Origin of the sequence: Antarctobacter sp., from assembly GCF_965277915.1 — a bacterium.
Taxonomy (GTDB): domain Bacteria; phylum Pseudomonadota; class Alphaproteobacteria; order Rhodobacterales; family Rhodobacteraceae; genus Antarctobacter.
This window is the reverse complement of record NZ_OZ255849.1, coordinates 2,655,432-2,878,827: the sequence shown is the minus strand read 5'-3', so window position 1 is coordinate 2,878,827 and position 223,396 is coordinate 2,655,432. Positions and strand designations below refer to the sequence as shown.

Here is a 223,396-nt window from a genome sequence, read left to right as displayed (position 1 = left end):
CCCTGCGATGGTCGAGCACATGATCCGCACCCATCCGGCGCACCCAGTCCTGTGTCTCGGGGCGCGAGGCGGTGGCGATCACCGTCAGCCCGGTCAGCCGCTTGGCCAGCTGGATCAGGATCGACCCGACGCCGCCCGCACCGCCGATGACCAGCAGGCTTTTCCCTTCGCCCGTCGCCTCGGCCAGGCGGAAACTGTCGAACAGCATTTCCCAGGCGGTGATGGCGGTCAGCGGCATCCCGGCGGCTTCGGTGAAATCCAGCGAGGCCGGCTTGCGGCCGACGATACGTTCGTCCACCGCGTGCAATTCCGCGTTGGTGCCCGGGCGCGTCACGTCCCCGGCATAGAACACCTCGTCGCCGACCTTGTAGCCCGTCACCTCTGGTCCGGTCTCTACCACGACACCCGCCGCGTCGAAGCCGAGGATGCCGAAGCCCTCGGGTGCGCGGTTGCTGCGCAGCTTGACGTCGACAGGGTTGACCGAGACGCCTTTCACCGCGACCAGCAGGTCGCGCGGGCGCAGGGCAGGGCGGGCCACGTCCCGTGCGGTCAGTTCGGTGGCGGGGCCAGTCTGGGTGTATCCGATTGCGTCCATGATCCGGGTCCTTTGCGTTTCGTTTGACGCATAAATACACCTTTGAATTTCGATAAAAACGTCGCATAACGGAGTTCAGTTTTCCGGTTTTCAGGATAATGGGAATGGACACGGAAACCCTGCGCCTGTTCGTTGCGGCGGCGGAACGGCTGAACATCAGCGCAGCGGGGCGTAGCCTCGGGCTTGCGCCCGCCATGGCCAGCGCCCGCCTGGCCAAGCTGGAACATGAGCTGGGGGCGGAGCTGCTGCACCGTACCACGCGCAAGGTGTCGCTGTCGCAGGAAGGGGCGGCCTTTCTGCCCTATGCGCGCGAGATCCTCGCCCAGTCGGAGGCCGCCCGCGCGGCCCTTGGTCTTGATGCCGAGCGCCCGTCCGGCACCCTGCGCTTTGCCGCGCCAAGCAGTTTCGCGCAGCTCCACATCATGCCGCTGCTGCCGGACTTTCATGCGCAATTCCCTGATATCACGCTGGACCTGCGCCTCTCCGACACCCGCGTCGACCTTATCGAGGGCAGCTATGACCTTGCCCTGCGCAGCGCGCCGCTGCAGGACAGCAGCCTGCGCGGGCGCAAGCTGGGGGATGACAGGCGCGTTCTCTGCGCGGCGCCGGAGTACCTCGCGCAGCGCGGCACGCCGTGCACGCCGGACGACCTCACCGGGCATGACTTTCTGTCCTGGAGCAATGCCGCACCGCGCGATTTTGTCTCCGAAACGGGACGGTTTACCCTCGATCCCCGCCAGATGACCTGCCGCACGATCCTCGATGACGGCACGGCGCAACGCATCGCGACGATGGCGGGGGGCGGGATCTCGGTCAACTCACTCTGGAGCGTCGCGCAGGAGATCCGCGCAGGGCAGCTTGTGCATCTGTTGCCGGACTGGTGGCTCGACGATGCCTCTGTCCTGTGGCTGATCTATCCCCGGTCCAACGTGTTGACGCCCAAGGTCCGGGTGTTCATGGACTTTCTCGTGGCAAAGCTGACGCCAGCGCCTTGGCGGCTCTGACGGCCTCCGCCCCATGCAAGGGCCATGACTGGGTGAGCCCTTCGAGGATCAGCAACAAGGCCACCTGCTGGCCCGCCAATGCCGTGGCCACTGACGCCCGTTGCGCAACCTCGTGCTTGTGATCCTCCAGCAACCTGCGCAAAGCCGTGTTCGAAGGGTCAGAGGCAACCGCGGCGTGGAACAGGCAGCCATGCGTGGCCTCGGTTTGCATCCACTCCGCAACCCGATCCATCAAGGCATCGCGCGCGTCCATCGGATCCGGCGGCAAACCCTCCAGCACATGAGACAGGTAGCGCCGATGGCGATGCTCCAGCGCGGCCAGCACCATGTCGGCCCGTGATGGCAGGTACTTGTACAGCGTGCGCAGGCTTACGCCCGCCGCATCGCGCAATGTGTCCACGCTGGGTTCGGCAAAGCCCTGGCTGGCAAAGGCCCGCTCCAGCCCGGCGGCGATCTTGTCCACGGTCTGAGTCATGGTTGACAAGGTAGAGGGACCTCTCTACCCCTGCAAGGTAGAGGGATCGTTTTACCACTTGGAGATGCCATGACCCTGCCTGATACCATGCACGCCGTCCTGCTCACCGGCCACGGTGGGCTCGACCGTCTCGAATATCGCACCGATGTCCCCGTGCCGCGCCCCGATCGGGGCGAGGTGCTGATCCGCGTCGGGGCCTCTGCTGTGAACAACACCGACGTGAACACGCGCACCGGCTGGTATTCCAAGGCCGTGCGCGGCGACACGAATTCCGCTGCTGCCACGGGCTATGACGGTGCATCGGATGCCGACGGCGGCTGGTCCGGCGCGCTGTCCTTTCCGCGTATCCAGGGGGCGGACGCCTGTGGGCGCATCGTGGCGGTGGGCGAAGGCGTCGATCCGGGCCGCGTCGGCGCGCGCGTGCTTGTGCGACCGATGTATCGACCGGGGCACAGCGCCGACCCACATGCGCTGGAGACGTTCGGATCGGAACGGGACGGTGCCTTTGCCCAGTTCGCCACCACCGCTTCGGAGAATGCCATCGACGTGGAGAGCGCGCTGACCGACCTGGAACTGGCCTCTTTTCCCTGCGCCTTTTCAACTGCCGAAGGCATGATCCAGCGCGCCTCTCTGGCGGCAGAGCGCGTGCTGATCACCGGCGCATCGGGCGGGGTGGGATCGGCCGCCATCCAGTTGGCCAAGCGGCGCGGCGCCCATGTGACCGCCCTGACCAGCCGGGCCAAGGCCGAGACCCTGCGCGCGCTTGGCGCCGATGCCTATCTGTCCCGCGACGACGCGTTTCCGACGGACGGTTTCGACGTTGTGCTTGACCTCGTGGGCGGGCCGCGCTGGCCCGAACTGCTCGATGCGTTGGCGATCGGTGGGCGATACGTGACCTCGGGCGCCATCGCCGGCCCGATCGTGGAGCTGGACCTGCGGACGCTCTACCTCAAGGACCAGACTCTGATCGGCAGCACGCGGCAGGACCCGACCGTCTTTGCCGACCTGGTGGGCTACATCGAACGCGGCGAGGTGCGGCCGACGCTGGCCGAGACGTTCGAGTTGAGCGACATCTGCAAGGCTCAGGAGGCCTTCCTTACCAAGTCTCACATCGGCAAAATCGGCCTGCGCATTCCGTAAAGCCGGCGTAGGTCGCGAGATTGACGAGGACAAGGCCGCGAAAGTGACATGCACTCTCGCGGCCCTCACCGGCCGTCCGGATGTGGCCCGGAATGGAGGGGGTTATTGGCCCTTGCTCCGAACCGGGGGAGGCCGGAGCGCGGCGCTTTCTGTTGCGGCGGTGCCTGACGTCCGTTTGTGGCGCTTTAACGTCACAGGCTGGCCATGCCCACCAGCATGGAGCCAAGGGCAACGAGGTGGATCATCATGATTGCCTTGTCGTTCCAGAGCACGCCGACAATGAACCAGCCGAGGACGCCAACCAGGAACAGGTAGAGGTTCCACGGTGTCCAGCCGAACCCGGTCGCGGTGTATCCCAAGATCTGGATGATCGAGGCCAGCCACTTCACGACAAAGGCGGTGTTTGCGCGCTCGATGATATTGGTTGCCTCAGACGCCACGGGTGAGCCCTCCGTCGATCCGCCAGTTCTGCCCGGTGACGTAGCCGCCTCCCTCGGAGGCAAGCCAACCGATCAGCGAGGAGACCTCTTCTTCCTTGCCGTAGCGGCCCATCGGGATGCGCGCACGGCGTTCCTCGGTCTCGGGCAGGCTGTCGATGAAGCCGGGAAGGATGTTGTTCATGCGGATGTTCTGTGCGGCATACTTGTCCGCGTAGAGCTTGGCGAAGCCGGCGAGGCCCGCGCGGAAGATCCCCGAGGTCGGGAAGAGCGGGTCGGGCTCGAAGGTTGCGAAGGTCGAGATGTTGATGATCGCACCGCCGCCCTGCGCCGCCATGATCGGCGTGACGAGGCGAGTGGGACGGATCACGTTCAGGAGGTAGACATCGAGTCCGGCATGCCATTCCTCGTCCGTGATCTCGATGATGTCGCCCTTGGGGCCGTGTCCGGCAGAGTTCACAAGCACGTCGATGCGGCCCCAACGGTCAACCGCGCCATCGACGAGCCGTTTGAGATCCGCGACCGACTGGTTCGATCCGGTGATGCCGAAACCGCCGAGTTCCTCGGCCAGTGCCTCGCCCTTGCCAGAAGACGACAAGACGCCGATCCTGAACCCGTCGGCGGCCAGGCGTTTCGCAGCCCCGGCGCCTATTCCGCTGCCGCCTGCCGTGATCAGTGCCACCTTTTCTATCGTCATGATCCTGGTCTCCTTACTTGCCGGACAATCCCGGCCTCTTCTGTTATGCAGAACTAAGAAGCCGGCAGGGCTTTGGCCAACCAGATCGCCTGTCTCGTGGATGTAGGAAAACTATTGTGTCGAACGAAGTCACCTTGCCCCCGTTGAATGGCCTCCGAGCCTTTGCAGCGGCAGGCAGACATCTGAACTTTCGTGCCGCGGCCGATGAACTGGGCGTGACCCAGGGGGCGGTGGCTCAGCAGGTGCGCGGGCTCGAGGATCATCTTGGTCTTCGCCTGTTCCTGAGGGAGCCGCGCGGCCTGGCGTTTACCGCGGAAGGTCGTACCTATCACGCGGGTGTGTCGCAGGCATTCTCCCAGCTGTCGGAGGCAACCGCGGCGCTTCGGTCGGCGCCGACGCGGGTGACGATCAGCGTGACACCGACATTTGCGTCGAAATGGCTCATTCCGCGGCTCGCGGAGCTCAGCCAAGCCCATCCCGGCATTGATCTGCGCATCACTGCCACGGAGCGGGTCTTGAGCTTTCACGCCGACGGGATCGACCTTGCGGTGCGCCAGGCGCGTCCGCCGTTCGGGGCGAGCCTGCGCGCCGACCTGCTGTTCTCGCAGGAGGTGATCGCGGTGTGCTCACCCAGTCTGGTCGCTCAGCATGACCTGCCGCTCGATGCGGCGACCCTGGCGAGCAAGACGCTGTTGCATGACATCCACGACCTATGGCCGAAATTCATCAAGACGGTGTTCGGGGAAGACGTGAAGCTTTCGCGCGGACCGCGGTTCAACCAAACGACATTGGCTCTGGACGCCGCCCTGGCCGGGCAGGGGATCGCATTGGCGAGCCGTTTCCTTGTGCAGCGGGATCTGAAGGCCGGGCGCCTTGTGCAACCGCTTGAGAATGCGCTCAACGGCGACACGGACTTCTACCTACTGACGCCGCGACAAGGCGCGTCCGATGCCTCGTTGCTTGTCCGGGAGTGGCTGCGGGGCATGACGAACGAAGGCCCTTGAAATGGGGCGCTCGGATTTGCCCGAGACAAGGCAGGTGTGTCTACAGCAGGTGGCTTTGTGGTCGTTCCTGCCATGCGCCCGCAGCGAATACCGGCGCTGACGCGTTGCACTGGGGCGGCAAGCGGCCCGTCAAGGTCAGCGCGGTCGCGCCGACCCACAATCCCGACCCGTAGGCGCAGCTTTCGCCCCGAAGCAGAGCGGAAAAGCGCCGATCCCGGTTCCTCGGCCCGTTGTCACAACCCGGTGAGGCTGCATTTCAGCCCTTTGGTGTTGCGCCTGCGCACCTATGTTTGTCACACTGACCGATAGGAGGCAGGCGGCAGCGCGTGGCCTGCGCGTCTGCTGACTGGCAGAGACAAGGAGACCCCATTGAAACCGCAATCCCTCGCTCTGACGCAGGAAAACACGACACCGTTGAGGCTGTTCTGGCTGGCGACGCTGTCGATGTTCCTGATCGTATCTCAATCCCTCATGGCCTCGGCGCGCGGCGCTCCGGACAGCTTTGCCGACCTTGCCGAACGGATCAGCCCCGCCGTGGTCAACATCACCACCTCGACGACCGTTGCCGGCCGGTCCGGCCCGCGCGGGATCGTGCCCGAAGGCTCTCCCTTCGAAGATTTCTTTCGTGACTTTCAGGACCGTGGCGGTCCCAGCCGTCCGCGCCGGTCCTCGGCGCTGGGCTCCGGCTTCGTGATTTCCGAAGATGGCTACATCGTCACCAACAACCACGTCATCGAAGGCGCCGACGAGATCACCATCGAGTTCTTCGAAGGCTTCGAACTGCCGGCGGAACTGGTCGGCACGGACCCCAACACCGATATCGCCCTGCTCAAGGTCGAGGCGGACCGTCCGCTGACCGCCGTGCCCTTTGGCGACAGCAACACCATGCGTGTCGGCGACTGGGTGATGGCGATGGGCAACCCGCTGGGCCAGGGGTTTTCGGTCTCCGCGGGCATCGTCTCGGCCCGCAATCGCGCGCTGAGCGGCACCTATGACGACTACATCCAGACCGACGCTGCCATCAACCGCGGCAACTCTGGCGGGCCGCTGTTCAACATGGACGGCGAGGTGATCGGCGTGAACACCGCGATCCTGTCGCCCAACGGCGGCTCCATCGGCATCGGTTTCTCGATGGCGTCGAACGTCGTGGTCAACGTGGTCGACCAGCTGCAGAAATACGGCGAGACCCGCCGTGGCTGGCTGGGCGTGCGCATCCAGGACGTGAGCGAAGACGTGGCCGACGCGCTGAACTTGGCGGAAGCCAAGGGCGCGCTGGTGTCCGACGTGCCGGAAGGCCCGGCGAAAGAGGCCGGTGTCGCCGCCGGTGACGTTATCGTTTCGTTCGACGGTGTCGAGGTGGTGGACACCCGCCAGCTGGTGCGCGTCGTGGCCAATACGCCGGTGGGCAAGACCGTGCGCGTGGTCGTCAACCGCGACGGCGAGACCCAGACCCTGAAGGTCACACTGGGCCGCCGCGAAGAGGCGCAGACCGCGGTGCCCGCCGCCGCGCCCTCGACCCCGGACGAGCCGCCGGCCAAGATGGAAACGCTTGGCCTGACCCTCAGCCCGCTGACCGATGCGATCCGCAATGAACTGGGCCTCTCCGCAGGGATGCAGGGCCTCGCGGTCATGGACGTGGAACCGGCCTCGGAAGCCTACGAGAAGGGCCTGCGCGCCGGTGACATCATCACCGAGGCGGGCCAGCAGGCCGTGGCCAGCATCGAGGACCTGGAAACCCGCATCGGTGAGGCGCGCGATGAAGGCCGCAAGTCGATCCTGCTGCTGGTGCGGCGGGGCGGCGGCGACCCGCGCTTCATGGCTCTGGGCCTGGCCGCGAACTGAGCCGGGCGGAAACCTCCGGACATGACAAGGGGCGGCCTTTCGGGCCGCCCCTTTTGCATTCCGCGAGAGCGACGCCACGGCCCTCAGGGGCGCATGTCGCGTGCCTTTTGCGCGGCGGCGCTCAGCGCCCTTGAGATCTCTCCGCGCAGGGGGCTGTCCTCCAGCACCTGAAGCCCGGCGGCGGTGGTGCCGGCGTAGTCGAGCATCTGGCGGACGTGATCCGCGGCGCGGGGCGGATCCTCGGCCAGCATCTCGCCACTGGCGCGAAAGAGCTGCCGGATGGCGCGGTCGGCGACCTCGGGCGGGATGCCCTGCGCCTCGGCATGTTCGGTCATGGTGGCGGCGAACCAGGCGACGAAACCGGGAACCGGCCCTGTGAGGGCAGTGAAGTGATCCAGTTGTGCCTCGTCGTCCAGCGCGTCTTCGGTGCCGCAGGCCGCCAGCAGACGGCGGGCGACCATGCGGTCGTCCTCGCTGGCGCCGGGGGCGGCGACCCAGGGCGAATAGGCCAGCCGCCGCGCGGCGGCGGGGCTGGACATGGCGCGGACCACCCGAGGGCTGCCCGTCAGGCGTTGCAGGTCCGCGATCGTGACGGCGGCCATGACCGAGAGGATCAGCCTGTCCTCGGCAGGCAGGTGCAGGTCCGGCACCCCGGCGGGCGGGATGCTGATCAGGATCGTGTCGCAGGCCCGGGCCAGCGCGGCGGCATCGTCGGTGACGGTGACCTCGGCGGGCAGGTCGCCCCGTGTGCCGCTGCGGTTGGCGATCCAGAGATCGCCGGGCGCGACGGCGCCGCTGTCCAGCCAGGCCTGCGCGATGGCACTGCCCAGCATGCCCGAGCCTCCGACGATGCCGATGCTGCTCATGTCAGGTGTCCTTTCGTGGGGCCGCGCGGTCAGCTTTCGGGCAGTTCGACTGCCACCAGCCCCAGCGCGCGGGCGGTTTCCAGCGAGAGCTGCGCGCTTTCCAGCCCGCGTTCGGACTGGTACCTGCGCACCGCTGCCGAGGTCGGCGCGTCCATCCTACCCGAGACATTGCCCGAGAAATAGCCACGCGCGGCCAGCGCCCGCTGCACGGACGAGATGAACTCGGGCGTCATGTCTTCGGGGCAGGGGGCCTCGAAGGTGATCTCGGCGCGTTCGCGGACCAGCCTGGGCACCGGGGCCTTGCGGTAGATCGGTGGGCGGATCACGGTGCCGTCCTCGGCGATCTCGGCCTGGACCACCTGCACCTCGCCCATCACGTGCTCATAGATGGCCGGACGCAGGTCGCGGGCCTGACAGGTGCCGTCGTCGAGATGTTCGGCAAGCGGGGGAGTGGCCTCGGGGCCGTGTGCCTCGCGGCTGACGGTCTGCGGGGGGGCGCAGGCGGCCAGCAGGACCAGCGCCAGCAGCGGCGCGGCGTGGGGCCGGGGAATAGGGGACATGACTGCTCGGGCCTCGGTGTGCCTTTTTCTTGGCGGCAGGATAGCGGGTTTGGCCCGATCTGCCTAGAGGCAGGCGGATCGGCGCGCGGGTCCTTGCCTCAGGGCGTGTCCAGCAACCGGTCGAGCAGCGGCGAAATGTCCTCGATCTCTTCGGAGATGACGTGGGTGACACCGTTCTCGCGTTGGACGCGCCCGGTGACGCGCAGCATGCGGCCCGCGATCACCGCCCGGCGGAAGCGTTCGTAGAGCTTGCGCCAGACGATGACGTTGACCACGCCGGTCTCGTCTTCGAGCGTGATGAAGATCACCCCCTTGGCGGTGCCGGGGCGCTGGCGCAGGATCACCAGCCCGGCCACGGTGACGCGGGCGCCGTTGGGCGGCTCTGCCAGGCGGCTGGCGATCAGGCAGGAAGGTGGTTGCGGCCAGGTCATGCGAACGAATGTAGAACATTTGCGCGCGACGGCCAAGACGCCCTCCACCACCGTCACCGGAACGTGCAGCAAGAGGAACGCGGCGGCAAAAAATCGTATTCCGTCCTTGAGTTGACGCAAATGGGACTGGCGGGCAAAGGGCGTCCCCACTAGGTAGGGGTCGGATCAAGACGGAGCGGTGAAATGGCTAAGATCACCTATATCGAGCACAACGGCACCGAGCATGTCGTGGAGGTGCCCACGGGGCTGACCGTGATGGAAGGCGCGCGCGACAACAACATTCCCGGCATCGAGGCGGATTGCGGCGGCGCCTGCGCCTGTTCGACCTGCCATGTCTACGTTGCCGAGGACTGGGTCGAGAAGCTGCCCGCGCGCGAGGACATGGAAGAGGACATGCTGGACTTTGCCTATGAGCCGGATGCCAAGCGATCGCGCCTGACCTGCCAGCTGCGGGTCAGCGATGCGCTGGACGGGCTTGTCGTGCAGATGCCCGAGAAGCAGATCTGATGCCTGCCCGGGCGCCGCGTCTGCCGTGGCGCCCCTGGCCCGCGTCCGCCCGCGGCGCAGCCATGACGCTGTGCCTGTGGCTGGCGGGCATGGCCCCGGCCATGGCGCAGGAGGCGGTTGCCGCCCGCTACGAGGGCGCGGTGACGCGCTACCCGCACGGCGTGCTGGGGGATGAGATCGAGTATGACACCCTGGCGGTGACTCTGTCGGACGGGCGCGTGCTGCGCCGCCGCTGGCAGGCGCCGCTGGTTTTCGAGGATATCGCGCCGCGGCTCTGGGACGTGACCGGCGACGGGGTGCCGGAGGTGGTGACGGTCGAGAGTCACGCGGACCGCGGCGCCCGGCTGGCGATCTGGGAGGTCCAGGGCGCGGACTTGCGTCCGCTGGCCGCGACGCCCTTCATCGGTCAGCGCTTTCGCTGGCTGGCGCCCGTGGGTGCGGCGGATCTGGACGGCGACGGCGCCATCGAGATCGCCTATGTCGACCGGCCGCACCTCGCAAAAACCCTGCGCCTCTGGCGACTGGAGGAGGGCGTTCTTCGGCCCGTGGCCTCGGCAGAGGGGTTTTCGAACCATCGGATCGGCTGGAACCACATCGTCGGCGGGCTGCGGAATTGCGGCGAGGGGCCGGAAATCGTGCTGCCCTCGGGCGATTGGCGGCATGTGATGGTGGTGCGCCTGGCGGCGGGCGGCCTCGAGCGTTACGCCAGCGATCCTTACAGCCCCGAGATGCTGACCGCCGTGATGGACTGTCGCTGAAACCGGGGCGCGGCGCCCTTGGCTTCTTCTCTGCAAAAATACTCCCGGGGGAGGCGACCAGAGGGAGACGGGGGCGGCGCCCCCATTCTTCTCTCCGACCCCGAGGAACGATTCGGGCTTAACTTTCCCGGACGCCCGAATTACCCATAACGGCCATGAAGATACTCTTTCTTGGTGACGTGATGGGCCGCGCCGGGCGGCAGGCAATCACGGAGCGTCTGCCCTCCCTGCGCAAGGACTGGCGGCTGGATTTCGTCATCGTGAACGGCGAGAACGCGACCAACGGCCACGGGCTGTCGGCGGAACATGGCAAGGCGATCTTCGAGGCCGGGGCCGATGTCATCACCCTGGGCGACCATGCCTTCGACCAGAAGGAGATGCTGACCCACATCGAGGGCGAGACACGGCTCATCCGTCCGCTGAACATCGCGCGTCAGGCGCCGGGCCGGGGGGCGGCGCTCTACAAGGACGCCCGCGGGCGCAAGGTTCTGGTGGTGCAGGCCCTGGGGCAGGTCTTCATGAGCCGCAACTACGACAGCCCCTTCACGGTGGTGGACGAGACGCTGAAGCGGCATCCGCTGGGTGGGCAGGCACAGGCCATCGTCGTCGATATGCACTGCGAGGCCACGTCCGAGAAGATGGGCATGGGACATTTCTGCGACGGGCGGGCCAGCCTCGTGGTGGGCACGCATACCCATGTGCCGACCTCGGACACGCAGATCCTGCCGGGCGGGACGGCGTTCCAGTCGGACGCGGGCATGTGCGGCGACTACAATTCCGTCATCGGGATGGACCCGGCGGAGCCGCTGCGCCGCTTTGTCAACGGCATGCCCAAGGGCCGGTTCAACCCGGCGCTGGGCGAGGCGACCCTGTCGGGTGTCTACGTCGAGACCGATGACATGACCGGCAAGGCGGTGTCCGTGCAGATGGTCCGCCAGGGCGGGCGGCTGGCGCCTGCCGGTCCGGCGTGAATCGGTTTGTGCCCTTTGCCACGCTGGTGGTGACGGGCGCGGCCTGGGGGGCGACGCAGCCCCTGATGAAAGTGGCGGTTTCAGAGGGCTATCGTCATTTCGGCCTGATCTTCTGGCAGACGGTGCTGGTGGGGGTGCTGCTTGGCGCGCTGACACTGCTGCGGGGCAAGCGCCTGCCGATGCATGTTGCGGCGCTGCGGCTGTACCTGTTCATCGCCGTCGTCGGCACCGTGGTGCCGGGCATCGCCTCTTACCAGGCGGCGGTACATCTGCCGTCCGGAGTGTTGTCGATCCTGCTGAGTTCCGTCCCCATGTTCGCCCTTCCGATTGCCCTGGCGCTGGGCATCGACCGGCCCGCGCCGCGGCGCATCCTGGGCCTGTTGCTGGGTCTGGGCGGGGTGGCGGTGCTGGTGCTGCCAGAGGCGAGCCTGCCGGAGGGCACGCAGGCGGTCTGGATCGCGATCGCGCTGATTGCCTCGGCTTGCTACGCCCTGGAGGGCAACATGGTGTCGAAATGGGGCACCCAGGGGTTGGACGCGGTGCAGGTGCTGGCCGGGGCCTCGATCCTGGGTGTCGGGCTGAGCCTGCCTCTGGCGCTGGCCAGCGGCCAGTTCATCACGCCAGCCCTGCCCTTGACTGGGCCGGACCGGGCGGTGATCGCCAGCGCCGCGCTGCATGCCTTTGCCTATTCGGCCTATGTCTGGCTGGTGGGCCGGGCGGGGGCCGTCTTTGCCGCGCAGGTGAGCTATCTTGTCACGCTGTTCGGCGTCTGCTGGGCGATGCTGTTCCTGGCCGAGGCCTACTCGGGCTGGGTCTGGGCGGCGCTGACGCTGATGATGGCGGGCATGGCTCTTGTGCAGCCGCAGCGTAAACCGCTTGTGCCCGTGTCTGTGAGGGGCCAGAATGCGGCCGGTTGAGGGCGGGCGATAGGCTGAGCAATACATGATCGGAATCGAGCTGAGCCAGACAAGCCAGGCGGTGCTGACGCTTGCCGTGGTGATCGGGATGTTCGTGCTTTTCGTCCGCGAGACCTACCCGACAGAGGTCACGGCCATTGGCGGCGTCGCGGTGCTGTTGGTTCTCGGCGTCCTGCCCTATGACGCGGCGCTGGACGTCCTGTCGAACCCGGCCCCCTGGACCATCGCGGCGATGTTCCTGGTGATGGGGGCCCTGGTGCGGACCGGGGCGCTGGATGCCTTTACCGGCTACGCGCAAGAGCAGGTCGAGCTCAGACCCAAGCGGGCCATCGGCGGCATCCTTCTGGTGGTGATTGTCGCCTCGGCCTTCATGAACAATACGCCGGTGGTGGTGGTGATGCTGCCGATCTTCGTGCAGATCGCCAAGACGATGGGCATTGCACCGTCCAAGCTGTTGATCCCGCTGAGTTACGCGGCGATCCTGGGCGGTACGCTGACGCTGATCGGGACCTCGACCAACCTGCTGGTCGACGGGGTGGCGCGGACCCAGGGGCTGCAGCCCTTCACCATCTTCGAGGTTACCCCGCTGGCAATCATCCTTGTGGCCTGGGGGATGGTCTATCTCTATTTCGTGGGGCGCTTTCTGCTGCCCGAACGGACCTCGATGGCGGGGATGCTGTCGGATCGCTCGCGGATGAAGTTCTTTACCGAGGCGGTAATCCCACCGGATTCCAACCTGATCGGGCGCGAGGTGCTGGGCGTTCAGCTGTTCAAGCGCGACGGTGTGCGGCTGGTCGACGTGATCCGGGGCGATGAATCGCTGCGCCGCAACCTGCAGGGGGTCGAACTGCAACTGGGCGACCGGGTTGTGCTGCGCACACAGATGACCGAACTGCTGTCGCTGCAGCGCAACAAGGAACTGAAGCGCGTCGACCAGGTGTCCTCCAAGGAAACCACGACCGTCGAGGTGCTGATCACGCCCGGCTGCAAGATGGTGGGCCGGTCCCTAGGCGCGCTGCGGCTGCGGCGCCGGTTCGGGGTCTACCCGCTGGCGGTACACCGGCGGAACCAGAACATCGGGCGCCAACTGGACGACCTGGTGGTGCGCGTGGGCGACACGCTGCTGCTGGAAGGCAACGCAGAGGATATCAAGCGGTTGGCGGACGAGATGGACCTGGTCGACGTGGCGCATCCGTCGGCGCGCGCCTTTCGCCGCGGCCATGCGCCGGTGGCGCTGGGGGCATTGGGCGGGATCGTCGCGCTGTCGGCGCTGGGCGTGGCGCCGATCCTGGCGCTTGCGGTGGTTGCGGTGGCGCTGGTGCTGCTGACCCGCTGCATCGACGCGGACGAGGCGTTTTCCTTTGTCGAGGGGCAACTCCTGGCGCTGATCTTTGCCATGCTGGCGATCGGCGCGGCGCTGGAGGCAAGCGGCGCGGTCGAACTGATCGTGGGCGCGGTGGCCCCCCTGATGGCCAAACTGCCGGCGCCGCTGGTGATCTGGGCGGTCTACCTGCTGACCAGCATCCTGACGGAAACCGTGTCCAATAACGCCGTGGCCGTCGTGGTGACCCCCATCGCCATCGGACTGGCCAGCGCCATCGGGGTGGACCCGCGTCCGCTGGTGGTCGCGGTCATGGTGGCGGCCTCGTGCAGTTTCGCCACGCCCATCGGCTACCAGACCAACACGCTGGTCTATGGTCCGGGGGGCTACAAGTTCTCGGATTTCTTCAAGGTGGGCCTGCCGCTGAACCTCAGCATCGGTGTTCTTTCGGCGCTGCTGATCCCTTACTTCTTTCCGCTCTGAACGGGTCGTGTCACCCGTAACGCTCGACGAAACCTTCGAGCAGGCGCGGCGGTTCGGTGACGTCCGCCGCGCGGCACATCTCGATCAATTCATCCGCTGTCTCGGGCGCGAAATAGCCCTTGTGGCGGTAGATGCGGATGCGGGTCTCGAACTCGGTGGCATCGGCTTCGGGGTGGAATTGCGTCGCGTAGACGTTCTGACCGTAGCGGATCATCTGGTAGGGGCAGGGGCCGGATGACACCAGGTGCACGGCGCCCTTGGGCAGGTGCTGCACCGCTTCCTTGTGGCCGACGAAGGCGTCGAACTGCTCGGGCAGGCTGGCGGTCAGCGGGTCCTTTGCGCCCTCGGGCGTGGTGTAGCAGGTCACCGCGCCAACCGGCTCGTTGAACCGGTCCTTGGCCACCTCGGCGCCCAGGTGGTGCGCCAAGATGCCGATGCCGTAACAGCAGCCCATGAAGGGGATGTCCTGCGCCGTGATGTGGGGCATCAGGCGCAGGATCGCCTCTTCGATGCGGCGTTCCACAGGGTCCTTGTCGCCGGGCTTGTCGCTGACGCAGCCGGGGCCGCCGCCGACGATCACACCGGCATAATTGCCCGGGTCCAGATTGCGCGGCAGGTCTTCCTGTTCAAGGCGCATCCGGTGGACGCGGTCGGCGCTCAGGCCGGACTTGTCCAGAACGGCGCGGTACTCGGAGTCGCTGGCCTCGGGTTCGGGGCGCAACTGGAGGAGGAGGAATCGGCTCATGTACTTGCGCTACCCCACGGAGGGGCGGCGCGCAACGCCACATGGCCCGGACGTGGCGCGTGGACTTGGCAAGGGGGGCGGGCGTGACTTATAGAGGCGCGGATACACAAAGCACCCGAAAAGAGGCAACGCGACATGGCCGGCCATTCCAAATGGGCAAACATCCAGCACCGCAAGGGCCGTCAGGACAAGATCCGGGCCAAGATCTTCTCGAAACTGTCGAAAGAGATCACCATCGCCGCCAAGATGGGCGATCCCGACCCGGACAAGAACCCGCGCCTGCGCCTGGCCGTGAAAGAGGCCAAGGGCCAGTCGATGCCCAAGGACAACATCGAACGCGCCATCAAGAAGGCGGTGGGCGGCGATGCCGAGGATTACGAGGAAATCCGCTATGAGGGCTACGGCCCGAACGGCGTGGCGGTGATCGTCGAGGCGATGACCGACAACCGCAACCGCACCGCCTCGACCGTGCGCTCGACCTTTACCAAGAACGGCGGCAACCTTGGCGAGACCGGCTCTGTCGGCTTCATGTTCGAGCGCAAGGGCGAGATCGTCTACCCGGCCGATGCGGGCGACGCGGACGACGTCATGATGGCGGCGATCGAGGCCGGTGCCGAGGATGTCGAATCCTCCGAGGACGGGCATGTGATCTATTGCGCGGACACCGACCTGAACGAGGTTTCGACCGCACTGGAGGCCGACCTGGGCGAGTCCGAGTCGACCAAGCTGGTGTGGAAGCCCACGACCACGACGGAACTGGATCTAGAAGGCATGCAGTCGCTGATGCGGTTGGTCGAGGCGCTGGAAGACGACGACGACGTCCAGCGTGTGACCACCAATTTCGAAGCGTCCGACGAGGTCATGGCGCAGCTGGAAGGCGCCTGAGGCCTGTCCTGTCGGTCAAGACGGCCCCCGCTTTGGCGGGGGCCTCTAGGGCGGCAAGCGGTAGACCATGCGTGGACAGCCCTGAGCGGGAACGCCGGTTCAACGCGTTGCAAGCCCAGTGTTTCCAAGCGCCAAGGATGGCAGGATGCGGTTCTTGGGCGACCGCGGCCCCCGCTGTTGACATCCTTGCATTGGCCCAATCTGCATGCAAAAGTTTCTGTGCGAACAGACTGAACCAATCAAACAAGGTGGGTTGACACCCGTCCTGTGCCAAGCGGCTTCGTTTGGTGCAAGACTGTACTGCCTGTGCAGACCAGGCAACCGGGAGAACAAGAATGCCCACGATCGTCGGCGATATAAGATTGTTTAGCAAAAACGGTTTGGGCGCTTTCAATGTCTTGAACGCGAATTTCGAGAGTCCTGACATCGCCGATGGAACCTGGGATCTTGAGGATCAGACCGCCGCGCCCTTTGCCGGTTTTGCCTATCAGGGGTATTATGACGACGGTGGGCATAGATACCTCGTCTTCAAAGACGGGTCCGAGCAACACCTGATTTTTTCGGAAACAGCCTCCGCCCCCGGCGAATTTCCCGCGACCTACCAGGAAGGTGACATTCCCCTGATCACGGCGCAGATCCCCGCCTGCTTTGCCGAAGGCACAGGCATCGCGGCACCGGAAGGGGTCCGCGCGGTCGAGGCTCTGCGAATTGGGGACAGGATACTGACCGCTGACGGACGAACGGTGGCCGTGAAATGGATCGGCCGTCAAACTGTCGTCAAATGGTCCGGCGTCGGGCATGTGCAGCCGGTTGTCATTCGCGCCGGCGCTCTTGGCGAAAACGTGCCTTTTGCCGATCTGACCGTGACCGCAGATCACGGGATGGTTCTGGACGGGCATGTGATCAACGCCTCGGCGCTGGTCAACGGGGGCAGCATCGACTGGGTGCCCGCCGCCGACCTGCCTGCGACGTTTACCGTCTATCATGTCGAAACAGAGGCGCATGACGTGATCCTCGCCAATGGTGCCCCGGCAGAGACATTCATCGACTATGCCGGTCGCCGCGTCTTTGACAATTTCGACGAATACGAGACGCTCTACGGTGAGGACCGGAGCATCCCGGAGATGACCCATCCGCGTGTCTCCTCGGCGCGCCACTTGCCGGTCTCGATCCAGGCGCTGTCCTGTGTGGGCAGGGCCTCGCCAGGCCTTTAACGGCGCCCAGGGAGCACCCGGGGACCTGCCCCATTCCCTCACATCGGCGGGCCGTCCGCAGGTTTGCCGGTGCGTGATGAATGCGGCGCCGCCGCCCGGGCAACCTATCCCTGCCTTGCGGCCCTGCGGTAAATGCGCCTAAGCCAAGGGTATGCTTTTGCGGGCGCTCATACTGCTGGGGGTTTTCGTGGTGCTGTCCGGTGCCGCGACCTGGTATTTCGGGCACGAGGTGCTGATCGCGCTGGGGCTGATCCTGACCCAGGCCAAGGTTCTGCTGAAGAAACTGGCGGCGCTCGATCTGCCGGTGGTCCTGAGCTGGCTCAAGACCCAGGGCGCGATGTTCTTTCGCGTCGAGCTGATCAAGAAATGGATCACCACCTCTGTCGTGCCGCTGATGCTGGGCAAGGCGATCCTGCGGCGCATCCAGTTGCTGGTGAAGGGCTATCTGCAGATCGTGCAGCAACGATACGCGCGGCTGATGGAATGGTTCAACGGTCTGAGCCGTGTCGAGAGAGGGGTGGCCTGGCTGGTGATCCTCTTTGCCACTCTCGCGTTGTCGGTCACGTCGATGGGGCTGTGGCTGATCCTCTTTTCGGTGCAACTGCCGCTGTGGCTGGTGGCGGCCTTTGGCGCGACGGTGCGCATGACCTGGACCAGCCTGCAAAAGGGCCTGTTCAAGGCGCTGGCCTTCCTGCAACTGGGCTGGCTGTGGAAGGGGATCAAGCGGCTCTTGCCCGCCTCGGTGCTGGAACGCAAACGAAGGATGGAATTCCGCATCGCCCGGGCCATCGTGCGGCGGCGGCGCATGACGCTGAAGCAACTGGTCGAGCGCAAGGGGCGTTTGCCATTCAAGCTGGGGCTTCTGGCGGAATACCTCTTTCACCCGCCGGGGCGGCGCCCGCGCTGAGCGTGGTCAGGCCGGTGTGGCGGGGGGAAAGACCTGTCGGCGGACCAGTGGGCTGATCCCGATCAGCACCAGCATGACCGAGAAGAGGCACCAGATCGCGGGCATCTCGTTGGGGGTGCTGGTCAGGCCGGAGGCGATCAGCGGCCCCACCAGCCCGTTGAGCAGGGCGAACCGCCAGGCGCCGTAGAGGCAGGGCAGCAGCAGGCAGGCCAGCAGGTAGTCCGGGAAATGCCCGATGCCGCCCAGCCAGTGCGAGAGGCTGAGGAAATTGTTGAGCTGCATGCTCCACCCCAGGTGCCAGTCGCCGGATATGGTGCAGAACTCTGGCCCGCAGAGCGGCACCCCGGGCGGACAGACGCCCAGCCAGGGGGCCGGGATCAGGCGGGCCAGCAAGGTCAGGGACGCCAGCGAAGCCAGGCCCAGCACCCAGCGTCTTGTTCGCGGCTCTATCGCGGGGCCGACCAGCGCCATGCAGAAGAGATTGACGACAATCGGTTGCAGAACGATGTGCAAGTAGGCCAGCACCGTGACCGTCGTGTTGCCCGGCGTGCCGCATTGGTCGATCACGCCGTATCCCCAGGCCTGCAACCCCTCCATGGCGGTGAAGAACCCCAGGGTGCCCCAGATCCCGGCGGGTTCGCCCTTGCGCCAGGTGACGAAGGTGGCCGCCGCGCCCAGGGCGGCCATCGAGTAGGTTGCGGTTTCGCTCCAGCACATGCGCGTTCTCCCTTGGACAGAGAGTTTCGGGATTTCTCTGGGGTGGTCAATGCTGCCGTCGAGCGGGATTGATCCGGGCGGCAAATCGCGCCATCAGGCGGATCGGGTCACGAGGAGTACAGGTATGGAAGCGGCGATTGCGGGGTTTGCACTGGGGTTCAGCCTGATCCTGGCAATCGGGGCGCAGAATGCCTTTGTCCTGCGGCAGGGTTTGCGGCGGATGCATGTGCTGCCGGTGGTTCTTGTCTGCGCCATTTCGGACGCGGCGCTGATCGCCGCCGGGGTTGCCGGGTTCGGCGCGCTGGCCGAGGCGGTGCCCGGCCTGGAATGGGGGATGCGGATCTTTGGCGCCGCCTTCCTGGGGTGGTACGGGGCAAAGACCCTGTACGCGGCCTGGAAAGGGGGCGAGGCGCTGGCCGCGGGCGAGGGGGCTCAAAGCCTGCGGGCGGCGGTGCTGACCTGCCTCGCGCTGACCTGGCTCAATCCGCATGTCTACCTGGACACGGTCGTGCTGCTTGGGGCGGTCTCGGCGCAGTACGACGCGCGGCTGGCCTTTGCGCTTGGGGCGATGACGGCCTCTTTCGTGTTCTTCTTTTCGCTGGGGTACGGGGCGCGGGCACTGGCGCCGATCTTTGCGCGGCCGCGGGCCTGGCGTGTGCTGGATCTTGTCGTAGGCCTGACAATGTGGGCCATCGCGGCCAAGCTGCTTTGGATGTGACCCCCTTGTGCCCGCCGCCCAATGGTCTAAGCCAAGGGCATGGTCGACAAGGTACAAGCCCCGGCGCGGGGTGTTTTCTGGATGGTGGTAACGGGGCTGTGTTTTGTCGCGGTCACCGCATTGGTCAAGTCCCTGGGACAGCGCATTCCGGCGCAGGAATCCGCCTTTCTTCGCTATGTGCTGGGGTTGGTCTTTTTGCTGCCGATGGCCCGGCAATTGATGCAGGTGCGCCTGACGCCGCGTCTGTGGCGGCTGTTTTCGCTGCGGGCGCTGTTTCACACCGGCGGGGTGGTTCTGTGGTTCTATGCCATGACGCGCATTCCCATCGCCGAGGTGACCGCGATGAACTATCTCAACCCTGTCTACGTGACCGTTCTGGCGGTGTTTTTCCTTGGCGAACGGCTGGCGCTGCGGCGCGTGTTGGCGATCGTGGCAGCGCTGCTGGGGGCGGTGATGATCCTGCGGCCGGGTTTCCGTGAACTGGATCCGGGGCATTTTGCCATGCTGGCGACGGCCCTGTTCTTTGCCGGGTCGTACCTGCTGGCCAAGATCCTCTCGGGCGAGGTCAGCGCGGCAGTCGTGGTGGGGCTGTTGTCGGTGGGCGTGACCATCGGGCTGGCGCCCTTGGCGATTGCTGTCTGGGTCTGGCCGACCTGGTGGGAACTGCTGATCCTGCTGGGCGTGGCGCTGTTTGCCACCGCCGGACATTATACCATGACGCTGGCCTTTGCCGCCGCGCCGGTGACCGTGACGCAGCCGGTTACCTTTCTGCAACTGGTCTGGGCGGTCGTGTTGGGCGCGGTCCTGTTCGCCGAGCCCGTCGACCCCTGGGTGATCGCGGGCGGATCTCTGATCCTGGCCGCCGTGGTCTTTATCACCTGGCGCGAGGCGGTTCTGAAGCGCCGGATCACACCGCTGGTTTCGGAAACAAAGAACTGATTTCCAGTCCGATTGTCGACGGAACGTCAAATCTCCGCCTTCCGGGCGCAATAGCGCCGCATTCCTTCACGATGCTTCAAGCAATCAGAGGCAGCATTTGAGGAGTGAAAGGAATGTTTGCAGAGGGCAAGATGACCGACAACATGGATGACATTCAGGATTTCCTGCTGAGCGAGCGGGAAAAGGTTCTGTCAGAGGCGGAATGGCGGTTCCGGATGCGCGGATACGGCTACAACCTGCGGCGCACCGACGGCGGGGTCGAAGTGGCACGCTTGCCGCAGAACCGGCTGCTGGGCACGCTGAAACTCTGATCCTGCTGCAAGGCGCTCGACAGTTTGTCGGGTGCTCGTGCCTGATGTGTCCCGTGAAAACGGGAGGGCAGGCATGAACGGTTGGGTTTCGTGCGCCACTGGGCCGGCGCTGGGGCGCTGCCAATTGCGGGGCGGGCACGGCGGATGCCCTGCGAAATGACCTGCAACACTGGCCGATGCCGAATGCGGTTGAAGTCTCAGGCGGCACCACGGTGGAGATCACGGCCCGATTTCCTTACCGAGCGGCGGGGAAGAATGGCCGGCATTCTTGATTGACTCGCCAATCAATAAAAACCATCCTGTCGCCATGCCCAAGATCGGACAGGAACCCATTCGGCGCGCCGCGCTTCTGGCGGCGACGGTGGCCGAGGTAGGCGAGGCCGGCAGCCTCGACGTGACCGTGTCGCGCATCGCGCGCCGTGCGGGCATGTCCAGCGCGCTGGCGCATCATTATTTCGGCGGCAAGGTGCAGATCTTCCTGGCCGCCATGCGCCACATCCTGACAGAATACGGGGCCGAGGTGCGCGCGGCACTGGCGCAGGCCCCAAGGGATCGCCGCCTTGAGGCGCTGATCGCGGCGAATTTCGCCGAGAGCTTTTTCCGCCCCGAAACCGTGTCCGCCTGGCTGAATTTCTACGTCCTGGCCCTGCGCGAACCGGAGGCGGCGCGCCTGTTGCGGGTCTATCAGCGGCGGCTTCACGCGAATCTGGTGCATGCGCTGCGCGGGCGCACCGACGCCCCTGAGCTGGTGGCCGAACGTATCGCGGCGCTGATCGACGGGGTCTACCTGCGGGCTGCCCTGTCCGGGCAGGGCGTCTCGGGGGCCGCGCAGAATGTGACAGAAACCGCCCATGCCCTGTTGAGGACCCAATGACCAAGCCGAATATCCTGATCCTGATGGTCGACCAGCTGAACGGCACGCTGTTTCCGGACGGGCCGGCGGACTGGCTGCATGTGCCCAACCTTCGGGCGCTGGCCAAGAGCTCGGTGCGGTTTTCCAATGCCTATACCGCCAGCCCGCTTTGCGCACCGGGGCGGGCCAGTTTCATGTCGGGGCAGTTGCCCAGCATGACGCGCGTCTATGACAACGCGGCAGAATTCTCGAGCGACATCCCCACCTATGCCCACCATCTGCGCCGCGCCGGGTATCAGACCTGCCTCAGCGGCAAGATGCATTTTGTCGGGCCGGACCAGTTGCACGGGTTCGAGGAACGGCTGACCACGGATATCTATCCGGCAGATTTCGGATGGACGCCGGACTATCGCAAACCGGGCGAGCGCATCGACTGGTGGTACCACAACATGGGATCGGTCACGGGCGCTGGCGTGGCAGAGACCTCGAACCAGATGGAATACGACGACGAGGTTGCCTACAACGCCTCGGCCAAGCTCTACGACCTGGCGCGTGGTCAGGACGAAAGGCCCTGGTGTCTGACCGTCAGTTTTACCCATCCGCATGATCCCTATGTGGCGCGCAAGCGGTTCTGGGATCTCTACGAGGATTGCGAGCACCTGTTGCCGCAGGTCCCGGCGATGGACTACGCCGATCACGATCCGCATTCCAAACGCATCTTCGACGCCAACGACTGGCGCAGCTACGACATCACCGAGGAGAACATCCGCCGGTCGCGTCAGGCCTATTTCGCCAATATCTCGTACCTGGATGAGAAGATCGGGCAGCTGCTGCAGGTGCTGGAGGACACGCGGCAGGAGGCCATCGTCGTCTTCGTCAGCGACCACGGCGACATGCTGGGAGAGCGGGGCCTGTGGTTCAAGATGTCCTTCTACGAAGGTTCGGCCCGGGTGCCGATGATGATCTCTGTCCCGGGGCAGGCCGGCGCACGGGTCGCGGCCCCGGTGTCGAACATCGACATCTGCCCGACGCTTTGTGACCTGGCGGGCGTCGACATGTCCGAGGTCATGCCCTGGACCGAGGGCGAAAGCCTGGTGCCGGTGATGCAGGGCGGCGACCGGGTCTCTCCGGTGGCGATGGAATACGCGGCAGAGGCGTCCTACGCGCCTCTGATCTGCCTGAGGCATGGCAAATGGAAATACACCGATTGCACGCTGGACCCGGAGCAGCTTTTCGATCTCGAGGCAGATCCGCATGAACTGGTGAACCTCGCCGAAGATCCGGAACAGGCCGAGGTCTTGGAGGAATTCCGTGTCGCTGCGGCCCGTCGCTGGGACATGGGGCAGTTCGACGCCGAGGTCCGGCAAAGCCAGGCGCGGCGCTGGGTGGTCTACGAGGCGCTGCGACAGGGCGGCTACTACCCTTGGGATTTCCAGCCGCTGCAAAAGGCCAGCGAGCGGTACATGCGCAACCACATGGACCTGAACGTGCTGGAGGAAAACAAGCGTTTTCCACGGGGCGAGTGAGGCGCCGTACGCGCCGGCAATTTCATCAAGGGTAAGCGATGCAAGCGGATTACGTGATCGTCGGCGCCGGGTCGGGCGGATGCGCCGTGGCAGGGCGCCTGACAGAGGCGGGCAAGTCGGTGATCGTCATCGAGCATGGCGGCAGCGACTGGGGGCCTTTCATCAACATGCCGGGGGCGCTCAGCTACCCGATGAACATGGCGCGTTACGACTGGGGCTACCAGACAGAGCCCGAGCCGCACCTGGGCGGGCGGCGGCTGGTCTGTCCGCGTGGCAAGGTGATCGGCGGGTCGTCCTCGATCAACGGCATGATCTACGTGCGCGGGCACGCGCTGGACTATGACCACTGGCGCGACGAGGGTTGTGACGGCTGGGGCTACGCGGATGTGCTGCCCTATTTCAAGCGGATGGAGGACTGGCACGATGGCGGCCACGGCGGCGATCCGGCCTGGCGTGGGCAGGGCGGGCCGTTGCATGTCACCCGTGGGCGCCGCGACAATCCGCTGGTGCAGGCCTTTGTCGAGGCCGGGCGGCAGGCGGGCTATCCGGTCACCGGCGATTACAATGGTGAGCAGCAAGAGGGCTTTGGCGCCTTCGACATGACGGTCTGGCAGGGCGAACGCTGGTCGGCGGCCAAGGCCTACCTGCGGCCGGCCCTGAAACAGGGGGCGGAGCTGGTGCGGGCCTTGGCCCGGCGCGTCATCTTTGAAGAGGGGCGCGCCACGGGGGTCGAGATCTCGCGCGGTGGCAAGGTCGAGGTGATCCGGGCGCGGGCCGAGGTGATCCTTGCGGCCAGCGCCATCAACTCGCCCAAGCTGCTGATGCTGTCGGGGATCGGACCGGCGGCGCAACTGGCCGAGCAGGGCATCGGGGTGCGGGCGGATCGCCCCGGCGTGGGGCAGAACCTGCAGGATCACCTGGAACTGTATGTCCAGATGTCGGCGACGCAGCCGGTCAGCCTTGCGAAATACTGGAACCTCGCGGGCAAGGCCTGGGTTGGCGCGCAGTGGCTGTTCGCGCGCAGCGGGCCCGGGGCCTCGAACCAGTTCGAAAGCTGTGGCTTCATCCGGTCGCAGGCCGGGGTTCAATATCCGGACATCCAATACCATTTCTTGCCCATCGCAGTGCGCTACGACGGCCAGGTGGCGCCCGAGGGGCACGGGTTCCAGGCGCATGTGGGGCCAATGCGCTCGCCCTCTCGGGGTGAGGTCACGCTGCGGTCGGACGATCCCGAGGAGGCGCCGCGCATCTTCTTCAACTACATGAGCACCGAAGAGGACTGGCGGGATTTCCGGCGCTGCATCCGCCTGACGCGCGAGATCTTCGGACAAGAGGCCTTTGCCCCCTATCGCGGCAAGGAGTTGCAGCCGGGCGCCGAGGCAGAGACGGATGAAGACCTTGACGCCGTGATCCGCGAACACGTCGAAAGCGCCTATCATCCTTGTGGCACCTGCAGGATGGGCCGGGCCGACGATCCGCGCTCGGTGGTCGATCCCGAGGGGCGGGTGATCGGCGTGGACGGGTTGCGGGTGGCGGACAGTTCGATCTTTCCGCGCATCACCAACGGCAATCTCAACGCGCCTTCGATCATGGTGGGCGAAAAGATCGCCGATCATGTGCTGGGCCGTCGCCTGCCGCCGGACAATGCGCAGCCCTGGGTTCACCCGGATTGGGAGAACGCGCAGCGTTAAGACATGTTAACCGCCGATATCGGCGGTTAACCTTTCGTTAACTTTTGGCTTGAAACGGGACAGGAGCGCGCCGATCTTAACGGCATGTTAAGATTTTGTTTCGCTCTTGTTCTTGCTGCCTCCGCAACCGCTGCCTCTGCCGATCTCAGCGGCCCGTTGCGGGTAATCGACGGCGACACGGTCGCCATCGGCCAGACCAACATCCGCCTGCATGGTATCGACGCGCCCGAGAACGGCCAGCGTTGCGGTGGGGGCGGGGCCCCGATGTGGGGCTGTGGCGCTTGGGTCAGCGGCGAGGTCCGTGCCCGCTACGAGGGGCGCACCGCCTCCTGCGTCGAACTGGATCGCGACCGATATGACCGCGTCGTGGCGCGCTGCCGCGTCGATGGCAAGGACCTTGGCGAAACCCTGGTCGAAAGCGGCCTTGCCTTTGCCTACGAACGCTACTCCGAGGCCTATGTCCCGCATGAACGCATCGCCGCGCGGCGCAATGCCGGGCTGCATGCAACCGGCGTGAAATCGCCCTCTGCCTTCCGTTCCGACAGCCGCCGGAGCCATGCCGCGCAGCACTTGGTCTCTGCTCCTGCAGGCTGCCGGATCAAGGGCAACATCTCGACCAACTCAGGCGCACGGATCTATCATGTTCCGGGACAGGCCTGGTACGACGCCACCCGGATCAGCCTCGACAAGGGCGAACGCTGGTTCTGCTCCGAACAGGAGGCGCGGGCGGCAGGCTGGCGCCGAGCACAGCGCTGACAGGGTATTCTCGCCAAAAAGCACATACGGCGATCAGGTTTGATCCGCGTCAAAGTCTGTGCCCGCCTGCTGTGCAAATTGGAGGGCGGACACAAACGAAGGAGACGCCAATGTCCCACACGCCGCATGAACTGTCGGAAGAATTTCCGGAATTCACCGACAAGATGCACACCCTGAAACAGTCGAACGCGCATTTTGCCAAGCTTGCGGACGAGTACCACGAGGTCAACCGCCAGGTGCACCGTGCCGAAACCAATATCGAGCCGATGGAGCAACTGGCGGAAGAGCAGCTGCGCAAGCAGCGTGCCGCCCTCAAGGACGAGATCTACGCGCTGCTGAGCGCCTGACCCCCGGGCTTGGCCCGGTTAGACAGGATGCGCCCCGGTCCGACGTCCGGGGCGCTTTCAGTTCAGCGCCTCTTCGATCGCACGTGTCATCTTGCCCGACAGCGGACGAGTGGTTGAGCCGAAGGTGGCGCGCACCGTCCCGTCGGGACCGATCAGGATCTTGTTGAAATTCCAGGCCGGGCTGAACCCGGTCTGTTCCGCGACCCAGCGGTAAAAGGGATGGGCCTCTGCGCCGCGTACATGGGTGATGTCGGTCATCGGCATGTCGAGGCCGAAGTTCACCTCGCAGAATTCCTTGACCTTCTCCGCCGAGGACAATTCCTGCCGGAAGTCGTCCGAAGGCACGGCGAGGACGATCAGCCCCTGGTCGCGGTAACGGTCATAAAGCACCTGCAGACCGTCGTATTGCGATGTGAATCCGCAGCGCGAGGCGGTGTTGACCACCAGCACAGGGCGGTTCTGCCAATCGTCCATCGACAGGGTGCCGCCGTCGATACTGGCAAAGGTGAAGCCCTGCGCGGCCCAGGCGGGCAGGGCGAGGATGGCGGACAGGAACAGGGCGGCGGGTCGGATCATTCAGGGGGCACTCCTTTTGCACTGGAGATAGCGCAGGGTCAGGGCGGTCAAGGCCGTGATCGCCCCCGCCGCCCCGTCTTGCGCCGGTCGGGGCTTTTGTGCTGGACTGACGTGATCTGGCCTTGGTGGCAAAGAGGTGTGACATGGCAGGCGGATGGAGCCGGGACGGCGCGGTCAGCGAACAGATCGAGGCCAGTATTGCCGAGGAACTGGAACGGATGAAGCTGCGCCGCGGACCGCAGGGCGAAAGCCTGAAGGAATGCGCCGACTGCGGCGAGGAGATCCCGGAAAAGCGCCGGCTTGCGATCCCGGGGGTCAAGCTGTGCATCGACTGTGCCAGCGAACGTGACGGCCGATCGGCTCAGCGCGGGGGCATCAATCGGCGCGGGTCCAAGGACAGCCAGCTGAAATAAGTCAGCCGATGCTCCGCGCGAGGCAGGCCAGCCAGTTCTCGCGGGCCAGTTTGGCGATCAGCGTGTCATCGTAGCCATGTGCCGACATGGCCGCCAGCAGGCCCTGAACACCCGTCACGTCGCCGATGAGATCGGGCAGGACACAGCCGTCGAAATCCGACCCCAGCCCGACGTGATCCTCGCCCAGGGTCTCAACCAGGTGATCGAGGTGGCGCAGCATCGTCTCCCACGAGGTGCCGGGATCGGCGCGGCCATCTTCATTGATGTAGAAGGTGGCATAGTTGAACCCGACCATGCCGCCCGTGTCGCGGATCGCGTGCAACTGGCGATCCGTCAGGTTGCGCGGCGAGGCACAGAGCGCATGCACGTTGGAATGCGTGGCCACAAGCGGCGCGGTCGACAGGCGGGCGACGTCGTCGAACCCGGCCTCGTTCATGTGGGACAGGTCGACCAGGATTTTCAGGTTGTTGCACAGCCGGATGAGGTCGCGGCCGCGGTCGGTCAGGCCGGGGCCCGTGTCCGGCGTGCCGGGAAAGGCCATCGGCACGCCGTGGCCAAAGATGGTCGGCCGGCTCCAGACGGGCCCGAGCGAGCGCAGCCCCATGTCGTGAAACAGGTAGAGCGCGTCGAGGTCGGGACCGATGGCCTCGGCGCCCTCCATGTGCATGACGCCGGCGATGCGGCCGGCGTCCATCGCCCTGCGGATCTCGTGCGCGCTGCGGCAAAGGGCAAAGTCATCGGGGGCGGCACGCGCCATCCAGTGCAGCAGGCCCGCCATCTCCAGCGCCGTGGGCTGGGCGGTCTTGTGGTCCATTGCGGGGGGCAGCGGCAGGGCATAGGGCGGTTCGGCCATGAGGGCCTTGAAGTCTGGCGGCGGGGATCCGTCCGGCACCGGTGGCACGAAGATCGCGAACAGCCCGCCCGCGAACCCGGCCTGTTTCATGCGCCGCAGGTCCATGTGCCCGGCGGAAGTGCCCAGCCACGTCTCCTCGCGCGGGGATGGCGATTTCATCAGCCGAAGCAGGAAATCGTTGTGACCGTCGAAGAAGGGGATGGGCATCTGAGGACTTTCGGGCTGGGACATGGCCGCGATCTGACCCGATCGGCCAAGGGCTTGGCAAGGGCTGATCCTGGTCCATCAGCGATGTCTCTTGGCGGCAGCGCAAGGCGTGGTTAGGCTTTGCCCATCGGTGCCGGTGAAACGGGGGTGTCATGGCGAACGACGACGACAGGATCGAGGGACGGCTGCACGGAGAGCAGCCGGAGGTCGAGACAGAGCCGATGGGGATGCGGCTGCTTTACATGGTGCTGATCTGGCTGATGCTGAGCCTGGCGCAGACGGTGCTGACGGTGACGACCGTGGTGCAGGCGATCATCCTGCTGGTCAACAAGCGCGAACCGAACGAGAGGCTCGCGGAATTCGGCACGGACCTGGGGATCTGGATGGCCAAGGCCGCGCGCTACCAGACCGGGGCGAGCGAGGTGAAACCCTGGCCCTGGACGGAGCTGGATTGAGTTATCATCCGATACAGCAAGGATGGGAGTAAAGGGGCAACGCTTTGGGCGTTCGGACGACCCCCGGGGCCGATCTGGACCGCGATGCAAGAGCGGCCGTTTCAGACGTCTTCTGGATCCGCCGCGTCAATCCATGAACCTAGTCTCGCCAACCCTCGGCGAAGCATGGGAAGTGTTTTCGGCGGTTCACCGAGCTATTGCACGGTCCGTGCTTCAAACGCTCCGCCGGAGCGTTTGAAGCCTTGGATGGGCAAGCCGTCAGCCCTCCATCGCCTCGAGCTGATCAATGAAGCCCTCGATCATGCTGAGTCCCTTGTCCCAGAACTTCGGGTCCGTCGCGTCCAGCCCAAAGGGCGCCAGCAGCTCCTTGTGGTGTTTCGAACCGCCCGCCTTGAGCATGTCGAAATACTTGTCCTGGAAGCCCTCAGGCGCCTCCTGGTAGGCGGCGTAGAGCGCGTTCACCAGCCCGTCGCCAAAGGCATAGGCATAGACGTAGAAGGGCGAGTGGACGAAGTGCGGGATGTAGCACCAGAAGGTCTCGTAGCCTTCCATGAACTCGAAGGCGCCGCCCAAGGATTCCGCCTGTACCGACATCCAGAGCGCGTTGATGTCGTCCGGGGTCAGCTCTCCGCCCCGGCGTGCTTCGTGCAGCTTGCACTCGAAGTCGTAGAAGGCGATCTGGCGGACGACGGTGTTGATCATGTCCTCGACCTTGCCCGCCAAGAGGACCTTGCGCTCGGCGTCGTCCTTGGCGTTCTCCAGCATGCGCTGGAAGGTCAGCATCTCGCCGAAAACGCTGGCGGTTTCGGCCAGGGTCAGCGGTGTCGAGGACAGCATTTCACCCTGGCCCGCGGCCAGCACTTGGTGGACGCCGTGGCCCAGCTCATGCGCGAGGGTCATCACGTCGCGCGGTTTGCCGAGGTAGTTGAGCATGACGTAGGGGTGCACCTCGGTCACGGTGGGATGGGCGAAGGCGCCCGGCGCCTTTCCGGGTTTGACGCCCGCGTCGATCCAGCCCTTCTCGAAGAAGGGGGTCGCGATCTCGCCCATGCGGGGGTCGAAGGCGTTGTAGGCGTTCATCACCGTCTCGCGCGCTTCGTCCCAGGTGACGGTGCGGGTGGCCTCCATCGGCAGGGGGGCGTTGCGATCCCAGACCTGCATGGTGTCGAGTCCCAGCCACTTGCGTTTCAGCTCGTAGTAGCGGTGCGACAGGCGCGGGTAGGCGTCGACGACCGCGTTGCGCAGCGCCTCGACAACCTCGGGTTCGACGTCGTTCGACAGGTGGCGGCCGGTCTGCGCAGTGGGCATGCCGCGCCAGCGGTCCAGCACCTCTTTCTCCTTGGTCTGCGTGTTGTGCACGCGGGCAAAGGTGCGCAGGTTCTCGGCAAAGACTCGGGCCAGTTCGCGGGCAGCTGCCTCGCGCGTGTCGCGGTCCTGTTCGGTCAACAGGTTCAGCGTGCCCTCGATGTTGAGCTCCTCGCCGTTCACCTCGAAGATCAGCCCGGCGATGGTCTCGTCGAAGAGCCGCTCCCAAGCGTCACCCACGACACCGAGGTCATGCAGGAATTTCTCCAGCTCGTCGGACAGCTGGTAGGGCTTCATGGCGCGCATCCGGTCAAAGGCGCGCTTGTAGCGGTTCAGGTCGGCGTTGGCGGCAAAGAGTGCCTCGTAGTGGTCGTCGCCAAGGCGGTTTGCCTCGAGCGAGAAGAAGACCAGCGGCGTGGTGTAGTTGGTGATCTTTTCCTGGCAGTCGGACAGGAACTTGGCGCGCTCGGCGTCGGTGGTCAGCTGATAGTAGCGCAGCCCGGCAAACGACATGATGCGCCCGGCGATAGTCGAAATCCGCTCGTTTCTCTGCACCAGCGTCAGAAAGTCGTCGGCGTCCAGCGTGTCCAGCTTGCCCTCGTAGTCCTCGGCAAAGCTGCGGCAGGCTTCTTCGAGCCAGTCGAGATCGCGTTTCAGCTCGGGCGCGTCGGGGGAGGCGTAGAGATCGGTCAGATCCCATTCGGGCAGATCGCCCAGGTTCTTGCCCCCGGCACTGGCGTTGGCGTCGAAAAGCGGTGTTTTGGCGAACGTGTGCATGGGGAACCCTCTTGTCGTTTCCCTTCACATAGGGGGCAGGCCCGCGCGAAGGCAACCGGCGCCCCATATTTTTGGAGGTCTTGACGCAGAAAAGACTTAGGATCGACGGGGGAGACTGGCTAAGCTTCCCCAGGGAAAACCAACAATCGAATTCAGGGAGGAGATTTCAGCATGTCGAATGCTTCACTGCTTTGGGGGGCGGGCGGTCTTGTGATCGGTGTCCTGGCCGGCGTCGCCTTCAGCGGGTCGGACAGTTCCGCCGACCTGCGCGAGGTCATCGACGATACCGTGGTGCCCGCGCAGGAGGCGGCCGAAAAGGCGGCCAAGGCGCATGGGGAACAGATCGCCGCCTTGCAAAAACGGCTGGACGCGCTGGAGACGGGATTGGCCGAGAACGCACCGGACATGACGGCGCTGACCACGGGCCTGTCCAAGGAAATGACCACCAAGCTGGACGACCTGCGGACCAAGCTGGGGGACGACATTGCCAAGACCTCGGCAGCGCAGGCCGAGACGATAAAGTCGTCGCTTGCGGACCTGTCCAAGGGGATCGAGGAAACCGCCCGCGTGGCCGCCGCCGCGGTTGCCGCGCCGGAGGACGCGGGGCCCGATGCGGCGGAACTGGCGGAACCCGCCAACGGCATGGCCTCTGCCGATGCGTTGGGCGTGGGGGATACGGCGCTCTTTGCAGATGGTGCGGTGCGGGCCTTTGTCTCGCGGATCGACCCGGCGGGCGGTTCCGTGCGGCTTTCGGTGAACGGATCGCTGGTCACACTGGGCGCTGGTGGCTCGACCAATGTGTCGATGGATGGCCGGGATTGTTCGGTCACGGTCGCGTCGATGAGCGCCCAGGGGGTGACGCTTGGGTCCGACTGCGGCGTGCTCCCGCCCGCGATCACTGCCACGGCGCCCGACAATGGCGTCATGCCGGGTCACACGGTCAGCCTTGCCGATGGTGCCCTGCGTGTTTTCGTGTCCAGCGTGGACAGCGACGCTCAGGAAGCGCGGATTGCCGTGAACGGTGTCCAGACACAGCGTGTTTCCGCCGACAGCAGCCTGGGTGTCGAGGTCGGGGACCAGTCGTGCACGCTGCGCGTCACCGGGATCGGCGAGGGCATGATCGGTTTCGACGGGTCCTGCGGCTGAGGCTGGCCAGGCCTGATCCGGCCCGGGCGATGAAGCGGGGTCAGAACCACCGTTCAAGCGTCAGGTGAAAGCCGCTGCCACCGGGACCATCGGTGGCAGCGAAGAGGACGCTGGTATCTGGGCGCAGCTGGTAGTCCAGCGCGAGGCCATAGGCATCATCCTTGCCGCCGTCGGTGAACTCTCCAAAGGCCATCATGTCCAATGTCGAGGTCACGGGAAAGACGAGGTCCAACGCGATCGCGTCCGGCTTGTCGTTAGCCTCGGGGTGCAGCCAGGTCACGCCGAAATCGGCGCGCCCGATGCCAAAGCGCGCGCCCAGCTTGGCATTGATGCCGTGGTGATCCATCGTGCGCGAGGTCACGGTTTCCACGGCACCTGCCAGTTGCCAGCCATCACCGTTGTAGGTCGCCGCGACAGAGGCGGCGCGAAAGCCACCCTTGACCGCGTCGTGCAGTGACACGGCCACATCTGCCCGGCCATAGCTGTGCTGCCACGACAGGCCCCAGGGCACGGCGGTGCGGCGCATGGCCTCGACCGTGGCGTGGGCGCGGGTATACTCGGCGCGCTCATAGGCGAGATAGGGCGCTGTGCGCGCAAAGACCGAGGGCAGCACCTGATCATAGGCCGGACGCACGACGCCCGCGCGCCAGGTGTCGTCCCATGCGAAGGCGACGTAGGTTTCATGCGGCCGCTTGCCATCCAACCCGAAGAGATAGGTGCCGAATTCCAGCGCCAGGGGATAGTCGCGGCTGAGCGGGATCGACGAGGTCGCGTCGATCACACCGATGCCTGACAGGGTGTGGTCGTCATGGGCGCTGATGGCCACGCTGCCCTCGACGTTGAAGGACTGCGCATGGGCAGCGGCGGGCACAAAAAGCCCGAGGCAGAGCAGGAGGGGGCGGAGCATGTCGGCAAGGTCCAGTCGAAAATACCGGGCCATCTATCCCTAGGGCCAGGTGCCTTGCCAGTCGGGAAAACCGGACATGCGGCCCGATGTGGCTTTCGCGTCAACCGTAGGCCGCAAGGAGCGCGCGCAGGTCGTCCAGGGTGTTGGCCTCTTGCGGGGCCTTGTCGTGACGCCAGCGCGACATCCGTGGAAACCGCAGCGCCAGACCTGACTTGTGGCGCGGGCTGGGCTGGATGCCCTCAAAGGCGATCTCGAAGACGTGCTGGGGGCGCACCTGCCGTACGGGGCCGAACCGCTGCTGCGTGTTCTTGCGCACCCAGGCCGTGATCTCGTCGAACTCCTTGTCCGTAAGCCCGGAATAGGCCTTGGTAAAGGGGACCAGTTCATTGCCCTGCCAAACGGCGAAGGTGAAATCGGTGAACAGGTTGGCACGGCGGCCGTGGCCCTGCTGGGCGTAGATCATCACCGCGTCGACGGTCAGAGGGTCGAGCTTCCATTTCCACCAATCGCCCTTCTTGCGGCCCGACAGATAGCGGCTTTCGCGGCGTTTCAGCATCAGCCCTTCGGCGCGGAAACCGCGCGCCTGCGCGCGCGTCTTGGCCAGCTTTTCCCAGTCCGCGAAAGGCACGAGGGGGGAGGCCCGCACCGGCGCCTCTGCGGGCATGTCGGCCAGCAGCGCATCGAGGCGGGCGCGCCGCCTGCACAGTGGGGCATCACGCAGGTCGGTGCCGTTTTCTTCCAGCAGGTCATAGGCCAGCAGGATCACCGGCGCCTCGCGCAGCAGCTTCTTTGGCACGGTCTTGCGCCCGATGCGCGGCTGTAGCGCGCTGAAGGGCATGGGCTGCGTGCCCTCCCAGGCGACGATCTCGCCGTCCAGCACGGTGCCGGGCGGCAGGAAGTCGGCCGCTCGGGCAAATTCCGGGAAGCGGTCGGTCATCAGTTCCTCGCCGCGTGACCAGACATGATGCGCATGGTCGCGCAGGATCAGCTGGCCGCGGATACCGTCCCATTTCCATTCCGCCTGCCAGTCTTCCGGGGGGCCCAGCGTTTCGGGAGGCTCGTCCAACTGGTAGGCAAGGTAGAAAGGATAGGGGCGGCTCTGGTCGGCGGCGGGGTCGTCGGCCTCGATCAGGGCGTGGTAGGTGGTGGTTTCGGGCGTCCATCCCCCCATCAGCTTGTGCGCCAGCACCGCCTCGTCCTGACCGGTCGCCTTGGCCAGCGCGCGGGTCATCAGCTTGCGGCTGACGCCGATACGAAAGCCGCCGGTGATGAGCTTGTTGAACAGGAAGCGCTCGGTGGAGTCGAGTTGGTCCCAGGCGTTCAGGATGAGTGGCTTCCGTTCCTCCAGTGGGATATCATGAAGGCCGCGCAGGACATTGATCCAATGCGATAAACTGTGATCGGAGGCCTGAGACGGAGGGGGCAGGACCAGCGCGATGGTTTCGGCCAGGTCGCCGACGATGGGATAGGATTCCTCGAGCAGCCAAAGCGGGATGCCTGCTCGTTCGGCCGCCCATTCCCGCAGGTTGGTGGTGGTGACGGCACGTTTCGGACGACGCCCCGAGAAAAGGGCGATGCACCAGAGCTTGTCGCTCTCGGGGGCATGGGTGAAGTAATCGGCCAGGGCCTTTGTCTTGACCGTGGTTTTCGTGGTCTGGTCGATCTCGGTGAACAGCCGGGCAAAGCGTTTCATAAAGTGCTCTCGCTCTCGGCTCCGTCCTCGCCGCCGAATTCGGTCGGGACGATGGCCGCATCATGACCCTGCTCCTTCAGCCATCGCGAGAAGATTTCTGTGTAACCATGTGTGACATATATGGTTTCTGCGCCTGTGGATTTGATGGCCTCTTGCAGGCCGGGCCAGTCGGCATGGTCGGATATGACGAAACCCCGGTCCATGCCGCGGCGGCGGCGGATACCGCGCAGGCGCATCCAGCCAGAGGCAAAGCCGGTCGACGCCGGGCCGAATTTGCGCGCCCATGCGCTGCCCAGAGCCGAGGGGGGCGCGATGACAAGGGCGCCCTTCAGGGCCTTCACATCCGTATCGGGCATGACCTGAATGGTCTCTGGCAGAGAGTAACCTTGCGCACGCAGCACGGCATTCGTGGCTTCGACGGCGCCATGTGTCAGGATCGGGCCCTGAGGCTCCAGCATGGACATGAGGCGCTGAGCTTTTCCCAGCGAATAGGCCCCCAGCATGGATGTGCGGCCCGCGGCGGCATTGGCGGCCCACCAGGCGTTGATTTCTGCCGCGACCTCTGTCTGCGAGGGCCAGGTGAAGACCGGCAGGCCGAAGGTGCATTCGCTGATGAAGGCATGGCAGCGAACCGGCTCGAAGGGTTCCGACAGACCGTCATCCACCACCTTGTAGTCGCCCGAGACGACCCAGACCCGGCCGCCCACCTCGACCCGGATCTGGGCCGACCCGGGAAGGTGGCCGGCGGGATGGAAAGAGACGCGCGCGCCGCCGATCTGCCGCGCCTCGCCATAGGCGATTCCCTCGGCCGCGATCTCGCCCAGGCGGTGGCGGATGACGGGCAGCGCGCCGTCCGTCGCAAGATAGGCCCCATGGCCTGGGCGGGCATGGTCGGCATGGCCGTGGGTGATCAGGGCCCGGTCGACCGGGCGCCATGGGTCGATATGAAAATCTCCCGCGGGGCAATAGATGCCGCGCTCGGTGAAGGTGAGGACGGGTTGGCTCATGGCTCTGAGGATAGGCGCATTTTTCGCCACTGCCAGCGGTTGTCGTGTTGTGCTTTGCCAGCGTTCCGCGCAATCTGCCGCGCAAAAGGGAGGGTGCCATGGGATACGCGGATTTCAGGAAACGGGTCAGGGAGGGCGCGCCGCTGGCGGGCACTTTCGTCAAGACGCCTGCGATTCCGGTGATCGAGGTGCTGGCGCAGTCGGGGCTGGATTTCCTGTGCCTCGACGCGGAACACGCCCCCTTTGACCGCGCATCCCTGGACAATTGCCTGGCGGTTGCCCGGGCCCTCGATTTCCCGGTCATGGTGCGCGTGGGCGACAGCAGCCCGCGCGAGATCCTGCAGGCGCTGGATTACGGCGCGGTGGGCGTGGTCGTGCCGCATGTCGAGACGCTGGAACAGGCACAGGCTGTGGCACGGGCCGCGCGCTTTGGCCTGCACGGGCGGGGCTTTGCCGGATCGACCCGCTGGGCCGGCTATGCAACGCGCCCCATGCCGGAGGTGCTGGCGCAAAGCCGCGAGGAAACCGTGGTTCTGGCGCAGATCGAGGAACCCGACGCGGTGGAAATCTGCGAGCAGATCGCGGCGGAGGACGGTATCGACGGGCTTTTCGTCGGGCCCGTGGACCTGTCGGTGGGCTATGGCCATGACACCGCCGACAATTCCGAGGTCAAGGCGGCATTGGCCCGTGTTGGGGCAGCATGCAAGGCGGCGGGCAAGGGATATGCCAGTTTCGTGGGAACCGGCGGCGTCGCGCAGGACTGGGCGGAAACCTATGGCGTCAATGTCTTTTGCATCGCCTCGGAACATGCCTGGATGCGGACCGGTGCCGCAGAGGCGGCGCGCGCAGTTCACGAGATCGGATCGTCGTGAACGGCCTTTTGTGCTGATCGACGGAGAGGTCAGGCGCGCAGAGCGGTCCGGTCTGTCGCACTGTCGAAATGGGTGACGATCTCAGAGAGGACACGCTCGCGGATATGCGGGCTTTCCATCAGGATCTCGTGCTCGCCGCCCTCGACCATGTCGAGGCGCCCGTTTGGCCAGCGCGCCATGCGCGAGCGGATACGGTCGATGTCGACGATGCGTTCGTTGGTGCCGCAATAGCAGATGCAGGGCTGTTTCGGAGAGGGACGTCGGGCGAGGCGGCGGGTTTCGGCAAGCGCCTCGTGCAGCCAGTGTAACGACGGTCCGCCAAGTTGCAGTTCCGGGATCGCCAGCACCTGGCGGCGCATGTAGTCCCACTGCTCGGTGTCGGTGGTCAGCAGGTTGTCGTCAAAGGCGTTGGAGGCGACGTAGCTGTCGGCTCCGGTGCCCGGCGCAAAGAGATGGCCCAGGCCCACCGATTTCGACATGCGCGAGATCGCCCAGGCCGCAGGGCGGACCGGATCGGCGATGCGGATGCCCCACATCGGGCCGGTAAAGACACAAGAGGCCACGTCCAGACCGTCGGACACGGCGCGGAACCCGATGCAGCCGCCCATCGAATGGCCGATCAGGTGGCGCGGGCCGGGCAGACCCAGCTCGTCGGCCAGTTGCACCATGCTGGTGACATCGCGCTGGTAGTCCTCGAAGACACCGACATGCCCGGTCCGGCGTTCGTCCAGCATCCGGTCGGCCAGGCCCTGGCCGCGCCAATCGATCGTCAGGACATGATAGCCTGCGTCCGAAAGATGGCGGCTGACCCGGCCGTATTTCTCGACGTATTCGGTCCGGCCGGGGAACATGAAAACCGTGCCCCGCGCCCCGTTGCTCCCGTAATGCGCAATGCGCACACGCAGCCCGTCCGACGTGGTCATCCACCAGGCTCGGGCATCTGCCGGACCTTCTGCGAGGTCGGCGTGGAAGGGCGCGGGAACGGCGGTCATCAGGCCAGGACCTGTGCCAGGCGCATGGCGGCGGACATGTCGCCGTCGATGGCAAGCTTGCCGGACATGAAGGCCGAGGTCGGGTCCAGGTCACCTTCGACAATGGCAAGGAAGGTGTCGGCGCTGGCGGTCATGGTCACATCTGCCGCCTCATCCCCGGCATGTGCGCCGTTTTCGTCGATGATCAGGCTGCCTTCGTCCTCAATGGTCACTTTCGCGGTTCCGTCGAACCCGTTTCCGCCCATTTTTTCGTTCAGGGCTTTGACGGCCGCGTTGACTGTGTCGCTCATTTTCGCTCCTAAAGCTTGCTCTCATAATCGTGCGCTGGCCAACTGGCGTTCAGACGCTACACTCAGCCCAAGTTATGAGGACGGCACATATGGAATACAAACGTATCCTCGCGGCATTTTGCGCCCTAGTCATGATTTCCCTACCTTCCCTCGGGGAGGCGGAAGATCGCGCGACGGAACTGCTTGCAGAGCTGCGGGATGCCGAGACCGCGACCGCTGCACAGCGGTTGGAAAACCGGATCATCGCCGAGTGGTCCAAGTCCGGTTCGGCCAGCATGGACCTTCTTCTGAAGCGCGGGCGCGACGCCTTGGAGGTCAAGAACCACACTGCCGCGATCGAGCATTTCCGCGCCCTGACGGATCATGCGCCGGATTTCGCCGAGGGCTGGCACGGGCTGGCGCTGGCTTATTTCGGGGCCGAGAAATTCGGCCCCGCGATGGATGCCCTGGAACGGGTGCTGGCGCTGAACCCAAACCATTTCGCGGCGCTGCGCGGGGTCGGGGCGATCAATGAACAGGTCGGAAAACCGGCCCTTGCCTATCGCGCCTTCGAGAAGGTACTTGAACTCAGGCCGCATGATCCCGACGTCGAGAAGGCGATGGAGCGGCTCGAGCGCAGGGCCATCGGCATCACGCTCTGACGAGGCAAGAGGGGCGCGGCCTTGATGACCGGTCGCCGTCCGAGACATAGGCGGCCCAATGGCCCAGAATTCCCGGATCGCGGCCGTTCTCGGCCCGACCAACACAGGCAAGACCCATTACGCCATCGAGCGGATGCTTGGGTATCGCACCGGCGTGATCGGCCTGCCGCTGCGCCTGCTTGCGCGCGAGGTCTTTGACAAGATCGTGGCGATCCGAGGACCGTCTGTCGTGGCGCTGGTGACGGGTGAGGAGCGGATCGTTCCGCCGCGGGCGAAATACTGGGTCTGCACGGTCGAGGCGATGCCCGAGGGCATGGGGACGGATTTCGTCGCCATCGACGAGATCCAGTTGTGTGCGGATCCTGAACGCGGCCATGTCTTTACCGACCGCCTGCTGCGGATGCGCGGCACGCATGAAACGCTTTTCCTCGGGTCTGACACCATGCGCGGCCCTATCGGGGCGCTGGTTCCGGGGGTGGAATACGTCCGTCGCGAACGGATGAGCCAGCTTGTCTATACCGGCTCGAAAAAGATCAGCCGCCTGCCTGCGCGGACCGCCATCGTCGGTTTCAGCGTCGACAACGTCTATGCCATCGCGGAACTGCTGAAACGGCAAAAGGGGGGCGCGGCCGTGGTGATGGGGGCGCTGTCACCCCGGACACGCAACGCGCAGGTGGACCTCTACCAGAATGGCGAGGTCGATTACCTCGTGGCGACCGATGCCATCGGCATGGGCCTGAACCTCGACATCGACCATGTCGCCTTTTCCTCGCTGACGAAATTCGATGGGCGGCGGATGCGGCCGCTGCAACCGAACGAACTGGCACAGATCGCGGGCCGGGCGGGGCGCGGCATGTCCAATGGCACCTTCGGCGTCACCGGTGACACCGGGCCGATTCCGGACGAATGGGCAGAGGCGATCTGCAATCATTCCTTCACGCCGCTGAAAAAATTGAACTGGCGCAGCGCGGCGCTGCGGTTCGGCTCGATCGACGCGCTGGACGCGAGCCTTGACGCCTCGCCCGACCACGAGATGCTGATCAAGGCGCGCGAGGCCGACGACCTGCGCGCCCTGAGGGCGCTGGCCTCCGAGGCAGAGGTGCGAGCGCGGGCCTCGGACGCGGCATCGGTGCAATTGTTGTGGGATGTTTGCCGAATCCCCGATTTCCGCGGAATTTCGCCGGCGGAACACGCGGGCCTCCTGGGCGTTATCTTTGGGCACTTGCATCAAAACGGACGCGTGCCCGATGATTTCCTGGCTCGACAGGTCAACAGGATCGACCGGACCGATGGCGACATTGACACATTGTCGAAACGGCTGGCGTATATCCGCACATGGACTTATGTGGCTCAGCGAAAGGGCTGGGTCGCTGACGAAGACCATTGGCGCGGGCGAACACGCGCTGTAGAAGACGCCCTGTCGGACGCCTTGCACGAGCGTCTGACGCAGAGATTTGTAGACCGGCGCACCAGTGTTCTACTGCGCCGGTTGAAACAGAAGGAGGCCCTCTTGGCCGAAGTGAACGATCAGGGTGAAGTCACCGTCGAAGGTCATCTCGTCGGCAGGCTAGAGGGGTTCCGGTTCCGGCAGGACAAGGATGCGACGGGCCAGGAGGCCAAGACGCTGCGTCAGGCAAGCCTGCAGGCGCTGACACCGCATTTCCACCTGCGCGCCGACCGATTCTACAATGCGCCGGATACCGAGATCGACTTTACCGAACAGGGTGGGTTGATGTGGGGCGAGCAGGCGGTCGGCAAGCTGGCCAAGGGCGACGATCCGCTCAAGCCGCGCGTGGTGGCCTTTGTCGATGACGAGGCCGGGCATGACGTGGCCGAGAAGGTCACGCGCCGCTTGCAACATTTCATGGACCGCAAGATCGCGGCCCTGTTCGAGCCGCTGCTGAAAATGCGCGACGATGAGGCGCTGACCGGCCTGGCGCGGGGCTTTGCCTTCCAGATGGTCGAGGCGATGGGCGTGATCCCGCGGTCCCAGGTGGCGGATGACGTCAAGGCGCTGGATCAGGATGCGCGCGGGTCCTTGCGCAAGCACGGCGTGCGTTTCGGTCAGTACACGATCTTCATGCCGCTGCTGCTGAAACCGGCACCGACTCGGCTGCGGCTTGTGCTGTGGTCGCTGGCCAACGGGCTGGACGAGTTCCCCGAGGCGCCGCCGCCGGGGCTGGTTACCGTGCCGAACATGGAAGAAGTTCCGGCGCAGCATTACTCGCTGGCGGGCTATCGCAAGGCCGGCGCGCGGGCGATCCGCATCGACATGCTGGAGCGTCTGGCAGACATGCTGCGCGCCGAGGACAGCCGTGGCGGGTTCGAGGCCAAGGCCGACATGCTTTCGATCACCGGGATGACGCTGGAACAGTTTGCCGACCTGATGCAGGGCCTGGGCTATCGCGCCGAAAAGGGTGAACGCGAAAAGGTCAAACCCGCCGATGCGGTGGTCGCGAGTGAGGCAGGTGCCCCGGCCGAGGACAAGCCTGTCATGGACGCCGCGGGCGAAGAGCCGGCAGGCGTGACGCCGGATGCGGCGGAAACCCCGCAGCCCGCCGATGTGGCCGAGCCTGTGGCGCAATTGGAAGACCAGGGCGAGGCGCCTGTATCTGCCGAGCCGGCGGAACCCGTTGCCGAGACACCTGTGCCGGAAACACCGGAAGAGGAACTCACCCCGGGCGAGGCTCCGGATGAGGCGCTGGCCGGTCCCGAGATGGAGGTCTTCTATTCCTTCACCTGGGGCGGCAATCGCGGCAACCAGCGCCGAGGTGGCGGCAAGCCCCGGCGCGAGGCGCGCGGTGGCGATGGGGCCAAGGGTGGCGGACGTCCGCAGCGTGGCGATCGGCAGGACAACAAGGGCGGCGACCGTCCCCGTGGCAAGGGGGGCAAACCGAAAGGCAAACCGCCACGCGATGGTGGTGGTCGCAAGTTCGAGTCGCGTCCGCCCAAGAAGGACAAGCCGATCGATCCGGACAATCCCTTTGCAGCGGCGCTCATGGGGCTCAAGGACAAGAGTTGAATGGGTGAAGGCCCCGCCAAGATCCGCCTGGACAAGTGGCTCTGGCATGCGCGGTTCTTCAAGACCCGCTCGCTGTCGGCCAAGCTTGTTTCGGGCGGGCATTGCCGGGTGAACGGGACGCCGGTGGCGAAGCCGGCTTTCCTGGTGGGGGCAGGGGACATCCTGACCTTTCCAAAAGAGCGCGATGTGCGGGTGATCCGAATTGTCGCGCCAGGAGAGCGGCGTGGGCCTGCGCCAGAGGCGCAGGCACTCTACGAGGACCTCGACCCGCCCAAGCCACGCGAGCGTGAACCGCAGGCGCCGCGCTACGAGGGCGGCGGTCGCCCGACCAAGAAAGACCGCCGTGCATTGGACAAGTCGCGCCCCTCGGCGCTTGAATGATCCGGACCGCTGGATTAGCTAGGCGCAAAAGCGCGCCGCGAGGAAACAGAAGCTCATGACCTACATCGTCAACGACGCTTGCATTGCCTGCAAATACACCGACTGCGTCGAGGTGTGCCCTGTGGATTGCTTCTACGAGGGTGAGAACATGTTGGTGATCCATCCCGATGAATGCATCGACTGCGGCGTCTGCGAGCCGGAGTGCCCCGCCGACGCCATCCGTCCTGACACAGAACCGGACATGGAGAAGTGGGTGGAGTTCAACCGCAAGTACGCGGAACTCTGGCCGGTCATCATCTCCAAGAAGGATCCGCTGCCCGAGGCCGAGGAACGCGATGGCGAGTCCGGCAAGCTGGAGAAGTATTTCTCCGAGACGCCGGGCGAGGGCGGCTGAGAACGATTCGCCGCGTCCGTTCCGGCAGAACATGAAAACTTTTGCATAAATACCTGATGTTCAACGGGTAAACCTCAATCCGTGAGGGCGCTAGGATGTGCCCGGAATCTGTGCTATACATGTCTTCCACATGATGACTGCACGTTCGGGGCGTACTGCCCAACGTCCCCACGGGGCATAACCAGACTGTATGACATGAGATGAGCGGGAATCCAGCGATCCCCGGTCGTCTTTTTTGTCGCCTAGTCAACTGATGAGTTGCGAGGAACGACCTATATGACCAAGACCAAGAAAAACGACTTCCGTCCCAATGACTATGTGGTCTACCCGGCGCATGGCGTCGGCCAGATCATGTCGATCGAGAAACAGGAGATTGCCGGGATCAGCCTCGAACTCTTCGTGATTTCCTTCGAGAAGGACAAGATGACCCTGCGCGTGCCGACGCACAAGGCCACCGAAGTCGGAATGCGGTCGCTGTCGTCCCCGGACGTGGTGAACGAAGCGATGAAGACGCTCAAGGGGAAGGCCAAGGTCAAGCGCGCAATGTGGTCGCGCCGTGCTCAGGAATATGAGCAGAAGATCAACTCGGGTGACCTGATCGCCATCGCCGAAGTGGTGCGCGACCTGCACCGTGCCGACGACCAGCGCGAACAGTCCTACTCCGAGCGTCAGCTCTACGAGGCGGCGCTGGAGCGCCTGACCCGCGAAATCGCCGCCGTGTCCGGCGATGAGGCCGCCGCCGCCAAGCAGGTTGACGAAGTTCTGGGTCTGCGCGCCGCGTAAGCGACCTGCGAAACGGAAATGAACTGACCGCGTCCCCCGGGGCGCGGTTTTTTCATGTCCGGTCCGCGCTTATGCGGCGTCCTGCTTTCCACGCTCTGTCAGTGCGGTGTAAAGTTCTGCCTCCAGTTCGCGCTCCAGTTCCTTGGACCGCGCGACATAAGCTGCGTTCTCTGCCGGGGAAATGGACGGGTCCCAGAGCTGGGCCAAATCGCGGATGGTGCGACGGTCGTGGTGGTAGAACGTCTCTTCGGCGATGGCGGCCTCGAATTCGCTCATGCCGACGTTTTCCAGCACATAGCGGCCGGCACGCAGGCTGCTGTCGAACATCTCTCGGACGATGTCGTTCGCCCCGGCCTGGTAGAGCGCGTACACATGCGTCCGGTCGCGGGCGCGGGCGACGATGTGCAGGTCCGGGCGGACGCGGCGGGCATAGGCCACCAGCTTTGTCGTGGCCTTGGGGTCGTCCAGGGCTGCCACCAGGACACGCGCCGAATCGATCCCGGCGGCGTGCAACAGTTCGGGCCGCGTGGGATCGCCGAAGAAGCCCTTTACCCCGAACCGGCGGATCAACTGGATCGTCTTGATGTCATGGTCAAGCACGACGGTACGGTGGCCGGCAGAGCGGACAAGGCGGTTGACGATCTGTCCAAAGCGCCCGATCCCCGCGATCAGCACCGGGCCAGCCTCGTCGATGACGTCTTCTTCGGCGCTTTCGGTGCGCGCGCTGAAGCCCTTGTTGAGATAGTCGAACAGAAGGAAGAGCAGGGGGGTGATCAGCATGGTCATGGCGATGATCAGCAGAAGCCGGCCGCCGAGATCGGCGGAAAAGACGCTTTGCTGGCGACCGAAGGAGATCAGGACGAAGCCGAACTCGCCGGCCTGTGCCAGTCCCAGCGTGAACAGCCACAGGCCGCGTTTGCGCAGGCCAAAGGCACGACCCAGACCGTAAAGCACCGCGCCCTTGACCAGGATCACCGCCAGCGCCAGCCCGAGGATGGTCAACGGTTCCTCCAAAAGAGCGCCCACATCGATCCCGGCGCCCACGGTGATGAAGAAAAGCCCCAGCAGCAGCCCCTTGAAGGGTTCGATGTCGGATTCCAGCTCGTGCCGGAATTCGGAGTTGGCGAGGACGACACCCGCAAGGAACGTGCCGAGTGCCGGCGACAGGCCGACAAGGATCATGAGGAAGGCGATGCCGATCACGATCAGCAGGGCGACGGCGGTGAACATCTCGGGCAGACGTGCGGCGTGGATGTAGCGGAACAGCGGCCTCGCACCATAGGCTCCGGCCAGGATGATCGCGGCGATCACGCCCAACGTCACCAGCGCCGCGCCCCAGCCCGGCAAGCCCTCGACCAGGGACATGGCCGCATGATGGGCGTCGCCGGCGTGGTCCCCGTGGTCGCCGTTCTGTTCCAGGAATGCCCCGGGGCTGACGAAGGCGGGAATCGACAGAAGCGGCAGGATGACCAGGATCGGTATGACCGCGATGTCCTGTGTCAGCAGGACGGAGAAGGCGGATCGCCCGCCATTGGTTTGCATCAGGTTCTTTTCATTCAGCGTCTGCAGCACGATGGCGGTCGAGGACAACGCCAGCGCGAGGCCCACGGCCAGGGCGGTCGGCCAGGCCAGGCCAAGGGCCATGCCGCCGGCGAAGATCGCGGAGGTGGTCAGCAGGATCTGCAAGCCCCCGAGCCCGATCAGACGGTGCCGCATGTCCCAGAGCGCGCGCGGTTCCAGTTCCAGCCCGATGATGAACAGCATCATGACCACGCCGAACTCGGCAAAGTGCTGGATATCATCGGTTGCCACGACCAGCCCGAGGCCGGGACCGATCACGAGACCGGCCAGCAGGTAGCCAAGCACCGAGCCAAGTCCCAGGCGCGCCGCGAGGGGGACCGCGATCACGGCGGCGAGAAGAAAGACAGAAGCCTGAAAAAGAAAGGAGTCCACGCGCTTCTCCGCTGATTGGCCAACACCCCATATTGTGCCGGGGAAGGCCGGAGAGGCAACCGGAGACATGTGAAATCTGCCTGCGATACAGGCAGGTTGCCCTGTGCAGGGCAGGGACGATCTACTCGGCGGGCACCATTGGCGGCTGCGGGCGCGGCAATCGTGGGCGCAGGCGCGACCACCGTGGGGCGCAGGCCGTGGGCAGAACCGCGCGCAGGCGGTCAAGCGGTAGCTCGCCGCTCAGTATGGCGCGGTAGAGCGAAAAGACCCCGTCGCGCAGGTAAGGCGACCAATGGCAGATCAGGCGTTCCGGCGGCGCGATCGGAAAGCCCAGGCGCCGCAAGGCCGCGAGGCTCTCTTCATCGTCAAGTTGCAGCGTCACCATGTGCGGCAGGTCCACCCCCCCATGTCCCAACATGCGGTCGCCCGGATGCCTCGGCGGCACCAGCCGTTCCAGTACGAAATCGAACAGGTCGTTTTCACGGCTGGTGACATTGAGCACCTGTGTCCGGCATCCTCTTGCGCTGTCGAGCGTGTGGCGTGCGACTTCGCCGTATTCCGCCGCGGCCAGCAAAACGGCGCGTGTGATGGCGCCGGGCGCGCCTGCGCGCACCGCGGCGAGGGCGACCCGAGCGCCAAGCGAGTGGGCGATCACGTTGACCGGGCGTCGCGGGGCCAGGCGGCGCACCTCGCGCACCAGTCCGGCCAGCGCCTCTCCTGCCGAGGCCGCTCGTCGATGTGCCGCCCAGATCGAACCGCGCGCCTGCCAGCCAAAGGAAATGGCGACGCGGTTGTCCAGACCCAGGCGCGCTGGCCAGCTGACCACCCTTCGGTCGGCGGCGTGCGGGGTGGGGGACATCAGCGAAGCGTGTGGACAGTGCTGGGGGTGGCCGGGTTGGTACTTGTAGCCATGCACCATGATGGTGACCGGGCCCGTATCCGTCGCCAATGCGTCCGCGAGCGCTGGCAACAAGGGGGCAGGGTCGCCGTGCAGGCGGGCCTCGTTTTCGGCAACTGTGATCCGTAGCATTGGCATGGCAGCGTCCCACTACATCTTGTGCGTGGCCCTACCTGAATGCTGCGACGGTATCGTGAAGAGCGGGTTACATCATCGTGACGCCCTTGCAATGTGATCTTAACGTCTCTATGCCAACGCCCGTGGCGATTTGTTACCGGATTGCGGGCCACAAAGGGCATCGCCCCTTTAAATTCCGCTAAAGAGGTCAGACGGAAGCTCCTTTCGCTTGGCCGCGATCGGAGCTTTTTTGTTGGGAGTGGATCCATGAGCATCGAAGAGAAACAGGCGCGCGGCAAGGCGACGAACCTCGTACACGGCGGCACCAAGCGCAGTCAGTGGGGCGAAGTCAGCGAAGCGATCTTTCTCACGCAGGGGTTCGTCTATGACACCGCCGAGGCGGCAGAGGCGCGCTTTCTCAAGGCGGGCGAGGACGAGTTCATCTATGCCCGCTACGGCAACCCCACCGTGGCCATGTTCGAAGAGCGCATGGCGCTGCTGGAAGGCGCCGAGGACGGGTTTGCCTGTGCCAGCGGCATGGCGGCGGTCAGCGGTGCGCTGACCTCGATGCTGCAGGCGGGCGATCATGTCGTCTCGGCCAGGGCGCTGTTCGGTTCCTGTCTCTATGTCTTGGAAGAGGTGTTGACGCGCTACGGTGTCGAGGTGACCTTCGTCGATGGCGAGGAGCTCGCTCAATGGGAGACCGCCATTCGCCCCGACACCAAGGCGGTCTTTTTCGAAAGCATGTCGAACCCGACGCTGCAACTGGTGGATATCGCCGGGGTCGCGGAACTGGCGCACAAGGTCGGTGCCACGGTCATCGTGGACAACGTGTTCTCGACGCCGGTCTATTCCAAGGCCATTGCGCAGGGGGCTGACCTGGTTGTCTATTCCACGACCAAGCATGTCGACGGCCAGGGCCGCTGCCTGGGCGGCGTGATCCTTGGCACGCGAGAGCATATCCGCGGCGTCGTCGAACCCTACATGAAGCATACCGGCGGCTCGATGAGTCCATTCAACGCCTGGGTGATGCTGAAGGGGCTGGAGACGCTGAAATTACGCGTGCGCGCCCAGACCGAGGGCGCCGTGGCCTTGGCAGAAGCCTTGGCGGATCACCCCAAGATCTCTCGGATGATCTACCCGGGACATGCCAGCCATCCGCAGAACGCGCTGGTGCAGCAGCAGCTTGGCGCGGGAGGCACGCTGGTGTCCTTCGAGGTCGCGGGTGGCAAGGAGGCAGCCTTTCGCCTGTTGAACGCGCTGCAGGTGGTCATCATCTCGAACAACCTGGGCGACGCGAAATCCATCGCCACCCACCCGGCCACCACCACGCACCAGCGTTTGAAGCCCGAACAACGGGCTGCATTGGGCATTGGCGACGGGATGATCCGGCTGTCAGTGGGCATCGAGGACCCAGAGGACCTCGTTCGGGACGTTTTGCAGGCGCTGGACGCGGTCTGACGGACAAGTGCCGCCTGCGAGTGATCCAGGGTCCGGTTAGCGACGTATACTATTTCGAGATTGGAATTGATGAGAACAATTCCTAGGTTAAGCGTCGAAGACAGGCTCGAAAGGGGTGGCCATGAACGTCCACACACCGGAAATCGATCGAAAGCCCAGCCAGGAAGAGGCGGCAGAGGCATTGGAACTGCTGCGCCGCTGGGCGTCGAAGGCGCAGGACGCCGAGATCGAGGCGTTGGATCCCCTGGTGGCCCGTCTTGCCCCCGATTCGGCGCCGGATTCCTATCCGGCGCTGTCGCGGGCATATCCTGAAGGGTTCAACGTCGATGCGGCCTACAAGGAGGGGCTGCCGGACCTGCAGAACGGGCCTTCCTCGCTGATCCGCGGCGCGAATCGTGCCATTCAGCATGTGGGCATTTCGAATTTTCGCCTGCCGATCCAGTATCACACCCGGGACAATGGCGACCTGCACCTGGAAACCAGCGTGACGGGGACCGTCAGTCTTGAGGCGGATAAAAAAGGCATCAACATGAGCCGCATCATGCGCTCGTTCTATGCCCATGCGGACAAGACCTTCAGCTTCGAGGTGATCGAGGCGGCGCTGGACGATTACAAGTCCGACCTCGAAAGCTTTGACGCCCGCATCAACATGCGCTTCTCCTTCCCGATGAAGGTGGACAGCCTGCGGTCCGGTCTGTCGGGCTATCAATATTACGACATCGCGCTGGAGCTGGTGGAACAGGATGGGGTGCGCCGCAAGGTCATGCACCTCGACTACGTCTATTCCTCCACCTGCCCATGCTCTCTGGAGCTTTCGGAGCATGCCCGGCGGACGCGCGGGCAGTTGGCCACGCCGCATTCGCAACGTTCGGTCGCGCGCATTTCCGTCGAGGTCAAGGAAGGTGAGTGTCTCTGGTTCGAGGACGTGGTGGATATGTGCCGTCGGGCCGTTCCGACCGAGACGCAGGTGATGGTCAAGCGTGAGGACGAACAGGCCTTTGCCGAACTGAACGCCGCCAACCCGATCTTCGTCGAGGATGCAGCCCGCCTGTTTGCGGAACAGCTGCAGGCAGATACGCGGGTCGGCGACTACCGCGTGGTGGCGAGCCACCAGGAGAGCCTGCACAGCCACGACGCGGTCTCTGTCCTGACCGAGGGCGACCTCTTCGCTGCCGAAAGCCTGGACCCCAAGCTGTTCTCGACCCTTTTCCACGTCGGCTGATGCAATTGGCGGCACGGGCCTTGGCCCCTGCCGCCGCTTTGTGCAGTGCGGGGCGCTTCGCGGCAACCTGTGTCGCCTTCATGGCTTGGTTACCCCTTTTGTGAGAGGGTGAACCACAGGGAGGAAACCGACCATACAGGACAAGGTTTCCAGTCATGACGCGCGACAATGTTCAGATCGGGATGGGGCACAGGTCACTCAACAGCCGGATCGATGTCTTCCTGACAGAAGTGGGGTTCGGCATGAATCCGGGCACGCTGCGCAGAGCGAGGTTGCGGCAGATCATCGCCCTGGAATGCGCATCGGACGCAGAACTTGCCACTCTGGGTATTGGACGTGACGATATCCTGCCCTTTGTCTTTCGCGACTTGCTGGTCGCCTGACGGGCGGCGTTTCGGCAAGCGTGCGCAGGGCGCTTGACAGTCCTGCACCGGCGGGCCAACGCTCCGTCTCATGTTCGATGTTCGCCCCGTCGCCTATGTGATCGGCCTGCTGGTCGCCTGCCTTGGTGCCTGCATGTTGCTGCCGCTCGTGGTCGACCTGGCAGAGGGCCGGGGCGAATGGCCCGTCTTCCTTGAAAGCGCAATCATCACGATTCTGGCTGGCGGCCTGATCGCGGTGTCCTGCGCCAACGGGGTCAAGAAAGGGCTGACCCTGCAGCAGACCTTTTTGCTGACGACGGGCGTCTGGGCGGTGCTGCCGATCTTTGGGGCGATGCCCTTCATGCTGGGTGCAACGGACGCCAACCTCACGGATGCCTATTTCGAGGCCATGTCGGGCCTGACCACCACCGGATCGACGGTCTTTATCGGTCTGGACGATCTGCCCAAGGGGTTGTTGCTGTGGCGGGGCTTGCTGCAATGGCTCGGCGGCATCGGGATCATCGTCGTTGCCATGGTCTTTCTGCCGGAATTGCGGGTGGGCGGGATGCAGATCTTCCGCTCCGAGGCCTTTGACACGATGGGCAAGATCCTGCCCCGAGCGACACAGATTTCGGCCTCGATCTCGTCGATCTACATCACGCTCACGCTGGTCTGTACCATCTGCTATCTTTTGACCGGCATGAATGCCTTTGACGCGACGGTTCATGCCATGACGACGGTTTCGACAGGGGGCTTTGCCAATTACGATGCCTCTTTCGGCACGTTCGCGGGGCCGGCGGAATATGTCGCCTCTGTTTTCATGGTTTTGGCCGCGCTGCCCTTCGTGCGCTACGTGCAGATGGTCGCCGGGGCGCGTTACGTGCTGTTTTCCGACAGTCAGGTGATCGCCTTCGTCGGGATCATCGGCATCCTGGTGGTGGTGACCTCCTTCACCCTGCTGTCGATCTTTCCGCACCACCCGGAACAAGCGGTGCGTGAGGCGCTGTTCAATATCACCTCGATCATGACGGGTACGGGATATTCCAGCGTCGACTACATGACCTGGGGGCCGTTCCTGATCGCCATGTTCTTTTTCATCGGGCTGATCGGCGGTTGCGCGGGATCCACCGCCTGTTCGGTCAAGATATTCCGTTATCAGCTCCTGATCGCTTCGATCCGGGTTCAGTTGCGGCGCATTCGCTCGCCGCATGGCGTGTTCGTGCCGCGTTATCAGGGGCGCCCGATCGGACCGGATGTCATGAGTTCGGTCATGAGCTTCTTTGTCTTCTTCGTGGTTTCGCTGGGGGTGCTTTCGGTCGGGCTCAGCCTTACGGGGCTGGATTTCATCACCTCGGTGTCCGGCGCGGCCACGGCGATTGCCAACATCGGCCCGGGGCTTGGGGACACCATCGGCCCGGCGGGCAACTTTGCCACGCTCAGCGATACCGCCAAATGGATGCTGAGTTTCGCCATGCTTGCCGGGCGGCTCGAGCTGTTGGTGGTCTTTGCACTGTTTACTGTCGGCTTCTGGAGGGCATGATGACGAAACCCCTTGGCGCACAGGTCAGCCATGCACTCAAGGCCCGCGGGGTCGAGGTGATCTTTGGCATTCCAGGTGTCCACAACATCGAGATGTATCGCGGCATCGAGGAGGCCGGGATTACACATGTCCTTGCCCGCCACGAGCAGGGCGCCGGGTTCATGGCCGATGGTTATGCGCGGGCGACCGGACGGCCCGGTGTCTGCTACCTGATCACCGGGCCGGGGTTCCTGAACGCGCTGACCGCGCTGGGACAGGCCTATTCCGACAGTGTCTCGGTACTGGCTCTGGCCTCCTGCCTGGATGAAACCGCGGCCCGACGCGGGCAATTGCACCAGATGCGCGACCAGCGTGCGGCAGGGGCCACGGTCTGCGACTGGTCCGAAGAGGCGGGGACGCCCGCGGCTGTCTATGCTCTGATCGACCGCGCCTTTGGCGAGTTCGCCAGCGCGCGTCCCCGGCCAAAGGCCCTGCACATGCCGATCGCGTCCTTGGGGGCATCGGCCGATCCCGCGCCGGAGCCGCCTCTGCGGCCAGAGCGTCCGCATCTGACCCATGACCAGATCTACGCGGTGATCGACGCGCTGAGCGAGGCCGAGAAACCTCTCTTTGTCTTTGGTGGAGGCGCTGTTGCCGGGGCAGCCCATGTGCCGGACCTGTTGCAGCAGACCGGGGCTGCCAGTTTTGTCACCTATGCGGGCCGAGGCATCGTGCCCTCGGATCATCCTCTGTTCTTTGGCAGTTCGCTCGCGCGGCCCGAAAGCGCAGAAGTCGCCGCCCAGGCGGATCTGGTGGTTGCTCTGGGGACGGAACTGTCCGAGGTCGACCTCTGGCGCGACGAACTGGGCCACAAGGGACGGATGATCCGAGTGGACCTGGATCCGACGGTCCTGTCGGGGCTGCGGGCGGGTGACCTGGGCCTGATCGGCGACGCGGCGGCGCTGATCCGGGCAATGACCATTGCCATCCCGGCGCGCAACGACGACCGTCCGCCCTGCTGGGATGCGGCGCAGGTGGCAGCGGCGCGGGCGCGCTGGCAGGCACAGGTCCGCGCGGAACGGCCCGGCGTGGTAAAGATCGCCGAGGCGTTGCAGGAGATCATGCCAGCGGACGCGATGATCTATTCCGACATGACCCAATTCGCCTATGGCGCTTTGGAGGTCTGGGACATGCCCCGGTCTGGCCACTGGCATCACCCCAGCGGTTTCGGAACGCTTGGCTATGCGCTTCCCGCCGCAATCGGTGGCGCCGTCGGTCGTCCGGGCCTGCCGACCTGTGCGATCCTCGGGGACTACGGGTTGCAATACACGCTGCCCGAACTGGGGACAGCGGTGGAACTGGGGCTGTCGCTGCCCATTCTGGTCTGGGACAATGGCGCGCTGGGTGAAATCCGGGAAAACATGGTCAGTGCCCAGATCGAGCCCAACGCGGTTGTGGCACGGAACCCGGATTTCCTTGCCCTTGCGCGGGCCTACGGGGCGCAGGCTGTGGAACCGGCGAGCCTTGCCGGGCTGCAAAGGGCGGTGACCGCAGCCTTCGAGGCGGAGGGGCCGACGCTGATCCGGATGACGCAAGCGCTGCTCTAGGGCCGGCCGTCCGTGCGGAGATCTGGCAAGAGAGGGGCTATGCCCCCGTCTTCTTGTGACCGTCTCCCCCGAAATGTCTGGAAACCAAGGGAGAACCGGACGCCGGCGGCGCCCGGTCAACGGTCAACTCGGCTCAGCCGATTTCGGCCAGCCGCGCGAGTGCCTCTTTCAGCTTGGCCTCTTCGCCTTCTCGGGCTGCGAGATTGTCATGGGCTTCCTCGACCACTTCCGCCGGGGCGCTTTCCGCGAACTTCGGGTTGTTCAGCCGCCCCTTGAGACCACCGATCTCCTTGGCCAGCTTGCCCAGCGACTTCTCCAGCCGCGCCTTTTCCTGCTCCACGTCGATGATATCGGCCAGTGGCAGGCCAAAGGTGGCCTGGCCAACAGGAACGGTCACGCAGCCCTTGGGGAAGTCCTGAACCGAGGTCAGCCCCTCGATCCGGGCCAGTTTCAGGATCAGCGTCTGGTTGCGGTCCCAGGCGGCCTGCTCTTCTGCACCGATGCCCTTGACCAGCATCGGAACATACAGTCCCGCCGGAACATGCATCTGCGACCGGGCCGAGCGCACGCCCTCGATCAGAGAGATCACCCAGGACATTTCCGCATCGGCCTTGGCGTCGCTGACCTCGGCGGCGCTGTAGGTCGGCCAGTCGGTGTGAACCAGCATCCCGTCGCGCGTGCCCAGCGTGTCCCAGAGTTCTTCGGTGATGAAGGGCATGACCGGGTGCAGCATGATCAGGCACTGATCCAGCACCCAGGCCATCGTGGCGCGGGTCTCGGACACCACCTGCGCATCCTCCGAACCAAAGAGCGGCTTGGAGAACTCGACGTACCAGTCGCACACCTTGCCCCAGACAAAGCTGTAGAGCGCATTTGCCGCGTCATTGAACCGGTAGTCTGTCAGGGCCGCGTCGACGGTCTCGCGCACGCGGGCGGTTTCCCCGACGATCCAGCGGTTCACCGTCTGCTGGGCGGTCGGGGCGAATGCCGGGTCGCTGCTGGACTTGTGGGTGTCGAAGACATGGTTCATCTCCGCGAAGCGGCAGGCGTTCCAGAGCTTCGTGCCGAAGTTGCGGTAGCCCGCGATCCGGTCGACGCTGAGTTTCAGAACGCCACCGATGGAGGCCATGGAGGCATTGGTGAAGCGCAGGGCGTCGGCACCGTATTCGTCAACGATTTCAAGCGGGTCGATGACGTTTCCGGTGGTCTTGGACATCTTCTTGCCCTTCTCGTCGCGGACGAGTTGGTGCAGGTAGACGGTGTGAAAGGGTTTTTCATCCACGACGGCCAATTGCATCATGATCATCCGGGCGACCCAGAAGAACAGGATGTCAAAACCGGTGATCAGAACCGAGGTCGGGAAATAGCGGCGCATTTCCTCGGTGTCCTCGGGCCAGCCCAGCGTGCCGATGGGCCAGAGACCGGAGGAGAACCAGGTGTCCAGCACATCGGATTCGCGCCAGACCGGGTAGATCAGCTGCGTCGGGTCCTGCGTCGCCTCGTACTGGGCCAGCGCCTCGGCGAATTGGTGCACGGCGGCGTTGCGGTCCTCGACCTCGATCACGCGCGCATGGTTGAGCGGTGTGGGCAGGCCCGCCAGTACATCCTCGAATTTCGCGCGGACGGCGTCGAAGTCATGCGCGGCGTGGTGGCGTTCCTCGCCGATCAGCAGGCGCTGGTCGTCCAGAAGCTCGCGCATCTCGACGAGGTCGAGTGCGCCGTCCTTTTCCTGGTCGTATTGCTTGCCGCTCTTGGCGGAGAGGTCGAGCCCGTACCAGACCGGGATCTGATGCCCCCACCAGAGCTGGCGCGAGATGCACCAGGGTTCGATGTTTTCCAGCCAGTGGAAATAGGTCTTTTCGCCGGACTCCGGCATGATCTTGATGTCGCCGTTGCGCACGGCGTCCAGCGCCGGTCCGACGACCTTTTGCGCATCGACGAACCACTGGTCGGTCAGCATCGGTTCGATGACCACTTTGGAACGGTCGCCAAAGGGCTGCATGATCGGCTTGGCCTCGACCAGAGGAACCTCGGTGACGGGCGGCTCTTCCTCTCCCTTCTTCAACTTGGGTTTCGGCCCAAGGCGCGGGTCGTCAGAGGTGGTCATCACCGCCAGCCCTTCGGCGGTGATCTCGGCGATGACCTTTTCGCGGGCTTCGAAACGGTCGAGCCCGCGCAGATGGTCGGGCACAAGGTTGAGCGCGTCGGCCTCGGCCTCGGTTAGAGTGCGATCGCCTTCGGCCACCTGCATGGCGATCTCGGCAGCCTTGGCATAGGTTTCGCCGTCGGCGCGCATCTGGCCGCGCGTGTCCATCAGGCGGTACATCGGAATGCCGCCGCGCTTGGCCACAAGATAGTCGTTGAAATCATGCGCGCCGGTGATCTTGACCGCACCGGATCCGAAGTCCGGATCGGGGTATTCATCGGTGATGATCGGGATCAGGCGGCGGTGTTCCTTCGGCCCGACAGGGATCTCGCACAGCTTGCCCACGATAGATGCATAACGCTCGTCGTCGGGATGTACGGCCACGGCGCCGTCGCCCAGCATGGTTTCCGGGCGGGTGGTGGCGATCGAGATATAGTCGCGAGTTTCGCGCAGGGTGACGTTTCCGTCCTCGTCCTTTTCGACATATTCATAGGTCTCGCCGCCGGCGAGGGGGTACTTGAAGTGCCACATGTGGCCGGCAACTTCGATGTTCTCGACCTCGAGATCGGAAATCGCCGTTTCGAAATGCGGATCCCAGTTGACCAGCCGCTTGCCCCGGTAGATCAGCCCCTTGTCGTACATGTCGACAAAGACCTTGATGACCGCATCGTGGAAGTTGGGGCTGTTCTCATGCCCGGTCTTCGGGTCACCTGGCGCGCCGGCCATCGTAAAGGCGTTGCGGTCCCAATCGCAGGAACAGCCGAGGCGCTGCAGCTGGTTGACGATCGTCCCGCCGTACTGGCCCTTCCATTCCCAGACCTTGTCGAGGAATTCCTGCCGCGTCAGGTCGGTGCGGCGCAGGTTGCTTTCGGCCTTTAGTTTCTTCTCGACCTGCAACTGGGTTGCGATGCCGGCGTGATCCTGCCCGGGCTGCCAGAGCGTGTCAAAGCCGCGCATCCGGTGCCAGCGGATCAGAATGTCCTGCAGGGTGTTGTTGAAGGCATGGCCCACATGCAGCGCGCCGGTCACGTTCGGCGGCGGGATCATGATGGTAAAGCTTTCGTCGCGGCTCTTGTTGGCGCCGGCGCGGAAGGCGCCAGTGTCGAGCCATTTCTGGGTGAGGCGCGGTTCGGCCTCGGCGGCGTTGAAGCTCTTTTCCAGGGGCATGGGTCTTGTCCTCGTCCAGTGTTGGCGGAGGGTCTACGACAAGGGCGCGCCAAGGGGAAGGGGGCCGGTGAAGGCGCGCGCGTGGGGCCGCGGACGATGTGGACACGCACCTATCCCGTCGACCTTGCGCGGCACAGAAAAAAGCCCGCGATGCGATGCATCGCGGGCTGAGGCTACGGAACCCCAGGGAGGAGGAGAGGGGCCCCGAAACTTATTTGGGCAGCGGCGCCAGGGAGGAGGAGAGGCGCCGCTGCCGTTGAAAGACCCCAGGGAGGAGGAGAGGGGCCTGACAACTTGGTCGGGTCGCGTGACCCGGAATTCCTGTGCGGCGGTGCCAGGGAGGAGGAGAGGCACCGCCGCTTATGCAAGATCCCAGGGAGGAGGAGAGGGACCCGACATATCGTTCGGGCCAAGCGGCCCGGAAATCTGGTGCGGCGACACCAGGGAGGAGGAGAGGTGCCGCCGCTTATGCAAGATCCCAGGGAGGAGGAGAGGGACCCGACATATCGTTCAGGCCAAGCGGCCCGGAAATCTGGTGCGGCGACACCAGGGAGGAGGAGAGGTGCCGCCGCTTATGAAAGGTCCCAGGGAGGAGGAGAGGGACCAGACATATCTGTGGGCCGTGTGACCCGAATTCCTGTGCGGCGGTGCCAGGGAGGAGGAGAGGCACCGCCGCTTATGCGAGATCCCAGGGAGGAGGAGAGGGATCCAACATTGCGTTTGGGTCACGAGACCCGGTGTTTCGTGCGGCGGCACCTAGGGAGGAGGAGAGGTGCCGCCGCTCTGTCTGCGGGCCGAATGGGAGGAGGGCCCGCATATGATGTTGGGGTCATGCCCCGAAACTTTTGGGTGCCGGCTCCGAAGGGAGGAGAGTGGAGCCGGCACCGGAACAGGAGGGACTGGGAGGAGGAACGTCCCGCCTGAAAGACTTAGTTCTCGTTGGCTGCTTGCCACGCGATGCGCGAGATTTCGCTGCGTGCTAGGCCCAGATCGGCCAGGTCGCGGTTGCTCAGCGAAGCCAGCTCTGCATAGGTCTGCTTGTAGACCCGGCGGCGGGCGCGACGCGCCTGGAAGGTTGCGACCAGCCCGGAGATGCGGGCGCCCAAACCGCTTTGGGCATTGGTGATGTTCGCCGTTGCATGTGCCATTGTTTCCGTGCCTCAGTGTCTGTGCGTTGCCTTGGTTGCGCTAAAGATGGGGCAAATGCTGCAAGTGCACAATGGTCACGGCGTCATTTCTGCTATGCAGAAAGTGCATATGAAAACTGTTCAATTCTTGGCAGTTAAGGTTGATTGCTAGGCAGCTGCGTGATCTGAGGTTGCGCTAACGCAAGGGAAGCGCCACTGAAAATGGCAAAACCACGGGGTAAGACATGTCGGAGATGAAGGAAGCGGTCGAGGCGGCGCTGGAGCGGGTTGATCTGCCGGACGGGGGAAACCTGATTTCCAGGGACATGATTCGAGCGCTGCGGGTCGAGGACGGAGTTGTGCGCTTTGTCATCGAGGCTCCGAGCGCGGAACTGGCGCGCCGGATGGAGCCGCTGCGCGCCATCGCGCAGAAGGCGACCGAAGCGGTGCCCGGTGTGACCTCGGCCAGCGTGGTGCTGAGCGCGCCGACCGAAGCCAAGGCGCCGCCCCAGCTGAAGATGGGCGGCCATCCGAAACAGCAGGACAGCGTGATGAAACCGGCAGGGGTCAAGACGATCCTGGCCGTCGGCTCCGGCAAGGGCGGCGTCGGCAAGTCCACCGTCTCTGCCAACCTGGCCGTGGCGCTGGCGCGGGCGGGCAAGCGCGTGGGCCTGTTGGATGCGGATATTCACGGGCCCAGTCAGCCCCGCATGTTTGGCCTGACCGACAAGCCCGCCAGCCCGGACGGCAAGACGATCATTCCGCTCAAGGCGCATGGGGTCACCGTCATGTCCATCGGCTCGATGCTGGCCGAGGACAAGGCGGTGGTCTGGCGTGGTCCCATGTTGATGGGCGCGCTCCAGCAGATGTTGATGCAGGTGGACTGGGGCACGCAGGATGTGCTGATCGTCGATCTGCCGCCGGGCACCGGGGACGTGCAGCTGTCCTTGTGCCAGAAATCCGAGGTGGCGGGGGCCATCGTCGTGTCGACGCCCCAGGACGTGGCGCTGCTGGATGCACGCAAGGCGCTGGATGCCTTTGCCACGCTCAAGACGCCTGTGCTGGGCCTGATCGAGAACATGGCCGTCTTTACCTGTCCGCATTGCGGCAAGGACAGCCATATCTTCGGTCATGGCGGCGTGGCGGCAGAGGCCGAGAAGATCGGCGTGCCCTTGCTGGCGCAGCTTCCGATCGACCTCGACACGCGGCTGGGCGGCGACGGTGGAACGCCGGTGGCGATGGGCGACGGGCCGATCTCGCAGGCCTATGCACAGCTTGCCGACCGGCTGATCCAGGGCGGGATCGTCTGATCCCTGCCCAGGGCGCGCGCCTGCGGCGCGCCGTTGGAGTATTTTTGGAGAGAAGAAGCCGGGGCGGGGCGCCCGGTGGGCCAAGGTTTTGTCAAGACGGCTCCGGGCGCAACGCCGGCGAGCTCTGGGACCGGGCCGGTCGGGGCGGGACGCGGCTTGTACAAAACGTACAAAACGTACGCGGAAATCAGCATTTTGTACAAAACGGCCCGGCGGGGGTCTTTCCAGGCAGGATGGCCCGGTCGCCGGGGCGCTAGCCTGTCCGGACGCGGGCCGTGCAGGGGCGAGGCGGCAGGACTTGGCCTGTGGTCGGTGGCGCGGGTCGATTCATGCTGCTTTGCAGCATGATCGGGTCCGGCGTCAGACCTTGGTGAGGGAACTGCCAAGGGCGTGTGCCGCGCTGCAGCGAAAATGGCCTGCATGTCAGGATGGCTGACGCAAACCGGCCAAAGCGGTTTCGAATTCTCCCGATCTCCGGCCCCGGTCAGGCGGCTTTCTGGAGTTGCAGGAAAAGGTCCGTGACCAGCGCTGCCGGGTCGATGTTGACGGCGCGGGCGTGGCGGGCGCGGTCGCCGGCCTCTTGCGCGATATCGGCCCAGCGGCGGCCGGCGGCCGGGTCGCTTGCCAGGCGGCTGAGCACCTCGCCTTCGCCGGGCAGGACCTGTGGTGGCGGATGTCCGGTGACACCGGTGCGGGCGAGGCGGGCGGCCAGTTGTCCTGCCAGTGTCAGCAGCAGGTCGAGCCGTTCATCCTTGCCCTTGCCGGCGCAGGATTCCGATAGCGACAGCAGGCGGGCGCGGTCGAGCGCGGGCAGGCTGCCCAGCAGGCCCAGGATCTCGCGGTAGAGCGCCAGCCCGTCGTTGTTCAGGAGCCGCATGGCGGCGCCGACCGAGCCTTCGGCCAGCATGGTCAGTGGCTCGACCTGCTCCGGCGGGACCTCGGCCCCGGCCTGCGCCAGCGCCGCGGCCATGTCCTCGGGGTTGAGCGGCGAAAGGCGCAGGGTGCGGCAGCGTGAGCGGATCGTCGGCAATAGTCGCGCGGGTTGGTGGCTGAGCAGGAGCAGCGTGGTGCGCGCGGGCGGCTCCTCGAGCATCTTCAGGAGCGCGTTGGCGGCCTGGGTGTTGAGTTCATCCGCGCTGTCGACGATGACGACGCGGCGCCCGCCATCGGCGGCGGAGAGGCCGAAGAAGGCGTGCAGCTTGCGGATTTCATCGACGCGGATGTAATCGGAAAACCGGCCTTCGCGCAGGGCCTTTTCGCGCTCGCTGTCCGCCGATCCCGCGCCGCCCCGGCGCAGCAGGAAAAGCCCCGGTTCCGAGAGCGCGCGCATCCGGTGGGCGACCGGGTGCTCGGGGTCGATGTCCAGCGACAAGGGCGGCGGCGGCGCCCCGAACAACCCGTCCTCTTCTCCGGCGGGCGGGGTGGCCAGAAGGAAGCGCGCGATTTCCCAGGCCAGCGTCGCCTTGCCCAGCCCGCGCGGGCCGGTCAACAGCCAGCCATGATGCAGGCGCCCGGAGTTATGTGCGGTCAGGAAGGCCTGTTCTGCCTCGGCCTGGCCGATCACGCGCGGGGTTTCACGCGGGTGCGGCGCGCCTTCGAGACGGTCGGGTTCGGGCAGGTCTTCGGTGTCGCTCATGGTGTGGCGGCCAGTTCCCGTAGGACAGTGTCGCGGACGTCGCGGGCGACCTCATCCATGTCGCGGTTGCCGTCGATCACGCGGAAGCGCGCGGGCGCCTCGTCGGCCAGCGCCAGGAAACCGTCGCGCATCCTTTGTTGCAGGTCGAGGCCGAAATCCTCGAAACGTTCTTCCTCGGTGGCGCGGGATTTCGCCCGGGCCAGCCCGGCCTCGGCCGGCATGTCGATCAGGAGCGTCAGGTCCGGCTCGATGCCGATCATCAGTGCGTGCAGGGCATCGACCTTGGGACGCAATCCGCCGCGGCCCTGGTACATGCGGCTGCTGTCGGCGAAGCGGTCGCAGATCACGGTGCGCCCGGCCTGCAGCGCGGGCAGGATAACCCGTTCCATGTGGTCGCGCCGGGCGGCGGTGAAGAGCAGAAGCTCCGTTTCCGCCGACCAGCGGTCGGGGTCGCCCTGCAGGACCAGGGCACGGATCTCCTCGGCCCCCGGGCTGCCGCCGGGTTCGCGGGTCAGGAGCGGGTCGTGTCCCGCGGCGCGCAGGCTCTCATGCAGCTGGCGCGCCTGCGTGGACTTGCCAGAGCCGTCGATGCCCTCGAAGCTGATGAAGAGACCGGGCCAGGGCCGGGGCGGGGTGGTCACATCGCCTCCTCGGCGTCTTCGGCAAAGCGTTTGATGAGCAGCCCGCTGACGGTCATCATGCGGTCGAGAAAGCCGCCCGCATCCACCTTGTCGGCGGCAAAGAGCGGGACGCGTGTTTCCGGCAGGCCCTCGGGCTGGATGATCAGCTCGGCCAGTTGCTGGCCCTTGGTGACGGGGGCCTGGATCGGACCGGTATAGACGACCTCGGCCTTTATGCCGCCGGGGGTCATGGTGGGCACCAGCAGACGCACGTCCTTGTCGGAGACCAGCGCGACCTGTTCGGCGGAGCCCATCCAGACCTCGGCCTGGGCGATGGCGGCGCCCTTGGTCACGACGGTCTGTTCGGCGAACTGGCGGAAGGCCCAGTTGACGATGGCCTCGGATTCCTCGGCGCGCGCGCGGGTGCTGTCCAGCCCGGTGATGGCAAAGACGACGCGGCGTTCGCCGTTCTTGGCGCTGCCGACGAGACCGTAGCCGGCCTCCTGCGTGTGGCCGGTCTTGAGCCCGTCGGCACCCGCCACGAGGCCCAGGAGCGGGTTGCGGTTGTTGACGTTCGAGGGGGCGCGGCCGTCGAACTCGAACTTGCGTTCGGCGAACATCGGGTAAAATTCGGGGAAATCGCGGATGATGTGCGAGGCGAGCAACGTCAGGTCGCGCATCGACATGGCGTGGCCCTCTGCGGGCCAGCCGGAGGCGTTCTTGAAGGTCGAGGAGGTCATGCCAAGCTGCTGCGCGCGCTGGGTCATGAGGCGGGCAAAGCCGGCCTCGGTGCCGTCGGGGCTGAGCGCCTCGGCCAGGACGACGCAGGCATCGTTGCCCGAGAGGACGATGATGCCGCGCAGCAGGTCCTCGACCCGGACCCGGTCGGTGGTATCCAGGAACATGGTCGAGCCACCGAAGGACATGGCATGGGCCGAGACGGGCAGCCGTTCGTCAAGCTGCAGGCGGCCTTCGCGGATCGCCTCGAAGGCGATGTAGAGCGTCATGAGCTTGGACATGGAGGCCGGGGGCAGGGCTTCGTCGGCGTTCTTGGCCAGGAGAACGGTGCCGGTGGTCTGGTCGATGACGAAGGCCGCCTTGGCGCGGGTGTCGAAGGCGAGGGCCTGGGTGGCAAGCGCCGCCACGACGGCGGTGGCGGCCAGCAGGCTGCGGGCAAAGATGGTCACGTTCGGGGCTCCTGTCCTGTGCTCGATTCAGGCTCTTGCCCCGTTATCGCGTATCGCGGCGGGCGTGTCACGTCGCAGCGTGCCGAAGCGGGCGGGTCATCGCCGGGCGCGGTGCTTCAGGGCGAAAGGAACCTGGACGACATCCAGCCTTGGGTGCCGGAGGCCGTGCGGACCTGCCACCAGAGATCGCTGGACGACAGGCAGGCCTGGATCCCGTGCATGGCCTCTGCCGTCAGAACGCCGTGGTCCGACGGACGGCAGGCGACCCGGCACGCGTCGGACAGGATCGCCGCCCCATTCAGACTTCGGTCGATGGGGATAACTTCGCGGTCCTTGCCCACTTCCATGATCACGGCCGCGCCGAATCCCGGTTCGGCGCGCATGTTGGAGAAGTTCTGGACGCGGACCACGCGATAGCTTTGCGCGATGGGCGCGCAGGTGGCTTGTGTCACGCGGGCATCGGTCACACCGGGCCGGCGCGATTGCAGGTCGGCCAGCCGCGTGCCGATCGGCGCCGAAAGCGCGGCCGTGACCCGGGTGTAGCCGGTCCGTGGAAGCTCGCCCAGTTGGCGCGCCAGGTGGAGCGGCGTGGGGGGCTGCGGGCTGTCCCATGTGCCGCGGTTGGTCCGTATGTCGCGGAAGTGTTCGAGGACAATGGGCCGGCCGAGATCCCGGGTCACGCGGCAGGCTTCCATCATCAGAGTGCCTTCTGCTGTGGTGGCCGACAGATATGCAGTGACCAGGCCGCCGCGTTGGCTCGCAGGCTGGGTCATGACCCAGTTGCCGGCGAAACTGGTTGGCGCGATCGGGTCCGCGTAGCGTGCCGGGTCCATGCTTGGATAGGCCGTTGTGCAGAGATCCCGGATGCGGGCTTCGTCGATACGGTCCGGCAGGGGGCCGAGGCCGGTGATGGTGACGCCAAGCTCTCGGACACGGTCCGGCGTATCGATTTGGTAGAACTCCTGCCCGGAGACATCAAAGAAGGACAGGGCGAAGTCGCGGCTGATGCGCAGCTCTTCGAGCCCGCCGAAGATTTCGGCCGAGGCGCGGATGGCCACGTCGAAGGCCTGCGCGACGACGGTCTCCGAGAACTGTCCGGAGGGCACGTTCAGTTGCGGCGCGTGAAAGCCCAGCGTGGCGGCCGCGTGCATGGACCTGCTGCGGCTCCGGGTCAGCCCGTCCTCGATCCAGAACTGGGTGCCGCCAAGGAAGGCGAGCGCGCAGGCGGAGAGGCAACTGTCATCGGCGGCCACATGCGTGCTGATGCCCGTTTCACGGATATATGCGGCGAGGTCGAGGCCTTCGGGAAAACTCCCGCCGGGGCTGTCAAGGCAGAGCCACGTGGCGATATGGGCACGATCGAAGGCAGATTTGGCCGGCGGGATGACTCGGCGCAACCTATCGGTGTCACCCTCGGTGATCTGCCCCGAAAGCATCGCATTGCAGGCTTCGGGGTGGTCGTCCAGGATCGTTATCTCGGCGGCCCGGGCCGTGTCGGTCCATCCGAAACAGGGCAGGGCGGCGGTCAGAACCGCGCAAGCGAAAGGTCTGAATGCAGGCATCGGACTGGGCAGGTCACAGTCTGTCTGATGGTTCGGGCTATCTGATCGTTCGGGACTGGCAGGGCAGACCGTTGCCCTGCCCGCGAGGTCAGTCCGTCACCGCATAGGCGTCGGTAAAGCCGGTCTTCTTGATCTTGGCCAGCAGCGTGCCGCGTTCATCGGCCGAAAGCGCAGGGCCGACGACGACACGCCAGAAGGTTTTGCCATTCGAGGTGAAGGTCTTGATCGTCGGCACCATGCCGGCCTGACGCATCGCGGTTGCCGTGTCCTTGGCGTTTTGTTGAACGCTGAAAATGCCGATCTGGATAAAGGGCTTGTCCAGTTTCGACGATTTCGGCGCCGGGGCGGGAGGCTTGGCCGAGGCGACGACGGCGGGTTTGGCGGCGGGGCTGGCCGCGGGATCGGGATTGGCCGGGGCCAGGGTGGCGCCGTCGATCGCTGCTGCGGCCCCACCGATCACCGGGTCGAGCGCACCCTCGCTCACGTCGGGGGCGGCGGGCACGGCGCCGGGCGCCGCGGCCAGCGGATCGCCGGTGGCGGGATCGGGGTCCTGTGCCTCCTCGCGGCGCAGGGCGACCACGTCGAGGTTGGTGGGCTGCCCGGCCAGGACACCCAGTGCCGCGGCGGCATCCGAGGAGACCTGTAGCCGGGGGCCGGGGGTTTCGCGTTCCTTGCGGAACAGGGCGCCTATCACGAACTTGCCGTTCTGCTGGTTGCGGATGATGACGCGTTCGGGATCCTTGGCATCGGGGTGTGCAACCCAGACACCGCCCAGCGAGGGACGTCCGTCCCAGAGGCCGGCTTCCTTGGCCTGGAAGACCTCCGGGGCTTCGACATCGCGGGCGGCGCGGGGCGTGTCGGCGGTGCTGGCACGGGCGACGACATCGCCGTCAGCGTCTTTCGATTGCAGGAAACCCGGCATCTGTCCATCGGCACAACCGGATGCCACCAAGAGCGCAGCCCCCGCGGCAGAGAAACGCAGAGTCCTGGAAAGATTGGAAGATTTGCCGCTCATGTCTTGCCTCTTGCCCTATTTGCGTCTCGGGTGTTTTCCCGGACACACGCCGGGTTTTCCCGGTCGCGCACTGCCTCTCAGGGGCTCTGACGGCCCCATTCAACTGTAACAATACCTTGTCACAGCCTGCATGGAAAGCCTGCAAAGGGATTGTGCGCGGATTTTCGGAGAGGTGCTTTCAGAATCGGAACGGGCGCACTATCGATGCGCGACACGGAGGTTTGGCAGAGTGGTCGAATGCGGCGGTCTTGAAAACCGTTGGGCGTGAGAGCGTCCCGTGGGTTCGAATCCCACAGCCTCCGCCACTAACGCAATATTATTTTAAGTAGTTGATATTTAATGAAATTGCGTGGCGGAAAAAATTTTTACCACACTCGTTTACCACACATGTCGGGCGTCAAGCTTGCGTCAGAGACCATAGAGATCCCTGACGCCTATATTGGCCCTGTGTAGTTATGTGATTCGGTGAACCGAACGCTCTGAGATGCCCAGAGTTGCTGCGATGTCACGTTTGCTCATACCGCCTCTGAGAAGCTCTTGTGCCTCTGCCTTGCGGCGCTGGGCGGTAGGAGCCCGACCGCGATACTTTCCAGCCTTCTTTGCCTTCTGTATGCCCTCACGCTGCCGTTCCAGCATCATTTCCCGTTCGAACTGAGCTACAGAGCCCAGGACGTTTAACATGAGCTTTCCTGTGGCTGTGGTTGTGTGAGCTACCCCCCGAAATTCGGACACTGACATAAGCTACGATTTGCAGTCTGCTGATCTTCGACGAGAAGGAGATCATAGATGTCGAAACGGAAGCAGCACGCGCCTGAGTTCAAGGCTAAGGTCGCGCTGGAAGCCCTGAAAGGCGAGGGTTGGAGGGACCGTCGCGCCAGTGGCGCGACGTAAGCCCGAACAACGCGGCCGAGCTGGCCAGCCGGTTCGGGGTGCATCTAGGACCGGCAGGTGTTTGCATGCAAACACAGAGAGGCGACGATGATCCATCAATGGAAGCGGGCCCTGCTCGAAGGCGCGTCCGGCGTGTTCGAGCGCGGAGGCCGCAAGAGGCCCGAGATTGACGAGGAGCAGGTGAAGGAGCTGCACGCCAAGATCGGGTGAATTGGCGGGTGAACGCCACTGATGGTGTGGATGGCTCCACCAGCGGCTTCGCGTTGTGCCAAGGTGGGTCTGTGAAAGCCCGCACCTGAGAGGAGCCATCCATGGACCAACCTAACACCATCGGCCTCGATCTGGCCAAGAACGTTTTCCAAGTTCACGGAGTGGACACGGAAGGCACGGTCATCTGCCGCCGTCAGTTGCGGCGGTCGCAGGTCCTGGTGTTCTTTGCCCGGCTGGGCCCTTGCCTCGTTGGCATGGAAGCCTGCGCGGGGGCCCATCATTGGGCGCGAGAACTGGCAACCCTTGGCCATGAAGTCCGTCTCATGCCGCCCGCCTATGTGAAGCCCTACGTGAAGAGGGGCAAAACTGATGCCGCTGATGCCGAGGCCATTTGCGAGGCGGTGACCCGCCCGACGATGCGCTTCGTGCCGGTGAAGTCGGCGCAGCGGCAGGCGGCCCTGCTCGATCACAAGGCACGGGACTTCCTCGTCCGGCAGAGAACGCAAATCGTAAACGCGATCCGTGCGCACCTCGGCGAGTTCGGGATCGTCGTGCCGAAGGGAATCCATCACGTCGATCGCCTGCTCGACGCAGCCCGCGACGTGCATTCTACGGCGCGTCCGGCGCTGGACATGCTGGCCGGTCAACTGCGCGACACACAGGCCCGGATCGAAGAGGTCACTGCGCGGATCGGGGAGATGCAGGGCGAAGACGCGCTGGCGCGTCGACTTGCGACGGTACCCGGGGTGGGTACGATTTCGTCCAGCGCGTTTGCGGCCACCACCCCCGATGTGGCCGCCTTCCGCAGCGCGCGCGACTACGCGGCGTGGCTCGGCCTGACGCCGCGAGCTCATTCCAGTGGCGGGAAAGAGAGGCTCGGGCGGATTTCCAAGGCTGGCAATCGGTACCTGCGCAGGCTGCTTTACCTCGGCGCCATGGCCCAGATCAGTGCGCGGCGCGGACGTAGAGAGGGTGCATCAGGCCGGGTGCCGGACTGGATCGACCGGATGCTCGCCCGCAAGCCCGTAAAGGTGGTCGCTATCGCACTGGCTAACCGCATGGCCCGGACGATCTGGGCGCTGATAAGGCGGGGCGACAGCTACCGGAACACCATGGCTTGAGACGATAAAGAACGGCCAGGCAAAGAACGGCCAAGCCGGTCGCGAACCGGCAGGCCCAGAGATGGTGAGGCGCAGCGTGAGGTGATGGCACAGGGACGGTAAGAAGCGGAACGGGATACCCAGTTCGGACCGGAGCACCTCGAAGTGCGTGCCATTGATCGGGACCCGCCCGCCGGCTGACTTCATCAGGGCGCGCAGCCGTAAAACCGCTGCACACAGACGCCGAATACATGGCCGCGACCGACCAGATTGCCGGACCCGAACAAAGCTCTTGCCAAGGGGCCATTCATACATGGTCCGAGAGAACCCGACAATGCGGTGGCCAACTCTTTTTTGGAACGAAAGCTGAAGCCTTGGGGCGGGAAGTGAGGCGCGGCATGATCGAGCCGGACCACCCGGATCTGTCGATCGGTCAGCAGTGCAAGCTACTGTCGATCGCCGGCTCATCCCATTACTACGAGCCGAAGGGTGAGACCGAGCAGAACCTCGGCCTGATGCGGCAGATCGACGAGCGTCCTTCGGACCTGGAGCCCCCGTTCTTCGGCGTTCGGCAGCCTCTCGGGACATTCCTGCGGAATGCCCTGCCGGCCAGTGGATGACCTGGCATCTGCGTAACGACGGACACCTTGTGAACGAGAAGCGAATACGGCGGCTGATGCGCCTTATGGGTTTGATGCCGATTTACCAGAAGCCCAACACGAGCAGGCCAACGAAGGGGCACAAGACCTATCCCTACCTGCTGAGAAGCCTGCGAGTAGAACGCCCAAACCAGGTCTGGTGCTCGGACATCACCTATCTGCCCATGCGGCGAGGGTTCCTCTACCTCGTGGCGATCATGGACTGGCACACCCGCAAGGTTCTGTCCTGGCGGATATCGAACACCCTGGAGGCCGACTTCTGCGTCGAAGCGCTGAACGAGGCCATCCACAAGTTCGGCCCGCCTGAGATAATGAATACGGATCAGGGATCCCAGTTCACTTCTTTCGCTTGGACGGACCGGGTCCGCCGCTCGGGCGTGCGGATCTCGATGGATGGGAAAGGCCGTTTCCTCGACAATATCTTCATTGAGAGGTTGTGGCGCACCCTGAAATACGAGTGCGTCTACCTTCATGCCTGGGAGACGGGATCGGAGACGAAGGCGGCGATCCGGAAATGGATGACCTTCTACAATCACCAGCGCCCTCACTCAGCCCTCGGCGGCAAGCCACCGGCGCTGGTCTATTGCCAGAGAAATGATATCAACCAACCCGATCAGCAGGTGCAACGAGTAGCTTAAATTACGCCAGTTCCTGTCCAAAAGATGGGGAGTAGCTCAGTCAAATGGTTGCTCGGCGACCGGGGCTACGATGCTGACTGGTTCCGAGAAGCCCTGCAAGACAAAGGGATACGCGCTTGCATCCCCGGACGCAAACAACGCAAGGCCCCCGTCAAATACGACAAGCGCCGCTACAAACGCCGTAACCGCCCCTCTCGTGACATTGCTATGCAATGCACTGCCGGGCAGCGATGCGATATCATGTTCGGCAGGCTCAAGGACTGGAGGCGTGTGGCAACCAGATACGACAGATGCCCCAAGGCATTCTTCTCGGCCATCGCTCTCGCCGCACTCGTCATCTAATGGCTGTGAAACTCAATGAGTCCAGAGCCTAGGGTCAGGACCCATTGATTTCAGAGGGGTGTCGTGATTCACGGTTCGAAAAAGAGCGGTGAACATGTCTGATCTATTCTGGCTGACCGATGCTCAGGTGGCGCGTCTCGAGCCTTTCTTTCCGAAGTCCCACGGCAAACCCCGCGTCGATGATCGGCGTGTGCTGAGTGGGATTATCTTTATCAACCGCAATGGGTTACGATGGCGCGATGCGCCTGCAGCCTATGGTCCACACAAGACGCTCTACAACCGCTGGAAGCGATGGAGTGATAAAGGCGTTTTTGCCCGAATGATGGCTGGTTTGGCTGCTGAACACGGTGAGACGAAGACAGTCATGATCGACGCGACATACCTCAAGGCCCACCGGACAGCGACCAGCATGGGCGTCAAAAAGGGGGGCGTGGGCGCCTGATTGGTCGCACCAAGGGCGGCATGAACACCAAGCTGCATGCCATCTGCGACAGCCAAGGACGCCCGCTTGATCTGTTCGTGACCGCCGGACAGGTGAGCGACTACATCGGGGCGCGCGCCTTGCTCAGCAGCCTGCCGAACGTCGATTGGTTGCTTGGTGACCGCGGCTATGATGCCGACTGGTTCCGAGAAGCGTTGCAAGACAAAGGGATACGCGCATGTATCCCCGGTCGAAAGCAGCGCAAGAAACCTGTAAAGTACGACAAGCGTCGCTACAAACGGCGCAACCGGATCGAGATCATGTTCGGCAGGCTGAAGGACTGGCGGCGTGTTGCGACCCGGTACGACAGATGCCCGAAGGTCTTCCTATCAGCCATCGCTCTCGCCGCAGCCGTCATCTACTGGCTTTGAAACTCAATGAGTCCAGACCCTAGGGGGTTTGCCGTCATTTGAATTGAGTAGCCGTTCATGTCCGCCACGACGAACGTCCGTTCTCAGCACTTCCTCCCGACGTCCCGCGCAGTCGCGGGGAGAACCGAGCACTCGCAGCGAACTTCAGGAAGGTCCGGCGATTCTGTCGCACGCGAGCCCGGCACGCCTTTTGCTTTTTCTAGTGGATAATAGGGTTTGGGAATGTGGGCCGCTGCCTGACGATTGAGGCCTCTCAATCGACAGACAGGAGGTTCCCATGACGGACGAGAGAACGACCCCGCTGCGCGAGCGAATGATCGAGGGCATGGGTATTCGCGGCATGGGCGAGAAATCCCAGAAGGCGCATATTCGGGCGATCAAGGATTTTGCGTCCTTTCTCGGTCGCTCGCCGGACACGGCCACGCCAGACGATCTGCGCGCCTACCAGCTTCACATGACCGACACCGGGGTCACGGCCAGCACGTTCAACGTGCGGATTGTGGCGCTCCGGTTCTTCTTTGGCATGACTTGCGGGCGCGAGGACATGAAGCGCTACATGCAATTCCGCTCGCAGCCGCGGAATCTGCCCGTGGTGTTCAGCGTCGAGGAGGTGTCCGACATACTGATGGCGGCACCCGGGCCCGGCCTGAAATATCGCGCGGCTCTCAGCATCTCCTACGGTGCCGGGCTCAGGGCTGCCGAGGTCTGCAATTTCAAGATCGGGGACATCGTGCCAGAGGCGCGTCTCCGACACGACAGCGACCGCATGCTGATCCATGTCGAGCAGGGCAAGGGGCGGAAGGACCGCAAGGTCATGCTGTCCCCCGGCCTACTCGCTCTCCTGCGCGACTACTGGCGCGAAGCGCGACCCGAGGGCTGGTTGTTCCCGGGCAAGCCGAAGATCAATCCGGTCTCGTCACGGCAATTGAACCGGGCCTTCACGTCGGCCAAGACGATGCCCGGGGTCAAGAAGGCTGCCACCCTGCATACGCTGAGGCACAGCTTTGCGACCCATCTTCTGGAGGCCAACACGGATGTCCGGGTGATCCAGGTCTTGCTTGGTCACGCCAAGCTGACGACGACGGCGCAATACACGCATGTCGCCACCAAGACGATCCGCGACACGGTCTGCCCCTACTATATATACTGGCCAAGCTGCAGGATCACGCCGTGAAGCGAAGTCTGGAGTGACCGGGCGCCGGGGTGCCCCGGCCGACGCTGGAGATCGCTGACATCTTTCGTTCCCATGGTCCTGCGTGGCGGCAGGCCAATGTCGGGCACGTCAGCCTGTCCCAGCTCAAAGTGATGTCCACTGCCCGATAGTGCATTGCGCAGCAATGTCACGAGAGGGGGCGATCGAAGCCTGCCGGACCGAGGCGCTCGGCGGGCATGTAGCGGGCTGCGCCAAATGCGGCCACCATCACATCGCCTACAATTCCTGCAAGAACCGGCATTGCCCAAAGTGTCAGGGGCCGGCGGCGCGCGACTGGATGGCGGCGCGTGCCGAGGACCTTCTGCCCGTGGAGTTTTTCCATGTGGTCTTCACCCTGCCAGCCGGGATCGCTCAGATCGCCTTCTGGAGTGAGCCATCGTGTCGCCACGGGTTCGAGACCGATGGCGAACAAGGCCATCTGTGGCATGCTGTTCCGGGCGTTCGCCGAAACGGTCACGACCATCGCAGCCGCCCCCAAATGGCTCGGCGCCCGGATCGGCATGACCTGCGTGCTGCACACTTGGGGATCGGCGTCGTGCTGAAAGCACGCCTCCGGCGTGACCCCACCACCCACACATCCACATGATTGTGCCGGGCGGAGGGCTCTCGCCGGACGGCACCCGCTGGGTCGCCTGCAGGCCGGGTTTTTCCTGCACGTGCGGGTGCTGTCGCGCCTGTTCAGGCGCTTGTTCTTCGACGGGCTGCTGGCGCTTTATGCCGCTGGGGAATTGGCCTTCTACGGCGATCTCGAAGGACTGACAAAGACGAATGCCTTTGCCGCCTGGCTCGCGCCGTTCCGCAAATCCGAATGGGTCGTCTACGCCAAACCGCCCTTCGGCGGGCCTGAGGCAGTACTCGCCTACCTGAGCCGCTACACCCAACGCGTCGCGATCTCGAACCATCGCCTGATCAGCGCCGACACCCAGACTGTCGCGTTTCGATGGAAGGACTACCGCGTCGAATCCGGCGACCGGCAGAAGGTCATGCGCCGGTCCACGCCGGAGTTCATCCGCCGCTTCCTGATGCATGTCCTCCCCGACGGCTTCCACCGCATCCGGCACTACGGCCTGCTGGCCAGCGCGACACGCAAGGCCACCATCTTCCGCATCCGTGGCCTGCTCGGGCAGCCGGCGCCCGAAATGGAAGCGCAGGACCCGAGGGCGCCCGCACCTCTCACCCTGCGCGAGCCGTGCCCATGCTGCGGTGGCCCGATGCGCATCATCGAAATCCTCCGTCGCGGCCAGAAACCGATGTCGCGCAACCCACCACGGACGCAGGCCGCATGACAAACCTCCAGTCTCTGCCACGATCAAAACTCCGGATCTCACGCCCGTTCCGAACCGGCTCAGCCATGCCTCACGCAGTGTCACGCCCGCAAACCGCCGACGAAAGGCGCCGCCCGCAACCGCACATCATCAACTCGGCCGATCAGGGCGCTTTTTGCGACGTTCGATGTCATTCGAGCCGTCAGCCACGCCGCATCGGCGCTGGAAACCTCAGCGCACTTTCCACATAGACAGCACCTGGCCACCGCGGCTTCCACCTTGGGAGGATTTTCAACGCGGGCCGACCACTCGCCAAGCGGCACCGTTGCACCACGGCCCACATCAATAATCCTTCACCAGTCCGGACACTCGCCAAGATAGTCATCGCTGTGGCGCAAATTCCCCCGAACCGGCCTTTCGCATCCAGGCGCTCTTGCGCAAGAGCAGACCGTCATCCTGAGGCCGCGCGCTGAGCACGTTTGCGGATTTCTTGACCGTTCGTCAGGAGCTTCACACGGCACATCAACGCTCAAGACCACTTCTCGGAGCGCCGGAGCTCGGCCTTGCAGTCATCAACGCACTGCCGCCACAACAGGCGGCAGCGCGGTTACCTTCAGCCGGTGTAGTCCGCGTCGGAGACCTTCTCCAGCCAAGTCACCGGCGTGCCGTCAATGCTCTCCTGAATGGCTATATGCGACATGGCAGTATCGGGAGAGGCGCCGTGCCAGTGTTTCTCGTCGGCGGGGAAGAAGACCACGTCGCCCGTTCTGACCTCTTCGATCGGGCCACCTTCTCGCTGCACCCGGCCGCGGCCAAAGGTGATGATGATGGTCTGTCCCGCCGGGTGGGTGTGCCATGCGGTGCGGGCGCCGGGCTCAAAGGTGACATGGGCACCGCTGGTGCGGCCCGGGGCTTCGGCCTGGAACATGGGGTCAATCCGCACGGTTCCGGTAAAGTAGTCCTCGGGACCGGGGGCGGAGGGCGTGCTGCCAGCTCGGACGATCTTCATTGAATGTCTCCGTCGGTGAGGCGGCGGTGCCGTGGCCGCGCCGCAGGATTTCAGTCTGCGCGGCCCTCGAACACCTGCCGCGCCACGGGCATCGCCGAGAACACCTTGGGCCAGCCCGCATAGAAGGCAAGATGCGAGAGCATCGCGCCTGCCTCTTCCTGCGTCAGCCCGTTGTCCATCGCGCGGTTCAGGTGAAAGGTCATCTGCTCGGGTTGGCCGGCGGTGATCAGCGCGGCGACGGTGACCATGCTGCGGTCGCGGGGCGCAAGGGCCGGGCGCAGCCAGAGGTCGTTGAACAGCAGCTCGCGCGTGGTGTCGACGACGCCGGGGCTTACGTTGGCGAAATTGGACTGAACCGTCTCTTCTCGCGCGGCTTCGGCCTCTTCGTCCAGCGGCAGGAGATCAGGGGCGAGAGCGGGCAGGTCTTCAGCGGTCACGCCACGCGCGTCATAGACCGGGGCCATGGCCTCGGCGGCTGCCGTGGCGTTGCCCCAACCGGTGTAAAAGGCGAGATGCGTGATGGTTTCCGACAGCTCTGCGGGGGTCACGCCCGCGTCGAGTGCCAGTTCGGTGTGACGCCCAAGCATGTCCGCCTCATGGCGTGTGACCAGCGCCGCGAAGGTCACGAGCGCGCGGTCGCGCACCGAGAGCGCCTCATCGGTCCAGACGGAGCCGAAGAGATCTTCGGTGGCATAGGCGGCGAGAGCCGGCGCCACCGTGTCGACGGCGGTCGGGAGGGTTTGGGAAACGTCCTGTGCCGAGGCGGAGGTGCTCGCGAGTGCGAAGACGGAGGCAATGATCTGGGTTTTCATGGTAGCATCCTTAGTATCGGTGAGTTGGCGAAGTGGCGGGGACCGATCACGCCGGCTCCCGTAGCAGGCGTTCAGTCTCAGCTGCCGTAGTCCTCGTCGGAGACCAGTTCCCCCCAGGTAACGGCGGAGCCGTCCTGAGCGGCCTGGATCGCGTAGTGGGTGACCGAGGTTCCGTCCGTCGCGCCGTGCCAATGGTTCACGCCCGCCGGGGCGAAAACCACGTCGCCGGTGCGCATCACCTGCTTTTCCCGGCCTTCTTCCTGGTACCAGCCGGTCCCCGCCGTCACGACGAGGTATTGGCCCACCGGATGCGTGTGCCAGGCCGAGCGTGCGCCGGGCATGAAAGTCACCTCACCTGCGCTGACTTCGTTCATGTCGGGGCCGAAGACCGGCGCGACGAAGACCGTGCCGGTGAAGGTCTCGGGGCTGCCGATCTGGCCACCCCGCTCAAGAGGCGTGGTCTGCGTCATCTGCTGGGCGAGGGCCGCGGGGGCGGCGAGGCTCAGAGCAAGTGCGGCGAGGGTCATATTCATCGGGTCGTCTCCATGATGGGTAAAGGGGCGATGAGAGCTGCCCCCGCGTGCGGGGACAGGCCCGGGGATTTACGCGAGGTGGCCTTCGAAGAATGCCTGTAGACGGTCGAAGGGGATGATGTTCTTCTGGTCGTAGAGATCGCAGTGATCCGCGCCGTCGATGATCACCAGTTCCTTGGGGTCGGCTGCGGCGGCATAGGCGTCTTCGCTGAAGTAGCGGGAATGCGCCTCGGACCCGGCGATGATCAGCGCCGGACGCGGCGAGATCTCGTGGATGTAGGTGAGTTGCGGCATGTTCATGAAGGACATGGCCGAGGTGACGTTCCAGCCGCCGTTCGAGTTCAGCGAGCGCGGGTGATAGCCGCGGTCCGTCTTGTAGTAGGCGTGATACATGGCGATCACCGGGTTATCGATGCCGTCCAGCGTGTCGGGCAGACCGCCCGCCAGCTTCGGAGCCTCGTCCGAGGCAGCGTCTTCCCAGCGTTGCAGGCTCATTGCCGTCAGCGCTTCGGTGCGTTGCTCGTCGGTCATCGAGTCGAAATACCCGCGCGCAATCACTCGGCTCATGTCGTACATCGACGTCACTGCAACCGCCTTGACCCGCTTGTCCGGGGCCGCCGCGTTCAGCGCCATGCCGCCAAAGCCGCAGATGCCGATCATCCCGATACGGTCGCGGTCGACCGCGTCATGCAGGCCAAGGAAGTCGACCGCGGCCATGAAATCTTCGGTGTTGATGTCGGGCGAGGCGACGTAACGCGGGGTTCCCTCGCTCTCGCCGATATAGGAGGGGTCGAAAGCCACGGCGGCAAAGCCACGCTCGGCCATTTCCTGCGCATAGAGGCCCGCGGCCTGCTCCTTGACGGCGCCGAAGGGGCCGGCGACCGCAAGCGCGGGAAGCGGCGCGTCGCCGCGGTTCTTTGGCAGGTAGAGGTCGCCCACCAGCGCGATGCCGTAGCGGTTGGTGAAGCTGACCTTGCGGTGGTCGACTCGGTCACTCTGCGGGAAGGTCTTGTCCCACTCGGTTGTCACCTGCGCCAGCGCCGCCTCGGCACTCAGCGAGGCCAAGCCAAGCGCAGCGGCGCCCATTCCAGCGGCCAGCAGATCGCGGCGGGCGGGGTCCTGGGGATCGGTCGTTGGGGTCGGGGTGGTCATCTCGGGAACTCCGTTTCGGATGTGTCGTCTGCCCTCCAATCTGGAGCTGCCCCCGGGGCGGGATAAGGCCGCCTTGCCTTATCGTTGCCATGAGCTGGATTCATGCTTGGGCGGCGCTTTTCCTTTGCACCAGGCTGTTCATTGCCCCAGAACACCGCGAGCTACAGAAGGAGCGCGCCATGGACCGTGAATTGCTCGGCGATCTTTCGACCCTGCTCGCCGTCACCGAAGAGGGCAATTTCACCCGCGCCGGGCACCGTCTCGGCGTGTCGCAATCCGCCGTGAGCCACACGATCCGGCGGCTCGAAGACAAGATCGGCGTGCGGCTGCTCAACCGCAGTGCGCGGAAGGTGACCCCCACCGATGCGGGCGAACAGCTTCTCGCGGCACTGCGCCCCAGCTTCCAGCAGCTCGGCAACCGGATCGAAGAAATCCGCACGCTGGGTGAGCGCCCCTCGGGGCTGGTGCGGGTGACCTCCAGCGTGCCCGCCACCCGCGACATCCTCTGGCCGGTGGCCTCGCAACTGGTGCGCGACTATCCCGATGTGCGCATCGAGATCAGCAGCGAAGGCCGGCTTTCTGACCTTGCCGAAGACCGCTTTGACTGCGCGATCCGGCTCGGCGAACACCTGAGCCCAGACATGATCGCAGTCCCCGTCGGGCCACAGTTGGAAATGGCGGCGGTCGCCAGCGCGGACTACCTCGCGCGGCGCGGCACGCCGACGCACCCCGACGATCTTGATGCCCACGACTGTATCCTGATGCGGCATCGCTCCGACGGGCCGGTCTATGACTGGGAGTTCGAGATCGAAGGCACTGAGGTGGTGAAGAAGCTGAGCGGTCCCTTCATCCTGAACGACCCCGGCCTTGTGATGGAAGCGGTGCGGGCTGGTCACGGGTTCGGCTACCTGCCGCTGCCGGAAGTCCGCGCTGACCTCGATACCGGACGTTTGCGCAGGGTCTTGGCGGACTTCTGCCCGCCTTTCGACGGCTACCACCTGTGCTACATGGGGCGGCGGAATCTTAGCTCGGCGCTGCGGCTCTTGGTCGATCGGTTGCGTTCGGCGCGATCATGACATGTGTTCATGAAAGCGTTCTTCGGATCACAAAAAATGACGCCGGCGTTTGACTGAATGCGAGGGTGCGACGCCGAAGCGCTGCTCGCTGGCAGCGCTGGCCCTCAGGGGCCATGGCAACAGATCAAGCCGTCTGATCTGTCGACCGATTGCCGCAAAAAGGCTCGGCTCCGTCATGCGGCGATGCAGCACAACCCTCGATCTTGGCCCGCTCTGAGTGTCGCATTCCATCTTGGCTGGATGATCGGATGGCCACCGCAGCGAAAGGCCGGAATCCGCCGTTCTGTGGAAAAACACTCGTTTGCCAGCGCAGAATATCGATGCCTGAACGGGGCGCGAGTGCCTTTCCTGTCAGGCTTTCCGCGATTGCTGCGGTGCAGGAAGGAGCCTGGCCAGTTTCCGGAGGTTCTGGGCGGTGGCGGCGAGGAGGAATTCGTCGTTGGCACCGCATGGGCCGCGTAGTCGGAGCCTTCCCAGGCCGAGAATGCGCTTGAGGTGGGCGAAGAGCATCTCGACCTTTTTCCGGAGCGTCATCGAGACCTCGTATTGCCCGGTCTTCGCGATATCCCGTGCAGCCTGGCGTGCGTCTTCGTGCTCTTCACGGGTGTTGGACCGGAAGTCCATGTTCGGACAGCAGCGCGGCTTCGAGGGGCAGGCTTGGCAGGTGAGCTTCAGGCCGCGGTATTTGGCGACGCCCTTGCCGGACGGCCCTCTGTTCGGATCGGAGTAGTTTCGGCGGAACTGCTTCTGGCAGGTCCGCTGTCTTCCGGTCATTCGTTGACCTATTGACGGTCCGTCGGGGGTTGACGTCAAAGGCCCGGGTGCGTCGGCACGCCGGATGCGATTTTTGCCTTCGATTTCAATGATCCGTTGCGCTCATCGGACGGCTCGACGCTCTGGTTCATGGACGCCGTTGGCCCGGCACCCAAGGATGCCGATGCTCATTTTCGCAACTGTCCCAACGCAGTGAGCCGGCTTTTCCCCTGTTGAATCATCCAATTAGAAAGAATGTCGCAATTGGGGGTTGAATGGTCGCAAATTGTCCGTGAGGTTGTCGGTGCATATTGGGCAGCACTCTGACGCCTCTGGGCGGAGCCGAGCTGACGACCCGCTTGGCACCGACCCGCGCAGAACCTGGACCCGATCACATTGCCACCCGCGGCGGGGTCACGCCGGCCGGGGACGAACATCGAAGTGGGCAAAGACATCAGTGCAGCCTTTCGAGGCTTGCGCAGAAAAGCTGCGCGCCCGGCGGGCATCTGCATCGCCGGCAACGGGACGTTTGGAACGGAGACAGAGATGAGCGACACGATGGCCGAGAACGCTGAACTGACCATGACCGATCAGGTCTACAGCGACGACCCGCTGGCCGATCGCGAGACCGACCATTACCGTAAGGAATACGTCAAGACCTTTGTCGACAAGTGGGACGAACTGATTGACTGGGCGGGCCGCGCCGAGAGCGAGGGCCAGTTCTTCATCGACATCCTGCGGGCTCGCGGCAAGGAAAGCGTGCTCGACGTGGCCTGCGGCACCGGCTTTCACTCGGTTCGCCTGACCGAAGCCGGCTTCGACGTGACCGCCTCGGACGGGGCGGCCTCGATGGTGGCCAAGGCCTTCGAGAACGGTCGCAGCCGGGGGTTGATCCTGAAGACGGCGCAGGCTGACTGGCGCTGGCTCAACCGCGACATCAACGGCAAGTACGACGCGATCGTCTGCCTTGGGAATTCCTTTACGCATCTGCACAAGGAATCCGAGCGTCGTCGTGCGCTGGCCGAATTTTACGCCGCGCTCAAGCACGACGGCCTGCTGATCCTCGACCAGCGCAACTACGATGCCATGCTGGACCGGGGCTATTCGACCAAGCACAAGTACTATTACTGCGGCGACCAGGTGACAGCCGAGCCCGACCACGTCGACGAGGGGCTGTGCCGGATGCGCTATTCCTTCCCGGACGGGTCGGAATACACGCTCAACATGTGCCCGATCCGCAAGAACTACATGCGGCGCCTGCTGTCCGAGGCCGGGTTCGAAAGGGTCCGCACCTATGGCGATTTCCAGGAAACCTATGCCGAGGACGATCCGGATTTCTTCATCCACGTGGCCGAGAAATCGGCGATGCACCTGGTGCGCTGGGGCGCCGTATCGGATGACGGCAAGCAGGACATCCGCGACATCACGGAAGACTACTACGACAGCGACGACGCGGACACCTTCTATTCCACGATCTGGGGTGGCGAGGACCTGCACATCGGCCGCTATGCCGAAACGCCCGACATCCGCACGGCATCGGACCGTACCATCGAGTCGATGATCGACCGGCTGCCGCCGCTGGATGCCTCGGCGCGGGTCATCGACATGGGGGCGGGCTATGGCGGCGCGATGCGCACACTGGTGCGCAAGACCGGCTGCGAGGCGGTCTGCCTGAACCTGTCGGAAACGCAGAATGAATATAACCTGGGCAAGATCCGTGCCGCGAAGCTGTCCAACAAGATCTCGGTCCGTCACGGCGTGTTCGAGGATGTGCCCGAGGCCGACGCCAGCTGCGATGTGGCTTGGAGCCAGGACGCCTTCCTGCATTCGGACCAGCGGGCCAAGGTGCTGGCCGAGGCCTGGCGCGTTCTCAAGCCCGGCGGGCACCTGATCTTCACCGATCCGATGCAGGCCGACGATGCCGATCCCGCCGTGTTGCAGCCAGTCTATGACCGTCTGCAACTCAACGATCTGGGGTCGCCCCGGTTCTATCGCGAGGCGGCAGAGGCGCTCGGCTTCGAGACGGTGGAGCAGGAAGAGGCGGTCAGCGACTTGCGCACGCATTACTTCCGTGTCCGCGAGGAACTGTTGGCCAATTACGAGAAACTGCGCGAGGCCGGGGCCTCGGCGGAGTATCTCGACAAGATGGCCGTGGGGCTGGAGAACTGGGTGAAGGCCGCCGATGATGGCCATCTTGCCTGGGGTATCCAGCACTTCCGCAAGCCGGCGTGATGTGACGTGCCGGAGCGCCGTCGCGCGTCCCGGCCCTTGCTTCGCCATTCGCCCACATCATTGGAGAGTACTGCATGACCGGGCCCTTTCCCGATCCACCCGCCTCTGTGTCCTTCGAGCTTTTCCCGCCAAAGACCGATGCTGGCGAAACGACGCTGGCGCGTGCCGTCGATCAGATGGCCGGTGCCGATCCGGCCTATTTTTCGGTGACCTACGGCGCTGGCGGCAGCACCCGCGACCGGACCGCCCGCATCGTGGACATGGTCGGGAACCGCACCGGACGACCCGTGGCCCATCACCTGACCTGCGTGGGGGCAAGCCGGGACGAGATCGACCGACTGGCCCGGGGGCTGCACGAAAAGGGCATCACGCGCATCGTGGCCCTGCGCGGCGACCTTCCGGAAGGGCAACGCCTTGCCTCCGATGGCTATGGCGACGCTGCGGAACTGGTTGCGGGGCTGCGCCGGGTGGCGGATTTCGATATCTCCGTGGCCGCCTACCCAGAGGTTCACCCCGAGGCGGCAAGCGCCGCGGCGGACCTGGACCATCTCAAGCGCAAGCTGGATGCGGGGGCGGCCCGGGCAATCACGCAGTACACCTTTGACACGGATGTGATCCTGCGGTTCGTCGACCGGGCCCGTGCCGCGGGCATCACCGCGCCGATCGTGCCGGGGATCATGCCGGTGGCGAATTTCGCCGGGCTCAAACGGTTTTCCGCCATGTGCGGCGCGTCGGTGCCGGACTGGCTGGCGCGGATGTTCGAAGGGCTGGACGACGCACCAGAAACCCGCGCCATGATCGCGACCAGTGTCGCAACCGAGCAATGCCGTCTCCTGATGGAGGCGGGACTGTCCGAGTTCCATTTCTACACGCTCAACCGACCCGAGGTCAGCCTGGCGGTCTGCCGCGCGCTTGGACTCATGTCCGGGACCACGGCCGAGAGCGCCGCCTGAGGAGAGACGAGATGACCGAGACCGACATCACGGCCCACGCCGCCCGACGCATCCTGGTGCTGGACGGGGCCATGGGCACCATGATCCAGCAGCACAAGCCCGGAGAGGACGTCTATCGCGGGACGCGCTTCGCGGACTGGAACAGCGACGTGGGCGGCAACAGCGAATTGCTGAGCCTGACCCAGCCCGACATGATCCGCGACATTCACACCGCCTTTCTCGAGGCGGGCGCGGACATCCTGTGCACCAACACCTTCGGCGCCAATGCGATCAGCCAGGCCGATTACGGCATGGAAGGCCTTGTCACCGAGATGAACACCGAGAGCGTGCGCCTTGCCCGCGAAGCAGCCGAGGCCATGTCGACGCCGGACCGTCCGCGCTGGGTTGCCGGGGGCATCGGCCCGACCAACCAGACCGCCAGCCTCAGCCCGGATGTGAACGACCCCGGGTTTCGCGCCGTCACATTCGACGATCTTGCGCGTGCCTATGGCGAGGCCGCGCGCGCGCTGGTCAAGGCCGGGGTCGATGTGCTGCTGGTCGAGACGATTTTCGACACGCTCAATGCCAAGGCCGCGCTCTTTGCCATCGACAGCCTCAAGGACGAAGGGCTGGACGTGCCCCCGCTGATGATCTCGGGCACCATCACCGACCGGTCCGGGCGGACGTTGACAGGCCAGACGCCAGAGGCCTTCTGGGTCTCCATGAGCCATGCGCGCCCCTTTTCGGTGGGGCTCAACTGCGCCCTGGGCGCGGGCGAGATGCGCCCGCATGTTCGCACCTTGTCCGAGGTCGCCGACACCCGCATCAGCGCCTATCCCAACGCGGGCCTGCCGAACGAGATGGGCGGTTACGACGAGACGCCCGAGGAAACCGCCGCGCACCTGGGCGAATGGGCCGAGGCCGGGCTGGTGAACATTGTCGGCGGCTGCTGCGGCACGACGCCCGACCATATCCGCGCCATCGCCGATGCCGTTGCGGGCAAGACCCCGCGCGCCATCCCCGAAACGGTACGGCGGATGCGCCTGTCGGGACTGGAGATGTTCGAGGCCCCGGGCACACATACGGAGGACGCAGCATGAGCAGTGTTGCCAATTTCATCAATATCGGTGAGCGCACGAACGTCACCGGGTCGGCCAAGTTCAAGAAGCTGATCATGGAAGGCGACTATGCCGCCGCGCTCGACGTGGCTCGCAGCCAGGTCGAGAACGGCGCCCAGATCATCGACGTGAACATGGACGAGGGCCTGCTCGACTCGGAGCAGGCGATGGTCACCTTCCTCAACCTGATCGCTTCAGAGCCGGACATCAGCCGGGTGCCGGTGATGCTCGACAGCTCCAAGTTCGAGGTGATCGAGGCCGGGTTGAAATGCGTCCAGGGCCGAGCCGTGGTCAATTCGATCTCTCTCAAGGAGGGCGAGGCACCTTTCCTTGAACAGGCCCGCACCATCCGCCGCTATGGCGCCGCCGTGGTGGTCATGGCCTTTGACGAGAACGGCCAGGCCGAGACCGCACAGCACAAGTACGAGATCTGCCGCCGGTCCTACGATCTGCTGGTCGAGAAGGCCGGTTTCCAGCCTTGGGACATCATCTTTGACCCCAACATCTTTGCCGTTGCGACGGGCATCGAAGAGCACAACGATTACGCCAACGCGTTTTTCGAGGCGATCAAGCTGATCAAGGCCGACATGCCCGATACCCATGTCTCGGGCGGGCTGTCCAACGTCTCGTTCAGCTTTCGCGGCAACAACGCGGTGCGCGAGGCCATGCACTCGGCCTTTCTGTATCACGCGATCCCGCTGGGCATGGACATGGCCATCGTCAACGCGGGCCAGATCACCGTCTACGACGACATCCCCGAAGAACTGTGTGAGCGCGTCGAGGACGTGCTTTTCAACCGTCGCAACGATGCGACCGAACGCCTGTTGGACATCGCGGACAAGTACAAGGGCACCGGCGAGGCATCGAAAAAGGAAGACCCCAAGTGGCGCGAGGCCCCGGTCGAGAAACGACTGGAACACGCGCTGGTTCACGGGATCACCGATTTCGTCGTCGAGGACACAGAAGAGTGCCGCCTGCGCGCGGAAAAGCCTCTGCACGTGATCGAAGGGCCGTTGATGGACGGCATGAATGTCGTGGGCGACTTGTTCGGCGCCGGCAAGATGTTCCTGCCGCAGGTGGTGAAATCGGCCCGCGTGATGAAGACCGCCGTCGCCCATCTGCTGCCCTTCATGGAAGAGGAAAAGCGCCAGCAGGGCGATACCTCGGCCAAGGGCAAGGTGCTGATGGCCACGGTCAAGGGCGATGTGCACGATATCGGCAAGAACATCGTGGGCGTCGTCCTGCAATGCAACAACTATGACGTGGTGGACATGGGGGTGATGGTCCCGACCGAGGACATCATCGCCAAGGCCAAGGAGGAAAAGGCCGACATCATCGGGTTGTCGGGCCTTATCACGCCTTCGCTCGACCGCATGGTCGAAGTGGCGGCAGAGATGAAACGACAGGGGCTGGACCTGCCGCTGCTGATCGGCGGCGCGACCACGTCGAAAAAGCACACCGCGCTCAAGATCGCGCCGGAATATGAAAACGGTGTGGTCCACGTGGACGATGCCTCCAAGGCCGTCGGCGTGGTGTCCAAGCTGTTGTCGAAATCCGCCCGTCCGGCCTACCTGGCCGAGATCGCGGAAGACCAGGACAAGATGCGCGCAGGCGACGACCGCGGCGGCGACCGGCCGACCGCTCCGTTGCCGCAGGCGCGGGCAAATGCCTTTGACGGCGGCTGGGACAGCTATACGCCCCCGGCGCCACAGACGCCCGGCCTGACCGTGATCGACGACATGGATGTCGCCGCACTGCGCGAGTTCATCGACTGGACGCCGTTCTTTGCCACCTGGGAAATGCGCGGCAACTTCCCCGCCATTCTCGAGGATCCCGACAGGGGAGAGACCGCGCGCGAGCTATACGATAACGCGCAGAAGATGCTGGACCGGATCGAAAGTGAGGGTTGGTTTTCCCCGCGCGGCGTGGTCGGGCTCTGGCCTGCCAACAGGCGGGGCGACGACATCCTTGTCTGGACGGACGAGACGCGCGGCAAGCTGCGCGCGCGGATGCCGCAGTTGCGCCAGCAGCGCAACAAGACCCGCGACACCGCGCAGATGTGCCTCGCAGATTTCGTCGCCCCCGAGGGCACGCCGGACTGGGTCGGCGGTTTCGCCGTCACCACCGGGGCGGAGGTGCACGAGATCGCCGATCGGCTGAAGTCCGAGGGCAATGACTACGACTCGATCATGGTGCAGGCCCTGGGTGACCGCCTGGCAGAGGCCTTTGCCGAGGCGCTGCATGCCCGCGTGCGTCGCAGCCTCTGGGGGTATGCCCCGGGCGAGGAACTCGACAACGCGGCGCTGATCCGCGAGCAGTACCGCGGCATCCGCCCGGCACCGGGCTATCCGGCCTGTCCGGATCACACCGAGAAGCGCACGCTTTTCGACCTGCTGGATGCGCCCGCGCATACCGGCCTCAAGCTGACGGACTCCTGTGCGATGTGGCCCGCTTCCGCGGTTTCGGGCCTTTATTTCTCGCACCCCGAGGCGCGCTATTTCGGGATCGGCCGGATCGGACCGGACCAGGTTTCGGATTATGCCGCGCGCAAGGGAATGGAGATCGCCGAGGTCGAGGCCTGGCTGGCCCCCAGCCTGTCCTATCGGCCCGACAAGTCATCGGCGGATCGCAAGATCGCCTGACCCCCGCAAGACCACTTGCCAACCCCGACCCAATCCCACCGTAGTGGAGAAAGGAACGAGATGAGCGACAAGACCTGGCTGTTTACCAGTGAATCCGTGTCCGAAGGACACCCTGACAAGGTATGCGACCGGATTTCGGATGCCATCCTGGACGCCTACCTGGCCGCTGACCCGCAATCCCGCGTGGCCTGCGAAACGCTGGCAACCACCGATCACGTGACCATCGCCGGCGAGGTGCGCGGTCCGGAATCCGTGCTCAAGAATGTCGATCAGATCGCCCGGGATGCGATCCGCGACATCGGTTACGACCAGGCCGGCTTTTCCTGGCGCGACGTCGAGATCGTCTGCCGCCTGCACGCCCAGTCCGCCGACATCGCGCAGGGTGTCGATGAGGGCGAGAAGGGCGAGGAAGGTGCCGGCGACCAGGGCATCATGTTCGGGTATGCCTGCAACGAAACCGCCGAGCTGATGCCCGCGCCGATCCAGTTTTCCCACCGCATCCTGCGCCACATGGCGGAGGACCGGAAATCGGGCAAGCAGCCGAATTTCGGTCCCGACGCCAAAAGCCAGGTGACGCTGAAATATGCCGGCGGCAAGCCCGTGGGCCTGGATACCGTGGTGGTCTCGACCCAGCACCTGGAGGGCCTGAGCCAGGCCGAGGTGCGCGAGTTGGTCAAGCCCTACATCACGGATGTCTTCAAGGACGAAGGTTGGGATCTGCCGGCCGATGACAAGCTGATCGTCAATCCCACCGGCAATTTCGTCATTGGCGGCCCAGACGGTGACGCCGGGCTGACAGGGCGCAAGATCATCGTCGATACCTATGGCGGCGCCGCACCCCACGGTGGCGGGGCCTTTTCGGGCAAGGATCCGACCAAGGTGGACCGGTCGGCGGCCTATGTCGCGCGCTACCTGGCCAAGAACGTCGTGGCCGCGGGCCTGGCCGACAAGTGCCAGATCCAGCTGGCCTATGCCATCGGCGTGCCCGAGCCCGTGGCGCTCTATGTCGATACGCTCGGCACCGGCGAGGTCTCTGAAGCCGAACTGTCGCGCCGTCTGCGCGAGATGGTCCGCCTGACCCCGCGCGGCATCCGCGATCACCTGCAACTGCTGCAGCCCATCTATACCCGCACCTCGGCCTACGGCCATTTCGGGCGGCAACCCGCGGACGACGGGGGCTTTTCCTGGGAGCGGACAGATCTCGCAGACGAGCTGGCCCGCAGCTTTGGCGCCACCGTGGCGGCGCAGTGAAGCGAACGGAATTCAAGGATACCTACCAATGAACAAACCTGAAAACGTCAAAGCGGCGGATTACGCCGTGCGCGACATTGCACTGGCCGGGTTCGGCCGCAAGGAACTGGACATTGCCGAAACCGAGATGCCGGGGCTGATGGCGCTGCGCGAGGAATACGGCGCGAGCAAGCCGCTGTCGGGCGCGCGCATCGTCGGGTCGCTGCACATGACGATCCAGACCGCCGTCCTGATCGAGACGCTGGTGGCGCTGGGCGCGGACGTGCGCTGGGCGTCGTGCAACATCTTCTCGACCCAGGACCACGCCGCCGCGGCGATCGCCGATGCCGGCATCCCGGTCTTCGCGATCAAGGGCCAGACGCTGGAAGAGCACTGGGACTATCTCGACAAGTCCTTCCTGTTCGACGACGGCCCCAACATGATCCTCGACGATGGCGGCGACGCCACCCTGTACGTCCTGCTGGGCGCGCGCGCCGAGGCGGGTGAGGACATCATTGCCGTGCCGACCTCGGAAGAAGAGGAAGTCATCAAGGCGCAGATCAAGAAGCGCATGGCGGCCTCCCCGGGCTGGTTCACCAGGACCCGCGACCAGATCATGGGCGTCTCCGAGGAGACCACCACCGGCGTCAACCGCTTGTACCAGCTGGTGCGCGACGGCCAGCTGCCCTTCCCGGCAATCAACGTCAACGACAGCGTGACCAAGTCGAAGTTCGACAACAAGTACGGCTGCAAGGAATCGCTGGTGGACGGCATCCGCCGCGCCACCGACACGATGATGGCCGGCAAGGTCGCCGTGGTCTGCGGCTACGGTGACGTGGGCAAGGGCTCGGCGGCGAGCCTGCGCGGCGCCGGCGCCCGGGTGAAGGTGACCGAGATCGACCCGATCTGCGCCCTGCAGGCGGCGATGGACGGCTTCGAGGTGGTGACGCTGGAAGACGTGGTCTCGAGCGCCGACATCTTCATCACCACCACCGGCAACAAGGACGTGATCCGCATCGAGCACATGCGCGAGATGAAGGACATGGCGATCGTCGGCAACATCGGCCACTTCGACAACGAGATCCAGGTTGCCGCGCTGAAGAACCACAAGTGGACCAACATCAAGGAACAGGTGGACATGATCGAGATGCCGGGCGGGCACCGGATCATCCTGCTGTCCGAGGGGCGTTTGCTGAACCTGGGCAACGCCACCGGTCACCCGTCCTTCGTGATGTCGGCCTCCTTCACCAACCAGGTGCTGGCGCAGATCGAGCTCTACAAGAACGGCGACCAGTACGAGAACAAGGTCTACATCCTGCCCAAGCACCTGGACGAAAAGGTCGCCCGCCTGCACCTGGAGCGCATCGGCGTCAAGCTCAGCGAACTGTCCAAGGACCAGGCCGACTACATCGGCGTGGCGCCCGAAGGCCCGTTCAAGCCGGAACACTACCGGTATTGAGGGAGGGCGAAATGAGCAATCGCACACCGCATATCGTCGGCCTGGGCAATGCCCTGGTCGATGTCGTCGCCGCCGTGTCGCCCGAGGTGCTCAGCCGTCACGGGCTGACACCGGGCGGGATGCACCTGGTCGAGGCTGAGGCCGCCCATGCCCTGTTTAAGGAGGTCGGACCGGGCGTGCGCCAGTCCGGCGGCTCTGTCGCCAATACTATCGCGCATCTGGCCGATACGCCGGTGCGGGGCACCTACATCGGAAAGGTCGCCGATGACGATCTCGGCGCGACCTTTCTCGACGAGATGGTGGGTCTTGAACTGGCCGCGCCTGTCGCGGTCGCCCAAAACGACGATCACGGGACCGGGCGCTGCGTGGTTCTTGTGACCCCGGATGGCGAACGCACCATGAGCACCTACCTCGGTGCGGCGACGACCCTGATGCCTTTCGAGGCACGCGCGGCGTTGCCGGAGGAGTTCGATATCCTCTTCATCGAGGGCTATATCTGGGACGCTCCGCATGGCGCCGCCGTGATCGAAACGCTGGCCCAGATGGCAAAGGCCGCGGGCGCGACCGTGGCGCTGACGCCGTCCGATGCAGGCTGTGTGGAGCGCAACATCGGGGTGATGCGCAACACCGTGTCGCGCTATGTCGACGTGCTGATCGGCAATCATGCCGAAATCGGTGCGCTGGCGGGGAACGACAACGCCGAGGCGGCGCTGGACTGGGCCATGTCCAAGGTCGCGGTCGCCGCCGTCACCGAGCACGAAAAGGGCTCTTGGGTGGCTGATGCGAATGGCCGGCATCATGTGCCTGCGGCCCCTGTCGCCCAGGTGGTCGACACCACCGGTGCGGGTGACGCCTATGCCAGCGGCTTCCTTGCAGGGCTGGCCCAGGGCTTGCCGGTGGACCGGGCCGGAGGCATGGGCGCACGGCTGGCGGCCAGCGTGCTCGGCCATTACGGCGCGCGCGACGGTGCGGCAGCCCGGGCCATCGCCCTTCCGGCGGCCTGAGCCGGCCCCCGGACTGGCAAACAAAGAGACCGGCCGGAGCGTGATCATCGCTCCGGCCCACCGCCCCGGAACGCCGGACCCAGCGAGAGGAAACCGTCATGACCGTGCAAACCCCTGTTGCCCCTTTCTTTACCGAAAAACTGTCGTCCAGAGATCCGGAAATCCGGCAGGCGATCACCGGCGAGCTTGGCCGGCAGCGCGACGAGATCGAGCTGATCGCCTCCGAGAATATCGTCTCTCGCGCGGTGATGGAGGCGCAGGGCTCTGTCATGACGAACAAATACGCCGAAGGCTATCCCGGCCGGCGCTACTATGGCGGCTGCCAGTGGGTTGACGTGGCCGAAAACCTGGCCATCGACCGGGCGAAACAGCTGTTCGACTGCGGCTTTGCCAACGTGCAGCCGAACTCGGGCAGCCAGGCCAACCAGGGTGTCTTCCAGGCGCTTTTGAAGCCCGGCGACACCATCCTGGGCATGAGCCTGGACGCCGGCGGCCATCTGACCCACGGTGCGAAACCGAACCAGTCCGGCAAGTGGTTCAACGCCGTGCAATACGGCGTCCGCCAGCAGGACAATACGCTGGACTACGACCAGGTCGCGGCGCTGGCGCAGGAGCACCAGCCCAAGATGATCATCGCCGGCGGGTCGGCCATCCCGCGGCAGATCGATTTCGCCCGCATGCGCGAGATCGCCGACAGCGTCGGCGCCTGGCTGCACGTCGACATGGCGCATTTCGCCGGTCTGGTGGCCGCGGGCGAACATCCCTCGCCTTTCCCGCATGCCCATGTGGCCACCACCACCACGCACAAGACCCTGCGCGGGCCGCGTGGGGGCATGATCCTGACCAATGATGAAGATATCGCAAAGAAAGTGAATTCGGCGATCTTCCCCGGCATCCAGGGCGGCCCCCTGATGCATGTGATCGCGGCCAAGGCGGTGGCCTTCGGCGAGGCGCTGCGGCCGGACTTCAAGACCTACCAGCAGAACGTGATCCGGAACGCGCAGGCGCTGTCGGACCAGCTGATCAAGGGCGGGCTGGACACGGTCACGCATGGCACCGACACGCATGTGGTGCTGGTCGACCTGCGGCCCAAGGGCGTCAAGGGCAATGCCACCGAAAAGGCGCTGGGGCGCGCGCATATCACCTGCAACAAGAACGGCGTGCCCTTCGATCCGGAAAAGCCCACCGTGACCAGCGGCATCCGCCTGGGATCGCCGGCGGGCACCACCCGCGGCTTCGGCGAGGCCGAGTTCCGCCAGATCGCCGACTGGATCATCGAGGTGGTCGATGGCCTGGCCGCCAACGGCGAGGACGGCAACGCCGAGGTCGAGGCCAAGGTCCGCGCCGAGGTCGCCGCCCTCTGCAAACGCTTCCCGATCTATCCCGAGCTCTGAACCCGGATTGGCGTTTGGTGCGGTCCCCTTTCAGCCGTTTCCTTTCATACCCTGCTGGCGCATCTCCACTTGATGCGCCAGCGCGTCAACAGCACGGTGCAGCAGGATGGTTAGGAGCGCGACCACCAGAACCGCGGCGAACATCAGGTCGATCTTGGCCCGTCCGTTGGCCAGCAACATCAGGTAGCCCAGCCCGCGCGAGGCGCCGACCCATTCGCCGATGATCGCCCCGATCGGCGCGTAGACCGCCGCCAGCCGCAGCCCCGACATCAGGCCGGGCAGCGCCGCGGGCATCCGAACACACCACAGGATGCGGGCCCGACCCGCCCCCATGATCCGTGCCTGCGAGACCCAGGCGGGCGGCGTCTTGATCAGCGCATCGTAGAAGGCCGAGGTCACCGGAAAGTAGATGATGAGCAGCGCCATGGCGATCTTGGACCCCAGCCCGTAGCCGAACCAGAGAGTAAATATCGGCGCAAGGGCGAAGACGGGAATGGCCTGGCTGAAGACGAGCAAGGGCCTCAGTGCCCGCGCGGCACCGGGAGACAGGGCAAGCAGCGTTGCGGATATCCAGCCCAGAAAGGCACCCAGCAAAAGCCCGAGCAGAACCTCGGCTATCGTGATGCCCGCATGTTCGACCAGCAATGCCCGATTGGTCCATAGCGCCTCTGCCACGCGCAGCGGCCCCGGCAGGATGAAAGAGGGCATGTCGAGCGCAAGAATGATCCCTTGCCAGAGCGCGAGGCCGATCAGCAGCGGCAGGCCGATGCGCAACAGGTTCATGCGACCTCCAGCAACAGGCGGGTAAGGCATCCGGTTGTTGAAAGGGTGTCCGGATCGTCGGGCACGCGGGGGATCGGCGCGGCGCTTTCCGGGTCGATCGTCTCGATGCCCCCTCCGGTCAGGATCAGGATGCGTTCACCCAGCCTTGCGGCCTCTGCCGGGTCGTGGGTGACATGAAGGACCGTCCGACCGCCCAGTTCGGCTGCGGCCAGGTCCTGCATCCGCGCCCGTGTCGCCACGTCGAGCGCAGAGAACGGTTCATCCAGCAGCACCACCGGTCGGTCCTCGTATAGAGTCCGGGCCAGGGCCGCGCGTTGCCGTTGCCCGCCGGACAGAGCGTGCGGCTTGCGTCCGGCCAGATCGGTCAGGCCGACGCGGGCCAGCAGAGCGCGGACGCGGTCCCGGTCAGGCGCTTCGCGGCGCATTCGCGCGCCAAGCGTCACATTTTGGGCCACGGTGAGCCAGGGCAGCAGGCCGTCGGACTGCGCCATCAAGGCCACGCGCCCGGCCAGGGGACGCCCGTCACCGGTCTCGATCCGCCCGTCGAGGGTCAAGCCGTCGGTCAGGCCGGCCAGGCAGTGCAGCAGGGTGGACTTGCCCATCCCCGAAGGTCCCAGCAGGCAGGTCCAACGTCCCGGCTCTGCCCGCACCGCAACGGGGCCGAGCAGGACAGTGTCGCCCACAGTGACGCGACCGGAGAAGGCAAGGCCCGGTGGCTTCACGGGGCCAACCCCATGTCCCAGAACCCGATTTCCAGCCGCGTCGCCGTGGCAAAGCGGCGGCAGAGGTCGGGCCAGCGCGGGCTGTCCTCGGGCGCGGGACCCAGCCTGCGCGCCACCGCGCCGTCGATCAGCGCGCCGACATCGGCGCACAGCGCCTGGTAGTCGGCACTGCCATAGGTGCCGATCCAGTCGCGATAGGTGTCCGATGGGGTCTCGTTGGCCAGCCGCGCCCCGATTTCGCCGTAGCCCAGCACGCAGGGCGCCAGGGCTGACAACAGATCGGCGAAGTCACCGGCGTGACCCGCGTCCAGAACGTAGCGCGTATAGGCGAGGTTTTCCGGCCGTTCCTCGGCGGCCTGCAGGGTCGCCTCGTCGATCCCCGCCGCAGCGCAGGTCTGCACGTGCAGCAGCATTTCCTCGTCGATCAGCGCCTGTGTCGTCGCGGCGCAGGCGCGCATCTCTTCTATTGTTCCGGCCTTGGTGACGGCCAGCGCCCAGGCCCGTGCGAAATGGACGAGAAAGACGTAGTCCTGAACAAGATAATGCAGGAAGGCATCGCGCGGCAGGCTCCCGTCAGAGAGCCCTTCGACAAAGGAGTGGCGGGTATAGTTCTGCCAGTTCTCACCCGCTGCGGCGCGCCACAGGGGGAAGGTACGACCGTAACTCATTGATCCGCATCCGTCATGATGGCGAGGTCCGAAACAGGCCTGATCTCTTCGATCAGATCCACCGACTTCAGGAACCGCTCGAACCGGGCATAGCGGCCGGTGTCCAGCGCGGCAGGGCGCAGGGCAAAGCGCGGAAGCGTGTCCTGCCAAGCCCTCGCGTTCAATTCGTCGTCGAGTTCGGCAGAGGAGGCGGCGAAGATTTCCCAGCTTTCCTGCGGATGGTTGACGATGTACTGCACGGCCTCTTCGGTGGCCGCCAGGAACCGGTCGATCTTCTCGAGGTCCATCCGGTTGGGGTTGGCGACGTAGATCAACTCGTCGTAGGCGGGGACGCCTTCTTCCTCGGGGTAGAAACAGCGGCCGTCGACGCCCTCGATCTCCATCTGGTTCAGTTCGAAATTCCGGAAAGCGCCGATGACCGCGTCCACTTGCCCCGACATGATAGAGGGCGAGAGCGCCCAGTTGACGTTGACCAGCTCGATATCCTGCATCCCGAGACCGGCAGGGGCCAGCATGGCCGACAACAGCGCCTCTTCGACACCGGCGACCGAGAAGCCGACCTTGCGGCCCTTGAGGTCCGCGATTTCCGCGATTGGACCGTTGTCGAGGACCAGCAGGCAGTTCAGCGGCGTGGCGACCAGCGTGCCGACGCGTTTCAGCGGCAGACCTTCCGCCACTTGCAGGTGCAATTGCGGCTGGTAGGAGATGGCGAGGTCGGCCTTGCCGGCCGCCGCCATTTTGGGCGGGTCTGCGGGGTCGGCCGGGGCCACGATTTCCACCTCCAGACCGGCATCGGCGAAATAGCCCTTTTCCTTGGCAATGATGATCGGCCCGTGATCGGGGTTCACGAACCAGTCGAGAACAAGGGTCATCTTGTCGGCAGCCGTGGCAGGTGCGGCGCAAAGGCAGAACAGCAGGGTCAGGACTCTCATGAGGTCGCTCCGGTTTGGTCGCCAAGGGCGACGAGGGTTATTTCTCCGTCCCAGACGCGCGAAAGCCGTTCGGCCGCGGTCCAGGAACGTTGGCCCGAGCGGCAGCACAGCACCGCGCGCTGGCCGGGGGCGGGCACCGGGCCGTCCGGGCCGAGGTCATCGGTCGCAAGGCGCAAGGCACCGTCGCGGACAAGCGGCCCTTCGTCGGGCGCGCGCAAATCCACGACGAAATCGCCGGGTGCGATGGCGGTGGGACTGATGAAGCGGAAACAGCTGTCCGGTTCGGGCGCACCGACGAACGAGAATCCGCCGAACCGATGCGCCAGCCCGTCATAGCTTGTGACCCGGCCCAGCGGTGAGGGGCCGATCCCTGCAAGCACGGTCAGCGCCATCTGGGCCTGCAGACTGCCGATGACCCCGACGACCGGGCCCAGCACACCGTCTTCGGCGCAGGAGCCCAGCCGCTCGGGAAGGTCGGGGAAGACCGCGCGCAGAGAGGGCGCCCCGCCGCAGAAACCGCCGCAATAGCCTTCTGTCCCGGTGACCGAAGCACTGATGAGCGGCAACCCGAGTTCCTGGCAGAGTTCCGACAGGATGTAGCTGGCGGCGAAACTGTCGGCGCAGTCCAGCACCAGCGTCACGCCCGCTGCCAGCGCCGCGGCGTTGCCCGGATCAAGCGCGACAGTCACCGGTTCAATCCGGCAATCAGGGTTCAGCCCGTCCAGCGCCTTTGCCGCGGCTGTGGCCTTTGGCTGGCCGAGGTCCCCCGCGCGAAAGACCGTCTGCCGGTGCAGGTTGCTTTCGTCCACGTGATCGGGATCGACCAGCCGGAGATGCCCGACCCCGGCACCGGCAAGGTATTGCAGAACCGGTGCCGCCAGCCCGCCGGCTCCCACCACCAGAACAGAGGCCGCGCGTAGCCGATCCTGTCCCGCCGCGCCCAGTTCCGGTACCGCGATCTGCCGGATGTAGCGGGTCATCGCGTCACCTCGATCCATTCGCGGATGCGTGTCTCGGGGTCGGCGTTCAGGGTGATATCCGTCACGACCGAGACTATGTCGGCCCCGGCTGCAAAGGCCTGCGGCGCGCGGGCGGTCGAGAGCCCGCCAATGGCCACCAGCGGCAGGTCGCCAACCCGGCGCTTCCAGTCGGTCACGCGGTCAAGACCCTGTTCGTGCCACTTCATCTTTTTCAGGATGGTCGGCCAGACCGGCCCCAGCGCCACGTAATCCGGCCCACAATCCAGCGCACGGGCCAGTTCGGCCTCGTCATGGGTGGAAATGCCCAGCTTTAGCCCGGCGGCGCGGATCGCTTGCAGGTCGGCGGTGTCTAGGTCCTCTTGCCCCAGGTGCACCCAGTCGCAGCCCAACTCCGCCGCCAATTGCCAGTGATCGTTGACCACAAGCACCGCACCCGCCGCCCGGCAGAGATCGCGCGATCGTTCGATGAGCGCGCGGAGGTCGGCCTCGGGGCGGTCCTTCACCCGCAGTTGCACCAGCTTGACGCCGAGGGGCAGCGCCCGTTCCAGCCAGTCGGGGTGATCGAAAATCGGATAAAAGCGATCCAGCGTCATTCCAGCACCGCCAGTCCCAGCACGGGGGTAGAGGGGGCGGCCATGTCGCGCGGTTCCATCGGATCGGCAGAGCGCGCCAGCCGTCCGGCCTCCAGCGCGCGGGCGAACCCCTCGGCCATGGCCGCAGGATCGCCGGCCTTGGCCACCGCCGTGTTCAGCAGCACGGCGTCAAAGCCCAACTCCATCGCCTGTGCCGCCTGGCTGGGCAGGCCTAGCCCCGCATCGATCACCATCGGTATCTCGGGAAACTGCGCGCGCAGGGTGCGCAGGCCGTAGACGTTGTTCAGACCCAGCCCGGTACCGATGGGGGCGCCCCAGGGCATCAGGACCTCGCAGCCCGCCTCCAACAGGCGACCGCCAAGGATCCCGTCCTCGGTCGTGTAGGGAAAGACCTTGAAGCCGTCCGCGCAGAGGATCCGCGCCGCTTCGACCAGCTCGAAGGGATCGGGCTGCAGCGTGTCCGCGTGGCCGATCACCTCGAGCTTGATCCAGTCCGTGCCAAAGATCTCGCGCGCCATATGGGCGGTTGTCACGGCCTCACGTGCAGAATGACAGCCGGCGGTGTTGGGGAGGACGGGGATACCCAGGCCACGGATCAAGTCCCAGAACCCCTGGCCGTTACCGCCCGCTGCCTCGCGCCGGAGCGACACCGTCACGACGCCCGCGCCGGAGCGGTGAAACGCCTCGGCCAGCACCGCGGGAGAGGGGTACTGAGCCGTGCCCAGCATCAGGGGGGATGCGATTTCGGTTCCGTAGAAAACAGGCATGTCAGCCTCCCTGCCGGGGCGCGAGGATTTCCAGCCGGTCGCCTTCGGCCAAGGGCTGCTGCGCGCGTGCCGCTGCTGGCACGAAGGTTTCGTTCACCGCGGTCGCCACGCGGGCCTGCCCGTAACCAAGTTCGTCCAGGGCCGTGGCAAGGTCGGTCGCCGCGATATGGGTGGCCGCGCCGTTCAAGATGATCTTCATTGCAGGAACTCCGGGGGCTCGCCGTCCAGCACCAGCCCTGCCACCATCCGCGCCATCGCAGGGGCCAGCAGGAAGCCGTGCCGGAACAGGCCGTTGACATGGATGCGGTCGCCCTGCGGGACGATCCGCGGCAGGTTGTCGGGAAAGGCGGGGCGCGCATCGGCGCCGATCTCCAGCACCTCGGCCTCGGCAAAGGCCGGGTGCAGGGCATAGGCGGCGTTCAGCAGTTCCGCCATCGAACGCAGGGTAGGGGGGCCTCGCCCGTCGCCCTCGACCTGAGTGGCGCCCAGCATGTAGACACCGTCCCCCCGCGGCACGAGATAGAGTGGGTGGCGCGGATGCAGCATCCGCACCGTCCGGCGCAGCGTGACCTCCGGCGCGCGCAGCACCGCCATCTCGCCACGAACGCCACGCAACTCTGGCAGACGGTCGCGCGCGGCAAGGCCCCGGCAATCGATCACGGTGCCGTTCAGGTCGCCGTTCGCCGCGACACAAACACCGCGTGCAGCAAGGCCCTGTCGCAAGGTGCCCAGCGCGGTCCGCGGATCAATATGCGCCTCCTGGACAAAGTGAAGACCGCCAGAGACCCGCCCAGAAAGTTCCGGCTCAAGCGCGGCGAGTTGCTGGCCATCAAGGCGCCGATGCCCCTCCGTCCGTCGGGCGAAACGGTCCAACTCTCCCCGGTCACGGCCAAGGGCGACCACCAGCGTTCCATCCCGCGCCACCGGCACGCCAGCCGCCTGCCACCAGTCCGCGGCTTGCGCGCCCAGACGTGTCACGGGCTCTTCCGCTGCTTCGCCTTCGCAGAACGGGGCCAGCATTCCGCCAGCCCACCAGGAACAGCATTCAGGACCGGGCCCGCCCGCAGTGTCGAGGATGCGGACCGCCGCGCCCCTGTCCGCAAATTCATGCGCGACGCAGAGCCCCGAGACCCCGGCGCCCAGGATCGTGACTTCCGCGCTCATGCCCAGACCTCGTGGAAATGGTGCACTGGCCCGTGACCGCGTCCGACCTCCAGCCGGTCCGCCGCCGCGATGGCCCCGTGCAGCCAGCCATGCGCGCGGCGGACGGCGGCCTCTGGTGCAGCGCCCTTGGCCATTTCGGCCGCGATGGCCGAGGACAGGGAGCAGCCTGTGCCATGGGTGTTGCGTGTGGCAAGGCGCGGCGCCTCGAAAGCGGTGAAACCAGCCTCTGTCACCAGCAGGTCGCGGCAGGTTTCACCTTCGGCGTGGCCGCCTTTCATGAGCACCGCGTCCGGCCCGAGCGCTCGCAGCGCCGCGCCTTGCGCTTCCATCCTTTCAGACGTGGTTGCGGGATCGTGTTCCAGAAGCCGGGCGGCCTCGGGCAAGTTCGGGGTCAGCATCGTTGCGCGGGGCAGCAGGTGATCGCGCAACGCCGTGACCGCCGACGCGTCCAGCAGAGCATCCCCCGACTTCGCAACCATCACCGGGTCCAGCACCACAGGACCGGCGAAGCCCTGCAAGGCTTGCGCCACCGCTTCGATGATGTCGACCGTGCCCAGCATCCCGATCTTCACCGCGTCGATGTCAATGTCGTCGAGCACCGAGCGGATCTGCGCCGCCACCATCTCTGGGGCCAGCGTCGCGACGGATTGAACGCCCACCGTGTTCTGTGCGGTGACGGCCGTGATCGCCGTGGCACCGTAGACGCCAAGCGCCGAGGCGGCCTTGAGATCAGCCTGAATGCCGGCGCCTCCACCGCTGTCAGAGCCTGCAACGATCAGGAGTTTCGCGACCTTTTCCATTTTCTCCTCCGCACAAGGGCACGCGGGAAGAGACTGGAAAACGGGCAGGCGGTTTGCCTGCGTGCGCGATCTCCGTTCCCTACGCCGGCATTGCCCGGATCAGGTTCGATGGGTCGGCGCGATGCCTCTCAGCCCTGTTGCAGGGCACCCCAACGGATTTGGCGGCACCGTAGCGCCTCGCCGCGGCAGTGGCAACCGGGGGATAATCCCGGAACCAATTGACCTGTTCCCCAAACCGATGACGGCGCTTTGCCTCTGGAGCCGGCGGGCAGGCGAGATGGCGAGGTCGAATGTGAAAAAGGTGTGAATTCCGCGCCGCGGCAAACGAAAATGTTCGGGCTCCGTGGCAAATGCGCTACACTAAGGGTGATTGAAGCGTTTCCAGGCGTCGAAAGCATGGCACCGACATATGAACTGAAGCTCTTCGGACCGATCCAGGTTCTCGACAGAGAGGGCAGGGATATTTTGACGGGCACGTGCGGAGAGAAGGCCAAGGGACTGCTGGCAATCCTCGCAATTTATGGTGACCGACCCTGTTCCAGGGCCATGCTTCAAGACAAGCTCTGGAGTGACAGGGGGGAACAACAAGCCCGCAACAGCCTTAGACAAGCCCTGTCTCAATTGCGGCGCATGTTCGGGCAAGACGCAAAGCGGATCTTGCTCACAGATGGCGGGCCGGTCCTCTTGGCCCGGGAACATCTGAAAATCGACTACTTCGATCCAGACGTAAATGCCGCCTCTCGACGGGAATTCCTAGAAGGGATCGATATCAAGGATCCCCAATTCAATATCTGGCTCTCCGAAATGCGCGTCAATTCGGAAGGTTCCGACGCAAGGACGACGGTATCCCATGCCAGCGGCACCGACTGCGAAAACGGACCACGGCTGAGCCTGGGTATCCTGCCGGTATTAACGTCCGTGAACGATGATACGGCGAAACTGGTTGCCAACCTGGTGATCGACAAGATTGCGACGAACCTCAGGTACTACGAAGTTTTCGACATCCATGATTTCCGTGATGTCGCTGCCGCCGGGGCCCGTCCTGCGGATCTGTTCCTGAAGGTCCAGGCCCTGTCTCTTGGTGCGGCGACAAGCCTGTCGTTCAAGATTTTCAAGGTGGAGAACCAGTTTGTAATCTGGAGCAAACAGCGCCAGCTCGAAACGGCAGCTCTGGCAACCGAACTCCTGTCAGAGATGACGGCGCAACTGGTCGACGAGATCTGCAACAAGCTTCTTCATTCCGGGATCGGCGGGATGACCGCCGAGCGCGAGGCTGCACGCAACCTCATCGAAGGCGTCGATCGCCTGATGCGGCGGTCGGAGCGGTCCCTTGCCGAAGCGACCCATGCGCTTGAAAAGGCGTGCGATCTGCAACCAAAGGCGTCTTACTTCGCTTGGAGCGCCTATTCTTCGGCTCATCTTCTCGAGGCCAAAGTGCTCGACCTCAACGAGATCCGGGCGCGGGCCGATTACTGGGCCGCCCGTGCGATCGAGGCTGATCCGCACAATCCGCTGGCACGCTCGCTGCTTTCGCACGTCTACAGCTTTGTCTTCCGGGACTTCGGACGCGCCGCTGCCCTCATTGCGCCTCTTCAATCGGACCCTCCGGACCTTGCCTTGTATCACTACGCCAAAGGAACGCTTGCCTGCTACACCGGTGACTACGACACTGCGAAAGTCGCCGCGGCGCGCGCAGTTCGTTTTGGGCGCGACAGCCCTTACCAGTACCTGTTCGGCTCTCTCAGGCAAATGGCGCATTCCCTGTCCGGTAGCTTCGAAAAGGCGATCCAATATGGGACGATGTCCTTGTCCCAGCAGATCCCGGGGACACAGCCTTTCTTGCCGACACTGCGCTACCTGGCCGCAAATTATGCCCAATCCGGGGATTTGGTCTCGGCGGCAGCGACCTATCGAAGGATCGAGAAGCGGGACCCGGGTTTCACATGGCGCAGGCTTGAGGATCCGGCAGCGCCAGTTCCCGCGGACCATGTACGCCGCTTCCTGATTTCAGGCCTGCGCACTGCCGAGAAGGCCGCCAGTTGACCCCCCCAAAACCGGAGGAACCACCCATGTCGGAAGAACATCGCCTAGACGGGCCCAGCCTTCGGCTTGGGCGGAGAGGGAAGCTCTTCCGCCATGACGGAAAAGAACAAAGGGATGTTGCACCGCTTGCGCGGGCCACGACGCCGGGGCCAAGCGCCCATGCCCACGCCCATGCCCATGCGCATTTCAACGCGCATGCCCACGCGCACGCCCATTTCAGCGCCAGCACGCAGGGCGCGGGCACGGCGCCGACTGGCTCTCCGGCGTTGAACGGCGATCCGGTTCCGGCATTCGGTGATCAGGTCATCTCGACCTGGCGCGAATTGCGGGACCTCGTGCAATTGAGAGACATCGCCATTGAAACGACGGCGGCAGTGGAGTTTGAAGACACGCTAAAGACCGTGAAGAACGAGGATGCCGGTCTTGCAAAGGCCCACAACGCCTATGTGTCGAACATAGCGAAACAGAAGCTCAGCAAGAATGTCTATGCGTATGAGCGTCTTCCGCTGCAGCCGCCTCCGGGCATGCAGGAAACCCGCGAAGAAGTGCGCGAACTGCACCGCAAACAGAACCGTCTGCGTGGGGATGAATTCCGTCAGAAAGAGATCATCCGCCAGGTCGCGGCAAACAATCCGACGGACATGCTACGGCGCCTCGGGATCGAGGAATTGGCGGGCTATCGGGCGACGCGCGCTTTGATCTCCACCGTGCTGCAACTGTCCGAACGGGTCGGCTATGTCTACAAGACCCGCTATACACGGCCCCGGCCTTCGCATGTCGACAATGCGCTGCGGCCGTTCATCGGAATCCCGCCGCACCCGTCCTATCCTTCGAACCACGCGTTCCAGGATACCTGCGTGGCGCTGGTGCTGTCGCGGGCCATTCCCGAATACACCGCGACGCAGGAACTGTTCCACGTCGCGCAGCGCATCGGCGAGAACCGCGAATACGCCGGCTTGCACTACAAGTCCGACACCGAGGCCGGGGTCGAGCTTGCGGGAAAGTTCGCACCCTACCTGTTCTATGCCTGCCGCTACCAGATGCGGGCCGTTCAGCGCGAGTGGTACGAGGGGAGGAGTTGACATGGCCGATGGTGATTGCACGACCTGCGAGGACCGCGAAGGTCTATTCTACCTCTGGCATCTTCAGGCGCTTGGATTGCTTGTAGAACCTTGGGAAGCTGTGGATTCAGAGGATTGCGCGGAGCCTTACGAAGGCAAGCCAAAGGAAGAGTGGAAAAAGATTTTCGACCCAGATGGCCAGTTCACGGCCGTGACGGTGGCGATCATCGACAACGGCTGTGCCGGAAGCTGCCCGGCCGACGCTTCCAAGGGGGCCAACCACTTCGAGCATCCGAATCTCGCCTCGGAGCGATTGATCCATCCGGTGGATTTCACCGGGTTCCTCGAGGGTGCGGTCTATGCCGGGAGAGGCTACGACTGGCCTCGTATACAGGAGTGGATCGCCGGCGACCGGGACGTGCTAGACGCGTTCGATGCGGTCGGCGACCCGTTGAGGTCGGTTCTTCACGACATCTTGGGACATAGCCTGAAGACGCACAAATACCTTGAACTGCCTGATCCCTCTGACAGGTTCGCGGCCCACGGTACCGCTTGCGCCGGCCTGGTTGCGGCCAGCCCTGCGGGATACGGAAAAAAGGAGTGCGTCGACGATGGCGCCGCGACACAAAACGATGCGTCACAGCCCTCCGCCGCACCCGAGCCCGCCCAGGGTGAAGGTCGTGATCGCCAGAACGGATCCTCACGGCCACTCGAAAGTGGCGCGGACAGGTCCGCCAACCGCAATCCGAATGCCATCGGCTACGCGGGCATTCATCCGACGGCGAATATCATTCCGATCAGCACCGTCTACAATACCGAATACTGGCCCCTGATCATGGCGCTTCTCTGGGCTGTGGGGTACGACGCGGACGTGATCCTGATCCCGCGCGGCGTTTCCGATCTGCCCGCGACGGAAGAGGACGGCGGAAAGTCTCGCCCGCCGTCCGAGAAGGAACTGCGCGAGGACCTGTCCTTGAGAGGCACGAGGCTGCTAGCCGGTGGCGCGCGTTCCGCGGAAAAGCATCTGTTCGAGACACTTCTGTCCGTCATTTCGGAAAAGATACCGGTTGTGATGGCGGCAGGGAACAGCGGGTCGGACACGCTGGACTACCCGGCCAACCTCGTCCTGACGGGCAAGGATGGTGGCGGCCCGGTCGCCGAAAACCTGATCGTGGTGGGGGCCGTCAATGCCCGGGGCGCCCACGCATCCTATAGCGCAGGCTATGACGCGAGAGGCACCTTGTTCTATGCGCCGTCGGACGATGCACAGGAAGTTTCCGACCGGTACCACCGATACGACGACATCACATGGCGCGGGCGCAACCTGGACATGGACGTGAGCGTGCCGGAGGGAGCAGGCGACCGTGGTCCTTACTCGCCCTACGGGCTGATGGCGATCGATATTCCCGGTCAGTATGGTTATGCGGCCGAAGCGGGCGAAGAGGACGACTTTGCCGAAGAGGGGGCGGACAAACGCCCCGTCCTCAGGACTTCGGGTGATCGCAACCCGGACGAGCCGATCCCGTACCACACCGAGGTCATGCCACGGTCGCTGTACACCGTGTTCGGCGGAACCTCTGCCGCATCGTGCCAGATCGCCGGTTTGCTCGCCTTGCTGCAGCAAAAGCAGCGTAATGCCGGTGAGCGTTTGTTGAGCGGAAAAGAAGCCAGGGAAGAACTTGAAAAAGCCCGGGTGCCTGCGCCGGATATGGAAAAAGGCGCGCAGGACGCCGGATACGGCATGCAAATCGTCTCGGGTAAGGCGCTGCTCTCTCTGTAGACCCTTTGACGGCGCGATTGCCGGGCGGTGTCCCTTGGCCATCGCCCGGCAAAGGCCGTTCATCCCACAGAGACAATTGACGTTTGAGAACGGGTATTTCGATCAAAAGGCCTGTGAGACGCGCCTATTGCCATTGAGAACGCACCAATTCGGCATTTTCATCTCTCTCACGGCACGTTTCGCATTGTTTTCACACCTGTTTGACACCCCTTTGACAGTCCGTTCCTGCCTCCATGGTTGAATGGAGATACGCGCAGAAGCCTGTGTGTCACCCAACTCATAAGCCTGGAGGAAGTACAATGTTCACGAAAGCTGCTTTGATCGCCACCATGTTCGCCATTTCCGGACCGGCATTCGCAAATGAAACCGTCGACTTGATGGCGAAACAACTGGGCCTGCCGCCCGGCGTCTACACGCTGGCCGAAATCGTCCAGATCCAGAATGAAAAGCCCAGCAACCGGAAGACCCGGATCGAGTTGATCGACCGGAAGAAAGCAACCTTCCAGCGGGCCGTTCACGACGCGATGACGTCCAGTCCGCCAGTCGTTTCCACAAGGTGATCTGGATGTTCGGACAAAAGGGGGCCACGAGGCCCCCTTTTTCTTTTGCCTGAAGCAACGACCAGAGGATGTGCCCGATGGAGGGCACCTGGCCCGCCACGGGTCTTGCATCCTGCCGCGACCGGCCTCCGGCTGGTGTTTATGCCCATGGGCGCGTGTTGCGCAGTCACTCGATGCGCAGAACTCTTGTCTTGTGTAGCTGGGCGGGCGGTTGCAGCGGTCAAGTGCCGCGCAAAGTCAGCGGGGGCTGCTAGCGTAAGGCCGCGATCGCGTTTCTCGCGGTACTGCAGGAGTGGTGGACGTAGATCCGCACGGGCGGCAGGTCTCAGGCGATGCCGGGGTAGGCCAGCTGTTGGCATGGGCCAGCATTAAGCTTCCCAACGGGTCGACCCGTTCGGTTGGTGGCGAGGCGGGCCACGTTCCAGCAACCTGCAGCGCCGCCCCGCGCAACCTTGTGCCGGGCGTGGGGTCGGTCCCGATCTGGGGCACCTGACACCCCCGGAACGGCCCGGAACCCGGCTCAATCGTCGGCAAAAGCATCACGGCGTCGCTCAGGATGGCGGCCGCCGGCCCTGCAAGAGGCCGGCGGCCGTTTTGCGTTACTTGGGATCGAAGAGTGCGATCAGATCGGTCCCGACTGTCCGCAGTTCGCCACGCATGGTGTCAAGCTTGTCCGCGGCAGCGACGATTTCAGTCTCGGTGCTGTCCAGAGCCTCGATGTAGCGGTTGCGCAGGGTCTCGACCTCGACCGCGTCGAGGTTCGCGCGCAGGCGGCCCTGTTCGCTCGACAATTCGCGCTGGCGGTCTTCCAGAGAGGAAATCTCCTGCTGGATGGCACGGGCGCGGCGCAGCAGGTCATGCGCGGTGTCAAAGCTTTCGCCCAGGGGCGCGTCGACCGCGATCCGCCCGGCGCGCACATCCAGCACCAACCGCTCGAAGTCACCCGAGTCCAGCGAATACTGGCGGCGGCTGACGGACCGTTCCACGACGTCCAACGAGACCTCGCCCGCCTCGACGGGCACGGTCACCCGGATGAAACCGTCGCCCCGTTCCACCTTGCCCGGCGCACGGTCGAGTTCTCCGAAACCGCCGGGATGCTCGACCGAGAAGAGCGTCGCTTCTTCCGGCACGGTGGCGTCATAGCGGGTCGTGCGCAGGGTGATCAGGTTGACGGTCACCTGCTCTCCGCCGGAAATCATCGCGGAAATGCGCTGGGTCTGGCGGCGGTCGGTGTTGACCACGGCGCCCGTGGCCTCGGCAAAGGGCAAGAGGCGGCTTTGCCCGGCCAACATGCCGGTAAAGGGCGCGTCGCCCACGAAACCATTGGCATCCTGAACAGAGACCAGGCCCGGCGCCAGCGCCTGATCGGCCTGCAGCGAAGCGGCCATCAGCACCTGTTTGCCGGTCTTTTGCGGGCGGTACAGCGCCCGGATCTCGGGTTCGATTGCCATGTCGAAATACATCAGGTTGGCGGTGCGCCCATCTTCGAGGTCGACGGGCTGCGGCATGGCATAGCGCAGGATGCCCGCGCCGCTCAGGGCCTCGCCTGCGCGGGCCGTGCCAGAGGGTTTGGCAAGATCGAGCGCCAGCATTTCCTTGACCGCGGGGGCATAAGCGGCTTCTGCGGCGGGGGCGGCCAATGCCCGGACGCCCAAGTCGGGCGCCGCCTTGATCGGACGCGGACCCGAGGGGGGATCGTTCCGCGCAATATACAGCGGGTCGATCAGTTCGCGCCGGTAGGCGACGGGAGAGCCGGTGGTCAGCGTCAGCGCCACGTCGTCCCAATCCTGCCCCGAGACATTCTCGACCGTGGCCCAGCCCTGGAACCGGCCTTCGTCCAGCAGCAGCCGCCAGGAATTCTTCCAGGCCGCGACCTCAGTCACATAGGACAGGTGCACGTCGCGAGCGTCCGCGGCCTCCAGCGTCAGGTCGAAACGCCGGGTCTTGCTATCGCGCCGGTCGGCATCCATCGCGCGGGCCAGTTGTGCCGCGACCTCCTCGGAAAAGGTGACCTGGGCACCGGGGGTCAGCACGATGTCCTGCACGCCGTCCTCGGTCAGCATCAGGACGGTGGTGCGGGTCACGTCCTTGCCTTCTTCGACGATCTGGGTTTCGCCCACGCCCATGACTCGCCCGGTGAAGGCGCCGCGTGCGGTGGTGACCTCCAGCGTCTCACCGATCATGGCCCGCACCATCCCCTCTGTCGTGCGCGGTACACCGCCGGCAAAGATGGTGTCCGCCAGCGCCGCAAGGCTGCTGCCGGGCGTGTCGGTCTGCAGGTCGATGACGCCGCCCGAAGGATCTCGCACGACGAGCGAGGCAAGCACGTCGTCGGAATCGCGCATCGGCACGTCAAAAGACAGCGTGTTGCCCTCTGTCGGCGCGATAAAGGTGTAACGGGCGATCCCGGCTTGTCCCAGTTCGATCCGGGTGATCTGCGGAGAGGCAAGGGCGGTGGAAACAAGGCAGGTTGTTGCCAGCAGTGCGGGCAGGAAAATGGATTTGGTCATGGTCGTCGACTCCTCGTCATTCGCGGACGGCTGAAAGGCCGTGGTCCGAGTCTACGACGCATCACCTGCCCGCGTCCTTGGTGGATATCCCGAAAAAAATGAGATTTTTTCGCCGCGGCTGTCGGGGCGCGTCTTTGTCCCGGTTTCCGGGAATCCTGCTATGATGATCCGGCAGCAGGAGGGGCCATGTCGGATTACTATGATCTCGGAACCTATGGCCGTCCGGTCGTGACCGTTCCAGAGGCGCAGCGTTGGTTGGACCGGGGACTGGTCTGGCTGTTTGCCTACAACCACGAAGAGGCGATTCTTTGCTTTGAAAGGGCGCTGGCGGCCGACCCGGCGTGTGCGCTGGCCCATTGGGGCATCGCCTATGCCATAGGGCCGAATTACAACAAGCCGTGGGAGGTTTTTACCCCGGAGGAAAAGACGCCGGCCCTGGCCCGCGCCCATGCGGCACTGGCCGCCGGGCTGGCGGTGGAAGGGGCGGCGCCGGTCGAACGGGCCCTGCTGGAGGCGTTGGCCGCGCGCTATCCGCAGGACCCGGGCATCGAGGATTACCAGCCGTTCAACGACGGGTTTTCCGCCGCGATGCAGCCGGTCTATGCGCGGTTTCCTGACGATCTGGATGTCATCTTTGTGCATGCCGAAGCGATGATGAACCGTACCCCCTGGCAGCTTTGGGACCATCATCGCGGTGAGCCAAACCCGGAGGCATCGACCACCGAAGCGATGGCGGTGCTGGACAGGGCCTTTGACCAGGTGCCGGGTGCCTGGGACCATCCCGGGCTGCTGCACATGTATATCCACCTGATGGAAATGTCGCCGCATCCGGAACGGGCGCTGCCACACGGTGACCGCCTGACGGGGTTGGTGCCGGACGCGGGGCACCTGGTGCATATGGCAACGCACATCGACGTGCTGTGCGGCGATTACCAGAACGTGCTGTCGCGCAACCTCGCCGCGGCAAGGGTAGACGAGACCTTCAAGAGGCGGTCGGGGGCCGCGAATTTCTACGCGCTTTACCGCATCCACAATCTGCATTTTGCACTCTACGGGGCGATGTTCCTCGGGCAGAAGGCGGCGGCCCTGGACGCGGCCATACGTTTGCGCGCCGAGGTGCCGGACGAGGTGGTGCGGGTCTATCCCGACCTGTTCGAGACATTCGTGGCGGCCCTGCCGCATGTCTACATCCGCTTCGGCATGTGGTCCCATGTGCTGGACCTGGAATTGCCCGAGGACACCGAACTTTACACGACGACCAATGCTCTGATCCTCTACGCCAGGGCTGTCGCGCTGGCCAACCTGGGGCGGCACGACGCGGCGGCGGCCGCAACAGAGGCCTTTGCCGATGCCTATGCCTTGGTCCCGGAGGAGCGGATGTTGTTCAACAACACCGCGCGCGACGTTCTGGCAGTGGCCGAGCAGATGATGCTGGGCGAGGTCGCCTACAAGGCTGGACGGTACGAGGAGGGTCTGGCCCGCTTGCGCGAGGCGGTCGCACTGGATGACGGGCTGCAATACGAAGAGCCCTGGTCCTGGCCGCAGCCCACGCGGCACGCGTTGGGCGCCTTGCTGATGGATGCCGGACACTACGCCGAGGCCGAGGCGGTTTATCGGGCCGATCTTGGTCTTGACGGTGCCTTGCCGCGTCCAAGCCAGCATCCGCGCAACGTCTGGGCGCTGCATGGCTTGGACGAATGCCTGACCCGGCGCGGCGAGACGGTGGAGCGTGCTCATGTCAGGGCGGCGCTCGACGTCGCCCTCGCACGGGCAGATGTGCCGATCCGGGCAAGCTGTCTTTGCCGGTCTCGGGTGGCCTGACAGGCCAGGATTAACCCGTTGGCATTTTGAGGATTTTTTTCGCCGAGCGTTGTGGGGCAGCCCTTGCCGGGGTGCAGCTATACCTATGATATTCAGAATGTGTCGAAGATTTCTTTGCGGTTTCGGAAAGAAAATATTACCAATTTCATGGGGCGGACTTAGAGTTGCCCCTAGGGAGCCCGGTTCCGTCATGATCGGGCGCCTGGATAAATGGGAGGACGAAGATGACACGAAATATCTCAACGCGGCGCGCAGCGCTGCGCACCTTGGCTGGTGCCGGCGCGGCAACTCTTGCGGCCCCGCATCTCGCAACGGCGCAGGGTCAGACCACCACCTGGAAGATCCAGACCAGCTGGCCCGGCGGCGCCGGCCTGCAGATTTTCAAGGACTGGTGCGCAACCATCGAGGAAAAGACCGGCGGCGAACTGGCGTTCCAGCCCTTTGGCGCAAATGACGTCGTGGGGGACTTTCAGCTGTACGACGCGGTCAAGAACGGCGTTCTGGACGCGGTGAACCCCTTTACGATCTACGCGCAGGGCATCATTCCGGCGGCCACGTTCCTGACCTCGATCCCTCTGGGCCTGCGCAACCCGCATGAATTCGATGTCTTTTACTACGGGCTCGGCGGTATCGACATCGCGCGCGAGCTTTACGCCGCGCAGGGCATGCATTTCGTGGGGCCCGTTCACCACGGCCCGAACATCATCCACTCCAAGGTGCCGATCCGCTCGATCGACGACTTCGCGGGCCGCAAGATGCGTCTGCCCGGCGGCATGGTGGCCGAGATCTTTACCCAGATCGGCGCCGAAACCACTGTTCTGCCCGGCTCGGAAATCTTCCCGGCGCTGGAAAAGGGCACGATCGATGTGGCCGACTACGTTGGGCCGGCGGTCAACTACGCGCTCGGTTTCAGCCAGGTGACGGATTACATCGTCATGGGCCCTCCGGGTTTCATGTCGCTGTACCAGCCGGTCGACATCATGGACATCACCGTGGGCCAGGCCGCCTGGGACGCGCTGAGCCCGCAGATGAAGCAGTTCGTCGAAATGGAAACGCATGTCTATTCCGACATGCACCATGCCGCGATCCAGAAGGCCGACCAGGACGCATGGGCCAAGTTCGAGGCCGACGGCACCGAGGTCACGCGCCTGACGCAGGACGACGTGGAATTGATGACCGAGGTCGCCGTTCCGGTCTGGTTCGACTACGCGAACCGCGATCCGCAGGCTGCGCGCGTCTTCAAGATCCAGCTGGACTACATGATGTCCGGCTCGTTGGGTTATGTGGATCCGGCGCTGACCCAGGGGCTTGAACTCAAGCTCTGATCGGTTCGACCGCAAAGATCGTTTCCGCCCGGCGCCAGACGTGTGCCGGGCGCTTTCCTTGTCATGCCAAACCATGAGGACCGTCAATGCCCGGTCTCAGCTTCACGCTTCCACATTGGCTCTACTGGGTGGGGCTGATCGTCTTTCCCATCATCGCGATGGTCCTGTCGCGACGCCCCCAGAGGGCCGAAAAACGCTATACCTTGCCGCTGGCCTACATGATCGGCGTCACCGGCGGGATCATCGGCCTGCATCGCTTCTACCTCAAGAACCTGCTGGGACTGGTCTATATCCCGATCTTCCTGTTCATCCTCTTTGCCAACGGGCAGACGCAGGATGCACGCTCGGTCCTGTCGGACTACGAGAACCAGTTGCGCGTGGCGCAGCGGGTGCTTGACCGCGAAGAGAGCCGCGTCGAAGAGGCGCGGGCCGGAATGGCGGACCTTCAGGCTGCCTTTGACGAGGCGGAGGAAGGCAGCTTTGCCAAGCGCAGTGCCGAGCGCCGCCTGCAAAGGGCACAGGACACGGTGTCCAAGGGCGAGGAACGCCTGACCGATGCCCGTGCGACGCAAGAGGATATCACTCCCTTGCGCGATGAGGCCGCCGAAACGCGCGCCTTCTGGGATAGCGCGGCGGGGTACGGACTGTATCTCATCCTGGCCCTGCTGGCGCTGGATTTCGTGTTGATGCCCATGCTGGTGCGGCGCGCGAACGAGGCCCTGCCACCGCACGAGGAAATGTCGGAAGCCGAAAAGGCGCTAATGGCCGCCGAGGCCGAGGAAGGGCCCAAGCACGACAGCGATTATGCGCAGAACTGGATCGACCGGCTGTCGCTGTTCTGCGGCGAGTTCGTCGCCTACTGGGCGGTGATCGCGGTCTTCGTCTACTATTACGAGGTGATCGCGCGCTATGTCTTCGGGTCGCCGACCAACTGGGCGCACGAGGCGATGTACCTGATGTTCGGGATGCAATACCTGATCGCGGGTGCCTACGCGATGCTGACCGAAAGCCATGTGCGGGTCGACATCTTTTATGCCCCGCTGACCAAGCCGAAAAAGGCCTGGGTCGATCTTCTGACCTCGATCTTCTTCTTCATCTTCGCCGGCACGCTGCTGGTGACGTCCTGGATCTTTGCGATGGACGCGATCGCGGTGCCCTCCGGCAATGCGGTGGTCTCGGACTGGGCGCGCGGACAGATCTCCTTTGGCGAGATGGTCGGCGGCTTTGGTCTGGATCAATGGACCGATCCGAACATCCGCTGGGGCGAGATCAGCTTCAACGAGTGGGAAGTGCCGCTATGGCCGATGAAATGGGTCATGGTGATGGGTGGGCTTTTGCTGGTGCTGCAGGGCATCTCGAAAGTCTCGAAAGACATCCGTGAAATCGCGCGGGGGAATTGAGGCATGGGTATCGAAATCGGAATCGAGTGGCTGACGCTCATCATGTTCGGCAGCCTTCTGGCGCTGCTCATGGCAGGTCTGCCACTGGCCTTCGTCACCGGGGGGCTGGCCTGTGTCTTCCTCTTTGTCCTGGGGGACGCACGGGCGCTGAACATCGTGCCCAGCCGGATCTTCCCGCTGATGACCAACTATCAACTCTCGGCGATCCCGCTATTCATCTTCATGGCCGCGATGCTGGAGAGGGCAGGGATCATCAACGACATGTTCGACGTGATCTACAAGGTCCTCGGCGGGGTGAAGGGGGGACTGGCCTCGGCCACGATCATCGCCTCGACGATCCTTGCGGCGATGGTCGGCGTGATCGGCGCGGCGGTTGTGACGATGGGCATCATCGCCCTGCCGGCCATGCTGAAGCGCCAGTACGACCCCAAGATCGCGATGGGCTCGATCATGGCCGGCGGCACGCTGGGCATCCTGATCCCGCCATCGATCCTGGCCATCATCTATGCGGTGGTCGCCGAACAATCGGTGGGTGAGCTGTTCATCGGCGCGGTCATCCCGGGCCTGCTGCTGTCGGGGATGTACATCCTCTACGTCACACTGCGGTGCTACATCAATCCGGCGCTGGGTCCGGCAATCCCGGTCGAAGAACGGGTATCCAACGCCGAGAAACTGCGCCTCGTCGGCAAGATGGCAGCGCCGATCACGCTGGTCGTGGTGGTGCTGGGCATCATCTTTTCCGGCGTGGCGACCCCGGTCGAGGCGGCGGGCATCGGCACCTTTGGCGCCTTCATCGTCGCCGCCATCCACCGCAAGCTGGACTGGCCGACGGTGCGCGAGGCCTGCACCACGACGCTCAAGGCCAGCGCGATGGTCATCTGGATCATGTTCGGCGCGACGATCTTTGTCGGGCTCTACGTGCTGGAAGGCGGGCAGCAGTTCGTGCAGGACGCGCTGGCGGCCACGGGGCTGGGCCCCTGGGGCATCCTGATCCTGATGCAGGTGTTGCTGGTGATCCTGGGGATGTTCCTGGACTGGGTCGGCATCCTGCTGCTCTGCGTGCCGATCTTCGTCCCGATCATCAAGGCGCTCGGCGCGGCCGCCTTTGGCCTCGACAGCCCCGAGGACCTGGTGCTGTGGTTCGGCGTGCTCTACCTGGTGAACATGCAGATGTCGTTCCTGTCGCCGCCTTTCGGTTACGCGCTGTTCTACCTGCGTGGGGTGGCCCCGGATCACATCCCGATGACCGACATCTTCAAGTCGGCGCTGCCGTTCCTGTTCCTGCAGATCGTCGGGCTGGTGCTGTGCATGACGGTGCCAGAGATCATCACCTGGCTGCCAAGGCTGGTCTACGGCTGATGCCCTGAAGACAACGGCCCCGCCCGAAAGGCGGGGCCGTTTCGCGTTTGACGGTCAGCGCGACGCTTCGGCCTCGATGGCCGGGCGCATGCCCTGATCCAGCATGACAGCCAGCCGCGCGATCACCGCATCGCGCCATCCGGGCGCCTCCGTCAGGCGCGCGGGGATCAGGTCGGGGATCGCAGTCAAGCGGTCGTGGAGGCCCTCGGGCGTGACCGGAACATCGGGCGGCGGGGTCAGCAGGGCGGACCTGGGGTCGCGCAGGTCATAGGTCTTGCCCGCTTCGTCGCGGCCCAGCGTGTAACGCATCCAGGCAGCGGTGGCGAAGGCGAAGGGGGCCAGTCCCTGCTTGCGGTCCCTCGCGTCGCAGGCGGCGGCAAAGATGCGCTGCGGCATCTTCTCGGTCCCGTCCATGGCGATCTGGTAGGTTTCATGCCCGAGGTGCGGGTTGGCGAACCGCGCGGCCAGGTCCTTGGCGTAAACAGTCAGGTCCACGCCGGGCAGGGGCGGCAGGGTGGCAGATGCGGCGGCCAGGTGCCGTCGAATCAGAGCCGCCAGCGCGGGATCGCCCATCACGTCGCGGACGTACCTGTGACCGGCCAAGAAACCGGCATAAGCCAGCATGGAATGGGCGCCGTTCAGCATCCTCAGCTTCATGTTCTCGAAGGGACGGACATCCTCGACAAAAACCGCGCCGCCGGCCTCCCACGCCGGGCGGCCATAGGGAAAGCGATCCTCGATCACCCATTGGCGAAAGCTCTCGCATTCGATGGCGCCGCGATCCTCCACCCCTGTCATCTCGCGGGCCAAAGCCAGCGTCGCCTCGGTGCGGGCCGGGGTGATGCGGTCAACCATCGTCGAGGGGAAGGCGACATCGTTGGCTATGTGATCGGCCAGATCCGGCGCAGTTTCTCGGGCGAAATCAACCAGCAGCGACCGGACGAGCGTGCCGTTTTCCGGAAGGTTGTCACAGCAGAGCACTGTAAAGGGCGGCGCGCCGGCCTGCCGCCGTTGCGCCAATGCCCAGACCAGAAGGCCGGCGACACCCTGCGGATCATCCGGATCTGCGAGGTCCGCGGCAATTGCCGGGTGGCTGCGGTCAATTCCGCCCGTGGCCCGGTCGATGCCGTAGCCCTTTTCGGTGACGGTCAGCGAAACGATGCGCGTGGCCGGATCGCACAGCGCGTCCAGCACCGCGCGCCGGTCGGTGGACAGGCTCAGCGCGCGGTCGATGGCGCCGATGATCCGCGCCGTACTGCCTTCGACGCCACGTTCGATGAGGGTGTACAGCCCGTTCTGCGGTTTCAGTTCCGCGGCCGGTTCCAGGCTGCGCAGGCTGACGCCGGTGATGCGCCAGTCGCCACCCGCCGACGCGAGGGCGTCATCGGTATAGAGCGCCTGATGCGCCTTGTGAAAGGCGCCCAGTCCGATGTGGACGATGCCGGGCCCGTGGGCGGCCGGGTCATAGTCGGGCCGACGGACCCCCTGTGCCAGTTGGTCAAGCGTGCCGAGACGGGTCATGCCACCACCCGGGGCGACAGCGCGGCAATGATGCCGCGCAGTTCCGCCAGCCCCTTGAGGCGCCCGATCGACGGATAGCCCGGCTGTGCCTTGCGACCTAGGTCATCGAGGATGTCCTGCCCGTGGTCGGGGCGGAAGGGGATGGACCAGTCGGCGCGTCCCTCGGCCTTGCGGCGGGCCTCTTCCTTCAGGGCGGCCTCGACAAGGGCCACCATGTCGGTGTCACCGCCCAGGTGCTCTGCCTCGTGGAAGGACCCGCGCAGATCCGGCGTCTCGCGTTTGACGTTGCGCAGGTGCAGGAAGTGCACCCGGTCGCCCAGCCGCTCCATCATGCCCGGCAGGTCGTTGTCGGGGCGCGCCCCGAGCGAGCCGGAGCACAGCGTGATGCCGTTGGCGGGCAGGTCGACCGCCTCCATCACCGCGCGGTACTGCGGTTCTGTCGACATGATGCGCGGCAGGCCCAACAGCGGGAAAGGCGGATCGTCCGGGTGGCAGCACAGCCGCAGCCCCAGGTCTTGTGCGACTGGTGCGACCTCAGACAGGAAGTCGACCAGGTGGCTGCGCAGGGTGGCTTCGCTCATGGCGGCGTATTCGGCCAGGTGCGCGCGCACGTCCTCGAGCGAGAATCGCTCTGCCGCCCCGGGCAGACCGTAGACGACGTTTCCGGCCAGCGCCTCCTTTGCCTCGTCGGACATCCCGGCAAAGCGGCGCGCGGCGGCCTCTTGCAGCTCGGCGTCATAGTCTTCCTTGGCGTTGTCACGCGCCAGGATATGCAGGTCGAAGGCCGCGAAATCGGTCAGGTCGAACCGCATGCAGGTGGCGCCGCTGGGCAGGCGCCAGGCCAGGTCGGTGCGGGTCCAGTCCAGCACCGGCATGAAGTTGTAGCAGATCACCTCGATCCCCGAGGCCGCCAGATTGTGCAGGCTTTCCTTGTAGTTGGCGATGTGCTGCCGCCAGTCGCCCTGCTGTTTCTTGATGTCCTCGGACACCGGCAGGCTTTCCACCACGGCCCAGTCCAGCCCCGAGGGGTTGCCATCGGAGAGGCGCGCGATCTCTGCCTGTCGTCTTGCGATCTCGTCGCGGCTCCAGACGGTGCCGGTGGGGACGTGGTGCAGGGCCGATACGATGCCTTCGGCCCCGGCCTGCGCCACGTCATCGGTTGTCACAAGGTCCTTGGGACCAAACCAGCGCCAGGTCTGCTTCATGATGTCCTCCCGCGTTGAAGTATTGCGGCTCTCTATCATCCTTCATGATTGCTGGCTAGTATGGAAGTATGGTAGTCAGCGGCCGGGAGGACAGCGAATCATGAATGCCGAGGGCAGCGGAACCTGGGAACTTGATCCGACATTGCCGATTTCGCGGCAGGTCTTGCGGATTCTGCGCGAGCGGATCATCCACAACGACCTGAAGCCCGGCGACAGGCTGTCCGAGTCCGAGGTCGCCCGCACCTATGACGTCAGCCGCCAGCCCGTGCGCGAGGCCTTTATCCGCCTCGCCGACCTGGGGTTGCTGGCCGTCCTGCCGCAGCGCGGCACCATCGTCAGCCGTATCGGCTATTCTGCAGTGCTGGACGCGCGGTTCCTGCGTGAGGCGATCGAAGCCGATATCGCCAAGATCCTTGCGCGCTCGCCCGACCCTGCGGTTATTGCCGAGCTGCGCGCGCAACTGGCCCGGCAGGAAGAGGCCGAAGGCGGCGACCCCAATGATTTCATCGATCTCGACGAGCTGTTTCACCGCACCCTGGCCGAAGCGGCCGGAAAGCGCGGCGCCTGGAAACAGATCGAGGGGCTGAAGGCGCAGATGGACCGGGTCCGCTTCCTGTCGCTGGGTCATTTCCCGCTGCGCAAGCTGATCGCGCAACATCACGACATCGTGGACCAGATCGAGCAGGGCGACGTCACCGGCGCCAACTCGGCGGTCCGGTATCACCTGCGCGAGGTTCTCAGCGACCTGCCGCAGATAGTGGCGGCCAATGCCGCCTATTTCGAACTGCCGGACGGCGACTTGCCGCAACCGGTGAACGCACCCATCCAAGGAGGAGAACAGGGATGACTTTTGGTTTCAGGATGACCGCAATCGCCGCAGCCGTGGCGGCCATGGTCGCAGCCCCGGTCGCGGCGCAGGAAATGACGCTCAAGCTGGGCCACCTCGCGAACGAGGACAACTCTTGGCACAAGGCCAGCGTCAAGTTCGGCGAGGAACTGTCGGCGCTGACCGACGGTCGCATCAGCGTCGAGGTGTTCCCGAACGAGTCGCTGGGCAAGGAAATCGACCTGATCAACGGCATGCAGCTGGGCACGGTCGACATGACGATCACCGGCGAAAGCCTGCAGAACTGGGCGCCGATGGCCGCACTGCTGGCGGTTCCCTATGCCTTCCAGACCATCGAGGACATGGATGCCTTTGCTGCCGGCCCTGTGGGCGACGACATCAAGGCGCAGATCGTCGACAAGGTGCAGATCCGCCCGATCGCCTATTTTGCCCGCGGCGCGCGCGACCTGACCTCGAACCGGCCGATCACCACCCCCGCTGACCTGGACGGCCTCAAGATGCGCGTTCCGAACGTGCCGCTCTTCGTGGACGTCTGGAAGGCGCTGGGCGCCAACCCCGGCCCGATGGCCTTCTCCGAGGTCTTCACCTCGCTGCAGAACGGCACCATCGAGGCGCAGGAAAACCCGCTGGCCCTGATCCGTTCGGCGTCGTTCTACGAGGTCCAAAGCCACGTCAACCTGACCGACCACGTCCGGTCCTGGATCTACCTGACCATCGCGGAATCCACCTGGGCCAAGCTGTCGGATGCCGACAAGGAAGCCGTCATGGAAGCGGCGAAGCGTGCGCAGGCCTACGAGCGTGAGCTGTTCGAGAAGAGCCTGGCAGATGACCGCGCCTTCCTCGAGTCGCAAGGCATGACCTTTGTCGACGTCGATGCGGCAGCCTTCCAGGCCGCAGCCAAGGATGCCGTCCTGGCCAACGTCAACGACGAGATCAAGCCGATCGTCGAAGAGCTGTTCGCGCAGTAAGACCCGCGCGTTCGCATGAAAACCTGGCCGGTGCCGCGGGTGCGTGGCGCCGGCCTGATTGACAAGGGGTATACGGTGAAACACGTCGATCGCTTTATCCGGGCCGTTGTCCTGCTTGCCCGCATAGGGGCGGGGCTGGGCTTTGCGGTGCTGATGGGGGCCGTGCTGGTCCAGGTCATCGGGCGGCTGGCGGGAACCTCGCCGGTCTGGACCGAGGAACTGACCCGCTACGCGCTGCTCTACATGGTGGCCTTTGGCGCCGGGGCCGCGATGCGGTCGGGCGACCTGGTGAACGTGGATGTCATCAGCGAGGCGCTGCCCACGCCGCTGCCTTGGATGCTGCGCCTGTTGGCAGCAGTGGCCACCGCCGGGCTGGCCATCTTCCTGCTGTCGCACGCCTGGCGCTATGTCTCCATCGGCAAGATGCAGACCTCTCCCGCGCTGGGTATCCGCATGGATTTTGTTCATTTCACCGTCTGGCTGATGCTGGTCGGGCTGGCCGTCTTTGCCGTGCTTCGTGTCATCGGGATGCTGTCCGGCACCGAAGACGGCAAACCTCACCGTCCCGAGGAGGAGTGATCCGTGGACGTTGCAATCCTCTTCTCTGTCTTCGTGGCCGGTCTTGCACTGGGCATTCCCGTCGCGATCACCCTTGGCCTGTCGTCGCTGGCCTACCTTCTGTTTGCCGGGATGCCCCCGGTGGTCATGCCGCAAAAGATGTACGCGGGGATGGATGTCTTTGTCCTGCTGTCGATTCCTGGATTCATCCTTGCAGGCAACCTGATGAATCAGGGGGGGATCACCCAGCGGATCATCCGTTTTGCCAACGCCATCGTCGGCTGGATCAAGGGCGGGCTGGGCCTGACGAATATCTCGGCCTCCATGCTGTTCGGGGGCATCACGGGGACCGCCGTGGCCGATGCCGCTAGCCTTGGCGGCGTTCTGATCCCGGGCATGAAGAAGGCGGGCTATCCGGCCGATTTCTCGGCCGCCGTGACCGCGGCCTCCTCGACCGTGGGGCCGATCATCCCGCCCTCTGTTCCGATGATCATTGTCGGCGCGCTGTCGGGGATTTCGGTCGGCAAGATGTTCCTCGCGGGCGCCATTCCCGGCATCCTGATGGGCGTTGCGATGATGGTGACCTGCTACGTCATCTCCGTCCGGCGGGGCTATCCCCACCAGCCCTGGCAGGGCTGGGGAGAGGTCGCGCGCAGTTTCGGCGGGGCGATCTGGGCCATCGCCATGACCTTCCTGATCATCTACGGGCTGCTGTCCGGCTACGCCACGCCCACCGAAACCGCCGTTGTGGCCTCTGTCTATGCCTTCATCGTCGGTGCCTTCATCTATCGTGAACTGCCGCTGCGAAAGGTGCCGGGCATCATCGCCGACAGCGCGGTTTCCGCGGCGGGCATCCTTGCGCTGGTGGGGTTTGCCAATGTCTTTGGCTGGATCCTGGTGTCCGAGCGCATCCCGCAGGCCATCGCCGATTCCGTCCTGTCGGTGACCGAGAACAGGATCCTGGTGATCCTGCTGATCAACATCCTGCTGCTGTTCGTCGGCATGTTCATGGAAACCATCGCCGCGTTGATCATCCTTTTTGTGCCGCTTTTGTCGCTGTCGAACGCGGTGGGCATCGACCCGCTGCATTTCGCGACCTTCGCGGTGCTGAACCTGATGATCGGCCTGACCACGCCTCCGGTGGGGGTCTGCCTGTTCGTCTGCGCCAATATTGCCCGGCTGCCTCTGGCACCGGTCGTGCGCGCGATCCTGCCGTTTCTTCTGACCAACATCCTCGTGCTGCTGGCGGTTTCGTTCTTTCCGCCGCTGGCCACCTGGCTGCCATCCGTCCTGACCAACTGAGGAGGACCGACATGCAAACCCGAGTCTGCCGTCTTTACGGTGCCAATGACCTGCGCATCGAAACCGAGGAGGTCGCCGCGCCGGGGGCGGGAGAGGTGCTTGTCGCCGTCGCCGCGGGCGGGATCTGCGGTTCGGACATGCACTACCTGTCCGATGGTGGAATCGGCACCATCCGCGTCCGCGAACCGATCATCCTAGGCCACGAGGCCTCGGGCCGGGTGATGGCAGTGGGCGAGGGGGTGTCGCATCTGTCGCCGGGAGATCCGGTGGCGCTGAACCCCAGCCGCCCCTGCGGAGAGTGCGCGTACTGTGCCGAGGGCCTGCCCATGCATTGCCTGAACATGCGGTTCAACGGATCGGCCATCCGTCTGCCGCATGAACAGGGCCTGTTCCGCGACCGGATCGTGGTGGATGCCACCCAATGCATCCCCTTGCCGGAGGGGGCTGACCTGGGCGCCGTGGCCTGTGCCGAACCTCTGGCGGTCTGCCTGCATGCCGCGCAAATGGCCGGAGACATCGCAGGCAAGCGGGTGCTGGTCACCGGCGCTGGTCCCATTGGCGCGCTTTGCGTGGCCATCGCGGCGCGCGAGGGCGCAGCGGAGATCGTTGTCACCGATCTTCAGGACGCCACGCTGGAGGTCGCCCGCGCAATGGGCGCGACCCGTACGATCAACGTCGCCAGGGACCCCGATGCGATGGAGGCCTATGCCGCCGACAAGGGGCATTTTCACATCGTTTTCGAATGCTCCGCGGCCGCGCCTGCGATCCGCTCGGCCATCGCGACCCTGCGCCCGCGCGGTGCGCTCGTGCAGGTCGGCGTGGTCGGGGACACGCCTATGCCGATCAATGCATTGGTCGCCAAGGAAATCCGTGTTCAAGGCACCCACCGCTTCCACGAGGAGTTCGCTCAGGCTGTCGAGGCCATCACCTCTGGCAGCATCGACGTGGGCCCGATCATCACCGCGCGCTTTCCGCTGGAAGAGGCCGCACAGGCCTTTGCGGTCGCCGGCGACCGGACGAAATCAGTCAAGGTGCACCTGACATTCGAGCCTGCGTGATGCAGTGATTTCGCCGTGATGACCGGTTCGATCTGGCCCGTGCCCTGCTGACAGGGGGCGGGCTTGACCGCGCGACAGTGCCTCGGCACCGGGGCGCGATCCGGAGCAAAGTCCAGGGGGCGGGCCGCGGGCGGGATGGTGGCGGGTCTTGCGTTCCCCCTGCGCGACTGGCCTGAGATGGCAATAGACACCGAAACCTGATGAAAAAATAGGCATCTGCACGTCACAAGACACCTGTCAGAGCGGGGGTTATCAAGACCTGTTTCCGCGTCGAATCGCGGCTATGCTACCCATGTTTGATAAAGTCATTGCATGGAGCCAGCCCCGTGACGTCACAGAATGCCGCCAGCCCGTCGTCCCGCTCTGGCCCGGGTCTGCCTCGCCGTGCGATCATCGGTGCGGTCCTGGTTGCCGCGGCATTGGGCGGCGCCGCGGCGCTGGGAATCGCCGGCGCGGCGCTGAAACCCGCCAGCGAGGATTTCGTGTTTAGCCGGGGAACGGGCTTTGCCGCCGGCGAAGAGGCGCGCCTCAAAGCTAGGTTTTCGCAGCTGGCCGCCGATGACCGCATTGTCATACGGATCACCGGTCACAGTGGCACCCAGGGCGACGAGGCCGCCAACCTGAAACTCTCCGAGGAGCGGGCCGAGACCGCGCGGCAGGTGGCGCTGGACGCCGGTTTCCCGCCACGTCGTATCGATTGGGCCGGCGGCGTCGGCGGGGGTGATCCGTTGCCACGAGAGGACGGGACGGGCGATCGCGCCTACCAGTCCAGCCTCGCGCGGGTGACTCTGTCCTGGCAGGTGCGACCATGACCATGCACGACCGTGTTCTCCGTGCGGGCAGCCTGTCGGCGCGTACGCCGGTCCTGCCGATGATGCTGGTTCTGGTGACGGTGCTTGTGGCCGGACTGGTCTATCTGGCTTTCGTGCGCCTGCCACTGTGGTTTCCTGGCGCCCATGTCGTCATGGCCCTGGTTCTGGGGCTGGCGCTGTCGCTGGGGGCGCTGATGCTGTTGCCCGCTCGGATGCTGCATTCCGAGGCGGCGTTGCTGTCCCATGCCTTCAGCCAATTGCACGGTGCCCGGTCCGGACGCCATGCCACGGCGCTGGCCACCGTGATCGAAACCCATGACCGTGCCCGCCGCATCCGTCGCATCGTGCCCGGAACACAAGCGGACATCGCCGCGCTGCTGACCCGGACAGCAGACAGGTTCGATGCCCTGGCGCGCAGCCTGTTCTATGCACCCGGCGAACTGCCGCGGGTACAGGCGGTGCTGGCAAGGTCCGATCTGGTGGTCGAGGCGATCGAGACCCACGGCGCCCTGCGCGCCCGCACCGGTGGTGATGGCAAGGATGTCGAGACCAGCCGTGCGCACCTGCGCACCAGCATCCAGAGCCTGCACGACGCGCTGGACGGGTTGGAGGCGCGGGCGATCACATCTTTGCTTGAGAAGGTCGAAGTCGCCTCTTCGACCGCAGAGACCCTGCTGCGCCGCTGAGCGGCGCTGATTTTTCGGGGCCAGGTTCCCGACAACGACGAAGGACTTGTTATGAAGAAACTCTTTCGATCCTTTTGCACGGTGCTGGTTTTGTCCGTTCCAGGCCTGCCGGCGATGGCCGAGACCGGAGATCCGCTGGCCCAGGTCGTCACCAGCCCGGTGCGTGACTGTTCCGGCGGAACCACGCAGAAGATGCCGTTGATCGCCTGGGGGGCGGATGGTGTCGTCGTACATGCCAACGGAAATTCCCTCACCCCGCGCGGCGGGCTGCTGCAGGACGCGGGGTGGGAACTGACGCTGTCGGTCAAGGACAAGTTCGCAGGACAGGTCGAGGACTACCTTGCCTGCGAAACCCCGTTCCTGCGCGGCACGCTGGGCATGCTGATGGCCGCCGCCCCGGTGACGGAGGCCGATCCCAGGACCGAGCAGATCGTATTCTTCAAGCACAGCTGGTCGGCCGGTGACGGCATCGTCGCGGGCGAGGGCATCCGCCGCCCCGCCGATCTGGCGGGCAAGCGGATCGCGATCCAGGCCTATGGCCCGCACGTCGATTTCGTGGGGCGGGTGCTCTCGGACGCGGGGCTCAGCTTTGACGACGTGACCGTGGTCTGGGCCGAGGCGCTGACCGGCGATGGCGACACGCCGGCCAATCTCTTTGCCAATGGCAAGGCCGATGCGGCGGCGGTGATCCTGCCGGATGCGCGCTTTCTGACCTCCGGCGGGGCCGTGGGCACCGGGGCCGAAGGGTCGGTCAAGGGATCGACGATCCTGATTTCGACACTGGAGGCCACTTCGGTGGTGGCCGACTACATCGCGGTGCGGGCGGACTATTTCGATGCCCACCGCGACGAGGTCGCCCGGCTGGTCAACGCGCTGTTCCGGGGCGAGGAAGAAATGCGCGCCTTCATGGCCGAAGAGGGCCACCCTGACCGTACGCAGATGGCCCAGCTGATGGCTGACGAGTTCCTGGGCGGGCTGCCGCAGGAAGAGGGCGTGTTCCTCTGGATGGACGCGATCACCGACGGCTGGTCGGGCAACGCCCGGCATTTCGCCGACCCGGCGGACCTGCGCCGCTTCGACGTGCTCAGCCAGGAGGTGGCCACGGCGCTGCGCGGCGCGGGCATGATCGACTTTCCGCATGAACTGGCCACGGCGGAATGGGACTACACCGCGCTGACCGATGGGCTGAAGAACCTCGACGACCGCCAGGTCGCTGCCTTCAACCCGGAAAAGGCGGCCCAAGCCGTCAACCGCCTGCGCCGCACCGGCCAGCTGGACGCCAACACCAAGATCGACTTCCAGGTCTATTTCGAACCGGACACGCCGGATTTCCCCGCCGACCTCTACGCCGAGGATTTCGCCGAGATCCTGCGCCTGGCCTCGACCTATTCCGGTGCGATCATCACGGTCGAGGGTCATGCCGACCCGCTGCATTTCCTACGCCGGCAAAAGGACGGCGCGGCCAAATCGGAACTGCGCGGCATCCGCACCTCGACGCAGAACCTGTCGCTGCAACGGGCCATCGCCGTGGTCGATGCTCTGGAAACCTACGCCGAGGACAATGGCATCCGGCTGATCCGCGACCAGTTCATCGTTGACGGCGTCGGCATTTCGAACCCGGCGTTCAACCCGCCCACCACCGAGGCCGAGTGGCGGCAGAACATGCGCGTCGTATTCCGGGTGCTGACGGCCCAGGCCGAAGCCACCACCTTCGATCCGCTATGACACGGGGGATGGTGACATGAGCAAGGCAAAAACCCTTCTGGTGGCCGTGGCCGGTGTCGTGGCTGCAAGCGGCTTTTTCATCTACAACACGGTGTCGGAGCCCACCACCTACGCAGCCTCGAAGGACATGGGGACCGTGGACTGGGAGGCGCTGGCCGCCTGGCCGCCGCTGATCGAGGTGCCGGACGTGGAAACCGTGCCGGACCCGGACCGCATCTTTACCATGATCGTGCTGGACGATTCCGGTTCGATGGGGTCCGACTTGGAACAGGCCAAGGCCGCGGTGCTGCAGGCCGTGCGCATGATGGACACCAACGACAGGGTGGGGGTCCTGGCGCTGAACGCCGGGTTGGTCCTGCCCTTCGAAACGGTCGAGGATGCCGCAGACATCCTTCCGGGCAGGTTGTCTCCACTGCGCTCCACCGGCTCGACCCCGCTCGGGCCGGCCCTGTCAGCCGCCCGTGACCTGCTGTCCGAAGAGGCGGCGCGCTCGCGCTCTTTCGGCACTTATCGGATCATCGTCACAACGGATGGCGCGGCGGACGATCCCGACCTGCTGGTGCGCGAGGTGATCGAAACGGTGAACAAGACTCCGGTGCAGGTCGCCACCATCGGCATCGGCATCGGGCGGCGCCACGTCCTGAACGCCGAGGGCCACACCAGTTATGTCGCGGTGGACGATGTCGGCAAACTGGCCCAGGCGCTGCAGGCAGCGGTTGCCGAGAACGCCAGTTTCGATCCGATCACCGCCTTTGAGGGGGGCAACTAGGGCATGGGCCGCGCACTGCTGCAATGGGACGAATGGAGCCCGGGACTGGACACCGACGACATGACCCTGGCCGAGGTGCTGGCGACCATGCCCGCCGCCGAGGCCGAGGATGTGCCGGAGATCATTCGGAAGTACGAAAATCCCGAGAGCCCTGACGCGCTGCCCGGCGCCATCAGCCTTGCCCGGCATGACTGCATCCACGTCCTTTTGGGCCGGGGCCTGCATGTCCAGGACGAGGCCTTCATCATCGGGGCGACGATGGGCGCGGCCTCGGACATCACGGATGAGGCGGTCGACACCTTCATCCATGTGTCCACGACGCTTTACCCCAAGGTCTGGCAATTCAGCCCCGAGCACATCCCCAGCTATCGACTGGGGGTGGGCTATTCCATCGACAACCTGCCGAACCGGGATCTGCACCTTGTCCCGCTGGAGGAAGATCCCTGGCAGTCGATGACCGTGCGCGAGGTGCGCAGGCATTTCGGCATCGTCAAGGAAGAGCTGCGCGCCTATTTCCGCAAGGCCGAACTGCTGGTGCCGGGCACGCGTGCCTCGCGGCGGCTGGATACTTCGGCCCAAAGGCGCGACCAGTCCTTGAGCTACCGCGACAGCGATGACTGACGGTCAGGCCGGTTCCGCCTGCATCAACCGGCAATCCAGCCGGGGGAGAACATGCGGCCCGGCGGCCCGCGCCATCGCCCAGGCAAGGGCGAGGTTGCTGCCGAAGACCGGCAGGCCCAACTCCCGTTCCAGCGGTCCGATCACCTCCAGCGTGCGCAGGTTGGTGCAGGACAGGAATATTCCGTCAACGTCCCCGTGCCGGGCGACCTCACGCGCGGCGGCGACGACGCTGTTTCCCGAGATGCGTGCGACGTTGGCCTCGATCGCCTCGCCGAAATGCACGGCGCGGGTGACATTTGTCCCCCTGCCGGCCAGGGCATCGCAGACCGGCTGCGCCACGTCCGGGCGATAGGGCGATACCAGTCCCAGACGTTGGATACCCAGGTGACGGCAGGCGTCGCGCGCGGCGCTCAAGGGGTTGCATACGGCACCTGTCCGGCAGGCGCCGTTCACCAGTTCCGTCACGCGGTCGGTGCCGATCATCGTGGTGCCCGAGGTGCAGCCATATCCGACGGCGGCAAACTGCGCCGCGGGCGGCAAGAGCGCGGTCACGCGCGGCAGGTCCGCCTCCATCCGGCCCAGTGTTTCCGGCGTTGCCTCGGCCCCCGAGGGAATGCGCGTTACATGGAGGGCGACGTCCGCACCGGGAAAGATGCGGCGGAAATCACTTTCGATGGTCTCGTCCACATGCAGGACGATCAGACCCAGGCGGATTGTCTCGGGGGCGTCGAGGTCGAAGGGAAAGCCGGTCATATCCCGATCTCTGGCAGGTCGAAAGGCGCGCGTTCCGTCAACAGTTCCGGCCCGTCGGCGCGCAGCACGATATCCTCTTCGTGGACAAGGATCCGACCCGGCGCGATCTCGACAGTGGGTTCCAGCGTCAGAACCATGTTCTCGCGCAGGGGGGTGCGGTCCCGATCGGTGAAAGAGGGCCATTCGGTCAGCGTGATGCCCAGTCCGTGCCCCAGCCTGCCGCCGCCGGGCGTCGCGCCGCGTTCAGACAGGGCGCAGGTCAGCAGCCGGTGCGCATCCCGCGCGGTCATGCCGGGGCGCAGGCGGTTCAGGGCAACTTCTGTCGCCTCGTACAGCGCGTTTTGCGCGCGGCGGGTGTCGTCATCGGGGGGGCCGATGCTGAAATTCCGGTCGAAGTCGCAGAAATACCCGTTCTTCACCGCGCCCGTGTCCAGCATCAGAACGTCGCCGCGTTGGACCGGGACGGACAGGGGTGGCGAGATCACGTCGCCATAACCGCCCGGACCGGCACCGCCCGCGGTGTAGCTGACCCAATCGGCCCCGGCCTCCAACAGGGCGCCCTGGAAGCCGCGAAAGATCGCGTCAAGATTGCGCTCGGCGGCGACGATGGCGGGCACGGCGTCAAAGGCGCGCGCGGCGAGGGTGCAGGTCTCGCGGATGGCGGCGATTTCCAGCTCGGACTTGATCTCTCGGACGCGCTGCACCGTGTCCGTTGCGTCGGCAAAGGCGCGGGGGGCGAGCGCTGCGGTCAGGCGGCGGTAGTCGGCCAGCGGCATCCGCAGGCTGGTCTCCAATCCCATCGGCAGTCCGATCCGTCCCCTTTCCGGCACCAGCGCGGCCAGCGTGTCGGTCAAGAGGCCGATGCCGTCGTCCACCGGGTCAGGCGCGGGCCAGGTGCGGATCTCGCCCAGATGGCACTGGCCCATCAGGTGGGCGCCGATCTCCGGGATCACCGCGACGGGGTCTCCCTTGGCGGGCAGCACGATGAACCAGGGACGGGCCGGGCTTTCCCAGAAGCGGGTCAGGAAGCCCGTCAGGTAGAAGACATCCGCGGCGCCGGTCAGCAAGAGCGCATCCTCGCCCGCCTCGGCCATGCGGGCCTGCAGCGCGGTCCAGCGGCGGCGGTATTCACCCGCGCCGAAACCGGGGCGCCCGTCAGCCATCCTCGGGGCCTTCGCTGAGCACTGCAAGCACCCGTGACTCTGTCCCGATCCCCGGCAGCCCGGCAACCAGCGCGGCCAAGCCCGCCCCGCCCGACGTGGTGGTGGCCAGCCCGCGCCGGGCCAGCGTGGCGACACCATCCTGCGCCTCGGCTTCGGTGATGGTCGCAAATCCGTCCGCATCCCGCGACAGTCCGGCCAAGGCGATCATCGAAGGCGTCTTGCAGTCGAGGCGCCCCATGCAGGATACCGGCCCCTGTGCGGTCACGGCGCGGCCTGCGCGGATGCTGTCCCGCAGGGCAGGGGCGGCTTCCGGCTCCACGACGACGATCTGTGGGGCATCCCCCCAGGCGGCGCGAAAATGCGCAGCGAGGGCAGCGGCCATACCGCCGACGCCGGCCTGCAACAGGATATGCGAGGGCGGTTCGGGTACCTGATCCACGGCTTCGGCGGCCAGTTGCAGGTAGCCCTCCATGACCGCCAGCGGCGGATCGGTGTAGCCCTCCCAGGAACTGTCGGACAGCAGGGTCCATCCCTTGTCGGCGGCGGCCTGTTCGGCGGCGGCCATGCTGTCCTCGTAGGTGGCGCCCGCGCGCACCACCTCGGCGCCCTTGGCACGCAGCCGGTCGGCAAAGGCCCCTGGCACGGAGTCGGCCAGGTAGATCACCGCGCTGGCGCCAAAGACGGCGGCCCCGGTGGCCACCGACAGACCGTGGTTGCCGGCGCTGGCCGCGACATAGGTGCGGCCAGCGGCCGAGGGCGGATCGCCGCCCGCATCGCAGGCGTCTCGTGCGATGGCATAGGCGGCGCCAAGCGCCTTGAAACTGCCCAGGCCCATGCGCTCGCTCTCGTCCTTGATGTTCAACACGGCCACACCGCAGGCGGAGGCCAGTTCTGGCGCATCATGCAGCGGCGTGGGCGCATGTTTCGGGCAACGCGCCAGCAGGGCCGAGACGGGTGCCGGATCAGAGGCGGGCAGGGGCCAGTCCTGCAAAATCCCCTTGCCCCGGAACGGGTTTGGCTCGATCTCTGGCACGTCGCTGACCTCCGGCGCGGTTTCGCATTCCCGCCGAGCCTAGGCGCATTCCCCTGACCGCGCAATCGCGGTGGGACAGGCCGTCAGCCGCCGGGGGCCGGCTCCGAGAAATGGTCGGGAAAACGGGCACGCAGCACGTCAAGGCGGCTGATCGTGCCGGAAAGATGACTGCGCATCGCCTCTGTTGCCGCCTCTGCATCGCCGGTCTCGATCCCGGTTAGGATGCGTTTGTGGTGGTCCACGATGTCGGCCATCTTGCCCTCGGACGGAAGATCCAGCCTCTGGCAGCGTAGCAGGTGGCCCATCCGCCGGACCAGCATCTGCTGCAGGTTGGTCATGCCGACCCCGGCGAACAGCGTCCGGTGATAGGCGCGGTCCAGTTCGTAGAACATGCCCATCTGTTCGGTGTCGCCGACAAGGGTCTCCTGCATCCGCACGATGGCGCGGGCGCGGCCCTGGATCGTCGGCTGCGGGGCCAGGGCGAGGCGGCGCACCACCTCGGTTTCGACGGCAATGCGCAGGAATTGTGTTTCGTACAGTTGGTCGACGTCGATCCGGTTCACCACGGTGCCCGACTGAGGCATGATCCGCAGCAATCCGTCCTCTTCCAGCCGCTGCATCGCCTCGCGCACGGGGGTCAGGCTGACGCCGTATTCCTGCGCAAGCGCGTTCCGCGAGAGCGAGGTGCCGGGCGGGTAGTCCAGCGACACGATCTTGCGGCGCAACGCGTCATAGACCGTCCCCGCCGCCGAGGTCGGGGCGCTTTTTGCCGTGTCGCCAAAGCTTTGTTCAATCGAGGCCATCATCGGACCACTCCCTGCGCCCACCCTGCGAATGACGAGGATCTAGCAGGGCGGCGTTGGTATTCAATCAAGATTGACCGGTTGTATCAACTAATATATTAGTTTGGTCAGCTGCCGATATACCCGCGTGAGAAAGCGTGACGCGCAGCGAAGAACGGGAGGAATTTATGAAATTCGATATGCTCAAGACGCTGTCCAGGGCAGGGGTCGTGGCGGTCGCAGCCCTGGCCACGGCCAGCGCGGCCACTGCCGCGGACCGCGTGCTGAAGATCCAGACTTCGTCCAACGCCAGCCACGCCTCGCTGGCCTACCTGAACGAGGAATGGGTGCCCAAGCTGGAGACCATGACCGGTGGGTCGCTGACGGTCGAACTACTGCCGATCAACGCGGTTGTGCCGCGCCGCGAAACCCCCGAAGCCATCGGTGTCGGCATCCTTGACGGCGATCTGACCTCGATCAACTATTTCGCCGGTGTCGATCCCGCCTTTGCCCTGATGGGTGACTTGATCGCCGGGTACGACTCCGCCGACCAGATCCAGGCCTTTTGCGCGCAGGGCGGCGGCAAGGAAATGCTGCAAAAGCTCTATGACGAACATTTCCCGGGCGTCCATGTGGTCGGCTGCGGCGCCTATGCGCGCGAGGCCTTCGTCTCCAAGGTGCCGGTGCGCGGCGTGGCCGATCTTGAGGGTCTGAAGATCCGCTCGCCCGAGGGGCTGGCTGCCGACGTGTTCAAACGCGCAGGCGCCGCGCCGGTCTCGATGGCCGGGTCGGAAACCTACGGCGCGCTCGAAAAGGGCGTGATCGACGCGGCGGACAACTCTGCCTATGCCAACAACGATGCCAACGGCATGCATAAGATCGCCCAGTACCCGATCTACCCCGGCATCCACTCGACCCCGATCCTGCAATTCACCGTCTCCGAGCAGGTCTGGGAAGAGCTGACTGAGGCAGAGCAGGTCGCGCTCGAGACCTGGTATCTTGCGGCCTACAACGGTCTGCGCCAGCATTTCGACCGCCTCGACCGCCAGCTTGTCGCCCGCGACAAGGCCGAGGGTGAGATTACCGTCATCGACTGGCCGCAGGAAGAGCGCGACAAGTTCCGCAAGATCGCCCAGGAAGCCTGGGAAGACTTTGCCGCCGGGTCGGACCTGGCCAGGGAAGTCTACGACGCGCATGTCGCCTTCATGAAGGAGGCCGGCCTGCTCTGAGGCTCGCCGCAATTGACAGGGGCACGCCCGCCAGCCGCGGGCGTGCCATGCCGCGCCCAAGACACCGGACCAAGACACAATTTGACGCGCCACAAGACCGTCCCGCATCCCGGGGACGGCCGGGATAGGAACATCGAGCGATGACGCGCAACCTAGACGACGCCCTGGACCAGACCGAGATCGAGATCGGCGCCCAGGACCCGCTGCACGAAGAGGCGGACCTGCCGCGTTCGCAATACACGGTGGTCGAGCATACCAGCCACATCACCGGCATCGCCATTTCCACCTTCTACATGGTCGCGGCTCTTGCGACCCTCTGGGAGGTGTTTTCCCGTTATGTCCTGCACGCGCCCACCTACTGGGCCTTTGAAACGGTCATGACCATCGTCGCCGCCGCATGGATGTTGTCGGCCGGCTACGTCACCATGAAACAGCGCCATATCGCGATCACGGTGATCCACAACATGGCCAGCAAGGCGCAGCGCTGGTGGCTGGAACTTTTCGCGATGATCGTCGGTATCATCGCGCTCTACATGCTGCTCAGCGATGCCTCGATCCGGGCCTATGACAGCGTCGGACGGATCGAGAAATCGGGCTCTGCCTTCAACTCGCCCATGCCGATGATGATGAAGAGCCTGATGGTCATCGGCGGCTTCATGTACCTTGCCCAATTGATGATGAACCTGCATCGGCACCTGTCGAGCAAGCCCGCCAAGCTGGCGGTCAAGGTGGTTGGCGGGTATTTCATCCTCTATTTCATCTCGGCTTTCCTGGCGCATGTGCTGGACGTGCAGATCGCGGTGATGTTCTCGGACTTCATCACCGAGATCGGCAAGGCGATGGACCCGTCCAAGGCGCTGAAACTGCGCGAGATGGATCTGGGCACGATCTCGATCATCATGGTGGTGCTGCTTGTCGCGCTGATGATGACGGGCATGCCGCTGGGCATCGTGACGCTGTTTGTCTCGGTGGTCATGGCGATTGGCTTCTTCGGTCCGCGCGGCCTGTTCCTTGTGTCGTCCAACGCCGTGGGCCTGCTGGAACACTACAGCCTGGTTGCCGTTCCCTTCTTCGTTCTCATGGCCTCGATCCTGGAACGGGCGGGGATTGCCGAGGATTTGTTCGATGCCATGTCGATCTTTGCCGGCAACCTGCGCGGCGGTGTGGCGGTTCAAACCACGGTCGTTGCCGTGATCCTGGCCGCCATGTCCGGCGTCATGGGCGGCGAGATCGTGATGCTGGGCCTTGTGGCGCTGCCGCAGATGTTCCGCCTTGGCTATGATCGCAAGCTGTCCATCGGGCTGATCTGCGCCTCGGGCGCGCTGGCCACGCTGATCCCGCCGTCGATCATCATGATCGTCTACGGCCTGGCGGCAGAGGTCGGTATCGGTGATCTCTTCATGGCCGGAGCCATCCCGGGGATCATGCTGGCGGTCTTTTACGCGGGCTACGTCCTGCTGCGGGTGAACCTGAACCACAGCCTGGCCCCCACCGCCGCCGAAGTGGCCGAGATCACCGGATCGGAACAGAAGCTGTCCAGGGATCGCATGACGGCCGTGATCCTCTGCATCCTGCTGATCGCCTCCGTCATGGGGTCGATCTATGGCGGCATCGCTTCGGTGACGGAAGCCGCGGCCGTGGGCTGTATCGGGGCGCTGTTCATCGCTGCTGTGCGCCACAAGTTCCAGTGGGACGTGCTGTCGGCCGCGATGCTGGGCACGATGACCACGGTCGGCACCATCATCTGGCTGGTGCTGGGCGCGGTCAGCTTTGTCGGCATCTTCAATCTCGTCGGCGGCGGAGAGTTCATGCGCTCGCTCTTCCTTGACCTCGGGCTGTCGGCGCTGGGCACGGTGCTGGTGATGATGCTGATCCTGATGGTGCTGGGCACGTTCATGGAATGGATCGCCATCGTGCTGATCACTGTTCCCGTCTTTGCGCCGGTGATCATGACGCTGGCGCCCGACCTTGGCCTGACCGAGGATCAGGCCAAGATCTGGTTCGGCATCCTTTTCGTCATGAATATCCAGATCTATTTCCTGTCGCCGCCTTTCGGACCGGCCTGTTTCTGGCTGAAATCCGTGGCGCCCAAGGATGTGACCCTGCAGGAAATCTTTCTGGCGGTGCTGCCCTTCATCGGGTTGCAGGTCGTCGGCCTGCTGCTGGTGATGTTCTTCCCGCAGATCGCGCTTTTCCTGCCTGAATTCCTGAACTGAGGAGAGACCCAATGATCGGACGCGACAGTCACGAAGACATCAACGGTTACGGAATCTGGCCCTGGGTCTTCGGTCTTGCGCTTGCGGCGCTGATCGTCTTCCTGATGTTCCAGTACGCACAACCGATTTCCTGAGAAAGACCGGACAATGACCAAGAAACCCGAAGACCTCCGCTCTGCCCGCTGGTTCGCGCCGGATGACCTGCGTTCGATGGGGCACCGGTCACGCGCAATGCAGATGGGGCTGGACGGCGAAGACTGGGAAGGCAAGCCGGTCATCGCCATCATCAACACATGGTCCGACCTGTCGCCCTGCCACCACCACCTTCGCGACCGCGCCGAGTTCGTGAAGAAGGGCGTCTATCAAGCGGGTGGCATGCCGGTCGAAATGCCGGTACACAGCTTTTCGGAACAGTTCCTGAAGCCGACTTCGATGCTCTACAGGAACATGGGCGCGCTGGAGGTGGAGGAGACTCTGCGCGCCCACCCCATTGATGGCGTGGTCTTGCTTGGTGGCTGTGACAAGTCCACCCCGGCGCTGGTCATGGGGGCGGTCAGCATGGGGCTTCCCTTCATCTTCATGCCCGCAGGTGCCATGTTGCGCGGCAATTACGCCGGGCAGAAGCTGGGCTCTGGCACGGATGTCTGGAAGTACTGGGACGAACGTCGCGCAGGCACCATCGGCAAAGAGCAATGGATGGGCGTGCAGGGCGGTATCGCCCGCAGCTATGGCACATGCATGACCATGGGCACCGCCAGCACCATGATGTCGATTGCCGACGGCTGGGGCCTGACCCTGCCGGGCGCCTCGTCGATTCCGGCACCGGACGCGGGACACAAGCGCATGGCCGCCGCCTGTGGCCGCCGCGCCGTGGAAATGGTCTGGGAAGACCTGACACCGGACAAGATCATGACGCCGGAATCCACGCGCAACGCGGTCACCGTGGCGATGGCCACCGGCTGTTCGACCAATGCCATCATCCACCTGATCGCGATGGCGCGCCGCGCCGGGATCCCGTTGACGCTGGAAGACCTGGACGAGATTGGCCACGGCACGCCGGTGATCGCCAACATCCGTCCCTCGGGCAAGGAATACCTGATGGAGGATTTCTTTTATGCGGGCGGTCTGCCGGCCCTGATGAAGGAACTGGGGGGCAAGCTGGACCTGTCGGTCATGACCGTGAACGGCAAGACGATGGGCGAGAATATCGCCGAGGCGGTCAACTACAACGATGACGTGATCCGTCCGCTGTCCAACCCGGTCTACCACGAGGGATCGCTGGCGGTTCTGCGGGGCAACCTTGCCCCCGATGGCGCGGTCATCAAGCCGGCGGCGATGGACCCGAAGTTCCAGAAACATTCCGGACCCGCCATCGTTGCCGACAGCTATGCCCAGCTCAAGGAGATCATCAACGACGAGGATTACCCGATGACGCCGGACCATGTGATGGTCCTGCGCAACGCGGGGCCGCAGGGTGGACCGGGGATGCCGGAATGGGGCATGATCCCGATGCCCAAGGCGCTGCTGAAACAGGGACATCGCGACATGCTGCGGCTGTCGGATGCGCGCATGTCGGGCACCTCCTACGGGGCTTGTATCCTGCACGTCGCGCCCGAGGCCTTCGTCGGCGGGCCGCTGGCCCTGATCGAGACGGGCGACATCATCGAGATCGACGTGCCCAACCGGGTGCTGAACGTGCGTCTCACGGACGAGGAGCTGACCGCGCGCCGTGCCAACTGGACGGCGCCCGAGCCACGCTTTGAACGCGGCTATGGCTGGATGTTTTCGAAACATATCGAGCAGGCCGACAAGGGATGCGACTTCGACTTCCTGCGCTCCGAGTTCGGTGGACCGGTACCGGAACCGGAGATCAACTGACCTTTTCCCTTGCAATGGCCGCGGACCTGTTCCGGGGCTGTTGCCGACAGACGATCCCGGCGGGGGCCGGGACTCAGGAGCTTTGACATGACCGAATTGAGCCAGGCCCTGACGGGCGTCTCCGGAATTCTCGTCACCCCGTTCGACAGCGCCGGAGAGATCGCGCCGGACCTGCAAAAGCCGGTGGTGGATCGGGCGGTTGCCGCGGGCGTGCACGTCCTGACTGCCAATGGCAACACCGGCGAATTCTATGGTCTCACCGCGGACGAGGCCTGCGCGATGGTCGCGGCCGCCGGGGCTCATATCGCGGGGCGGGTGCCGATGGTTGCGGGTGTCGGCCGTGGCGTGCGCGACGCGGAGCGCCTGGCCGGGGCCTCGCACGCCGCTGGCGCCGCGGCCCTGATGATCCACCAGCCGCCCGATCCCTTCGTCGCGCCCCGCGGTCTTGTCGATTATGTCCTCGCGGTTCGAGAGGCGGGGCAGGGGTTGCCGATCATCCTCTACCTGCGCAACGATGCCATCGGCACCGATGCCATCGCCGCGCTCTGCAACGTCGAGGGCGTCGTCGGCGTCAAATGGGCCACGCCCAACCCGATGAAGCTGAAGGCCGCTATCGCCGCCTGTCCCGATCACATCATCTGGACCGGCGGCCTGGCCGAGGTCTGGGCGCCTGCCTTCTACGCCGTGGGCGCGCGCGGCTTTACCTCGGGCCTGATCAACGTCTGGCCGGAACGCTCCGTGGCGATCAACACCGCGCTGGAAGGCGGCGACTACGCCGAGGCGCGCCGCCTGATCGCGGAAATGCAGGTCTTCGAGGACATCCGTGCCGAGGACCAGGGCGGCGCCAACGTGCCTGGCGTCAAGGCGGCTTTGCAACTGATGGGCGAGGATTGCGGCAGCGCCCGCCCGCCCGCGGCCTGGCCCCTGACCGACAGTCAGATGACCCGCCTGCGCGCTTTCATGACAACCAACGGCCTGATCTGAGGACCAAATCCATGAGTGACACCCCGATGAACCCGGAAACCAAGTCCAAGCTGGAACAGGTTTCCGTCGCAACACTGGCCACCGCGCTTTACAAGCGGGGCCTGCGCCACCAGGTCATCCAGGACGTGCGCCCCCTTGGCCAGAAGGGCCGCAACATGGTCGGGCCCGCGTTTACCCTGCGCTACATGCCCGCCCGCGAGGACCGCAACCAGCTGGTCGAGTTCCGCAACCCCGACCATCCCCAGCGCAAGGCGATCGAGACCTGCCCGCCCGGGCACGTCATGGTCATGGACAGCCGCAAATCGGCCCAGGCCGCGAGCGCGGGCGACATCCTGATCACCCGGCTGATGGTGCGGGGCGGTGCCGGTGTCGTGACCGATGGTGGCTTTCGCGACGCCATGAACATCGCGAAACTGGACATGCCGGCTTATCATTCACGCCCTTCCAGCCCGACCAACCTGACCACAAACGAGGCCATCGACATCAACGTCCCCATCGGCTGCGGCGATGCGCCGGTCTTTCCCGGCGACATCGTGGTGGGCGACGATGACAGCGTCATCATCATCCCCGCGCATCTCGCGGACGAGATCGCGGACGAGGCCATCGAAATGACCGCTTACGAGGATTTCGCGCTCGAACAGGTCCAGAACGGGCAGACGATCATCGGCCTCTACCCGGCCACCCAGGAGGAAAACCTCGAGAAGTTCGCCGAGTGGCGCAAGGCGAACAACCGCTGATGCCCGCCGCGCCGGTCATCCGCCTTGACCCGCGCGACAATGTGGTTGTCGCGCGGATCGCGCTGGCTGCAGGCACCGAGATCCCGGAGGAAGGGGTGACCGCCCTGCAGGATGTGCCGGCGGGCCACAAGCTGGCCACGTCGCACATCGCCAAGGGCGCGCCGGTGCTGAAATATGCCACGGTGATCGGCTACGCCGGAGAGGACATCTCTCCCGGCACCTGGATGCACAGGCACAACGTGCTGGTGGACGAGATCCAGAAAGACTATCGCTTCGGCAAGGACTACATCGCGGCGGAACTGCTGCCCGAGGATCAGCGCGCAACCTTCCAGGGTTTCGAACGGGCGGATGGCCGGGTAGGCACGCGCAATTATATCGGTGTCTTCATCACGGTGAACTGTTCGGCCACGGTTGCGCGCAAGATCGCGGCCTATTTCGACGACGAACGGTTGGCCGAGTTCCCCAATGTCGACGGCGTCGCGCCCTTCATCCACAATCAGGGGTGCGGCATGGAGGCAACGGGTGAGCCGATGGACCTGCTGCACCGGACGCTAGCCGGGTACATCCGGCATCCGAACATGGCGGGCGCGGTGGTCTGTTCGCTGGGGTGCGAGCGCAACTCGCTGGAACGGTTCTTTGCGGATACCGCTCTGGAAACCGGGCTTATGCTGCGCACGGTCCGGATGCAGGACGTCGGCGGTACGGCGGCAGCCATCGAGGCGGGCAAGGCGGCGGTGCGCGAGATGCTGCCCGAGGCGAACAAGGCCATGCGCAGCCCGCAGCCCGCCGCGCATCTCAAGATCGGGCTGCAATGCGGTGGCTCGGACGGGTTTTCCGGCCTCAGCGCAAACCCGGCACTGGGCAGGGCGGTGGATATCCTGGCCCGTCACGGCGGTACCGCGATCCTGTCGGAGACGCCCGAACTCTACGGGATCGAACACACCCTGACGGCGCGGGCGCGGGACGAGGAGACGGGCCGCGCGCTTCTCGACCGGATCAAGTGGTGGCTGGACTATACAGACGGGAGGGATGTCCAGATGCAGGGGGGGGTCGGCCCCGGCAACCAGGCGGGTGGGTTGGCCAACGTGATCGAGAAATCGCTGGGCGGGGCCAAGAAGGGCGGCATGACCGGCATAGAGGCGGTCTATCGCTACGCCGAACCGGTCACGGTGCGCGGGCTGGTCTTCATGGACACGCCGGGGTACGACCCGGTGGCAGCCACCGGCCAGATCGCAGGCGGCGCCAACCTCGTCTGTTTCACCACCGGTCGGGGCAGTTGTTTCGGGTCCTTTCCGGCGCCGACGATCAAGCTGGCGACCAACACGCCGATGTTCTCGCGCATGTCGGGGGACATGGACATCAACTGCGGCGCCGTCATCGACGGCGAGACAACGCTGGACGCGATGGGAGAGGCGATCTTCGACAGGATCCTGGCCATCGCCTCTGGCGAGACATCGAAAAGCGAGGCGCTGGGTGTCGGCGCCGAGGAATTCGCTCCCTGGCCCATCGGGGTCACAGGTTAACGAAAGGACAGATCATGCTGGACAAAAGCAGCTTCACCCCCCACGGCCGTCATCTGATCGCGGGAGAGTGGGTCTCTGGAGAGACGACCTTCACCTCGGAGCCGGCGCATGGCCCGGCGCATGACTATTCCGTCGGCACGCCGGCGTTGGTCGACCGGGCCTGCGAGGCGGCCGAGGCGGCCTTCTGGTCCTACGGCTACACGAGCCGCGAAGAGCGCGCCGCCTTTCTCAATGCCATCGCCGACGAGATCGAGGCGCGCGGTGAGCAGATCACCGAGATCGGCACGCAGGAAACTGGCCTGCCCGAGGCCCGCCTGCAGGGCGAGCGCGGCCGCACCACCGGCCAGCTGCGCCTTTTCGCCAGCCACATCCTCGACGGTGCCTACCTGGATCGCCGCCACGACACGGCCTTGCCCGACCGCCAGCCGCTGCCGCGCCCGGACCTGAAGATGGTCCAGCGCCCGATCGGGCCGGTCGCGGTCTTCGGCGCCTCGAACTTTCCGCTGGCCTTTTCCACCGCCGGCGGCGACACGGCATCGGCGCTGGCCGCCGGCTGCCCGGTGGTGGTCAAGGGGCACTCGGCCCATCCCGGCACCGGCGAGATCGTCGCCGAGGCCATCCATGCGGCCATCAAGAAGACCGGCGTCCATCCCGGCACTTTCAGCCTGATCCAGGGCGGCAAGCGCGACGTGGGCCAGGCGCTGGTGCAGCACCCGCTGATCCGCGCCGTGGGCTTCACCGGCTCGCTCGGCGGCGGCCGGGCGCTGTTCGATCTCTGCGCGCAACGCCCCGAGCCGATCCCCTTTTTCGGCGAGCTGGGCAGCGTCAACCCGATGTTCCTGCTTCCGCAGGCGGTGAAGGCGCGCGGCGCGCAGATCGGCGAAGGCTGGGCCGCCTCGCTGACCATGGGGGCCGGGCAGTTCTGTACCAACCCCGGCATCGCCGTGGTCGAGATGGGGGAGGCCGGCGACGCCTTTGTCAGCGCCGCCGCCGAGGCGCTGAAGGGCGTCGCGACCCAATGCATGCTGACCGACGGTATCGCGGAGGCGTATAAGAACGGTAAACAGCGCTTCGACACGCGCAACCCGGTGCGCCCGGTGCTGACCACCGACAGCGACGGCCGCAATGCCTCGCCCAATCTCTACGAGACGGACGCCGAGCATTACCTGCAGGATCATGCGCTTGGCGAAGAGGTCTTTGGCCCGCTGGGTCTTGTGGTGCGGGTATCCGGCCCGGACGAGATGGAGCAACTGGCGCGCGGTTTCGAGGGCCAGCTGACGGCGACGCTGCACATGGACGAGGGCGACACGGGGCTTGCGCAACGCCTGATGCCTGTGCTGGAGCGCAAGGCCGGGCGGCTGCTGGTGAACGGCTTTCCGACCGGGGTCGAGGTGGCCGACGCGATGGTCCACGGCGGGCCGTACCCGGCCTCGACCAACTTCGGCGCGACCTCGGTGGGCACCCTGGCCATCCGCCGCTTCCTGCGCCCGGTCTGCTACCAGAACCTCCCCGACGCCCTGCTGCCCGGCGACCTGCGATAATTCAAACGCCCCGGGGCCCTGACCGATTGCCGGCAGGGCCCCGGGGGGTGCTCGAAAAGATGATCACGGCTATCCTGCGGCGGAAGAACGCCAAAGGAACCGAACATGACCGAAAGACCGATCGTCTACCACATCCCCGTCTGTCCCTTTTCCCAACGGCTGGAAATCCTGCTGGCCCTGAGGGGCACCCCGGATGCGGTCGAATTCCGGGTGGTCGACATCACGAAGCCCCGCGATCCCGAGCTGCTGCGCAAGACCCGTGGTACAACGGCCCTGCCGGTGCTGGAAACAGCCGAGGGGCGTATCCTCAAGGAAAGCCTCGTCATTCTGCGCTACCTCGACGAGGTATTGCCGGGCGGCCCATTGCGCCGGGCAGACCCGTTCGACCATGCAGTGGAATCCATGCTGATTGCCCTTGAAGGCCCTTTCACGACGGCGGGATATCTGTTCGTCCTGAACCAGGACAGGGATCAGCGGGAAGCGCATCGCGACAAGCTGTTGGGTCTTTACCGTGACATCGACGGTTTCCTGTCCGAGCACAGCCCCGAAGGGCCATTCCTTTTCGGGGAATTCGGCCTGGCCGAGGCGGTGTTCACGCCGATGTTCAAACGCTTCTGGTTTCTCGACTATTACGAGGATTTCTCGCTGCCCGAGGGGCCGGAATACGACCGTGTCCGGCGTTGGCGCAGCGCCTGCATGGCGCATCCCGGCACCGATCAGGTCTGCGAAGAGGAGATCGTCAAACTCTACTACGACTACGCGGTCGGGGCGGGCAACGGGGCGCTGGTCGACGGGCGGAGCGTGTCCAGTTTTGCCTTCGAACCGCATTGGCGCGACCGGCCGATGCCGCCGCGTGACAAATACGCGGGCAGCGCCTCGGACGCGGATTTGGGGCTGGTCTGACCGCTGGTCAGGCCCGCTCCGCTTCGTCCTCCAGCAGGCAGGCCACCTGACGCCCCTGTCGGTTCAGCAAGTCGGGCCGGGTGCGGGCGCAGGCATCGATGCGTTTCGGACAGCGCGACTGAAAGAGGCAGCCCTGCGGCAGGTCCGTCGGGCTGGGCAGGTCTCCGGTCAGGATCTGCGGTTGCTGTTTCACGCGGGGATCGGGTACCGGAACCGCGGAAAGCAGCGCCTGCGTGTAGGGGTGGCGCGGGTTCGCCACCAGATCGGCCGCCGGTGCCATTTCCATCATGCCGCCCATGTACATCACCAGGATATCGTCGGAGATGTGGCGCACCACGCCCAGGTCATGGGCGACAAAGATCAGCGTCAGCCCCATCTCCACCTGCAACTCCTTGAGAAGGTTGATGACCTGCGCCTGGATCGAGACGTCGAGCGCCGAGACAGGTTCGTCGCAAAGCAGGATCTGCGGGCGGGCGATCAGAGCGCGGGCGATGCCGATGCGCTGGCATTGTCCGCCCGAGAATTCATGCGGGAACCGGTTCATGTTACGTTCGGCGATGCCGACGCGGTCCAGCATCTCGATCACTTTCTGCCGCCTCTGTCGGCTGTTCAGCTCGGGGCAGAAGTAGACCAGCGGTTCGGCCACGATCTCGCGGATGGTCATGCGCGGGTTGAGCGAGGCCATGGGGTCCTGAAAGATCATTTGCATTCGCCGGCGCAGTCTTTGCAGATCGGCCCGGCGGGCATAGTCGATGGGTTGGCCGTCCAGCGAGACGGTGCCGCTGTCATGCGGGCCAAGCCCGGCGATGGCGCGGATCAGGGTGGACTTGCCGCAGCCGGATTCGCCGACGATGCCCAGCACCCGGCCCGGCATCAGATCAAAGCCGACGCCATTGACCGCCTGCAGGCGCCGAGGCGGCGACCAGGGAAATCGTTGGCCCTGGCGGACCGGGAAGGTCACGCGCATGTCGCTGACCGAGAGGATGGGATCGCTCATGTCAGTTCCTCCACCGGGCGGATGCAGGCGCGGCCCTCGCGGAATTCGGGCAGTCCGTCGTGGCAGGCGGGAATGGCATCGACGCAGCGTGGCGCAAAGGGGCAGGCCCGGGGGGCTGCGGTCTGGTTCGGCGGACTTCCGGGTATGGCCGAAAGCGTGACATCGCCTTCGGTGATCCGTGGCACGGCGCGCAGCAGACCCCGGGTATAGGGATGCCCGGGCGCGTCGAAGATCGCGGGGGTCGGCGCAGCCTCCATCACGCGGCCACCATAGAGCACCATCGTATCGTCACAGAACCCGGCGACGACACCAAGGTCGTGGGTGATCAGCAGCACGGAAGTGCCCATGTCGCGCTGGATCTCGTCCAGAAGGGCCATGATCTGCGCCTGCACGGTGACGTCCAGCGCCGTGGTCGGTTCATCGGCGAGGATCAGCCGGGGGCGACAGATCAGGGCCATCGCGATCACGATACGCTGGCGCATCCCGCCCGAGAATTCGTGCGGATAGGCGCGCAGTCGGTTCCTGGCGTCGGGGATGCGCACGGCATCCATGACCTCCAGCGCACGTTTGCGGGCCTCGGCCCGGCTGGCGCCCTCGTGCAGTTCCACAACCTCGCCGAGCTGGCGTTCGATGGTCATGTAGGGGTTGAGCGAGCTCATGGGGTCCTGGAAGATCAGCGCGATCTGCGCGGCCCGCAGGGCATTCATCTGTGCAGCGGGCAGGGTCAGCAGGTCACGTTCGTCGAAACGGATCTGCCCGTCGATCTCTGCGTTTTTTGCCAGCAGACCCATGATGGCGAGGGCGATCTGGCTCTTGCCAGAGCCGCTTTCGCCCACAAGCGCAAGTTTCTGACCCTCGGCCATGTCGAAACTGACATCGTTGACCGCGTGCACCAGACCGTCGCCGGTGCGAAAGCGGATCCGGAGGTTTTGTACCGAAAGCAGGGTCATCGGCGGTCCTTGGGGTCGAGGGCGTCGCGCAACCCGTCGCCGATGTAATACAGCGAGACCTGGGCGATCACGAAGAAGGCGGCGGGGAAGGCCAGTTGCCAGAGCGTGCCGAAGGTCATGGTCCGCGCGCCCTCTGAGATCAGCGCGCCCCAGCTTGTGTTCGGCTCCTGAATGCCGACACCCAGGAAGGAAACCAGGCTTTCGGCCATGATGACCTCGGGGATGACGATCGAGGTATAGATCACGATCACCCAGAGGATGTTCGGCGCCAGGTGCTTGAAGATGATGGCGAGGTCGGACATGCCCAGCATCCGCGCCGCATCGACGAATTCGCGGTGTTTCAGCATCATGACCTGCCCGCGCACGATCAAGAGGCCGGCGGTCCAGTTCACGATGATGATGACAATGATCATCTGCGTCAGTGAGCGACCAAAGAAAGCCTGCCAGACGACAAAGAAGATGATGTAGGGGATCGAGATCCAGATCGTGTAGAGCCCGGTGATAATCTGGTCGAGGCGCCCGCCGAAGTAGCCCGCCAGGGCCCCCAGCGTGGCCCCCAGCAGCACCGCCAGCGGACCGGCGACAAAGCCGACCATCAAGGAGGTGCGCGTGCCCTGGACGACGCGGGCATAAAGGTCGCGGCCCAGTTCGTCGACACCGAACCAGTGACCGTTTTCCAAGCTGGGGGCGCCTTCGGTCTTGATCCTGCCCAGGACGTTCCAGTCGATCTCCTCGAAGCTCCAGCGCGCAAGGTGATGCCCGAAGAGCGCGAAGAGTACCAGCGCCAGCAGCATGAATACGGAAAAGACCGCCAGCCGGTGTCCCAGGAAGCGGCGCCGGGCATCCGCCCAGAACGACCGCGAGACGATCATCTCTTCGGCGACGGTGTCGGCGAAGTCCTTGGAGTTGAGGTGTTTACGGGCGTCCGTCACAGGCTGCTCCGCACCTTGGGGTCGATCCAGGCATAAAGCAGGTCGAGCATGAGATTCAGGGCAAAGGTCAGAAGGCTGTAGAGGATCGCCAGCCCCAGAAGCATGGAGTAATCGCGGCTATAGGCGCCGTCGATGAAATCCTGCCCGATGCCGCCGGTGGAAAAGAAGACGTCGATGAAGACCGATCCGGTGATCATGTAGACAAAAACCGGGCCCATGTAGGTCAGCGTCGGCAAGAGCGCCGGTTTCAGCGCATGCCGCCAGATGATGACTCGTTCCGGCAGGCCCTTTGCGCGGGCGGTCTGGATAAAGGGCGCGTTCAGCACCTCCAGCATGGAACCGCGTGTCAGGCGGGCGACGCCCGCCATGTAGGATGTCCCCAGCGCGATGGCGGGCATGACGATGTATTCCCATTGCCCGCCGTTCCAGCCCCCCCCGGGCAACAGTCCCCAGGACAGGGTGAAGAGCAGCACGAGGATCGGGGCGAGAACGAAATTCGGAAAGATCTGGGAGAAGATGGCAAGCCCTGTCATCGTGTAGTCCCAGATGCTGTTGTGGCGCAGCGCGGCGATGATCCCCAGCGGGATGCCCAGCACCAACACGAAGACCGCCGACCAGAACCCGTAGGTCAGCGTGACCGGGAACCCCTGGGCGATCACGTCGTTCACCGTTCGATCCTTCTGGGCGAAACTGGGTCCGAAGTCGAAGTGGAAGACGATGTTCTTGATATAGGTCCAGAGCTGGACATAAAGCGGCTGATCCATGCCGTAGCGTTCCAGCACGTTCTGCATGACCGCAGGCGGCAGCGGCTTTTCAGAGGTGAACGGACCACCGGGCGCCAGCCGCATCAGGTAGAAGGAAAAGACGATCAGCACCATGAGCGTCGGGATCACCGTCAGCAATCGGCGCAGCGTGTAGTTGAACATGGGGGAACCGGATCCGGGGTTCGAGCAATGTGACCCCGTCCCGGGCCTGTCCCGGGGCCCCCGCGCCGGTGGAACCGTGCAGAGGCCCCGGATGCAGTCCGGGGCGGGGGATGCGGGAAAGCGACGCGGCGCTTACTCGGCGACCTTGTAGAGGTCCTTGGCGTACCAGTTCTGCTCGACATTGTTGACCGGCCAGCCCTTGATCTGGTCGCTCAGCATCATGTTGATCGAGGCGTGAAAGATCGGGATCACCGGCATTTCCTGGGACAGGATCTCTTCGACTTCGAAGTAGAGAGGACCGGCATCCTGCGAGGATTTGGCCTCTGCCATCAATTCGTCGACGCGGGCGTTGGAATACTTGCCGTCGTTGTAGCCCGACTGCGATGTCAGCAGATCGAGGAAGGTGGAGGCCTCGTTGTAGTCGCCGCACCATGCGCCGCGGGCAAGTTCGAAGTTCTGGTTGCCGCGGGTTTCCAGGAAGACTTTCCACTCCTGGTTCTCCAGCGTCACCTCGACACCCAGTTTCTGCTTCCACATCTGGCTGGCCACGATGCCGATCTGCTGGTGGCTTTCGGAGGTGTTGTAGAGATAGGTGAAGGACAACGTGTCGCCGTCCGGACCGTACCCCGCTTCTGCCAGCAATTCCTTGGCTTTCGCGTCGCGCTCTGCCTGGGTCATGTTGGCATAGTCGATCTCGGGCACCTCGAAACCGTCGGTGGCGCCGGGGGTGAAGTTATAGGCCGGGAATTGGCCGCCCTGCAGCACGCGGTCGACGATCACGTCACGGTCCAGCGCGTAGGACAGCGCCTGGCGGACGCGCACGTCCTGAAACGGCTCGGGGCCGTCCTTGAGATTGAAGGTCATGTAATAGTTGCACAGCCGCGGCACGGCATAGGCCTGGTCGGGGAACTCTTCCTTCAGGGCCGGATACTGGCCGGAGGGAATGTCCGTCTTGTCGACCTCTCCTGCGCGCCAGCGGGTCAGGCCCTGCGCTTCGTCGCCGATGACCAGCGTCACGACCCGTTCCAGCACGGTCTTGTCATTGTCCCAGTACATCTCGTTGCGCTCGCGCACCGACCGTTCCTTGGGGACATGTTCGGTCAGGACATAGGCGCCGTTCGAAACGATGTTCTCAGGGCGGGTCCATTCCTGGCCGTGTTCCTCGATCGCCCATTTCGGCGCCGGGAAGGTGGTGGCGTGCGTGACCATCTTGGCAAAATAGGGCAGCGGCTGGCTCAGCTGCACCACCAGCGTGTGGTCGTCGGGGGCCGAGACGCCGAGGTCGGTGATCGGCTTTTCGCCCGCGATGATCGCGGCGCCGTTCTGGATCGACATCAGTTCCATGTACCAGGCGTAGGGCGAGGCCAGTTCGGGATCCACCGCGCGCTGCCAGGCATAGACGAAATCGCCGGCGGTGACGGGTTTGCCATCCGACCACTTGGCATCGTCGCGCAGGGTGAAGGTATAGGTCATGTTGTCTTCGCTGACCGTGTGGCTGAGGGCGACGCCCGGCACGATCTCGCCGTCGGCGTTCTGGTTGTAGAGCCCTTCGAAGAGATCACGCACCACTTCGGAGCCGTTCACATCCTCGACCACCTGCGGGTCGAAAGAGGAGAATTCGTCGAGCACGCGGTAGGTGAAGGTCTGGTCGGCTGCCAGTTGGGTGCCCTCGGGGACGTCGGCGGCAAAACCGGCCGTCATCAGAGTGGTCGACAAAAGAAATGGAACAATCGCGGAACGATATTTCATGGTTCTCCCCAGGGTTGGATGTTCTCGCGGCAAAGCGTGCCCGAGTTGCAGGACCTTGCAAAGGCTTTTTCTGGCTGCCCGCAGGCCCGTCGGCCGGACAACCGTGGGGTGAAACGTGGTGGAAGGTCAAGGGGCGATCAGGCAGCGAGGTGGCGGTTTGATGCCACGGCCATGCCCACTCGTTGCTTCAGACGTGTCAGTCAGGGGCGCAGGCGATTGGAACATGCGGGAGACCGGCCCAGAAAGCAGCAACATCCGCCATTGCCTCGGCCTCTATGACAAGGGCGCGAGGGTGGGACCTGTCCCGCGCCAACCCGATGGCCAGATCCGGATCGCTGGCAAGAATGAAGAAGAGTATTTCATTTCCGTTCAGGATGTTGGCGGCTGGGGACGGGGGTTCCAGAAGGGTCTGTAGCTGCCTTTCCAAGGTGCCGGGAATGGGCCGGCTCGGACGGAACTGCCGGGTCGGGTGTCCCGGTTCGATGACAGCGACCAAAACCTCTTCCGCTGCGGCAAGGAGATAGGCCCAACGGTCCGGGATCACTGCGTCCGGCAAAGCCAGCCCAAGCTGCCGGCAAAGCGCATCGCTGGCAATGCCGGAGTGCGCGGGATCCGGGGGGCGCAGGGGCGGGGTGGACCTGCATTGCAACCTTTGGTCGCCGGGCAGCAACCGGGCCAAGGTCCGGGCCACGGCCTCCACCTCCGAGAATTTCAGAGGTTTGCCAGACAGGGCCTGCGCCTCTGCCGGGGCATTGTCCGGTAGCTCGACGATGCGCGACAACTGTCCAGACGCCGCCTCCAGCCGCAACAAGGGGATCCCGCCGTCGAGGATTGTCAGTTCGCGCGGCGCAATGCAGGCCGCGATGGCGTCGAGGACAAAGCCCTGCGCCTCTTCTGCCGAAGCGGCGGCCAGGGAATGGCTGTCGGCGCCTAGGGCCGCCGCCCGCGCCAGGATGGTTGCAATCGAGCGATGGTCGGTCATGTCATGCTTTCCGGATCGCCAAGTTGCCCCGCAGCAGCGCAAATCGCGGGCAGGTCGGCCCGGGGACCGAGCACCGCACAGATCACCTCACTCGGCTCTTGGGGCATTTGCAGGAACAATCGGCTGCCACGGGGGCCGCTCAGAAGGGCCATGCCGCTGACGGGCAGGTCCGCACGGAACAGGGCGCAGGCCGTTGCACAGAGATCGTCGAGGCGTTCCTGTCCCTGGTGGATGGCGCTGTCGAAAGTCAGGACGGTGCGCGCCGCGGTGTCGGCGAGCATCACCAGTTCGCAATGGGCGAAACCGGCACGGAACCGGGCAAGATCGTCACGGGTCATCGGGTAGCCTCTGCTGCCCCAGTCATGACCCGCGGCGGGTTAAGGTCGCCTTACCTCCGGACGTCTTCCGGTGATCAGGCGTGACGGTGTTCGGGCCTTGATCGGGCGCCCTGCGACTTGCTGCGCGTGATACGGCGGGGCACGATCCTCGGCTCGGTGCCGCTGCCGGCGGAAGGTGCCGCGGGCCGGGACCGGCTGGCCGGTGGCGTTGGGGCGGTGGCGCGCGGTGTCTCCACCGGGGCAGGCGGCTCCAATCCTTCGAGAGCATGGCACAGAAAACGGACCAGGGCGGCGGCGCCGGTTGCCTCCAGCACGTCGTCGTTGTCACGACCCGCCAGCGCGCCGGTCAGCGAGATCGGCAGCACGTCGCGGAACAGCGCCCCGGCCTCGGCCCGGACCCGTGCAAAGACCCGCGCCCGGTCCCGTTCTGCCTGCATCTTGTCGATGCGGGTGATCAGAAGCAGGCTCTTTGTCCAGAGTTGTGGCGGAACCTGCTCCCAGAGGGCCGCCTCGGACTGGCGCCAGGCCTGGTTGGCCGGCGTGCACCAGATCGCCAGGTCGACCTTGGGCAGGAAGGCATCCCAGAAATCCGGTGCCATGTTCGGATCCGAGGTCCCGGGCAGGTCGATCAGGTCGCAGGCTTGCAGGATATCCGCGTCCAATTGGGCCTGGATCATCCGGGTATCCTCGGGCGATACCGCGGACCAGTCATCGGCGGGCAGGGGCGTCGCGCTGCCGTCCTGGCCGATGCGTCGGGCACCGGGGGTGCCCAGTTGATACCAGACCGGCGGCAGCTGCGTGGCGGTGACCTGTACCGGAGAGCTGTCCTGACCCAGGAGCAGGTTGGCCAGGGTGCTCTTGCCCGCGCTGAATTCTCCCATCAGGGCGACGCGTGGCTTTCGGGCGCTCGGGTCGGTGGGACGATCGTCTGTCATGATGCGGACCTCTGCTGTTGGTTCTGGGGGGCTGGGGCGTGGGAGGCGCTGTCCTGGGCCAGGCCGGTCAGGATCTCGCGCTGGCCCTGGATGAACCCGCTCAGCGTCTTGCGCAGCTCTTGCGAGAAGGGCGCGGCACATTGGTGGTGCAGGGCTTCGACCACCGGCTTGGTTTCTTCGTGGATCAGGCGCGAAAAGTCGTCGGCAAAGGCGTGATAGCCGCGTTGACGCCGCCAGAACCGCGCCCACCAGCTGCCCCTAAGGTCCAGCGCGATGGTCTGGCCAAGGCTGATCGGTGCGGGGGCCGAGGGCAGTGGCGGCGGCTTGATCGCGGGCCCCTCGGTCTCCAGTGCGAAGGCCGTTCGGTAGAGTGCGCCGATGTCCTCGGCCGCCCCGGACAGGACCTCTGTTCCGGCCTTCCCGGCGCCCTGGACAAAGACCTTGTAGGCGCTGCGCAACAGCATCCGCAGGCCCGAGGGATCGTAGGTCCAGACCTCGCCTTCGCCATAATGTTCGAGGTGCTTGACCAGGGACGCGGTTGCCCGCCCGAGGAAGGCGCGGCGGGCATTGTCGGACCGGTTGGCAAAGGCCTCGTGCATCCGGGCAAGGTGGGCCTCCAGTGCCGCACAGGCGCGATCTTCGATCCGGTCGAGCTGGTGGGCGATGTCCGGCGGGGTCATTGTCAATTGCCGAGGCTCGAACGTATCGCACCCATTGCGGGACCCAATGGCCGTCTTGCCCGTTTGCAGGTTGTCCAGTGCCACATCCAGGGTCTGTTCCAGGCGTGCGCCCATCCCCTGTTCGACCCGCTGGGCAATGGCATCGCCAAGGGTGGGCAGGCCGGAAAGCTGCCAGATAATCTCCTGCGCGGGCAGGTGGGCCAGTTTGCTGTTGACATGTGCTTCGGCCCAGCTGACCAGCGTCGCGGCACTGTCGGTGCCCAGGTCGTCCAGGCGGCCCGCCACGGCGTGATGGCCCCAGTAGCCAGAACCGAAGATGATCTCGGCCTCCTGCGGACCATCGAAGCGGCGCAGGGTGGCAAGGATGCTGGCGCGGATCTCGGGTACGGCGGTCACGGGGTCCGCCAGTTCGTCGATACGGTTCACGAAGATGATGACGTCGCGCGATTTCACGTTCGAGATCAGCCGGATCAGGCCAAGATCCACCGAGGACAGGGCCTGTTGCGCGGACAGAACCATCACGCAAAGCCGGCTGCCGCGCAGCGCGTTGATGGTAATCTGTTCGCGGATCAAGAAGGTGTCGTTGACGCCCGGCGTGTCACGGATGCACAAGCCAAGAGGCAGGTCCGGTCCTGCGAACCAGAGATCCGCCGACTTGGTGATATCGGCGAACCGGCCCTGGTCGGGGCTGCCGTCCGCCTCTTCCCAGAAATCGTCGCCCAGGCAGACGTAGCGCTGGATCAACTCCTGGTCGAAAGTGTCGTAGTCATGGGTCTGCCCAAGCAGCATCTGGAACTTGCGCCCCAGCCTTGCCTTGGATTTCTCGCGCATCTCGTCCAGTTGCGCGCGGACCTTTTCCAGTTCCGTGTCCGCCCCGGCCCGCGCGGCGATTTCGCCGACCCGGCCCCCCTGGCGGATCAGGTGGTCCCATTCCTCGTTGGTAAAAAACCGAAAGGCAGCGCGGCGATCCTGCGGTTTCAGTTGCGGCGACATGTGCAGCGACGTCACGACGGAGGTCCAGGGATTCACGTCCGCGGGCAAGAGGTCCGGCCAGCCGGTGAGCGCGTTGACCAGAGTGGTCTTGCCCGCCTTGACCTGCCCGATGAAGGTCACCGAAGGTTCGAAGGCACGGATCTGGCGGCGGTGCTCGCGAGCCTGGTGGGCGATGCTCTCCTCGCTGCCTTGCGCCATTTCGGCAAAACGCATGTCGAGATCGGCCAGCCGTTCCGCAAGGGCGGAAAAGCCGTCGAAGGCCTTGGGGGGCGTTGCGATCGGATCCGTCGAAACCTGTGTCATACGTCTTGTCTCACCTGGATATCCTCTTGCGGCATCTTCGGAGGCCGTCAGGCGGCCATGTGCTGCTCGACATCCTGCCGAACCTGCAGCAACAACTGCGCCGCATCGGCCAATTGCTCGGTCCCGCCCTCGATCCGCAGCAGCAGAGCCAGGTCCTGAGCCTCGTCGAACCGGGCCACCAGGTCGGGCAGATGTTCCTGCAGGCTTTCGGCCCCGGCGGCTTTTTCGGCCAGGTTGGCGAATGCCTCGTCGAAGGCGCCAAACAGGGTGTCGTCGTCGCAACCGCCCCCAAGGGTCGCGGCGAGGCCGTCTGCAGCGTCGCGCACCGCGTGAAAGACGCGGGCAAGGTCGCGCGCGGCCTCGGGCGGCAGCGTGGCGGGATGCGGGATGACCTCTGCGGTCCGCGCCTGCTCTTCGGAGCGGGCACGCTGCGCGGGCGTGCCATAGCGGTGCAGCAGCATCTGGGCGGCGTGAATGTCTTGCAGGCTGGCGTCCTCGATCACCTGGTCCAGATGGGCGACCAGCGGGGCCAGTCCCCTTGCGGCGACGGGGTTTACGTGGAACTGTCCGTCAAACCCCGCGCCGGGCGACTTGGAAGGACGGTCGCCGGTCTGGACCAGCAGCGCGTGGTTGTGCAGGCGATCCGGCGCCGCCTGCCAGAGGTCGCGTTCGAAATCGTTCCAATCGCGGGAACACCAGAGCGCAAGGTCGACGCGCGAAGCTGCCCAGGACAGGCCGGCGCGCAGGTCCGAGGCGCTGGTATCGGTGACGAGCAACAATAGCTGACGGCCCGACAGGGCAGGTTCGGGCGTTGTGATCTGCAGGAAGACAGGGCCCTGAGCAAGCAGGTCCGGCGTTGGCAGGCCCTCGCCCCCGATCCTGCTGCCGTCAGGCAGCATGGCACTGGTCCGGGCTGCGGAACCTTGCGACAGCTCGAGCGTTGGCAGCGGCTGCTCCACGAGGTCGGGTGGCAGTCCGCCAAGCGCTGCCAGGACGGCCCGTTTCCCGGCGCCGGGCAAGCCCAGCAGGCCGATGCGCACCGGCGCCGCCAGCTTTCGGACCAGCGCGGCGCAACTAGCCTGCGCCTTGGCGGAAAGGCGCGCGTCAGCGCAGAGTGCCTGCAGTCCGGCAACTGTGTCCGCATGATCGGAGGGCAGGGGAGTCACGATCCGGCCCTCCGTTTGACGGGGATCAGGCCGGTCAATCCGGCGATCCCGAGGCGTGGCAGGCGCGCGGCCAATTGTCCGGTGTGGCGCGCTTGTCGGCGGGCGGTTGCGCTGTCAGGAGCGGGGGTCATACGGATCACCACCAAAGAGACATTGTCCTGATGGGCGACCTGTTTGTCCCGGACCGCCGCCAGCAGGGCGCGGGTCAAGGCGGAGCTGCCCGCCTGTGGGCGCCCTCGCAGGACTCGCGCGATCTCGGTCGGATCGAGCACGTTCAACCCGTCACTGGCCAACAGGACGATATCCCCGGGTTCCAGCGCCAAGGCTTCTGCCGGGCAATCGACCAAGGGCACGCTCTGACCAGTGACAGCGGAGGTGAGGCAATGGCGTTGCGGATGCTCGCGGGCGGCCTCGGGCGCAATCGCGCCGCGTGCCGCCATGAGATCCAGTTGTGCCCCCATCGAATGCAATACGTTCAGCCGCCGCAACGCGCCGTCTCTAAACAGGTACAGCGGGCTGTCCCCGACGGACAGCCAGCGCAGCCGGCCGTCGTCCACGCGCAGCGCCACCAGCGTCCCGCCGGTGTCGGCACTGATGCAATCTGCGTCGATATGCTGTTTCAGGCGGGCATTGGCGCTGTCCAGCGCGGCGTGAAAACCGGGGTCGCCGCCGTCGGGTGCACGGGCCGCCGCCAGGTACATCTCGGCGAACATCTCGCTCACCAGGATGCGACTGGCGAGGTCGCCGTCATCATGACCACCCATGCCGTCCGACAATACGGCCAGTCCGGGCAAGCCGCCCTCTGGGAACTGTGCGATCAGCGCATCCTCTTGTCGGCTGCGGCGCCCCAGGTGCTGGCCCGAGGCCACGTCGGTGGCCAGCTCATCCATTGTCCTGCGCCCCGCTGTCGGGAGCGGTCCATGACATGCCGTCACTGCAGAAGGCCACGAAGCGCAGCACGGTTTTGCCGATGCGGATCGTGTCGCCATCATGCAGTTCCTCGGTGCTGAGCAGGGGCTTGTCGTTGAGGCGCACGATATTGGCCTTGCCGCCGTGGCCGATATAGCTGCGGTTGTCGTCCTCGTCGTAGGCGATGGCCACATGGCGGTCGCGAGAAATGGCGGTATCACCAAAATCCAGCGTCACGGTCTGATCCGGGTCGCGTCCCAATGTCGACAGGCCAGCGGTCAGCGTGAAACTGGCACCGCGGCCCGGTCCGTCGACCACGACGATCCAGCCGATCGGGAAGAAGGGTTCGGCGCTGGGCGCGCTTGCGGCGGGTGCGGCCAGCGGATCCGGGCCGGCGGGGTCGGAATGAAACCCCAGCAGTCGTGTCTTGACCCGCTGTGAACCGGGCCTGGGCGCCTCGGAAGGATCCGACCCCATTTCGGAGGCGCTGCGCGCCAGCGCCGAGGGTGCCGGGCTGGCGGGTGACGGCGCAGCGGAGTCTTCGGGGCTGTCCGGGTCCAGGTCCCAGATCCTTGGGCTGGGAAGGGCGTCTGCCTCTGGATCGAGAGATGGCAGATCCACCGGATCCGGCGCCGCCGGCGCGGCCCATTCCTGCCGCGGCGACGGTTGCGGCCGTTCCGGGCGGGGCACATGGTTGCGCGCGGCGCGGGCGCTGTCGATGTCGCAGTTTCGCAGGTCTTGTCCTCCCTCGAAGCGCTCGGCAAGATCGTCCCAGGGATCGCGCGCGGGCGCCTCTTGCAAAGGCGCGTCCAGCGCCGGGTCGGAAACCGGGCGTCTCCGCGCGATCAGGTTCTTGATACCCTGCATGTCCTTCACCCTTTCCTCAAAGGTTTGTTTCCAGCGTCCGCCGCTGGCCACGGCCCGACCACGGCAAAAGCGCGCTCAGCAGGAAACGGCGGCGGCGCGGTGGTGGCGGGGCTTGCTCTGCGTTTGCGGTTTCTTCTGTCGGCTGCTCCGGTGCGGCTTCGCGGACCCAGTCGGCGGGATCCTCGTTCAGGATCGCCCAGTATTCGCGCTCGGCGGCGCGTTTCGCCTCTTCGGGATCGGGACGGGGCGCGCGCTTGACGGGCGCGATGCGCTCGACATCGTCTTCCGCGATGGCGGCGCGGTTGATGGCCACCATCTCGGCGATCTTGGTCTCGATCTCCGGGTCAACGGGGACGGTGTCCGGGGCCGCCCCGACCGTCTGCGTCACGGTGGACGGCGCCAACAGCGACGGGCGCCGCCCCGCCAGCACATCCAGCCATTCGTCGGCGCTTTGCAGCCGGTCCTTGGAAAACAGGTTCAGACAGCGGTCTATGGCAGCCAGAAGGCGCGGGTCGTGCTGCGGGAACCTGCCCGACAGAGGACGGAAGGGATCTGGCCGCTGTTCGGCGACCGCTGCCAGTCGCAGGCTGCTGTTCGGCGGCGGGCTGCCCTCGATCAGGTGCACGAAGGTAGCGGCCAGGGCATAGAGATCGCTTGACCGCGATTGCGCGCTGCCGGTGATGTAGAATTCCTGCGGGGAATAGCCGTCCTTGACGGTGTGGACCCGCGACAGCACGCGGCTGGCCTGTGTCGCGCTTTGCCGTGCGGCGCCGAAATCGATCAGGACCGGCGTGCCCATCGTGTCCAGCAGAATGTTGTCCGGGGAAATGTCGCGATGGAGAATGCCGTTACGGTGCACATAGCTCAGCGCCTGCAACAGCAGGACTGCCAGTTCGCGCACCGCCTCGGGCGTCAGCGCGTCGGGATGCTGGTCCAGCAGGTCGAAGAGATCGGTGCCCTCGACGAAATCCAGCGCCATGTAAGCGGTGCCGTTGGCCTCGAAGATCTGGTGCACGCCGACGATGTTGGGGTGTTGCAGTTGCGCCAGCGCGCGCGCCTCTTTCTGGAACAGCTCGACCGCGCGGGTAAAGTCCATGTCGTAGCTTCTAGACCGCAGGCGAACGTCCTCGCCGCGGCGGCAGCAGATGGCGTTGGGGAAGCATTCCTTGATGACGACCCGGCGTCCAAGGCTGTCGCGGGCAAGGTAGGTGATGCCGAAGCCGCCCGAATTCAGGTAGGTTTCGACCGTGTATTGCCCGTTGCACAGGGTCGTGCCCGGCGGCAGCCCGTCACCAAGGGTCTCGGCGGGTTCGGAAACCGGAATCTGCGACTGGTATGTCATACCTCGATACTCCTGTTCGAACGGGACAGGCTGCGGGCGGGGCCGGGTGCGGTGCAGAGTGCGTTCAGATCCGAAATCACCAGTCGTTGCGGGCCGGGCGGTGTCTGAATTTGGACGAAAATGCGTCGCTTGGATCGAAGGAAATTCAATTTTTATGGGTAATCGCGGCACTTCGCCGGGGCGGCGTTTCGTCCGGAACCGATCCCGTGGGGCCGTGATCCGACGTTACGCGGTCTTGCCAAGATCCGCGATCTGGCGAAAGGTGGCGCGGAAATGAGCACATCCAGCGATCAAGACCCCGATACCGCTTTTGACCCGTCCAGCGATGGCGCCAAGATGGGGTTTGCCGACGCCATGTCCTATGGCGATTACCTGCATATTGACAGCCTGCTGGACCAGCAGCATTGCCTCAGCGGCGCGCATGACGAGTTGCTGTTCATCATCCAGCACCAGACATCTGAACTCTGGATGAAGCTGGCGATCCATGAACTGGGCGCGGCGCGGGATGCCTTGCTGACGGGCGACACGCCCAAGATGTTCAAGATGCTGGCGCGAGTCAGTCGGATCTTCGAGCAGTTGAACAACCAGTGGGACGTGCTGCGCACGATGACGCCGGCCGATTATACCCGGTTCCGCGAGGCGCTGGGCCCGTCTTCGGGGTTCCAGTCCTATCAGTACCGGATGATCGAATACATCCTGGGCAACCGGAACACCCACATGATGAAGCCGCATGAACACCTTCCGCAGGTCCGTGCCGCGCTGGAGACGGAACTGGCCCGGCCAAGCTTTTACGACGAGGTTGTCGCGCTGCTCTTTCGCACTGTCGACGGGGACGAAGGCGCCATGCCGGCACCGCAACTCGACAGTCCCCATGCCGCACGCGACGAGATACAGGCGCGCTGGAAGATCGTGTACGAGGATATCGACCGCTACTGGACGCTTTATGAGCTGGCGGAAAAGCTGGTCGATCTCGAGGATTACTTCCGCCGCTGGCGGTTCAACCATGTCACTACGGTGGAGCGGGTGATCGGGTTCAAGCGCGGCACCGGGGGCACCTCTGGCGTGGCCTACCTGCGCCGGATGCTGAGCGTCGAGCTGTTCCCGGAACTCTGGCACCTGAGAGGAGAGCTATGACAACTTTGCCGCGCAAGGACCTGTTCGACCTGCCCGAGGGCGTGATCTATCTCGACGGCAACTCGCTTGGGCCGCTGCCGAAAGGAGCGACCGAGCGCGTGCAGGAGGTCATGACCCGCGAATGGGGGCAAGAGCTGATCCGCGCCTGGAACACCGCCGAGTGGATGGCGCTGCCGGCGAAGGTCGGCGACAGGATCGGCGGGTTGATCGGCGCGCCGGCCGGATCCGTGGCCACCGGCGACACGTTGTCTATCAAGGTCTACCAGGCCCTGGCCGCGGCGTTGAAGATGAACCCGGACCGACGGGTGATCCTGTCGGACGCGGGCAACTTTCCAAGCGATCTCTACATGGCGCAGGGCCTGATCGGTACGATCGACAAGGGCTATGAACTGCGCACGCCCGCGCCCGAGGACGTGGCCGAGGCGATCACCGACGACGTGGCGGTGGTCCTGCTGACCCAGGTCGACTACCGCTCTGGCCGGATGCACGACATGAAGGCGATCACGGAGCGCGCCCATGCGGTAGGTGCCGTGATGATCTGGGACCTGGCCCATAGCGCCGGGGCGGTGCCGGTGGACGTGACCGCCTGCAATGCCGAATTCGCCGTGGGCTGCAGCTACAAGTACCTCAACGGCGGGCCGGGGGCGCCGGCCTTCATCTATGCCCGCCCCGACATCGTCGAGAGCGTCGAGCCGGCGTTGTCAGGGTGGCTTGGCCACGCGGCGCCATTCGCGATGGAACCGGGCTATCGCCCGGCCATGTCCACCGAACGCTTGCGCGTGGGCACTCCGCCGATCCTGCAATTGGCGGTGCTGGACGCGGCGCTGGATGCCTGGGACGGGGTCGAGATGGGAGAGTTGCGCGCGGCCTCTGTCGCGCTTTGCGAGAGATTCATCGCCGAAGTCGAGGCGCGCTGTCCGATGCTGATGCTCGCCTCGCCGCGCGAGGCCGGGCAGCGCGGCAGCCAGGTGTCCTTTGCCTTCGAACATGGCTACGCGGCAATGCAGGCGCTGATCGACCGGGGCGTCATCGGCGACTTTCGCGCACCCGACATCATGCGCTTCGGCTTTACCCCGCTCTACATCGACGAAGGCGACGTGGTGGCCGCGGTCGACGTGATGGAAGATGTGCTGGGCAACGAAATCTGGCGCGATCCGAAATACCAGGTCAAGTCCCGCGTGACCTGAGACGCTCTGGCTGCGACGGTCCGCGCAAGCGGCATAAGATAGCTACGCCCCAAAGGATCAGACGTCGCGCATCGCCCCGCCGGACAGGTCGGTGATCTCTTGCGCGGCATCGGCCACGCGGCGGCCCAGATCGGCGATGCGTTCCCCGTCGAAGCGCGCGGTGGGACCCGAGACGGAAATCCCCGCGCAGGGCTCTCCTTGGTCGTTCAGGATGGCGGCCCCGATACAGGACATGCCGGCGTGCCGTTCCTCGCGGTCATGCGACCAGCCCCGCGCGGCGATGTTGTGCAGGTCGACGGTCAGCCCCGACAGAGTGACATGGGTGCTGGCGGTAAAGGGCGTCAGGTCCATGTCCTCGATCAACCGCTGCTGTGCCTGTGGGCGCAACGCAGCCAGTATCGCTTTGCCGATGCCAGAGGCATGCATGGCCGTCCGTGTGCCGGGCGGAAAGAAGGCCCGGATCGGGTTGGGGGTCTCGACCTGGCCGACAAAGACCACCTCGCGCCCGTCGGGAACCGCCAGGTTCGCGGTCTCTCCGGTTTCCTGCATCAGGCGGCGCATGACGGGGCGGCCGACCTCGACCACGCTGTTGCGTTTCAGAAAGGCGGTGCCGGTGCGCCAGGCCTCTATCCCCACGGCCCATTCCTGGCGTTCCTCGTCGAAGGTCACGAAACGGTGGTTTTCCAGCGTCGTCAGGATGCGATGGGTGGTGGCGGTGGGAATGTCGATCTCGCGCGAGAGGTCGGACAGCGTCGTGCCTTCATCCCTTGCCAAGGCGGTCAGCACGCCAAGCGCGCGGTCCAGCGCCTGCAGCGTTCCGGCAGAGCTTTCCTTGAAAGCTGACTTGGGACGGCCGCGCGGGCGTTTTGGGCTGTTCATGTGCGTGTGCCTTTCGAAAAAGTTTTTCGATGCATTTGCGAGGGTGAAAAATGAAAAACGTATTGTTGTTCATTTTCATGTGTTTGTTGCCATCAAAACAGAAGTGAAAAAGCTTTTCAAGAAAATTGCACGACTCGAGGGGTTGGCGGATATTGGGTGGCAAGAAGGAGACCTCGCCATGACCGACCAGAACCCGGTTTTCATCCCCGGCCCGACCAACATGCCCGACCGCCTGCGTCGCGCGATCCAGATCCAGACCCGCGACCACCGCGCGCCGGATTTCGTCGACACCTTTGCCCCGGTGCTGGAAGACACGAAGAAGGTCTTTGGGTCGACAGAGGGCAAGATCATCACCTTTCCGGCCAGCGGCACGGGCGGCTGGGAAGCGGCGGTCACCAACACGCTGAGCCCCGGCGACAAGATCCTGGTCGGTCGCTATGGCGTCTTTTCGAACAAGTGGATCGACCTCTGCCAGCGCCACGGACTTGACGTTCAGATCGTCGAGACCCCTTGGGGCGAAGGTGTTCCCGCCGGAAAATTCGCCGAGATCCTGACCGCTGACAAGGCGCATGAGATCAAGGCCGTCCTGACCACGCACAACGAGACCGCGACAGGCGTCCGTTCGGACATTGCCGCCGTTCGCCGCGCGCTGGACGGGGCCGATCATCCGGCCATGCTCTTTGTCGATTGTGTCAGCTCGCTGGCCTCGATGCCCTTCGAGTTTGATGCCTGGGGTGTGGATATCGCTGTCAGCGGCTCGCAAAAGGGCTTCATGCTGCCGACCGGCATGGCGATCCTCTGCGTTTCGCCCAAGGCGCTGGCGGCGATCGAAACCGCCGGTCTGTCGCGCACATTTTTCGACTTCCGCGACATGATGAAGGCCAATGCGACAGGAGGCTTCCCTTACACGCCGCCGCTGCAGTTGATTTATGGCCTGCGCGAAAGCCTGGACATGCTCTTTGAAGAAGGGCTGGAGAACGTCTATGCGCGCCATTTCCGCCTGGCCGAGGGCGTGCGCCGCGCGGTCGATGCCTGGGGCCTGAAGCTGGTCGCCAAGTCGCCGGACCTGTATTCTGACACTGTCAGCGCGGTCTATGTCCCCGAGGGGTTCGACAGCAATGCGCTGACGGATCACGCCTACCGCGCCTACAAGGTGTCCTTTGGCGTGGGCCTGGGGCAGCTGGACGGCAAGGCCTTTCGCATCGGGCACCTGGGCAGCCTGACCGATGTCATGGTCCTGTCAGGTCTTGCCACGATCGAGATGGCGATGGCTGATCTGAACTACCCGATCACCCTGGGCAGCGGTGTCGCTGCGGCACAGGAATATTATCGGACCAGCCGCGTTGCGGCGCTGAAATCCGCAGCCTGAGGAGGCAAAGATGCTTGACGCGATGACCCTGGCCGAGGCGCTGACCATCGAGGACATGCGCGCCGCGCATGAGCGCATCCGGCCGCATATCAACCGCACGCCGGTTCTGCAGTCTCAGTACCTGAACGATCTGACCGGCGCAGAGCTGTTCTTCAAATGCGAGAACTTCCAGGAAGCGGGTGCCTTCAAGGTGCGGGGCGCCTGCAACGCGGTCTTCGGTCTCTCGGACGAGGCAGCGGAGCGCGGCGTCTGCACCCACAGTTCGGGCAACCACGCCTTGTCCCTCAGCTATGCCGCGGGTCGGCGGGGCATCCCCTGTAACGTGGTCATGCCGCGTACTGCGCCGCAGGCCAAGAAGGACGCGGTGCGCCGCTATGGCGGGATCATCACCGAGTGTGAGCCTTCGACGACCTCTCGCGAACAGGTTTTTGCACAGGTGCAGGAACGGACAGGTGGCGAATTTGTCCATCCCTACAACGACCCGCGCGTGATCTGTGGCCAGGCGACCTGTTCGGCCGAGATGCTGGAGCAGGTGGACGGGTTGGACGCGGTCGTGGCACCCATCGGCGGCGGCGGCATGATCTCTGGTACCTGTCTGACCCTGTCGAACCTGGCGCCAGAGGTGAAGATCTACGCCGCCGAGCCGGAACAGGCCGATGACGCATACCGCAGTTTCAAGGCCGGGCACATCATCGCTGATGACGCGCCGGACACCATCGCCGACGGGCTGAAGGTGCCGCTGAAGGAGAACACCTGGCATTTCGTGTCGCATTTCGTGACCGATATCCAGACCGTATCCGAGCAGGAAATCATCGACGCGATGAAGATCATCTGGAAGCATCTGCGCATCGTCATGGAACCCAGCTGCGCCGTGCCGCTGGCGGTGATCCTGAAGAACCCCGAGGTCTACGCCGGCCAGCGTGTGGGCATCGTCATCACCGGTGGCAACGTCGACCTGGACCGGTTGCCGTGGATGAAGACCTGACGCAGGGGCCCGCCGTGGACCGCATCTGGGGCGGGGAATCCCCCGCCACCCCTAAGACAACGGAGAGTTTCATGAAAGACGCGACCAACCTCGACGACTACGAAGTCGGCTTTGATATTCCCGCAGCCATCGGCATGGACGAGGCCGATATTCAGACGCCCTGCCTCGTACTGGATCTGGACGCGCTGGAGCGCAACATCAAGAAGATGGGCGATTACGCCAAGGCCCACGGCATGCGCCACCGGGTGCACGGCAAGATGCACAAGTCCGTCGACGTGGCAAAGCTGCAAGAGCAATTGGGCGGCGCCATAGGCGTTTGCTGTCAGAAGGTCAGCGAGGCCGAGGTCTTTGCCCGTGGCGGGATCAAGGACGTGCTGGTGTCGAACCAGGTGCGCGACCCGCAAAAGATCGACCGCCTGGCCCGCCTGCCCAAGCTGGGCGCCCGCACCATTGTCTGCGTCGATGACATCGCCAACGTGGCGGAACTGTCCGAAGCCGCGCAGAAGCACGGCACCCAGATCGAATGCTTCGTGGAAATCGACTGTGGCGCCGGTCGTTGCGGCGTGACCTCGACCGCGGACGTGGTGAAGATCGCCAAGGCCATCGAAGCCGCTGGTGGGCTGAAATTCACCGGCATCCAGGCTTACCAGGGCGCGATGCAGCACCTCGACAGCTACGAGGCCCGCAAGGAAAAGCTCGATACCGCCATCGCGATGGTCAAGGACGCGGTCGAGGGCCTGAAGGCCGAGGGCATCGAATGCGAACTGGTCTCCGGCGGCGGCACCGGCTCTTACTATTTCGAGTCCAATTCGGGCGTCTACAACGAGCTTCAGTGTGGCTCCTACGCCTTCATGGACGCCGACTATGGCCGCATCCTCGACAAGGATGGCAAGCGCATTGACCAGGGCGAATGGGAGAATGCCTTCTTCATCCTGACCCAGGTCATGAGCCACGCCAAGGCGGACAAGGCGATCTGCGACGCGGGCCTGAAGGCGCAATCGGTCGACAGCGGGTTGCCGGTGATCTTTGGCCGCGACGACGTGGAATACGTCAAATGTTCGGATGAACACGGCGTGATCGCAGATCCGAAGGGCGTGTTGAACGTCGGAGACAAGCTGAAGCTGGTGCCGGGCCACTGCGATCCCACCGCCAATGTGCACGACTGGTACGTCGGCGTGCGGAACGGCAAGGTCGAGGCGCTCTGGCCGGTCTCGGCGCGCGGCCGGGCCTACTGAGGCAGTGGCCGGGCAGGGGCCCGGTCCGATGCAACGACAAGAGCGCGGGGCGAAGGCCCGGCGCCTCACATCCGATCTGGAAGGACAGGAAAGATGAAGGATATGCCCGAGACACAGGGCCTTGTCATCGTGGGCGAGGCGGAATGCGAACGGCTGGTGGGCCGCAAGGACGCCTTTGATGCCGTCGAGGCCGTGTTTGGTGCAATGGCCAAGGGGGATGCCTACAACTTCCCGGTCGTGCGCGAGGCAATCGGGTATGCCGACGCCCTCTACGGTTTCAAGTCGGGGTTCGACAAGGCGGGCAAGGTGCTGGGCGTGAAATCCGGCGGCTACTGGCCCGGCAACATGGACAAGGGGCTGACCAATCACCAGTCCACGGTCTTCCTGTTCGATCCGGACACCGGACAACTGGCGGCGCTGGTGGGCGGCAACTACCTGACGGCGGTGCGCACGGCGGCCTCTTCGGCCGTGTCGATCGCGCATCTGGCGCGCAAGGATGCAAAGGTTCTGGGCATGGTGGGCGCAGGCCACCAGTCGCAGTTCCAGCTCCGCGCTGCTGCCGAACAGCGCGACTTTGAAAAGGTTGTCGCTTGGAACCCGCATCCAGAGATGCTGCCGAAACTGGGGGCCGTGGCCGAGGAACTGGGCCTGCCCTTCGAGGCAGTCACGCCAGAAGAGCTGGGGGCTCAGGCAGATGTCATCATCACGATCACCTCGGCCTTTGAACCGCTGTTGATGAAGGACTGGATCAAGCCGGGTACGCATATCGCCTGCATGGGCACCGACACCAAGGGCAAGCAGGAGGTCGATGCCGCGCTGGTTGCCACGGCCACGGTCTTTACCGATGAAGTGGCGCAGTCGATCACCATCGGCGAGGCGCAGCACGCCATCGTGGAGGGCAGGCTGACCGAGGATCGGATCACGCCCATCGGCGCAGTCATCAACGGTGACCATCCGGGCCGGTCCTCGGATGACGAGATCACCCTGTTCGATGGCACCGGCGTCGGTCTGCAGGATCTTGCCGTGGCATCCGTTGCCGCGCGCCTGGCCGATGAGGGGGGCAGCGCGCAGCGGGTAAGCCTGTAAAGGGGCTCACATTGAACGGTTGGCGGGTCCTGGATGTCTCCAGGGCCCGTTTGTCGTATTTGGGACATGCGGATGAAAGGCTGTCGCTGACAGTCGCATGGCCAGGTCGTTCCTGCCTGTTGGCCTGCGAGATGGACCGGGGCGGGCAGGGCGGCTAACCTGCGATCCGGAGAGAGGAGCGCCCATGTACGCAGTCACCGTCCGTTTCGAGATCAAGCCCGGGGCCGAGACGGCCTTTCTGGATCTGATCAGCCAGAACGCCCATGCCTCGGTGCGGGATGAGCCCGGCTGCCGCCAGTTCGATGTCTGCATCGACCCGGATCGCCCGCAGGAGGTGTTCCTTTACGAGATTTACGACGACCGGGCGTCCTTCGAGGCGCATATGACTACCTCTCATTTCATCAGCTTCGATGCGGCAAGCGATCCGCTGGTCCTGTCCAAGTCGGTACAGACCTTTGCAAAAGTCCTGCGTTGATCGCTGTCGTGACTTGAGGGTGGCAGGCGGCTGAGGTGCCTTGGTTCACCGCGTCTCAGGTTTGATAGAAAATCGCACATCCATGAGGCGGACCGCTTGACCAACAGGGGGGCTGCGGCGGCATATCGGTTCGTCCGCACGGGCACGAAGACTGTGCCGCGGCGGCCCTTCTAGGGAGAGAGACATGACACTTGGATTTGCCATTCTGGGCGCCGGCCGCATCGGCCAGGCCCATGCCCGTGCGATCTCGGCCACGCCGGGGGCCACGTTCGTCGCGCTGGCCGAACCGTTTCATCAGGCCGCCGATGACATGGCGGCGCGCTATGGCTGCGACCTGCGAACCATCGACGAGATCGCCAGCAGCGACGACGTGCAGGCGGTGGCCATTTGTACGCCCACCGACACCCATGCCGACCTGATCGAGAAATTCGCCCGCGCGGGCAAGGCGATCTTCTGCGAAAAGCCGGTGGACCTGTCGGCAGAGCGTGTGAAACAGGCGCTGGCCACGGTCGAGGAAACAGGTGCCAAGCTGATGGTCGGGTTCAACCGCCGGTTTGATCCGGATTTCCTGTCGGTCAAGGCGGCGATCGATAATGGCACCATCGGCGTTGTCGAGATGGTGGTCATCACCTCGCGCGACCCCGGCCCGCCGCCGGCCTCCTACATCAAGGTTTCGGGCGGCATCTTCCGTGACATGACGATCCATGATTTCGACATGGCGCGCTGGCTGCTGGGAGAAGAACCGGTGACGGTCATGGCGCAGGGCTCGGTCCTGGTCGATCCCGAGATCGGCGAACTAGGCGACTACGACAGCGTCAACGTGATCCTGAAGACCGTCAGTGGCAAGCAGTGCGTGATCACCAACTCGCGTCGCGCAACCTACGGTTACGATCAGCGAATCGAGGTTCACGGGTCCGATGGCATGGCCGCCGCGGCGAACCGGCACGAAAGCACTGTCGAGGTGGCGGGAGCTGGCGGTTTCGGTCGGCCGCCGCTGCTCAACTTCTTCATGGATCGCTACGCAGCTGCCTATGCCAACGAGATCGCCGCCTTCGTCGCGGCGGTCAACGAGGGAACGGCCCTGCCCACGACCGGCGAGGACGGGCTGAAAGCCCTGCAACTGGCGGATGCGGCACTGGAATCGGCCCAGTCCGGCAAGGCCGTGACCTTGACGTGATTCTGCTTGCGCGTCCGGAAATCCCGGGCGCGCCACCGCCGTGCACATCTGCGAAACCGGTCATAATTCCTCTCCAAATCCCGGATCTCACGCAGGTGTGAGCGCTCTCAGTGCGGCAGAATTTGTTTCCTAGTGGATTATTCTGGACAATTCACGTCGAAGCTGCTCCCTTGTAGGGGCGGCATTCAAGGCTGTGGACACAAGGCTTTGGACGTCGTAAACCGACCGCACGGGCGGGAAATGTGTTGCGATATAATGCAGCGCGTGCAAAATTGTGCACAGCCTTGGCGAGAGCCGGGTACATTCTGAAGGGGAGGTCAGGATGAAGACGCGCAGAGCGGCCCTTGGGGCGATTTTCGGAGCACTCGTTGCGGCCACGTCGGCGATGCCTTTGGCGGCCCAGGACGTGACCCTGGTCCTGCACCAGTTCCTGCCAGCCCAGGCCAACGTGCCCAAGCTGATCCTGGATGTCTGGGCCGACAAGGTCGAGGCGGACTCGAACGGCCGGATCGAGATCGAACGCTATCCTGCCATGCAGCTGGGCGGCACCCCGCCCGAACTGATCGACCAGGCCATCGACGGCGTGGCCGACATTGTCTGGGCGGTGAACGGGTTTACCCCCGGACGGTTTCCGCACACCGAGGTCTTTGAACTGCCTTTCATGACCTATGACGCCGAAGCGACATCCTACGCCTACTGGAAGATGTTCGAAGAACACATGGCGGACACGGATTTCGCGCAGGTCAAGATCCTGGGCACATGGGTGCACGGCCCGGGCATGCTGCACACAGCGGACCCGGTGGACGAACCCGCCGACCTGGACGGGATGAAGATCCGCGGCGGCTCGCGCATGGTCAACCAGTTGCTGGAACTGCTGGGAGCAGAGCCGATCGGTCTGCCGGTGACGGCCATCCCCGAAGCCCTGTCCAAGGGCGTGATCAACGGCACCACCATTCCTTGGGAGGTGACCGCGGCACTGAAGGTCTCGGAGCTGGTGGACAACCACACTGAATTCGACGGCCCGGCGATCTATAACCTGACCTTCGTGCTGGCCATGAACCAAGAGCGCTATGACAGCCTGCCCGCAAACCTGCAAAAGGTCATAGACGACAATTCGGGGCTGGAATTCTCGGTCTTTGCGGGTGGGACGATGGCCGCCGCCGATGGTCCGGCGCGTCAGATCGCTGTGGACAGGGGCAACAATATCATCACCATCAGTGCAGAGGACGCCGCCCGCTGGGAGGAGCTTGCGCGCCCTGTCTACGATGCGTGGATCGCCGACGTGGCGGACAAGGGCATCGACGGGCAGGCGTTGATCGACCAGGCAAAGGCACTCATGCAGGAATACGCAAAGTAAACCGCTTCCCAAAAGGAAAGCGGAGGTCATCAGGGAGGTAAGACATGACCACACGCAGAACCGTTCTTGGCATTGCCGGGGCCGCATTGGCCGCGATGATGACCACCACTTCGGCAATGGCACAGGAGGTCACGCTGACGCTGCACCAGTTCCTGCCGGCGCAGGCCAATGTGCCGAAGCAGGTGCTGGACGTCTGGGCAGACAAGGTCGAGGCGGATTCGAACGGCCGCATCGAGATCGAGCGTTATCCCTCGATGCAGTTGGGCGGCACGCCGCCGGAACTCATGGACCAGGCCATCGACGGCATCGCCGATATCGTCTGGACCGTGGTCGGCTACACGCCCGGCCGCTATCCCTCGACCGAGGTCTTTGAACTGCCCTTCATGGTATCGGATGCCCGCGCGGCCTCCTACGCCTACTGGAAGATGTTCGAAGAGCACATGGAAGATGGCGAATTTGCCGATCTCAAGATCCTGGGCACCTGGGTGCACGGTCCCGGCATGTTCCACACCAACGAGCCGGTGCGCGTGCCGTCCGATCTTGAAGGCATGAAGATCCGCGGCGGGTCGCGGCTGGTGAACGACCTGCTGACCCGTGTCGGCGCAGAGCCGATCGGCATGCCGGTTCCGGCGGTCTCCGAGGCGCTGTCCAAGGGTGTCCTCGACGGCACCACGATCCCTTGGGAAGTGACGTCGGCCCTCAAGGTGCCGGAACTGGTCACCAACCACACCGAGTTCGACGGTCCCGCTCTCTACAACCTGACCTTTGTCCTGGCCATGAACAAGGACATCTACGAGAGCATGCCCGAAGACCTGCAGAAGGTGATCGACGACAACTCCGGCCTCGCCTTCTCGATCTTCGCAGGTGGTACACAGGCGGATGCCGACGGCCCTGCACGCCAGATTGCCGTGGATCTTGGCAACAACATCTTCACCGTGACCGAGGAAGAAGCCAAGAAGTGGGACGCCCTGGTGAACCCGATCTACGAGACCTGGGTCGCCGACATGCAGGAAAAGGGCATCGACGGCCAGGCGCTGATCGACCAGGCCCGCGCCCTGATGGCGGAATACACGTCCGATATGGACACCTGGGGCAAGTAAGCCTTTGAAACCCTGGGCCGCGGAAAAATCTGCGGCCCTTCGCGACAAAAAGGGGGGACGTCAGCGATGGCCGGTTTGCACCGCATCGTGGTGGGACTTGCGCGCTTCATGGCGCTCTTGGGCGGGGTTGTCCTGACCACGCTGATCCTGATCACCTGCATTTCGATCGTCGGGCGCGCCGTGAATTCCGGGCTGCACTCCGATATTGTCATGGGGATTGCCCCGGGCCTCGCCGAGTGGCTGGTCAATGACGTCGGCGTCGGGGCCATTCGGGGCTCTTACGAGCTGGTCGAGGCAGGCATGGCCTTTTGCATCTTTGCCTTCCTGCCCTTCTGCCAGGTGACGATGGGGCACGCCTCTGTCGATGTCTTCACCAACATGATGTCACGCGGTGTGAACCGCGTCCTGGATTTCCTGATTGCGGTGCTGTTCTCCGTCGCGCTGGTGACGATCGCGCTCCAGCTCTACGAGGGGATGCTGCGCAAGATGCCGAACGGGTTTGGCGCTGCCCAGACCTCGCTGCTGCTCGAGTTCCCGATCTGGTGGGCCTATGCGGCCAGCCTGTTCGGGGCCGTCCTTGCGGCCATCACCTCCGTCTATGTCGCCATCGTGCGGCTGTATGAACTTGTGACCGGGCGCGTGATCGTGCCGAATGCCGTGGGAGCGGATCATTGAGCAACCTCGAGATCGGGATCTATTCCTTTCCGGCCCTGCTGCTGCTGATATTCCTGCGCGTGCCGATCGGGCTGGCCATGTTCGGCACCGGTTTTGCCGGGTTCTGGCTGGTCATGGGCAGCACGCGGCTGCCGCTGGCTCAGCTCAAGGACCTCTCCTATTCGACCTTCTCCAGCTACTCGCTGTCGATCGTGCCGATGTTCCTGCTGATGGGCTATTTCGCGACCCTCGGCGGGATGAGCCAGTCGCTGTTCAAGGCCGCGGAAAGCTGGCTGGGTCACCGCCGCGGCGGCGTGGCGATGGCGGCCATCGGGGCCTGCGCGGGTTTCGGCGCGATCTGCGGGTCTTCGCTGGCCACCGCCGCCACCATGAGCCGTGTGGCCTTGCCGGAACTGAAACGCTACGGCTACCAGGGCGGTTTCTCGACCGCGACACTGGCGGCGGGCGGCACTCTGGGCATCCTGATCCCGCCCTCCGTGGTGCTGGTGATCTATGCCATCCTGACGGAACAGAACATCGCCAAGCTTTTCCTCGCAGCCTTCATTCCTGGTGTGCTGGCGGCCATCGGCTACATGATCGCGGTGTCGATCTATGTTCGGGTGAACCCCGAGGCCGCCGGCGTCCGAGAGCCCGTTCCATACGCTGACCGCATTCGCGCGATCCTGGATGTCTGGCCGGTGTTGCTGGTCTTCATCGCCGTTGTCGGTGGTATCTACGGTGGTATCTTCACCCCGACAGAGGGCGCGGCTGTGGGTGCACTGGGCACGGGTGTCATCGCACTTTTCAACGGCGGGCTGACCTGGCGGACCCTGCTGGACAGCTTTACCGATACGGCCCGGTCCTCGGCCATGATCTTCTTCATCGTCTTCGGCGCGGCCTTCTACAACCTGTTCCTGGCGCGCACGCGGGTGCCGCAGGAACTGTCGAACTGGGTGGTCGAACTGGGCATGTCCCCGATCGCCGTGCTGGCGATCATCCTCGTCATCTACCTGCTGCTGGGCTGTTTCATGGACAGCCTGTCGATGATCCTGCTGACGATCCCGATCTTCTTTCCGGTGATCATGGCCCTCGATTTCGGCATGAGCCCGGAACACGCGGCAATCTGGTTCGGTATCCTGGTGCTGATCGTGGTCGAGGTCGGGCTGATCACGCCACCTGTGGGCATGAACCTCTTTGTCATCAATGCGATGGACCCGGAAACACCGATGGTCGAGACCTACAAGGCGGTGCTCTACTACGTCGTCTCCGACCTGATCCGCGTCGTCATTCTCGTGGCGTTCCCGGCGATCACCCTGTTCCTCATACCGGGCTAGGGCAATGCCCCGGTCGCGGCCCTGCCGGGCCGTGGCCCCCGGTCGGAATTTCCAACCCAACACAACCCGTCATGCGGGAGGAGTAAGCTATGCACATCAAGGATCATGTTGCGGTCGTGTCCGGCGGCGCCAGCGGATTGGGGGCAGCAACGGCGCGGCGTCTGGCCAGCGAGGGCGCACGGGTCGGCATCCTCGATTTCGATGCCGAGCGCGGCGCAGCGGTCGCTGCCGAGATCGGCGGCCACGCGGTCAAGACGGACGTGGGCGACGAGGCCTCGGTCGAGGCGGCGATGGGTGAGATCGTGGACAAGCTGGGCGCCCCCCGCATCGCCGTTAACTGTGCGGGTATCGGACCGGCCGCGCGGATTGTCGGGCGCGAGGGCAAGCTGTCGACCGACCTGTTCGAACGAACGATCCGGGTGAACCTCATGGGCACCTATTTCGTCATGTCCTATGCCGCGCGCGAGATGATGGCGCTGGACCCGCTGGACACGGGCGAACGCGGCGTGATCATCAACACCGCGTCCATCGCCTACCAGGACGGCCAGTTCGGACAGGCAGCCTATTCGGCCTCCAAGGGGGCGATTGCCGCCATGTGCCTCCCCGCCGCGCGCGAGATGGCGAAACAGGGCGTGCGCGTCATGGCGATCGCACCGGGGTTGTTCAACACGCCGATGATGGAGAGCCTGCCCGAGGACGTGACAGCGGGCATCGTCGCCAACATTCCCTTCCCGCACCGTCTGGGCGATCCGGCGGAATACGCTCAGATGGTCACCCAGATCGTCGCCAACCCTTATCTCAACGGTACCACCATCCGTCTCGATGCGGCGGTGCGTATGCCGCAACGCTGAGGAGATCGAGATGAGCAAGTACCGCGCCCATTCCGTCACCCGCGAGGACCGGGCCGACGGCACCATCATCCTGCGCTCCGGCTATCAGATGACCGAACCCGCCAAAAAGACTGGCGACTGGCTCGATCATTGGGCCAGCAAGACGCCCGAGGCGGTTTTTCTCGCGGAACGCGATGGCGAGGGCTGGCGCGAGGTGACCTACGCCGAGGCGCGCGTCGCTGTCCGCCGGATCGCATCCAGCCTTCTGGCGCGGGGCATGAACGCAGAAACGCCCATCCTGATCATCTCTGGCAACGGTGTGGATCACGCGCTCCTGTCGCTGGCCGCGCAATACGTGGGCGTTCCCACGGTGCCGCTGGCAGAGCAATACGCCTTGATCCCCGGCGCCTGGCCACAACTTGAACACTGCGCGCACCTGGTCAAACCGACGATGGTCTTTGCCGACGATGGCGAGAAGTTTGCCAAAGCCCTTGCGCATGAGCTATTCGACGGCATGGAACGTGTCGTGGCGCGCAACCCGCAGGCGGGTGAAACCGAACTGACGGATCTTTTGCGCGACGGTGACGGCCTGGCAGTGGCAGCGGCAGCGGCGGAGGTCGGGCCCGACACGGTGGCCAAGTACCTGATGACCTCCGGCTCTACCTCGCACCCCAAGGCGGTGATCACCACGCAGCGCATGATGTGTGCCAACCAGGCCCAGCTTGCCGATGCTTTGCCCTTTTTGCGTGAACGCCCACCCCGTATCGTCGACTGGCTGCCGTGGAACCATGTCTTTGGCGGGTCGCACAACTTCAATATGATGCTGGCCAACGGCGGCACGTTGTATATCGACGGCGGCAAACCGATCCCGGCCAAGATCGCCGAAACGATCGAGAACAACCGAATGAAGAATGGCACGCTGGCCTTCAATGTGCCGGTGGGCTTTTCGATGATCCGCAACGCGATGAAATCGGATCCGGAACTGCGGGAAAGCTATTTCAAGGATCTCGACATGCTGTTTTACGCCGGGGCCTCGCTGCCGCAGGATGTCTGGGACGATCTCGAGGACATGGCGCGCGAGGTGCGCGGCGAGGTGCCGCTGATGAACTCCTCCTGGGGGTTGACCGAGACTGGGCCCGCCTGTCTGATCCAGCATGAGCCGACGCATATGTCGGGCATCATCGGGGTGCCGATGACGGGGGTCGAGGTCAAGCTGATCCCGGACGAGGACATGCGCTGCGAAATTCGCGTGCGTGGCCCCAACATCATGCCCGGATACCTGCACGATCCGGAAAAGACCGCCGAGGCCTTCGACGAAGAGGGCTTCTTCCGCACCGGGGATGCGGTGAAATTCGTCGACGACACCGACCTGAACAAGGGGATGCGGTTTGATGGCCGAATTTCCGAGGACTTCAAGCTGTTGACCGGGACCTGGGTTCGGGCGGCGACGCTGCGGCTGGAACTCCTGCAGGAATACGGCAGCCTGGCGCAGGACATGGTGATCTGCGGCGCAGACAAATCACAGGTGGGGCTGATGATCTTTCCCTCGGCAGAGGCGATTGCCCTTGCCGGCGAGGGGGGCAACCATGATGGGGCCCTGATGAGCGATGCCCTGCGCAAGGCCTTGGCCGAGAAACTGGCGCTGCGCGCCGACCACGGATCTGCGGCCCGGGTCAACCGTGTGATGGTCCTGGCGGAACCGCCTTCGCTGGGTGATGGAGAGATCACTGCCAAGGGCAACCTGAACTACCGCAAGGTTCTGGCGCGCCGGGCATCCTTGCTGGACCGGCTTTACAGCGACGAGGACCCGGCGGTGGTCTGCCTGTAGGAAAACGCCCGGAAGATGGGAAGAGGGCCGGGATTGCACTGCGCACCCGGCCCTTTTTTGATCTGGGACAAGGTGAACCCGGGCGGAGGCGTTAGGCTCGGGAATCGAATCTTCTGCCGCGAACAGAAAGTGATGCCATGCAAAGCGACCGCCTGATCGGCCATGCCCCGCGCGCCCGTGCCTTCGGAGAGAAATTCTACGAGACCGGGGGCACCTGCATCGGCTGCAAGGAATGCACCGGCCTGTGTCACGCGCTGATCGAGGCGCTTGTCGTTCCCGACAGTGTTCTGGGTCGCGGCGACTGATCACCGTCCTGTCCCGTTCGTGACGTTGCGTCCCACCGCATCAATGCGGTTCTTTCCCGCGCATCCGAATTGAGCTATGCACTATAGTTCACAATACAGATCGCGCAATCGGAAGGACCAGAGGTGTCGGATCGGGTGGCCCTGGAAACGGAACCGGCAGAAAATGGCACGGTCGCGGACCTCTTGACCCGTGTCGGCCAACGCGTGCGCCAGGCACGCGAACAACGGAATATATCGCGCCGGGTTCTGTCGGAGTCTTCCGGCGTATCGCCGCGTTACCTGGCCCAGCTTGAAAGCGGGGCGGGCAACATCTCGATCGGTCTGTTGTGCAAGGTGGCCGATGCGCTGGACCTGCGGATCGAATGGCTTGTGGGCGAAGACGACCCCTGGACCTCGGAGGCGTTGCACATGGCCGAAATGTACCGCCAGGCAGAGGGACCGGTTCAGGCGCAGGTGCGCGAACTACTGATGGAGGCCGCACCCGGCGGGCGCCGGTCGCAGCGGATCTGCCTTGTCGGCCTGCGCGGCGCGGGCAAGTCGACGCTGGGGCGGTTGGCGGGCGCGGCGCTCGACGTGCCCTTTGTAGAACTGAACCGAGAGATCGCCGAGGTCGGCGGGATGCCGGTGGGCGAAATCATGGCGCTTTACGGGCAAGAGGGCTATCGTAAGCTGGAGGCGGATGCGCTGGACCGCGTGATTGCAACCCATGACCAGGTGATCCTGGCCGTGGGGGGCGGCATCGTGGCGGAACCGGGCACCTACAACCGCCTTCTGGCGCATTTCCACACCATATGGCTCAAGGCAGCGCCCGAGGAACACATGGCCCGGGTGCGCGCCCAGGGTGACGAACGTCCGATGGCGGGGCAGCCCGAGGCGATGGCGCAGCTCAAATCCATCCTCCAGGCGCGAGAGGCGCTTTACGAACGCGCCCACGCGCTGCTCGACACCTCGGGCGCGACGCTGGAAGAGACGCTGGATCGCTTGCTGGCCCTTATCGCGCAGGAGCGTTTCCTTGGCTGAAGACACCTTGGCGGAACGGCTGCGGATGCCCTTTCGGGACGCGGCGGAGGCGGTGTTCCTGCATGGTTCGACCCCTTGGGAAGTGGACGAGGCGATGGAGGGTTTCGGCTTTGTGGCCGGTCCCTTCGAGATCGAGGACCGGATCGGGCTGGACCTGGCCTGGGAGCGGCGCAAGGCCGGGAAGGCGCCCGAGGGCCTGCCGATCCTGGTGCGGATGATGGAACTGGGCAAGCTCGGGCGCAAGACCGGGGCAGGGTGGTATCGTTACCCCGGCGGCAACGGCAAGGTGGACGATCCCATCGTCGCGGACCTGGCGTTGGAGGAGGCGCATTTTCATCGGCTGGAGCGGGGGGATTACACTCCGGAAGAGATCCGCGAACGGCTGTTGGTGGCTCTTGTCGCGGCGGCCCGTGAATTGCAGGCCGCGGGGGTTGCGGTCCGTGACATCGACGCGGTCTCGATCGAGGCGCTGGGGTTCCCGTCTGACAAGGGTGGTGTGTTGTCCTGGGCGGCCAGGGACCCCGCGGGTCTGGCCGCGATGACAAGGGCCGTTCTGGACGAGGGCAAGGTGCCCTTGAGGCTGACCATGGGGCAAGGCCGCTAATTCAGGTCTTCCAGCAGGCGGCCGTGACGGCGCGTCTCGGCGATGACCTCTCCGAATGTGTCTAGCCCCCGCGCATTGAGCATGGGCAGCATCCGCACCAGCACTTCTGCCGTGGCGCGTGCATCGCCCAGGGCCGTGTGGCGCTGAGGTTCGGGGATGGTGACGCCCAACCGCTCACACAGCGCGTCCAGCGTATGCGTTTCCGAGGCGCCGAACAGCACCGCCGACAACAGCACTGTGTCCAGGACCGGGTGATCCCAGACTACGCCCATGCGTGACTTGTGACGTTGCAGAAAGGCCATGTCGAATGGTGCGTTATGCGCCACGATCACGGAGTCCCGTGCAAAACTGTGGAACAGCCGACCGGCGCGCGCGATGTTGGGCTGGCCCGCCACCATTGCATCCGTCACCTTGTGCACCTTGGTCGAGACGTGCGGGATCGGGCGTCCCGGATCGACCAACTGGTCGATCTGTTCGCCTTCGACGATCCGGCCGTTGACCACGCGCACCGCGCCGATCTGCACGATCTCGTCCTTGTGCGGCAAAAGCCCGGTGGTTTCCGTGTCAAAGACGGTGAAGGTCAAAGCGGACAGTGGTGTTTCGTCCAGTTTGGCGCCGCCGCGCCCCTGCATCAGGTCGAAATCATAGACCAGCGGGCGCGCGGCCTCGGGAGAAATCTCGATATGGGCGGCGTCGATGATCATCATGTATCCGCCGCCCTCGGTCGGTTTCATCCGGGCCTCGTAGGTTTGCTGGCCGTCGAGCCCTTTCAGCGTGCGGTCGATTTCCTTGCCGCATTTCATCAGCGCGCTGCGGGCGGCGCGCAGAGTGGCGGGGTCGAAATAGTCGGCCAGCGGAGCATTCAGGCGCGGCAGGGCCTGCTGGGCCAGCACTTCGGCCGCCTGTCCGTCATACAGCACGATCTGATCGTCAGCGTTGACCAGCAGGGTGGCCACCGGGATTTCGGTCAAGAGCGCGGTCAGCCGGGCCTTCTCTGCCGACAGGCGCTCGGTCTCGGCGGCGATACGCTCTGCGGTGCTGACCGTGCTGTCCGACAGGGCGGCGGTGATCGCGCTGGCCGCCGGTGCAAGGTCACCCAGGTAGCGCGCGGCATCCGTGTCCACCTGCAGGTCGGCCCCGGCATGGGCACGGGCCCGCAGTTGCCCCGAGAGGCGCTCGATCGGCTTGGCGACATTTTCGTCGAACAGCAGCCAGACGCCGGTGGTCAGCGCCACCAGTCCGAAACTGGCCAGGATTCCGGCAAAGACAAAGCCGTTCGCAGGCGTGCTTGTCACGGCGCGGGAATGGCCCGCGTATAGCGCGCCCAGCGTCAGGACGGTGCCGCCGAGGGCCAACAGGCAGAAGAAGAGGAAGATACGCAGGCGCAGGCTGAGCTTGCTCATGGGATCAGACCTCTGCGCAGACGGTCTTGACGATGGGATCCTCGGGGCCGACGTCGCGCCACAGCGGCTCTGACCCGTCCCCCAGCACCGGGTCGGCGCGCCTGTGCGCCTGGCAATCCACCATGACCTGCACGATTTGGTTGGTCCGCCAACGACCGTAGAAATAAAGGTTCACCAGGTAAAGGCCGTCCTGCTCTGTGTTCTTGAGCGGGTTGGCGGTATCGGCGGCGACGAAACGGTCGGTCAGCGGATAGAGATAGGTCCAGGGCCGCCAGAACGCGCGGCTTTCGACCTTTTGCGCCACGCTCAACTCGTCGCTCAGGTTATTCACCGTGCGCCCGTACCAGCTGTATTCGCTGGCGATGGCAGCGATCAGCATGGCGCTGCCTGCACCCAGCGGCACCAACCAGCGCGGCAGTCGACGCCCCGAGAGCCAGTTCAGCAGCATGATGATGCCGGCGCCGAAGAACCCCGCGACAAAGACGGCGATCAGTTCCAGAAACATAGTCTCTCCTCCTCCCCCGTGCTCTCGTCGGAGCGCGGGCCGCTGTTACGACAGCATCCCCTTGCCGTGGCCCACCGCCGATTGCAGCGATTTGACCACGACAAAGGCGTCGCGCAAATGGCTACGTTCGAAATCCGACAGATCGGCGGGGGCCAGATAGTTGTCCGGCGCGTTGCCGGACTTGATCTGGCGGGCCTGCTGTTCCAGCCGGGTTTCGGCGATCAGGTCATAGGCGTCCAGCAGATCCTGCCCGCCGGACTGGCTGAGCACACCGGCGGGAATGGCCGCTTCGAGCCTCGCGCGCGTGTTCACCGGGGTCAACCTTCCCTGTAGCGCGTAGACGCGGCCCAGATCGACCACCGGCACCACGCCGTTGTGTTTCATGTCCAGCTGGTTCTTGTGCTCGCCCGAGCGGATCGTGGCGAACCCGCGCAACAGGCCCAGGGGCGGTGTATGTTTCAGCGAGTTCGAGATCATGTGCGCCACGAAGATCGAATTCTTGGACGCCCTTGCGAGTGTTGTTTCCTGCAGGTCCTCGAACAGTGCCGCGGTGCCGCCAATGGCGCGCAGGTCGAACATGACACTGGCCAGCATCTGCGCCTCGGGCGAGGGTTTGGCGATCCAGTTGTCGAAATACTGGCGCCAGACGCGGAGGGGCTGCCGCCAGCGCGCGTTGGTGGCCATCATGTCCCCGGGGCAATAGACGTAGCCGCAGGTGTTCAACCCGTCGCAGACGAAATTGGCCAGCGCCTCGAAATAGGGCATCTGGTCATCGGTTACATCGTCGGAAAGGATCAGCACGTTGTCCTGGTCGGACACGCCGGTCTGTTCCTGCCGTCCCTGGCTGCCGCAGGCGGCCCAGAGATAAGGCACGGGAGGATTGCCAAGCTGATCCTCGGCCAGCGCCAGGAGGCGGCGAGTGGCGGTGTCGGCGATGTCGGTGATCAAGCGCGTGACAACCTCATGACGGTTGCCGGCGGCGACAAGCTGGACCAGCAGTTGCGGAATGCGGGCCGTGATACGGGCCATGTCCTGCGCGTCTCTCGCGCGGGCGATCTCCGAGACCAGTTCCGCAGAGGTCATCGCCTGAAAGCGGGTCAGGTCGGTCTGCGTGACGATCCCCACCAGTTCACCGTTCTCGGTCACGGGGACATGGCCGATGCGGCGTTCCATCATCATGTGCAGCACGTCAGAGCCGATGGCCGAAGGCGGCAGGCTGACGGGATCGGCGCTCATGATCTCGGACAGGGGGGTGTCATAGGGCAGGGCGCCACCCACGACCTTGCCCGAGAGGTCGCGGATCGTGGCGATGCCGCGCAGTTGCTTGCCCTCGGTGATGCAGACCGAGGAGATATGACGGGAATGCATCAGCTGCGCCGCGTGCTGCACAGGGGTGTCCGGCGGGCAGGTCAGCGGCGCCGGGGCCATCAATGTCTCGACCCGGCTGGTGGCCAGGTCGGCGCGCCGGGGTTTCGGGGCGCGCTGGCGATCAAAGAACTTGCGCGCGGCGGGCTGGGTCTCCAGCAGTTCCTGGAACCGGTCCGCAGGCAGGACCAGCAGCAGCGTGTCCTCGCGCGTGCTGGCGCTGGTGGCCGCCAGCCCGTCCCGCATCAGCCCGCGTTCCCCAAAGGAGTTGCGGGGTCCCAGCAGAGAGATCTGCACCCCGTTCTGATCGCGAACCTCCACCGCGCCCTTGTGGATCAGGTAGAGGCCATCCAGCTTCTCGCCCAGAGTGTAGATCGTCTCTCCGGCTGCCATCGACTGGGGGCGAAAGGCGGGCAGCAGTTCTTCCAGTACCTGTGCGTCCAGCGCGTCATAGGGGTGAACTGCAGAAAGAAAGCGAAGCAGGTCGGCGTGGTCGATGGGCATCAGGCGTCCTTGCTGGCAGGATGGGAAGAAACGGCGTAGCGGGTCAGGACCAGGCCGGACGGGAACCGGCGCACCCGGATCTGATCGAGTCGGATGTCGGCTTTCAGGTCCATCTCACCAAAGAGCTTGCGGCCCCGGCCGATCAGGACGGGGACCAGGGTGATGTCCATGTCCGCGATCAGCCCTTCGCGCAGGAAGGACCGGATGACGGCGCCGCCGTCGACATAGGCGCGCCGCCAGCCTTCCGCGTCCAGCCTGTGCATCAGGGCTGTGGGGGTCTCACGGCTGAGCGTGACGCGCCTGCGCAGGGCCTCGGGAATGTCGTCCGGGGTCAGGCTGTGGCTGAGGACGATGACCGGCTTGGCATAGGGCCAATCGCCGCCGAACCCCAGCACCGTGCGAAAGGTGCCGCTGCCCATGACCAGCCCGTCAACCGAGTCCATGAAGGCGTCGAACCCGTGGTCCTTGTCCGGGGCATGATAGGGCGTCAGCCAGTCCAGGCTGTCGTCCTCGCGGGCGATATAGCCGTCGAGGCTCATGGCGATGAAGACATGCCCGGTGGTCATTGGTCGAGTCCTCCGATCAAGAGGCGGCGCCGCGTTTCGCAACGCATACCGCCGGACGCGGGGGAAGGACATGGGGCGGGCGGTCTCAGGGGGGATTTCCCGTCTGTCGTGCGGCACCGCGCGGGCTTGTTCCGCGGCGGCGCGCCGGGTCCGGCGTTCAGACCGGTGTGTCGAGCACAATCGGCAAATGAAAGGTCCCGCCCGGCATGACACCGGACGGGACGAATGCGCAGGGGAGGGGCTGCCGTTTCGACAGCCCGCCCCATATCAGTGACCGTCCACGGCAGCCCCGGCACCGCGCGGCACGCGGACCGATTCCACCAGGTCTTCGATCTCTTGCGGGATCGGCTGGGTCATCTTCGACACGGTGAAGGCCACCGCGAAGTTGATCAGCGCACCGACGGCCCCGAAGGAGGTCGACTTGATTGTGCCCAGCAGCGGGTCCGCATCCGTGAAAGAGTTGGTGTCCGGGATGAAGAACCAGCCCTTGTGCAGGAAAATGTAGATCAGCGTGACCACGAGGCCGGAGACCATGCCCGCAACCGCACCCTTGTTGTTCACCTTGGTAAAGATGCCCATCATCAGTGCCGGGAAGATCGAGGCGGCGGCGAGGCCGAAGGCCAGTGCCACGGTTTGCGCCGCGAAACCCGGAGGGTTGAGACCCAGGTAGGTGGCGACCGCGATGGCAACCGCCATGGCGACACGCGCCGACAAAAGCTCACCCTTTTCCGAGATGGAGGGGTTGATCGAGCCCTTGATCAGGTCGTGCGACACCGCCGAGGAGATCGCCAGCAACAGGCCGGCCGCGGTGGAGAGTGCAGCCGCAAGACCGCCGGCGGCGACCAGGCCGATGACCCATGCGGGCAGGTTGGCGATTTCCGGGTTGGCCAGGACAAGGATGTCACGGTTGAACTTGGTCAGCTCGTTTTCCGCGCCCCAGCCGGCTGCTTCCATCTTGGCCACGGTGTCCGCGTCCTGATCGTTGAAGTAGGCGATCTTGCCGTCACCGTTCTTGTCTTCCCAGCCCAGCAGGCCGGTCTTTTCCCAGGTGGCCATCCAGTTGTAGCGCTCGTCGCCTTCGATCATTTCGACCGAGACCGGATCGCCGGACGTGCCGCCGGGCCACATCATCTCGGTGATGTTCAGGCGGGCCATCGCACCCACGGCGGGGGCCGTCAGGTACAGCAGGGCGATGAAGACCAGCGTCCAGCCGGCCGACCAGCGGGCGTCGGACACCTTGGGCACGGTGAAGAAGCGCATGATGACGTGGGGCAGACCCGCGGTGCCGATCATCAGCGACAGGGTGAATAGCACCATGTTGAAGGTGTCGGCGTGATGCGCGGTGTATTCGGCAAAGCCGAGTTCGGCCACGATCGCGTCCAGTTTTGCTAGCAGCGGTTCGCCCGAAGCGGTATGCTCACCAAAGAGACCCAGCGCCGGGATCGGCGTTCCGGTCAGTTGCAGCGAGATGAAGATGGCCGGAATGGTGTAGGCCATGATCAGAACGCAGTACTGGGCGACCTGGGTGTAGGTCACGCCCTTCATGCCGCCGAAAACGGCGTAGGCAAAGACCACACAGGCACCGATCAGCAGGCCGGCGGTGTTGGAGACCTCGAGAAAGCGGCCGAAGGCCACGCCGACGCCCGTCATCTGGCCGATGACGTAGGTGGTCGAGGCCACGATCAGGCAGATCACCGCCACGACGCGCGCGGTCGGGCTGTAGAACCGGTCGCCGATGAATTCGGACACCGTGTATTTGCCGAACTTGCGCAGGTAGGGCGCCAGAAGCAGAGCCAGCAGCACGTAACCACCGGTCCAGCCCATCAGGAAGGACGAGTTGTCATAGCCGGTGAAGGCAATCAGGCCCGCCATCGAGATGAACGAGGCCGCCGACATCCAGTCGGCTGCTGTGGCCATGCCGTTGGTGACCGGGTGGACGCCGCGACCGGCGGCGTAGAATTCAGACGTGGAGCCCGCGCGGGCCCAGATCGCGATGCCGATGTAAAGCGCGAAACTCGCGCCCACGAACAGCAGGTTGATGGTAAACTGGTCCATGACGTTACTCCTCGACGCCAAATTCTTTGTCGAGCTTGTTCATCCGGATCGCGTAGAAAAAGATCAGGGCCAAAAAGACCAGGATCGATCCCTGCTGCGCAAACCAGAAGCCAAGGTCGGTGCCGCCGACGCTGATGCCCGACAGGGCAGGGCGCAGCAGGATGCCAAAGCCGAATGACACCAGCGCCCAGACGATGAGGCTGATGACAATGATGCGCACGTTCGCGGCCCAGTAAGCCGCGTCGGACTTCTGGGTCGCCTCTGCGCCGTGATTTGTTTGATCCGCCATGATGCGGGTCCTCCTCTTTCCTCCATGAACCCGCCGCGCTGGGGCCGCGGCGGGCGGTTCCTTTGGCCGCCGCCTCAGGCGGTGGCCGTCTTCACGATCGCGGCGAGTTTCCCCGCGATGTCCTCGATCTCGCCCATCGCATCGATGCCGATCAGCGCATGTTGCGCGGCGTAGTAGTCGATCAGCGGTGCGGTCTGGGCGTGGTAGGCCTCGAGCCGTGCAGCGACGGTCTCGGCGTTGTCGTCGGCCCGGCGCTTGAACTCGGTGCCTCCGCATTTGTCGCAGGTCCCGGCCTCGGCGGGCTGCTTGAAGCTGTCGTGATAGCCCTCGCCGCAGGTGCCGCAGGTGTAGCGGCCCGAAATGCGCGTCACCATCGCGGCATCGTCCACCTCCAGGCTGACGGCGGCGTTGATCTTCTGCCCGCTCTCGGCCAGCAGGCTATCCAGGGCCTCGGCCTGCACCGTGGTGCGGGGAAAGCCGTCGAGGATCACGCCCTTGGCGCAGTCGGGTTCCGCAAGCCGGTCGCGCAGGATCGCGATGACGATGTCATCGCTGACCAGCTCGCCGGCCTCCATGACCGCCTTGGCGCGCAGCCCGGCCTCGGTGCCCGCAGCCACCGCAGCCCGCAGCAGGTCTCCAGTCGATAGCTGCACGAGGCCGAATTTCTCTTCCAGCATGCGCGCCTGGGTGCCCTTGCCGGCCCCCGGGGGGCCAAGCAGGATCAGCACGGGCGCAGTGGCGGGTGTGTTTGCTCCGTCCATCATCGGATCAGCCCTTGTTCATTCTGTTTTGGATGAGGTCGTCGACGACGGAAGGGTCGGCGAGTGTGGATGTGTCGCCGAGGGCGCCGTAGTCGTTTTCGGCGATCTTGCGCAGGATGCGGCGCATGATCTTGCCGGAGCGGGTCTTGGGCAGGCCCGGGGCCCACTGGATGAGGTCGGGCGAGGCGATCGGGCCGATCTCGCTGCGGACCCAGCTGCGCAGCTCCTTGCGCAGCTCCTCGGTGGGCTCGACGCCGTTCATCAGGGTCACGTAGCAGTAGATGCCCTGGCCCTTGATCTCGTGCGGGTAGCCCACGACGGCGGCCTCGGCGACCTTTTCATGGGCGACCAGCGCCGATTCCACCTCGGCCGTGCCCATCCGGTGGCCCGAGACGTTGATCACGTCGTCGACCCGGCCGGTGATCCAGTAGTCGCCATCCGCGTCCCGGCGGCAGCCGTCACCGGAGAAGTAATAGCCCTTGTAGTCCGAGAAATAGGTCTTTTCGAACCGCTCGTGATCGCCCCAGACGGTGCGCATCTGCCCCGGCCAGCTGTCCTTGATCGCCAGCACGCCCTCGGTGGGCGAGGCGTCGATCACTTCGCCCGACTGCGGGTCCAGCACCACCGGCTGCACGCCGAAGAAGGGCCGCATCGCCGCGCCCGGTTTCGTCGCATGGGCGCCGGGCAGGGGGGTCATCATGTGGCCGCCGGTCTCGGTCTGCCACCAGGTGTCGACGATCGGGCAGTTCCCCTTGCCGACCACGTCGTTGTACCAGTTCCAGGCCTCGGGGTTGATCGGCTCGCCCACCGTGCCGAGGATGCGCAGCGAGGAGAGGTCGCACTTGGTGACGAACTCGTCCCCCTGGCCCATCAGCGCGCGGATCGCGGTGGGGGCGGTGTAGAACTGGGTCACGCGGTGCTTCTCGCAGACCTGCCAGAAGCGGCTGGCATCGGGGTAGGTGGGCACGCCCTCGAACATCAGCGTGGTGGCGCCATTGGCGAGCGGACCGTAGACGATGTAGCTGTGGCCGGTGACCCAGCCCACGTCCGCGGTGCACCAGTAGACGTCGCCGTCATGGTAGTCGAAGGTCACCTCGTGGGTGAGCGCGGCATAGGTCAGGTAGCCACCGGTGGTGTGGACCACGCCCTTGGGCTGGCCGGTGGAGCCGGAGGTGTAGAGGATGAAGAGCGGATCCTCGGCGTTCATCTCGGCGGGCTGGGAATAGTCGGAGGCTTCCAGCGCCATCTCGTTGTAGTCGAAATCGCGGCCCTCGACCCAGGTGGTCTGGCCGCCGGTGCGCTTGACGACCAGGCACTTGACGTCGTCCTTGCAGTGCAAGAGCGCCTTGTCGGCATTGGTCTTGAGCGGGGTCTTGCGGCCGCCGCGGGGCGCCTCGTCGGCGGTGATGATGACCTTGGCGTCACAGCCGTTGATCCGGGCCGAGAGCGCGTCCGGCGAGAAGCCGGCGAAGACGATCGAGTGGATGGCGCCGATGCGGGCGCAGGCCAGCATGGCATAGGCGGCCTCGGGGATCATCGGGAGATAGATCACCACCCGGTCGCCCTTGCGCACGCCCATGCTCTCCAGGACGTTGGCCATGCGGCAGGTGCGGCGGTGCAGGTCGGCGTAGGAGATGCTCTGCGCCGGTTCGTTCGGATCGTCGGGCTCGAAGATGATCGCGGTCTGGTTGCCGCGCTTTTCCAGGTGGCGGTCGATGCAGTTGGCGGCGACGTTGAGCGTGCCGTCGCGGAACCACTCGATCTTGACCTGGCCGAGGGTGAAATCGGTCTTCTTGATCTCGGTCGGCGGCGTCATCCAGTCCAGCCGCTGCGCCTGCTCCGCCCAGAACCCCTCGGGGTCGGACACCGACCGCGCGTACATCTCGTCATACCGCGACGCGTCAACGTGGGCCTTGGCCGCCAGGTCGGCGGAGGGCGGATAGACGGGGGTGGCTGTCTCGGGTGTGGTCTGTTCGGTCATGAAGGAGCTCCCTCTCCGTTTCGATCCGGCGGCCCGCCATTCCCTAGCGTCACCGCGTTCACCTCGGACAATACGCGAACTGGAAAAGAAATAAATAATGTTAGCGTTATGAATGATTTAGCTGTAAATAATTTTCAGAAATGGCTTGAAAATCGTAAACAAATTTGCCCGTGGGCAGCTAACCCCCTTGTTTTAATGGCGCCTCACTCAGCACTCCGTAGGGGCGCTTGCGGGGAATTTGTGCATCTTGTGGTTGTCGGGCCTGGAGCGGCAGGTGTGACAAAAGGATGCGGTATGCGGTTGTATACCGGCTGTTAGCGCTCCCTGGTGCGAATCCCTTTCGGCCCAAGGCCCTTGAACCGTGGGGGCATTCGTCTAACCTCCCCGCGAGGCGGAGGATACCGCTGGAGACATAGGGGAGGATGATATGTCCAACATCACTGCAAAACTGCTGGCGACGACCATTGCCGCGACCCTGGCAACCGAGGCCGCCGCAACGGAATGGAACGTCTCGACCTGGGGCTCGCGCCGCGCCTTTACAGAGCACCTGCACAAGATCGCCGAACTGGTTTCGGAAAAGACCGGCGGCGAATTCACCATGAACATCTCTTACGGCGGCCTGTCGAAGAACCGTGAAAACCTGGACGGGATTTCGATCGGCGCCTTCGAGATGGCGCAGTTCTGCGCCGGCTACCATCCGGACAAGAACCGCGCCATCACCGTTCTGGAGCTGCCCTTCCTCGGCGTTTCGACGTTGGAGGAGGAAGTGGCCGTCAGCCATGCGATCTACAACCACCCGGCCGTGGCCGAGGAAATGGCGCAGTGGAACGCCAAGATGCTGATGACCTCGCCCATGCCTCAATACAACCTCGTCGGCACCGGCGAGCCGCGCGACGAGTTGTCCGAGTTCGACGGTATGCGGGTGCGCGCCACCGGCGGTCTGGGCAAGGCGTTCTCTGCCGTGGGCGGCGTGCCGACCAGCGTGACCTCGTCCGAGGCCTACCAGGCGATGGACTCGGGCGTCGTGGACACGGTGGCCTTTGCCCAGCACGCGCATCTGTCTTTTGGCACCATCAACCAGGCGGACTGGTGGACGGCCAACCTGAACCCGGGCACCGTCAACTGCCCCATCGTCGTCAACATCGACGCCTATGAATCGCTGCCTGACGACCAGCGCCAGGCCTTGGACGAATCCGTCGACGAGGCGATCGCCTACTACCTCGAGAACTACGGCAAGCTGTTGCAGCGCTGGGACGAGGTGCTGGCCAAAAAAGGCGTTGAAAAGGTCATGATCTCGGACGCCGAACTGGCCAAGTTCAAGGAGGTCGCGGGCCAGCCGATCCACGACGCCTGGATCAAGGACATGAGCGCGCAGGGACTTCCGGCGCAGGAACTCTATGACCTGGTGTTCTCGACCCTTGAAGAGGCGCGCGCCTCAAACTGAGGTGGCTCTTTCGCGCCCCGGCCTTGCGCCGGGGCCAAGCACCGGATCCGCAAGATTCGGTGCCTGGCCTCGACGCAGGGTCGGGGCCTGCGTTTCTCCGGACATGAGAGGTGAGCGATGGCGGGACATGCCTCCGTCCTCGAAGACGACAGCCTGCTGTCGCGGCTGGACCGTGCGCTGGCACGGGTGGAATGGGGCATGGCGCTTGTCTCCGGCGTCGGGGCCTTTGCGCTGATGTGCCTGGCGGTGATTTCCGTCTCTGGCCGCAATTTCTTCAACGAGCCGCTTCGGGGCTATGTGGATTGGATCGAGGCGGCGATGCCCTTCATCGCCATCTTCGGCATTTCCTACGTTCAACGCGTTGGCGGGCATATCCGCATGGATATTGTCATCGGTGTCCTCAGGGGCCGGGCGCTCTGGATCGCAGAGTTCGTTACGACGTTCTTGATCCTCGTGCTGATGGTGCTGCTGGTCTGGGGAACCTGGGCGCATTTCGACCGCAGTTTCGATTTCGGCGCCCCGAACTGGAGCCGTGACAGCTCGATCGACATCGGGTTGCCCATCTGGCCCGCGAAACTGGTGGTGCCCGTGGCCTTCGCGGTGATCTCGCTGCGGTTGGTTCTGCAGCTCGTTGCCTATGGGCGGGCCATCATCCTGGGGCAGAGCGAACCCGTGGCGGTGCCGCTGGTGATGTCCGCGGCGGAACAGGCGGCGGCCGAGGCTGACCAGGTACAGGGGCATGACAAATGACATCGATAGAAATTGGCCTCTGGGTGACCGGTGGCTTGCTGGTCATGGTGGTCCTGGGGATGCGCGTGGCCTTTGCCGCCGCTTTTGCCGGGCTGGCCGGGCTGATCTGGATCTTCTGGTCGAAAAAGGGCTACGACGCCGAGGAATTCGGCTGGGCGCTGACCGTGGCGGTCAAGACCGCCGGGCAGGTGCCGCATGGCAAGGTTGCGAGCCAGGCGCTGAGCCTGATCCCGACCTTCATCCTGATCGGTTACCTGGCCTATTACGCGGGGCTGACACGGGCCCTGTTCGAGGCGGCGAAACGCTGGATCGCCTGGGTGCCGGGCGGGTTGGCGGTCTCCACCGTGTTTGCCACCGCCGGGTTTGCCGCGGTGTCGGGCGCCAGCGTCGCGACGGCGGCGGTCTTTGCCCGCATCGCCATCCCCGAGATGCTGAAGGTGGGCTATGACAAGCGCTTTGCGGCGGGCGTCGTGGCGGCTGGGGGGACGCTGGCCTCGCTGATCCCGCCCTCGGCGATCCTTGTGATCTATGCGATCATCGTGGAACAGGACGTGGGGCGTCTGCTGCTGGCGGGGTTCATCCCCGGCATGTTCTCGGCACTGGTCTATGCCCTGCTGATCGTCGGGCTGGCGTTGACCATCAAGGGCTTCGGCCCCCCGGTGGGCGGCTTTACCTGGCGCGAACGTCTGGTCAGCCTGCCGCCGGCGCTTCCCATCGTGGCCGTGGTCGTGATCATCATCTTCTTTGTCTACAACCCGTTTGGCGGTGACAGCTGGGGGACACCGACCGAAGGGGGCGCCATCGGCGCTTTCATCGTCTTCCTGATGGCGCTCTGGCGCGGCATGCGGCTGGCCGAACTGAAAGACGCGCTGGTCGAGACAGCGAAACTGTCGATCATGATCTTCACGATCATCTGGGGCGTGCTGATCTATGTCCGCTTCCTCGGGTTTGCCGACCTGCCGACCGCCTTCAGCGACTGGCTGACCGCCTTGCCCTATCCGCCGATGCTGATCCTGATCTGCATCCTGCTGGCCTACGCCGTGCTTGGGATGTTCATGGACGCCATCGGAATGTTGCTGTTGACGTTGCCGGTTGTCTATCCGGCGATCATGGCGCTGAACGGCGGGCCGTTTGTGAGCGCGCAAGAGGCGACATTCGGCATGTCCGGGCCGATGTGCGCGGTCTGGTTCGGCATTCTCGTGGTCAAGATGGCAGAGTTCTGCCTGATCACGCCGCCCATCGGGCTTAACTGTTTCGTTGTGGCGGGTGTGCGGCCAGAGCTGTCTGTGCAGGACGTGTTTCGCGGCGTGACGCCGTTCTTCGTGGCAGACGCCGTGACAATCGCGCTTTTGGTGGCCTTTCCGGGGATCGTGCTCTGGCTCCCCTCTCTGGCGTGACCGGGGCAAAAATGCAGGACCCGCGCCCTACGGCGCGGGTCCTTTCCTTTGCCGACGCGTCAACGGCGGGTTTTGCCGATTCCGCCTCCGTTGTCTCCACCCGCCCAAGCTGAGGCGCCGCCAGCCGCGCCACCGAAGCCCCGCGGGTCGGCCAGCTTGCCGTGCGCCCGGCGGTTCATCACTCCGCGCATTTCGTTCTCACCCGGAGTGCCGATGCTGCGGGCTTGGTTGGCGTCGTGGTTCCTGGACAACACCGTGTCATCCTCGCCTGCCCAGGGGTTGGCGTGATCGGCCTGAACCGATGCCGAAATCAAGGCAAATCCAATGGCCGCGGCAAGCATGGTTTTGTTCGTCAAGTCACTGCTCCTTCTCATGCAGGTTTGGGTGTTCGCGCGCCTTTGGTATTCCAACTTACATATATTATATAGATGGAATGTGATAAGATGATGTTGACATGAGCAACATCCCGCCGCTGCCGGGCGGCGGGCACTAGAGCGGTTCCAACGCAGTGGGGCCGTCAGGCGGCCTGCGCCAGCTCCGTCCGTGTCGCCTTTGCCAGGCGGCGAATACCCTCGGCCAGGACCTCGGGCGGATTCAGCGTAAAGTTCAGCCGGATAGCGCGACGGTCCTGACCCATCGGGTCAAAGACGCTGGAGGGCGAGATGCAGACGCCATGATCCAGCCCGGTTTTCATCAGACGGTCGGTGTCCAGCGCCGGATCGCGTGCCACCGCCCAGACGAACATGCCGCCCTCGGGGACCTGCCAGGTGAAAAGCTCCGACAGGTCTGCCTGCATGGCCGCGCACAGCGCATCGCGCCGGGTGCGGTAGAGATCCAGGATACCGGGGAGCAACTGTTCCGGAAGGCCACGTTCCATCGCCTCCAGCGCGACGCGCTGGCACAGCCCGCTGGTGAACATGTCCGAGCCCTGCTTGGCCGTGGTCATGGCCTCGATGATCTCAGGCGCGGCGATGACCCACCCGACGCGCAGGCCCGGGGCCAGTTGTTTCGAGAATGTGCCGAGGTAGATCACCGGCCCGTCGTAGACCTCGGCCCCGTTGGCCGAAAGCTCCAGCATCCGGGGCAGGGGGGCGCCGTCGTAGTAGAGGTGGCCGTAGGGATCGTCCTCGACCAGCCAACAGCCCGTCGCCTCCGCCGCCGCCACCAGCGCGCGGCGCTGATCCTCTGGCACCAGCCGCCCGGAAGGGTTCGAGAAATTGGGGACGGTATAGGCGAACTGCGCGCCGGCCATGGCGGCCTCTGCGTCAAACTCATTGGCCTCCATCACCATCGGGCGGTACTGCGGTGCGCGCGGTTTCCAGGCGTCGATGGCGCCCAGGTAGGCCGGCGACTGTGCCGCGATGGTCTGACCGGGGTCGATCAAGACCTTGCCCAGCAGGTCCAGCCCCTGCATGCCGCCGGTGGTGATCAGGACGTTTTCCCGGGTCAGCCTGAGCGCGCCGTGGCTGAACTCTGCCGCGATACGGTCGCGCAGGTCCGGTAGCCCGTCGATGGGTGAATAGCCCAGGACCTCGGCGGTGTGTTCGGTCACGACCCGGCCCGCGAAATCCGACAGCTCCGCAACCGGCCAGGTCGATGGATCGGGCAGCCCGCCTGCCAGGTTGACGAGATCTGGAATCTGTCCGGCGGCCAGAAAGGTCTGGGTCACGTCGTTGGTATCGTTCAGCCAACGGGCAAGGGGGGCACGTCCGGGCATGGGCTTTCTCCGGTCAGACAAGAGGCGATTACGCGGTTCCCCTAACATGCTTTGGTTAACCGGCGCCAACCGTCTGTCGAGATGGGGTATCCCTGTATTTCCGAAAAATCGGAAATAAGGCTTGTCGAGTGTCCAATATTTCCGTATTTCCGGAAATATGAAAAATGAATCGCTCAACGCCCTTTCCGCGCTTGCCCACGGTCGCCGGCTGGATGTCTTTCGCCTGCTGATGCGGCGTTTTCCGGATGCCGTACCCGCTGGTGAGATCGCACAGGCGCTGGCACTTGCTCCGTCGACACTTTCGGCGGCGCTGTCACAATTGCGTAGCGCGGGGCTTGTAACACAGTCCCGGCACGGGACCTCGCTGCTGTACACCGCCGATACCGACGGTTCGGGGCGGCTCTTGACCTATCTCTGGGCGGATTGCTGCCGTGGCCGCCCGGATCTTTGCCTGCCAACATCCTTGACGGAGCGCGAAATGGCTGATCGCACCTACAACGTCCTGTTCATCTGCACCGGCAACTCTGCCCGGTCCATCTTTGCCGAAACCCTGCTGCGCGACCTGGCGGGGGACCGATTCCGGGCCTTCTCGGCCGGGACCAACCCCTATAGCGAGCTGAACCCCCAGGCGCTGCAGGTCTTGCGCGACAAGGGGCATGAGGTGTCCGATTTGCGGGCCAAGAATGTCTCGGAGTTTCAGGGTGCCGAGGTGCCGCAACTGGATTTCGTCTTTACCGTCTGCGACAGGGCGGCGAACGAGGAATGCCCGCCCTGGCCGGGCCAGCCGATGACCGGCCATTGGGGCCAGCCCGACCCGGTCAAGGCAACCGGCACCGAAGCAGAAAGGCAGCTGGCCTTTCAACAGGTCTACGGCGCGTTGAAAAACCGCATCCAATCCTTCACGGCGCTGCCCATCGGCACGCTCGACCGCGAGAGCCTGCAGGCCCGCATTGACGATATCGCAAGAACGGAAGACTACGCATGACCACCTACGCCATCAACGGGCTTGGCCGCATCGGCAAGCTGATCGTGAAACCCATGCTGGAGGCGGGGGACAAGATCGCCTTTCTCAATGACGCGGTGGGTGACCCGGCCATGCATGCACATCTGTTGGAATTCGACACGGTGCATGGCCGCTGGGACGCCTCGTTCAGCGCGGACGCCGACAGCATCACCATCGACGGCACGCGCATCCCGGTCTACGGCACCGGCCACCTGGCGGACCTGCCGCTGGAGGGCGTCGATGTGGTCATCGACTGCACGGGTTATTTCAAGACCGCCGAGCGTATCGCGCCCTATTTCGAACGCGGTGTGAAAAAGGTCGTCGTCTCGGCCCCGGTCAAGGACGGCGGTGCCGTGAACATCGTCTATGGCGTGAACGACGACATCTACAAACCGGACGAGCACAGGATCGTCACCGCGGCCTCCTGCACCACCAACTGCCTCGCGCCGGTAGTCAAGGTCATCCACGAGAACCTTGGCATCAAGCACGGCTCGATCACCACGATCCACGACGTGACCAATACCCAGACCATCGTGGACCGGCCCGCCAAGGACCTGCGCCGCGCGCGGTCCGCGCTGAATTCGCTGATCCCCACGACAACCGGCAGCGCCACGGCGATCACGCTCATCTATCCCGAGCTCGAGGGGCGGCTGAACGGTCATGCCGTGCGCGTACCGCTGCTGAACGCTTCGCTGACAGATTGCGTGTTCGAGGTAGATCGCGAAACGACCGTCGAAGAGGTCAACGCATTGTTCAAGGCCGCGTCCGAAGGTGAGTTGAAGGACATTCTTGGCTACGAGGAGCGGCCGCTGGTTTCGACCGACTACACCAACGACCCACGCAGTTCGATCGTCGATGCGCCCTCCACCATGGTGGTCAACGGCACACAGGTAAAGATTTATGCCTGGTATGATAATGAATGGGGCTATGCGCATCGTCTGGTGGACGTTGCGCATATGGTCGGTAACAGCCTGTGACCTCCGAATGAGCCTTCGGCGCTTCCGCTGTCTGAAAACAACCCGGGGTGACATGGCCGCAGGCCAAGAGGGGCAACGCCCCTCCACCCGATCCGCCTGACCGGAGTCCGGACATGACCGACACCACCTCCCACCGACCCGAGGGTCTGGCCGCCTATATCGCCGTCACCGCCGCCTACTGGGCCTTCATGCTCACCGACGGCGCGCTCAGGATGCTGGTGCTGCTGCATTTCCACACGCTGGGCTTTTCGCCGGTGCAATTGGCCTACCTGTTCCTGCTTTACGAGGTCGCGGGCATTGTCACAAACCTGTCGGCGGGTTGGATCGCGGCGCGCTTTGGCCTGGCCTCGACGCTCTACGCGGGCCTTTCGCTGCAGGTCGTCGCGCTTCTGGCGTTGGCCCAGCTGGACCCGGCGTGGAGCCTGACCGCCTCGGTGATCTTCGTCATGGCGGTGCAGGGTGTGTCCGGCGTCGCCAAGGACCTGTCCAAGATGTCCGCGAAATCGGCGGTCAAGCTCTTGGCGCCAAGCGGGCAGGGCGGGCTGTTCCGCTGGGTCGCGGTGCTGACCGGATCCAAGAACGCGATCAAGGGGCTGGGCTTTCTGACCGGCGCGGCGCTGCTGGCTCTGTTCGGCTTTGTCCCGGCGATTCTGGGCATGGCGGCGGTGCTGGGCGCGGTGCTGCTGGCAGTGGCATTGCGGATGCCAACGGGCCTGCCCACGGGCAAGAAGGGCGCAAAGTTCAAGGAGGTGTTTTCCAAGGACCGCAACGTGAACTGGCTGTCCGCCGCCCGCGTCTTCCTGTTCGGTGCGCGCGATGTCTGGTTCGTCGTCGGCATCCCGGTCTATTTCTACGCGGTGCTGTCGGACGGCAGTGAAGAGGGCAATCGCATCGCCTTTTTCACCATCGGCAGCTTCATGGCGGTCTGGACGATCCTGTACGGCGCGGTTCAGGCCTATGCGCCAAGGGCTCTGCGCGCCGCAACGCGCCCCGCGGCAGAGATCGTGGGCGCTGCGCGCGGCTGGGCGTTGTCGCTGACGGTGGTACCCGCGGTGCTGGCGCTCTTGGTGCTGGCGGCGGGCGATCCGGCGCCCTGGTTGACGGCGACGATAATTGCCGGCCTGCTGGTCTTCGGCGCACTTTTTGCCGTCAACAGTTCGCTGCACTCCTACCTGATCCTGGCCTTTTCCAAGGGTGAGCGGGTGACGATGGATGTTGGTTTCTACTACATGGCCAATGCGACAGGGCGCCTGCTGGGCACGCTCTTGTCGGGGCTCAGCTACCAGGTCGGTGGGTTGCCCCTGTGCCTCGCGACGGCAGCCGTCATGGTGGCAATCAGCGCACTTGGTGCGGCGCGTCTGCGCGCCGAGTGATGGTTTGCGCCGTTGGCGCCCGGGCTGGGGGGGGCTCGATCGAGCCTGCCACTCCCGTCCAAGGGCAAGGTTGCTTCGTGGTTGTCGAACCGGCCACCGTGCGCGTGGTCGCAAGGGCTTTCGGGATGTCCCCCAAGATATGGAGATCGCGGTTAGGCAGGCTGCGCCCGGGGACGGCAGAGGCAATGCAGTTCGGATGCCGCCCGATCAGTCGTTCAATGCCGGGGCGCCGATCACGTTCCGGGCCAGCCTGCAAAGCCGAAGCACGTAAAACAACTTTGGCCAGGGAAGTCATCCAATTGATCCATGAGCCCCTGTCACAGGTTCATGGCTGCGAAGTCTGACTGTTCACCCCTGCGCGTCGCAAAGACCGGCCCCGTGCCGGCGGGATTCACGGATCGGGGGGCAGTGTGTCGAGAAGTCGATCCAGCCCGGCCTCGAAATCGGCCAGAGTGTCGCCCAGGCGGCGTTCCAGTTCCTCCTGGTAGGCTCGGGCGAGCGGCAGCAGTTCTGCCATCAGGGCCTGGCCCTTGTCGGTCAAGGCAAGGCGGACCAACCGCCGGTCGCCTGCATCGGCGGCCTTTTCGATATAGCCTGCGGTTTCCAGCCGGCTGGCCGCGCGGCTGACCTTGCTTTTCTCCATCGCGACGCGGGCCTCGATATCGCGGACAGACACGGTGCCCCGCCCGTCCAGCGGCTGCGCCAGGTGGACCAGAACCCGCCACTCGGGGATCGAGATGCCAAAGCGTTCACGGTACTGGCGGGCCAGCGCCTCTGACGTCTTTTCGGCTGCAACCGCCAGGCGGTATGGGGTAAAGCCCGAAAGGTCGAAGTCTGGCAAGGGTCTGGTCATCGCGGGATCCCGTATCAGTCTGGGCACAGTGTAGCCCTGTCCTCGTTGCAGGTGCAATGAGGGCGCCGGTCCGGTTCTCAGGTCAGGCGGACATGCCCGATTTTCGCGCATTTCCCCGCGGCTAGAGCACGGCGGCCAGGGCCAGCCAGCCGGCTGTTTCGCTGGACAGCTGTGCCGCCCCCAGCACGTCGCCGGTCTGTCCTCCCAGCAGCTTGCGGGCCCGCCAGGCGACCCAGGCCGCGGCCAGTACCATCGCGGCAAGGACGGGCAAGGACGCCGTTCCAACGACCAACGCGGCGCACAGCGTCAGCAGTCCGCCCGGCAGCCAGACCCGCCAGGGCAGCGCGTCCTGCTCGGTGGCGGCCATCTGGCCGAGCCCGTCGTGCCGGGCGGGTGGCATGAGGTCCAGCAGAACCAGCATCGCCAGACGGCTGGTCAGGCTGACCAGAAGCAAACCTGCCCATGCGGTGATGGGCAGGGCGCTCACCGCAGAGGCTCCCAGTCCGGTGACCAGGATCAGCGCGATCACGCCGTAGCTTCCGACACGGCTGTCGCGCATGATCTCCAGCCGGTGCTCCCGGTCATGACCGCCCATCCCGTCCGCGAAATCGGCGAACCCGTCATGGTGAAGCCCCCCGGTCAGTCCGGCCAGAACCGCCAGCACGGCAAAACCGGCGGCCAGCGGCGGCAGGTTCAGCGCCTGCACGCTTGCCAGCACCGCCCAGGCCAAGAGGCCCAGCGGCAGGCCCACCAGCGGAAAGCTCCACCGGGCCTGGGCCAGCGTCGGCGCCGGATCATCCAGCCGGCCCATCGGCAGACGGGTGAGCATCATCATCCCCAACCGCAACTCGTCGATGCGGCGGCGCAGTCTCATGCGTCCAAGACACCCGCTTCGGCAAAGGTCGCCATGCCGTTGTGGCAGGCAAGAGCGCCCTTCACGATCCCGAGGGCCAGAGCCGCGCCGGAGCCTTCGCCAAGCGCCATGCCGAGATCCAGCAGGGGCGGTTTCTCCATCGCCTCGGCCAGTCGACGATGGCCGGGCTCGCGGCTCATGTGGGCGATTTGGCAATGCGCCAGTAGGTCGGGCGCGGCAGAATACAGCGGCGTCACGGCAGCGGTGCAGATGAACCCGTCCAGCAGCACGGGGATGCGGGCCATGCGCGCCGCGAGAACCGCCCCGCAAAGGGCCGCCTGCTCGCGCCCGCCTAGGGCGGCAAGGCGCATCATGGGCGCCAGCGCGCCGTGTTTCTCGACCGCCGTCGTCACGACGCGTGCCTTGAGGCTCATGCCTTCGGCGTCCGATCCCGTGCCCGGGCCGACCCAGTCCGGTGCGCTGCCACCGAAGGCGGCAAGGGCCAGCGCCGCCGCCACTGTCGAATTGCCGATGCCCATTTCCCCCAGCAGCAGTATGTCGGCGCGGGTATCCACCGCCGCCGCGCCCCGTTGCAGCGCGTCAAGGCATTCCTCTTCGCCCATCGCCGGTTGATCGGTGAAATCCCGCGTCGGCCTGTCGAGGTCCAGCGCGATTACGTCCAGGTCTGCGCCCGTGGTCCGGCACAGTTGGTTGATCGCCGCGCCCCCGGCGGCAAAGTTGGCCACCATCTGTGCCGTCACCTCTTGCGGAAAGGGGTTCACCCCCTGCGCGCAGACCCCGTGGTTGCCGGCAAAGACCAACGCTTGCGCCCGCTCGATCGCTGGCCGGTCGGTGCCGTGCCAGCCCGCCATGAAAGCGGCCAGGTCCTCCAGCCGCCCCAGCGAGCCGGGCGGTTTCGTCAACTGCATCTGGCGCGCCGTCGCGGCCTCTGCCGCGGCCGTGTCGAATCCGGGAAGATCAAGAGAGGTCACCGCGTCCAGCGACGCAAGGGGCAGGGTGCTCATGCGGGTTTGACTTTCAGTGGATGGCCCGCGATGCAGAACCAGAGTTCGTCGCAGGCAGTGGCGATACGTTGATTGACCAGCCCCGCCGCATCGCGAAAGGCGCGCGCCAGGGCGTTTTCCGGCACGATCCCGGCACCGACCTCGTTTGTGACGAAGATCACCGGCGCAGACTGCGCGGGCAGGGCCTCGGTCAGGGCGTCTACGGCTGCGCGCCAGTCCTCTTCGGCCAGCATAAGGTTGGTCAGCCAGAGCGTCAGGCAATCGACCAGCCGGGGCGTCGTGCCATCTGTGTCCCGCAGGGCGCCCAGCAGATCGCGCGGGGCCTCGACGGTCCGCCAATCCGCATCGCGGCGGGCCTGGTGCAGGGCGATGCGGTCTGCCATTTCGCCATCATGTGCCTGGGCGGTGGCGATGTAGATCGCGGGCCGCCCGTGTTCGAGCGTCATGCGCTCGGCCAGGCTGCTCTTGCCAGAGCGTGCGCCACCCGTGATGAGGATCGACTTTCCCATGCGGTCGTGACAAAGCATGTTCCGATCTGGTTGAAAAGCCCCGAAATGACGCCGCCCGACGCCTCTGAACTGCTGTTGATTCGACATGCGCCCGCCCTGCATGACGGGCGTTTGTGCGGACGTATGGACGTGCCCGCAGACCTTGGCGAGGTAGCGGTGTGGGAACCTCTGCAGGCTCTGGTGTCAGAGATCGATCATCGCGTGGTCAGCCCGGCGCTGCGCTGTCGTCAGACGGCCCATGCGCTTTGGCCCGCGGCCACGCCGGAACAGGACGCGCGGCTCTGGGAACAGGACTTCGGCGCACATGACGGGCTGCGGTTCGACGAGATCCCCGACATCGGCGCGCTGTCGTCAGAAGAGTTGGCTGAACACCGTCCGCCAGGGGGCGAAAGCTTTGCCGACATGGTGGCTCGGGTGTGGCCGGCTCTGGAGGAATTGGCAGAGAAGGCGCGGCAGGCCGGGCCGGTCGCCGTCGTGGCCCATGCCGGTACGGTGCGTGCGGGGCTGGCGCTGGCCCTGGGCGCGGTGCCGCCTGCGCTGGGGTTCGAGGTCGCGCCCTGGTCGGTGACCCGCCTGCGCGCCTATCCCGGCGGTCTGTCGGTGATCTCCACCAACTGGCGCCCGATCTAGCCGCATGGTCTTTGTCGCCGGGCATTTCGGGGAATGGCTGCAGGGGCGGCTGGGGCCTGACGGGCCGGTTGCCCTGGTGACGCTTGCCTGCCCGGACCGTGGGGTCACGGTGACACGACAGGGCGACGGGCCTTTGCAGGTTTCTGGCGCACCCGAGGTGCTGGCGCCGATGCTGGTGCAGCGTTTTCTGAGTGACCTGGGCGTGGCGCTTGAGGGCGAGGTCAGGATTGAGCCCGATTTCCCGCCCGGCGGAGGCGCGGGCATGTCGACCGCCGCGCTTGTGGCGCTGGCCCGTCTCGCCGGGGTCGAGGGGGCCGCGGTGGCGCGGGCCTGCTTGCAGGTCGAAGGCGCAAGCGATCCCGTGATGTGGCCGGGGGCTGATCGCCTGCTCTGGGCATCGCGACAGGCAGAGGTGCTGGACACGGTCGGCCCGGTGCCACAATGCGAGATCCTTGGCGGGTTCCATGGCGCCCCGGAGCGGACCGACCCCACCGATGTGCGGTTTCCCGATGTGGCCGACCTGGTCGCCGACTGGCCGGGGGCCGGATTGGCGGGCAAGGCGGCGATTGCCAGCGAATCCGCCCGCCGCTGCTCGGCGCTGCGCGGCCCCACCGACGACCCGACCGAGGCGTTGCGAGAGGTGCTCGGCGCGTTGGGCCATGCCCGCGCCCATACAGGCCCCGCGCGCGCCTTGATCTTTGCCCCCGGGACCATGCCTGACGGGGCCGAGGCGCAGATGCAGGAGGCGGGGTATACCGGGGTGTTCCGGTTCATGACGGGAGAGCCGGAATGATCTTTGCGCAGGTCATGCTGATCGGCTTGCTACTGGACGTGGCACTGGGCTGGCCTTCGGCGCTTTTCCGGCGACTGTCGCATCCGGTGGTCTGGATCGGCGCCTTGATCACGGCGCTTGAGGCGCGGTTCAATGACGGGACCGAACGTCGGCGCTTTGCCATGGGCGCGCTGACAGTGGTGCTGGTCCTGCTGGCGTCCGTCCTTCCTGCTGTTCTGGTGACGGTCGTTTTGGGCAAGGGGTGGGCAGCGGTGCTGGTGCTGGGCGTGTTGGCCTGGCCGCTGATCGCGGTGCGCTCGATGTACGATCACGTTGCTGCCGTCCGCGATCCGCTCTTGGCCGGAGATCTGCCCGCCGCCCGCCACGCCCTGTCAATGATCGTGGGACGTGACCCCAGTGCGCTGGACGGCGCGGGGATCAGCCGAGCGGCCCTGGAAAGCCTGGCCGAAAATACCTCGGACGGCATCGTCGCGCCGCTGTTCTGGGGCGTGGTGGCTGGGCTTCCCGGGATCGTGGCCTACAAGGCGATCAACACGATGGATTCCATGATTGGCCATCGCAACGAACGATACGAGCATTTCGGAAAGGCCGCCGCCCGGCTGGACGACCTGGTCAATCTTGTCCCGGCGCGGTTGACCTCACTGGTTTTTGCGTTGGCTTCCGGTATGTTGCGGCGCTCTTTGCAAGTCGTTTCTCAAGACGCATCACGCCACCGCTCGCCCAATGCGGGCTGGCCCGAGGCTGCCTTGGCGGGCGGGCTGGGCGTGCGCCTGTCCGGGCCGCGCATTTACGGCGACCGTGTCGCTCAGGAGCCTTGGGTCAATGAAGGCGCACCCGATCCCGGGGCGCGCGACATCTCGCGGGGCCTTGCGCTTTATGTGCGTGCGATGTTTCTCTGCGGCGCGGCCCTGATCGGGCTGGCAATACTCTAGGGGACAAGATGCGCGACCACGGCGGCGATCTGGACCGGGCCAAGGCCCGCTTTGGCGATGGCAACTGGCTGGACTTGTCGACGGGGATCAATGCCGTGCCCTATCCGCTGCCAGAACTGCCGCCTCGGGCGTGGGCGGCTTTGCCCACGCGGGCCGAAACCGCTGCCTTGGAGGCTGCGGCGCGGACAGCCTATCGGGCCGGGGCCGAAACTGACTGCATCGCCCTTGCTGGCGCACAGGCGGCTATCCAGCTGGTTCCACGGCTGGGTGGACCGGGTGAGGCTCGCGTTGTCGGCCCCACCTACAACGAACACGCCGGCGCATTGGCGGCGCAGGGCTGGACCGTGACCCAGGTCGCGGATGCGGATGGGTTGAAGGGCGCGCGGCTTGGGGTCGTGGTCAACCCGAACAACCCGGATGGTCGGTTCTGGACGCCGGAGGAACTGATCGACCTGGCGCAGGACGTGGGCCTTCTGGTGGTGGACGAAAGCTTTGCCGATCCCGCACCGGAATATTCTGTCATCCCCTTTCTCGACAGTGTGCCCGAAGGCGTCCTGATCCTCGTCCTGCGATCCTTCGGCAAGTTCTATGGACTGGCGGGGTTGCGATTGGGATTTGCGCTTGGCCCGTCAGCATTGGTGGGCGAAATGCGGCGGCTGGCAGGACCCTGGGCGGTCAACGGGCCGGCAATCACCACCGGGTGCACAGCGTTGGCGGATGCGGATTGGCAGACGCAGACGATCGCGCGGCTGTCCCGCGACGCGGTGCGCATGGATGCACTGGCCGAGGCGGCGGGCTGGTCCCTGGTGGGGGGCACGGTCTTGTTCCGGACCTATGAGACGGGCGACGCATTGGCCGCGCAGGAGCGTCTGGCAGAGGCGCGGATCTGGAGCCGCGCCTTCCCCTATTCGGCAGGCTGGCTGCGGCTGGGCCTGCCGGGGTGCGAACCCGATTGGGCGCGACTGGTGGCGGCGCTAAAGGGCTGACGGCACTCAGCGGGCGGCAGCGAGAAGACCTTCGACGTCCAGATGTGCCTCAAGGTGATCGGCAAGGGCTTCCAGCGTCGCTTCGACCGTCGCATCATACGAGGCGCTGGCTTCGACCCCGAAACCATTCAGCCATGCGGCGCGAAACCGGTCGTCGCGGAACATGCCGTGCAGGTAGCTGCCCATCACCCGGCCATCGGCGCTGATCGCCCCTTCGGGATTGTCCCCGACAAAGGCGAAGGGGCGGACGCGGTCCGGGCCGTCGCTGCGGCCGATATGGATTTCGTAGCCGTGGAACGGGGTGCCGGTGGCCGCATGGCGGGCGTTTACCTCTGTCAGGGACTTGTCCGCGGTCATGACGGTGTCGATCTCCAGCAGGCCAAGGCCGGGATCGCGGCCCGCCGGCCCCTCGATGCCCTGCGGGTCATCAACCACGCGGCCAAGCATCTGATAGCCGCCACAAATCCCCAGCACCCGACCGCCACGGCGATGATGCGCCATTAGGTCCACGTCCCAGCCTTGTTCGCGCAGGAAGGCAAGGTCGCCGCGGGTGGACTTGCTACCGGGCAGGATCACGAGGTCGGCGTCGCCGGGGATCGCCTCGCCGCGCCGGAGCATGGTCAGGCGCACGCCCGGTTCCTGCGCCAGCGGGTCGAGATCGTCGAAATTCGCCATGCGCGAAAAGCAGAGGCAGACCACATGCAAGCCTTCGCGACGGGTTTGCGTGCGGATGTCCAGCGCATCCTCTGCAGGCAGGCGCCAGGCCTCGGGAAACCAGGGGGCGACACCATAGCCGCGCCAGCCGGTGCGCTCTTCGATCAGCTTGTAACCCTCGTCGAAAAGACGAGGATCGCCGCGGAACTTGTTGACAATAAACCCGGAAATCCTGTTGGCGTCTTCGGTCGGCAGTATTGCCTGGGTGCCGACGATCTGGGCGATCACGCCGCCCCGGTCGATGTCTCCGGCAAGGATTACCGGCACGACTGCGGCCTCGGCAAACCCCATGTTGGCGATGTCGCCATTGCGCAGGTTCACCTCTGCCGGACTGCCGGCCCCTTCGACGATCACCAGATCATGCACCGCCTTGAGTCGATTGAAGCTTTCAATAACGGAACCAAGAAGTTGCGGCTTCAACTTCGCGTAATCTCGGGCCTTGGCGGTGGTCACTCTCTTGCCCTGAACGACCACCTGTGCGCCCACATCCGTTTCTGGTTTCAACAGGACCGGGTTCATATCCGTGTGGAGCGGCAAGCCGCAGGCCAGCGCCTGAAGCGCCTGCGCCCGCCCGATCTCGCCTCCGTCAGAGGTCACGGCGGCATTGTTCGACATGTTCTGCGGCTTGAACGGGGCCACCGAGTAGCCACGCCGCAGCGCCGCCCGGCAGAGACCCGCCACCAGCATGGACTTGCCGACATTGGACCCAGTGCCCTGGATCATCACCGCGCGGCTCATGGCGCGATCCCCAGCCGGACCGGCAGATCAAGGCGAGTGCGCGCGTCAAAGTGAAAGGTCTGCCAGCCGCGCCGGGCTGCTGAGGCCAGGTTCTCGCGGTTGTCGTCGATCAGAAGCAGGTTCTGCGGCATCATCCCCGACCAGCGTTCGATCTGGCCGAAAAAACCTTGATCGGGCTTGGCGACACCCATCGGGCCAGAGGCGAAGATCGTCTCGACATGTTCTGACAACCCCATGACATCCATGATATAATCTGCCCTCGGTGCGGGATTGTTGGTGCCGATCACGGCGCGCGCGGGACTGCGTGCCAGCCAGTCGATCACCTGTTTGTCGGGCCGGTCCTCGGCCTGCAACCAATGGTCCAGCAAGACCGCGGCGCTGACATCCGTGTGCTGCGTGGCCAGCCAGTCGGCCAGCGCCTGTTCCAGTGGCAGCGCGCCGCGCAACACGCGTGCGGCCTGTCCCGGCCGGTTCAGGAAGGCGCGAAAGGCGCGCGGCGACAGACCCAGCGTCCGGTCCAGGTCGGCGACCCATCCGAAAGGTTCGCCCGGCGGTTCGGCGTTCAAAACGCCGTCGAAGTCCCAGACGACAAGTTCGGTGGTCATTGAGGGTAGATCAGGGCAGTTGCGACATAGCCGGCGGGCAAGGGCACAGTCGGGGGCGTTTCCAGCCGCTGCGCCACGTGGTCCGGCAAGAGGTGCGTGTGCGGCCCTTCTGGAGAGGCGCCGTCCGGCGGGGGAATCTCGGCGTCGATCTCAAGCCGCAGACAGGGTGTCTCGATCACCCGCACCGGTGCGGCGTCCCGCAGGGCCAGGCCGCTGCGCGACAGGTGATCCGGCCACGCGGTGCCCTGGCAGCGGGCCAGCCTCGCAGCAAGCGCCTTGTCGCAACGGACGGTGAATCGGGCGGCGCGGCTGCCTAGCCCCAGGTCGAACCGCGTGCCACCGGCATCGCGCGGCAAAAGCGCGTCTTCGTCCGGGCCAAGCGCGGTCAGGGAGCGGGCAGGATCGCGCAGGGCGCGACCGATCGGAACGGCAAGCGCGATCAGTGTCGGCGCCTCCGGGCGGTCTATCTCGAAGGCGGTGAGGTAGCGCGCGGCCTCCAGCCGCAGCGCGGCATTGTCCAGTTGCAGGGTCAGCACGCCATCACCGATCTGTGCCGCGCATTCTGTCCCCGGCAGGCGCGACAGTTCTCCCGAGGCCCCCCATATGCCCGCCACCAGCCGCGCACCGTCTTCCGCGATGCGGCGCGCGGTTTCGGTCAAGAGCGTGTCACCCTGCCAGGACAGGCGGCGCGTCTTCAGCCCCATGTTCGTGGCGCGGGCGGGCAAGGCGGCCCAGACGCCGGCGCGGAAATCGTCCGAGGCACTACCCCAGCAAGCGATCTCGTCCAGGCTGCGGGCGCATCCCGTGCACAGTTGCGATGCCTCGTCGATCACGCATCGCGCCACGCAGGGGCTGGCCGGGGGCAGGCGGGTCATGCGGCTCATGGGCCTAGAACTCCACGCCTTTCTGTGCCTTCACGCCGTCGCGGAAGGGGTGTTTGATCAGGTCCATCTCGGTCACCAGGTCGGCGGCCTCGATCAGTTCCGGCTTGGCGTTGCGGCCCGTCAGGCAGACATGGGTCATGACCGGTTTCTGGTGCAGCAGGAAGTCCACCACCTCGTCGATGTCGATGTAGTCATAGCGCAGGGCGATGTTGATCTCGTCCAGCAGGACGAACTTGATTTCGGGATCGAGGATCTGTTCCTGCGCGATCTTCCAGCCGTTCTGGGCGGCGGCAATGTCCCGCTCGCGGTCCTGGGTTTCCCAGGTAAAGCCCTCGCCGGACACGAAGAACCGGCATTCCTCGGCAAAGCGGTCGCGCAGAAAGGTCTTTTCGCCGGTGTCCCAGTTGCCCTTGATGAATTGCACCACCGCGCAGGGCATGCCATGCGCGATGCAGCGCATGATCATACCGAACCCGGCCGAGCTCTTGCCCTTGCCCTTGCCGGTGTGGACCATGATCAGACCCTTTTCCTCGGTCTTGGTCTTCATCATCTCGTCGCGGGCGGCCTTGATGCGGCGCATCTTTTCGTTGTGGCGGGTGGTGATCTCGTCCATTGCGCGCTCCGTTGATCGGTTCAGGCAGGAATTGCATCCGTGTCGCGCCCCGTCAACGTGCTTCGCGATTGACATGTCCGCCCGTCTGTCGCACCACCCCCCTCACGATGGTTCCCCGGAGCACCCGGGGAGGACAACAGGGAACGCGGTGAAACCCCGCGGCTGCCCCCGCAACTGTAAGCGGTGAGCGCCCTCGCAACGTGCCACTGGCCAGACCGGCCGGGAAGGCGCGGGGGTGCCGCGACCCGCGAGCCAGGAGACCTGCCATCCCAGGTGCAACTTTAATCCCGGGCGGGGTGCCCCGGAGGAGGTCTGAAATGGATCACGATACGCAGCAGGACGCGGGCCAGGCGCCGGTCGAACTGCTGGTTTGCGTCAAGTGTCGGCGCGGCGAAGACGTGCCGGAGGGCGGTGTGCGCCCGGGCCAGCGCCTGCACGATGCGCTTGCCGAGCGCGAGATGCCCGAGGGTGTCACGTTGACGCCGGTGGAATGCCTGCAGAACTGCGACTATGGCTGTTCCGTTGCCATGCGCGGGGGGCCGGAACGCTGGACCTACGTCTACGGAAACCTTCACGAAGCGTCGCATCCGGACCTGCTGGCCGAAGGTGTCGCGCTGTATCATGCGGCCCGTGACGGGGTGATCCCCTGGCGCGCGCGGCCGGAACATTTCAAACGCAATTGCATCGCGCGCATCCCGCCCGAACAGACCGGAACGCCGGAAAAGGAACAGACATGACTGATCTCGCCAAGCTTCCCGTCACCGTCATCACCGGCTTTCTGGGCTCGGGCAAGACGACGCTGATCACCCACCTGATGCAGAACCCCGGCGGCAAGCGGCTGGCCGTTGTTGTCAACGAGTTCGGCGACGTGGGCGTCGATGGCGAAATCCTCAAGGGCTGTGCCATCCCCGATTGCCCGGCGGAAAACATCATGGAACTGGCCAACGGCTGCATCTGCTGCACCGTGGCCGATGATTTCATTCCGACGATCGAGGCGCTGATGGCGCTGGACCCGCGCCCGGAACATATCCTGATCGAGACCTCGGGTCTCGCTCTGCCGAAACCGCTGCTGAAAGCCTTTGACTGGCCGGATATCCGGTCCAAAATCACCGTGGATGGCGTGATTGCGCTGGCCGATGCAGAGGCGGTGGCCTCGGGGCGTTTCGCGCCCGACGTGGCCAAGGTGGATGCACAGCGGCTGGCGGATGACTCGCTGGATCACGAAACGCCGCTGTCGGAGGTCTTCGAGGACCAGATTTCCTGCGCCGACATCATCCTGCTGACCAAGCCGGATCTTGCGGGCCCCGAGGGCGTGGCAAAGGCCAAGGAGATCATTGCCGCCGAGGCGCCGCGACCGCTGCCGGTGATCGAGGTGGCCGAGGGGGCCGTCGATCCGCGGGTGATCCTGGGGCTGGAGGCGGCGGCAGAGGACGACATGGATGCGCGTCCCAGCCATCACGACGACCATGACGACCATGAACACGACGATTTCGAGTCGATCGTCGTCGACATTCCCGAGGTGTCCGCCCCCGCCGATCTGGTGGCGCGGATCGAGGAACTGGCAAAAAGCCAGAACATCCTGCGGGTCAAGGGCTATTCCAGTGTCGCGGGCAAGCCGATGCGCCTGCTGGTGCAGGCAGTTGGCGCAAGGGTCCGGCATCAGTACGACCGTCCGTGGAAAGCGGACGAGCCCCGTCAAGGCAGGCTTGTCGTGATCGCCGAACATGACGATATCCGCCCTGATGCCATCCGGGCCGTGCTGGGCGTGGCCACGGAGGCGGCGGAGTAAGGCGGGCCTTACCCGCCGCGCCGGAGCGGTGTCATGCACGTCATCTTTCGCGAAAGCCACGGACTCGAAGAGAGCGAGACCCCGACCGATCTGGCGCAAAGCCCGGCGGACCTTGTGGTGCTGTCCTTCTCGGATTCCGACCTCGGCGCCTTTGCCGCCGGCTGGGAGCGGGGCGGCGGGCGCGCGGGGCGAATGCCCTCGTTGCGGCTGGCCAATATCGCGGCGCTGAAACATCCGCTCTCTGTGGACACCTATGTTGAACAGACTCTGGAGGGGGCCAAGGGCATCCTGGTCCGGCTGATCGGTGGCGTGCCCTATTGGGCCTATGGCATCCAGCAGATCGCCGCCTTGGCACAGGCGAAGGGGATCGCCCTGGCGGTGCTGCCGGGGGATGGGCGGGTCGATACGCGGCTGGACGAGGTCTCGACCCTGCCGGTCTCCACCCTGCGGCGGTTGGCACATCTTTGCGACGCGGGCGGCGCGGTGGCGGCCCAGGCCGCGCTGGCACAGATGGCGTTGGCGGCGGGGCTCTATGCCGGGCCGGTGCGCGGCGCCAAGGGGTTGCCGCAGGTCGGCGGCTGGCTGCCGGAGCACGGGGTCTGCTGCCCGGTTCTGGCGGCGTTGCGGGATGGCGAGGGCGGAGGGGGGCTGTCTGCCCCCCGCTTGCCGGAGGCAAGCCCCCCCGAGAGGATTTCGGGAGAGAAGAAACCGCGCCCGCTGGTCTGCCTGGTTTTCTACCGCTCTTACCTCGTATCGGCGGACATGGCGCCCATGGAGGCGCTATGCGCCGAATTGCGGGCGCGCGGCTTTGACGTTTTGGGGTTGTTCGCGCCTTCGCTGAAGGCGCCGGGCGCCTCGGGATGGCTGGCGCGGCAGGTGGCGCACCTGGCGCCCGTCGCCATCGTCAATGCAACCGCCTTTTCCGGGCGCGGGGCCGAGGGGGATTCGCCGCTGGATGCGGGAGATGTGCCTGTCTTCCAGGTGGCCCTGGCGACTTCTTCGCGCGCGGCCTGGGCCGAGGCGGAGCGGGGCCTGTCCCCCGCCGACCTGGCCATGCACGTGGTATTGCCGGAAGTTGACGGGCGGCTGTTCACGGGCGCCGTGTCCTTCAAGGAACCGCAGGCGCGCGATCCGGATCTGCAATTTGCCCGCGTCGCCCATGCGGCGGATGCGGTGCAGGTGATGGCCGCAGCCGATCGTGTTGCGCGTTGGACCAGGCTGGCGGCCACGCCCGAAGCCGACCGGCGGCTGGCGCTGGTGCTTTCAACCTATCCGGGGCGCGACTGGAACCTGGCCCATGCGGTCGGGCTGGACGCGCTTGCCTCGGCAGAGGCGATCCTTGCCGATCTCGCAGAGACCGGTCACGACGTCGGTTCGGAAGTGTCGGCGGAGGCGCTGCGCGCGGCGCATCTGAACTGGCCCCTGGGAGAATACAGGGCCGCACTGGCGCGCCTGCCCGAGGCCTTGCGTGACGATCTCGAGGCCGCCTGGGGTGTGCCCGAGGCGGATGCGGATGTTGTCGATGGCGAATTTTCCTTCCGCGTGCTGAAGCGGGGCAAGGCGCTGGTGGCGCTGCAGCCGGAACGCGGCACGCCGGAGCAGCGAGACGACGACTACCACGACCTGTCCCGCGTGCCGCGCCATGCCTATGTCGCCTTCTACCTGTGGCTGCAGCAGAGAGTGGATGCGCTGATCCATATCGGCGCGCATGGCACGCTGGAGTGGCTGCCCGGCAAATCGGTCGCGCTGTCCAATGCCTGTTGGCCCGAGGCGCTGACAGGTGGGATGCCGGTAATCTATCCTTTCATCGTCAACGATCCCGGTGAGGCAGCGCAGGCGAAACGCCGCATCGGCGCGGTGACGCTGGGCCATGTACCACCGCCCTTGCGCGAGGCCGCCGTTCCGGAACGGCTGGCCCGGCTCGAGGCGCTTCTGGACGAGTTTTCCAATGCCGACGGGCTGGATCCAAGACGACGCGATCGGCTGATGCAGGACATTCGGGCCGAAGCGCAAGCGGTTGGGGTCGAAGGGGATCTCGGCCTCGAGACCAGCGCCAGCACCGCCGAGGCGATCACCCGGATCGACCGCTTTGTCTGTGACATCAAGGAAAGCCAGTTCGGCGATGGGCTGCACGTCTGGGGGCGGGCGCCCGTGACGGGTGGCGGGATCGATGCGGCGGAGTCCGTCGCGGCGGAACGTCGTGCGCTGATCGACGCGCTGGATGGCAAGCGGATCGCGGCCGGACCGTCAGGCTCGCCGTACCGGGGGCGCAGCGATGTCCTGCCGACGGGGCGCAACCTGTTTACGACCGACCCACGCTCGGTTCCGACGCGCAGCGCCTATGCTCAGGGCGTCAAGCTGGGCGAGGAACTGGTGCGGCGACACCTGCAGGACGAGGGCGACTGGCCGCGCGGGCTGATCGTGGATCTCTGGGGCTCGGCCACAATGCGCACGGCTGGCGAGGAGTTTGCCATGGCGCTGCATCTCTTGGGGGTGCGCCCCGTCTGGGACCAGGGCAGCGAGCGCGTCAGCGGGATCGAGGTCATCCCCATTGCCGAGCTGGAGCGGCCCCGGATCGACGTCACGCTGCGCGTGTCTGGCCTTTTCCGCGATGTCTTTCCGACGCTGTCCACGCTTTTCGGTCAGGCGGTCAAGGCGCTCTCCGAACGCGACGAGGCGCGTGACTGGAACCCCTTTGTCGGGCAGGCGGGCGCGCGGGTCTTCGGCCCGGCGCCGGGGTCCTTTGGCCTTGGGATCGGGGCGCAGATCGGCGACTATTCCGAGGGATCGCGACAGGCGGCGGGTGAGGCTTGGCTTGCGGCCTCGGCCTGGGCCTATGACCGGGGGGAGGGCGAACGCGACGCCGCGGGCTTGCGGGAAAGGGTGCGTGCGGCAGAGGCCTTCGTGCACCTTCAGGATCTGCCGGAAACCGACCTTCTGTTGGCCGAGGATTACGCCAGTCACGAGGCGGGCTTTGCCGCAGCCCAGGGCGTGACCGGGGGCAAGGCCGCGCTCTACCACATGGACAACACGGATCCGTCGCGCCCCCGCGCGCGGGGGCTGACCGAGGAGATCGCCCGCGTGGTCCAGGCGCGGGCGGCCAATCCGGCATGGTTGGCCGGGATGCAACGGCACGGGTTCCGGGGGGCGGCGGAAATTGCCGCAACGCTGGAGAACATGGCCGCCTTCGCGCAACTGGCAGACGTGGTGCCGGGGCATCTTTTTGATCTCTACTACGATGCGACGCTGGGCGATGAAGCGGTGACGGAGTTCCTGCAAGAGGCCAACCCCGAGGCATTTGAGGCCATGCGGGCACGGTTCGCGGCACTGCATGCGGCGGGGCTCTGGCAGACGCGTCGGAACTCGATCCTTGCCGCGCTGGAGGCGGCGGAATGAGCGTGCCCGAGATCAAGGGGTGGTGTCCGGGCGCATATCGCCCGATGCGCTCGGGCGACGGGTTGGTGGTGCGGGTACGTCCGCATCTCGGGCGGCTGGACGCCGATCAGGCATGCGGGCTGGCGGAGATCGCCGAGAGCCTTGGCGGCGGGGTCGTCGAGGTGACGGCGCGGGCCAATCTGCAACTGCGCGGTGTCACGGACGACGGTTTCCCGCGGGTGATCGAGCGGCTGGATTCGCTGGGCCTGTTGCCCGGCGATGCCGAGCATGAGGCGCGGCGCAACGTGATTCTCGCGCCTTTTGACGATGGCACGGCTGTCCCCCTTGCCGAGGCCCTGTATCAAGGACTCGAGGCGGCGCGCTTTGCGGGACTGCCGGGGAAATTCGGGTTCGTGATCGATCCCGGCCCGCAACGACAACTGGACGAGGTCAGCGGCGATATCCGGATCGAAGCGGCCGGCGATGGGCTTATTGTCCGCGCCGATGGCTGCGCCACCGGGCACCCGGTGGTCGAGGAAGAGGCAGTGCGCTTGGCGTTGGATCTGGCGGCCTGGTTCCTCGACAGCGGCGGTGTCGGATCGGACGGGCGCGGACGCATGGCGCGGCACATCGCGTCGGGCGCCGAACTGCCCGAGTGTTTGCGCGGCACGGCCGTCCCGAATGAGCCCGTTCCGGCGCCAGAGCCGGGACCTCGTTCTGCCGGGATCTGCGTGGCTGCGCCCTTTGGCCTGTTCACGGCGCAGGCGCTGCGACACCTGGCAGGAACCGGCTCCGAACTGCGCGTGACCCCGTTCAGGATGCTCTACTTGCCCGCTGTCACCCGTCTGACCCCGCACGACGACCTCGTCACCGACCCGCACGACCCGATCCGCCGGATCGAGGCGTGTACCGGTGCGCCCGGTTGCCCGCAGGCCAGTGTCGCCACCCGCGATCTCGCCCGCAGCCTTGCCGCGCATGTGCCCGAGGGCCGGCGTTGGCACGTCTCGGGCTGTGCCAAGGGCTGCGCCTTTCCGCGCGCTGCCGATCGTACCTTGGTGGGGAATGGCGGCGCATTCGATCTTGTCACGCCGGGGGCGCCGTGGGATGAGCCGCTCCGCCGCGGGCTGACCCCTTTGGACATCAACGAACTTATCAGGCCCTGAAATCAATGCCCTATACATACGAAAAAGACGGCGCGGCCATCTACAAGGAGAGCTTTGCCACCATCCGCGCCGAGGCAGAGCTGGACCGCTTTGCCCGAGACGAGGAACAGGTGGTGGTGCGCATGATCCATGCCGCCGGCCTCGTGGGGCTGGAGCGCGATGTGAAAGTGTCGCCCGGCATGGTTTCTGCTGCGCGCGCCGCGCTGGAGGCAGGCGCGCCGATCTTTTGCGATGCCTTCATGGTCTCCGAGGGGGTGACACGCAAACGCCTGCCGGCCGGCAATGACGTGATCTGCACCCTGCGCGAGCCCGAGGTTCCGGACCTGGCCACGCAGTTCGGCACCACGCGCTCTGCGGCGGCGCTGGAACTGTGGCGGCCCCGGCTTGAAGGGGCGCTGGTCGCCATCGGCAACGCCCCCACGGCGCTCTTCCACCTTCTTGAGATGCTCGAGGATCCGGAGTGCCCGCGCCCGGCGGCGATCATCGGCTGCCCGGTGGGCTTTGTGGGCGCGCGCGAAAGCAAGGACGCCCTGTGGGAGGCACAGCCGGTGCCCTCTCTGATCGTCGAAGGGCGGCTGGGCGGCAGTGCCATCACCGTCGCCGCCATCAACGCCATCGCGAGCCGCGCGGAATGAGGGGCGGGACGGTCTTCGGCGTCGGGCTTGGCCCCGGCGACCCCGAATTGATGAGCGTGCGCGCCGACCGGCTGGTGCGCAGTGCACGGCATGTGGCCTTTTTCCGCAAGGCAGGGCGGTCCGGCCGTGCGCGCGGGATCGTCGACGGAATGCTGCGCGAGAATGCGGTTGAATTCGCGATGGAATACCCGGTCACGACCGAGATTCCGCTGTCGGACCCGCGTTACAACCAGATCCTATCGGCTTTCTATTCCGATTGTGTCGCGCATCTGAAGGCGCTTGTGGCCGCCGGTGAAGACGTGGTGGTGCTCTGCGAGGGCGACCCGTTCTTCTACGGCTCCTTCATGCATCTTTATACTCGGCTCAAGGACGACGTGCCGGTGCATGTGGTGCCCGCGATCACCGGCATGTCCGCGGCCTGGACGGCGACCGGCGCGCCGGTGACCTGGGGCGATGACATCCTGTCGGTGCTGATGGGCACGTTGCCCCTGGCGGAATTGACGCGCGGGGCGCTGGATGCGGATGCGCTGGTGGTGATGAAGATCGGTCGGAACCTGCCCAAGATCCGCGAGGCGTTGCAGGCGGCGGGCAAGATGGACCGCGCCTGGCTGGTGGAATACGCCAGCATGGACGGGCAGACCGTCATGCCCCTGGCCGAGGCGGATGACCGCGTGTCGCCCTATTTCTCGATCGTCATCGTGCACGGACAAGGGCGCAGGCCATGAGCGGCTGGGTCGTGATCGCAGGCCTGGGTCCGGGAGACGAGGCGCTGGTCACCCCCGAGGTGACGGCGGCCCTGCAGGAAGCGACCGATGTCGTCGGTTATATTCCCTACGTCCGGCGCATCCCGCCGCGAGAAGGGCTGCGCCTGCACGAAAGCGACAACCGCGTGGAACTGGACCGTTCCCGCCACGCGCTGGACATGGCGGCAGAGGGGCGGCGGGTGGTCGTGGTCTCGTCGGGCGATCCGGGTGTCTTTGCCATGGCCTCGGCGGTCTTTGAAGCGGTCGAGGCCGGCCCGGCGGAATGGCGCGCGATTGAGATCCGGGTATTGCCCGGCATCACCGCGATGCTGGCGGCGGCGGCCAAAGCCGGTGCGCCGCTGGGGCATGATTTCTGCGCCATCAACCTCAGCGACAACCTCAAGCCCTGGGCGCTGATCGAGAAACGCCTGCGTCTGGCGGCAGAGGCGGATTTTGCCATGGGGTTCTACAATCCGCGGTCCAAGTCACGGCCCGAGGGTTTTGGCCGTGCCTTGGGCGTGCTGCGCGAAGCCTGCGAACCGGAGCGGGTGATGATCTTTGCCCGCGCCGTCTCAACGCCAGAGGAAGAACTGCGGGTGGTCCGCCTGTGTGACGCCACGCCCGAGATGGCGGACATGCGCACCGTCGTCCTTGTCGGTTCCTCGCTGACGCGGGTGATCGAGCGGGAGGGGGCGCCTTGGGTCTACACCCCAAGGTCCGTCCCGGAATGAGCCAGCCAGTCCAGCACCTCCTGCGGGGTGGCGACCTCGTGGCGCTCGGGCAGGGCGGGGCGGTCGATCATCACGACCGGGATGTTCAGCGCCCGCGCGGCGTCCAGCTTGGCCGAGGCGCCGCTGCCGCCCGCGTTCTTCGACACCACGAGGTCGATGCCGTGGTCCTGCATCAGCGCTCGGTCGCCTTCGGCGGTGAAAGGCCCGCGATCCTCGATGACGTGGTATTCGGCGAAGGGCGGCGGGGACTTCGGGGGATCGACCAGCCGCAGCAGGTAGTAATGCTGCGGGTTGGGCGCAAACTCTTCCAGGTGCATCCGGCCAACGGCCAGCATGACCCGGCGGGGCGCGGTGTCCAGAGCGGCGACCGCACCGGCAATGTCCGGTACATGGCGCCAGCGATCCCCGGGCTGCGCCTGCCAGGCGGGCCGCGTCAGGGCCAGCATGGGGATCCCCGCCTGTCGGGCCGCGTGCACTGCGTTGGTGCTCATCTGCGCGGCAAAGGGATGGGTGGCGTCCACCAGGTGCGTGACGCCGGTGTCGCGGATGTAACGCGCCAGCCCTTCGATACCGCCAAAGCCTCCGACGCGCTGTGGCAGGGGGTGGCGGCGCGGACGTTCGACCCTGCCGGCAAAGCTGACAGTGCCCTTGATCCCGCGTTCCGCCATCAGGTTGGCCAGCGCCGTGGCCTCTGTCGTGCCGGCCAGGACCAGGAGGTTCGGCGTCATGTCTGAGGGTGCTCCCTGGCTGGTGATCATCGGTCTGGGTGAAGATGGACCGGAGGGGCTGTCGCCTGCAAGCCGCGCCGCGCTGGAACGGGCGGAAATCGTCATGGGACCGCCGCGGCACCTGTCCTTGTTGCCGGACCTTGGGGCCGAGCGCGTGGAGTGGCCGGTGCCGTTTTCTGACGGGCTGGACCTGCTGGACGGGTTTCGTGGGCGACGGGTGGCGGTGCTGGCCTCGGGCGATCCGTTCTGGTTCGGTGCGGGCAGCGTGATTGCGCGACGGTTTGGGCCGGGTGAATGGCGGGCGCTTCCGGGGGTATCCTGTTTTGCGCTGGCCGCGGCGCGGCTGGGCTGGGCATTGGACAGGACGCTGTGTCTTGGGCATCACGCGGCGCCGTTGACACGGCTGCGCCCCTATCTGGCCCCGGGTGTCCGGATGATCCTCACCCTGCGTGATGGCGAGGCTGCGGCGGATCTGGGCAGATACCTGGCCGGGGTAGGTTTCGGTACCTCGCATATTTGGGTGATGGAGGCCTTGGGCGGTCCGCGGGAACGTGTGACCAAGGTGCGGGCCGAGGCTGTGTCCGGGGAATTCTCACACCCGGTGGTGGTGGCTGTCGAGGTCGCCGGAGAAGGGGCGGCACTGCCCCGTGCCTCGGGTATCGATGATACGTTTTTCGACAGCGATGGCGTGATGACCAAGCGCCCTGTGCGGGCATTGACGCTGTCGGCCCTGGCGCCGAAACCCGGGGAACGGCTTTGGGACATCGGCGGTGGGTCCGGCAGCATCGGGATCGAGTGGTTGCTGAGCCATCCGTCGACCCAAGCCGTCGCGATCGAGCCGCGCGCGGATCGGATTGCGCTGATCACTGCCAATGCGGCGGCTCTGGGCGTGGACCGGTTGCAGGTGGTCGCGGGCCATGCGCCGCAAGCCCTGGCAGGACTGGATGCGCCGGACGTGGTCTTTGTCGGCGGCGGACTGAGCGCGGCGCTGCTGGACTGGTTGTTCACTCATCTGCCCGGGGGAACGCGGTTGGTGGCCAACGCGGTGACACTGGAAAGCGAGGCGCAACTGATCGCGGCCCATGCGGAACGAGGAGGGGACCTTTTGCGGATCGAATTGGCACAGGCGGCAGCTCTGGGGCCGCGACGGGGCTGGAAAGCGGCCTACCCGGTTGTGCAGTGGAGTGTGACGCTGTGATCGTCGCGGGGTTCGGTTTCCGCAGCGCGGTCTCGGTACAGGCGCTCGCCGAGGCGTTGTCCCTGGCGGGGTCCGGGCAGACGGTCTCGGCGCTGGCCACGGCAGCGGACAAGGCGACATCGCCGGCATTCGCGGCCTTTGCGCGGCAAGTTGGGTTGCCGGTGATCGGGATTGACGCCGCCACGCTCTCAGCGCAGGAGGTGCAGACGCAATCGGAGGCCAGCACGGCGGCGCGCGGCACAGGCAGCCTGGCCGAGGCGGCGGGGCTGGCCGCGGCCGGGCCGGGGGCGCGGCTGATCGGAGGCCGGGTGGTCTCGACCGACCGCATGGCCACCTGTGCGCTGGCAGAAGGAGAGGGCGCATGACAGTTCATTTCATCGGGGCTGGGCCGGGCGCGGCCGACCTGCTGACCCTGCGCGGGCGCGACCTGATCTCCGCTTGCCCGGTCTGTCTCTATGCCGGGTCACTGGTGCCCGAGGCGGTTCTGGCGCATTGCCCGCCGGGCGCGAGGATCGTGAACACGGCGCCGATGGACCTTGATGCCATCGTTGCGGAAATCGCTGCGGCCCATGCCGAGGGCAAAGACGTGGCGCGGCTGCATTCCGGGGACCTCTCGGTCTGGTCGGCAATGGGCGAGCAATTGCGGCGGCTGGATGCGTTGGAGATTCCCTATGACGTGACGCCGGGCGTGCCCTCCTTTTCGGCGGCGGCGGCGGCGCTGGCGGTGGAGCTGACGGTGCCGGAACTGGCGCAATCGCTGGTGCTGACGCGCACGCAGGGCCGCGCCTCGCCCATGCCCGAGGGGGAGAGCCTGGCGAATTTCGCCCGAACGGGGGCGACGCTGGCGCTGCATCTGTCGGTGGGGCAACTGGAAAAGGTGCAGGCAGAGTTGCTGCCGGGCTATGGCGCGGAGTGTCCCGTGGCCGTCGTCTATCGTGCCAGCTGGCCCGACCAGCGGGTGATCCGTTGTACGCTGGGCACCCTAACAGAGGCTGTGGATGAGGGGATTTCGCGCACCGCGCTGATCCTCGTCGGCGCGGCCCTGGGCGAGGGGCCACGGGCGGAAAGCCGGCTTTATGCGGCGGATTATGACAGGCGCTACAGACCGCAGAGCGCCGAAAGTCCCTGGGCGGAGTGGCAACATGGCGATGACTGATCTTCCCCCCGGCCTGATGATCTCGGCCCCTGCGTCGGGCACTGGCAAGACGACCGTCATGCTGGGGCTGCTGCGTGCCTTGCGCGACGAGGGGCTTGCGGTGCAGCCCTTCAAGTCCGGCCCCGACTATATCGACCCGGCCTTTCACCTTGCGGCCAGCGGGCGGGCGTCTTTCAACCTGGATACCTGGGCGATGGATTGCGGTCTGCTGGATGCGGTCGCGACGCAGGCGGATGGCGCGGATATCTGCATCGGCGAGGGGTCGATGGGGCTCTACGACGGGGTGGCGACGCGCGGGCAGAGCGGGTTCGGGTCCTCGGCAGAGACCGCCCGGCGCATGGGCTGGCCCGTGGTGCTGGTGGTCGACGTCGGCGGACAGGCGCAATCGGCGGCGGCCACGGCAATGGGGTTCCGGGACTACATGCCCGATTTGCCCTTTGCCGGGGTGATCCTGAACCGCTGCGCCTCTCCGCGGCATGAGCGGCTGACGCGGCTGGGCATGGAAAAGGCCGGGATCACGGTGCTGGGCGTGTTGCCCCGGCGCGGCGATCTGACCTTGCCGGAACGGCACCTTGGCCTGATCCAGGCGGTCGAACACCCTGACCTAGAGGCGGCGATCGCGGGTTATGCCGATTTCCTGCGCGAACATGTCGATCTTGCGGCGATCCGCGCGGTGGCGGATGGGCGGTCGGACGCCCCGGCCGCCGGGCTGCGCCCGGCAGCGGCCCGCCCGCCAGCCACATCCGATTTGCCCCGTCCCCCGGGGCAGCGCATCGCGCTGGCCCGCGATGCGGCTTTTTCCTTTACCTATCCGCATTTGCTGGAAGGGTGGCGGACTGCGGGGGCCGAGATCCTGCCGTTTTCGCCCCTCGCCGACGGGGTCCCGGACGAAAGCGCCGACCTGGTCTGGTTGCCGGGCGGCTACCCCGAGTTGCACGCCGGGCGGCTGGCCGCGGCAGAGCGGTTCCGGGCAGGATTGCGGGCCTTTGCCGAGACGCGGCCCGTGCATGGCGAATGCGGCGGGTACATGGCGCTTGGCGCGGCATTGGTGGACAAGGAGGGCGTTTCGCATCAGATGGCGGGCCTTTTGGGACTGGTGACCTCTTTCGAGAAGCGCAAGTTCCACCTAGGATATCGCCGCGCGGTGCTGGAGGGGGAGATGACGGGCTTTGCACCGGGGACCGCCCTGCGCGGGCATGAGTTCCATTATTCCACCATCCTCGAGCAACCCGACGCCCCCTTGGCGGCGGTGGCGGATGCCGATGGCAACCCGGTGCCAGAGACCGGCTCTCGAAAGGGACATGTCACCGGCACCTTCTTTCACCTGATCACGGCGGAGGTCCCGGCATGAGCGGATTCGTCAGTTTCGTGGGCAGCGGCCCGGGCGATCCCGAGCTTCTGACGCTCAAGGCCGTGGACCGGCTCAAACGCGCCGATGCGGTGCTTTTCGATGACCTGTCCTCGGGGCCGATCCTGAGCCATGCGCGCCCCGGTGCGGACCTGATCGGCGTTGGCAAGCGGGCCGGGCGGCCCTCGCCCAAGCAGAACCATGTCAGCCAGTTGCTGGTGGAGTATGCGCAGGAGGGCGGACGGATTGTCCGTTTGAAATCAGGGGATTCCGGGCTGTTCGGGCGACTTGAGGAAGAGCAGGTTGCGCTGCGCGCGGCGGGGATCGACTATGAGATCATACCGGGCATTCCCTCTGCCGTGGCGGCGGCGGCGGCCTGTGGCATCCCGCTGACCCGGCGCCTGACGGCCCGGCGGGTGCAGTTTGTCACCGGGCATGACGCCAGCGGCGCATTGCCCCCGGACCTGGACCTCAGGGCGCTGGCCGATCCCGGTGCCATGACGGTGGTCTTCATGGGCAAGCGGACCTTTCCGAAACTGGCAGAAGCCTTGATTTCCAATGGCTTGCCAGAGACGACCCCGGCGATTCTGGCCGAGGCGGTCTGTACCTCCGAACAGAGCCTGTACAGGGACACGATGGCGGGCCTGTCGGCGCGACTGGCGGGAGAGGTCGGGACCAAGCCGGCGCTGATCCTTTACGGGCCGATGGCCGAACTGGGGGTGGGGTTTGACTGAACTCTGGCTGGTCGGGATCGGGACAGGCAACCCCGACCATCTGACCTTGCAGGGCCAGCGCGCATTGCGCGAGGCCGCGACCGTTCTGATCCCGAGAAAGGGGGCGGCCAAGGAGGACCTCGCCGAGGTTCGCCACGAGATCTTGCGGCGCGCGGGTGCCGAGGCGCAAGTTGTGGTCTTCGATATGCCGGTCCGGGATGAGAGCTTGCCTTACCAGGAGCGGGTGGCACGCTGGCATGACGCCATCGCCGACCGCTGGATCGCGGCGCTGGAGGGGGCGCCGGAGGGGCCCGTGGCGCTGCTTGTCTGGGGGGATCCGGGGCTATACGACAGCACGCTGCGCATTGCCGAACGGCTGGGCGATGATGTGAAAGTCAAGGTATTTCCGGGGGTTACGGCGCTTCAGGCGCTGACGGCGGCACATGCGATTCCGTTCAACACGGTGAATGGCGCCGTGGTCGTGACCACCGGGCGGCGTTTGCGGGATCACGGATGGCCCGAGGGGGCCGAAACGGTGATCGTCATGCTGGACGGCGAGTGTTCGTTCCAATCCCTTGATCCGCAAGGCATTTCGATCTGGTGGGGCGGGTTCCTGGGGATGGAGGAACAGGTGCTGGAGGCAGGGCCGCTGGCGGATACCGGCCCTAGGATCGTGGAGACACGGGCCGAGGCGCGGGCGCGGCACGGCTGGATCATGGACACCTACCTGATGCGGCGCGAGGGGCGGACCTGAGGCGCCGGGTCTTGTACGTTTTGTACAAAACGTACGCGGAAACCAGCATTTAGTACAAGGCGGCAAGGTCTCGTTAACCCTTGTCGCCGGGGCGTGCTGCGCGGGCGGGGAAATCCGGACTGGGTGGCCGGGAAACTCTTGCTAGACTGCAGGGCGAATCCCGCGCCCGGAGTGTATTTTTCGATGTCCATTGCCCGCCTGATTGCCGCCGCCTCGATCCTTGCCCTTGGCAGTGCCGTTCAGGCGCAGGACCTGATGCTGTTCCCGCCCGAGACCTTCGGGCAGGTGGTCGCGCCACGAAAGGAATCCTTGCTGGACGCACAGCTTGAGGCGCAGGTGGGGGCCTACAACAACGAGTTCGTGTCCAGCTATGGCGACAGCTCGATCTTTGTCCGAACGGGCCGCGCCGTGGGAATGTTGCAGATCCTGACCAATGTCGGTCACGCGCCCTGCACCGCCTTCCTTGTCGAGGGCAACAAGCTGGTGACCAACCACCATTGCGTGCCGGGTATCCTGAAACATCCCAGGATGGTCGAGAAGGGCGCGACCAGTATCGCGGCGGTGCAGTTCCACGCGGGCTTTCTGCGTGACGGGATCGAGGACGGGGTCAAGAGCTTTCACGTCAACCCGGTGCCGCTGGAGACCAGCGAAGCGCTGGACTACACGGTGCTGCAGGTGCTGGGCGATGCCAACGCCGAGTTCGGCGCGCTGGACCTCTCGGCGGCGGTGCCCAATGACCGCGATCCCTTTTGGGTGATCGGCCACCCGATGGGCGAGGCGCAGAGGATCAGCCGTGAGAAATGCCAGGCGGACAGCCCGGCGGTTGCTGGGAACAGGCTGCGCCATACCTGCGATACGCTGCCGGGAAACTCGGGGTCTCCGGTGATCGACGCAGGGTCACAGAAGGTGATCGGGCTGCATCACGCCGGGAGCCGGGCGGGGGATGTGAATTTCGCCGTACCGATGGCCGATATCCTGGCGCAGTCGGAGGTGTTGCAGGCGGTGGCCAAGGCGCCGGAGGTGCCGGAAGCCAAGGATGGTGCCGACAGGGACGCGGAACGCGCGCTGGCGGCAGCACTCGCGGAACTGGAGAAGTTGCGCGCGGAAAAGGCGGAACAAGACGTGGCCGTGCAGGCCAAGCCCGTCGAGGCCGCCGAACCGGTTCCGGAGCCGGAGGACAGGCGCGAGATCCTGCGCCAGTCGCAACTGCACCTGAACACGCTGGGGTGTGATGCGGGTACGCCGGACGGGATCATGGGGCCGCGCACGCGCGAGGCATTCCGCCGTTTTGTGGCTGCGACGGATGCGGCGCTCGAGGCTGGTGATCTTGGAACGGCGCAGGCGCTGGAGGCCATCAAGGCGCGGTCGGGCAGAATCTGCAGGCAGGTGGCCGCAGCGGTCCCGGAACCGGGGGCCGGCGCACCGAGGGAACCGGCCCAGGCCACGCCGCCCGCGCCGGTCTATTCGATGGTCGGAACCTGGAGCTGGTCCGCGACATGCCCGCTTGGTACGGCCACGGGCCGCACCGTTTACCGGTCGGCGGGGGCCACTGCCTTTACCGGTACGATCAGCGGTACATCGGGCACCGGAACCACGCGGGGTGCACTGAACGGGCGCAGCTATTCGGCCACGGAGACCTTTGGCTGGGTCACCAGTAGCGCCAACGGCACCCTGTCCAAGGATGGCCGGGCTCTGACCATGAGCGTATCGAACGGCTGCAGGGTCACGGCGCGCAAGAACTGACGTGGCGCGATGGCCTGCGACTAGACCGGCACCAGCTTGCCGTCGGTCAGTTCCAGCGCGCAGGGCGCGATCCGTTCGCGGAAGGCGGGGTCATGGCTGACCAGTAGGATCGGCAGGGGCAGGGCGTCGATGATCTCTGTCAGTCGGGCCTGGTTTTCCGGGTCCAGCGCGTTGGTGGGCTCGTCCAGCAGCAGAACCTCGGGCGACATGGCGAGGACCGTGGCAAGCGTCACCAGGCGTTTCTCGCCGCCCGACAGTTTATGCGTGACGCGGTCGCGCAGGTGCAGCAGGTCGAGCACCATGAGGGTCTGTTCGACCACGGCCAGCGCCTCGTCGCGGGTCTTGCCCAGGTTCAGGGGGCCAAAGGCCACGTCCTCGGCCACGGTGGGGCAGAAGAGCTGGTCGTCGGGGTCCTGGAAGACAAGGCCGATGCGGCGGCGGACCTCGTGGAAATCCCGTTCGCGGCTGCGGGCCCGGTCGAAGATGGTCACGGTGCCCGAGCTGGGCCGTTGCAGGCCGAGGATCATCCGCAGAAGTGTCGACTTGCCCGCGCCGTTGGGGCCGGTCAGCGACAGCCGTTCGCCGGGGCCAAGGCGCATCGAGGCGCCCGCCAGCACCGGGGGCTGGCCGGGATAGGCAAAGTGCAGATCGTCCAGTTCGATCATCGCAGCGTCAGTTCCAGTGTCAGCAGCAGGGCAAGGGCGCCGGTTAGAACCAGCGCAAAGAGCGCATCGGCCCGGGTACAGCGGAACTCTTGCAAAAGCACGATCCGGCCCGAGAATCCACGGCATTTCATCGCGCCCAGCAGGCGTTCGGAACGTTCGATGGCGCGCACCATCATCATGCCGACGAGATAGCCGAAGCTGCGGTAGCTGTGCCAATTGGTGCCGGGGCGAAAGCCGCGCACCTTCATCGCGGCGCGCAGGCGCAGGTATTCCTGGCGCAGCACCTCGACGTAGCGGATGGTGAACATCAGCAGGTGCACCAGGGTTTCCGGGGCCTTCAGGCGATAGAGCGCGTGGCCCAGCGTCACCGGCTCCATCGTGCCGACAAGGGTGATGAGGGCAAGCACCACGGCGTTGGCGGTCAGGCCGATCTGGATTGCGCGGGCGAGGCCCTGCCAGGAGGCGGGATAGCCCCAGAGGGTAAAGATCGGGTCGCCGGGCACGGTGAAGGGCAGGAGCGCCAGCATGAAGAGGATGAAGCCGTCGACCATCGCGACTCGTTTCAGCGTCTTGCCGGGCGGCAGGCGCGAGAGGGTCAGCAGGGTCAGGGACAGCGCCAGGGCGGCGGAAAGCGCGATCAGGCTGTCGAGGGCGACCACGAAGATGCCGTAGGCGACGGCGGAGAGGATGCGCACGCGCGGGTCGAGCGCCGCGATCGGGCCGGGGCCGCGCCGGGCGCCGTCGCCGGGCAGGGCGGCGCTGGTGTTCGACAGGATATGCGTCACGCCCCGGCCTTGGTTTTCAGCTGACGGCGGGCGGCGATGTAGAAGCCCAGCCCGAACAGCCCGAGGATATAGCCCATGCCGCCGAGGATGGTCTGCAGGTCGTTCTTTTCGCGGTAGGCGGCGATCTCGCGGCGCAGGGGGCGCATCTCGTCGCGGACGATGCGGGCGATCTCGGCCCGGTCGGCATCCGACAGCGCGACGCCGGGCGCGGCCGGGGCGGTGGCGGCGGCGGGCGCCGCGGGTTCGGGCGCGGCGACGCCGAGGATGCGGGCGACCTCTTCGGCGGGCATGGTGACATTGGCCAGGTGCCCGGCGCCAAGATCGGCGCGGAAGGTGTGGGCGACCGGCTCTGTCGGCTCGAAGGTGAAGAACCCGTCGGCGTCGGTCACGGTTTCGCCCAGCAGCGCGCCGCCGGGACCGTAGACCTCGACCGGCTGGTCGGTGGCCATGTCGCCGTTGGAAAACCCGATCTCGCCCTCGATGGCGCTGCCCGAGGGAAAGACGGCGGCGATGACCTTGTGCGCCAGCGCAGGGGCGGGCAGGGCCAGCAGGGTCAGGAGAAGGGCGAGCCGGATCATGCCTGGACGTCCTTCATCGACAGGAAGAGATCGGGTTTGACCTTGCGCGCGAGGAGAACGGCAAAGCCGGTCAGGAGGCCCTCGATGACCATGATCGGCAGGTGGGCGACAAAGACCAGATGCGCCACGGCAAGGAATTCGTCGCCCGAGAACATCAGCGACAGGGCGACGAAGAGCGTCGTCAGGGCGGTGGCGCAGGCGCCGCCGATGCCGCCCCAGATTGCCGCGGCAACCGGGCCGCCGCGCAGGATCAGCGGGCGGAAGAGCAGGCCGACGATCACCGCCGCAAGCGCGATGTTGACGGTGTTCACGCCCAGGACGGTCAGCCCGCCAAAGCCGAAAAACACCGCCTGCAGCAGGAGGCCGACGAAAAGGGCGGGGAAGGCGGCCCAGCCGAGGATCAACCCGGCCAGACCGTTGAGGATGAGATGCACCGACGACGGACCCACGGGCACATGGATCAGCGAGGTCACGAAGAAACTGGCCGAGAGCACGCCAGCCGCCGGGATACGGTCCAGCGGCAGGGCGCGCAGGCCCAGGGCGATGCCCCCCGCCGCCGCAACGGCGCCGCCGATGACGACCGGGTTCGAGAGGGCTCCGTCGACGATGTGCATGGGGTTACTCCAGTTCCCAGGCGCGAATCCACAGGACCGCGTCCTGGCTCAGTTCCTTGCCTTCATGTTCGGTCACCGGACCGGTCCCGAGGGCGGCAAAGCCCCAGTAGCCTGCCTTGGGAATGCCGAAGGTGAAATAGCCGTTGGCATCCGAGATCGCCACGACGGCCCCGCCGGGCGGCGGGCTGGCGACGGGGGCGGTGGCGGCGGATCCGTCCATGTCCGGTTCGGCGGCCATGTACTCGATCTCGATCTCCGCGCCGGCGACGGGTTCGCCATCGGCCAGCACCTGCCCGGTGAAGGTGGACCCGGCGATCACGTTGTAGGGCTTGATCAGCGGCAGGATCTCGGTCGGCAGGCCCACCGGCTCCATCCAGTCGGTCGGCAGCGTGTTGCGGTTCAGCACGGACTTGGTGAACTGCTGGATGTAGGTGTCCTCGGATTCCTCGAAATAGGGCTGGGGCACCGTCACCAGCACATAGTCGCCCGAGCGTTTCACCGGAACCGAGCCCCGGAAGGCGGCGGCGGAATTGCTGGCGCCGGTAAAGGTGATCGGCTGCAGCGTGTCCATCAGGTCGGTCTTTTCGCCGCGATGGATGACATAGAACTCCTGCGGGCGGTCGAGGTCCATGACATGACCGTTTTCGAAGGGGTGCCAGAACACCAGCTTGACCGGCACGTCGCCGGGGCGGTCGATCAGGGCGTCGGTTGTGTATTCCAGCAGGAAATGCGCGGGCGCCGCGGTGGGCAGCGCCATCATGGCCGCAAAAAGGGCCTGTTTGCCACGGGTAAAAAAGGTCACTGTCATCGTCCTTGTCCAGTCTGCGCCATCCCCGGCGCAATGCGGTGTGCAGACGTGGGACAAGGCGGCCGGAGTCCGGACAGGACACAGGCCAGACGCTCACCCCGACGTCCGGTGGAACCGTGGCCATGCGGGCCACGGGTGTCCGGCAGGTCTCCTGACTCGCGGGTCGGTGCCTGGGCCTGCCTTCCCGGATTGCTCCAGTGGCGTCTTGGCCCGGCTCTCCGCTTACAGTTGCGGGGGCAGTTGCCGGATTGGCGCGGATGCGCCGCACGGCATTCCCTCTTTCCCCCGGAAAGTCGCCTTTCCGGGACCGGTCACGTCACCGTGTGTGACAGGTTCGCCAATGCGGGGCAATGGTCAAAGTGACGGGCCGGGGGCCTCTTTCGGTTTGACGGTTGACGGGGCGCGGCGGGCGGCGGATAGCTGTGGACGACCGCTATCGCTAACGGAGGGCAAGGCATGAAACGCTCGCGCATCAACGCCATCATGACGGAGGCGGACGAGATGATCCGTCGCCACGGGTTCACCCTGCCACCCTTTGCGCAATGGTCGCCAGAGGCCTTTGTCGCGCAGGCGGGCGCGGCGCGGCATGTCATCGACGCACGCTGCGGCTGGGACATCACCGACTATGGCGCCGGGCGTTATGACGAGATGGGGCTGTTCCTGTTCACCCTGCGCAACGGGCTGCTGTCGGACCTGACCTCGGGGCGGGGGATGTGCTACGCGGAAAAGCTGCTGATCTCGAAACAGGATCAGCTGTCGCCGATGCACACCCATGTCATCAAGGCCGAGGACATCATCAACCGCGGCGGCGCGACGCTGGTGGTGGAATTGTACGGGTCTGACGACAAGGGCAATTTTGCCGAGGATCGCGGCGGCACCGTGATGTGCGACGGGATCGTGCATGACTACACCCCGGGCGAAAAGCTGCAACTGGCGCCGGGCGAAAGCGTGACCCTGCGGCCGGGCGACTGGCACGCCTTCTGGGGCGAGGGCGGCGACGTGCTGATCGGCGAGGTCAGCACCGTGAACGACGACGAGACCGACAACATCTTTCGCGAGCCGATCGGGCGGTTTTCCGACATCGAGGAGGACGAGCCGCCGCTGCACCTGCTGGTCAGCGACTACAAGGCCTGGCTGGAGGCCTGAGGCCGGGACTTGCCAAGCCGGGACGCGGGCGCCACTGTCCGCCTGACAGCGGATGAGGGCAGGACATGCTGAGACGTACACTTGGACAGGGTCGACCGGAGGTCTCGGCGCTGGGCATCGGGGCGATGTCCTTTGCGGGCTTTTACGGTGCCGTGAGCGAGGAAGAGAGCCACGCGGTCCTGGACGCGGCGCTGGACGCCGGTGTCGATCACATCGACACCTCGAACGTCTACGGCATGGGCACGTCCGAAGAGATCATCGGGCGTTTCCTGAAACGCTATGCGGGCAAGGGCGGCAGCCCCTTCCGCATCGCGACCAAGGCCGGGATCACTCGCGACCCGGAGACGGGCGCGCGCTGTTTCGACAATTCCGCCGCCCACCTTGAGGCGGAACTGGACAAGAGCCTGGGGCGGCTGGGGCTGGAGCAGGTCGATCTGTTCTATGTCCATCGCCGCGATCCCCGGATCGAGATCGAGGAGGTCACGGCGACGCTGGCCGGGCTGATCCGCAAGGGCAAGATCGCCTCGTTCGGCTTTTCCGAGATCGCCCCCACCAGCCTGCGCCGTGCCGCCGCCGTGCATCCGGTGGCCGCCGTGCAATCGGAGTATTCGTTGCAGACGCGCCTGCCGGAGATGGGCCTGTTGCAGGCCTGCGAGGAACTGGGCACCGCGCTGGTCGCCTTTTCTCCGGTGGGGCGGGGGCTGCTTTCGGATACGCCGCCGACACCGGAACGGGTGGCGGCGGCGGGGTTTCTCAAGGTCAATCCGCGTTTCACCGGTGGCAACCTTGAACGCAACATCGCCGCCAGCCAGCCCCTGCGCGACCTTGCCGCCGAGGCGGGCTATGCCACGGCGACGCTGGCGATCGCCTGGGTCCTGTCGCAGGGCCGGACCGTGCATGCGATCCCCGGCACCCGCAGCCCGGGGCACCTGCACGAACTGGTGCGCGGGGCCTCGATGATGCTGGGCGATGACCTCAAGGCCGAGATAGAGCGCTGCCTGCCGCTGGGCTGGGCGCATGGCTCGCGTTATTCGCCAGAGCAGTGGGTCGGCCCGGAATCCTATGGCTGACCCGGCATTCCCAAACACAAGGACAGTTGACATGGACTATGTTTTTCCGCCCGCAGCGCAGGCCAGTGCCGCCGTCGAGGGCAGCGCGGCGCGCTTTCCGGTGCGTCGCATCTTTTGCGTCGGACGCAACTATGCCGCCCATGTGCGCGAGATGGGCAAGGACCCGGACCGCGATCCGCCGTTCTTTTTCACCAAGCACGCGGGCGCTTTGGTCGAGAACGGCGCCACCGTGCCCTATCCGCCCGAGACAGAGGACCTGCACCACGAGGCGGAACTGGTGGTGGCCATCGGAACCGGCGGGCGCGACATCGCCGAGGCGGACGCGCTGTCCCATGTCTGGGGCTATGCCGTGGGCAATGACCTGACCCGGCGCGACCTTCAGGCGGTGGCCAAGAAACAGGGGCGGCCCTGGGACTGGGCCAAGGATTTCGATGCCTCCGCCGTCGTCGGCCCGGTGCATCCGGTGGCCTCTGTCGGCCATCCGGACAAGGGATTCATCCGGCTGAAGGTCAATGGCGAGACGCGCCAGGACGGCGACCTGGCCGAGATGATCTGGACCGTGCCCGAGGTGATCTCGATCCTGTCGCAGTCGATGAAACTGGAACCCGGCGACCTGATCATGACGGGCACGCCTGCGGGCGTAGGCGCGTTGGTGCCAGGGGATACCTGCGGGATCGAGATCGAGGGGCTGGGCCGGGTCGAGTTCGCGATCGGCCCGCGCGGCTGAGGCGGCGCAATGCCTGACCGGTCAGCCTGCGCGGTGCGTCCCATGCCTGTCTGGCGGGGGACAGACCCGGTCGTAGGCCCAGTTGAAGGCGAAGGCGTAGACCAGGTAGAACCCGGCAAAGGCCAGGTCCATCACCAGCGCCTGCCAGAGCGATATGCCGAGGTACCAGGCCATGAAGGGCAAGAGCAGCGCCAGCAGCCCGGTCTCGAACAGCAGCGCGTTCAGAAGGCGCAGGCGCAGCGTCTTTGCCGTGGTGCCGCGCCGGTGGTGCAGGATCCGGTCGAAGCCGGCGTTGTAGAGCATGTTCCACAGCGTCGCGACCGCGGACCCGACAAGGCCAACGGTGCCGATGTCATGGGCCGGCATGTGAAAGGCAATCGTGCCAAGGGGGACGATCAGGCCAAGAGCAATGAGTTCAAAGCACAGCGCGTGGCGCAGGCGATCAAGCGGGGGGCGCATGGCAACCCCCGGGACGCGTCCGGGCCGTCCCGGGGGTGTTCCAATGCTGGAGGTCGTCCTCTGACGCCTAGATGGGCCTGCCCGCCGTGGCGTTCAAGGTTGAGGTCGAAAGAATTGCCGGCCCCCGGCGGCCGCTGCGGACCGCCGGGTGTCGCTGTCAGGAGGCCTGGCTGTAGCGCGCGCCGTCGGGCGTGTAGCCGTCGAACAGCCGCGCCACCATCCGCGTCAGGGCGCGGCCCTCGGGGTGGATGGCCAGGGTGCCGTTGCCAAGCGTCACCAGTTCGCCGAAGCGTTCGGCGGCCAGGGTCATGTCCTCCCGCAGGTTGTCGGCATCGGGGCCGAACTCTGCCCGCAGCGCGTCCAGGTCCAGCCGGAAATCGCACATGATCATCTCGATCGCGCGGGCGCGCAGCAGGTCGTCGCCGGTCATGACATGGCCGCGCGTGCCCGCCAGGTCACCGGCATCGATCCGCTGGACATAGGCGGGCGTCGCCGGGGCGTTCTGGACATAGCCCGTGGGCAGGCGCGAGATCGACGAGGCGCCAAGGCCGATCAGCGTGGCGCAGCGGTCATCGACATAGCCCTGGAAGTTGCGGCGCAGGTGCCCGGTGCGCGCGGCCAGGGCCAGCCCGTCGTCGGGACGCGCGAAATGGTCGATGCCGATGCTGTCGAACCCCGCCTCGGCAAAGCGGCGCGCCGCCAGTTCCGCCAACTGAAAGCGTTCCACCTCATGCGGCAGCACGGCCTCGTCGATCAGTTTCTGCCGCTTGGACATCCAGGGGACATGGGCATAGCCGAAAAGCGCGATGCGATCCGGTGCCAGTTCCAGAACCCTGGCCACGGTGTCGTTCAGCCGCGCCGCGTCCTGGTGGGGCAGGCCATAGACCAGGTCGGCGTTGAGCGAACGGATGCCCGCCGCGCGCAGATCCTCGACACAGGCACGGGTCACGTCGAAGGGTTGCAGCCGCCCGATGGCCTCTTGCACGACCGGGTCGAAATCCTGGATGCCGATGCTGGCGCGGTTCATGCCCTCGGCGGCCAGCGCGGCGATCTTGTCGCGGTCCACCATCGTCGGGTCGATCTCGACCGAGAACTCGCAGTCCGGCGTGGGCGGGATCACCGCCTTGACCGCCTGCGCCAGCCGGTGGATCAGCGCGGGCGGCAGGATCGTCGGCGTGCCGCCGCCCCAGTGCATCCGGCCCATGCGCAGCCCCTTGGGCAGGATGTCCTTCAGCAGGGCCAGTTCCTGTTCCAACGTGCCGATGTAGTTTTCGACCGGGGCCAGTGTCTGGGTGCCCTGTGTGCGGCAGGCGCAGAACCAGCACAGCCGCTCGCAAAAGGGGATGTGGATGTAGACCGAGACCGGCACATCCGGGTCCAGCGCGGCCAGCGCCCGTGCCTGTTCGGGGGCGCCCACCTGCGGGGCAAAGACCGGGGCGGTGGGATAGGACGTGTAGCGGGGCACCCGGGCGTCGAAGAGGCCGAGGGATCTGAGGCGGTCGATCTGTTTCATGCCTTCCCCATGCGCCTTTTGCGGCGCGCGCACCTTGCGCGAGATCAAGGTTCAGGCAGGAAAGGGAGAAGCGCCGATAAAGAGGTCATGCAGGTGCAGGCTGCCTTGCCAGAGCGCCAGCCCGACCAGTGCGCGCAGACCCATTCGCGGGCCATTGGCGCGCATCCAGTCCGGGCGGAGCAGCGGCGCGGGCGAGAGTATGGCGGTGGCCTCGAAAAAGGCCCGGGCCTCGGGGCCAAGGCCGCTTCGTGCCCGGGCATCGAAGGCCGGGATCGCGGCCAGGGCCATGACCAGGAAGGCACCGAACAAAATCACCTGCGCGAGGTCGCCATTGGGCAGCAGGTGCGCCCCGGACCAGAGCGCAAGCGCAAGGAACAGCGGGTGACGCGACACCGCGGCAAACCCGGGGGTCCGGGGATCGAAACCGGCGCCGCGTTTTCCGCCAAGGGTATAGGGTTGGCGCAGTCCTGCGCCGCAGGCCGCCAGGACAAACGCCAGCGGCAGGGCCAGGTTCGGCGCCCAGCGTGTCCAAGGCGCTTGCGGCCAGAGTTCGACATGGGGCGCCCGGATCGCCGCCGAGATCACCCAGGCCAGCAGGACAAGCGACAGGAGCCCGTACCCGGAGAGATAAGCCCTGCGTCCGATCGCGTGCATCAGCCGTTCACGCAAGCCGCCGGCGCGCGGCAGCAGGTGGCTACCGATGAACAGGACCAGTGCCAGCCCGTATTCCGTCCAGTCAGTCATGTGGGCTCTGCCTTGCTGCCGCGACACTTGCCCCGGGTTAGGACCTGAAACCGTGGATGACCAGCCCCCGGTCCGGATCTGCGGTTCGGATCCGATCCGGGGTGGGGCAGCGATCCAAGGCAATCTTCATGCCGGATGTGCCTGTCCTGCAAACAGGGATTGAGTTGAGCCTTGTTCAGATGCCTTTGGGGAGCGGTGGTGTCCTGTTCGAGAGGAAGTGCCAGCCGGCAGCAATCCAGAATCGTGACCCCCGGCAAACCCGGGGACGCCCCCGGATATCCAAACCGCTAGGACGAAAACGCCGCACCGCGATAGGGGCCTTACCTTGGGCCGCATCCCAGCCGCCTGAGAACTGGGAGACGCGCAGGACCAGGGGGACAGAGATGCGCGTGAAGCCGATCAAGCAGCGGGCGTATTGCGCCTGCGTCAATCCTCGGGTCCGGCGTCATGCGCCCCTGTTCAGCGCCCGGGCGTAGCTGCGCAGGCGGCAGCACGTGCGGACATCCAATGTCGTGATGTCATTGGATTTCGTCAAGCGGGTGATATTGCGGTCCGGTTGGTCTGTCCAATGTCCGACCTGAGGTTGTTGTGATGCTCAGGAGTCGCAATGCCCCTACGACGCGAAGGATCGCATGGCCAACCAATCGAGGAACACCCGCAGCCTCGGGGACAGCTGGCGATCCCGGGGGTAAAGCGCGACGACCGGCGAGGGCGCGGATGCGTAGTCCGCGAGCACCTCGACCAACCGGCCCGTCGCAATATCGGCAGCCAGGTGATAGCGCGGCACCTGGATCAACCCGAGACCGCGCCGGGCAGCTTCCACCATGGTCTCTGCCCCCGTGGTCGTGAGCGCGGCTGGCAATGGCCGGGTGACCTCGCGGCCATCCTGGATGAAGCTGAGATCCAAGGGCGCGCCGGTCTTGGACGACAGGAAGGCCACCACCCGGTGGCCCTCCAGATCGTCAGGCGTCCGCGGTATGCCGTGCCGCTCGAGGTAGCCCGGCGCGGCGGCCACGGCTTCGGGCAGGTCTCCGAGGCGACGCATGATCAGATCGCTCTGTGCAGGTTGGCCCACCCGGACCACGCAATCGACCCCTTCGCGGATCAGATCGACCAGACGGTCCCCCTCGGACATCACCAGATCGAGGGCCGGATAGGCGGCGAGAAACGCGGGCAGTTCCGGCAGCAGGAAGTGTCGCGCCAGGGTGCCGTGGACGTCGACCCGCAAGCGGCCCTGTGCCGCGCCGCCGGCAAAGGCGGCCTCGGCGTCTTCCACCTCTGCAACGATCTTCAGGCACCGTTGATGCCAGGCCGCGCCGTCCAGCGTCGGGGCCACCGTTCGCGTCGTCCGGTCGAGGAGGCGTACGCCAAGGCGGGCCTCCATGCGCTTGATCACCTCCGAGACCGTGGAGCGCGGCAGGCCGAGGCTTTCGGCGGTGCGGCGGAAACTGCGGGTCTCGGCGACGCGGATGAAGACGCGCATCTCGTCGAATTTGTCCATTGTTCGCCATTTACGAATT

General features: G+C 65.3%; 209 protein-coding genes, 1 tRNA gene, 5 pseudogenes and 3 riboswitches (1 of these 218 running past the window's edge). Of the genes and pseudogenes, 124 read left to right on the top strand and 91 right to left on the bottom strand.

Features of this window, described 5'->3' with window-relative positions:
• A protein-coding gene (locus ACQY5B_RS14805) for a zinc-binding alcohol dehydrogenase family protein (RefSeq protein WP_420324678.1) crosses the window boundary here: on the bottom strand, window positions 1-595 show its 5' portion. 401 nt of this gene lie to the left of the window's left edge; the window shows 595 of its 996 coding nt (coding positions 1-595); it begins with the start codon at window positions 593-595; its stop codon lies off the left edge, out of view.
• Between the two features lie 104 nt (window positions 596-699).
• Here ACQY5B_RS14805 and ACQY5B_RS14800 point away from each other — a divergent pair, with 104 nt between their 5' ends.
• On the top strand, window positions 700-1,599 hold the full coding sequence (locus ACQY5B_RS14800; RefSeq protein ID WP_420324679.1) for a LysR family transcriptional regulator: 900 nt from the start codon (window positions 700-702) through the stop codon (window positions 1,597-1,599).
• On the opposite strand, the gene ACQY5B_RS14795 is transcribed toward ACQY5B_RS14800, so the two are convergent.
• Window positions 1,550-2,074: a TetR/AcrR family transcriptional regulator gene (locus ACQY5B_RS14795; RefSeq protein ID WP_420324680.1), complete on the bottom strand. Its 525-nt coding sequence runs from the start codon at window positions 2,072-2,074 to the stop codon at window positions 1,550-1,552. The genes ACQY5B_RS14800 and ACQY5B_RS14795 overlap by 50 nt on opposite strands.
• Window positions 2,075-2,143: 69 nt before the next feature.
• On the opposite strand from ACQY5B_RS14795, the gene ACQY5B_RS14790 reads away from it, so the two are divergent.
• Window positions 2,144-3,214, top strand: coding sequence for an alcohol dehydrogenase family protein (locus ACQY5B_RS14790; RefSeq protein ID WP_420324681.1), 1,071 nt, complete (start codon window positions 2,144-2,146; stop codon window positions 3,212-3,214).
• 191 nt (window positions 3,215-3,405) lie between these two features.
• Here the strand turns inward: ACQY5B_RS14790 and ACQY5B_RS14785 are convergent, their stop codons facing one another.
• Both ACQY5B_RS14785 and ACQY5B_RS14780 read right to left on the bottom strand, forming a co-directional pair.
• Window positions 3,406-3,654, bottom strand: coding sequence for a DUF6552 family protein (locus tag ACQY5B_RS14785; protein ID WP_420324682.1), 249 nt, complete (start codon window positions 3,652-3,654; stop codon window positions 3,406-3,408).
• The gene (locus ACQY5B_RS14780) at window positions 3,644-4,348 is read right to left on the bottom strand and encodes an SDR family oxidoreductase (protein WP_420324683.1); all 705 of its coding nucleotides are present in this window, start codon (window positions 4,346-4,348) and stop codon (window positions 3,644-3,646) included. The genes ACQY5B_RS14785 and ACQY5B_RS14780 overlap by 11 nt, the downstream gene beginning before the upstream one ends.
• A gap of 116 nt (window positions 4,349-4,464) precedes the next feature.
• Here ACQY5B_RS14780 and ACQY5B_RS14775 point away from each other — a divergent pair, with 116 nt between their 5' ends.
• Together ACQY5B_RS14775 and ACQY5B_RS14770 are read left to right on the top strand one after the other, a co-directional pair.
• On the top strand, window positions 4,465-5,352 hold the full coding sequence (locus ACQY5B_RS14775) for a LysR substrate-binding domain-containing protein (RefSeq protein WP_420324684.1): 888 nt from the start codon (window positions 4,465-4,467) through the stop codon (window positions 5,350-5,352).
• Window positions 5,353-5,721: 369 nt separating this feature from the next.
• Window positions 5,722-7,194: a DegQ family serine endoprotease gene (locus ACQY5B_RS14770; protein WP_420324685.1), complete on the top strand. Its 1,473-nt coding sequence runs from the start codon at window positions 5,722-5,724 to the stop codon at window positions 7,192-7,194.
• A gap of 83 nt (window positions 7,195-7,277) precedes the next feature.
• On the opposite strand, the gene ACQY5B_RS14765 is transcribed toward ACQY5B_RS14770, so the two are convergent.
• From ACQY5B_RS14765 to ACQY5B_RS14755, 3 genes are all read right to left on the bottom strand, one after another.
• Window positions 7,278-8,060: a pyrroline-5-carboxylate reductase family protein gene (locus ACQY5B_RS14765; protein ID WP_420324686.1), complete on the bottom strand. Its 783-nt coding sequence runs from the start codon at window positions 8,058-8,060 to the stop codon at window positions 7,278-7,280.
• A gap of 29 nt (window positions 8,061-8,089) precedes the next feature.
• On the bottom strand, window positions 8,090-8,620 hold the full coding sequence (locus ACQY5B_RS14760) for a peptidoglycan-binding domain-containing protein (RefSeq protein ID WP_420324687.1): 531 nt from the start codon (window positions 8,618-8,620) through the stop codon (window positions 8,090-8,092).
• Window positions 8,621-8,718: 98 nt separating this feature from the next.
• Window positions 8,719-9,051 carry an OB-fold nucleic acid binding domain-containing protein gene (locus ACQY5B_RS14755; RefSeq protein WP_305971544.1) on the bottom strand — a complete coding sequence of 111 codons (333 nt, stop codon included), beginning with the start codon at window positions 9,049-9,051 and terminating at the stop codon, window positions 8,719-8,721.
• A 183-nt stretch (window positions 9,052-9,234) separates the two neighbouring features.
• Here ACQY5B_RS14755 and ACQY5B_RS14750 point away from each other — a divergent pair, with 183 nt between their 5' ends.
• From ACQY5B_RS14750 to ACQY5B_RS14730, 5 genes are all read left to right on the top strand, one after another.
• Entirely contained in the window at window positions 9,235-9,558 is a 324-nt protein-coding gene (locus ACQY5B_RS14750) for a 2Fe-2S iron-sulfur cluster-binding protein (RefSeq protein ID WP_043137834.1), read from the top strand.
• Window positions 9,558-10,316, top strand: coding sequence for an FG-GAP repeat domain-containing protein (locus ACQY5B_RS14745; RefSeq protein ID WP_420324688.1), 759 nt, complete (start codon window positions 9,558-9,560; stop codon window positions 10,314-10,316). The genes ACQY5B_RS14750 and ACQY5B_RS14745 overlap by 1 nt, the downstream gene beginning before the upstream one ends.
• A gap of 155 nt (window positions 10,317-10,471) precedes the next feature.
• Window positions 10,472-11,287 carry a TIGR00282 family metallophosphoesterase gene (locus ACQY5B_RS14740; RefSeq protein WP_305971542.1) on the top strand — a complete coding sequence of 272 codons (816 nt, stop codon included), beginning with the start codon at window positions 10,472-10,474 and terminating at the stop codon, window positions 11,285-11,287.
• Window positions 11,284-12,204, top strand: coding sequence for a DMT family transporter (locus tag ACQY5B_RS14735; RefSeq protein ID WP_420324689.1), 921 nt, complete (start codon window positions 11,284-11,286; stop codon window positions 12,202-12,204). The genes ACQY5B_RS14740 and ACQY5B_RS14735 overlap by 4 nt, the downstream gene beginning before the upstream one ends.
• Before the next feature lie 25 nt (window positions 12,205-12,229).
• Window positions 12,230-14,008 (top strand): SLC13 family permease, encoded by a 1,779-nt coding sequence (locus ACQY5B_RS14730; protein ID WP_305971540.1) that lies wholly within the window; start codon window positions 12,230-12,232, stop codon window positions 14,006-14,008.
• 10 nt (window positions 14,009-14,018) lie between these two features.
• Here the strand turns inward: ACQY5B_RS14730 and ACQY5B_RS14725 are convergent, their stop codons facing one another.
• Window positions 14,019-14,753: a glutamine amidotransferase gene (locus tag ACQY5B_RS14725; RefSeq protein ID WP_420324690.1), complete on the bottom strand. Its 735-nt coding sequence runs from the start codon at window positions 14,751-14,753 to the stop codon at window positions 14,019-14,021.
• Between the two features lie 135 nt (window positions 14,754-14,888).
• On the opposite strand from ACQY5B_RS14725, the gene ACQY5B_RS14720 reads away from it, so the two are divergent.
• The 3 genes from ACQY5B_RS14720 to ACQY5B_RS14710 all read left to right on the top strand — a co-directional run bounded on the left by ACQY5B_RS14720 (window position 14,889) and on the right by ACQY5B_RS14710 (window position 17,759).
• Window positions 14,889-15,638 (top strand): YebC/PmpR family DNA-binding transcriptional regulator, encoded by a 750-nt coding sequence (locus ACQY5B_RS14720; protein ID WP_305971538.1) that lies wholly within the window; start codon window positions 14,889-14,891, stop codon window positions 15,636-15,638.
• A gap of 335 nt (window positions 15,639-15,973) precedes the next feature.
• Complete coding sequence (locus ACQY5B_RS14715) at window positions 15,974-16,852, top strand: Hint domain-containing protein (protein ID WP_420324691.1); 879 nt, start codon at window positions 15,974-15,976, stop codon at window positions 16,850-16,852.
• A 157-nt stretch (window positions 16,853-17,009) separates the two neighbouring features.
• Window positions 17,010-17,759 carry a hypothetical protein gene (locus ACQY5B_RS14710; protein WP_420324692.1) on the top strand — a complete coding sequence of 250 codons (750 nt, stop codon included), beginning with the start codon at window positions 17,010-17,012 and terminating at the stop codon, window positions 17,757-17,759.
• A 6-nt stretch (window positions 17,760-17,765) separates the two neighbouring features.
• Here the strand turns inward: ACQY5B_RS14710 and ACQY5B_RS14705 are convergent, their stop codons facing one another.
• The gene (locus ACQY5B_RS14705; protein WP_420324693.1) at window positions 17,766-18,476 is read right to left on the bottom strand and encodes a DUF5765 domain-containing protein; all 711 of its coding nucleotides are present in this window, start codon (window positions 18,474-18,476) and stop codon (window positions 17,766-17,768) included.
• A gap of 124 nt (window positions 18,477-18,600) precedes the next feature.
• Between ACQY5B_RS14705 and ACQY5B_RS14700 the strand changes: the two genes are divergently transcribed.
• The 8 genes from ACQY5B_RS14700 (at window position 18,601) to ACQY5B_RS14665 (ending at window position 25,617) form a co-directional block, all read left to right on the top strand.
• A complete protein-coding gene (locus ACQY5B_RS14700; RefSeq protein WP_305971534.1) occupies window positions 18,601-19,194 on the top strand; it encodes a LysE/ArgO family amino acid transporter in 594 nt (197 codons plus the stop codon).
• A gap of 39 nt (window positions 19,195-19,233) precedes the next feature.
• Window positions 19,234-20,133 carry a DMT family transporter gene (locus ACQY5B_RS14695; RefSeq protein WP_305971533.1) on the top strand — a complete coding sequence of 300 codons (900 nt, stop codon included), beginning with the start codon at window positions 19,234-19,236 and terminating at the stop codon, window positions 20,131-20,133.
• A 113-nt stretch (window positions 20,134-20,246) separates the two neighbouring features.
• Window positions 20,247-20,444, top strand: a complete 198-nt coding sequence (locus ACQY5B_RS14690; RefSeq protein ID WP_420324694.1) for a hypothetical protein — start codon at window positions 20,247-20,249, stop codon at window positions 20,442-20,444.
• 307 nt (window positions 20,445-20,751) lie between these two features.
• The gene (betI, locus tag ACQY5B_RS14685) at window positions 20,752-21,318 is read left to right on the top strand and encodes a choline-binding transcriptional repressor BetI (RefSeq protein ID WP_420324695.1); all 567 of its coding nucleotides are present in this window, start codon (window positions 20,752-20,754) and stop codon (window positions 21,316-21,318) included.
• Window positions 21,315-22,823, top strand: coding sequence for a choline-sulfatase (gene betC, locus ACQY5B_RS14680; RefSeq protein WP_420324696.1), 1,509 nt, complete (start codon window positions 21,315-21,317; stop codon window positions 22,821-22,823). The genes betI and betC overlap by 4 nt, the downstream gene beginning before the upstream one ends.
• A 38-nt stretch (window positions 22,824-22,861) precedes the next feature.
• Window positions 22,862-24,514, top strand: coding sequence for a choline dehydrogenase (betA, locus tag ACQY5B_RS14675; RefSeq protein ID WP_420324697.1), 1,653 nt, complete (start codon window positions 22,862-22,864; stop codon window positions 24,512-24,514).
• Between the two features lie 84 nt (window positions 24,515-24,598).
• Window positions 24,599-25,270: a thermonuclease family protein gene (locus tag ACQY5B_RS14670; RefSeq protein ID WP_420324698.1), complete on the top strand. Its 672-nt coding sequence runs from the start codon at window positions 24,599-24,601 to the stop codon at window positions 25,268-25,270.
• A 110-nt stretch (window positions 25,271-25,380) separates the two neighbouring features.
• Window positions 25,381-25,617 carry an HP1242/YdcH family protein gene (locus ACQY5B_RS14665; protein WP_305971527.1) on the top strand — a complete coding sequence of 79 codons (237 nt, stop codon included), beginning with the start codon at window positions 25,381-25,383 and terminating at the stop codon, window positions 25,615-25,617.
• Between the two features lie 57 nt (window positions 25,618-25,674).
• Here ACQY5B_RS14665 and ACQY5B_RS14660 read toward each other — a convergent pair whose 3' ends face one another.
• Window positions 25,675-26,193, bottom strand: coding sequence for a glutathione peroxidase (locus ACQY5B_RS14660; protein WP_420324699.1), 519 nt, complete (start codon window positions 26,191-26,193; stop codon window positions 25,675-25,677).
• A 143-nt stretch (window positions 26,194-26,336) separates the two neighbouring features.
• Here ACQY5B_RS14660 and ACQY5B_RS14655 point away from each other — a divergent pair, with 143 nt between their 5' ends.
• Window positions 26,337-26,606: a DksA/TraR family C4-type zinc finger protein gene (locus tag ACQY5B_RS14655; RefSeq protein ID WP_420324700.1), complete on the top strand. Its 270-nt coding sequence runs from the start codon at window positions 26,337-26,339 to the stop codon at window positions 26,604-26,606.
• Between the two features lies 1 nt (window position 26,607).
• On the opposite strand, the gene ACQY5B_RS14650 is transcribed toward ACQY5B_RS14655, so the two are convergent.
• Window positions 26,608-27,666: a dipeptidase gene (locus ACQY5B_RS14650; RefSeq protein ID WP_420324701.1), complete on the bottom strand. Its 1,059-nt coding sequence runs from the start codon at window positions 27,664-27,666 to the stop codon at window positions 26,608-26,610.
• Window positions 27,667-27,818: 152 nt separating this feature from the next.
• On the opposite strand from ACQY5B_RS14650, the gene ACQY5B_RS14645 reads away from it, so the two are divergent.
• A complete protein-coding gene (locus tag ACQY5B_RS14645) occupies window positions 27,819-28,121 on the top strand; it encodes a DUF4389 domain-containing protein (RefSeq protein ID WP_305971523.1) in 303 nt (100 codons plus the stop codon).
• 258 nt (window positions 28,122-28,379) lie between these two features.
• Here ACQY5B_RS14645 and ACQY5B_RS14640 read toward each other — a convergent pair whose 3' ends face one another.
• A complete protein-coding gene (locus ACQY5B_RS14640; protein ID WP_420324702.1) occupies window positions 28,380-30,203 on the bottom strand; it encodes a M3 family oligoendopeptidase in 1,824 nt (607 codons plus the stop codon).
• Between the two features lie 171 nt (window positions 30,204-30,374).
• On the opposite strand from ACQY5B_RS14640, the gene ACQY5B_RS14635 reads away from it, so the two are divergent.
• Complete coding sequence (locus ACQY5B_RS14635) at window positions 30,375-31,349, top strand: hypothetical protein (protein WP_420324703.1); 975 nt, start codon at window positions 30,375-30,377, stop codon at window positions 31,347-31,349.
• A gap of 40 nt (window positions 31,350-31,389) precedes the next feature.
• On the opposite strand, the gene ACQY5B_RS14630 is transcribed toward ACQY5B_RS14635, so the two are convergent.
• The 3 genes from ACQY5B_RS14630 to ACQY5B_RS14620 form a co-directional block, all read right to left on the bottom strand.
• On the bottom strand, window positions 31,390-32,256 hold the full coding sequence (locus tag ACQY5B_RS14630) for a hypothetical protein (RefSeq protein WP_420324704.1): 867 nt from the start codon (window positions 32,254-32,256) through the stop codon (window positions 31,390-31,392).
• A 100-nt stretch (window positions 32,257-32,356) separates the two neighbouring features.
• A complete protein-coding gene (locus ACQY5B_RS14625; protein ID WP_420324705.1) occupies window positions 32,357-33,949 on the bottom strand; it encodes an ATP-dependent DNA ligase in 1,593 nt (530 codons plus the stop codon).
• Window positions 33,946-34,956: a ligase-associated DNA damage response exonuclease gene (locus tag ACQY5B_RS14620; RefSeq protein ID WP_420324706.1), complete on the bottom strand. Its 1,011-nt coding sequence runs from the start codon at window positions 34,954-34,956 to the stop codon at window positions 33,946-33,948. The genes ACQY5B_RS14625 and ACQY5B_RS14620 overlap by 4 nt, the downstream gene beginning before the upstream one ends.
• 98 nt (window positions 34,957-35,054) lie before the next feature.
• Between ACQY5B_RS14620 and ACQY5B_RS14615 the strand changes: the two genes are divergently transcribed.
• Window positions 35,055-35,828, top strand: a complete 774-nt coding sequence (locus ACQY5B_RS14615; RefSeq protein WP_420324707.1) for an HpcH/HpaI aldolase family protein — start codon at window positions 35,055-35,057, stop codon at window positions 35,826-35,828.
• 29 nt (window positions 35,829-35,857) lie between these two features.
• Here ACQY5B_RS14615 and ACQY5B_RS14610 read toward each other — a convergent pair whose 3' ends face one another.
• Both ACQY5B_RS14610 and ACQY5B_RS14605 read right to left on the bottom strand, forming a co-directional pair.
• Window positions 35,858-36,820 carry an alpha/beta fold hydrolase gene (locus ACQY5B_RS14610; protein WP_305971516.1) on the bottom strand — a complete coding sequence of 321 codons (963 nt, stop codon included), beginning with the start codon at window positions 36,818-36,820 and terminating at the stop codon, window positions 35,858-35,860.
• A complete protein-coding gene (locus ACQY5B_RS14605; RefSeq protein ID WP_305971515.1) occupies window positions 36,820-37,110 on the bottom strand; it encodes an SCP2 sterol-binding domain-containing protein in 291 nt (96 codons plus the stop codon). The genes ACQY5B_RS14610 and ACQY5B_RS14605 overlap by 1 nt, the downstream gene beginning before the upstream one ends.
• An 89-nt stretch (window positions 37,111-37,199) precedes the next feature.
• On the opposite strand from ACQY5B_RS14605, the gene ACQY5B_RS14600 reads away from it, so the two are divergent.
• From ACQY5B_RS14600 to ACQY5B_RS14580, 5 genes are all read left to right on the top strand, one after another.
• A complete protein-coding gene (locus ACQY5B_RS14600; RefSeq protein ID WP_420324708.1) occupies window positions 37,200-37,751 on the top strand; it encodes a tetratricopeptide repeat protein in 552 nt (183 codons plus the stop codon).
• Window positions 37,752-37,809: 58 nt separating this feature from the next.
• Entirely contained in the window at window positions 37,810-40,773 is a 2,964-nt protein-coding gene (locus tag ACQY5B_RS14595) for a helicase-related protein (protein ID WP_420324709.1), read from the top strand.
• Window positions 40,774-41,154 carry an RNA-binding S4 domain-containing protein gene (locus ACQY5B_RS14590; protein ID WP_420324710.1) on the top strand — a complete coding sequence of 127 codons (381 nt, stop codon included), beginning with the start codon at window positions 40,774-40,776 and terminating at the stop codon, window positions 41,152-41,154.
• A gap of 55 nt (window positions 41,155-41,209) precedes the next feature.
• Entirely contained in the window at window positions 41,210-41,548 is a 339-nt protein-coding gene (gene fdxA / locus ACQY5B_RS14585) for a ferredoxin FdxA (RefSeq protein ID WP_043137766.1), read from the top strand.
• Window positions 41,549-41,824: 276 nt separating this feature from the next.
• A complete protein-coding gene (locus tag ACQY5B_RS14580; RefSeq protein WP_305972096.1) occupies window positions 41,825-42,331 on the top strand; it encodes a CarD family transcriptional regulator in 507 nt (168 codons plus the stop codon).
• Between the two features lie 69 nt (window positions 42,332-42,400).
• On the opposite strand, the gene ACQY5B_RS14575 is transcribed toward ACQY5B_RS14580, so the two are convergent.
• Both ACQY5B_RS14575 and ACQY5B_RS14570 read right to left on the bottom strand, forming a co-directional pair.
• Window positions 42,401-44,284 carry a monovalent cation:proton antiporter-2 (CPA2) family protein gene (locus tag ACQY5B_RS14575; protein WP_305972095.1) on the bottom strand — a complete coding sequence of 628 codons (1,884 nt, stop codon included), beginning with the start codon at window positions 44,282-44,284 and terminating at the stop codon, window positions 42,401-42,403.
• A 121-nt stretch (window positions 44,285-44,405) separates the two neighbouring features.
• Entirely contained in the window at window positions 44,406-45,314 is a 909-nt protein-coding gene (locus ACQY5B_RS14570; RefSeq protein WP_420324711.1) for a T6SS effector phospholipase Tle3 domain-containing protein, read from the bottom strand.
• Window positions 45,315-45,566: 252 nt separating this feature from the next.
• Between ACQY5B_RS14570 and metZ the strand changes: the two genes are divergently transcribed.
• From metZ to ACQY5B_RS14545, 5 genes are all read left to right on the top strand, one after another.
• Window positions 45,567-46,760, top strand: coding sequence for an O-succinylhomoserine sulfhydrylase (gene metZ, locus ACQY5B_RS14565; RefSeq protein ID WP_420324712.1), 1,194 nt, complete (start codon window positions 45,567-45,569; stop codon window positions 46,758-46,760).
• 121 nt (window positions 46,761-46,881) lie between these two features.
• On the top strand, window positions 46,882-47,982 hold the full coding sequence (folE2, locus tag ACQY5B_RS14560; protein ID WP_305972092.1) for a GTP cyclohydrolase FolE2: 1,101 nt from the start codon (window positions 46,882-46,884) through the stop codon (window positions 47,980-47,982).
• 155 nt (window positions 47,983-48,137) lie between these two features.
• Window positions 48,138-48,365 carry a hypothetical protein gene (locus tag ACQY5B_RS14555; protein WP_420324713.1) on the top strand — a complete coding sequence of 76 codons (228 nt, stop codon included), beginning with the start codon at window positions 48,138-48,140 and terminating at the stop codon, window positions 48,363-48,365.
• A gap of 70 nt (window positions 48,366-48,435) precedes the next feature.
• Window positions 48,436-49,884, top strand: coding sequence for a TrkH family potassium uptake protein (locus tag ACQY5B_RS14550; protein ID WP_420324714.1), 1,449 nt, complete (start codon window positions 48,436-48,438; stop codon window positions 49,882-49,884).
• The gene (locus tag ACQY5B_RS14545) at window positions 49,884-51,470 is read left to right on the top strand and encodes a 5-guanidino-2-oxopentanoate decarboxylase (RefSeq protein ID WP_420324715.1); all 1,587 of its coding nucleotides are present in this window, start codon (window positions 49,884-49,886) and stop codon (window positions 51,468-51,470) included. The genes ACQY5B_RS14550 and ACQY5B_RS14545 overlap by 1 nt, the downstream gene beginning before the upstream one ends.
• A 133-nt stretch (window positions 51,471-51,603) precedes the next feature.
• On the opposite strand, the gene ACQY5B_RS14540 is transcribed toward ACQY5B_RS14545, so the two are convergent.
• Window positions 51,604-54,783, bottom strand: a complete 3,180-nt coding sequence (locus ACQY5B_RS14540; RefSeq protein ID WP_420324716.1) for a valine--tRNA ligase — start codon at window positions 54,781-54,783, stop codon at window positions 51,604-51,606.
• A gap of 929 nt (window positions 54,784-55,712) precedes the next feature.
• The gene (locus ACQY5B_RS14535) at window positions 55,713-55,931 is read right to left on the bottom strand and encodes a DUF1127 domain-containing protein (RefSeq protein ID WP_305972088.1); all 219 of its coding nucleotides are present in this window, start codon (window positions 55,929-55,931) and stop codon (window positions 55,713-55,715) included.
• A gap of 224 nt (window positions 55,932-56,155) precedes the next feature.
• Between ACQY5B_RS14535 and ACQY5B_RS14530 the strand changes: the two genes are divergently transcribed.
• On the top strand, window positions 56,156-57,220 hold the full coding sequence (locus ACQY5B_RS14530; protein WP_420324717.1) for an Mrp/NBP35 family ATP-binding protein: 1,065 nt from the start codon (window positions 56,156-56,158) through the stop codon (window positions 57,218-57,220).
• Between the two features lie 484 nt (window positions 57,221-57,704).
• On the opposite strand, the gene ACQY5B_RS14525 is transcribed toward ACQY5B_RS14530, so the two are convergent.
• From ACQY5B_RS14525 to ACQY5B_RS14505, 5 genes are all read right to left on the bottom strand, one after another.
• Complete coding sequence (locus tag ACQY5B_RS14525; RefSeq protein ID WP_420324718.1) at window positions 57,705-58,856, bottom strand: DNA polymerase III subunit delta'; 1,152 nt, start codon at window positions 58,854-58,856, stop codon at window positions 57,705-57,707.
• The gene (tmk, locus tag ACQY5B_RS14520) at window positions 58,853-59,497 is read right to left on the bottom strand and encodes a dTMP kinase (protein WP_420324719.1); all 645 of its coding nucleotides are present in this window, start codon (window positions 59,495-59,497) and stop codon (window positions 58,853-58,855) included. The genes ACQY5B_RS14525 and tmk overlap by 4 nt, the downstream gene beginning before the upstream one ends.
• Complete coding sequence (locus ACQY5B_RS14515) at window positions 59,494-60,663, bottom strand: D-alanyl-D-alanine carboxypeptidase family protein (protein WP_305972084.1); 1,170 nt, start codon at window positions 60,661-60,663, stop codon at window positions 59,494-59,496. The genes tmk and ACQY5B_RS14515 overlap by 4 nt, the downstream gene beginning before the upstream one ends.
• Window positions 60,664-60,779: 116 nt before the next feature.
• The gene (locus ACQY5B_RS14510; RefSeq protein WP_420324720.1) at window positions 60,780-62,225 is read right to left on the bottom strand and encodes a hypothetical protein; all 1,446 of its coding nucleotides are present in this window, start codon (window positions 62,223-62,225) and stop codon (window positions 60,780-60,782) included.
• Window positions 62,226-62,313: 88 nt separating this feature from the next.
• Entirely contained in the window at window positions 62,314-63,240 is a 927-nt protein-coding gene (locus ACQY5B_RS14505) for an SPOR domain-containing protein (RefSeq protein ID WP_420324721.1), read from the bottom strand.
• 215 nt (window positions 63,241-63,455) lie between these two features.
• Between ACQY5B_RS14505 and ACQY5B_RS14500 the strand changes: the two genes are divergently transcribed.
• Window positions 63,456-63,545: transfer RNA gene (locus ACQY5B_RS14500), tRNA-Ser, on the top strand.
• A 148-nt stretch (window positions 63,546-63,693) separates the two neighbouring features.
• Here ACQY5B_RS14500 and ACQY5B_RS14495 read toward each other — a convergent pair.
• The gene (locus ACQY5B_RS14495; RefSeq protein ID WP_428400163.1) at window positions 63,694-63,921 is read right to left on the bottom strand and encodes a recombinase family protein; all 228 of its coding nucleotides are present in this window, start codon (window positions 63,919-63,921) and stop codon (window positions 63,694-63,696) included.
• Between the two features lie 297 nt (window positions 63,922-64,218).
• On the opposite strand from ACQY5B_RS14495, the gene ACQY5B_RS14490 reads away from it, so the two are divergent.
• From ACQY5B_RS14490 to ACQY5B_RS14455, 8 genes and pseudogenes are all read left to right on the top strand, one after another.
• A complete protein-coding gene (locus ACQY5B_RS14490; RefSeq protein WP_305972074.1) occupies window positions 64,219-64,341 on the top strand; it encodes a hypothetical protein in 123 nt (40 codons plus the stop codon).
• Between the two features lie 101 nt (window positions 64,342-64,442).
• Window positions 64,443-65,462: an IS110 family RNA-guided transposase gene (locus ACQY5B_RS14485; RefSeq protein WP_420324722.1), complete on the top strand. Its 1,020-nt coding sequence runs from the start codon at window positions 64,443-64,445 to the stop codon at window positions 65,460-65,462.
• 335 nt (window positions 65,463-65,797) lie between these two features.
• A pseudogene (locus tag ACQY5B_RS14480) lies at window positions 65,798-66,738 on the top strand (IS3 family transposase); the annotation flags it as partial.
• A 39-nt stretch (window positions 66,739-66,777) separates the two neighbouring features.
• A pseudogene (locus tag ACQY5B_RS14475) lies at window positions 66,778-67,080 on the top strand (transposase); the annotation flags it as partial.
• Between the two features lie 94 nt (window positions 67,081-67,174).
• A protein-coding gene (locus ACQY5B_RS14470; RefSeq protein WP_420328558.1) for an IS5 family transposase occupies window positions 67,175-67,932 on the top strand; the annotation gives its coding sequence in 2 pieces (ribosomal slippage) (window positions 67,175-67,496 and window positions 67,496-67,932; 759 coding nt in all).
• A 277-nt stretch (window positions 67,933-68,209) separates the two neighbouring features.
• Window positions 68,210-69,123: pseudogene (locus ACQY5B_RS14465) on the top strand (tyrosine-type recombinase/integrase).
• 146 nt (window positions 69,124-69,269) lie between these two features.
• Entirely contained in the window at window positions 69,270-69,731 is a 462-nt protein-coding gene (locus ACQY5B_RS14460) for a transposase zinc-binding domain-containing protein (RefSeq protein ID WP_428400161.1), read from the top strand.
• Window positions 69,728-70,431, top strand: a pseudogene (locus tag ACQY5B_RS14455) (IS91 family transposase). The gene ACQY5B_RS14460 and the pseudogene ACQY5B_RS14455 overlap by 4 nt, the downstream one beginning before the upstream one ends.
• Window positions 70,432-71,023: 592 nt before the next feature.
• Here the strand turns inward: ACQY5B_RS14455 and ACQY5B_RS14450 are convergent.
• From ACQY5B_RS14450 to ACQY5B_RS14435, 4 genes are all read right to left on the bottom strand, one after another.
• A complete protein-coding gene (locus tag ACQY5B_RS14450) occupies window positions 71,024-71,419 on the bottom strand; it encodes a (R)-mandelonitrile lyase (RefSeq protein ID WP_420324723.1) in 396 nt (131 codons plus the stop codon).
• A 50-nt stretch (window positions 71,420-71,469) separates the two neighbouring features.
• Window positions 71,470-72,231: a carboxymuconolactone decarboxylase family protein gene (locus ACQY5B_RS14445; RefSeq protein ID WP_420324724.1), complete on the bottom strand. Its 762-nt coding sequence runs from the start codon at window positions 72,229-72,231 to the stop codon at window positions 71,470-71,472.
• A 77-nt stretch (window positions 72,232-72,308) separates the two neighbouring features.
• Window positions 72,309-72,764 (bottom strand): (R)-mandelonitrile lyase, encoded by a 456-nt coding sequence (locus ACQY5B_RS14440; protein ID WP_420324725.1) that lies wholly within the window; start codon window positions 72,762-72,764, stop codon window positions 72,309-72,311.
• A gap of 69 nt (window positions 72,765-72,833) precedes the next feature.
• Complete coding sequence (locus ACQY5B_RS14435) at window positions 72,834-73,916, bottom strand: alpha/beta hydrolase (protein ID WP_420324726.1); 1,083 nt, start codon at window positions 73,914-73,916, stop codon at window positions 72,834-72,836.
• Window positions 73,917-74,095: 179 nt separating this feature from the next.
• Between ACQY5B_RS14435 and ACQY5B_RS14430 the strand changes: the two genes are divergently transcribed.
• Complete coding sequence (locus tag ACQY5B_RS14430) at window positions 74,096-74,992, top strand: LysR family transcriptional regulator (protein ID WP_420324727.1); 897 nt, start codon at window positions 74,096-74,098, stop codon at window positions 74,990-74,992.
• 351 nt (window positions 74,993-75,343) lie between these two features.
• Here ACQY5B_RS14430 and ACQY5B_RS14425 read toward each other — a convergent pair.
• A pseudogene (locus ACQY5B_RS14425) lies at window positions 75,344-75,739 on the bottom strand (transposase); the annotation flags it as partial.
• Between the two features lie 552 nt (window positions 75,740-76,291).
• Here ACQY5B_RS14425 and ACQY5B_RS14420 point away from each other — a divergent pair.
• The 8 genes from ACQY5B_RS14420 (at window position 76,292) to glyA (ending at window position 87,756) form a co-directional block, all read left to right on the top strand.
• Window positions 76,292-77,977, top strand: coding sequence for a glycine/sarcosine N-methyltransferase (locus tag ACQY5B_RS14420; protein ID WP_305972604.1), 1,686 nt, complete (start codon window positions 76,292-76,294; stop codon window positions 77,975-77,977).
• A gap of 74 nt (window positions 77,978-78,051) precedes the next feature.
• Window positions 78,052-78,930: a methylenetetrahydrofolate reductase [NAD(P)H] gene (metF, locus tag ACQY5B_RS14415; protein ID WP_420324728.1), complete on the top strand. Its 879-nt coding sequence runs from the start codon at window positions 78,052-78,054 to the stop codon at window positions 78,928-78,930.
• A gap of 11 nt (window positions 78,931-78,941) precedes the next feature.
• A complete protein-coding gene (locus ACQY5B_RS14410) occupies window positions 78,942-80,009 on the top strand; it encodes a homocysteine S-methyltransferase family protein (protein ID WP_420324729.1) in 1,068 nt (355 codons plus the stop codon).
• A complete protein-coding gene (gene metH / locus ACQY5B_RS14405; protein ID WP_420324730.1) occupies window positions 80,006-82,669 on the top strand; it encodes a methionine synthase in 2,664 nt (887 codons plus the stop codon). Before ACQY5B_RS14410 ends, metH begins: the two co-directional genes overlap by 4 nt.
• Before the next feature lie 60 nt (window positions 82,670-82,729).
• Complete coding sequence (metK, locus tag ACQY5B_RS14400; protein ID WP_420324731.1) at window positions 82,730-83,920, top strand: methionine adenosyltransferase; 1,191 nt, start codon at window positions 82,730-82,732, stop codon at window positions 83,918-83,920.
• 28 nt (window positions 83,921-83,948) lie between these two features.
• Window positions 83,949-85,358 carry an adenosylhomocysteinase gene (gene ahcY, locus ACQY5B_RS14395; RefSeq protein ID WP_420324732.1) on the top strand — a complete coding sequence of 470 codons (1,410 nt, stop codon included), beginning with the start codon at window positions 83,949-83,951 and terminating at the stop codon, window positions 85,356-85,358.
• Between the two features lie 11 nt (window positions 85,359-85,369).
• Window positions 85,370-86,362, top strand: a complete 993-nt coding sequence (locus ACQY5B_RS14390; protein WP_420324733.1) for an adenosine kinase — start codon at window positions 85,370-85,372, stop codon at window positions 86,360-86,362.
• Window positions 86,363-86,460: 98 nt separating this feature from the next.
• Window positions 86,461-87,756 (top strand): serine hydroxymethyltransferase, encoded by a 1,296-nt coding sequence (gene glyA / locus ACQY5B_RS14385; protein WP_420324734.1) that lies wholly within the window; start codon window positions 86,461-86,463, stop codon window positions 87,754-87,756.
• Between the two features lie 30 nt (window positions 87,757-87,786).
• Here the strand turns inward: glyA and ACQY5B_RS14380 are convergent, their stop codons facing one another.
• Genes ACQY5B_RS14380 through thiD form a run of 10 tightly spaced genes read right to left on the bottom strand, consistent with a single transcriptional unit; the run spans window position 87,787 to window position 95,165 of the window.
• Window positions 87,787-88,539, bottom strand: coding sequence for an ABC transporter permease (locus tag ACQY5B_RS14380; RefSeq protein ID WP_420324735.1), 753 nt, complete (start codon window positions 88,537-88,539; stop codon window positions 87,787-87,789).
• Entirely contained in the window at window positions 88,536-89,261 is a 726-nt protein-coding gene (locus tag ACQY5B_RS14375) for an ABC transporter ATP-binding protein (RefSeq protein WP_420324736.1), read from the bottom strand. The genes ACQY5B_RS14380 and ACQY5B_RS14375 overlap by 4 nt, the downstream gene beginning before the upstream one ends.
• Complete coding sequence (gene tenA, locus ACQY5B_RS14370) at window positions 89,258-89,929, bottom strand: thiaminase II (RefSeq protein ID WP_420324737.1); 672 nt, start codon at window positions 89,927-89,929, stop codon at window positions 89,258-89,260. Before tenA ends, ACQY5B_RS14375 begins: the two co-directional genes overlap by 4 nt.
• Window positions 89,926-90,861 carry an ABC transporter substrate-binding protein gene (locus ACQY5B_RS14365; RefSeq protein WP_420324738.1) on the bottom strand — a complete coding sequence of 312 codons (936 nt, stop codon included), beginning with the start codon at window positions 90,859-90,861 and terminating at the stop codon, window positions 89,926-89,928. The genes tenA and ACQY5B_RS14365 overlap by 4 nt, the downstream gene beginning before the upstream one ends.
• On the bottom strand, window positions 90,858-91,841 hold the full coding sequence (locus ACQY5B_RS14360) for a HesA/MoeB/ThiF family protein (RefSeq protein ID WP_420324739.1): 984 nt from the start codon (window positions 91,839-91,841) through the stop codon (window positions 90,858-90,860). The genes ACQY5B_RS14365 and ACQY5B_RS14360 overlap by 4 nt, the downstream gene beginning before the upstream one ends.
• Window positions 91,838-92,434: a thiamine phosphate synthase gene (locus tag ACQY5B_RS14355; protein ID WP_420324740.1), complete on the bottom strand. Its 597-nt coding sequence runs from the start codon at window positions 92,432-92,434 to the stop codon at window positions 91,838-91,840. The genes ACQY5B_RS14360 and ACQY5B_RS14355 overlap by 4 nt, the downstream gene beginning before the upstream one ends.
• Complete coding sequence (locus ACQY5B_RS14350) at window positions 92,431-93,201, bottom strand: thiazole synthase (protein ID WP_420324741.1); 771 nt, start codon at window positions 93,199-93,201, stop codon at window positions 92,431-92,433. Before ACQY5B_RS14350 ends, ACQY5B_RS14355 begins: the two co-directional genes overlap by 4 nt.
• A gap of 1 nt (window position 93,202) precedes the next feature.
• Window positions 93,203-93,400 (bottom strand): sulfur carrier protein ThiS, encoded by a 198-nt coding sequence (thiS, locus tag ACQY5B_RS14345; RefSeq protein ID WP_420324742.1) that lies wholly within the window; start codon window positions 93,398-93,400, stop codon window positions 93,203-93,205.
• Window positions 93,397-94,365, bottom strand: coding sequence for an FAD-dependent oxidoreductase (locus ACQY5B_RS14340; RefSeq protein WP_420324743.1), 969 nt, complete (start codon window positions 94,363-94,365; stop codon window positions 93,397-93,399). The genes thiS and ACQY5B_RS14340 overlap by 4 nt, the downstream gene beginning before the upstream one ends.
• Complete coding sequence (gene thiD / locus ACQY5B_RS14335; RefSeq protein ID WP_420324744.1) at window positions 94,362-95,165, bottom strand: bifunctional hydroxymethylpyrimidine kinase/phosphomethylpyrimidine kinase; 804 nt, start codon at window positions 95,163-95,165, stop codon at window positions 94,362-94,364. The genes ACQY5B_RS14340 and thiD overlap by 4 nt, the downstream gene beginning before the upstream one ends.
• Window positions 95,166-95,224: 59 nt before the next feature.
• A riboswitch (TPP riboswitch) is annotated at window positions 95,225-95,327 on the bottom strand.
• A gap of 234 nt (window positions 95,328-95,561) precedes the next feature.
• Here thiD and ACQY5B_RS14330 point away from each other — a divergent pair.
• The 4 genes from ACQY5B_RS14330 to ACQY5B_RS14315 all read left to right on the top strand — a co-directional run bounded on the left by ACQY5B_RS14330 (window position 95,562) and on the right by ACQY5B_RS14315 (window position 100,609).
• A complete protein-coding gene (locus ACQY5B_RS14330) occupies window positions 95,562-97,208 on the top strand; it encodes an AfsR/SARP family transcriptional regulator (protein ID WP_420324745.1) in 1,647 nt (548 codons plus the stop codon).
• 26 nt (window positions 97,209-97,234) lie between these two features.
• Window positions 97,235-98,290, top strand: coding sequence for a phosphatase PAP2 family protein (locus ACQY5B_RS14325; RefSeq protein WP_420324746.1), 1,056 nt, complete (start codon window positions 97,235-97,237; stop codon window positions 98,288-98,290).
• A gap of 1 nt (window position 98,291) precedes the next feature.
• A complete protein-coding gene (locus ACQY5B_RS14320) occupies window positions 98,292-100,049 on the top strand; it encodes a S8 family serine peptidase (protein WP_420324747.1) in 1,758 nt (585 codons plus the stop codon).
• Between the two features lie 317 nt (window positions 100,050-100,366).
• Window positions 100,367-100,609: a hypothetical protein gene (locus ACQY5B_RS14315; protein WP_371931813.1), complete on the top strand. Its 243-nt coding sequence runs from the start codon at window positions 100,367-100,369 to the stop codon at window positions 100,607-100,609.
• A gap of 599 nt (window positions 100,610-101,208) precedes the next feature.
• Here the strand turns inward: ACQY5B_RS14315 and ACQY5B_RS14310 are convergent.
• Window positions 101,209-103,119 (bottom strand): hypothetical protein, encoded by a 1,911-nt coding sequence (locus tag ACQY5B_RS14310; RefSeq protein WP_420324748.1) that lies wholly within the window; start codon window positions 103,117-103,119, stop codon window positions 101,209-101,211.
• A gap of 186 nt (window positions 103,120-103,305) precedes the next feature.
• Between ACQY5B_RS14310 and ACQY5B_RS14305 the strand changes: the two genes are divergently transcribed.
• From ACQY5B_RS14305 to ACQY5B_RS14290, 4 genes are all read left to right on the top strand, one after another.
• Window positions 103,306-104,940 (top strand): tetratricopeptide repeat protein, encoded by a 1,635-nt coding sequence (locus ACQY5B_RS14305; protein WP_420324749.1) that lies wholly within the window; start codon window positions 103,306-103,308, stop codon window positions 104,938-104,940.
• Between the two features lie 224 nt (window positions 104,941-105,164).
• A complete protein-coding gene (gene dctP, locus ACQY5B_RS14300) occupies window positions 105,165-106,265 on the top strand; it encodes a TRAP transporter substrate-binding protein DctP (protein WP_305971630.1) in 1,101 nt (366 codons plus the stop codon).
• Window positions 106,266-106,351: 86 nt separating this feature from the next.
• A complete protein-coding gene (locus ACQY5B_RS14295; RefSeq protein WP_420324750.1) occupies window positions 106,352-107,665 on the top strand; it encodes a TRAP transporter small permease subunit in 1,314 nt (437 codons plus the stop codon).
• Window positions 107,666-107,668: 3 nt separating this feature from the next.
• Window positions 107,669-109,024: a TRAP transporter large permease gene (locus tag ACQY5B_RS14290; protein ID WP_305971632.1), complete on the top strand. Its 1,356-nt coding sequence runs from the start codon at window positions 107,669-107,671 to the stop codon at window positions 109,022-109,024.
• Window positions 109,025-109,078: 54 nt separating this feature from the next.
• Here ACQY5B_RS14290 and ACQY5B_RS14285 read toward each other — a convergent pair whose 3' ends face one another.
• Together ACQY5B_RS14285 and uxuA are read right to left on the bottom strand one after the other, a co-directional pair.
• Complete coding sequence (locus ACQY5B_RS14285; RefSeq protein ID WP_420324751.1) at window positions 109,079-110,545, bottom strand: mannitol dehydrogenase family protein; 1,467 nt, start codon at window positions 110,543-110,545, stop codon at window positions 109,079-109,081.
• Entirely contained in the window at window positions 110,542-111,750 is a 1,209-nt protein-coding gene (gene uxuA, locus ACQY5B_RS14280; protein WP_420324752.1) for a mannonate dehydratase, read from the bottom strand. The genes ACQY5B_RS14285 and uxuA overlap by 4 nt, the downstream gene beginning before the upstream one ends.
• Window positions 111,751-111,850: 100 nt before the next feature.
• On the opposite strand from uxuA, the gene ACQY5B_RS14275 reads away from it, so the two are divergent.
• The 10 genes from ACQY5B_RS14275 (at window position 111,851) to ACQY5B_RS14230 (ending at window position 121,096) form a co-directional block, all read left to right on the top strand.
• Entirely contained in the window at window positions 111,851-112,597 is a 747-nt protein-coding gene (locus ACQY5B_RS14275; RefSeq protein ID WP_305971635.1) for a GntR family transcriptional regulator, read from the top strand.
• Window positions 112,594-113,565: a TRAP transporter substrate-binding protein gene (locus ACQY5B_RS14270; RefSeq protein ID WP_420324753.1), complete on the top strand. Its 972-nt coding sequence runs from the start codon at window positions 112,594-112,596 to the stop codon at window positions 113,563-113,565. The genes ACQY5B_RS14275 and ACQY5B_RS14270 overlap by 4 nt, the downstream gene beginning before the upstream one ends.
• A gap of 15 nt (window positions 113,566-113,580) precedes the next feature.
• On the top strand, window positions 113,581-114,144 hold the full coding sequence (locus ACQY5B_RS14265) for a TRAP transporter small permease (protein ID WP_420324754.1): 564 nt from the start codon (window positions 113,581-113,583) through the stop codon (window positions 114,142-114,144).
• 3 nt (window positions 114,145-114,147) lie between these two features.
• Window positions 114,148-115,425, top strand: coding sequence for a TRAP transporter large permease (locus tag ACQY5B_RS14260; RefSeq protein ID WP_420324755.1), 1,278 nt, complete (start codon window positions 114,148-114,150; stop codon window positions 115,423-115,425).
• Window positions 115,426-115,436: 11 nt separating this feature from the next.
• A complete protein-coding gene (locus ACQY5B_RS14255) occupies window positions 115,437-116,483 on the top strand; it encodes an L-idonate 5-dehydrogenase (RefSeq protein ID WP_420324756.1) in 1,047 nt (348 codons plus the stop codon).
• A gap of 326 nt (window positions 116,484-116,809) precedes the next feature.
• Window positions 116,810-117,295, top strand: coding sequence for an OmpA family protein (locus ACQY5B_RS14250; RefSeq protein WP_420324757.1), 486 nt, complete (start codon window positions 116,810-116,812; stop codon window positions 117,293-117,295).
• On the top strand, window positions 117,292-117,981 hold the full coding sequence (locus tag ACQY5B_RS14245; protein ID WP_420324758.1) for a hypothetical protein: 690 nt from the start codon (window positions 117,292-117,294) through the stop codon (window positions 117,979-117,981). The genes ACQY5B_RS14250 and ACQY5B_RS14245 overlap by 4 nt, the downstream gene beginning before the upstream one ends.
• A gap of 51 nt (window positions 117,982-118,032) precedes the next feature.
• Complete coding sequence (locus tag ACQY5B_RS14240; RefSeq protein WP_420324759.1) at window positions 118,033-119,706, top strand: phosphate ABC transporter substrate-binding/OmpA family protein; 1,674 nt, start codon at window positions 118,033-118,035, stop codon at window positions 119,704-119,706.
• Window positions 119,707-119,722: 16 nt separating this feature from the next.
• Window positions 119,723-120,475, top strand: a complete 753-nt coding sequence (locus ACQY5B_RS14235; protein WP_305971642.1) for a vWA domain-containing protein — start codon at window positions 119,723-119,725, stop codon at window positions 120,473-120,475.
• Window positions 120,476-120,478: 3 nt separating this feature from the next.
• Window positions 120,479-121,096, top strand: coding sequence for a hypothetical protein (locus tag ACQY5B_RS14230; protein WP_420324760.1), 618 nt, complete (start codon window positions 120,479-120,481; stop codon window positions 121,094-121,096).
• Between the two features lie 3 nt (window positions 121,097-121,099).
• Here ACQY5B_RS14230 and ACQY5B_RS14225 read toward each other — a convergent pair whose 3' ends face one another.
• From ACQY5B_RS14225 to ACQY5B_RS14210, 4 genes are all read right to left on the bottom strand, one after another.
• Window positions 121,100-121,849 (bottom strand): maleate cis-trans isomerase family protein, encoded by a 750-nt coding sequence (locus ACQY5B_RS14225; protein ID WP_420324761.1) that lies wholly within the window; start codon window positions 121,847-121,849, stop codon window positions 121,100-121,102.
• Window positions 121,846-123,012 carry a M24 family metallopeptidase gene (locus tag ACQY5B_RS14220; RefSeq protein ID WP_420324762.1) on the bottom strand — a complete coding sequence of 389 codons (1,167 nt, stop codon included), beginning with the start codon at window positions 123,010-123,012 and terminating at the stop codon, window positions 121,846-121,848. Before ACQY5B_RS14220 ends, ACQY5B_RS14225 begins: the two co-directional genes overlap by 4 nt.
• Entirely contained in the window at window positions 123,005-124,045 is a 1,041-nt protein-coding gene (locus tag ACQY5B_RS14215; protein ID WP_420324763.1) for a pyridoxal-phosphate dependent enzyme, read from the bottom strand. Before ACQY5B_RS14215 ends, ACQY5B_RS14220 begins: the two co-directional genes overlap by 8 nt.
• Before the next feature lie 83 nt (window positions 124,046-124,128).
• Window positions 124,129-124,851 carry a GntR family transcriptional regulator gene (locus ACQY5B_RS14210; protein WP_420324764.1) on the bottom strand — a complete coding sequence of 241 codons (723 nt, stop codon included), beginning with the start codon at window positions 124,849-124,851 and terminating at the stop codon, window positions 124,129-124,131.
• Window positions 124,852-125,015: 164 nt separating this feature from the next.
• Here ACQY5B_RS14210 and ACQY5B_RS14205 point away from each other — a divergent pair, with 164 nt between their 5' ends.
• From ACQY5B_RS14205 to ACQY5B_RS14165, 9 genes are all read left to right on the top strand, one after another.
• On the top strand, window positions 125,016-126,056 hold the full coding sequence (locus ACQY5B_RS14205; RefSeq protein ID WP_420324765.1) for a TRAP transporter substrate-binding protein: 1,041 nt from the start codon (window positions 125,016-125,018) through the stop codon (window positions 126,054-126,056).
• Between the two features lie 140 nt (window positions 126,057-126,196).
• Window positions 126,197-128,272, top strand: coding sequence for a TRAP transporter large permease subunit (locus ACQY5B_RS14200; RefSeq protein WP_420324766.1), 2,076 nt, complete (start codon window positions 126,197-126,199; stop codon window positions 128,270-128,272).
• A gap of 11 nt (window positions 128,273-128,283) precedes the next feature.
• Window positions 128,284-128,406 (top strand): dihydroxy-acid dehydratase, encoded by a 123-nt coding sequence (locus tag ACQY5B_RS14195; RefSeq protein WP_420324767.1) that lies wholly within the window; start codon window positions 128,284-128,286, stop codon window positions 128,404-128,406.
• 13 nt (window positions 128,407-128,419) lie between these two features.
• Window positions 128,420-130,150, top strand: coding sequence for an L-arabinonate dehydratase (araD, locus tag ACQY5B_RS14190; RefSeq protein ID WP_420324768.1), 1,731 nt, complete (start codon window positions 128,420-128,422; stop codon window positions 130,148-130,150).
• A gap of 87 nt (window positions 130,151-130,237) precedes the next feature.
• The gene (locus ACQY5B_RS14185; protein WP_420324769.1) at window positions 130,238-131,134 is read left to right on the top strand and encodes a dihydrodipicolinate synthase family protein; all 897 of its coding nucleotides are present in this window, start codon (window positions 130,238-130,240) and stop codon (window positions 131,132-131,134) included.
• 11 nt (window positions 131,135-131,145) lie between these two features.
• The gene (locus tag ACQY5B_RS14180; protein ID WP_305971652.1) at window positions 131,146-131,871 is read left to right on the top strand and encodes a ribonuclease activity regulator RraA; all 726 of its coding nucleotides are present in this window, start codon (window positions 131,146-131,148) and stop codon (window positions 131,869-131,871) included.
• On the top strand, window positions 131,847-133,394 hold the full coding sequence (locus ACQY5B_RS14175) for a UxaA family hydrolase (RefSeq protein WP_420324770.1): 1,548 nt from the start codon (window positions 131,847-131,849) through the stop codon (window positions 133,392-133,394). The genes ACQY5B_RS14180 and ACQY5B_RS14175 overlap by 25 nt, the downstream gene beginning before the upstream one ends.
• Window positions 133,395-133,408: 14 nt before the next feature.
• Window positions 133,409-134,935, top strand: coding sequence for an aldehyde dehydrogenase (NADP(+)) (locus tag ACQY5B_RS14170; protein WP_420324771.1), 1,527 nt, complete (start codon window positions 133,409-133,411; stop codon window positions 134,933-134,935).
• A 105-nt stretch (window positions 134,936-135,040) separates the two neighbouring features.
• Window positions 135,041-135,838, top strand: a complete 798-nt coding sequence (locus ACQY5B_RS14165) for a glutathione S-transferase family protein (protein ID WP_420324772.1) — start codon at window positions 135,041-135,043, stop codon at window positions 135,836-135,838.
• Window positions 135,839-135,845: 7 nt separating this feature from the next.
• On the opposite strand, the gene ACQY5B_RS14160 is transcribed toward ACQY5B_RS14165, so the two are convergent.
• The 13 genes from ACQY5B_RS14160 to ACQY5B_RS14100 all read right to left on the bottom strand — a co-directional run bounded on the left by ACQY5B_RS14160 (window position 135,846) and on the right by ACQY5B_RS14100 (window position 149,907).
• Entirely contained in the window at window positions 135,846-136,835 is a 990-nt protein-coding gene (locus ACQY5B_RS14160; protein WP_420324773.1) for an ABC transporter ATP-binding protein, read from the bottom strand.
• Window positions 136,832-137,785, bottom strand: coding sequence for an ABC transporter ATP-binding protein (locus tag ACQY5B_RS14155; protein ID WP_305971862.1), 954 nt, complete (start codon window positions 137,783-137,785; stop codon window positions 136,832-136,834). Before ACQY5B_RS14155 ends, ACQY5B_RS14160 begins: the two co-directional genes overlap by 4 nt.
• Window positions 137,782-138,717, bottom strand: coding sequence for an ABC transporter permease (locus tag ACQY5B_RS14150; RefSeq protein ID WP_420324774.1), 936 nt, complete (start codon window positions 138,715-138,717; stop codon window positions 137,782-137,784). The genes ACQY5B_RS14155 and ACQY5B_RS14150 overlap by 4 nt, the downstream gene beginning before the upstream one ends.
• Entirely contained in the window at window positions 138,714-139,643 is a 930-nt protein-coding gene (locus tag ACQY5B_RS14145; protein ID WP_420324775.1) for an ABC transporter permease subunit, read from the bottom strand. Before ACQY5B_RS14145 ends, ACQY5B_RS14150 begins: the two co-directional genes overlap by 4 nt.
• 132 nt (window positions 139,644-139,775) lie before the next feature.
• On the bottom strand, window positions 139,776-141,392 hold the full coding sequence (locus ACQY5B_RS14140) for a peptide ABC transporter substrate-binding protein (protein WP_420324776.1): 1,617 nt from the start codon (window positions 141,390-141,392) through the stop codon (window positions 139,776-139,778).
• A 196-nt stretch (window positions 141,393-141,588) separates the two neighbouring features.
• On the bottom strand, window positions 141,589-142,374 hold the full coding sequence (locus tag ACQY5B_RS14135; RefSeq protein WP_420324777.1) for a hypothetical protein: 786 nt from the start codon (window positions 142,372-142,374) through the stop codon (window positions 141,589-141,591).
• Complete coding sequence (locus ACQY5B_RS14130) at window positions 142,371-142,712, bottom strand: hypothetical protein (RefSeq protein WP_305971866.1); 342 nt, start codon at window positions 142,710-142,712, stop codon at window positions 142,371-142,373. The genes ACQY5B_RS14135 and ACQY5B_RS14130 overlap by 4 nt, the downstream gene beginning before the upstream one ends.
• A gap of 74 nt (window positions 142,713-142,786) precedes the next feature.
• Window positions 142,787-143,647, bottom strand: coding sequence for a P-loop NTPase family protein (locus tag ACQY5B_RS14125; RefSeq protein WP_420324778.1), 861 nt, complete (start codon window positions 143,645-143,647; stop codon window positions 142,787-142,789).
• Window positions 143,644-145,623 (bottom strand): dynamin family protein, encoded by a 1,980-nt coding sequence (locus tag ACQY5B_RS14120; protein ID WP_420324779.1) that lies wholly within the window; start codon window positions 145,621-145,623, stop codon window positions 143,644-143,646. Before ACQY5B_RS14120 ends, ACQY5B_RS14125 begins: the two co-directional genes overlap by 4 nt.
• A gap of 47 nt (window positions 145,624-145,670) precedes the next feature.
• The gene (locus ACQY5B_RS14115; protein ID WP_420324780.1) at window positions 145,671-146,789 is read right to left on the bottom strand and encodes a hypothetical protein; all 1,119 of its coding nucleotides are present in this window, start codon (window positions 146,787-146,789) and stop codon (window positions 145,671-145,673) included.
• Window positions 146,786-147,679: a PP2C family protein-serine/threonine phosphatase gene (locus ACQY5B_RS14110; protein WP_420324781.1), complete on the bottom strand. Its 894-nt coding sequence runs from the start codon at window positions 147,677-147,679 to the stop codon at window positions 146,786-146,788. The genes ACQY5B_RS14115 and ACQY5B_RS14110 overlap by 4 nt, the downstream gene beginning before the upstream one ends.
• Complete coding sequence (locus ACQY5B_RS14105; RefSeq protein WP_420324782.1) at window positions 147,672-148,565, bottom strand: FHA domain-containing protein; 894 nt, start codon at window positions 148,563-148,565, stop codon at window positions 147,672-147,674. Before ACQY5B_RS14105 ends, ACQY5B_RS14110 begins: the two co-directional genes overlap by 8 nt.
• A 16-nt stretch (window positions 148,566-148,581) precedes the next feature.
• A complete protein-coding gene (locus ACQY5B_RS14100) occupies window positions 148,582-149,907 on the bottom strand; it encodes a serine/threonine-protein kinase (RefSeq protein ID WP_420324783.1) in 1,326 nt (441 codons plus the stop codon).
• Between the two features lie 273 nt (window positions 149,908-150,180).
• Here ACQY5B_RS14100 and ACQY5B_RS14095 point away from each other — a divergent pair, with 273 nt between their 5' ends.
• Together ACQY5B_RS14095 and kynU are read left to right on the top strand one after the other, a co-directional pair.
• Window positions 150,181-151,041 (top strand): tryptophan 2,3-dioxygenase, encoded by an 861-nt coding sequence (locus ACQY5B_RS14095; protein WP_420324784.1) that lies wholly within the window; start codon window positions 150,181-150,183, stop codon window positions 151,039-151,041.
• Window positions 151,038-152,228 (top strand): kynureninase, encoded by a 1,191-nt coding sequence (kynU, locus tag ACQY5B_RS14090; RefSeq protein WP_420324785.1) that lies wholly within the window; start codon window positions 151,038-151,040, stop codon window positions 152,226-152,228. The genes ACQY5B_RS14095 and kynU overlap by 4 nt, the downstream gene beginning before the upstream one ends.
• Window positions 152,229-152,285: 57 nt before the next feature.
• On the opposite strand, the gene bhcR is transcribed toward kynU, so the two are convergent.
• On the bottom strand, window positions 152,286-153,107 hold the full coding sequence (gene bhcR, locus ACQY5B_RS14085) for an HTH-type transcriptional regulator BhcR (RefSeq protein ID WP_305971875.1): 822 nt from the start codon (window positions 153,105-153,107) through the stop codon (window positions 152,286-152,288).
• A gap of 178 nt (window positions 153,108-153,285) precedes the next feature.
• Between bhcR and bhcA the strand changes: the two genes are divergently transcribed.
• From bhcA to ACQY5B_RS14010, 15 genes are all read left to right on the top strand, one after another.
• Complete coding sequence (bhcA, locus tag ACQY5B_RS14080; RefSeq protein ID WP_420324786.1) at window positions 153,286-154,476, top strand: L-aspartate--glyoxylate aminotransferase BhcA; 1,191 nt, start codon at window positions 153,286-153,288, stop codon at window positions 154,474-154,476.
• 10 nt (window positions 154,477-154,486) lie between these two features.
• Window positions 154,487-155,461, top strand: coding sequence for a beta-hydroxyaspartate dehydratase BhcB (bhcB, locus tag ACQY5B_RS14075; protein ID WP_305971877.1), 975 nt, complete (start codon window positions 154,487-154,489; stop codon window positions 155,459-155,461).
• A gap of 71 nt (window positions 155,462-155,532) precedes the next feature.
• Window positions 155,533-156,696: a 3-hydroxy-D-aspartate aldolase BhcC gene (bhcC, locus tag ACQY5B_RS14070; protein ID WP_420324787.1), complete on the top strand. Its 1,164-nt coding sequence runs from the start codon at window positions 155,533-155,535 to the stop codon at window positions 156,694-156,696.
• 93 nt (window positions 156,697-156,789) lie between these two features.
• On the top strand, window positions 156,790-157,782 hold the full coding sequence (bhcD, locus tag ACQY5B_RS14065) for an iminosuccinate reductase BhcD (RefSeq protein ID WP_420324788.1): 993 nt from the start codon (window positions 156,790-156,792) through the stop codon (window positions 157,780-157,782).
• A gap of 184 nt (window positions 157,783-157,966) precedes the next feature.
• Window positions 157,967-158,257, top strand: coding sequence for a putative quinol monooxygenase (locus tag ACQY5B_RS14060; protein WP_305971880.1), 291 nt, complete (start codon window positions 157,967-157,969; stop codon window positions 158,255-158,257).
• 184 nt (window positions 158,258-158,441) lie between these two features.
• Complete coding sequence (gene iolG / locus ACQY5B_RS14055; protein ID WP_420324789.1) at window positions 158,442-159,434, top strand: inositol 2-dehydrogenase; 993 nt, start codon at window positions 158,442-158,444, stop codon at window positions 159,432-159,434.
• Between the two features lie 322 nt (window positions 159,435-159,756).
• Window positions 159,757-160,791, top strand: coding sequence for a TRAP transporter substrate-binding protein (locus ACQY5B_RS14050; RefSeq protein WP_420324790.1), 1,035 nt, complete (start codon window positions 159,757-159,759; stop codon window positions 160,789-160,791).
• 44 nt (window positions 160,792-160,835) lie between these two features.
• A complete protein-coding gene (locus ACQY5B_RS14045) occupies window positions 160,836-161,891 on the top strand; it encodes a TRAP transporter substrate-binding protein (RefSeq protein WP_420324791.1) in 1,056 nt (351 codons plus the stop codon).
• A gap of 66 nt (window positions 161,892-161,957) precedes the next feature.
• Complete coding sequence (locus tag ACQY5B_RS14040; protein WP_420324792.1) at window positions 161,958-162,566, top strand: TRAP transporter small permease; 609 nt, start codon at window positions 161,958-161,960, stop codon at window positions 162,564-162,566.
• Complete coding sequence (locus tag ACQY5B_RS14035; protein WP_305971885.1) at window positions 162,563-163,879, top strand: TRAP transporter large permease; 1,317 nt, start codon at window positions 162,563-162,565, stop codon at window positions 163,877-163,879. The genes ACQY5B_RS14040 and ACQY5B_RS14035 overlap by 4 nt, the downstream gene beginning before the upstream one ends.
• Before the next feature lie 89 nt (window positions 163,880-163,968).
• On the top strand, window positions 163,969-164,730 hold the full coding sequence (locus tag ACQY5B_RS14030; protein WP_420324793.1) for an SDR family NAD(P)-dependent oxidoreductase: 762 nt from the start codon (window positions 163,969-163,971) through the stop codon (window positions 164,728-164,730).
• A gap of 10 nt (window positions 164,731-164,740) precedes the next feature.
• A complete protein-coding gene (locus tag ACQY5B_RS14025; RefSeq protein ID WP_420324794.1) occupies window positions 164,741-166,537 on the top strand; it encodes a feruloyl-CoA synthase in 1,797 nt (598 codons plus the stop codon).
• 137 nt (window positions 166,538-166,674) lie between these two features.
• The gene (locus ACQY5B_RS14020) at window positions 166,675-166,842 is read left to right on the top strand and encodes a hypothetical protein (RefSeq protein WP_168246594.1); all 168 of its coding nucleotides are present in this window, start codon (window positions 166,675-166,677) and stop codon (window positions 166,840-166,842) included.
• Window positions 166,843-166,977: 135 nt separating this feature from the next.
• A complete protein-coding gene (locus ACQY5B_RS14015) occupies window positions 166,978-167,862 on the top strand; it encodes a helix-turn-helix transcriptional regulator (protein ID WP_424976193.1) in 885 nt (294 codons plus the stop codon).
• Entirely contained in the window at window positions 167,855-168,466 is a 612-nt protein-coding gene (locus ACQY5B_RS14010; RefSeq protein ID WP_420324796.1) for a 3-hydroxyacyl-CoA dehydrogenase family protein, read from the top strand. Before ACQY5B_RS14015 ends, ACQY5B_RS14010 begins: the two co-directional genes overlap by 8 nt.
• Here ACQY5B_RS14010 and ACQY5B_RS14005 read toward each other — a convergent pair.
• From ACQY5B_RS14005 to acs, 8 genes are all read right to left on the bottom strand, one after another.
• Window positions 168,463-169,869: a 3'-5' exonuclease gene (locus ACQY5B_RS14005; RefSeq protein ID WP_420324797.1), complete on the bottom strand. Its 1,407-nt coding sequence runs from the start codon at window positions 169,867-169,869 to the stop codon at window positions 168,463-168,465. The genes ACQY5B_RS14010 and ACQY5B_RS14005 overlap by 4 nt on opposite strands.
• Before the next feature lie 4 nt (window positions 169,870-169,873).
• On the bottom strand, window positions 169,874-170,374 hold the full coding sequence (locus ACQY5B_RS14000; RefSeq protein ID WP_420324798.1) for a hypothetical protein: 501 nt from the start codon (window positions 170,372-170,374) through the stop codon (window positions 169,874-169,876).
• Between the two features lie 45 nt (window positions 170,375-170,419).
• Window positions 170,420-172,243, bottom strand: coding sequence for a DUF294 nucleotidyltransferase-like domain-containing protein (locus tag ACQY5B_RS13995; RefSeq protein WP_305971892.1), 1,824 nt, complete (start codon window positions 172,241-172,243; stop codon window positions 170,420-170,422).
• On the bottom strand, window positions 172,243-172,809 hold the full coding sequence (locus ACQY5B_RS13990; protein WP_420324799.1) for a dihydrofolate reductase family protein: 567 nt from the start codon (window positions 172,807-172,809) through the stop codon (window positions 172,243-172,245). The genes ACQY5B_RS13995 and ACQY5B_RS13990 overlap by 1 nt, the downstream gene beginning before the upstream one ends.
• A gap of 267 nt (window positions 172,810-173,076) precedes the next feature.
• Complete coding sequence (locus ACQY5B_RS13985) at window positions 173,077-174,864, bottom strand: sodium:solute symporter family protein (RefSeq protein WP_305971894.1); 1,788 nt, start codon at window positions 174,862-174,864, stop codon at window positions 173,077-173,079.
• 4 nt (window positions 174,865-174,868) lie between these two features.
• Complete coding sequence (locus tag ACQY5B_RS13980) at window positions 174,869-175,153, bottom strand: DUF4212 domain-containing protein (RefSeq protein ID WP_305971895.1); 285 nt, start codon at window positions 175,151-175,153, stop codon at window positions 174,869-174,871.
• Between the two features lie 74 nt (window positions 175,154-175,227).
• The gene (locus ACQY5B_RS13975; RefSeq protein ID WP_420328642.1) at window positions 175,228-175,914 is read right to left on the bottom strand and encodes an adenylate kinase; all 687 of its coding nucleotides are present in this window, start codon (window positions 175,912-175,914) and stop codon (window positions 175,228-175,230) included.
• Window positions 175,915-175,921: 7 nt separating this feature from the next.
• Window positions 175,922-177,895 carry an acetate--CoA ligase gene (gene acs, locus ACQY5B_RS13970; protein ID WP_420324800.1) on the bottom strand — a complete coding sequence of 658 codons (1,974 nt, stop codon included), beginning with the start codon at window positions 177,893-177,895 and terminating at the stop codon, window positions 175,922-175,924.
• Window positions 177,896-178,322: 427 nt separating this feature from the next.
• Here acs and ACQY5B_RS13965 point away from each other — a divergent pair, with 427 nt between their 5' ends.
• From ACQY5B_RS13965 to ACQY5B_RS13955, 3 genes are all read left to right on the top strand, one after another.
• The gene (locus ACQY5B_RS13965; protein ID WP_420324801.1) at window positions 178,323-179,339 is read left to right on the top strand and encodes a C4-dicarboxylate TRAP transporter substrate-binding protein; all 1,017 of its coding nucleotides are present in this window, start codon (window positions 178,323-178,325) and stop codon (window positions 179,337-179,339) included.
• A 117-nt stretch (window positions 179,340-179,456) separates the two neighbouring features.
• Window positions 179,457-180,089 carry a TRAP transporter small permease subunit gene (locus ACQY5B_RS13960; RefSeq protein ID WP_305970655.1) on the top strand — a complete coding sequence of 211 codons (633 nt, stop codon included), beginning with the start codon at window positions 179,457-179,459 and terminating at the stop codon, window positions 180,087-180,089.
• The gene (locus ACQY5B_RS13955) at window positions 180,086-181,486 is read left to right on the top strand and encodes a TRAP transporter large permease (protein ID WP_420324802.1); all 1,401 of its coding nucleotides are present in this window, start codon (window positions 180,086-180,088) and stop codon (window positions 181,484-181,486) included. The genes ACQY5B_RS13960 and ACQY5B_RS13955 overlap by 4 nt, the downstream gene beginning before the upstream one ends.
• A 59-nt stretch (window positions 181,487-181,545) precedes the next feature.
• Here the strand turns inward: ACQY5B_RS13955 and ACQY5B_RS13950 are convergent, their stop codons facing one another.
• Together ACQY5B_RS13950 and ACQY5B_RS13945 are read right to left on the bottom strand one after the other, a co-directional pair.
• The gene (locus ACQY5B_RS13950; RefSeq protein ID WP_420324803.1) at window positions 181,546-181,842 is read right to left on the bottom strand and encodes a hypothetical protein; all 297 of its coding nucleotides are present in this window, start codon (window positions 181,840-181,842) and stop codon (window positions 181,546-181,548) included.
• A 161-nt stretch (window positions 181,843-182,003) separates the two neighbouring features.
• On the bottom strand, window positions 182,004-183,203 hold the full coding sequence (locus ACQY5B_RS13945) for an aminotransferase-like domain-containing protein (RefSeq protein ID WP_420324804.1): 1,200 nt from the start codon (window positions 183,201-183,203) through the stop codon (window positions 182,004-182,006).
• Window positions 183,204-183,360: 157 nt separating this feature from the next.
• On the opposite strand from ACQY5B_RS13945, the gene ACQY5B_RS13940 reads away from it, so the two are divergent.
• The 3 genes from ACQY5B_RS13940 to arsJ all read left to right on the top strand — a co-directional run bounded on the left by ACQY5B_RS13940 (window position 183,361) and on the right by arsJ (window position 186,556).
• Window positions 183,361-184,188: an arsenate reductase/protein-tyrosine-phosphatase family protein gene (locus ACQY5B_RS13940; protein ID WP_420324805.1), complete on the top strand. Its 828-nt coding sequence runs from the start codon at window positions 183,361-183,363 to the stop codon at window positions 184,186-184,188.
• Window positions 184,185-185,183 carry an ArsJ-associated glyceraldehyde-3-phosphate dehydrogenase gene (locus tag ACQY5B_RS13935; protein ID WP_420324806.1) on the top strand — a complete coding sequence of 333 codons (999 nt, stop codon included), beginning with the start codon at window positions 184,185-184,187 and terminating at the stop codon, window positions 185,181-185,183. Before ACQY5B_RS13940 ends, ACQY5B_RS13935 begins: the two co-directional genes overlap by 4 nt.
• Window positions 185,184-185,296: 113 nt before the next feature.
• The gene (gene arsJ / locus ACQY5B_RS13930) at window positions 185,297-186,556 is read left to right on the top strand and encodes an organoarsenical effux MFS transporter ArsJ (protein ID WP_420324807.1); all 1,260 of its coding nucleotides are present in this window, start codon (window positions 185,297-185,299) and stop codon (window positions 186,554-186,556) included.
• A gap of 391 nt (window positions 186,557-186,947) precedes the next feature.
• On the opposite strand, the gene ACQY5B_RS13925 is transcribed toward arsJ, so the two are convergent.
• The 4 genes from ACQY5B_RS13925 to cobU all read right to left on the bottom strand — a co-directional run bounded on the left by ACQY5B_RS13925 (window position 186,948) and on the right by cobU (window position 189,796).
• On the bottom strand, window positions 186,948-187,409 hold the full coding sequence (locus tag ACQY5B_RS13925; RefSeq protein WP_420324808.1) for a MarR family winged helix-turn-helix transcriptional regulator: 462 nt from the start codon (window positions 187,407-187,409) through the stop codon (window positions 186,948-186,950).
• 121 nt (window positions 187,410-187,530) lie between these two features.
• Window positions 187,531-188,283, bottom strand: a complete 753-nt coding sequence (gene cobS / locus ACQY5B_RS13920; RefSeq protein ID WP_420324809.1) for an adenosylcobinamide-GDP ribazoletransferase — start codon at window positions 188,281-188,283, stop codon at window positions 187,531-187,533.
• Window positions 188,280-189,287, bottom strand: coding sequence for a nicotinate-nucleotide--dimethylbenzimidazole phosphoribosyltransferase (gene cobT / locus ACQY5B_RS13915; protein ID WP_420324810.1), 1,008 nt, complete (start codon window positions 189,285-189,287; stop codon window positions 188,280-188,282). Before cobT ends, cobS begins: the two co-directional genes overlap by 4 nt.
• Window positions 189,284-189,796 carry a bifunctional adenosylcobinamide kinase/adenosylcobinamide-phosphate guanylyltransferase gene (gene cobU / locus ACQY5B_RS13910; RefSeq protein WP_420324811.1) on the bottom strand — a complete coding sequence of 171 codons (513 nt, stop codon included), beginning with the start codon at window positions 189,794-189,796 and terminating at the stop codon, window positions 189,284-189,286. The genes cobT and cobU overlap by 4 nt, the downstream gene beginning before the upstream one ends.
• Before the next feature lie 45 nt (window positions 189,797-189,841).
• On the opposite strand from cobU, the gene ACQY5B_RS13905 reads away from it, so the two are divergent.
• Genes ACQY5B_RS13905 through cobD form a run of 4 tightly spaced genes read left to right on the top strand, consistent with a single transcriptional unit; the run spans window position 189,842 to window position 193,137 of the window.
• Entirely contained in the window at window positions 189,842-190,426 is a 585-nt protein-coding gene (locus ACQY5B_RS13905; protein WP_420324812.1) for a histidine phosphatase family protein, read from the top strand.
• A gap of 4 nt (window positions 190,427-190,430) precedes the next feature.
• A complete protein-coding gene (locus ACQY5B_RS13900) occupies window positions 190,431-191,219 on the top strand; it encodes a propanediol utilization protein (protein WP_420324813.1) in 789 nt (262 codons plus the stop codon).
• Entirely contained in the window at window positions 191,216-192,151 is a 936-nt protein-coding gene (cbiB, locus tag ACQY5B_RS13895) for an adenosylcobinamide-phosphate synthase CbiB (RefSeq protein WP_420324814.1), read from the top strand. The genes ACQY5B_RS13900 and cbiB overlap by 4 nt, the downstream gene beginning before the upstream one ends.
• A gap of 8 nt (window positions 192,152-192,159) precedes the next feature.
• A complete protein-coding gene (cobD, locus tag ACQY5B_RS13890) occupies window positions 192,160-193,137 on the top strand; it encodes a threonine-phosphate decarboxylase CobD (RefSeq protein ID WP_420324815.1) in 978 nt (325 codons plus the stop codon).
• A gap of 6 nt (window positions 193,138-193,143) precedes the next feature.
• Here the strand turns inward: cobD and ACQY5B_RS13885 are convergent, their stop codons facing one another.
• The 4 genes from ACQY5B_RS13885 to cobO are packed head-to-tail and all read right to left on the bottom strand — an operon-like array spanning window position 193,144 to window position 196,691.
• Window positions 193,144-194,589, bottom strand: coding sequence for a cobyric acid synthase (locus ACQY5B_RS13885; RefSeq protein WP_420324816.1), 1,446 nt, complete (start codon window positions 194,587-194,589; stop codon window positions 193,144-193,146).
• Complete coding sequence (locus tag ACQY5B_RS13880; protein ID WP_420324817.1) at window positions 194,586-195,194, bottom strand: HAD family hydrolase; 609 nt, start codon at window positions 195,192-195,194, stop codon at window positions 194,586-194,588. Before ACQY5B_RS13880 ends, ACQY5B_RS13885 begins: the two co-directional genes overlap by 4 nt.
• Window positions 195,191-196,078: a DUF1289 domain-containing protein gene (locus ACQY5B_RS13875; RefSeq protein WP_420324818.1), complete on the bottom strand. Its 888-nt coding sequence runs from the start codon at window positions 196,076-196,078 to the stop codon at window positions 195,191-195,193. The genes ACQY5B_RS13880 and ACQY5B_RS13875 overlap by 4 nt, the downstream gene beginning before the upstream one ends.
• Window positions 196,079-196,082: 4 nt before the next feature.
• Window positions 196,083-196,691, bottom strand: coding sequence for a cob(I)yrinic acid a,c-diamide adenosyltransferase (cobO, locus tag ACQY5B_RS13870; protein WP_420324819.1), 609 nt, complete (start codon window positions 196,689-196,691; stop codon window positions 196,083-196,085).
• Window positions 196,692-196,782: 91 nt separating this feature from the next.
• Window positions 196,783-196,974: riboswitch (cobalamin riboswitch) on the top strand.
• A gap of 34 nt (window positions 196,975-197,008) precedes the next feature.
• On the opposite strand from cobO, the gene ACQY5B_RS13865 reads away from it, so the two are divergent.
• The 7 genes from ACQY5B_RS13865 to cobJ are packed head-to-tail and all read left to right on the top strand — an operon-like array spanning window position 197,009 to window position 205,127.
• Window positions 197,009-197,428 (top strand): DUF1636 family protein, encoded by a 420-nt coding sequence (locus ACQY5B_RS13865; RefSeq protein WP_305970637.1) that lies wholly within the window; start codon window positions 197,009-197,011, stop codon window positions 197,426-197,428.
• Window positions 197,425-198,480, top strand: a complete 1,056-nt coding sequence (gene cobW, locus ACQY5B_RS13860) for a cobalamin biosynthesis protein CobW (protein WP_420324820.1) — start codon at window positions 197,425-197,427, stop codon at window positions 198,478-198,480. Before ACQY5B_RS13865 ends, cobW begins: the two co-directional genes overlap by 4 nt.
• Window positions 198,481-198,513: 33 nt before the next feature.
• A complete protein-coding gene (gene cobN, locus ACQY5B_RS13855) occupies window positions 198,514-201,876 on the top strand; it encodes a cobaltochelatase subunit CobN (RefSeq protein ID WP_420324821.1) in 3,363 nt (1,120 codons plus the stop codon).
• Window positions 201,873-203,018 carry a precorrin-3B synthase gene (gene cobG, locus ACQY5B_RS13850; protein ID WP_420324822.1) on the top strand — a complete coding sequence of 382 codons (1,146 nt, stop codon included), beginning with the start codon at window positions 201,873-201,875 and terminating at the stop codon, window positions 203,016-203,018. Before cobN ends, cobG begins: the two co-directional genes overlap by 4 nt.
• A 5-nt stretch (window positions 203,019-203,023) precedes the next feature.
• Window positions 203,024-203,653 carry a precorrin-8X methylmutase gene (locus ACQY5B_RS13845; RefSeq protein ID WP_420324823.1) on the top strand — a complete coding sequence of 210 codons (630 nt, stop codon included), beginning with the start codon at window positions 203,024-203,026 and terminating at the stop codon, window positions 203,651-203,653.
• Window positions 203,650-204,378 (top strand): precorrin-2 C(20)-methyltransferase, encoded by a 729-nt coding sequence (locus ACQY5B_RS13840; protein WP_420324824.1) that lies wholly within the window; start codon window positions 203,650-203,652, stop codon window positions 204,376-204,378. Before ACQY5B_RS13845 ends, ACQY5B_RS13840 begins: the two co-directional genes overlap by 4 nt.
• Window positions 204,375-205,127 (top strand): precorrin-3B C(17)-methyltransferase, encoded by a 753-nt coding sequence (gene cobJ, locus ACQY5B_RS13835; protein WP_420324825.1) that lies wholly within the window; start codon window positions 204,375-204,377, stop codon window positions 205,125-205,127. Before ACQY5B_RS13840 ends, cobJ begins: the two co-directional genes overlap by 4 nt.
• On the opposite strand, the gene ACQY5B_RS13830 is transcribed toward cobJ, so the two are convergent.
• The gene (locus ACQY5B_RS13830; RefSeq protein ID WP_420324826.1) at window positions 205,100-205,855 is read right to left on the bottom strand and encodes a cobalt-precorrin-6A reductase; all 756 of its coding nucleotides are present in this window, start codon (window positions 205,853-205,855) and stop codon (window positions 205,100-205,102) included. The two genes, cobJ and ACQY5B_RS13830, sit on opposite strands and share 28 nt — an antisense overlap.
• Here ACQY5B_RS13830 and cbiE point away from each other — a divergent pair.
• The 7 genes from cbiE to ACQY5B_RS13795 all read left to right on the top strand — a co-directional run bounded on the left by cbiE (window position 205,854) and on the right by ACQY5B_RS13795 (window position 212,767).
• The gene (cbiE, locus tag ACQY5B_RS13825; RefSeq protein ID WP_420324827.1) at window positions 205,854-207,053 is read left to right on the top strand and encodes a precorrin-6y C5,15-methyltransferase (decarboxylating) subunit CbiE; all 1,200 of its coding nucleotides are present in this window, start codon (window positions 205,854-205,856) and stop codon (window positions 207,051-207,053) included. The genes ACQY5B_RS13830 and cbiE overlap by 2 nt on opposite strands.
• Entirely contained in the window at window positions 207,050-207,418 is a 369-nt protein-coding gene (locus ACQY5B_RS13820; protein WP_420324828.1) for a cobalamin biosynthesis protein, read from the top strand. The genes cbiE and ACQY5B_RS13820 overlap by 4 nt, the downstream gene beginning before the upstream one ends.
• The gene (gene cobM, locus ACQY5B_RS13815; RefSeq protein WP_420324829.1) at window positions 207,415-208,209 is read left to right on the top strand and encodes a precorrin-4 C(11)-methyltransferase; all 795 of its coding nucleotides are present in this window, start codon (window positions 207,415-207,417) and stop codon (window positions 208,207-208,209) included. The genes ACQY5B_RS13820 and cobM overlap by 4 nt, the downstream gene beginning before the upstream one ends.
• A complete protein-coding gene (locus ACQY5B_RS13810) occupies window positions 208,202-209,560 on the top strand; it encodes a cobyrinic acid a,c-diamide synthase CobB (protein WP_420324830.1) in 1,359 nt (452 codons plus the stop codon). The genes cobM and ACQY5B_RS13810 overlap by 8 nt, the downstream gene beginning before the upstream one ends.
• Complete coding sequence (cobA, locus tag ACQY5B_RS13805) at window positions 209,557-210,291, top strand: uroporphyrinogen-III C-methyltransferase (protein ID WP_421917652.1); 735 nt, start codon at window positions 209,557-209,559, stop codon at window positions 210,289-210,291. Before ACQY5B_RS13810 ends, cobA begins: the two co-directional genes overlap by 4 nt.
• A complete protein-coding gene (cobF, locus tag ACQY5B_RS13800; RefSeq protein ID WP_420324832.1) occupies window positions 210,284-211,024 on the top strand; it encodes a precorrin-6A synthase (deacetylating) in 741 nt (246 codons plus the stop codon). Before cobA ends, cobF begins: the two co-directional genes overlap by 8 nt.
• 183 nt (window positions 211,025-211,207) lie before the next feature.
• A complete protein-coding gene (locus tag ACQY5B_RS13795) occupies window positions 211,208-212,767 on the top strand; it encodes a trypsin-like peptidase domain-containing protein (RefSeq protein ID WP_420324833.1) in 1,560 nt (519 codons plus the stop codon).
• Window positions 212,768-212,787: 20 nt separating this feature from the next.
• Here the strand turns inward: ACQY5B_RS13795 and ACQY5B_RS13790 are convergent, their stop codons facing one another.
• From ACQY5B_RS13790 to ACQY5B_RS13770, 5 genes are read right to left on the bottom strand one after another with little or no spacing between them, the layout of a single operon-like run.
• Window positions 212,788-213,432, bottom strand: a complete 645-nt coding sequence (locus ACQY5B_RS13790) for an energy-coupling factor ABC transporter ATP-binding protein (RefSeq protein WP_305970623.1) — start codon at window positions 213,430-213,432, stop codon at window positions 212,788-212,790.
• Window positions 213,429-214,217: a cobalt ECF transporter T component CbiQ gene (gene cbiQ, locus ACQY5B_RS13785; RefSeq protein WP_420324834.1), complete on the bottom strand. Its 789-nt coding sequence runs from the start codon at window positions 214,215-214,217 to the stop codon at window positions 213,429-213,431. Before cbiQ ends, ACQY5B_RS13790 begins: the two co-directional genes overlap by 4 nt.
• Complete coding sequence (locus ACQY5B_RS13780; protein WP_420324835.1) at window positions 214,214-214,795, bottom strand: NikL family nickel/cobalt ECF transporter subunit; 582 nt, start codon at window positions 214,793-214,795, stop codon at window positions 214,214-214,216. The genes cbiQ and ACQY5B_RS13780 overlap by 4 nt, the downstream gene beginning before the upstream one ends.
• On the bottom strand, window positions 214,792-215,409 hold the full coding sequence (gene cbiM / locus ACQY5B_RS13775) for a cobalt transporter CbiM (RefSeq protein ID WP_420324836.1): 618 nt from the start codon (window positions 215,407-215,409) through the stop codon (window positions 214,792-214,794). Before cbiM ends, ACQY5B_RS13780 begins: the two co-directional genes overlap by 4 nt.
• 4 nt (window positions 215,410-215,413) lie before the next feature.
• Complete coding sequence (locus ACQY5B_RS13770) at window positions 215,414-216,217, bottom strand: DUF4198 domain-containing protein (protein ID WP_420324837.1); 804 nt, start codon at window positions 216,215-216,217, stop codon at window positions 215,414-215,416.
• Window positions 216,218-216,341: 124 nt separating this feature from the next.
• Window positions 216,342-216,544: riboswitch (cobalamin riboswitch) on the bottom strand.
• Between the two features lie 129 nt (window positions 216,545-216,673).
• On the opposite strand from ACQY5B_RS13770, the gene ACQY5B_RS13765 reads away from it, so the two are divergent.
• The 3 genes from ACQY5B_RS13765 to ACQY5B_RS13755 all read left to right on the top strand — a co-directional run bounded on the left by ACQY5B_RS13765 (window position 216,674) and on the right by ACQY5B_RS13755 (window position 219,160).
• The gene (locus ACQY5B_RS13765; protein WP_420324838.1) at window positions 216,674-217,363 is read left to right on the top strand and encodes a D-lyxose/D-mannose family sugar isomerase; all 690 of its coding nucleotides are present in this window, start codon (window positions 216,674-216,676) and stop codon (window positions 217,361-217,363) included.
• A gap of 65 nt (window positions 217,364-217,428) precedes the next feature.
• Entirely contained in the window at window positions 217,429-218,433 is a 1,005-nt protein-coding gene (locus tag ACQY5B_RS13760; protein WP_420324839.1) for an aldo/keto reductase, read from the top strand.
• 31 nt (window positions 218,434-218,464) lie between these two features.
• Window positions 218,465-219,160, top strand: coding sequence for a fumarylacetoacetate hydrolase family protein (locus ACQY5B_RS13755; RefSeq protein ID WP_420324840.1), 696 nt, complete (start codon window positions 218,465-218,467; stop codon window positions 219,158-219,160).
• Window positions 219,161-219,181: 21 nt separating this feature from the next.
• On the opposite strand, the gene ACQY5B_RS13750 is transcribed toward ACQY5B_RS13755, so the two are convergent.
• The 4 genes from ACQY5B_RS13750 to ACQY5B_RS13735 form a co-directional block, all read right to left on the bottom strand.
• Window positions 219,182-219,619, bottom strand: a complete 438-nt coding sequence (locus tag ACQY5B_RS13750; protein ID WP_420324841.1) for a PACE efflux transporter — start codon at window positions 219,617-219,619, stop codon at window positions 219,182-219,184.
• Window positions 219,620-219,776: 157 nt separating this feature from the next.
• Complete coding sequence (hemN, locus tag ACQY5B_RS13745; protein WP_420324842.1) at window positions 219,777-221,132, bottom strand: oxygen-independent coproporphyrinogen III oxidase; 1,356 nt, start codon at window positions 221,130-221,132, stop codon at window positions 219,777-219,779.
• Window positions 221,133-221,183: 51 nt separating this feature from the next.
• The gene (locus ACQY5B_RS13740; protein WP_420324843.1) at window positions 221,184-221,876 is read right to left on the bottom strand and encodes an NnrU family protein; all 693 of its coding nucleotides are present in this window, start codon (window positions 221,874-221,876) and stop codon (window positions 221,184-221,186) included.
• A gap of 613 nt (window positions 221,877-222,489) precedes the next feature.
• Window positions 222,490-223,377 (bottom strand): LysR family transcriptional regulator, encoded by an 888-nt coding sequence (locus ACQY5B_RS13735; protein WP_420324844.1) that lies wholly within the window; start codon window positions 223,375-223,377, stop codon window positions 222,490-222,492.
• Window positions 223,378-223,396 lie beyond the last annotated feature (19 nt).

What these genes read in the sequence shown, in the direction of transcription:
- ACQY5B_RS14800 (WP_420324679.1), top strand. Translation starts at nt 700, where the DNA reads ATGGACACGGAAACCCTGCGCCTGTTCGTTGCGGCGGCGGAACGGCTG.
- ACQY5B_RS14795 (WP_420324680.1), bottom strand. Translation starts at nt 2,074, where the DNA reads ATGACTCAGACCGTGGACAAGATCGCCGCCGGGCTGGAGCGGGCCTTT.
- ACQY5B_RS14790 (WP_420324681.1), top strand. Translation starts at nt 2,144, where the DNA reads ATGACCCTGCCTGATACCATGCACGCCGTCCTGCTCACCGGCCACGGT.
- ACQY5B_RS14780 (WP_420324683.1), bottom strand. Translation starts at nt 4,348, where the DNA reads ATGACGATAGAAAAGGTGGCACTGATCACGGCAGGCGGCAGCGGAATA.
- ACQY5B_RS14765 (WP_420324686.1), bottom strand. Translation starts at nt 8,060, where the DNA reads ATGAGCAGCATCGGCATCGTCGGAGGCTCGGGCATGCTGGGCAGTGCC.
- ACQY5B_RS14760 (WP_420324687.1), bottom strand. Translation starts at nt 8,620, where the DNA reads ATGTCCCCTATTCCCCGGCCCCACGCCGCGCCGCTGCTGGCGCTGGTC.
- ACQY5B_RS14755 (WP_305971544.1), bottom strand. Translation starts at nt 9,051, where the DNA reads ATGACCTGGCCGCAACCACCTTCCTGCCTGATCGCCAGCCGCCTGGCA.
- ACQY5B_RS14750 (WP_043137834.1), top strand. Translation starts at nt 9,235, where the DNA reads ATGGCTAAGATCACCTATATCGAGCACAACGGCACCGAGCATGTCGTG.
- ACQY5B_RS14745 (WP_420324688.1), top strand. Translation starts at nt 9,558, where the DNA reads ATGCCTGCCCGGGCGCCGCGTCTGCCGTGGCGCCCCTGGCCCGCGTCC.
- ACQY5B_RS14740 (WP_305971542.1), top strand. Translation starts at nt 10,472, where the DNA reads ATGAAGATACTCTTTCTTGGTGACGTGATGGGCCGCGCCGGGCGGCAG.
- ACQY5B_RS14730 (WP_305971540.1), top strand. Translation starts at nt 12,230, where the DNA reads ATGATCGGAATCGAGCTGAGCCAGACAAGCCAGGCGGTGCTGACGCTT.
- ACQY5B_RS14725 (WP_420324690.1), bottom strand. Translation starts at nt 14,753, where the DNA reads ATGAGCCGATTCCTCCTCCTCCAGTTGCGCCCCGAACCCGAGGCCAGC.
- ACQY5B_RS14720 (WP_305971538.1), top strand. Translation starts at nt 14,889, where the DNA reads ATGGCCGGCCATTCCAAATGGGCAAACATCCAGCACCGCAAGGGCCGT.
- ACQY5B_RS14715 (WP_420324691.1), top strand. Translation starts at nt 15,974, where the DNA reads ATGCCCACGATCGTCGGCGATATAAGATTGTTTAGCAAAAACGGTTTG.
- ACQY5B_RS14705 (WP_420324693.1), bottom strand. Translation starts at nt 18,476, where the DNA reads ATGTGCTGGAGCGAAACCGCAACCTACTCGATGGCCGCCCTGGGCGCG.
- ACQY5B_RS14700 (WP_305971534.1), top strand. Translation starts at nt 18,601, where the DNA reads ATGGAAGCGGCGATTGCGGGGTTTGCACTGGGGTTCAGCCTGATCCTG.
- ACQY5B_RS14695 (WP_305971533.1), top strand. Translation starts at nt 19,234, where the DNA reads ATGGTCGACAAGGTACAAGCCCCGGCGCGGGGTGTTTTCTGGATGGTG.
- ACQY5B_RS14690 (WP_420324694.1), top strand. Translation starts at nt 20,247, where the DNA reads ATGTTTGCAGAGGGCAAGATGACCGACAACATGGATGACATTCAGGAT.
- betI (WP_420324695.1), top strand. Translation starts at nt 20,752, where the DNA reads ATGCCCAAGATCGGACAGGAACCCATTCGGCGCGCCGCGCTTCTGGCG.
- betC (WP_420324696.1), top strand. Translation starts at nt 21,315, where the DNA reads ATGACCAAGCCGAATATCCTGATCCTGATGGTCGACCAGCTGAACGGC.
- betA (WP_420324697.1), top strand. Translation starts at nt 22,862, where the DNA reads ATGCAAGCGGATTACGTGATCGTCGGCGCCGGGTCGGGCGGATGCGCC.
- ACQY5B_RS14670 (WP_420324698.1), top strand. Translation starts at nt 24,599, where the DNA reads ATGTTAAGATTTTGTTTCGCTCTTGTTCTTGCTGCCTCCGCAACCGCT.
- ACQY5B_RS14665 (WP_305971527.1), top strand. Translation starts at nt 25,381, where the DNA reads ATGTCCCACACGCCGCATGAACTGTCGGAAGAATTTCCGGAATTCACC.
- ACQY5B_RS14660 (WP_420324699.1), bottom strand. Translation starts at nt 26,193, where the DNA reads ATGATCCGACCCGCCGCCCTGTTCCTGTCCGCCATCCTCGCCCTGCCC.
- ACQY5B_RS14655 (WP_420324700.1), top strand. Translation starts at nt 26,337, where the DNA reads ATGGCAGGCGGATGGAGCCGGGACGGCGCGGTCAGCGAACAGATCGAG.
- ACQY5B_RS14650 (WP_420324701.1), bottom strand. Translation starts at nt 27,666, where the DNA reads ATGCCCATCCCCTTCTTCGACGGTCACAACGATTTCCTGCTTCGGCTG.
- ACQY5B_RS14645 (WP_305971523.1), top strand. Translation starts at nt 27,819, where the DNA reads ATGGCGAACGACGACGACAGGATCGAGGGACGGCTGCACGGAGAGCAG.
- ACQY5B_RS14640 (WP_420324702.1), bottom strand. Translation starts at nt 30,203, where the DNA reads ATGCACACGTTCGCCAAAACACCGCTTTTCGACGCCAACGCCAGTGCC.
- ACQY5B_RS14635 (WP_420324703.1), top strand. Translation starts at nt 30,375, where the DNA reads ATGTCGAATGCTTCACTGCTTTGGGGGGCGGGCGGTCTTGTGATCGGT.
- ACQY5B_RS14630 (WP_420324704.1), bottom strand. Translation starts at nt 32,256, where the DNA reads ATGCTCCGCCCCCTCCTGCTCTGCCTCGGGCTTTTTGTGCCCGCCGCT.
- ACQY5B_RS14625 (WP_420324705.1), bottom strand. Translation starts at nt 33,949, where the DNA reads ATGAAACGCTTTGCCCGGCTGTTCACCGAGATCGACCAGACCACGAAA.
- ACQY5B_RS14620 (WP_420324706.1), bottom strand. Translation starts at nt 34,956, where the DNA reads ATGAGCCAACCCGTCCTCACCTTCACCGAGCGCGGCATCTATTGCCCC.
- ACQY5B_RS14615 (WP_420324707.1), top strand. Translation starts at nt 35,055, where the DNA reads ATGGGATACGCGGATTTCAGGAAACGGGTCAGGGAGGGCGCGCCGCTG.
- ACQY5B_RS14610 (WP_305971516.1), bottom strand. Translation starts at nt 36,820, where the DNA reads ATGACCGCCGTTCCCGCGCCCTTCCACGCCGACCTCGCAGAAGGTCCG.
- ACQY5B_RS14605 (WP_305971515.1), bottom strand. Translation starts at nt 37,110, where the DNA reads ATGAGCGACACAGTCAACGCGGCCGTCAAAGCCCTGAACGAAAAAATG.
- ACQY5B_RS14600 (WP_420324708.1), top strand. Translation starts at nt 37,200, where the DNA reads ATGGAATACAAACGTATCCTCGCGGCATTTTGCGCCCTAGTCATGATT.
- ACQY5B_RS14595 (WP_420324709.1), top strand. Translation starts at nt 37,810, where the DNA reads ATGGCCCAGAATTCCCGGATCGCGGCCGTTCTCGGCCCGACCAACACA.
- ACQY5B_RS14590 (WP_420324710.1), top strand. Translation starts at nt 40,774, where the DNA reads ATGGGTGAAGGCCCCGCCAAGATCCGCCTGGACAAGTGGCTCTGGCAT.
- fdxA (WP_043137766.1), top strand. Translation starts at nt 41,210, where the DNA reads ATGACCTACATCGTCAACGACGCTTGCATTGCCTGCAAATACACCGAC.
- ACQY5B_RS14580 (WP_305972096.1), top strand. Translation starts at nt 41,825, where the DNA reads ATGACCAAGACCAAGAAAAACGACTTCCGTCCCAATGACTATGTGGTC.
- ACQY5B_RS14570 (WP_420324711.1), bottom strand. Translation starts at nt 45,314, where the DNA reads ATGCTACGGATCACAGTTGCCGAAAACGAGGCCCGCCTGCACGGCGAC.
- metZ (WP_420324712.1), top strand. Translation starts at nt 45,567, where the DNA reads ATGAGCATCGAAGAGAAACAGGCGCGCGGCAAGGCGACGAACCTCGTA.
- folE2 (WP_305972092.1), top strand. Translation starts at nt 46,882, where the DNA reads ATGAACGTCCACACACCGGAAATCGATCGAAAGCCCAGCCAGGAAGAG.
- ACQY5B_RS14555 (WP_420324713.1), top strand. Translation starts at nt 48,138, where the DNA reads ATGACGCGCGACAATGTTCAGATCGGGATGGGGCACAGGTCACTCAAC.
- ACQY5B_RS14550 (WP_420324714.1), top strand. Translation starts at nt 48,436, where the DNA reads ATGTTCGATGTTCGCCCCGTCGCCTATGTGATCGGCCTGCTGGTCGCC.
- ACQY5B_RS14545 (WP_420324715.1), top strand. Translation starts at nt 49,884, where the DNA reads ATGACGAAACCCCTTGGCGCACAGGTCAGCCATGCACTCAAGGCCCGC.
- ACQY5B_RS14540 (WP_420324716.1), bottom strand. Translation starts at nt 54,783, where the DNA reads ATGCCCCTGGAAAAGAGCTTCAACGCCGCCGAGGCCGAACCGCGCCTC.
- ACQY5B_RS14535 (WP_305972088.1), bottom strand. Translation starts at nt 55,931, where the DNA reads ATGGCACATGCAACGGCGAACATCACCAATGCCCAAAGCGGTTTGGGC.
- ACQY5B_RS14530 (WP_420324717.1), top strand. Translation starts at nt 56,156, where the DNA reads ATGTCGGAGATGAAGGAAGCGGTCGAGGCGGCGCTGGAGCGGGTTGAT.
- ACQY5B_RS14525 (WP_420324718.1), bottom strand. Translation starts at nt 58,856, where the DNA reads ATGAGCGACACCGAAGACCTGCCCGAACCCGACCGTCTCGAAGGCGCG.
- ACQY5B_RS14510 (WP_420324720.1), bottom strand. Translation starts at nt 62,225, where the DNA reads ATGCCTGCATTCAGACCTTTCGCTTGCGCGGTTCTGACCGCCGCCCTG.
- ACQY5B_RS14505 (WP_420324721.1), bottom strand. Translation starts at nt 63,240, where the DNA reads ATGAGCGGCAAATCTTCCAATCTTTCCAGGACTCTGCGTTTCTCTGCC.
- ACQY5B_RS14495 (WP_428400163.1), bottom strand. Translation starts at nt 63,921, where the DNA reads ATGTTAAACGTCCTGGGCTCTGTAGCTCAGTTCGAACGGGAAATGATG.
- ACQY5B_RS14490 (WP_305972074.1), top strand. Translation starts at nt 64,219, where the DNA reads ATGATCCATCAATGGAAGCGGGCCCTGCTCGAAGGCGCGTCCGGCGTG.
- ACQY5B_RS14485 (WP_420324722.1), top strand. Translation starts at nt 64,443, where the DNA reads ATGGACCAACCTAACACCATCGGCCTCGATCTGGCCAAGAACGTTTTC.
- ACQY5B_RS14460 (WP_428400161.1), top strand. Translation starts at nt 69,270, where the DNA reads ATGTCACGAGAGGGGGCGATCGAAGCCTGCCGGACCGAGGCGCTCGGC.
- ACQY5B_RS14450 (WP_420324723.1), bottom strand. Translation starts at nt 71,419, where the DNA reads ATGAAGATCGTCCGAGCTGGCAGCACGCCCTCCGCCCCCGGTCCCGAG.
- ACQY5B_RS14445 (WP_420324724.1), bottom strand. Translation starts at nt 72,231, where the DNA reads ATGAAAACCCAGATCATTGCCTCCGTCTTCGCACTCGCGAGCACCTCC.
- ACQY5B_RS14440 (WP_420324725.1), bottom strand. Translation starts at nt 72,764, where the DNA reads ATGAATATGACCCTCGCCGCACTTGCTCTGAGCCTCGCCGCCCCCGCG.
- ACQY5B_RS14435 (WP_420324726.1), bottom strand. Translation starts at nt 73,916, where the DNA reads ATGACCACCCCGACCCCAACGACCGATCCCCAGGACCCCGCCCGCCGC.
- ACQY5B_RS14430 (WP_420324727.1), top strand. Translation starts at nt 74,096, where the DNA reads ATGGACCGTGAATTGCTCGGCGATCTTTCGACCCTGCTCGCCGTCACC.
- ACQY5B_RS14420 (WP_305972604.1), top strand. Translation starts at nt 76,292, where the DNA reads ATGAGCGACACGATGGCCGAGAACGCTGAACTGACCATGACCGATCAG.
- metF (WP_420324728.1), top strand. Translation starts at nt 78,052, where the DNA reads ATGACCGGGCCCTTTCCCGATCCACCCGCCTCTGTGTCCTTCGAGCTT.
- ACQY5B_RS14410 (WP_420324729.1), top strand. Translation starts at nt 78,942, where the DNA reads ATGACCGAGACCGACATCACGGCCCACGCCGCCCGACGCATCCTGGTG.
- metH (WP_420324730.1), top strand. Translation starts at nt 80,006, where the DNA reads ATGAGCAGTGTTGCCAATTTCATCAATATCGGTGAGCGCACGAACGTC.
- metK (WP_420324731.1), top strand. Translation starts at nt 82,730, where the DNA reads ATGAGCGACAAGACCTGGCTGTTTACCAGTGAATCCGTGTCCGAAGGA.
- ahcY (WP_420324732.1), top strand. Translation starts at nt 83,949, where the DNA reads ATGAACAAACCTGAAAACGTCAAAGCGGCGGATTACGCCGTGCGCGAC.
- ACQY5B_RS14390 (WP_420324733.1), top strand. Translation starts at nt 85,370, where the DNA reads ATGAGCAATCGCACACCGCATATCGTCGGCCTGGGCAATGCCCTGGTC.
- glyA (WP_420324734.1), top strand. Translation starts at nt 86,461, where the DNA reads ATGACCGTGCAAACCCCTGTTGCCCCTTTCTTTACCGAAAAACTGTCG.
- ACQY5B_RS14380 (WP_420324735.1), bottom strand. Translation starts at nt 88,539, where the DNA reads ATGAACCTGTTGCGCATCGGCCTGCCGCTGCTGATCGGCCTCGCGCTC.
- tenA (WP_420324737.1), bottom strand. Translation starts at nt 89,929, where the DNA reads ATGAGTTACGGTCGTACCTTCCCCCTGTGGCGCGCCGCAGCGGGTGAG.
- ACQY5B_RS14365 (WP_420324738.1), bottom strand. Translation starts at nt 90,861, where the DNA reads ATGAGAGTCCTGACCCTGCTGTTCTGCCTTTGCGCCGCACCTGCCACG.
- ACQY5B_RS14360 (WP_420324739.1), bottom strand. Translation starts at nt 91,841, where the DNA reads ATGACCCGCTACATCCGGCAGATCGCGGTACCGGAACTGGGCGCGGCG.
- ACQY5B_RS14355 (WP_420324740.1), bottom strand. Translation starts at nt 92,434, where the DNA reads ATGACGCTGGATCGCTTTTATCCGATTTTCGATCACCCCGACTGGCTG.
- ACQY5B_RS14350 (WP_420324741.1), bottom strand. Translation starts at nt 93,201, where the DNA reads ATGCCTGTTTTCTACGGAACCGAAATCGCATCCCCCCTGATGCTGGGC.
- thiS (WP_420324742.1), bottom strand. Translation starts at nt 93,400, where the DNA reads ATGAAGATCATCTTGAACGGCGCGGCCACCCATATCGCGGCGACCGAC.
- ACQY5B_RS14340 (WP_420324743.1), bottom strand. Translation starts at nt 94,365, where the DNA reads ATGAGCGCGGAAGTCACGATCCTGGGCGCCGGGGTCTCGGGGCTCTGC.
- thiD (WP_420324744.1), bottom strand. Translation starts at nt 95,165, where the DNA reads ATGGAAAAGGTCGCGAAACTCCTGATCGTTGCAGGCTCTGACAGCGGT.
- ACQY5B_RS14330 (WP_420324745.1), top strand. Translation starts at nt 95,562, where the DNA reads ATGGCACCGACATATGAACTGAAGCTCTTCGGACCGATCCAGGTTCTC.
- ACQY5B_RS14325 (WP_420324746.1), top strand. Translation starts at nt 97,235, where the DNA reads ATGTCGGAAGAACATCGCCTAGACGGGCCCAGCCTTCGGCTTGGGCGG.
- ACQY5B_RS14320 (WP_420324747.1), top strand. Translation starts at nt 98,292, where the DNA reads ATGGCCGATGGTGATTGCACGACCTGCGAGGACCGCGAAGGTCTATTC.
- ACQY5B_RS14310 (WP_420324748.1), bottom strand. Translation starts at nt 103,119, where the DNA reads ATGACCAAATCCATTTTCCTGCCCGCACTGCTGGCAACAACCTGCCTT.
- ACQY5B_RS14305 (WP_420324749.1), top strand. Translation starts at nt 103,306, where the DNA reads ATGTCGGATTACTATGATCTCGGAACCTATGGCCGTCCGGTCGTGACC.
- dctP (WP_305971630.1), top strand. Translation starts at nt 105,165, where the DNA reads ATGACACGAAATATCTCAACGCGGCGCGCAGCGCTGCGCACCTTGGCT.
- ACQY5B_RS14295 (WP_420324750.1), top strand. Translation starts at nt 106,352, where the DNA reads ATGCCCGGTCTCAGCTTCACGCTTCCACATTGGCTCTACTGGGTGGGG.
- ACQY5B_RS14290 (WP_305971632.1), top strand. Translation starts at nt 107,669, where the DNA reads ATGGGTATCGAAATCGGAATCGAGTGGCTGACGCTCATCATGTTCGGC.
- ACQY5B_RS14285 (WP_420324751.1), bottom strand. Translation starts at nt 110,545, where the DNA reads ATGACCCGTCTCGGCACGCTTGACCAACTGGCACAGGGGGTCCGTCGG.
- uxuA (WP_420324752.1), bottom strand. Translation starts at nt 111,750, where the DNA reads ATGAAGCAGACCTGGCGCTGGTTTGGTCCCAAGGACCTTGTGACAACC.
- ACQY5B_RS14275 (WP_305971635.1), top strand. Translation starts at nt 111,851, where the DNA reads ATGAATGCCGAGGGCAGCGGAACCTGGGAACTTGATCCGACATTGCCG.
- ACQY5B_RS14270 (WP_420324753.1), top strand. Translation starts at nt 112,594, where the DNA reads ATGACTTTTGGTTTCAGGATGACCGCAATCGCCGCAGCCGTGGCGGCC.
- ACQY5B_RS14265 (WP_420324754.1), top strand. Translation starts at nt 113,581, where the DNA reads ATGAAAACCTGGCCGGTGCCGCGGGTGCGTGGCGCCGGCCTGATTGAC.
- ACQY5B_RS14255 (WP_420324756.1), top strand. Translation starts at nt 115,437, where the DNA reads ATGCAAACCCGAGTCTGCCGTCTTTACGGTGCCAATGACCTGCGCATC.
- ACQY5B_RS14245 (WP_420324758.1), top strand. Translation starts at nt 117,292, where the DNA reads ATGACCATGCACGACCGTGTTCTCCGTGCGGGCAGCCTGTCGGCGCGT.
- ACQY5B_RS14240 (WP_420324759.1), top strand. Translation starts at nt 118,033, where the DNA reads ATGAAGAAACTCTTTCGATCCTTTTGCACGGTGCTGGTTTTGTCCGTT.
- ACQY5B_RS14235 (WP_305971642.1), top strand. Translation starts at nt 119,723, where the DNA reads ATGAGCAAGGCAAAAACCCTTCTGGTGGCCGTGGCCGGTGTCGTGGCT.
- ACQY5B_RS14230 (WP_420324760.1), top strand. Translation starts at nt 120,479, where the DNA reads ATGGGCCGCGCACTGCTGCAATGGGACGAATGGAGCCCGGGACTGGAC.
- ACQY5B_RS14225 (WP_420324761.1), bottom strand. Translation starts at nt 121,849, where the DNA reads ATGACCGGCTTTCCCTTCGACCTCGACGCCCCCGAGACAATCCGCCTG.
- ACQY5B_RS14220 (WP_420324762.1), bottom strand. Translation starts at nt 123,012, where the DNA reads ATGGCTGACGGGCGCCCCGGTTTCGGCGCGGGTGAATACCGCCGCCGC.
- ACQY5B_RS14210 (WP_420324764.1), bottom strand. Translation starts at nt 124,851, where the DNA reads ATGATGGCCTCGATTGAACAAAGCTTTGGCGACACGGCAAAAAGCGCC.
- ACQY5B_RS14205 (WP_420324765.1), top strand. Translation starts at nt 125,016, where the DNA reads ATGAAATTCGATATGCTCAAGACGCTGTCCAGGGCAGGGGTCGTGGCG.
- ACQY5B_RS14200 (WP_420324766.1), top strand. Translation starts at nt 126,197, where the DNA reads ATGACGCGCAACCTAGACGACGCCCTGGACCAGACCGAGATCGAGATC.
- ACQY5B_RS14195 (WP_420324767.1), top strand. Translation starts at nt 128,284, where the DNA reads ATGATCGGACGCGACAGTCACGAAGACATCAACGGTTACGGAATCTGG.
- araD (WP_420324768.1), top strand. Translation starts at nt 128,420, where the DNA reads ATGACCAAGAAACCCGAAGACCTCCGCTCTGCCCGCTGGTTCGCGCCG.
- ACQY5B_RS14185 (WP_420324769.1), top strand. Translation starts at nt 130,238, where the DNA reads ATGACCGAATTGAGCCAGGCCCTGACGGGCGTCTCCGGAATTCTCGTC.
- ACQY5B_RS14180 (WP_305971652.1), top strand. Translation starts at nt 131,146, where the DNA reads ATGAGTGACACCCCGATGAACCCGGAAACCAAGTCCAAGCTGGAACAG.
- ACQY5B_RS14170 (WP_420324771.1), top strand. Translation starts at nt 133,409, where the DNA reads ATGCTGGACAAAAGCAGCTTCACCCCCCACGGCCGTCATCTGATCGCG.
- ACQY5B_RS14165 (WP_420324772.1), top strand. Translation starts at nt 135,041, where the DNA reads ATGACCGAAAGACCGATCGTCTACCACATCCCCGTCTGTCCCTTTTCC.
- ACQY5B_RS14160 (WP_420324773.1), bottom strand. Translation starts at nt 136,835, where the DNA reads ATGAGCGATCCCATCCTCTCGGTCAGCGACATGCGCGTGACCTTCCCG.
- ACQY5B_RS14155 (WP_305971862.1), bottom strand. Translation starts at nt 137,785, where the DNA reads ATGACCCTGCTTTCGGTACAAAACCTCCGGATCCGCTTTCGCACCGGC.
- ACQY5B_RS14145 (WP_420324775.1), bottom strand. Translation starts at nt 139,643, where the DNA reads ATGTTCAACTACACGCTGCGCCGATTGCTGACGGTGATCCCGACGCTC.
- ACQY5B_RS14140 (WP_420324776.1), bottom strand. Translation starts at nt 141,392, where the DNA reads ATGAAATATCGTTCCGCGATTGTTCCATTTCTTTTGTCGACCACTCTG.
- ACQY5B_RS14135 (WP_420324777.1), bottom strand. Translation starts at nt 142,374, where the DNA reads ATGACCGACCATCGCTCGATTGCAACCATCCTGGCGCGGGCGGCGGCC.
- ACQY5B_RS14130 (WP_305971866.1), bottom strand. Translation starts at nt 142,712, where the DNA reads ATGACCCGTGACGATCTTGCCCGGTTCCGTGCCGGTTTCGCCCATTGC.
- ACQY5B_RS14125 (WP_420324778.1), bottom strand. Translation starts at nt 143,647, where the DNA reads ATGACAGACGATCGTCCCACCGACCCGAGCGCCCGAAAGCCACGCGTC.
- ACQY5B_RS14120 (WP_420324779.1), bottom strand. Translation starts at nt 145,623, where the DNA reads ATGACACAGGTTTCGACGGATCCGATCGCAACGCCCCCCAAGGCCTTC.
- ACQY5B_RS14110 (WP_420324781.1), bottom strand. Translation starts at nt 147,679, where the DNA reads ATGGATGAGCTGGCCACCGACGTGGCCTCGGGCCAGCACCTGGGGCGC.
- ACQY5B_RS14105 (WP_420324782.1), bottom strand. Translation starts at nt 148,565, where the DNA reads ATGCAGGGTATCAAGAACCTGATCGCGCGGAGACGCCCGGTTTCCGAC.
- ACQY5B_RS14100 (WP_420324783.1), bottom strand. Translation starts at nt 149,907, where the DNA reads ATGACATACCAGTCGCAGATTCCGGTTTCCGAACCCGCCGAGACCCTT.
- ACQY5B_RS14095 (WP_420324784.1), top strand. Translation starts at nt 150,181, where the DNA reads ATGAGCACATCCAGCGATCAAGACCCCGATACCGCTTTTGACCCGTCC.
- kynU (WP_420324785.1), top strand. Translation starts at nt 151,038, where the DNA reads ATGACAACTTTGCCGCGCAAGGACCTGTTCGACCTGCCCGAGGGCGTG.
- bhcR (WP_305971875.1), bottom strand. Translation starts at nt 153,107, where the DNA reads ATGAACAGCCCAAAACGCCCGCGCGGCCGTCCCAAGTCAGCTTTCAAG.
- bhcA (WP_420324786.1), top strand. Translation starts at nt 153,286, where the DNA reads ATGACCGACCAGAACCCGGTTTTCATCCCCGGCCCGACCAACATGCCC.
- bhcB (WP_305971877.1), top strand. Translation starts at nt 154,487, where the DNA reads ATGCTTGACGCGATGACCCTGGCCGAGGCGCTGACCATCGAGGACATG.
- bhcC (WP_420324787.1), top strand. Translation starts at nt 155,533, where the DNA reads ATGAAAGACGCGACCAACCTCGACGACTACGAAGTCGGCTTTGATATT.
- bhcD (WP_420324788.1), top strand. Translation starts at nt 156,790, where the DNA reads ATGAAGGATATGCCCGAGACACAGGGCCTTGTCATCGTGGGCGAGGCG.
- ACQY5B_RS14060 (WP_305971880.1), top strand. Translation starts at nt 157,967, where the DNA reads ATGTACGCAGTCACCGTCCGTTTCGAGATCAAGCCCGGGGCCGAGACG.
- iolG (WP_420324789.1), top strand. Translation starts at nt 158,442, where the DNA reads ATGACACTTGGATTTGCCATTCTGGGCGCCGGCCGCATCGGCCAGGCC.
- ACQY5B_RS14050 (WP_420324790.1), top strand. Translation starts at nt 159,757, where the DNA reads ATGAAGACGCGCAGAGCGGCCCTTGGGGCGATTTTCGGAGCACTCGTT.
- ACQY5B_RS14045 (WP_420324791.1), top strand. Translation starts at nt 160,836, where the DNA reads ATGACCACACGCAGAACCGTTCTTGGCATTGCCGGGGCCGCATTGGCC.
- ACQY5B_RS14040 (WP_420324792.1), top strand. Translation starts at nt 161,958, where the DNA reads ATGGCCGGTTTGCACCGCATCGTGGTGGGACTTGCGCGCTTCATGGCG.
- ACQY5B_RS14030 (WP_420324793.1), top strand. Translation starts at nt 163,969, where the DNA reads ATGCACATCAAGGATCATGTTGCGGTCGTGTCCGGCGGCGCCAGCGGA.
- ACQY5B_RS14025 (WP_420324794.1), top strand. Translation starts at nt 164,741, where the DNA reads ATGAGCAAGTACCGCGCCCATTCCGTCACCCGCGAGGACCGGGCCGAC.
- ACQY5B_RS14020 (WP_168246594.1), top strand. Translation starts at nt 166,675, where the DNA reads ATGCAAAGCGACCGCCTGATCGGCCATGCCCCGCGCGCCCGTGCCTTC.
- ACQY5B_RS14005 (WP_420324797.1), bottom strand. Translation starts at nt 169,869, where the DNA reads ATGAGCAAGCTCAGCCTGCGCCTGCGTATCTTCCTCTTCTTCTGCCTG.
- ACQY5B_RS14000 (WP_420324798.1), bottom strand. Translation starts at nt 170,374, where the DNA reads ATGTTTCTGGAACTGATCGCCGTCTTTGTCGCGGGGTTCTTCGGCGCC.
- ACQY5B_RS13995 (WP_305971892.1), bottom strand. Translation starts at nt 172,243, where the DNA reads ATGCCCATCGACCACGCCGACCTGCTTCGCTTTCTTTCTGCAGTTCAC.
- ACQY5B_RS13990 (WP_420324799.1), bottom strand. Translation starts at nt 172,809, where the DNA reads ATGACCACCGGGCATGTCTTCATCGCCATGAGCCTCGACGGCTATATC.
- ACQY5B_RS13985 (WP_305971894.1), bottom strand. Translation starts at nt 174,864, where the DNA reads ATGGACCAGTTTACCATCAACCTGCTGTTCGTGGGCGCGAGTTTCGCG.
- ACQY5B_RS13980 (WP_305971895.1), bottom strand. Translation starts at nt 175,153, where the DNA reads ATGGCGGATCAAACAAATCACGGCGCAGAGGCGACCCAGAAGTCCGAC.
- ACQY5B_RS13975 (WP_420328642.1), bottom strand. Translation starts at nt 175,914, where the DNA reads ATGGACGGAGCAAACACACCCGCCACTGCGCCCGTGCTGATCCTGCTT.
- acs (WP_420324800.1), bottom strand. Translation starts at nt 177,895, where the DNA reads ATGACCGAACAGACCACACCCGAGACAGCCACCCCCGTCTATCCGCCC.
- ACQY5B_RS13965 (WP_420324801.1), top strand. Translation starts at nt 178,323, where the DNA reads ATGTCCAACATCACTGCAAAACTGCTGGCGACGACCATTGCCGCGACC.
- ACQY5B_RS13960 (WP_305970655.1), top strand. Translation starts at nt 179,457, where the DNA reads ATGGCGGGACATGCCTCCGTCCTCGAAGACGACAGCCTGCTGTCGCGG.
- ACQY5B_RS13955 (WP_420324802.1), top strand. Translation starts at nt 180,086, where the DNA reads ATGACATCGATAGAAATTGGCCTCTGGGTGACCGGTGGCTTGCTGGTC.
- ACQY5B_RS13945 (WP_420324804.1), bottom strand. Translation starts at nt 183,203, where the DNA reads ATGCCCGGACGTGCCCCCCTTGCCCGTTGGCTGAACGATACCAACGAC.
- ACQY5B_RS13940 (WP_420324805.1), top strand. Translation starts at nt 183,361, where the DNA reads ATGAAAAATGAATCGCTCAACGCCCTTTCCGCGCTTGCCCACGGTCGC.
- ACQY5B_RS13935 (WP_420324806.1), top strand. Translation starts at nt 184,185, where the DNA reads ATGACCACCTACGCCATCAACGGGCTTGGCCGCATCGGCAAGCTGATC.
- arsJ (WP_420324807.1), top strand. Translation starts at nt 185,297, where the DNA reads ATGACCGACACCACCTCCCACCGACCCGAGGGTCTGGCCGCCTATATC.
- ACQY5B_RS13925 (WP_420324808.1), bottom strand. Translation starts at nt 187,409, where the DNA reads ATGACCAGACCCTTGCCAGACTTCGACCTTTCGGGCTTTACCCCATAC.
- cobS (WP_420324809.1), bottom strand. Translation starts at nt 188,283, where the DNA reads ATGAGACTGCGCCGCCGCATCGACGAGTTGCGGTTGGGGATGATGATG.
- cobT (WP_420324810.1), bottom strand. Translation starts at nt 189,287, where the DNA reads ATGAGCACCCTGCCCCTTGCGTCGCTGGACGCGGTGACCTCTCTTGAT.
- cobU (WP_420324811.1), bottom strand. Translation starts at nt 189,796, where the DNA reads ATGGGAAAGTCGATCCTCATCACGGGTGGCGCACGCTCTGGCAAGAGC.
- ACQY5B_RS13905 (WP_420324812.1), top strand. Translation starts at nt 189,842, where the DNA reads ATGACGCCGCCCGACGCCTCTGAACTGCTGTTGATTCGACATGCGCCC.
- ACQY5B_RS13900 (WP_420324813.1), top strand. Translation starts at nt 190,431, where the DNA reads ATGGTCTTTGTCGCCGGGCATTTCGGGGAATGGCTGCAGGGGCGGCTG.
- cbiB (WP_420324814.1), top strand. Translation starts at nt 191,216, where the DNA reads ATGATCTTTGCGCAGGTCATGCTGATCGGCTTGCTACTGGACGTGGCA.
- cobD (WP_420324815.1), top strand. Translation starts at nt 192,160, where the DNA reads ATGCGCGACCACGGCGGCGATCTGGACCGGGCCAAGGCCCGCTTTGGC.
- ACQY5B_RS13885 (WP_420324816.1), bottom strand. Translation starts at nt 194,589, where the DNA reads ATGAGCCGCGCGGTGATGATCCAGGGCACTGGGTCCAATGTCGGCAAG.
- ACQY5B_RS13880 (WP_420324817.1), bottom strand. Translation starts at nt 195,194, where the DNA reads ATGACCACCGAACTTGTCGTCTGGGACTTCGACGGCGTTTTGAACGCC.
- ACQY5B_RS13875 (WP_420324818.1), bottom strand. Translation starts at nt 196,078, where the DNA reads ATGAGCCGCATGACCCGCCTGCCCCCGGCCAGCCCCTGCGTGGCGCGA.
- cobO (WP_420324819.1), bottom strand. Translation starts at nt 196,691, where the DNA reads ATGGACGAGATCACCACCCGCCACAACGAAAAGATGCGCCGCATCAAG.
- ACQY5B_RS13865 (WP_305970637.1), top strand. Translation starts at nt 197,009, where the DNA reads ATGGATCACGATACGCAGCAGGACGCGGGCCAGGCGCCGGTCGAACTG.
- cobW (WP_420324820.1), top strand. Translation starts at nt 197,425, where the DNA reads ATGACTGATCTCGCCAAGCTTCCCGTCACCGTCATCACCGGCTTTCTG.
- cobN (WP_420324821.1), top strand. Translation starts at nt 198,514, where the DNA reads ATGCACGTCATCTTTCGCGAAAGCCACGGACTCGAAGAGAGCGAGACC.
- cobG (WP_420324822.1), top strand. Translation starts at nt 201,873, where the DNA reads ATGAGCGTGCCCGAGATCAAGGGGTGGTGTCCGGGCGCATATCGCCCG.
- ACQY5B_RS13845 (WP_420324823.1), top strand. Translation starts at nt 203,024, where the DNA reads ATGCCCTATACATACGAAAAAGACGGCGCGGCCATCTACAAGGAGAGC.
- ACQY5B_RS13840 (WP_420324824.1), top strand. Translation starts at nt 203,650, where the DNA reads ATGAGGGGCGGGACGGTCTTCGGCGTCGGGCTTGGCCCCGGCGACCCC.
- cobJ (WP_420324825.1), top strand. Translation starts at nt 204,375, where the DNA reads ATGAGCGGCTGGGTCGTGATCGCAGGCCTGGGTCCGGGAGACGAGGCG.
- cbiE (WP_420324827.1), top strand. Translation starts at nt 205,854, where the DNA reads ATGTCTGAGGGTGCTCCCTGGCTGGTGATCATCGGTCTGGGTGAAGAT.
- ACQY5B_RS13830 (WP_420324826.1), bottom strand. Translation starts at nt 205,855, where the DNA reads ATGACGCCGAACCTCCTGGTCCTGGCCGGCACGACAGAGGCCACGGCG.
- cobM (WP_420324829.1), top strand. Translation starts at nt 207,415, where the DNA reads ATGACAGTTCATTTCATCGGGGCTGGGCCGGGCGCGGCCGACCTGCTG.
- ACQY5B_RS13810 (WP_420324830.1), top strand. Translation starts at nt 208,202, where the DNA reads ATGACTGATCTTCCCCCCGGCCTGATGATCTCGGCCCCTGCGTCGGGC.
- cobA (WP_421917652.1), top strand. Translation starts at nt 209,557, where the DNA reads ATGAGCGGATTCGTCAGTTTCGTGGGCAGCGGCCCGGGCGATCCCGAG.
- ACQY5B_RS13795 (WP_420324833.1), top strand. Translation starts at nt 211,208, where the DNA reads ATGTCCATTGCCCGCCTGATTGCCGCCGCCTCGATCCTTGCCCTTGGC.
- ACQY5B_RS13790 (WP_305970623.1), bottom strand. Translation starts at nt 213,432, where the DNA reads ATGATCGAACTGGACGATCTGCACTTTGCCTATCCCGGCCAGCCCCCG.
- ACQY5B_RS13780 (WP_420324835.1), bottom strand. Translation starts at nt 214,795, where the DNA reads ATGATCCGGCTCGCCCTTCTCCTGACCCTGCTGGCCCTGCCCGCCCCT.
- cbiM (WP_420324836.1), bottom strand. Translation starts at nt 215,409, where the DNA reads ATGCACATCGTCGACGGAGCCCTCTCGAACCCGGTCGTCATCGGCGGC.
- ACQY5B_RS13770 (WP_420324837.1), bottom strand. Translation starts at nt 216,217, where the DNA reads ATGACAGTGACCTTTTTTACCCGTGGCAAACAGGCCCTTTTTGCGGCC.
- ACQY5B_RS13765 (WP_420324838.1), top strand. Translation starts at nt 216,674, where the DNA reads ATGAAACGCTCGCGCATCAACGCCATCATGACGGAGGCGGACGAGATG.
- ACQY5B_RS13760 (WP_420324839.1), top strand. Translation starts at nt 217,429, where the DNA reads ATGCTGAGACGTACACTTGGACAGGGTCGACCGGAGGTCTCGGCGCTG.
- ACQY5B_RS13755 (WP_420324840.1), top strand. Translation starts at nt 218,465, where the DNA reads ATGGACTATGTTTTTCCGCCCGCAGCGCAGGCCAGTGCCGCCGTCGAG.
- ACQY5B_RS13750 (WP_420324841.1), bottom strand. Translation starts at nt 219,619, where the DNA reads ATGCGCCCCCCGCTTGATCGCCTGCGCCACGCGCTGTGCTTTGAACTC.
- hemN (WP_420324842.1), bottom strand. Translation starts at nt 221,132, where the DNA reads ATGAAACAGATCGACCGCCTCAGATCCCTCGGCCTCTTCGACGCCCGG.
- ACQY5B_RS13740 (WP_420324843.1), bottom strand. Translation starts at nt 221,876, where the DNA reads ATGACTGACTGGACGGAATACGGGCTGGCACTGGTCCTGTTCATCGGT.
- ACQY5B_RS13735 (WP_420324844.1), bottom strand. Translation starts at nt 223,377, where the DNA reads ATGGACAAATTCGACGAGATGCGCGTCTTCATCCGCGTCGCCGAGACC.